We start from the raw sequence: 230686 nt of genomic DNA on the forward strand, positions 1-230686 counted from the left end.
CTGCAGCGGCGGAACGGTGGCGAAGCCGAGGGCGCCGATCAGGAAGACGGTCACGGCGGACGCGGTCTTGTCGTGCGCGGTGAGCGTGAAGAGGGCGAGGACGACGGCCAGCGCACCCAGGGAGACGTACAGCAGGGGCATCAGGGCGCGGTCGGCGAACTTGCCGCCCACGAGATTGCCCCCGACCATACCGAGGCCGAAGAGGACCAGCAGCCAGGTGACCGAACCGTCGGCGAAGCCCGCGACGTGGGTCATCATCGGCGCGATGTAGGTGATGGCCGCGAAGACGCCCCCGAAGCCGAGCACGGTCATGGCCATGGCGAGCAGGACCTGGACGTTCCCGAACGCGGCCAGTTCGTGGCGCAGGCGCACGCCTTCCGCCTTGGGCATGTCGGGGACCAGCTTGGCGACACCGGCCAGGCCGACGACGCCGAGAGCGGCGACGACCGCGAAGGTGACACGCCAGCCGGCGGTCTGGCCGATGAGCGTGCCCAGCGGCACGCCGACAACGTTGGCGACGGTCAGGCCGGTGAACATCATCGCGATCGCGCCGGCCTTCTTGTGCGGAGCCACCAGGTCGGCCGCGACGACCGAGCCGATGCCGAAGAAGGCTCCGTGGGCGAGGGAGGCGACGACACGACCGGCCAGCATGACGGAGAAGGCTGGGGCGAGGGCGGAGAGCAGGTTGCCGACGATGAACAGGCCCATCAGCAGCATCAGCATCCGCTTGCGCGGGACCTTGGTGCCCAGCACGGTCATCAGCGGAGCACCGAACATCACGCCGAGCGCGTACCCGGTCACCAGGAAGCCGGCGGTGGGAATGGAGACCCCGTAGTCGTTCGCGACCTCGGGCAGCAGGCCCATGATCACGAACTCGGTGGTTCCGATACCGAAGGCCCCGATCGCGAGGGCCAGAAGCGCGAGAGGCATGGAGGGGACACCTTCCAAGGGATTGCAGGAGCGCTTTACGAGCGCCCACAATAATTGCAGACGCGGGTTACTTGCAAGCGCTGGCAATCGCGGCACTGGTCTACCCTGGTCTCAGCCGCTCCGGGACGGAGGAAACACATGACAGCGACGGATCCCGCGCTCACCGCCCTCTCCCAGGGCTGGTGCGCCCTCTCCCTGCTGCACGGGAGGATCGAGGCCCACATCGAGCGCGCCCTGCAGGCCGGTCACGACCTGAGTGTCCGTGAGTACTCGCTGCTCGAGGTGCTCAGCCGTCAGCACGACGGCGACGGCGGGCATCTGCAGATGAAGCAGGTCGCAGACGCCGTGGTCCTCAGCCAGAGCGCCACCACGCGCCTGGTCACCCGGCTCGAGGACCGAGGACTGCTCGAGCGCTACCTGTGCCCCACCGACCGCCGCGGCATCTACACCAACGTCACCGCGGCCGGCTTGAAGCTGTTGGACGAGGCACGGCCCACCAATGACGCCGCCCTGCGCGAGGCTCTCGACGAAGCAGCGGGGAATCCCGACCTGGCTCCGCTGGTCCGCGTCGTCGAGACGCTCAAAACGCCAGTGCCCGCCTGACCTTCCCTGCGTAGGGTGCGGCCATGGCAGATCTTGAGATACGGCCCACCACCGAGGACGACCTCTCCGCGATCGTCGCAATGCTCGCCGACGACCCCCTGGGCGCCCGACGCGAGTCGCCCGACGACCTGAGCCCGTACCTGGCCGCGTTCGAACGGCTCAGCGCCGACCCGAACCAGCACCTGGTCGTCGCCGTCCGCAACGGTCGGGTGGCCGGCACGCTGCAGCTGACGATCGTGCCCGGCCTGTCCCGGCGCGGCGCCACCCGGTCGGTCATCGAAGGTGTGCGGGTCCACGCCGACGAGCGCGGCGGCGGCCTGGGCACGCAGCTCATCGAGTGGGCCGTCGACGAGTCCCGTCGACAGGGATGCCAACTGGTGCAGCTCACCTCCGACAAGACCCGCACCGACGCGCACCGCTTCTACGAGCGTCTCGGTTTCTCGGCCTCACACACGGGCTTCAAGCTCCAGCTCTGAGGGGGTGGCTCTGTTTCACGTGAAACAGAGCCACCCGGCGAGGAGCGCGAGTTGCCTAGCCGATCCCGCGCCACCCCTCCACGTCCACCCCTCCCGGCACAGGCGCACCCTCGTCATACGGCTGACGCGTGAACACGAACGACCCGAGGTCCAGGTGACTCACCGTCCCGTCCGGCCGCCGCACGGCTCGCAGCGACTCCCCGGCGTAGTAACCCTCCAGCCCGGTCCACGTACCGTCACCGTTCGCCCGGAAGCGCGAGCGGCGGCCGGCGCCCGACAGCGGCTCCAGCGAAACCCCTTCGTCGGACGTCAGCCGCAGGGCGAATGCGTGCGTGCCCCAGTACCACTGGCCGGCCAGCTCCAGGACGGATGCGTCGACGTCCGAAAGCGGCCGCCACGGTTCAGGGATCCTGGGCTCCGCCTCGGCGACGACACGCACGAGGTCGGCGCCGACTCCGGCCAGCAGCGGCCCGGATGTGCAGTTGGCCAGCACCACCGCGGCCACGTCGTCCTCCACGCTGATGGTGAGGTTGGCCAGAAAGCCGGGGAGCGACCCGGAGTGCCCCACGAGCAGCCGTCCGTCCCGGTGCTGGATCTGCAGCCCCAGACCGTACGCCGTTCCGTCCGCGACATCGGCGGCCTCCATCGGCGCCGCCGGTCCCCGCATCTCCCGCACGGACTCGTGACTCAGCACCCTGTCGTCCCCCTTTGCCAGGAAGACGACGAACCGGGCCAGGTCACCCGTGGTGGACCAGAGCTGACCGGCCGGGGCCATCCGCCCGAGATCCTCGGCGGGCTCCGCCAGCATCACGTCGGCCCATGGATGTACGGCCCAGCCACCGGCGTGCGGCGCCCGGGGATGCCCGGACGTCCGGTTCAGGCCCAGCGGCTCCAGCACCTCCTGCCGCAACACCTCCTCCCACGAAGCACCGCGCAGCTTCTCCACCAGAGCGCCGAGCACCGTGTATCCGGGGTTCGAGTAGTGGTGCCGACGGCCCACCGGGTGGAGGAGGGGCTGCTTGCCCAGCACATCGGCGAGCTCGGGCCGCAGCGAGCCCGGAGTCCGCTCCCACCACGGCGCGGGCGACTCGGCAGCCAGACCACCGGAGTGGGCCAGCAACTCGGTGATCGTGGCCTCTCCCGCCCCCGTGCCCGGTAGATGCTTCTCCAGCGGATCGCCGAGATCGAGCGCGCCCTCGTCACGCAGCCGAAGCACGAGCACAGCGGTGAACGTCTTGGTGATCGAGCCGATCCGGTACTGCACGTTCTCGTCCGGTCCATGACCGTCAATCGAAGTCCGCGCACCGTGCCAGACGGCCCGGCCGTCCCGGACGACCGCCGCAACGAGCGACGGCGCACGCCCCTCCGTCTGGGCCACGGCGATCCGGTGCAGCAGCGCCCGGCGGGTTGCGGGAAGCAGCTCTTCCTGAGGTGTGGTCATGCACCCAGTCCACCGGCCCGGGCCACACACGTCGAGCCGTTTTCCGCGCGCCGCAGGGGTCAGGTCTGTGCCATGTCCACGAAGCGCGAGTAGTGGCCTTGGAAAGCGACGGTGATCGTGGCCGTCGGACCGTTACGATGCTTGGCCACGATCAGGTCGGCCTCGCCGGCGCGCGGCGACTCCTTCTCGTAGGCGTCCTCCCGGTGCAGCAGGATGACCATGTCGGCGTCCTGCTCGATGGAACCGGACTCACGCAGGTCGGAGACCATCGGCTTCTTGTCGGTGCGCTGCTCGGGTCCACGGTTCAGCTGGGAGAGCGCGATGACTGGAACCTCCAGCTCCTTGGCCAGGAGCTTCAGGTTGCGGGACATGTCCGAGACTTCCTGCTGACGGCTCTCGGCACGCTTGGATCCACCCGACTGCATCAACTGGAGATAGTCGATGACGACCAGCTTGAGGTCATTGCGCTGTTTGAGCCGACGGCACTTGGCGCGAATCTCCATCATCGACAGATTCGGGGAGTCGTCGATGTAGAGCGGGGCGGCCGAGACGTCCGGCATGCGGCGGGCCAGCCGGGTCCAGTCATCGTCCGTCATGGTGCCGGAACGCATGTGGTGGAGCGCGACGCGGGCCTCGGCGGACAGCAGACGCATGGCGATCTCGTTGCGTCCCATTTCGAGCGAGAAGATGACGCTCGGGAGGTTGTTCTTGATCGACGCCGCCCGCGCGAAGTCCAGCGCCAGTGTGGACTTGCCCATCGCGGGACGTGCGGCGATGACGATCATCTGGCCCGGGTGCAGACCGTTGGTCAGGGAGTCGAAGTCCGTGAACCCCGTCGGCACACCGGTCATCTCGCCGCTGCGCGAGCCGATCGCCTCGATCTCGTCGAGCGCGCCCTCCATGATGTCGCCGAGGGGCAGATAGTCCTCGCTGGTGCGCTGCTCGGTGACGGCGTAGATCTCGGCCTGAGCGCGGTTGACGATCTCGTCGACGTCGTCGTCGGCCGCGTATCCCATCTGGGTGATCCGCGTACCGGCCTCCACCAGGCGGCGCAGCACGGCCCGCTCGTGCACGATCTCCGCGTAGTAGGCGGCGTTCGCGGCCGTCGGCACGGTCTGGACGAGAGTGTGCAGGTAGGAGGCGCCACCGACCTTGTTGATCTCACCGCGCTTGGTGAGCTCGGCCGCGATCGTGATGGGGTCGGCCGGCTCGCCCTTGGCATAGACGTCGAGGATGGCCTGGTAGACCGTCTCGTGGGCCGGCTTGTAGAAGTCGTGGCCCTTGAGGATCTCCACGACGTCGGCGATGGCGTCCTTGGACAGGAGCATGCCGCCGAGGACGGACTGCTCGGCGTCCAGGTCCTGCGGCGGCACCCGTTCGAACGACGGCCCGCCGCCGTCCCAGGCACCGCTGTCCGGACCGCGCTCGTGCTGCTCGTCGCGTCCGCGGCCGCTGTCACTCCGGCGGCGGGAGGCGGGCAGACGATCACTGGGACCGCTGTCGGCCCACGGGTCGTCCAAGGGCTCGGAAATACTCACCGAGCCACCTCCTCCCGTCCGCCGAGCGGACCCTCGCCGTGCCCTCATTTCTACGGCACGACACTGACAAATAAGACGCCCAACTCCGGTTCTGGCGCGTCGGTTTTGTGAGGGTTCACAAGCCGGCGGACGGAGCAGGCGCCGGACAACCGTAGGCCTGTCGGCAGCGTCAGCCAATCTGGTTATCCACAGGCCATGTGGACGACGGGCCAGATGCTGTGGAGAACTCCCCGAAACCTGTGCACGACCCGGTGGACAGCCCTGTGAACAAGCCCTCGCCAGTCTTGAGGAAACGCCCCTGATCTGCGCCTTTACCGTCCACGCCCTGTGCAGAAGAAAAACTTCCCCACTCAGATCAAGATCGTCTCGAACGGCGCCGGGAAGTAGGCCCGGCAAGACGAGAGGTAAGGGTCACAAAAGCATTGCATCTCTTACCTGTGGACGATTAGATTGGTGCTCATGACACAGGCTTCCGAGCGCTCCCGGACTGACCGGCGCCGGCACGACCGAGAGATCATCGCGCTGGCCGTTCCGGCCTTCGGTGCGCTCGTCGCCGAGCCCCTCTTCGTCATGGCCGACAGTGCGATCGTCGGCCATCTCGGCACCGCGCAGCTCGCCGGACTCGGCATCGCCTCCGCCCTGCTGACGACGGCCGTCAGCGTCTTCGTGTTCCTCGCCTACGCCACGACAGCGGCAGTCTCCCGCCGCGTCGGCGCGGGCGATCTGCAATCCGCGATCCGCCAGGGTATGGACGGCATCTGGCTGGCACTCCTGCTCGGCGCCGCGGTCATCGCCGTCGTCCTGCCCACCGCACCCTCCCTCGTGGAACTCTTCGGCGCTTCCGACACCGCGGCCCCGTACGCCATCACCTACCTGCGGATCTCCGCTCTCGGCATCCCCGCCATGCTCGTCGTGCTGGCCGCGACCGGTGTCCTGCGCGGACTGCAGAACACCCGGACCCCGCTCTACGTGGCCGTGGCCGGCTTCGTCGCCAACGCCGTCCTCAACGTCGTACTCGTCTACGGCGCCGGTCTCGGCATCGCCGGCTCCGCCTGGGGCACCGTCATCGCGCAGTGCGGCATGGCCGCGGTGTACCTCTGGGTGGTGATCCGTGGAGCACACCGGCACGGCGCCTCCCTGCGCCCGGACATCACCGGCATCAAGGCCTCCGCCCAGGCAGGAGTCCCGCTGCTGGTTCGCACCCTCTCACTGCGGGCCATCCTCATGATCGCCACAGCTGTGGCGGCTCGACTCGGCGACGCCGACATCGCGGCCCACCAGATCATCCTGTCGTTGTGGAGCCTGCTCGCCTTCGCCCTCGACGCGATCGCCATCGCGGGGCAGGCCATCATCGGACGCTACCTGGGAGCCGGTGACAGCCAGGGGGCCCGCGATGCCTGCCGCAGGATGGTGGAGTGGGGTGTCGCGGTCGGAGTCGCCCTGGGTCTGCTCGTGGTGCTGTCCCGCCCGGCGTTCCTGCCTCTCTTCACCGGCGACTCCGCGGTCAAGGACGCCGCCTTGCCCGCCCTGGTGATCGTGGCTGTGTCGCAGCCGGTCTGCGGAGTGGTCTACGTCCTGGACGGCGTCCTGATGGGAGCCGGAGACGGCCCTTACCTCGCCTGGGCCATGCTGCTCACCTTGGCGGTCTTCACTCCGGCAGCCCTGCTGGTGCCGACGTTCGGCGGTGGCCTCACCGCGCTGTGGGCGGCCATGACGCTGATGATGGCGATGCGCCTGGTGACGCTGTGGCTGCGTACGCGGTCGGGCCGCTGGGTCGTCACGGGTGCGACACGCTGAGCGCTTCACTCGAAGCGTCGTGTTTCACGTGAAACACGACGCTTCGAGTGAAACAGGGCCGACGGAAGATGGGGCCGCATCCCCCGACCGGGAGATGCGGCCCCATCTCATCGCTTCAGCCAGAGCAAGGCTCAGGCAGCGACGACCTCGATGCTGACCTTGGCGTCAACCTCGGGGTGCAGACGCACGGACGTCTGGTGAGCGCCCAGGGTCTTGATCGGCGAGCCCAGCTCGATGCGGCGCTTGTCGACCTCGGGACCGCCGGCGGCCTTGATCGCCGAAGCGACGTCGGCCGGCGTGACGGAACCGAAGAGACGACCGGCGTCGCCGGAGCGGACGGCCAGACGGACCTTCACACCCTCGAGCTGGGCCTTCACCTGGTTGGCCTGCTCGATGGTCTGGATCTCGTGGATCTTGCGAGCACGACGGATCTGCTCGACGTCCTTCTCGCCACCCTTGGTCCAGCGGATCGCGAACTTCCGCGGGATCAGGTAGTTGCGAGCGTAACCGTCCTTGACGTCGACGACGTCGCCCGCGGCACCGAGGCCGGAGACCTCGTGGGTGAGGATGATCTTCATGAGTCGGTCACCCTTCCCTTATCGCGCGGTGGAGGTGTAGGGCAGCAGCGCCATCTCACGGCTGTTCTTCACGGCCGTGGCGACGTCACGCTGGTGCTGGGTGCAGTTGCCGGTCACGCGGCGGGCACGGATCTTGCCGCGGTCGGAAATGAACTTCCGCAGCATGTTCGTGTCCTTGTAGTCCACGTACGTGACCTTGTCCTTGCAGAACGCGCAGACCTTCTTCTTCGGCTTGCGCACAGGCGGCTTAGCCATGATGTTTCTCCTGTGTGATCAAGAAGTGTGGGTGGAGCCCGCCTAGAAGGGGGGCTCGTCCGAGTAGCCGCCACCGCCGCCGGAGCCGCCGCCCCAGCCGCCGCCACCCTGGCCACCGCCCTGCTGGCCGCCGGCGGGAGCGCCGGTCGCCCAGGGGTCGTCGGCCGGAGCGCCGCCGCCCTGCTGGCCACCGCCGGGGCCGCCGCCCCAGCCGCTGCCACCCTGGCCGCCACCGCCGCCGTAACCGCCCTGGCCACCGCGCCCCTGGCCCGAGGTCTTGGTGACCTTGGCCGTGGCGCTGCGCAGGCTGGCGCCGACCTCGTCGACGTCCAGCTCGTAGACCGTGCGCTTGACGCCCTCACGGTCCTCGTACGACCGCTGCTTCAGCCGGCCCTGCACGATGACGCGCATGCCTCGCTGGAGCGACTCGGCGACGTTCTCCGCCGCCTGGCGCCAGACCGAGCAGGTCAGGAAGAGGCTTTCGCCGTCCTTCCACTCGTTCGTCTGGCGGTCGAAGGTGCGGGGGGTCGACGCGACACGGAACTTCGCGACGGCCGCACCGGACGGGGTGAAGCGCAGCTCGGGGTCGTCGACAAGATTGCCGACGACCGTGATGACGGTCTCGCCTGCCATGGGGGAACCTCTCGGCGGGTTTGCTCTGGCTGCTTGGTTGCTGCTACTCGGATCCCGGGATCAGCTGAGCGGGAAGGCTCAGTGCATCTCGGGACGGAGGACCTTGGTCCGGAGGACCGACTCGTTCAGGTTCATCTGGCGGTCGAGCTCCTTGACGACCGCAGGCTCGGCCTGCAGGTCGATGACCGAGTAGATGCCCTCGGGCTTCTTCTTGATCTCGTACGAGAGACGACGACGGCCCCAGGTGTCGACCTTCTCGACCTTTCCGCCGCCGTCACGGACGACAGAGAGGAAGTTCTCGATCAGCGGGGAGACAGAGCGCTCCTCGAGATCGGGGTCGAGGATGACCATCACCTCGTAGTGACGCATGTGGAACCCACCTCCTTTGGACTCAGCGGCCACGGTCGTTCCGTGGCAGGAGGGTTGCGATGCGTTGGCACCGGCATCAACGAGTAAACCAGGACCCACTGACAATCGGGCTTCCTCCGAGGAGACGCCCGGCCGTGGACGGCAGAAGACACCAGTGCAGAAGGTACAGAGTACCCGCCCACCGGCTTGCGGTTGAAATCCGGCGGTGAGGGGACACAATCGGTACTCAGCGGATGTGAGGGCCACGACACACTGCCTTCGGCAGGAGGTTCCCCATGGCACAGATCATGCGACCCGCCAAGCCCCGGACCGGCCTGCTGGCCACCGACGGCAAACCGCACCCCCTTCAGGACACCTTGCTGGCCGTGGGCCTCGTCCTGGCCGTGCTCGCCCTGGCCACCGCGTACTTCCGCGGGCTCCACGTCCTGACCTCCTGGGCAGGTCTGCTGGGTGTCCTGACCGCCGGATACGGCCAGCTCATCTCGGTGACGACGCGCGAGCGCTTCGGCCTGGTCCTGGCACTGGGAGGCTCCGCACTCGGTCTGTTCTTCGGCATCAGCCACGGTGGGTTCTTCGGCTGAGCCCCGGTCGCCGCCCGGCCATCGAGGACCTCCTTGCACCCGTACGCCGGACGGGGCGCTCACAGGGCGCAGTAGGCTTCGCGCGAGAGCCGGAGCCCCTGTACCCATGGGGACACACCAGCCCGAGGAGCGCCCCGAATGAGCCTGACCCTGAGGACCATCAGTCGCGAGCAGCATCTGGCCTACATCCAGAGTCTGCCGGCGGCGAGTCACATGCAGGTCCCGGCATGGGCGGACGTGAAGGCCGAATGGCGCTCCGAGAACCTCGGCTGGTTCGACGACCGGACCGGTCAGCTGGTCGGCGTGGGCCTGGTCCTCTACCGGCAGCTCCCCAAGATCAAGCGCTACCTCGCCTACCTCCCCGAGGGCCCGGTCATCAACTGGTACGCGCCGAATCTCCAGGACTGGATGGAGCCGATGCTGGCGCACCTGAAGCAGCAGGGCGCCTTCTCGGTGAAGATGGGCCCGCCGGTGATCATCCGGCGCTGGGACGCCGCGTCCATCAAGAAGGGCATCCAGGACCCCGACGTCAAGCGCCTGCGTGACATAGAGGCCGACCACATCGAGCCGCGCGCCTTCGAGGTGGCCGACAAGCTGCGCCGCATGGGCTGGCAGCAGGGTGAGGACGGCGGCGCCGGCTTCGGCGACGTGCAGCCCCGCTACGTCTTCCAGGTGCCGCTGGCCAACCGCTCCCTGGAAGAGGTCCACAAGAACTTCAACCAGCTGTGGCGCCGCAACATCAAGAAGGCCGAGAAGGCCGGCGTCGAGGTCGTCCAGGGCGGCTACCACGACCTGGAGGAGTGGCAGCGCCTGTACGAGATCACGGCCGTGCGCGACCACTTCCGGCCGCGCCCGCTGTCGTACTTCCAGCGCATGTGGGCGGCCCTCAACAACGAGGACCCCAACCGCATGCGGCTGTACTTCGCCCGGCACAACGGGGTGAACCTGTCGGCGGCGACGATGCTGGTCGTCGGCGGACACGTCTGGTACTCCTACGGCGCCTCGGACAACATCGGCCGTGAGGTCCGGCCGTCGAACGCCATGCAGTGGGCGATGCTCCGCGACTCCTACGCGCTGGGCGCCACCGTCTACGACCTGCGCGGCATCTCCGACTCCCTGGACGAGAGCGACCACCTCTTCGGTCTGATCCAGTTCAAGGTCGGCACGGGCGGGCAGGCGGCCGAGTACCTCGGCGAGTGGGACTTCCCTCTGAACAAGCTGCTCCACAAGGCGCTCGACATCTACATGTCGCGCCGCTGACCCCCACCTCTCATCCCCACCCGCACCTCTGACAGCCACGAGAAAGGTTCCAGGTCCGGCCATGGCGCTCACCCTCTACGTCGACACCGCGCGCTGGCGGGCGCATCACAAGCACGTGCAGGAGCAGTTCCCGGGGCTGGTCCCGGTCTGCAAGGGCAATGGCTACGGCTTCGGGCACGAGCGGCTGGCGGAGGAGGCGACAAGGCTCGGCTCGGACGTGCTGGCCGTCGGCACCACGTACGAAGCCGCCCGGATCAAGGACTTCTTCGGCGGCGACCTGCTGGTGCTGACGCCGTACCGGCGTGGTGAGGAGCCGGTGCCGCTGCCCGACCGGGTCGTGCGCTCGGTGTCGTCCGTGGACGGCGTGTACGGCCTCGTGGGTGCGCGTGTGGTCATCGAGGTGATGTCCTCGATGAAGCGGCACGGCATCAGCGAGCAGGACCTGCCGCAGCTGCACGCCGCCATAGAGAATGTCCGGCTGGAGGGCTTCGCCATCCACCTGCCGCTGGACCGCACCGACGGCTCGGACGCCGTCGAGGAGGTCATCGGCTGGATGGACCGCCTGCGTGCGGCGCGTCTTCCGCTGCACACGATGTTCGTCAGCCACCTCAAGGCGGACGAGCTGGCCCGGCTCCAGCAGCAGTTCCCGCAGACCCGCTTCCGGGCCCGGATCGGCACCCGGCTGTGGCTGGGGGACCACGAGGCCACCGAGTACCGCGGTGCGGTCCTGGACGTCACTCGCGTCGCCAAGGGGGAGCGCTTCGGCTACCGGCAGCAGAGGGCGGCCTCCGACGGGTTCCTGGTGGTCGTGGCGGGCGGTACGTCGCACGGTGTGGGCCTGGAGGCACCGAAGGCCCTGCACGGCGTCATGCCGCGTGCCAAGGGCGTCGCCCGGGCCGGCCTCGCGACGGTCAACCGGAACCTCTCGCCGTTCGTCTGGGGCGGCAAGCAGCGCTGGTTCGCGGAGCCGCCGCACATGCAGGTCTCCATCCTGTTCGTGCCCTCGGACGCTCCGGAGCCCACGGTCGGCGACGAGCTGGTGGCCCATCTGCGGCACACCACCACGCAGTTCGACCGGATTCTCGACCGCTAGCGAAAAGGCCGTACACGGGCCCTCCGTGTACGGCCTTTCCTGCGTTCGCTCAGGGCGAACCGCCCGTCTGCCGGCTCACGCCCCACCGCACCTGTGGCCCCTCGAAGTGAGCGGCGTGCTGCCCGGGATGAGCCGCTGGTCCCAGGACGAAGACGTCCTGCGCGCCGTCGAGCACCCCGCCCGAGGGGTCGTCGTCGCCCGTGCGCCGGACCGGGTCCCGTTCCGGCATCAGGATGTCGCGCACGACCATCGCGCACAGGAACAGCGTTCCCAGCAGGTGTGCGCCGATGGCCCAGTGGTAGCCGTCCGTCGGCAGGCCCTTGTGGGCGTCACCGCTGGTCGTGTAGGCGAGGTACATCCAGATGCCCAGGAAGTACGCGACCTCGCACGCCTGCCAGATCAGGAAGTCACGCCACTTCGGCCGGGCCAGCGCGGCCAGCGGCACCAGCCAGAGCACGTACTGCGGTGAGTAGACCTTGTTGGTGAGGATGAACGCGGCGACGATCAGGAAGGCGAGCTGGGCGAACCTGGGGCGCCGGGGCGCCGTGAGGGTGAGCGCCGCGATGGCGCCGCAGCACAGCAGCATCAGGAGCGTGGCGAGGGTGTTGACGGTCTCGGTGCTGGGCGGGTCGTCGGAGTTGTGGGCCAGGATCAGCCAGAAGGAACCGAAGTCGACGCCCCGCTCCTGGCTGAACGTGTAGAACTTCGACCAGCCCTCGAAGGCGAAGAGCATCACCGGCAGGTTCACCACCAGCCAGGCGACCGCCGCTCCTCCCAGCGCCTTCCCGAACTCACGCCATCTTCCGGCACGCCAGCACAGCACCAGCAGCGGTCCGAGGATCAGGAAGGGGTAGAGCTTGGCGGCCGTGGCCAGGCCCAGCAGGACACCGAAGGCCACCGGGCGCCTCCGCGACCACATCAGGAGGGCGGCGGCCGTCAGGGCGACCGCCAGCAGGTCCCAGTTGATGGTGGCGGTCAGGGCGAAGGCGGGCGCGAGGGCGACCAGCAGTCCGTCCCAGGGGCGCCGGGCATGGGTGCGGGTCACGCAGACGGCGATGACGGCCGCGCAGACCATGAGCATCCCGGCGTTGACCATCCAGTACCACTGCTCCTGGTGCTGGATGGAGCCGCTGCCCGGGGTGAGCCAGGACGCGACCTCCATGAACACGCCGGTCAGCACCGGGTACTCGAGGTACTCCATGTCGCCGGGAAGCTTGTCGAAGTACGGCACCAGGCCGTCGACGAACCCGCGCCCCTGGTACAGGTGCGGGATGTCCGAGTAGCACGCGTGCGTGTACTGGGAGCTGGCACCGAAGAACCAGGCGCCGTTGTAGCAGGGCGCCTTCTGGACCAGGCCGAGGGCGAACATGCCGATCGCCACGAGCGCGATCACCCGCACAGGCGTCCACCAGGACGTCCCGACAAGGGCCCGCCGCCCGACCGGGCCGCCGATCAGCTCACTACCGGCCGCGGCGACCGCGTCCTCCCGGGTCGGCCGCACCGAATCCGGCTCGCGCACGCTCGCTGGCGTCGATTCTGCACTGGGCATGGGGCACATCCTGCCGTACGCCCCTGGGAAAGGGCCGGGGCCGCCGCACCCTTGTCGGTGCGGCGGCCCCTGTTTCACGTGAAACGTGCGGGTGTTTCACGTGAAACACCCATGCGGCGCGTTCTGCGGCTAGCCGTTCGGCCCCCCGAATAGGCCGCCGCCACCGTTCTGGTTGCCTCTACTGTCGTCCTCTTCGCCTGTCGGACTGGGTGACGTCGAGGGCGACGGGCTGCCGCCCGGGGCGCCTGAGTCGTTGCCGACGCTGCCGTTGCCGCCGCTGTTCCCTTCCTCGCAGTTCCACTCCCAGACGCCGCAAGTGTCTCCCGGCGAGGGGGAGGGGCTGGTGTTCTCGCTCTGGCTGGGCGACGAGGACGGCGACGGGCTCGACTCTTCTTCTTCCTCCTCCGACTTGGAGGGCGAAGGAGTCGGACTCGGCGACGGGGCGTCGTTGACGACCTCGCCGATGGGCTCCGGCTTCGGGAACTTCTCCGGCGTGGTGCCCTTCAGCGCGTCCTCCATGTAGTCCTGCCAGATCTCGGACGGGAACGACGCACCGTGGATCTTCTTCTCGCCACCCGTTCCGTACATCTCCAGGAACTTGCGGTCCTTGATGGACTCGTCGTCCGGATAGCGGAACATGCTGATCGCGGTGGACAGCTGCGGCGTGTACCCGACGAACCAGGCGGACTTGTTGCCGTCCGTGGTACCGGTCTTGCCCGCCACCTCACGGCCGGGCAGCTGGGCGTTGGTACCCGTGCCGTCCTCGACGACGGTCTTCAGGATGTCCGTGACGTTGTCCGCCACCAGAGACGTGAACGCCTGCTCGGTCTTGACCTTGTGCGTGAAGATCGTCTGACCCTCGCGCGTCACCTTGGTCACGGAGTAGGGCTCGCGCTGCTTACCGCTGGCCGCGAAGGTGGCGTACGCGTCCGCCATGCGGATGGCGCTCGGGCTGGAGACACCGATGGAGAACGACGGGTAGCCGGCGCCCGCGAGGCTGTCCTCGAGAAGACCCGAGGCGACGGCGGCCTCCTTCACCTTGTCCAGACCGACGTCCATGCCCAGCTGCACGAAGGCGGAGTTCACCGACAGCCGCATCGACTCCCGGATGTCGATCTGGTAGTTCGGCGGCTCACCGACCGATTCCTTGCCGTCGTTCTCCTGCAGCCACTGCTCGCCGTCCTCGTTCTTCCAGATCGTCCCGTCATAGTTCTTGATCTTGAGGTCGTTCTTGCCGCTGTAGAGGCTCTTCGGGGAGACGATGGTGCGTTCGTCCTGGGCCTGGATCGGACCGAGCTCGGGGTCGCGCACGCCCCACTTCATCGCCGCCGCGAGCACGAAGGGCTTGAACGTCGACCCGACCTGGGCGCCGGTCACATCGGCGTTGTTGGTGAAGTGCTTGGTCGCGTCCTGTCCGCCGTACACGGCCTTGATGGCGCCCGTCTCCGGGTCCACGGACGCCCCGCCGAACTGGACGTGTGTGTCCTTCTCGGGACGCTTTTCGGGGTCGATCTTCTCCTTGTAGACCTTCTGCACCGCGGCCTCGAGATCGTCGACCTTCTTCTTGTCGAAGGTCGTGTGAATCGAGTAGCCGCCCTTCTCCAGCTGGTCGCGGGTGGCGACGTTGTTCTTGATCAGGGTCGACTTGGCGAGATCGACGAGGTAGCCGATCTGGCCGCCCAGCTTGGCGTTCGACCGCGGGCTCTGCCAGTCCGGCAGCGTCTTGTACTTGGCACGCTCCGCCGCGCTCAGGTAGTCGTACTCGACCATCTTGTTGAGCGTGTCCTGCATCTGCCTGAGGGCGCGCTCCTGATTCGCCTTGGGCGTGGCAGCCGGGTCGATGGAGGTCGCCCCCGCCGGGTCGTAGTACGTGGCGCCCTTGACCATGGCCGCGAGGAACGCGCACTCACCCGGGTTGAGGTCGACCGCGTCCTTGTTGAAGTACGCCCGGGCGGCGGCCTGGATGCCGTAGGCACCGCGTCCGTAGTAGGCGGAGTTCAGGTAGCCCTCGAGGATCTTGTCCTTCGGCTCCTCGGCACCGACCTTGATCGAGACGAAGATTTCCTTGACCTTGCGGGAAAGCGTCTGGGACTGGTCGTTCAGCATCGCGTTCTTCACGTACTGCTGAGTGATGGTGGACCCGCCCTGTGTGTCACCGCCGGTGGCCATGTTGAACACAGCCCGGGCGATTCCCTTCGGGTCGATGCCGCTGTCGCTGTAGAAGGTCTTGTTCTCCTGCGCGATGACCGCGTGCCGCATCTCCTCGGGGATCCGTGACAGATCGACGATCTGGCGGTTGCGGTCACCGCCCGTCGCGACCATCTGGGTGCCGTCGGCCCAGTAGTAGACGTTGTTCTGAGCCTCCGCGATCTTGGCGACGTCGGGGACGCCCACCATGGCGTACGCGATGCCCGCGGCGGCCACCAGGCTGCCGAAGAAGCCGATGCACAGGCCGGACACGAGCTTCCACGAGGGCACCCACCGGCGCCACCCGTCCCGGTCACGGCGCGGATAGTCGATCATCCGCTTCTTGCCGGGCGGCGCCCCGCGGCCCCTCCCGGGGCTGGCGGGAGCGGCCCGCCGGCCGCCGCGACCGGGCTCGGCCGCTCTGCGGCGGCCGCCTGCGCTGCGCTGTGCCGCACGCCTGGCTTCGGCACGGCTCCCGTACGGACGCTCCTCGTCCTCATGGCCGTGCGAGCCGGACGGAGACCCTGTGGCGCCCCGCGGTGCCGCGCGGCGGCCGGAGGACGAGCCGGACTGGCCGCGTCGGGCCGCGGCACGTCCGCCTCCCTGCGGCTGCGGCGGTTTGCGACGGTGCTCGCTCATCGAACGACTACTCCTCGGGCAGGCGCACCTTTGCGCGCCTGGAAAAGGCGGCTGGTTTCCGGTCCCCCCGAAGTACGGATGCGGTCCCTTCCGCATTCACCCGTACTGCACCAGGGACAGGGACGCCCACAGGCGTCACTCGGTTCCCGGTGGTCTGCATGGCGCACAGACTACGCACCGTCAAAACCCCCGAGCCGCGAAGTTCACCTCAAATCAGGCAACTTGCTCGCGATGAAACCCTGATGTGATCCCGTTCACCGATCCCCCCCTTGTCGCGCACGGAAGCTCGTTCTATCGTGCTGATGTATCGAGTCGATACATCAGCGCGGCATAAGGGCGAGAGGAGGCGACGATGAGCCGGCGTTCCGGCATCCTCGAGTTCGCCGTACTCGGCCTGCTCCGCGAATCCCCGATGCACGGCTACGAGCTGCGCAAACGACTCAACACATCACTGGGTGTGTTCCGGGCGTTCAGCTACGGGACGCTCTACCCCTGCCTCAAGACGCTGGTCGCCAACGGCTGGTTGATCGAGGAACCGGGGAACGTCGGCGAGGCCGCCGCCTCCCTCACGGGACGCCGCGCCAAGATCGTCTACCGGTTGACGGCCGACGGCAAGGAACACTTCGAGCAGCTCCTCTCACAGACGGGCCCGGACGCGTACGAGGACGAGACCTTCGCCGCTCGCTTCGCGTTCTTCGGCCAGACGTCGCGTGACGTGCGCATGCGCGTTCTCGAGGGCCGGCGCAGCCGGCTGGAGGAGCGCCTGGAGAAGATGAGCGCCTCCCTGGCCCGTACCCGGGAGCGACTCGACGACTACACGCTTGAGCTCCAGCGCCACGGAATGGAGTCCGTGGAGCGCGAGGTGCGCTGGCTGAACGAGCTCATCGAGAGCGAGCGGGCGGGGCGGGACCTGCGGGGTTCCGCGTCGGAGGGGACCGCTCAACAGGACACGACATCTGGAGCGACGGGCGGCCTGCCCCGGACCGGGGACGACCCCCGGCCGGATACGCCCGGCGACACCGCCACGTGAGCGCCCAGTCAGGGCCTCACTCGTACACACAGGGAGCAACCGGAATGGGTTCGGTTCGCGTAGCCATCGTCGGCGTGGGCAACTGCGCCGCATCGCTGGTGCAGGGCGTCGAGTACTACAAGGACGCCGACCCGGCGTCCAAGGTCCCGGGCCTGATGCACGTCCAGTTCGGCGACTACCACGTCCGTGACATCGAGTTCGTCGCCGCCTTCGACGTGGACGCCAAGAAGGTCGGCCTGGACCTGGCGGACGCCATCGGCGCCTCCGAGAACAACACCATCAAGATCTGCGACGTGCCGAACAGCGGCGTCCAGGTCCAGCGCGGCCACACCCTCGACGGTCTCGGCAAGTACTACCGCGAGACGATCGAGGAGTCCGCCGAGGAGCCGGCCGACATCGTCCAGGTCCTCAAGGACAAGCAGGTCGACGTCCTCGTCTGCTACCTGCCCGTCGGCTCCGAGGACGCGGCGAAGTACTACGCCCAGTGCGCCATCGACGCCAAGGTCGCCTTCGTCAACGCCCTTCCGGTCTTCATCGCCGGCACCAAGGAGTGGGCGGACAAGTTCACCGAGGCGGGCGTCCCGATCGTCGGTGACGACATCAAGTCGCAGGTCGGCGCCACCATCACGCACCGCGTCATGGCAAAGCTGTTCGAGGACCGGGGCGTCGTCCTGGACCGCACGATGCAGCTGAACGTCGGCGGCAACATGGACTTCAAGAACATGCTCGAGCGCGACCGCCTCGAGTCGAAGAAGATCTCCAAGACGCAGGCCGTCACCTCGCAGATCCCCGACCGGGACATGGGCGAGAAGAACGTCCACATCGGCCCGTCCGACTACGTCGCGTGGCTGGACGACCGCAAGTGGGCCTACGTCCGTCTCGAGGGCCGCGCGTTCGGCGACGTCCCGCTGAACCTGGAGTACAAGCTCGAGGTCTGGGACTCCCCGAACTCCGCGGGTGTCATCATCGACGCCCTGCGCGCCGCGAAGATCGCCAAGGACCGCGGCATCGGCGGTCCGATCCTGTCGGCGTCGAGCTACTTCATGAAGTCCCCGCCGGTCCAGTACTTCGACGACGAGGCCCGCGCCAACGTCGAGAAGTTCATCGCCGGCGAGGCCGAGCGCTGACGAGCGCCGGCTCCGGCACGTCGGAGGTCCCCGGGTCACGTGACCCGGGGACCTTTCCCGTATGTGAGGCTGTGCCCCATGGCCGTCGTCCGTGACCTGCGCGTCCTGTTGCGCCTGAAGGGCTTCAGGCGCCTGCTCGCCGTGCGCCTGCTCTCCCAGGGCGCCGACGGGGTCTACCAGGTCGCGCTCGCCACCTACGTCGTCTTCTCCCCGGAGAAGCAGACCTCCCCCGCCGCGATCGCCTCCGCGATGGCGGTCCTGCTGCTCCCCTACTCCCTGGTGGGCCCCTTCGCCGGCGCCCTCCTGGACCGCTGGCGCCGCCGTCAGGTCTTCCTGTACGGCAACCTGCTGCGCGCCGCACTGGCCTCGGTGACGGCGGTCCTGATGATGGCCTCCGTACCGGACTGGCTCTTCTACGTCTCCGCGCTCTGCGTCACCGCCGTCAACCGCTTCGTCCTCGCCGGCCTGTCCGCCGCGCTGCCGCGCGTGGTCGACGCCGAGCGCCTGGTGATCGCCAACTCGCTCTCCCCGACCGCCGGCACCCTTGCCGCCACGGCTGGCGGCGGCCTCGCATTCGTCGTCCGCCTCGTGGTGGCGGACTCCGACGCCGCCGTGGTGCTGCTCGGAGCCGCCCTGTACCTGTGCGGGGCACTGGCGTCACTGAGCATCGCCGTGGAACTGCTCGGGCCGGACCGTACGCAGGCGCCGCGTCTGGCGTCGGCGCTCGCCGTCACCGCCCGCGACCTGGTGTCGGGGGTACGCCACCTTGCCGCGCCCGCGCGCCGGGAGGCGGCCTGGTCGCTCGCGGGCATGACGCTGATGCGGTTCTGCTACGGCGCCCTGCTGGTCATGCTGCTGATGCTGTGCCGGTACGCCCTGACCTCGGACACGGACGAGGGGCTCGCCCTGCTGGGGGTGGCGCTGGGTGTCTCCGGCGCGGGCTTCTTCGCCGCCGCCGTGGTCACGCCCTGGGCGGCGGGACGGCTCGGGCCCGGACGCTGGATGGCCGTGTGTGCGGGGATCGCCACGGTGCTGGTGCCTGCGCTCGGGCTGCCGTTCGCCACCGTGCCGCTGCTCGTCGCGGCGTTCGTTCTCGGGCTGACGACCCAGGGGGCGAAGATCGCCACGGACACGGTGGTGCAGTCCTCGGTCGACGACGCCTTCCGTGGCCGGATCTTTTCCGTCTACGACGTCCTGTTCAACGTCGCCTTCGTCGGCGCCGCCGGGGTGGCCGCCCTGATGCTGCCCCCGGACGGCCGTTCGGTCACGCTGATCGTGACAGTCGCCCTGGTCTACGGAGCGGTTGCGGTGGCTATGACCCGGTTTGAAAGTCAGTAAGTGTCACATCAGTGCCACGAAGCCCCACTGGACTACAGAGTTGTCAGTGGGGAGCGATAGCTTACGTGGGTCTTATTCGCGACATGTTCGCGACACGTACCTATCTCTTCAGGGGGAACCCAGTGACCACTCCGCCGCCCCAGGGCAACCCGTTCGCGCAGGGCCAGCCGACTGCTCCGCAGCAGCCCCAGGGCATGAACCCGTACGCGCAGGGCCAGCAGGGCTTCCCGCAGCAGGCCGGCCAGCCGGGATTCCCCCCGCCCGGCGCGCCCGTTCCGCCGCCCTCCCGCTCCAGCCGGGTCAAGAAGAAGCTGCTGAGCATCGTCGGCGTCATCCTGGTGGCCGCCCTGCTCGGCGTGGGCAAGTGGTACCTGGGACAGTCGGACGCCGAGACCACCGCGGTGGGCGACTGCATGCACAACGAGGGCTCGCAGATCACCCCGGAGCTCAAGACGGTCGACTGCTCCTCGAGTGACGCGGAGTACGAGGTGGTCGAGAAGTTCGACAACACCAGCGACGACAGCAAGTGCGAGGCGGTCAAGGAAGCGACGATCGCCTACTACCAGACGGGCGACAGCAGCCACAGGGTCGTGCTCTGCCTCAAGGAAGTGAAGTAGCCCACGCCCTGGACGCGGAAAAGCGGGGTCATGTTTCACGTGAAACATGACCCCGCTTTCGCATGCTCACCGCTCCTGCGCGGCCCACCACTCCTTGAGCGCACCCACCGCGGCGTCGTGCTCCATCGGCCCGTTCTCCAGGCGCAGCTCCAGCAGGTGCTTGTACGCCTGGCCCACCGCCGGCCCGGGGCTGACGCCGAGGATCTCCATGATCTGGTTGCCGTCCAGGTCCGGGCGGATCGCGTCCAGCTCCTCCTGCTCCTGGAGCTGAGCGATCCGCTCCTCCAGCCCGTCGTATGCACGGGAGAGCGCCGAGGCCTTGCGCTTGTTGCGGGTCGTGCAGTCCGAGCGGGTCAGCTTGTGCAGGCGGTCCAGCAGAGGGCCGGCGTCCCGGACGTACCGGCGGACCGCGGAGTCCGTCCACTCGCCGGTGCCGTAACCGTGGAACCGCAGGTGCAGCTCGACCAGGCGCGAGACGTCCTTCACCAGCTCGTTGGAGTACTTGAGCGCGGTCATGCGCTTCTTCGTCATCTTCGCCCCGACCACTTCGTGGTGGTGGAACGAGACCCGCCCGTCCTTCTCGAAGCGGCGCGTGCGCGGCTTGCCGATGTCGTGCAGCAGCGCGGCCAGCCGGAGGGTGAGGTCGGGGCCCTCGGTCTCCAGGGCCATCGCCTGTTCCAGAACGATCAGCGTGTGGTCGTAGACGTCCTTGTGCCGGTGGTGCTCGTCCCGCTCCAGCCGCAGGGCCGGCAGCTCGGGAAGGACGTGCTCTGCCAGCCCGGTCTCCACCAGCAGGGACAGGCCCTTGCGGGGGTGGGGCGAGAGGATGAGCTTGTTCAGCTCGTCCCGGACCCGCTCGGCCGAGACGATGCCGATGCGCCCGGCCATGTCCGTCATGGCCTTCACGACCTCGGGCGCCACCTCGAAGTCGAGCTGTGCGGCGAACCGGGCGGCGCGCATCATCCGGAGCGGATCGTCCGAGAACGACTCCTCGGGGGTGCCCGGGGTGCGCAGGACTCGGGCCGCGAGGTCCTCGAGCCCGCCGTGCGGGTCGATGAACTCCTTCTCCGGCAGCGCGACGGCCATCGCGTTCACGGTGAAGTCGCGCCGGACGAGATCGTCGTCGATGGAGTCGCCGTACGACACCTCCGGCTTGCGCGAGGTGCGGTCGTACGCCTCCGACCGATACGTGGTCACCTCGATCTGCCAGATCCGGTCAGCGTCTCCCACGCCGGCGGCCTTCTGTGCCCCGACCGTGCCGAAGGCGATCCCGACGTCCCAGACCGCGTCCGCCCAGGGCTTCATGATCTTCAGTACGTCCTGCGGGCGGGCGTCGGTCGTGAAGTCCAGATCATTGCCGAGCCGGCCGAGCAACGCGTCCCGGACCGAGCCGCCGACCAGGGCGAGGGAGAACCCGGCCTCCCGGAAGCGGCGGGCGAGGTCGTCGGCGACAGGGGCGACCCGCAGCAGTTCACTCACCGCTCGGCGCTGCTCCTGGCTGGGGACACTGGGGTTGGCTTCGTTGGCGTTCGGCACAACAGAAAAGGGTACGTGGCTCGCGCGGAACCCCGCGCCCCCTTTGATCGCGCACCGAACACCCCTCATAGGCGCCCCTCCCTATATAGGCGCACATACGGGACCGCCGCGGCCGGCGGCGGATCTTGTGGCGTACGTCGCGGCACTTACCCTCAGCGCGCATCGTTACCATGCGTGGACGCACATTCCGACGACCACTGACGATGACGAGGGACGGGCGAGCGCGTGGCCGAGGCGGCAGACTTCCAGGGGACCAGTCCCTCACCTGCCCGCCGGTGGCTACGGCGCACCACGGCACTGGTCGCGGGCGCGCCGCTGCTGGCCGGCCTGGTCCAGCTGCCGGCCGCGGGCCCCGCGCACGCCGACGGGCAGCCCTCCGCGAAGGCCGACGGCGACGCGGGCTCCGTGGCCGTCGCCGTCGACTCGCTCACCCCCTCGGCACCCACCGACGGCGACACGGTGACCGTGTCCGGCACCGTGACCAACAACGGCAAGCAGACCGTCACCGACGCCCACGTGGGTCTGCGGCTGGGACCCGAGATCAACACCCGCTCGTCCGTCGACGCGATCGCCAAGGACGCCGACGACCTCCAGGGGTCCATTCCTCCGGAGATCGACGACAAGTACACGGAGAAGTTCTCCAAGCTCACCCCCGGCGTCGCCGAGCACTTCAACATCTCGGTACCGGTCGACGACCTGGAACTCGGCGACGACGGCGTCTACGAATTCGCCGTGTCCCTCTCCGGGGAGACCTCCGCCCAGCCCTGGGAGCGGGTCCTCGGCATCCAGCGCACCTTCCTGCCCTGGCAGCCCGACGAGGCCGGCACCAAAACGAAGACGACGGCGCTGTGGCCGCTCGTCTCCACCACGCACATGGCCGCCGAGACCGGGCCGAACGAGGAACAGACACCGGTCTTCCTCAACGACGACCTGGCCGAGGAGATCTCCCCCGGGGGGCGCCTCAACCAGATGGTGACGCTCGGCAAGGACCTCGACGTCACCTGGGTCGTCGATCCCGACCTGCTGGCGTCCGTCGACGCGATGACGGGAAACTACAGCGTCCGCGACGGAGACAAGACGGTCGCCGGCACCCACCAGGACGTGGCCAAGCAGTGGCTCGCCGACCTCCAGGACGCGGTGGCCGACGCGGAGGTCATCTCCCTCCCCTTCGCCGACCCCGACCTGGCCTCCCTGGCCCACAACGGCACCGACGTCACCGGCTCCCTCAGCCAGCTCAAGAGCGCCACGGACGTCATCCACAACACGGTCGACCCGATCCTGCACGTGAAGCCGAGCACCGACTTCGCCTGGCCCGTGGACGGCGCGGTCGACCGCTCCATCGTCAAGGTCGCCACCTCGGCGGGCGCCGACAAGGTGATCGCCCGCAGCGACAGCCTCCAGGAGACCAGCGGCCTGCCGTACACGCCCTCCGCGGCGCGCCCCGTCGGCGGCGGCACGACGGCAGTCGTCGCGGACTCCCGGCTGTCCAGGGCGTTCGAGGGCGACCTGACCGACGCCTCCGCGTCCACGCTCGCGGTCCAGCGGTTCCTCGCCCAGAGCCTGTCCCTGAACCTCCAGACCGGCAAGCAGCGCAGCATCGTCATCGCCCCGCAGCGGATGCCCTCCGGCAGCCAGGCCCGCGCGATGGCCGAGGCGCTGCGCGCGCTGCAGGACGGCACCTGGTCCGAGTCCCAGAAGCTGTCGGCGGCCGCCGCGGCCAAGCCCGACCCGGACGCCACCACGAAGGTCCCGAGTGCCTCCGCCTACCCCGCGTCCCTGCGCAGGCAGGAGCTGCCCCGGTCGGCGTTCGTGCAGATCGCGCGCACACAGGACGCGCTCGACAACTTCAAGGTCGTCCTGTCCGACCCGTCCCGGGTGGCGACCCCCTTCGGACGCGCGCTGAACCGGGAGATGTCCGCGTCCTGGCGCGGCCGGGCCGACGAGGCGAAGTCCTTCCGCACCAGGGTGAAGACATACCTCGACGGACTGACCGGCCGGGTCAGGCTGATCGACAAGTCGGAGACGAAGCTCTCCGGCCGCAGCGCCACGATCCCCGTGACGGTGCAGAACAACCTGGTGCAGGACGTCGGGCCCCTGGTCCTGCGGCTCACCTCCACCAACCCGACCCGTCTGGAGATCGACGGCGCCGACTACGAGGAGCAGCCGATCTCCGTCTCCGGCGGCCACAGCCAGTCGGTGAAGTTCACCACGTCGGCCAACGCCAACGGCCGGGCCACGGTGGTCGCCCAGCTCTACACGATGGACGGGCGCGCGTACGGCGACCCCGTCACCTTCGACGTGAAGGTCACCGAGATCACGGCCACCGTGATGCTCGTCATCGGCGGCGGCGTCCTGCTGCTCGTCCTGGCCGGCTTCCGCATGTACACCCAGCGCAAGAGGGCCGCGGCCCGCGACGCCGAGAAGGGCGAGGCGGGTGACGCGGAGGACGCCGAGGACACCGAGGACGGTCCGGAGAACCCGGAAGGCCCCGGCGAGCGTCTCAGCGAGGAGTCCGACGCACGCCCCCGGGCAGGCGACCCGGAGCAGCCGAGTGACCCGGCACCGGACACCGCAGCGGAAAACGCCGACCCGTCCGGCACGGGTGAGAGAGTGGACCGTTGAGGATGTCGTGGCCGTGGGCCCGGGACGATGAGGTGGGGTAACCATGAACGCGCCGTACGACGGTGACCGCGGTGGGACCGCGGACGGCTCGGGTCACCCCGAGGGTCCGCCGGCCGACCCCGGACAGACACCGCCGCAGCCGCACGCGGACATGTACCTCCAGGACGCCTACGACCAGGATCCCTACCGGGCGCACGACCTCGCCGCCCAGGACCCGGTCTCCGAGGCGCTCTACGACCGCGCCGCGCACCCGCCACCGCCGCCGGGCACGCACCCGCCCCAGCAGCCGCTGTACTCCCAGCCCCCCCAGTCGCCCTACGCCCCCGACCCGCGCGTCTGGGCCCAGACACCGGCTCCTGAACCGGAGGGCCCCACGCAGTACCTGCCGTACGGCGACGATCCGCGCACCACTCAGTTCGTCGGCGTCGACGACCTGGTCACCCAGGCGGGCGAGCAGCGCCACGAGCCGGACGCGTTCGCCCACCTGTTCCGCGACCAGCAGCAAGGCGGCGGCCACCCCTCCTACGACGACCACGCCTCCGTCCCCGCCCCCGCCTCGGCGCCGGGCCAGTACGGAGGCGGACCCGGGCAGCAGCCGGGCCAGTACGGCTACCCCCAGGGGCACGCTCAGTACGAGAACGCTCCGGCACCCGGGCCGTACGGCGCGCAACCGCCGGCGTACGGGCAGCAGCACGCGGCGCCCGCTCCGGGCCAGTACGCGGTGGCTCCCACCCCCGAAGCGGCCGAGGCCCCCCTCCAGGAGCCCGAGCCGGCACCCGAGCCCGCACCGGCCGCCGCGCCGAAGAAGGGCGGACGTGCGGGCGGCCTGCTGAAGTCGAGCGCCGTGATGGCGGCGGGCACGATGGTGTCGCGGCTGACCGGGTTCGTCCGGTCGGCGCTGATCGTCTCGGCACTGGGCGTCGGTCTGCTGGGCGACACCTTCCAGGTCGCCTACCAGCTGCCGACCATGATCTACATCCTGACCGTCGGCGGCGGTCTGAACTCGGTCTTCGTACCGCAGCTCGTGCGGGCCATGAAGGAGGACGAGGACGGTGGCGAGGCCTACGCCAACCGCCTGCTGACCCTCGTCATGGTGGCGCTCGGCGTCCTCACCGTGATCACGGTCTTCGCCGCGCCTCTGCTGATCCGGCTCCTGTCCAACCCCGTGGCCAGTGACCCGGCCGCGAACGAGGTCGGGATCACCTTCGTCCGCTACTTCCTGCCCTCGATCTTCTTCATGGGCCTCCACGTGGTGATGGGGCAGATCCTCAACGCACGCGGCAGGTTCGGCGCGATGATGTGGACCCCGGTCCTGAACAACATCGTCATCATCGTGACCCTGGCGATGTTCATCTGGGTGTACGGCACCGCGGAGACCTCCGGGATGAAGGTCACGAGCATCCCGCCGGAGGGCGAGCGGCTGCTCGGCATCGGCGTCCTGCTGGGCCTCATCGTGCAGGCCCTGGCGATGATCCCCTACCTGCGGGAAACGGGCTTCCGGCTCCGGCCGCGCTTCGACTGGAAGGGCCACGGACTCGGCAAGGCGATCACCCTCGCCAAGTGGACGGTCCTGTTCGTCCTCGCCAACCAGGCGGGCGCCATGATCGTCATCCAGCTCTCCACGGCCGCCGGCAAGGCATCGCCCGTCGACGGCACCGGCTTCGCCGCCTACGCCAACGCCCAGCTGATCTGGGGCCTGCCGCAGGCCATCATCACCGTCTCCCTGATGGCGGCCCTGCTGCCCCGCATCTCCCGCTCGGCCTCCGAGGACGACGGCGGCGCGGTCCGGGACGACATCTCCCAGGGCCTGCGCACCACGGCCGTCGCGATCGTTCCCGTCTCCTTCGGTTTCGTCGCCCTCGGCATCCCGATGTGCACGCTCATGTTCGGCTCCTCGGGCACGAGCGAAGCCACCAACATGGGCTACATGCTGATGGCCTTCGGCCTCGGCCTCATCCCGTACTCCGTCCAGTACGTCGTACTGCGCGCCTTCTACGCCTACGAGGACACCCGGACGCCCTTCTACAACACCGTCATCGTGGCCGTGGTCAACGCCGCTGCCTCGGCGCTGTGTTTCCTCCTCCTGCCCTCGCGCTGGGCCGTCGTCGGCATGGCCGCCTCCTACGGGCTGGCCTACGTGATCGGTGTCGGCGTCGCCTGGCGCAGGCTGCGCAAGCGGCTCGGCGGGGATCTCGACGGCGCACGGGTGCTGCGGACGTACGCCCGGCTGTGCATCGCCTCCGTGCCGGCGGCCCTGCTCAGCGGCGCGGCCTGCTACGCGGTCAGCCGTGCGCTCGGCCAGGACGTCCTGGGATCGTTCGCCGCGCTGCTGGCCGGCGGTGTGCTGCTGTTCGGCGTCTTCTTCGTCGCCGCCCGCCGCATGCGCATCGAGGAAGTCAACTCGCTGGTCGGCATGGTGCGCGGACGCCTGGGACGCTGAGAGGCGGGGTAGGCGCACAACCATCGTTCACCGCCGTGTGTCGTGCATAGCGGCGGACTGTGGGCACAATTGGGTTCGGCGTCGGACCGCGCGCATCGGGAGCCGGTCGGCGCGCATCGAATGGGGAGGCAGAACGACGGTGGCGGAACGGAGCACAGCTGCCGTCGACGTGGCAGACAACAGCGGTGACGAGCCGCTGACCGCACAGGCGGACCAGTCCACGGCCGACGGGGTGGCCAACAACCGGGAGCGGGACACGGACAGCGACGAGGCACAGGGGAGCCCGAAGAGCGAGGAATCCGGCAAGGCCTCGCCTCCCGAACTGCACAGCGGGCACAAACTCGCCAGACGCTACCGCCTCGAGGAGTGCGTCACCCGTCTGGACGGCTTCAGCAGTTGGCGGGCCGTCGACGAGAAGCTCCGCCGCGCCGTCGGCGTGCACGTCCTCCCGGCGGACCACTCCCGCGCCCGCTCCGTGCTGGCCGCGGCACGCTCCTCCGCCCTGCTCGGCGACCCGCGCTTCGTCCAGGTCCTCGACGCCGTCGAGGACAACGACCTGGTCTACGTCGTGCACGAATGGCTCCCCGACGCCACCGAGATGACCGCGCTGCTCGCCTCCGGCCCGCTGGAGGTGTACGACGCCTACCAGATGGTCAGTCAGGTCGCCTCCGCGATGGCGGCGGCCCACCGTGAAGGCCTCGCCCATCTGCGTCTGAGCCCCAACGCCGTGCTGCGGACCTCGACGGGCCAGTGGCGGATCCGCGGTCTCGCCGTCAACGCCGCCCTGCGCGGCATCAGTTCCGAGACCCCCCAGCGCACCGACACGGAGGCCATCGGGGCCCTGCTGTACGCGGCGCTCACCCAGCGCTGGCCGTACGAGACCGACGCGCACGGGCTGGCAGGTCTGCCGAAGGACATCGGACTGATTCCGCCCGACCAGGTGCGCGCGGGCGTCCACCGCGGCCTGTCCGAGCTCACCATGAGGGCGCTCGTCAACGACGGCGCCACGGCCTCCCGCCACGAGTCCCCGTGCACCACGCCGGAGGAGCTGGTGAAGGCGATCGGCGAGATGCCCCGCATCCGCCCGCCGGAGCCCGCGTACACGGCCCCGCCCGAGTACCAGCGCACCGCCTACCAGCAGGGCGCCTACGGCCGTCCGGCACCACGTCCCGGCGCCACGCGGCCCGTGCCGACGCCGCCGCCACCGCTGCAGAGCCGTACCGGCAAGGCGCTGAAGTGGAGCGTCTCCGCCCTGCTGATCGCCGCGCTCGGCCTGGGCAGCTGGCAGCTCGCCGACGCGCTCATGGAGCGGGGCGGCAAGGCCGACGACCAGAACCAGACCCAGACGACGGACGGCGACGACAAGAACGAGAAGCAGTCCCGTCCGGCGAAGCCGATCGCGGTTCAGGGAGCTCAGGAGTTCGTCGTCAAGGGCGACGCGCAGCACCCGGGGGACGTCGGCAAGACCTACGACGGCGACAGCGCGACCCTCTGGCGGACCAACAGCTTCTACGAGGGGCCGGTCATCGGGCCGTTCAAGCCGGGCGTCGGCATCGTCTACGACCTCGGCTCGTCCAAGGACCTGTCGACGGCGGACGTCGGCCTCTTCTACGGCGGCGACCACACGACGGTGGAGCTGTACGCCGCGGACTCCTTGCAGCCCTCGTCGATCGACGCGATGCGGAAGATCGGCACGGTCACCACCAGCGGTACCGACGCCACGGTCAAGCTCACCAAGCCGGTGAAGACGCAGTACGTCCTCGTGTGGCTCACCGCTCTGCCCCATGCGCCGGGCGACAAGTACAGCGACCCCGGGTACAAGCAGGCCATCACCGACGTGACGTTCAAGGGCTGAGAGCCCGGCGGCTGAAGGGGAGGGGGTCCGATGGCAGACGGCACCGCCTATGGCGACGTCAGCGATCAGGATCTCCTCGCCCGCCATGTCGAGGGCGACCCCGACGCCTTCGGCGAGCTCGTCCGCCGTCACCGCGACCGTCTCTGGGCCGTGGCCCTGCGGACGCTGGGGGACCGAGAGGAGGCCGCCGACGCCGTTCAGGACGCCCTCGTCTCCGCCTACCGGGCCGCCCACACCTTCCGTGGTCAGGCGGCCGTCACGACCTGGCTGCACCGGATCACGGTGAACGCCTGCCTGGACCGCGCCCGCAAGGCCGCCTCCCGGAAGACCGCTCCGGTCGATGACACCGAGCGCCTGGAACAGCTCCTGGAACCGCACGAGTCGGCATCGGCCCCCGCCGAACGCAACGACCTGCATCGCCAGCTCCTGGAGGCCCTGGGCACCCTGCCGGCCGACCAGCGGGCGGCGCTCGTCCTGGTGGACATGCAGGGCTACCCCGTCGCGGAGGCCGCCCGGATCCTGGATGTGCCGACCGGGACGGTCAAGAGCAGATGCGCGCGAGGCAGAGCCAGACTCCTGCCGCTGCTGACCCACCTGCGTCCGGACGGCAGCGGCGAGGACGCGAAGCCCGGCCAGGACAGGAAGGCCGGCGATGAACGGAACCGGACTCGGGGGACATCCGTCCCACCGGCAGCGGGACCGCGCCGTGCGGGACCGTCGGACACAGGGCCGAGCGATTCAGCCGCAGTGAAGGGCGGAGGTGGACGAGCGTGACGTCGTCGACGACAGACATGACCGGGCACCCGGACGTCGCCGAGATCTCCGACCTCACCGAGGGCCTGCTCCCTCCGTCACGGACCACGGACGTCCGACGGCACCTGGAGACCTGTGGGCTCTGCACAGACGTCTACACATCGCTGGAGGAGATCCAGGGACTGCTCGGCACCCTGCCGGGGCCGGAGCGCATGCCGGACGACGTCGCCGCCCGTATCGACGCCGCCCTCACCGCCGAGACACCACTGAGCGCAACCGCCGCCGACGACGGCGTGCGTGTTTCACGTGAAACATCGGCATCCACCGACCGTCCTGCCGGGAACGCCCGCCCCTCTTCCACGGGCCCGGGGCGCAAGGAACGCCGACGAGGCGGACGGCGCAGGATCGTACTCGGTGCCGTGGCCGCCGCAGCCACCCTCGGACTCGGCTCTGTCGTCGTCTCCTCCCTCACCGGCGGTGACCCGGCCGACGACACCGCCCACGGACAGCAGACGGCGCTCGCGGACACCTTCTCCGAGGGGAAGCTCAAGGAACAGGTCGCCGGCCTCATCGCCGACGAGCAGAGCACCCGGAACGGGCCGCGTACGCCGCGCAGCTTCGGCATGGAATCCGAGACCGGCGCCGAGAACCATGTCTTCAAGCAGCCGTCGGTTCCCGAGTGCGTCCAGCGGGGCATCGGCCGGGACGACGCGGCACTCGCCACGAAGGAGGGCGTCTACAAGGGCAAGGAGGCACTCCTCGTGGTCCTGCCCGACGCCGCCAACGACAGCCGGGTCACCGCCTACATCGTCGAGTCGGCGTGTGTGGGCCAGCCCAGCGTCAGCAAGGCCAAGGTTCTGCTGAAGCACTCCTACGCGCGCTCCTGAAAACACGCTCCTGATAACACGCTCAGCCCTCGCCCGGCGCGGGTCTGCCGTGTGCCCGGACACAGCGGGAATGCGCGCCCCTTAGGATCCGTTGGGTGGGGTGAGGGCTCCGACAGAAGCTCCACCCGGCCCTGAAGACGCAGTCCAGAGACGAGGAATGAAGCCGTGAGCGACGTCCGAAACGTGATCATCATCGGCTCCGGGCCCGCCGGCTACACGGCGGCGCTCTACACCGCGCGCGCGTCGCTGAAGCCGCTGGTGTTCGAGGGCGCCGTCACCGCGGGCGGCGCGCTGATGAACACCACCGAGGTGGAGAACTTCCCGGGCTTCCAGGACGGCATCATGGGCCCCGAGCTCATGGACAACATGCGCGCCCAGGCGGAGCGCTTCGGCGCCGAGCTGATCCCGGACGACGTCGTCGCCGTCGACCTGACCGGCGAGGTCAAGACCGTCACCGACACCGCGGGCACGGTCCACCAGGCGAAGGCCGTCATCGTCACCACCGGTTCCCAGCACCGCAAGCTCGGTCTGCCGAACGAGGACGCCCTCTCCGGTCGTGGCGTCTCGTGGTGCGCGACCTGCGACGGCTTCTTCTTCAAGGACCAGGACATCGCCGTGATCGGCGGCGGTGACACCGCGATGGAGGAGGCCACGTTCCTCTCCCGCTTCGCCAAGTCCGTGACGATCGTCCACCGCCGTGACACCCTGCGCGCCTCGAAGGCGATGCAGGAGCGCGCCTTCGCCGACCCCAAGATCACGTTCGTCTGGGACAGCGAGGTCGCCGAGGTCCAGGGCGACCAGAAGCTCTCGGGTCTGAAGCTGCGCAACGTCAAGACCGGTGAGCTCTCGGACCTGCCGGTGACCGGCCTGTTCATCGCGATCGGCCACGACCCGCGCACCGAGCTCTTCAAGGGCCAGCTCGACCTGGACCCGGAGGGCTACCTCAAGGTCGAGTCCCCGTCGACCCGCACCAACCTCACCGGTGTCTTCGCCGCCGGTGACGTGGTCGACCACACCTACCGCCAGGCCATCACCGCCGCCGGTACCGGCTGCTCCGCCGCGCTCGACGCGGAGCGCTTCCTCGCCGCGCTCACCGACGAGGACAAGGCCGAGCCCGAGAAGACCGTTGTCTGACCCACCCGCCCCACGCACCAACCATTTTTGAGGAGCCCGCCGTGGCCGAAACTCTGAAGCACGTGACCGACGACTCCTTCGAGCAGGAGGTCCTCAAGAGCGACAAGCCCGTGCTGGTCGACTTCTGGGCCGCCTGGTGCGGCCCCTGCCGCCAGATCGCGCCGTCCCTCGAGGCGATCGCCGCCGAGTACGGCGACAAGATCGAGGTCGTCAAGCTGAACATCGACGAGAACCCGGGTACGGCCGCCAAGTACGGCGTCATGTCCATCCCGACCCTGAACGTCTACCAGGGTGGCGAGGTCGCCAAGACCATCGTCGGTGCCAAGCCGAAGGCCGCGATCGTTCGCGACCTCGAGGACTTCATCGCCGAGTGACGTTTCACGTGAAACACGAAGGGGCCGACCCGGACGGGTCGGCCCCTTCGCTCTGTTTCCGTGCCCGGAACGGTGACTCCGCTACAACGGCCGCAGCGCGGGTTCCTTCTGGACGGCACCCAGCAGGCGGTCCAGAGCCATCTCCACGTCTTCCTTCCAGGACAGCGTGGAACGCAGATCCAGGCGCAGTCGCGGATGGCTGGGATGTGGGCGCACCGTCTTGAAGCCAACGGCCAGCAGATGGTCGGCAGGCAGCACACAGGCCGGTTCCTTCCAGCGGGCGTCCCCGAACGCCTCGATCGCCTTGAAGCCCCGGCGCAACAGATCCTTGGCAACCGTCTGGACCATCACCCTGCCAAGCCCCTGGCCCTGGTAGCCGGGCATCACGAACGCGGTCATCAGCTGTACGGCGTCCGACGAGACGGGGCTGGTGGGGAATGCCGTCGATCGCGGCACATAGGCGGGCGGCGCATAGAGCACGAAGCCCACCGGCACGTCGTCGACATAGACCACCCGTCCGCACGACCCCCAGTCCAGCAGGACGGCCGAGATCCAGGATTCCTTCTCCAGAGCAGGCGTGCCCGCCCTTACTGCGGCTTCGCCGCTGACGGGGTCCAGCTCCCAGAAGACGCACGTGCGACAGCGCTGGGGAAGGTCCTGAAGGTTGTCCAGCGTGAGCGGTACGAGCCGGCGCCCCATGAAGGCTGTTCCTCGCTTCCTTCGCCCGCCGCGTCCCGGGCGGCTGTCAGAGCGCTCCGCTCCCTGAGCAGGCTGCCGACGAAGCCACCGACCGCGCCCAGCCCCAAGCCCGCGCTCACCAGTCCGGTACGGCTCATCGTTCGCATGGCCCCTGCCTTCCTCTCAGAAGTGCTGCCAGGTGCTTGCGCCATCCCGATCGCATCGTATCCACGAAGCGCTGCCCTCGGCACCGGCGAAAAGCAAAGGGCGGGTCGTGTTCCGGTACGCACCGGACACGGCCCGCCCTGTTGGCAGAGGAACGCTGTGCAGCGATTCCCTCCCGAGCGCCTCAGGAGTCGAGCTCTTCGGCCTCACTGTCCGAAAGGCTCTTCTGCAGCACGGGCCCCTCGCCGGGAGCAAGGCTTCCGAGGATGCGCTCAAGGTCATCCATGGAGGCGAATTCCACGGTGATCTTGCCCTTCTTCTGCCCCAGGTCGACCTTCACCCGCGTTTCGAAGCGATCCGAGAGCCGCGTCGCCAGATCGGACAGCGCCGGGGAGACCAGAGAGCCGGCCCGAGGCCCCTTCGCCCGCTGGGGCTTCTGTGGCCGGGAGTCCATGAGGGACACGATCTCCTCCACCGCCCGGACCGAGAGCCCCTCGGCGACGATCCGGTGGGCCAGCCGCTCCTGCTCCTCCGAATCCTCGACGGAGAGGAGGGCACGCGCATGACCGGCGGAGAGCACCCCGGCGGCCACCCGGTTCTGGACCTTCGGGGAGAGCTTCAGCAGACGCAGTGTGTTCGAGACCTGCGGCCGGGAACGGCCGATGCGGTCGGCCAGCTGGTCATGCGTGCAGTTGAAGTCCTTGAGCAGCTGGTCGTAGGCGGCGGCCTCTTCGAGCGGGTTCAGCTGGGCCCGGTGCAGATTCTCCAGCAGCGCGTCCAGGAGGAGCTTCTCGTCCTCTGTGGCACGCACGATCGCCGGGATCGCCTCCAGGCCGGCCTCGCGACAGGCCCGCCAGCGACGCTCACCCATGATCAGCTCGTAGCGCGCCGGTCCCACCTGGCGCACGACGACCGGCTGGAGAAGGCCCACCTCCTTGATGGAGGTGACCAGCTCCGCCAACGCGTCACTGTCGAAGACCACACGCGGCTGCTGCGGGTTCGGGGTGATGGCGTCGAGGGGAATCTCCGCGAAGTGCGCACCCATCGGAGGCCGGAGAGACTCCGGGCCGCCCGAAGCCACCGACTCCTCTGTTTCACGTGGAACAGGCGGCAGCGTGGTCACCTTGGCCGCGGCCACACCACGGTCGTTGGGCAGCAGGGGCATCGCCGCCGGAGACGCGGGAGCCGCATTCCCCAGTGCCGCTGAAGCCACCGACTTCTCCGTCGGAGCATTGGGGATCAGTGCGCCCAGACCACGGCCCAGCCCCCTCCGTCGCTCACTCACTGGATCCCCTCCACCATGTTCGGGTCATTCTGTGCTCCGATGTGGGCGTGCGTCCCGTCGTAGCTGACGCCCACACCCTTGAGCGCGATCTCTCGCGCCGCCTCCAGATAGGAGAGGGCTCCGCTCGATCCTGGATCGTAGGTCAAGACCGTCTGTCCGTAGCTGGGGGCCTCGGAGATACGGACCGAGCGGGGAATGCTCGTCCGCAGTACCTCGTCGCCGAAGTGGCTGCGCACCTCGTCGGCGACCTGGGACGCGAGCCGCGTCCGGCCGTCGTACATGGTGAGCAGGATGGTCGACACATGCAGCGTGGGGTTGAGGTGGCCCCGCACCAGGTCGACGTTGCGCAGCAGCTGCCCCAGTCCTTCCAGCGCGTAGTACTCGCATTGGATCGGGATCAGCACCTCCTGGCCGGCGACCAGCGCGTTGACCGTCAGTAGGCCGAGGGAGGGCGGGCAGTCGATGAGGATGTAGTCCAGCGGCTGCTCGTACGCCTGGATCGCCCGCTGAAGCCGGCTCTCTCGTGCCACCAGGGACACCAGCTCGATCTCCGCACCGGCGAGATCGATCGTGGCGGGTGCGCAGAAGAGACCTTCGACGTCCGGGACCGGCTGGACCACCTCCGAGAGCGGCCTGCTCTCGACCAAGACGTCATAGATGGACGGAACCTCGGCGTGGTGATCGATCCCCAGAGCGGTGGAGGCATTGCCCTGCGGATCGAGGTCGACGACCAGGACCCGCGCCCCGTGCAGCGCGAGCGACGCGGCAAGGTTAACGGTTGTCGTCGTCTTGCCCACACCGCCCTTCTGGTTGGCGACCACCATGACCCTGGTCTGCTCGGGCCGCGGCAGCCCCTCACCGGCGCGGCCCAGAGCCTCCACCGCCAGTTGGGCAGCACGACCGATCGGAGTGTCGTCCATCGGCGGCGGTGTTTCACGTGAAACATCCGCCCCCATCGACTCGGTACGGGGACCGGGGACCGGATCGGTCATCGGTCCCGCGATATTGGCGTCGGACCGCAAGGATTCACTCTCCTCGACTTCAGGCTCGCAATGAACAGAGCCTCCCATGTCTGCGGGGTCATGAACCAGTGAGGCCTGTTGTTCTGTGGAGAAATCCACCTCTGTGGACAACTCCGTACCCTCTCCGAGCGACCCGAGAGGCTTTCGGTCGCGGGGGTCGGCCGCAGCGCGGCCCCGACTGATGATGCCGTGCAGCAGTGAGCGACGTTTCACGTGAAACACGATGCAGCGCCGCCGAAGCCGATCAGCCGCGACACTCCGGCACGCCCACGGAGGGCAGCTTGTGTGGAGTACCGCTATCCGCGACGCCGCCGCGCACGGCCGGTCCGCGCCGCCTTGGCCCGCTTGGCGGCGAAACGCACTCCACCAGGGCTCTCACCGACCTCGACCCGCACCACGGTGGACAGGGGATCCACGACTCCCTCACCCACATGCAGGATGGAGGTCTCCACCGCCCCCAGCTTGCTGAGCGCCGTGGCCGCGGCCTTCAGCTCCTCCTCAGCCGTATCGCCCTTGAGCGCGAGCATCTCGCCGTACGGGCGCAGCAGCGGAACCCCCCAGGTGGCCAAACGGTCCAGCGGAGCAACGGCGCGGGCCGTCACCACATGCACCGGCGGCAACTTCCCCATGACCTCCTCGGCCCGGCCACGCACCACGGTCACATGGTCCAGGCCCAGAAGCTCCACGACTTCGGTCAGGAAGTTGGTGCGCCGCAGCAGAGGCTCCAGGAGGGTGATCTTCAGATCCTCCCGGACGAGCGCCAGCGGGATCCCGGGCAGGCCGGCACCCGAACCGACATCGCACACCGTCACGCCCTCGGGCACGACCTCCGAGAGCACCGCGCAGTTCAGCAGATGCCGCTCCCACAGACGGGGAACTTCACGCGGACCGATCAGACCACGCTTCACCCCCGCCTCGGCGAGCAGCTCGGCGTAGCGGACCGCGTCCGCGTACCGAGCACCGAACACGTCGCGTGCCTGCTCGGGAACAGGGGGAAGCTCCGCTGCCTCCGTCACGAGGGGACCGTCCTTCCGTACGGCACCGGCGCACCAGACGCCGCTGCCAGAACCACCAGAACTATCAGGCTGACAAAATTCGGCCCCGTCTGCGCAACAGACGGGGCCGGAGAACGTGGGGACCGATCAGGCGGGAAGCACGACGACGAAGCGCTCCGGCTCCTCGCCCTCGGACTCGCTGCGCAGTCCCGCGGCCTTGACCGCGTCGTGCACGACCTTGCGCTCGAACGGCGTCATCGGCTTCATCCGCACCGGCCCGCCGCTGCTCTTGGCCTCGGCCGCCGCCTTGGCACCCAGCTCGGACAGCTCGGCCCGCTTGTTGGCCCGGTAGCCCGCGATGTCGAGCATCAGCCGGCTGCGGTCGCCGGTCTCCCGGTGCACGGCCAGGCGCGTGAGCTCCTGGAGAGCCTCCAGCACCTCGCCGTCCCGGCCGACCAGCTTCTGCAGGTCCCGGCTGTTGCTGTCGCTGATGATCGAGACGGAGGCACGGTCGGCCTCGACGTCCATGTCGATGTCGCCGTCGAGGTCGGCGATGTCGAGCAGACCCTCCAGGTAGTCCGCGGCGATCTCGCCCTCGTTCTCGAGACGAGTCAGGGTGTCTGCGCCCTCGGCAGCGGCGGAGGTGGTGCCTTCCGTCACGGGATGGACTCCTTCTTACTTCTTCGACGGGGACTTGGGCCGCTGCGGGCCCTTGCGCTGCCCGGACTGGGCCTTGCTGCGGCCACCGCCGCCGGGCTTCTGTGCGGGCTTCTTGGCGGTGCCGGCGGACTTGCCGCCCTGCTGGCCGTCCTCCGGCTCGCCGGACTTGCTGAGGGAGGTCTTGGCCTCCGGCTCACCGGCGGGCTCACCGGCCTGCTTGGCGGACTGGCGCTGCGCCTTGCTCTGTCGCTTGGGCTGCTGCCGCTTGGGCGCCGCGGTGGTGCCGGACGCGCCGTCCGCGCTCTGGGCGGCGGCGGGTGCCTCGCCCTTCACCACGGTGCCGTCGGCCTGGGCCGCGAGGCCCGCCTTGTTCAGACCGTTGACGAACTTGCGCTCGAACTCGTTGCGGTCCCGGCCCTTGGCGACGATGGCCTTGACGACGGACCGCTGACCACGACCGCGCGTCTTGCCGGTCTCGGTGACGTGCTTGAGCAGGCGCTCCAGGTAGGCGGCCTGGGCCTTGGACCCCGGGGTCGGGTTGTTGCGGATGACGTACATCTGCTGACCCATGGTCCACACGTTCGTGGTCAGCCAGTAGACGAGGACGCCGACGGGGAAGTTGATGCCGAAGACGGCGAACATGATCGGGAAGACGTACATCAGCATCTTCTGCTGCTGCATGAACGGCGTCTTCACCGTGGTGTCGACGTTCTTGGTCATCAGCTGGCGCTGAGTGAAGAACTGCGACGCCGACATCAGCACGATCATGATCGCGGTGACGACCCGGACATCCGTCAGCGAGGACCCGAGGGCCTCCACCTTGGACGCGTCGTCGGTGAACTTGGCGGCCAGCGGCGCGCCGAAGATGTGGGCCTTCTGAGCGCTGGCCAGCAAGCGCTCGTTGATCACGCCGATGGTGTCGTTCGACGCGATCGAGTTGAGCACGTGGTACAGGGCGAAGAAGAACGGAGACTGCGCCAGGATGGGAAGGCACGAGGAGAGCGGGTTGGTGCCCGTCTCCTTGTACAGCTTCATCATCTCTTCGGACTGGCGCTGCTTGTCGTTCTTGTAGCGCTCCTGGATCTTCTTCATCTCCGGCTGGAGCGTCTGCATCCCGCGCGTCGCCTTGATCTGCTTCACGAAGAGCGGGATCAGGCAGATGCGGATGAGGATCACCAGGGACACGATGGACAGGCCCCAGGCCCATCCGGTGTCAGGGCCGAAGATGGCGCCGTACACCGTGTGGAACTGGACGATGACCCAGGAGACAGGTGTCGTGATGAAACTGAAGAGGCTGGCAATCGTGTCCACTAATCATGCTCCTTGGGCATGGGACGGGGTCTCTGCGGCCGGACTCGAAGGACTGGACGGACTCGTCGGAGAAGTCTGTCCCTCGTTGGCCGGTTCGGCGGCGGAGGTCCCGCCCTTGCGTGCACGCCAGGCGTCACGCAGCATTTCGTGCCACCGCGGGCGTTTGCGCGGCGGAACATGGTCCACTCCACCCAGCGACCACGGATTGCACCGAAGGATGCGCCAGGCAGTGAGCACCGTGCCTTTGAGAGCACCGTGTCGGTCGATGGCCGTGTAGCCGTAGTGGGAACACGACGGGTAGTACTTGCACACCGGCCCCAGCAGAGGACTGATCGTCCACTGGTACAGCTTGATCAGAGCCAGCAGCGGGTACTTCATCGCGCGCCCCCTCCCAGTAGCCGCTTCAGGGCGGCGTCCAGGTCTCGGGCCAGCTGTGCATGGTCGGCGTCGCCCGCACCGGGCAGCGCTCGTACCACTACCAGGCTACCGGGGGGAAACAGGTCGATCCGGTCGCGCATCAGATGGCGAAGCCTGCGCTTCACCTTGTTGCGCACCACCGCACCACCCACGGCTTTGCTCACGACGAAACCCGCACGTGTCGGGGGAGCGCTCTCCCCAGGCGCGTGCGGGTCCGTGGCACCGCTTCGAAGGTGGACGACCAGGGCCGGGCGTCCGGCCCGGCGGCCTCGTCGTACCGCGGTCGCGAAGCCCTCGCGCCGCCTCAGCCGGTACTCGGTGGGCAGCACGACGTCATGACCTGACCGGATCAGGCGGACAGACGGGCGCGACCCTTGCTGCGGCGGGTCGCGAGAATCGCGCGGCCGGCACGGGTGCGCATACGCAGCCGGAAGCCGTGGGTCTTGGCGCGACGACGGTTGTTCGGCTGGAAGGTGCGCTTGCTCACTCGGGGGCTCCAGAAAGAATCGGGGTTGGCGGGGTGCCGTCCTGGCTGTCACCGTGCGCCCACGAGTAGCTCGCGTTACGCCCGAGTGCACCGCTTTTCGATCACCTTGGACGTGACCTGTGCCCATCGGAGGCAGGCGGCAGCAGCCATCGACAACTCGACCTGGTTACGGTACGTGGGACTGCGCCATTCGGTCAAACCAGCGGTGACCGGGAGACACTTGTCCACAGGCTGGGGACAACAACTTGAACCCTACCGGCCACGCTGACTACCGTGACTGGACTCCGATTCGTTCCCTTATCCCTGCCCCACCCGAGTTTCATCCCGACCCGTCCCCGAATCACACCTTCGAGGGACTCGTGAGAGAGCGTGCCCTGTGGCTGACGTACCTGCCGATCTTGCCGCAGTGTGGCCACGCGTACTGGAGCAACTCCTCGGGGACAGCCGCGGGCAGGGTGTCGAGTCCAAGGACGAGCACTGGATCCGGCGCTGCCAGCCCCTCGCGCTGGTCGCCGACACCGCCCTGCTCGCCGTACCGAACGAATTTGCGAAGGGCGTACTGGAGGGCCGCCTCGCCCCGGTCGTCAGCGAGACACTGAGCCGCGAATGCGGCCGCCCCATCCGCATCGCGATCACCGTCGACGACACCGCCGGCGAACCCGCGCCCGCCACGCCCACCCCCGCTCCTCAATCACCCCCCGCCCGCCCCCAGCCCCGCTACGAGGAGCCCGAGCTCCCCGCACCCGGCCACGGCCAGGGCGGCCGCGACGACTACGAGGGATACGGACGCCACCGCGGCGACCAGCTGCCCACCGCCCGCCCCGCCTACCCGCAGGAGTACCAGCGCCCCGAGCCCGGCTCCTGGCCCCGCCCCACGCAGCAGGACGACTACGGCTGGCAGCAGCAGCGCCTGGGCTTCCCGGAGCGCGACCCGTACGCATCGCCACCCCAGGACGGCTACGACCAGGAGCCGTACCCACAGGACACGTACGGACAGAACTACCGTCCGCAGCCCCCGGAGCGCCCGTCGTACGACACGCAGCACGGCGACTACAAGCGCGGCGACTACAAACGGGACGACTACGACCGCGGCGGCGAGTACGAGCCGCGTGACTACGAACAGTCCCGCGGCGACCACGGCCAGCCGCGGCCCGACTACGAGCAGCAGCGCGCCGACTACGACCAGCAACGGCCGGACTACGAGCAGCAGCGCGGCGATTACGACCAGCGCGGCCCCCGCCGTGACCTCCCCGAGCCGCCGTCCGGCTCCGGCCCCCCCTCCGGACACGTGCACCGCGGCGGCCCCGTCGGCCCCGGACCCGCCACCGGCGCCCCCGGCCCCCTGGCAGCACAGCCGGCGCCGGCGACCGGACCCGGCGAGCCGACCGCACGCCTGAACCCGAAGTACCTCTTCGACACCTTCGTCATCGGAGCCTCCAACCGCTTCGCCCACGCCGCGGCCGTCGCCGTCGCCGAAGCACCCGCGAAGGCCTACAACCCGCTCTTCATCTACGGCGAGTCGGGACTGGGCAAGACTCACCTCCTGCACGCGATCGGGCACTACGCCCGCAGCCTCTACCCCGGCACGCGCGTGCGGTACGTGAGCTCCGAGGAGTTCACCAACGAGTTCATCAACTCCATCCGCGACGGCAAGGGCGACAGCTTCCGCAAGCGCTACCGCGAGATGGACATCCTGCTCGTCGACGACATCCAGTTCCTCGCGGACAAGGAGTCGACGCAGGAGGAGTTCTTCCACACCTTCAACACCCTCCACAACGCCAACAAGCAGATCGTGCTCTCCAGCGACCGGCCGCCCAAGCAACTGGTCACCCTGGAGGACCGGCTGCGGAACCGTTTCGAGTGGGGACTGATCACCGACGTCCAGCCGCCCGAGCTGGAGACGCGCATCGCGATCCTGCGCAAGAAGGCGGTGCAGGAGCAGCTCAACGCCCCGCCCGAGGTCCTGGAGTTCATCGCCTCCCGGATCTCGCGCAACATCCGCGAACTGGAGGGCGCGCTGATCCGGGTGACGGCGTTCGCGTCGCTCAACCGGCAGCCGGTCGACCTGGGCCTCACCGAGATCGTCCTCAAGGACCTGATCCCCGGCGGGGAGGACTCGACGCCGGAGATCACCTCGACGGCCATCATGAGCGAGACCGCCGACTACTTCGGCCTCACGGTGGAGGATCTGTGCGGCAGTTCACGCGGCCGCCAGCTGGTGACGGCGCGGCAGATCGCCATGTACCTGTGCCGTGAGCTGACGGACCTGTCCCTGCCGAAGATCGGCGCACTGTTCGGCGGCCGGGACCACACCACGGTGATGCACGCCGACCGCAAGATCCGCAATCTGATGGCCGAGCGGCGCTCCATCTACAACCAGGTGACCGAGCTGACCAACCGCATCAAGAACGGCTGAGCGCGGCCGGCACCGGCTCCTCGAAGGCGCCCTGGACACCCCCGGGGCGCCTTTTCCGTGCCCGCGGTTATCCGTGCCCGCGGACGCCTGTCACGGCGCCACCGACGGGTCCTCGCCGGGGCACCGGGGCCCTCGCCGGGGCACTGGCGGGCCCTCTCGCGGTCACCGACTGGTCCTCGCCCGGTCGCTGCGGCGACTCAGCCCGGTCACCGCGGCGACTCCGCTGTTCGATTACCTGCCGGGTTACGGCCGCTCTCCACAGATTCGGTCACTTTTTTCCGTCCACACCTTGGGGACTGGGAAGTTGTCCCGATCCTGTCCACAGGCCAGGCTGTTGAGGAACCATCAGGCCAGGTCAGCCGCCTGTGGATTCGTGGACGAACGATCTCCACAGCTTGTGGACAACGAGCCGGTCCACAAGCTGTGCATCGAGTTGTCCACGCACAACCCACAGGCAGCGGCCGGTTGTCCCCAGCGATCACCGGCTTCTCCACATGTCTGTCCACTGTTCGGCAACGCAACGCGCCCTCTCACCGCGTCGAGTGAAAGGCGTCACACAGAGGTGCCGAGGTGGGCTGTGGGAAACATCCGGAAACCTGGGGACGGCTCTGGGGAGAAGTCGGCCCTCCCTGTGCACGGAGTGTGCAGAACTTTCTGTTCTCCACAGATACGCCCGGTTGTCCACCGGCTCCGCCCACAGGCCCCGTGGACAAAATCCCTGCCCTGACCTGGGAAAACGAGGTTATCCACGGTATCCACAGGCCCTACTACTACTCCCGACTACAGAGAGAGCGGAATTCGTTTCGAAGCGGGGCCTGTGCACAACTCGCCCTCTCGAGCCCGACCGCCCCTCGTCACGACTTGACCCCGAAGGGCACCTACTGTCAGTGGGGTGCGTCAGACTGTTCTCCGGTGTCCTGCCCCGAACGGGGAGCGACGACACCGAGTCAGACGACGAAGCCAGGCAGGGCGAGAAGCGCCGGCAACAGCAGGAGGCGGCAACAGTGAAGATCCGGGTGGAACGCGACGTACTCGCGGAGGCAGTCGCCTGGGCGGCTCGCAGTCTCCCGGCCCGTCCGCCGGCGCCGGTCCTCGCGGGCCTGCTGCTGAAGGCCGAGGAGGGACAGCTGAGCCTGTCCAGCTTCGACTACGAGGTCTCGGCGCGGGTGTCCGTGGAGGCCGAGATCGAGGAGGAGGGCACGGTCCTCGTCTCCGGCCGCCTGCTCGCCGACATCTCCCGGGCCCTCCCCAACCGGCCGGTGGAGATTTCCACAGACGGTGTACGGGCGACGGTGGTCTGCGGCTCCTCGCGGTTCACCCTCCACACCCTGCCGGTGGAGGAGTACCCGGCGCTGCCGCAGATGCCGGAGGCCACCGGCACGGTCCCCGGCGAGGTCTTCGCCTCGGCCGTGCAGCAGGTGGCGATCGCCGCGGGCCGCGACGACACGCTGCCGGTGCTCACCGGTGTGCGCATCGAGATCGAGGGCGACTCGGTGACGCTGGCCTCCACCGACCGCTACCGCTTCGCGGTCCGCGAGTTCCTGTGGAAGCCGGAGAACCCGGAGGTCTCCGCGGTCGCCCTGGTGCCCGCCAAGACGCTCCAGGACACCGCCAAGGCGCTGACCAGCGGCGACCAGGTGATCCTGGCGCTGTCCGGCTCGGGCGCGGGCGAGGGCCTGATCGGCTTCGAGGGCGCGGGCCGCCGCACGACGACGCGTCTGCTGGAGGGCGACCTCCCGAAGTACAAGACGCTCTTCCCGACGGAGTTCAACAGCGTCGCCGTGATCGAGACCGCCCCCTTCGTGGAGGCCGTCAAGCGCGTGGCCCTGGTCGCCGAGCGCAACACCCCGGTGCGGCTCAGCTTCGAGCAGGGCGTGCTCATCCTGGAGGCCGGCTCCAGCGACGACGCACAGGCTGTGGAAAGGGTTGACGCGCAGCTGGAGGGCGACGACATCTCGATCGCCTTCAACCCCACGTTCCTGCTGGACGGCCTGAGCGCCATCGACTCCCCGGTGGCCCAGCTCTCCTTCACGACGTCCACGAAGCCGGCGCTGCTCAGCGGCAAGCCGGCCCTGGACGCCGAGGCGGACGAGGCCTACAAGTACCTGATCATGCCGGTGCGGTTGAGCGGCTGAGGACCCACGCCGGGTTGTCCACAGGCTGAGGACGGGCTCGGGACGAATCCGCAGGTGAGGGCGTACGTATGAGCGCGTACGCCCACAGCTGTGCACGGACGTCCGGGTTTAGGCTCGGGGCGGGTACGAAAGTGCCGCGGCACGCATCCGGCCGGCCCGGACGTGCCGTCCCGCCACCTCGCACACCTAAGGAACGCAACTGATGGAGCTCGGTCTCGTCGGCCTCGGCAAGATGGGCGGCAACATGCGCGAGCGGATCCGCCGCGCGGGCCACACCGTCGTCGGATACGACCGCAATCCCGACCTCGCCGACGTCCACAGCCTGGAAGAGCTCGTGGGCAAGCTCGAGGGCCCGCGCGTGGTCTGGGTGATGGTCCCGGCCGGTGAGGCCACCCAGGCCACGGTCGACCGGCTCGGCGAGCTGCTGGAGCCCGGTGACGTCGTCGTGGACGGCGGCAACTCCCGCTGGACGGACGACGAGAAGCACGCCGAGGAGCTGGCCGCCAAGGGCATAGGTTTCGTCGACTGCGGTGTCTCCGGCGGTGTGTGGGGCCTGGAGAACGGCTACGCGCTGATGTACGGCGGCGACGCGGAGAACGTGGCCAGGGTGCAGCCGGTCTTCGACGCCCTCAAGCCGGAGGGCGACTTCGGCGCCGTGCACGCCGGCAAGGTCGGCGCGGGCCACTTCGCGAAGATGGTCCACAACGGCATCGAGTACGCGATGATGCAGGCCTACGCCGAGGGCTGGGAGCTGCTGGAGAAGGTCGACTCCGTGGACAACGTCCGCGAGGTCTTCCGGTCCTGGCAGGAGGGCACGGTGATCCGGTCCTGGCTGCTGGACCTGGCGGTCAACGCCCTCGACGACGACGAGCACCTGGACGGTCTGCGCGGTTTCGCACAGGACTCCGGTGAGGGACGCTGGACCGTGGAGGCCGCGATCGACAACGCGGTGCCGCTGCCGGCGATCACCGCGTCGCTGTTCGCGCGGTTCGCGTCCCGGCAGGACGACTCGCCGCAGATGAAGATGATCGCCGCGCTGCGCAACCAGTTCGGCGGGCACGCGGTCGAGAAGAAGTAGCGAAAGGCTGGGAGGTCGGCGCACGACCATGCACGTCACGCATCTGTCGCTGGCCGACTTCCGTTCGTACGCCCGGGTCGAGGTCCCGCTGGACCCGGGCGTCACGGCCTTCGTCGGCCCGAACGGGCAGGGGAAGACCAATCTCGTCGAGGCGGTCGGCTATCTCGCCACCCTCGGCAGCCATCGGGTCTCCTCCGACGCACCCCTGGTCCGCATGGGCGCCGAGCGTGCCGTGGTCCGCGCTCAGGTACGGCAGGGCGAGCGGCAGCAGCTGATCGAGCTGGAGCTGAACCCGGGCAGGGCCAACCGGGCCCGCATCAACCGGTCCTCGCAGGTCAGACCCCGTGACGTGCTCGGCATCGTCCGTACCGTGCTGTTCGCGCCCGAGGACCTCGCCCTGGTCAAGGGCGACCCAGGGGAGCGGCGCCGCTTCCTGGACGAGCTGATCACCGCCCGTTCCCCGCGGATGGCGGGGGTGCGTTCCGACTACGACCGGGTGCTCAAGCAGCGCAACACGCTGCTGAAGTCGGCCGCGCTGGCGCGTCGGCACGGCGGGCGCACGATGGACCTGTCCACGCTGGACGTCTGGGACCAGCACCTCGCGCGCGCGGGCGCCGAGCTGCTGGCGCAGCGCCTGGACCTGATCGCCGCGGTGCAGCCGCTGGCCGACAAGGCGTACGAGCAGCTGGCGCCGGGCGGCGGTCCCGTCGCGCTGGAGTACAAGCCGTCGGCGCCCGGTGAGGCGCACACGCGTGAGGATCTGTACGAGCAGCTGATGGGCGCGCTCGCCGAGGCCCGCAAGCAGGAGATCGAGCGGGGCGTCACTCTGGTGGGGCCGCACCGGGACGATGTGCTGCTGAAGCTCGGGTCGCTGCCCGCCAAGGGATACGCCTCCCACGGGGAGTCCTGGTCGTACGCGCTGGCGTTGCGTCTCGCGTCGTTCGATCTGCTGCGGGCGGAGGGCAACGAGCCCGTTCTGGTCCTGGACGACGTGTTCGCCGAGTTGGACGCGCGGCGCCGTGAGCGGCTGGCGGAGCTGGTGGCGCCCGGCGAGCAGGTGCTGGTGACGGCCGCGGTCGACGACGACGTGCCGGGTGTGCTTGCGGGCGCACGGTTCTCGGTCGCGGAGGGGACGGTGGAGCGCGTATGAGCTTGGACGGACCGGCCCCCGGAAAGACTTCCGGCTCGGACGGACCGGCCCCCGGAAAGACCTCCGGCGCGGGCGGCGAAGGGCCCGAGCCGTCGGGTGTCGATCTCGCCCGCGTCGCGCTGAGGGCGGCGCGCGAGGCGGCACGCGCGCGTGGGGATGCCGCGCTTCAGAAGAAGCAGGCGCGGCGCGGTGGGCTGCGCTCCGGTGCGCGCGCCGACGGGCGTGATCCCATGGCGCTCGGGTCGGCGATCAACCGCCTGATCACCGAGCGCGGCTGGGAGACGCCGGCCGCGGTGGGCGGTGTGATGGGGCGGTGGCCGCAGATCGTCGGTGAGGACGTGGCGAAGCACTGTGTGCCGGAGCGGTACGACGAGGACGAGCGGGTGCTGGTGGTCCGCTGCGACTCGACGGCCTGGGCGACGAACCTGCGGTTGCTGGCGCCGACGCTGGTGGCCCGTCTCAACGAGGATCTCGGGCACGGGTCGGTGCGGATGATCAAGGTGCTCGGTCCCGGGGGTCCCGCGGGCGCCGGCCGTCGGTACGGTCCGTTGCGCGCGCCCGGCAGCCGGGGGCCCGGGGACACCTACGGGTGACCCTGGCCAAGGCCTGGGGAGGGCTCTGACAGCCCGTCAGCAGCAGGTGATGTACCTCACATAATTGGGCGTCAACGGTCGGTGTGGACCTTCGGCGTCCGCTTCGTCGTACCGCCGCACACGGTCGCGCATCACGATCTGACTCCCAAGTAGCCAAGGGTTGACGTCCGGAAGCGCTGAGTGCCGCCGTGAGCCTCTTGAGGCCCCCTTCCGCATATCGGGAGTCGGACGAGCCCGGTTCAGGGCGGCACATGCGGACTCAGGTACCGGCAAACCCCCATCAGTGTCAGTGCTACCGGTAGAATGGAAGACAATCCCGCCCCGATCGTGGGGACCGTCCGGGACTAGCTGAGCAACGCTGATCAAGGCTTACCAACGCAACATGCCGCAGCCGCTCCGGCAACCTGCCGACGAGCCCGGCTCGTGCTGTGCCAGAAAGGGCGCTTCGTGGCCGATTCCGGCAACCCCAACGAGAACAACCCGTCCACCGACACCGGCGTGAACGACGTGGTGCACGCGTCGGGCGACGAGGCAGCCGCCTCGTACGACGCCAGTGCCATCACCGTGCTCGAGGGTCTGGACGCGGTCCGCAAGCGACCCGGTATGTACATCGGCTCGACCGGTGAACGCGGCCTGCACCACCTGGTGCAGGAGGTCGTGGACAACTCCGTCGACGAGGCGCTGGCCGGTCACGCGGACACGATCGACGTCACGATCCTCGCCGACGGTGGTGTCCGGGTCGTCGACAACGGCCGCGGCATCCCGGTGGGCATCGTCCCCTCCGAGGGGAAGCCGGCCGTCGAGGTCGTGCTGACCGTGCTGCACGCGGGCGGCAAGTTCGGCGGCGGCGGCTACGCGGTCTCCGGTGGTCTGCACGGCGTGGGTGTCTCCGTCGTCAACGCCCTGTCCACGCGGGTCGCGGTGGAGGTCAAGACCGACGGCTACCGCTGGACCCAGGAGTACAAGCTGGGTGTCCCCACGGCGTCGCTCGCCCGGCACGAGGCCACCGAGGAGACCGGCACGTCGGTCACCTTCTGGGCCGACGGCGACATCTTCGAGACGACCGAGTACTCCTTCGAGACGCTGTCCCGGCGCTTCCAGGAGATGGCCTTCCTCAACAAGGGCCTGCGGATCAACCTCACCGACGAGCGCGAGTCCGCGATGGCGACCGCCGGTGCGGACGAGGCGGGCGAGGACGAGAAGCACGAGGTCAAGAGCGTCTCGTACCACTACGAGGGCGGCATCGTCGACTTCGTGAAGTACCTCAACTCCCGCAAGGGAGAGCTGGTGCACCCGACCGTGATCGACCTCGAGGCCGAGGACAAGGACAAGAACCTGTCCCTCGAGATCGCCATGCAGTGGAACGGCGGCTACACCGAGGGTGTGTACTCGTTCGCCAACATCATCCACACGCACGAGGGCGGTACGCACGAGGAGGGCTTCCGCGCGGCGCTGACCTCGCTGATCAACAAGTACGCGCGCGACAAGAAGCTGCTGCGCGAGAAGGACGACAACCTCACGGGTGACGACATCCGCGAGGGTCTGACCGCGATCATCTCGGTGAAGCTGAGCGAGCCCCAGTTCGAGGGCCAGACCAAGACGAAGCTGGGCAACACCGAGGTGAAGACCTTCGTCCAGAAGATCGTCTACGAGCACCTGACGGACTGGCTCGACCGCAATCCGAACGAGGCCGCGGACATCATCCGCAAGGGCATCCAGGCGGCCTACGCGCGCGTCGCGGCCCGCAAGGCCCGTGACCTGACGCGCCGCAAGGGCCTGCTGGAGACGGCGTCGCTGCCGGGCAAGCTGTCCGACTGCCAGTCGAACGACCCGACCAAGTGCGAGATCTTCATCGTCGAGGGCGACTCCGCCGGCGGCTCGGCCAAGTCCGGCCGCAACCCGCAGTACCAGGCGATCCTCCCGATCCGCGGCAAGATCCTCAACGTCGAGAAGGCGCGCATCGACCGGATCCTGCAGAACCAGGAGATCCAGGCGATGATCTCCGCGTTCGGCACGGGCGTGCACGAGGACTTCGACATCGAGAAGCTCCGCTATCACAAGATCATCTTGATGGCGGACGCCGACGTCGACGGCCAGCACATCAACACCCTGCTGCTGACCTTCCTGTTCCGCTTCATGCGGCCGCTGGTCGAGGCCGGGCACGTGTACCTCTCCCGTCCGCCGCTCTACAAGATCAAGTGGGGCCGGGACGACTTCGAGTACGCGTACTCGGACCGCGAGCGCGACGCGCTGATCGAGATGGGCCGCCAGGCCGGCAAGCGCATCCGCGAGGACTCCGTGCAGCGCTTCAAGGGCCTCGGCGAGATGAACGCCGAGGAGCTGCGCATCACGACCATGGACCAGGAGCACCGCGTGCTCGGCCAGGTCACGCTCGACGACGCCGCGCAGGCCGACGACCTGTTCTCGGTGCTGATGGGCGAGGACGTCGAGGCCCGGCGCGCGTTCATCCAGCGCAACGCCAAGGACGTCCGCTTCCTCGACATCTGAGTCGGTCTCAGCTGACCGCACCAGGAAGGACCTTCACCAGCAATGACCGACGAGAACACCCCTGTGACGACGCCCGAGGGTGACGCCCTCGCCATGCGTGTCGAGCCCGTCGGGCTCGAGACGGAGATGCAGCGCTCGTACCTCGACTACGCGATGTCCGTCATCGTCTCGCGTGCGCTGCCCGACGTCCGCGACGGCCTCAAGCCCGTCCACCGGCGCGTGCTGTACGCGATGTACGACGGCGGCTACCGGCCCGAGCGCGGCTTCTACAAGTGCGCCCGCGTCGTCGGCGACGTCATGGGCAACTACCACCCGCACGGCGACTCCTCCATCTACGACGCCCTGGTCCGCCTCGCCCAGTCCTGGTCGATGCGGATGCCGCTGGTGGACTCCAACGGCAACTTCGGCTCGCCGGGCAACGACCCGGCGGCGGCCATGCGGTACACCGAGTGCAAGATGGCGCCGCTGTCGATGGAGATGGTCCGCGACATCGACGAGGAGACCGTCGACTTCACGGACAACTACGACGGCCGCTCCCAGGAGCCGACCGTCCTGCCGGCCCGCTTCCCGAACCTGCTGATCAACGGCTCGGCGGGCATCGCGGTCGGCATGGCGACCAACATCCCGCCGCACAACCTGCGCGAGGTCGCGGCCGGCGCCCAGTGGTACCTGGAGAACTACGAGGCCTCCCACGAGGAGCTGCTGGACGCGCTGATCGAGCGCATCAAGGGCCCCGACTTCCCGACCGGTGCCCTGGTGGTGGGCCGCAAGGGCATCGAGGAGGCCTACCGCACCGGGCGCGGCTCGATCACCATGCGCGCGGTCGTCGAGGTCGAGGAGATCCAGAACCGCCAGTGCCTGGTGGTCACCGAGCTGCCCTACCAGGTCAACCCGGACAACCTCGCGCAGAAGATCGCCGACCTGGTGAAGGACGGCAAGATCGGCGGCATCGCCGACGTCCGCGACGAGACGTCCTCGCGCACCGGCCAGCGCCTGGTCATCGTCCTCAAGCGGGACGCGGTCGCCAAGGTCGTGCTGAACAACCTGTACAAGCACACCGACCTGCAGACCAACTTCGGCGCCAACATGCTGGCCCTGGTCGACGGCGTGCCGCGCACCCTGTCCCTGGACGCGTTCATCCGCCACTGGGTGAACCACCAGATCGAGGTCATCGTCCGGCGGACGAAGTTCCGGCTGCGCAAGGCGGAGGAACGGGCGCACATCCTGCGCGGCCTGCTCAAGGCCCTGGACGCCATCGACGAGGTCATCGCGCTGATCAGGCGCAGTGAGACCGTCGAGATCGCGCGCGGGGGCCTGATGGACCTCCTGGAGATCGACGAGATCCAGGCCAACGCGATCCTGGAGATGCAGCTGCGTCGCCTGGCGGCCCTGGAGCGGCAGAAGATCGTCCGGGAGCACGACGAGCTGCAGGCGAAGATCAACGAGTACAACGAGATCCTCGCCTCGCCCGTCCGCCAGCGCGGGATCGTCAGCGAGGAGCTGACCGCGCTCGTCGAGAAGTACGGCGACGACCGCAAGACGAAGCTGATCCCCTACGAGGGCGACATGTCCATCGAGGACCTGATCGCCGAGGAGGACATCGTCGTCACGGTCACCCGGGGCGGCTACATCAAGCGCACCAAGACCGACGACTACCGGGCGCAGAAGCGCGGCGGCAAGGGCGTGCGCGGCACGAAGCTCAAGGAAGACGACATCGTCAACCACTTCTTCGTGTCCACCACCCACCACTGGCTGCTGTTCTTCACCAACAAGGGCCGGGTCTACCGGGCCAAGGCCTACGAGCTGCCCGACGCCGGCCGGGACGCGCGCGGCCAGCACGTGGCGAACCTGCTGGCCTTCCAGCCGGACGAGACGATCGCCCAGATCCGCGCGATCCGCGACTACGAGGCGGTGCCGTACCTGGTCCTGGCCACCAAGGCGGGCCTGGTGAAGAAGACGCCGCTGAAGGACTACGACTCGCCGCGCTCGGGCGGTGTCATCGCCATCAACCTGCGGGAGCAGCCGGACGGCAGTGACGACGAACTGATCGGAGCCGAACTGGTCTCGGCCGAGGACGATCTGCTGCTGATCAGCAAGAAGGCGCAGTCGATCAGGTTCACCGCCTCGGACGACACACTGCGTCCGATGGGCCGTGCCACCTCGGGCGTCAAGGGCATGAGTTTCCGCGAAGGGGACGAGCTGCTCTCGATGAATGTTGTTCGAGCCGGTACGTTCGTGTTCACTGCCACCGACGGCGGTTACGCGAAGCGGACCTCCGTCGACGAGTACCGCGTCCAGGGCCGCGGCGGCCTGGGCATCAAGGCTGCCAAGATCGTCGAGGACCGCGGGTCGCTCGTGGGCGCGCTGGTGGTCGAGGAGCACGACGAGATCCTCGCCATCACACTCTCGGGCGGTGTGATTCGTACGCGAGTCAGCGGGGTCAGGGAGACGGGCCGTGACACCATGGGCGTCCAACTGATCAATCTGGGCAAGCGCGATGCCGTGGTCGGCATCGCACGCAACGCCGAGGCGGGACGCGAGGCGGAGGAGGTCGACGGCGACGTGGTCGTCGACGAGACCGCCGAGGGTGCCGCGACCACCGGCACGGACGAGGGTGAGGCGCCCTCGGCCGAGTAGCACGAGGAGAGAGTCATCGTGAGCGGAGCCACGGGCGCCGGATCGGCCGGTACCTCCAGGGGTACGGAAACGGACGGGGGCGGCCGTGGCTCCGCCACGCGTGCGGCGGATCCGCACACGACTCAACTGCGCAAGATCGAAGACGGAGCGACCGACTCGCACTCGGGCAGCTCGTCCAAGACGCATTCCCAGGGGGGAACTGTGACGGACACCCGGGGCCAGCAGACCCAGCAGGCGGCCTCGCCGCTGCCGGGGGAACGGCAGCCCCAGCAGCCCGGCGGGCCGTACCACCCGCCGCAGGCCTACCAGACCCAGGGCGGCAACGCCGCCGCCGTGCGCCGCCCGCGCACCGGCGCCCGCACCGCGCCCCGCGTCCGCAAGGCTCGCCTGCGCGTGGCCAAGGCGGACCCGTGGTCGGTGATGAAGGTCAGCTTCCTGCTCTCCATCGCGCTCGGCATCTGCACGATCGTCGCGTCCGCCGTGCTGTGGATGGTCATGGACGCCATGGGCGTCTTCTCGACCGTCGGCGGCACGATCTCCGAGGCGACCGGCTCCAACGAGTCCAACGGCTTCGACCTGCAGTCCTTCCTGTCGCTGCCCAACGTGCTGCTGTTCACCACGGTCATCGCGGTCATCGACGTCGTCCTCGCCACCGCCCTGGCCACGCTCGGCGCGTTCATCTACAACCTGTCGGCCGGCTTCGTCGGCGGTGTGGAGCTGACGCTCGCCGAGGACGAGTGACCGTCGCTCTCCGGCCTGGGGCCAACCGATTTTGGGACTGCCCGCCTCGTGCGCTAATCTTCAGGAGTCAGCGCGCGGGACACACACCGCAGAGCGCGGCGGGGCTATAGCTCAGTTGGTTAGAGCGCATCCCTGATAAGGATGAGGCCACAGGTTCAAATCCTGTTAGCCCCACCAGCACAAAGACCCCCAGTCGGATTCGGCTGGGGGTCTGCTGCGTTCAGGGCCCGGCCGCCGGCGACGGGGGATGCGCCGGCGGCCGGGCTGTGGGTCAGGCTAACAAGGGCGGACGGGGTGCGGGAAGCATTCACCGATCGCACGGTGGTTCGTAGGAGAGCCGGGGCAGGTACTCGTGCCACTTCTCCTCGGTCAGCACGCCCCGGGTCGCCGAGCAGATGCGGTCGATGGCGTCGTCCACGTCCAGGTTCCACAGGCGGACGCTGTCCGTGCCGCTCGACACCCCGAGCATGTGCCGCACCGGGCTGAAGGACAGGAAGCCGCCCGTCTTGGCGTTGGGGCTCATCGCCTCGCCGATCGGAGCGGCCTCGGCGGGTGTGCGGGTGTCCCAGAGGCGGACCGTGTTGTCGTTGGCGCCGCTGGCCAGGGTGGCGCCGTCCCGGCTGAAGGTCAGCGACACCACCGAGTCGGTGTGGCCGGTCAGCGGCTCGCCGGCGGGCACGGGGCGGCCCGGGTCGGTGACGTCCCAGACGCGGACCGCGCCGTCGTCGCTGCCGCTGGCCAGGGTGTGGCCGTCCGGGCTGTAGGCGAGGGCGTTGACGGGCCCGAGGTGGCCGGTGCGGGAGACACCGCGGGCGGTGGCGTGCGCGGGGTCGGTGACGTCCCAGAGCCGTACGGTGTCGTCCGCGCCGCCGCTGGCGAGGGTGCGGCCGTCGGGGCTGAAGTCGAGGGTGTTGACGTAGCCGGTGTGACCGGTGAGCGGGTCGCCGAGCGGGCGGGGACGGGACGGGTCCTCGGTGTTCCACAGCTGGACGCCGCGATCGTCCTGGGCGGTGGCCAGGGTGTGGCCGTCCGGGCCGAAGGCCAGGGTGTCGGGGCCCGCGTAGCGGTTGCGCAGCGCGACCGGCGGGCCGTGGGCGGTGGGCCGGGCCGGGTCGCTGACGTCCCACAGCTGCATGGCGCGGCTGCCCGCCAGTACGGCGAGGGTGCCGCCGTCCGGGGAGAACACCAGGGAACGGATGTCGCCCTCGCCCGGCCTGAAGGGCTCGCTCACGGGCACCGGCCGGGCGGGATCGCTGACGTCCCACAGCCGGACCCGCCCGTCGCGGGCGGCGGTGGCCAGCACGTGACCGTCCGGGCGGAACGCCCCGATGCGGCCGATCATGTCCGAGGTGGGCAGGGACCACAGACGGACCTTGCTGTCGCCGCTGCCGGTGGCGAGGGTGCGCCCGTCCGGGCTGAACCCCAGGGCGTACATCTCCCCGCTGCTGCCCGCCAGCGGCACGCCGATCTGCGAGGGGTAGGCCGGGTCGCTGACGTTCCACAGGATCGCCGTGCTGTCCGCGCTGCTCGAGGCGAGCATGTCGCCGTCGGGGCTGAAGGCCACGGACCAGACGGGACCGGTGTGCCCGGTCAGCGGCGAGCCGATCCGCGAGGCGTCGTGCGGGTCGGTGACGTCCCACAGCCGTACGGTGTCGTCGGCGCTGCCGCTGGCGAGGGTGCGGCCGTCGGGGCTGAAGGCGACGGAGTGGATCAGGCCGGTGTGGCCGGTCAGCGGCGTGCCGATCCGGGACGCGTCGTGCGGGTCGGTGACGTCCCACAGGTGGACCGTCTCGTCGTCGCCGCCGACCGCCAGCGTCCGCCCGTCGGGGCTGAACGCCACCGAGCGCACCGCCGCGCCGGCGCCCGTCAGGGTGCCCAGTGCCCCGGGCCGGCCCGGGTCGGTCACGTCCCACAGTCGTACGGCGTGATCGTCGTGGGCGGAGGCGAGGGTGCGCCCGTCCGGGCTGAAGTCGAGCAGGTAGACGGTGCCACCGCGACCGGGCAGCGGGCCGCCGAGCGGGCGCGGGTCGCCGGGCTCCGACACGTCCCACAACCGGATCGTGCCGTCGTCCGAGGCGCTGGCCAGCGTGCGGCCGTCCGGACTGAACACCGCGGTGCTCACCCAGCTGGTGTGACCGGTGAGGGGCTCGCCCAGCGGTTCGGGACGGGCCGGGTCCGACACGTCCCACAGCCGTACGGTCCGGTCGTAGCTGGCCGTCGCCAGGGTCCGGCCGTCCGGGCTGAAGGACGTCAGGTAGACGGCGCCCGTGTGGCCGAGGAGCGGCGTGGCCAAGGGCGCGTTCACGATCGAGATCAGGCGGTTGCGCACGTCCGCGTCGTCCGGGCGCAGGCGGTGGGCCGCGAGGTCCAGCTGCGCCGACAGCGACGGGTCCGTGTACTGGACGCGGTCCGCCTCGGCGACCACCTGCTCGAACACCGCGTCGTTGCGCTGCTGCCAGGCCAGCACCGCCGAACCGACCGCGAGCAGCGCCAGGACGACCAGGGACGACACCGCGGCACGCCTGATCACGACGGTGCGCCTGCGCAGCCTGACCGCGGCGGCCAGGAAGTCCACCGCGCCGCGGGTCAGGAAGGTGCCGTCGGCCGACTCCGCCCAGCCGCGGGCCTGCTCGAGCCGGGAGCCCCGGTAGAGCAGCGAGGTGTCGCGGTCCGACTCCTCCCAGGCCCGGCCGTCCTCCTCCAGCCGCTGCCGCAGCAGGTTGCCGGCCCGGTCCTCGTCGATCCAGTCGCGCAGGCGCGGCCAGGCGTGCAGCAGCGCCTCGTGGGTGATCTCCACGGTCTCCGCGTCAAGGGTCACCAGCCGGGCGCGGGCCAGCGCCTCCAGGGACTCCTCGGTCTTGCCGGGGTCCCGGGACTCCTCCGCCAGCCGGCGCCGGGTGCCCCGTCTGCGGGTGGCCTGGGTGTCCTCGCTCACCCGGACCAGCCGGAGCAGCAGCAGCCGCGCGGCCGCGCGGGCCGCCGGGTCCAGGTCCGACCAGGCCCGCTCGGCGGTCGCCGCCACCGCCCCCTGGATGCCGCCGGCCGCGCGGTAGCCGGCCAGCGTCAGCCGGCCCGCCTTGCGGCGCTGCCAGGTGGCGAGCAGGGCGTGGGACAGGAGCGGCAGCACACCCGCGTCGTGCGCGCCGCCCGGGCCGTCCGTGCCGACCTCACGGGTGATCAGCTCGGCCAGTCCCGGTTCGAGCTCCATGCCCACGGCCCTGGCCGGTCCGGTCACCGCCTCGCGCAGTTCCGCGGTGGTCAGCGGCCCGAGCACCATGTGCCGGTGCTGGAGCGCGTCGGCCAGCTCGGGGTGGCGCAGGCACTGCTCGTAGAAGTCGGCGCGCACGCCCAGGGCGACCAGCAGGGGCGCCGGGTCGTCCGGGCCGCCGGGCGTGCACGCGGCCTGGAGGATCCGGATGAACGCGCGCCGCTCCCACTCGTCGGCGCAGAGGGTGAAGACCTCTTCGAACTGGTCCACGATCAGGACGGGGCGGGGCGGATCGGCCGGGCGGGCGGGATCGGCCGAAGTGCCGGGCGTGGTCGTGGCCGCCGGTGTGCCCGAGGGGTCCGGCGCGGTCGGTGGGACCGCTGCCGCCGCCCCGTCGCCGGTGGCCCAGGCGGCGAAGGCCCTTCTGGCCGCGCGCGCGAATCCCGGGTCGTCCGGTTCCGCCGGCCGCGCCCGGTCGGCGGCGGCCACGGAAGCGAGCCCGGGTATGCGGCGGCACAGTTCCCCCAGCGGACCGGCTCCCGGTACGAGCTGGAGCACCTCCCTCGGCGGCCCCGTGTCGCCGTCCGGCCCGCCGTCGCGCAAGGCGGGCACCAGACCCGCGTTGAGCAGGGAGGACTTCCCCGCCCCCGAGGCGCCCACGAGCATCACCAGGCCGCCGGTGCCCTCCGCCGCGCGCAGCTGGGCGACGAGCGCGGCCGTGCTCCGCTCACGCCCGAAGAACCAGCCGGCGTCCTGCTGCCGGTAGGCGGCCAGCCCCCGGTAGGGGCAGACGCCGCCCGGGGCCCGGTCGGGTGCGGCGCCCTCCTCGTCGCCCGTGGCCGGCGCCGGGCGCTCACCGGTCGGGTCGGCCACCGCTCGCTCCCACAGCCGCTGCCACTGGGTCAGGTCGTACAGGCCCGCGGCGACCGGCTCGGGCCGCGCGCGCCGTGCCTGGGGGATGAGGACGTGCAGTACCGCGGCGAGGGCGGGGAACTGGGCGGGGACGTTCTTGGCCCGCCGCCAGTCGCTGATCCGCTGGGCGGAGACCCGTACGGGCCGCCCTCGTTCGTCGACGCGCTGGAGCCGGACGACCGCTTCGGAGACGCGTTTGAGGGGAGGGTTGCCGGCCTCCCGGTACAGCAGTGCGAGACGTTCGGCGAAGGCCGTGCGTGCCCCTGAGTCGGAACTCAAGGCCTCCACTCCTTACTTCCCCCGCACTTGGACGTCCGGACCGGAAAACTCACTCTATACGCCTGACCTGCGGCTACGTCAGTGTTGTGACGCCACGGCCTCCTCGCGGGCGACCGCAGCTGGCAGGATCGCGTCGCGGTGCCGAGTCGGCCGGCCGACACCAGGACAGGTCAGCGGCCCGGCGTTCCCGGCAGCCGCCCCGTGAGGCCAGACGTTCTCGGCCAGCTTTCGACGGCCCAGCCCTTCCCGTTCCGGTACGGCGTCCAGCACGCCGCCGGCATGGTTGGGCACCGGTCCCCACGAGGGGAGGGACCGGTGCCGAAGCATGCCGGTGGTGGTGGAGTCCCGAGCCAAGTCCCCGGGGCGGCGGTCAGTCCCCGGCGGACGCCTGCCGGGCCGACGGCAGCAGCAGGTCGCGCTCGGGATGCTTCTCCCCGGTGACGCTGCCCCGGATACCGAGGTCGGCGCGCGCCTCCTCGTGGAAGGCGTTGATCGCGCGGAACGCGGCCCGGTGCCGCTCGCGCCACTCCTCCAGGGTGCCGGCGACGCGGCCGGTCGCCTGCCAGTCGATCTCGGCGACCAGCCTGTTCAGCTCGTGCCCGGCCTCGATGGCGCCGTCACCGCCGAGCAGCATGACCCGCTCGAAGGCCGATCCCCAGCGCCGGCCGGCCGCCGCCAGGTCCTCGCGGAGTTCCTCCTCGGGCCGGTGGTCCTCGTGCAGGTTCTCCCTGGCTTCGTACAGCCGTACGGAAGCGGCGATCCTCATCTTGGCGGCGTCCACGTACTCCCCGTACGTGTCGACCTTCTTGTCGTCCCAGCGCGTCCGCAGCTGGTGGCGGTTCCTGCTCCGCTCCATCAGGTGGTTCGTGAGGTGCGTGGTCAGTGCGCCGACCACCACGGCCGCGATCGTCACGAGTTGCGCGCCGGTTTCCACGCCGCCCCCCAGTCGTTTCGCGGAATGCCGGTCGATCTTATGGCCGATGCCCCAACAGGCAAGCGGGCGGGGCGGATTCAGCGGGCCGGTCCGCGGGCAGGGACGTCGTGTTGGCCGCGGCCGCCGGTCGCGCTTCCCGACTGCCGCTGGAGGGCGTATGAGGATTTCCGTCGATCCCGAGCAGTGCTACGGCTCCGGCGACTGCGTCCACCGGGCCCCGTCCGTGTTCACCGCGGTGGACGGTCTGGGCGCCGTCATCCCCGGGCGGGAGCACGACCTGGACGTGCCACGGGTGCGCGAGGCGGTCGAGGGGTGCCCCGCCGCCGCGATCACCATCACGCGGGAGGACTGATCATCCGCCGCGGACCGGACGGCATCGTCCCGCGCACGCTGGTCACCCTGGGCAGCCGTTACGTGCGTGGCGCCCCCGGCACGGTCGGGAAGGCGGCGCTCGCCGCGCGTCTGCTCGACCCGCATCTGCGCGAGCACCCGCGCCGCAGGGTCGTCCAGTTACGTTCCGGTGACCGGTTCGCCGTGGACACGCGGGACCTGATCCAGCGGTACCTCTACCTTTTCGGGGTCTGGGAGCCGCACCTGACGGCCTGGCTGCGGCGCCGGCTGCGGCCCGGGGACGGCTTCGTCGACGTCGGGGCCAACATCGGCGTCTTCAGCGTCCTCGCGTCGCGGCTCGTGGGCGAGGCGGGCCGGGTCGTCGCGATCGAGGCCTCCCCCGGCTTCCACCGGCGGCTGGTGCGGCACGCCCGGCTGAACGGGTGCGGGAACCTCCGGGCGGTCAACGCCGCCGTCTCCGACGGCCGCAAGACGCTCACCTTCGTCCTCGCCAGTTCGCGCAACATGGGCGCGAACAGCATCGTCCCGTACGACGGCCCGGCGGAGTCCACGTTCGAGATCGAGGCCCGGTCGCTGCCCGAGCTGCTCGACCCGGCGGAGATCGCGAGCGCACGGGTGATCAAGATCGACGTCGAGGGGGCGGAGGGCGGTGTCGTGCGCGGCCTGGCGCCGATGCTGGGGGACCTGCGGCCCGACGCGGAGATCAGTGTCGAGGTGGCCCCCGAGCGCATGGCCCGCCTCGGGGACTCCATCGGAGAACTGCTGACGGTGATGCGCGACGCCGGCTTCCACGTCTACCGGCTGGCCAACGACTACACGCCCGGGAGCTACCCCGCCGCGCGCGGCGACGCGCTGGGCGTCCCGGTGCGCCTGCGGGGGCCCGTGACCGAGGAGAGCGACCTGGTCTTCTCCCGGGTCGACGCGGAGACGCTCCGCTGATCCACCAGGGCCCCGCCGTGCCGGGTGAAGGGGGCGCGGGTCGGGTGTACGGGGCGAGGGTGTGCCGCCGGGTACTGGGTCGTGCGGGCGGGTGTGGGTGCCGCCGGAGCCTTACCGCTCTGGCCGCTCTGGCCGCTCCGGCTGGGTGGGCTGCTCCGGGTGGTGGGGCCGTTCCGGCTGGGGCGGGCGTCGCTCGGGTCGGGTGGGCCGACCCCGGGTGGTCAGATCACTCCGGCTGGGTGGGCTGCTCCGGGTGGTGGGGCCGTTCCGGCTGGGGCGGGTGCCGCTCCGGCTGGGCGGGCCGACCGGGGTGGACGGGGCGCTACAGCTGGGAGGGCCGGGCGTCCTGGCCGGCCGGGAAACGCCACCCCAGGGACGCCAGCGCACGCGCCCTGGCCTCGACCACCGCCATCCGGGCGTCCCGCTCGCCGGGGTCCACGTGGGCCGCCTGGCCGGTGACCTGGCCCTCCCACTTGCGGTAGAGGAGCCCCACCTCCTGGGAGAACCAACCCCGGCTCACGCAGTTGAGCGCCAGCAGCAGGCCGGTGTCCTCGGAGGCCGGCAGGGCCATCCAGCCACCGAGGGCGAGCAGCAGGTCCCGCCGGACCAGGAGCGTCGCCGGGTGGACCTGGGCGCGGTAGCCGTTCGCCTTCCAGAAGTCGAGGACCGCCCCCCGCTCGATCGGTCCGTGCTCCGGATCGCCCGGGAAACCGGCCGTCGACCCGTCGGGCAGCAGGTCCAGCACCCGTGACGTGGCCCACCCGAGCGCCGGGTCCGCCTCCAGGGCGGCCAGGTCACGGGCGAGGGCGCCCGGCGGGAGCTGGTCGTCGGCGTCCAGGATCTTCACGTACTCGCCGTCCGCGTGGGACAGGGCGAGGGTGCGGGTCACACCGGGGCCGCCCTGCACGCCGGGCCGGCCCTGCCGGAAGACGACGCGCGGGTCGTCGGGCACGTGGGGCCGTACGTCGTCGGTCCGCCCGTCCTCCTGGATCACCCAGCGCCACTCCCACCCCGCGGGCAACTCCTGCGCGCACAGGGAACGGTGGGTCTCGGGCAGGAAGGGCGCCGAGGGCCCGTGGACGGCGGTGACGATGATGACGCGCCGGTTCACGGCGGCACTCACCACCTTTCCAGACGAGTGGTGAACAGCAGTTCCGTGCGGTCGCCGGGCAGTGTGACGTCGGAGACGTCCACCACGCGGCCGTCGGTGTCGTACGAGGTCTTGTGGAGCAGGATCACCGAGGTGCCCGGCGGCAGTTCCAGGGCCGCGGCCTCCTCCGGAGTCGGGGGGCGGGCGGTAAAGCGCTCCTCGACGCGGTCCACTTCGATGCCCACGGTGTGGAGCTGGTTCTGGGTGCCGCCCGGCCAGGGCTCGTTGGACTCGTCCAGCAGGTCGGGGTTGGCGGCGATCATGTCGCGGACCAGGTAGGAGGCGACGAGGTTGAACGGGGCGGACTCGGCCGAGTAGCGCGTCCGGTAGCTGCGCCGCAGCAGCACGGTGCCCTCGGGTACCCCGAAGGTCCCGGCCAGTTCGGCGGAGGCCGGGACCTCCCGGTACTCCGCGTGGAAGACGAGGTCGCCGGGGTGCAGGCCGGTGTCGCGCTCGGTGGCGCCGGTCGCGGCCCGGTTGGCGAGGGGCGTGCGGGCGCGGTCCTTCTCCCACTGGTGCCGGCTGTTGTCCCGGACCGCGGGGGTGCGGGGGCGGCGCACGAAGGTGCCGCGGCCGTGGTGCCTGTCGATCAGGCCCTCGTCGTTCAGCAGCCGCAGCGCGTTCTGCACGGTGGGCACACTGCGCCCGTAGTGCCGGGCGAGGTCCGCCTCGGACGGCAGGCGGTCGCCGGGTTCGCGCTCCCCCTCGCGGATGGAGCGGCGGAGGTCGTCCGCGATGACTTCGTACGCCTTGGGCACTGGCACTCACCGGTTCCGGGTGCGGGGTCGTGATGCGTGACGCGTGATCCTGATGCTGATCGTGCTCCTGACGGGGCACAGCGTACGACTCCTAAAGAGGTCTTGAGGAGTCGGGGGTACCCGGAGTGGTGCCCGGCATGGCGGCGGCCCGGCTGCTCTCTCGAGCGGCCGGGCCGTTTCTGGCGTGTGGTGCGGTACGCAGATCGCCGGTTGTGTCTGATGGGGTACGACGGTTCCGGCTCAGCGCTGGAGGGGCGCGGTGTGCTGGGCGGCCGGGTGCTGGGTCCGGGACTCGGCGGCGTCGTCGCACAGGAGGTCGGTGGCGGTGGCGGCGGTTCCGGCGGCCGGGCGGTGCCGGCAGTTGGGGGCCTTGCCGTGGGCCTCGGCGCGGATGCGCTGTTTCATCGTGGGGGGCAGGGAGCCGGTGCGGGACCGGGGCCGTGGGATCGCCACCGTCGGCGCCGTCTCGGGGGAGGCGCTCTCCGCGTTGCTGTGCGTGCCGCTCTGCGGTACGGCGGCCGAGGCGGACGTCGTGATCAGTCCGAGCGCCGTGCACAGGGCGAGGAAGGCGGTGACGATGGTGGTCCACAGCGTCATGACCTTGTTCCGGGCCATAACCCCTCACTTTCGGGTTGGGCGATTTGCGTACTTTCCTCATGATGTGTAGGAGCCTCGCGAAGTGGTGGACCGACGCCCGTGGCGCGGCGATGTTCAGATGAACACCACCCGGATGGACGTAAGAGGCCAGAAAAGGTGCCAAGACGGGAGGGAACCGGGCGAAATAACTCTTCGTGAGGGTGTGATCACCCTCCGATCCGACCGGTCCCCGGCCCCTCTACGGGGCTCCGGCGACCGGAAGTTGGCCGTCGACGCAGGTAACCGATCGGTATCGGCCGGTGTGTATAGTCGGGCGCCAGAGGTCCCCTACGTCAAGGAAAGACGAGGTCGCGCGGTGAAGAAGCTTCTCCTGGTCGCACTGGCCGCCATCGGCGGGCTCCTCGTGTACCGCCAGATCCAGGCGGATCGCGCCGAGCAGGATCTGTGGACGGAGGCGACTGACTCCGTGCCCACGGGTTCGTGAGTACGAGCGACATCCGGTTCTGACACCGGTCCCGAGCAGACCCCGGCCGTCTTGCGGTCGGGGTTTTGTGTTGCCCGGATTCCCGCTGAATTCCCGCCCGGGGCGCGGGAGTACGGGTCCGCGCGGCAGGATGGGCCATGGTCCGGTCCGGAGCGGCGGCGACAGCGCCGGTGAGCACGGGGGGTGGCGGGTGAGGGGACCGCGGAGCGGTGAACGGCGGAGCGGTGAACGGCGGCGTGCCCGGGCGGGACGTGCGCGGCCGACGGGGGTGACCGTCATACGCACCACGACCGCCTCACTCACCACGGCCGCCGCACTGGCAACGACTGCCGCACTGGTCACCACCGCCGCGCTCCCCGGCGGCGCGGCTCTCGCGGCCGGCGCGCCCGCCGGATACGCCTTCGCCGAGGACGCCCGGCGGATCGACGGCGCGAACAGCACGCCGGACGCCCAGCCGCTGGACCCCGGAGCCACCTACCGCAGCTCCCTCCCGAGGAACGGCACCCTCTACTACCGGCTGGAACTCGACGCCGCTTCCGACGCCCACGTCGCCGTCACCGCCGTACCGGGCGCGGCCGGCGAGGTCACCGCCGTCGACGGTGTCCGGGTCTCCGTCCAGGACGCCGACGGCGCCGCCTGCTCCTCGGACAGCGCGACCTTCGGCGCGGCCCGCAGCCCACGGCCGGTCACCGCCTGGGGCCTGCGGGAGATCGACCCCGGCGGGTCCCGGTGCCAGGACCCGGGCACGTACTACGTCACGGTCGAACGGACCCGGCCCGAGGACTCCCCGCCGGACGCCTGGGACCTGGAAATCACGGCCGTCACCGAACCCCGCCCGGAGCAGCCCGGCGAGACCACCGCACCCGAATCCTGGGACTCCGCCTCACCCGAGCCCCCCGCCGGCGAACCGGAACGCCGCCCGGGCGGCAGCGGCTTCGCCCACGCCACCCCGGTCGGCCAGGGAGCCTGGCGCGACGACATCCGCCCCGGACAGACCCTCTTCTACAAGGTGCCCCTCGACTGGGGCCGCCAGGTGTACGCCACCGCCGAACTCGACGGCTCCGGCGACCGCTCCGGCTACGCCACCGGCGCCCTGCGCCTGGCCCTGCACAACCCGGTGCGCGGCGAGGTCGACGACGCCGCCAAGGGCTACACCGGCCGGCCGGCCACGGTCGCCCTCTCCCCCCTGCCGCCGGTCGGCTACGCCAACCGGTACGACACCGACGGCCAGGTCGCCGCGATGCGCTTCGCCGGCGCCTACTACCTGGTGGTGCACCTGGCGGCCCAGGCCGCCGACGACTTCGGTCAGGGCCCCTTCGGACTGACGCTGCGCGTACGGCTCGGGGGAGCGTCGCAGGCCGGCCCCGAGTACGCCGGGGAGTCCCGGCCGGAGGGTGTCTTCGAGGTCTCGGCGGCTGACCGGGCGGCCGCACCGGAGGCGGCCGGGGCCACGGACGACGACCTCGCCCTGAAGGCGCTCGCCGTGGGCGGCATCGGCACGGGCAGTGCGCTCCTCCTCGGCCTGGGCGTGTGGACGGCGGCGGCCCGCCGGTCCCGCGGCGCCTGAGCGGCCGGATCAGAGCCGGGCCAGGGCCCAGAAGCCCACGGCGTAGCAGACCAGCGCGAGCAGCAGGACCGGGACCGCCACACCGGCCGGCGGCCCGGGACGGCGCCGCCGCCGGGACACGCGCTGCCGCGGTGGTGCGGGGACAGGGGTGGTCATCGGTGCGGCTGCCGGTGGTGGTGCTGCCGGCGCCGGCCCCTGCGGGCTCCGCGCGGTGTACGCGGCGGTGGTGGTGGTGTCGGCGCCTGACGGTGACGGCCGGGACGGGGCCGGGAGCGGCGGGCCGTAGTGCGGGGACTGGCCCCCGGAACCGCTCGGGTGCGGCCCGGACGCGGAGGTGACGGACGCCTGCGGAGGCGGCAGACGGAAACTGCCCGTCTCCGACATGGCGGCCGGGTGATCCCCCTCAGGCGCGGGCGACGGGGCCGAACCGGGCCCGGACGATGAGGTGTTGCCCGGATGCGGCTGCGGACCAGCGGGGGGCACGGGTGCAGGCGGTGCGACGGACGGGGGCGCCGGTACGGGGCTCGCGGTGGGCCGGGTGGCCGGGCTGCCGGAAGGCGTCGGCGTGGGGTCCAGGCCCGAGGCCCGCTCGAGGGGGCCGTCAGCAGCGAACCCCTCGGGCAGCGGGCCGACTTGGTCGAAGATCTCGATCAGCTCGTCGTCGGGACCGGGCTCCGCCAGCAGCTCCGCCGCCGCGGCCAGCGCCTTGCGCGCCCCCGTGGCCGTACGGAACCGCGCCGCGGGATCGGGCTGCACCAGCGCCGCCACGACCTGCCACAGCGGCTCCGGCACCCCCTGCGGCGCGGGCGGCGTCCCGTGCTCGGCGAAGTACTGCACCAGCGCCTTGGCGTCCGGCCTGGCCCCCTCCAGCAGATACAGCGCGACCAGGCCCACGGCGAACAGGTCCGCCGGGAAGTCCGGCTCCGCGCCCATCAACTGCTCCGGCGCTAGATAACCCGGCGTCCCCACCACGAGGTTGGTCTCCGTCAGCCGGGGCTCGCCCAGCCGCATCGCGATGCCGAAGTCGGACAGCCGCAGCCGCGGCCGACCCGTCCCGGTCGCCTCCATCAGCACGTTGGCGGGCTTGATGTCCCGGTGCACGACGCCCTCCGCGTGCACCGCGGCCAGACCCGACAGAAGCTGGTCGAGCAGCGTGCACACATAGGCCGGCGGCAGCGGCCCGTAGTCCCCGACCAGGTGGACCAGCGAACCGCCCGCCACCAGGTCCATGGTGAACAGGACCTGGTCGTCGTCGGCGGCCCAGCTCGCGGGCGCGAGCACATGGGGATGATCGATCCGCAGCGCCTGTTCACGGACGAACCGCAGCAGCGCGTGCGCGTCCCGCTGCTGGAGCACCTTGGCGGCCACATAGCGCCGGCGCCGGTGGTCCCACGCCCGCCAGACCGCGCCCACCCCGCCCCGGCCGACCGGATCGACCAGCTCGTAGCGCCCCGCGAAGACCTCACCCATGGCCGTGCGCCCGCTCCTCACCTGGACCTGTCGCGCCCCACCCCCCTGTCACGGCCCGGCCGCCGCACCCCCGGCGGCGGCCGGACCCGGGATCAGTTCTGGTGGGACTGGTAGTGCGCGACCGCGTCCGAGGTGCGGCCGGCGCCGTACACCCGCAGGAACTCCGCCAGCTCCGGATGGGTCGGGGAGAGCGCGTCCGCCGCCTCGATGATGTCCCCGGCCGCCGACACCGAGCGCAGCAGCGACTGGATCTCCCGGACCACCCGCTTGACCGTGGGCGCCCCCGAACTGCTGGTCGTCTGCGTGGTGTTGCTGAGCACCGAGCCCCCCTGCGACTTCTTGATCTCGTCCATGCGCTCCGTCGCCTCGGCCGCACTCACGCTGCCGTCCGCGACCTGCCCCGCCAGGTCCTGCAGCAACTGCACCCGCTGGACCACCGCCGGATTGCCGATCTTCGCCCGCTGACCGCTCATCAGCTGCGACAGCATCGGCGCGGACAGTCCCAGCACCCCCGCGAGACGAGCCTGGTTGAGACCAAGATCGTCGATGAGCCTACGGAAGAGCGCCCCCAACGGCTCCCCGTACCAGTTCCGCTGCAGTTCCCGCGCTCTTGCGGTGGCTTCCTGCTGTGCGGCGTCCATTGCGTCTCCCCATCGCTTCCCCAAAAACCGCAGTTCGCTCCAGCGAACCACGCCGAGCATCTTACGGAGCGTGGTCGTTCCCCGGGAGTCCCAATCATTTGTGAGATACGGGGGGCGACCCGGTACTCTTGTCTGCGGCACCCGCCGGTACGCGATTCCTCCGGCCGAAAGCCACTTCAGGGGCCTTAGCTCAGTTGGTAGAGCGCTGTCTTTGCATGGCAGATGTCAGGGGTTCGACTCCCCTAGGCTCCACAAGTGAAAGAGGTCCCCCGGCCTGCGAGAACGCCAGACCGGGGGACCTCTTCGTACGCAACAGGCCCCCGGCAGCAGGCCCGCCGAGCACAACGGCCGCGCTGTCTGCTCTTGATATCGTCACCCCACAGGGCACCAGCGCCACACCCCTGCGGGGCGGTGCCACGTGACTCATCGCCGTCGCAGCCGTCCGGTCGCTGCCGACGATGTGGAAGGGGTAGACCATGCGGGCGAAGGTACGGGCCGCTCTCGACGCGCTCTATATGAAGCGGCTGGTCAAAGAACTGGAGGGACGCCCACGCCCCCAGCACATCGGCATCATGCTCGACGGCAACCGCCGCTGGGCCAAGATGTCGGGCATCGACGACCCGCGAGAGGGCTACCGCGCCGGCGGAGCCAAGGTGCTGGACTTCCTGCGCTGGTGCGACTCCGCGAAGATCGAACACGTCACCCTGTTCATGCTCTCCGACGACAACCTCCACCGGCCCGAGGAACAGCTCACCCCGCTCATCGACATCATCGCCGAGGTCGTCGAACGGCTCGCCGCACCCGGCAACCCCTGGCCCGTCGAAGCGGTCGGCGCCCTCGACCTGCTGCCCGCCGAATCCGCCGGTCGCCTCAAGACCGCCACCGCCGCCACCCAGGGCCGCAAGGGCGGCACCAAGGTCGACGTCGCCGTCGGCTACGGAGGCCGCCGGGAGATCGTCGACGCCGTACGGTCCGCACTGACCGAGCACAGCTCCCAGGGCGGGGACATCGACGAGTTCATCGAGACCTTCACCATGGAGCACATCTCCAAGCACCTGTACTCCAAGACGCGGTCCGAGTCCGACCTCATCATCCGCACCTCCGGCGAGCAGCGCCTCTCCGGCTTCCTCCTCTGGCAGTCCGCCTACGCCGAGGTCCACTTCTGCGAGACCTACTGGCCGGACTTCCGCGAGATCGACTTCCTGCGCGCGCTGCGCTCCTACTCCCTGCGCGAACGCCGCTACGGCCGCTGAGCCGCCGTTTCGAGCCGCCGTTTCACGTGAAACACCGCCGCGGGGCGGGAGACCCTGAAGTCTCCCGCCCCGCGGCGATACCGATCCAGCCCGAAGCCGCCCGGCGAACGTCAGCGGGGCTCCTCGCCCTCCGCCGCATCGTCCCGCGCCTGCTTGGCCTGCACCTCGGGATCCAGAATCGCCCCACCGGTGCCGTCCACGGACGTCAGACGCCCCGACTCGGCAACCTCCGTCGCCTCCGGCGGCTCCACCAGCCAGTCCGGGTTGGCCTGCTTGTCCCACCACTTCCACGCGGCGAACGCCCCGCCGGCGACGACACCCGCCACCGCCAGCACCCTGGCGATACGCCCGGCCCGAGCCCGACGCTGATGCCTGCGCGACAGCTTCCGGATCTCCTTCGCCGTCACCTGACCCCGCAGCGCGGCCAACGCCGCGGCACCCCGCGCGGCGGCCTCGTCCCGCACGGGCCCGGCCGCGGCCACCGCCTGATCGATCACCGGCCTGGAATAATCGGCCGCCTGCCGGGCAGCCAGACGCGTACGGACGGCGGCCTCCTGAGCGGCCGCGTCCACCTTCGGCGGCACATGCGTACGCGCCTGGTCCAGCCGCGGCGCGACATGCACGCCGTACTGAAGACGCGCCTGGCACGCGGCCTGCGACACCTTGGGCGCCAGCCGTACGCGCGCCTCCTGTGCATAGTGAGCGGCCCTGTCCTTGGCCGTGTCGGCGTAGGGCGCCACCACTTCCGCGGCGTGCAGCACGCTGTCCTTCGCCGAACCGGTCGCGGCGCGCACGCTGTCGATGCGGGTCACGGGTTCCTCCTCCTCGGTGGCGTACGGTAATTCGACTTTCCACCCTTTTACGGATCATGCCTGCGGACGCACCGCCGGGCATGTGAGGGCGGGCATCCGGGTCACGGGCGGTGTCTTCGTGATGTCCGGGGCACGTGGTGAGGAAGTTGCCGACAAGCGCCGATCAACCTCAATAACGGATGAATACCGGGCAACGAGAGCCTGCCGACGACAATGCCACGAATCGGCGCCCCGCGCTCGTAACCCAGGAGTACCGGCCCTACCCGCCGCCGACCGTGCAAAGATCGGCGGGCACCAGAACACGACGGAAGGCACATCGTGGCCGAGCAGCTCTACGCCACCCTGAAGACCAACCACGGCGACATCGAGATCCGGCTCCTGCCGAACCACGCCCCCAAAACGGTCCGGAACTTCGTCGAACTCGCCAAGGGTGAACGGGAGTGGACCCACCCCGAGACCGGCGAGAAGACCACGGCCAGGCTCTACGACGGCACAGCCTTCCACCGGGTCATCAGGGGCTTCATGATCCAGGGCGGCGACCCGCTCGGCAACGGCACCGGAAACCCGGGCTACCAGTTCGAGGACGAGTTCCACCCCGACCTCTCCTTCAACAAGCCCTACCTGCTGGCCATGGCCAACGCCGGCCCCGGCACCAACGGCTCCCAGTTCTTCGTCACCGTCGCCCCGACCACCTGGCTCAACCGCAAGCACACGATCTTCGGCGAGGTGACGGACGCAGCCGCCCAGAAGGTCGTCGACACCATCGCGGCCCTCCCGACCAACCCCCGCACCGACCGCCCCGTCAACGAGGTCGTCATCGAGTCGGTCCTCATCGAGACCCGCGAGGACTGACCCCGGCCACGCCGGGAAGGAACCTGACGCCCCGCTCATCCGTATAGATGGGCGGGGCGGTGCGTCGCACAACACCGACGGGACACCGCCCGCAGGACGACCGAGGGGAAGCCATGGACCACGCGGCAGCCGGCCCACCGGACGCACAGAGCCTGCCGGGCTGCTACCGCCACCCGGACCGCGAGACCGGCATCCGCTGCACCCGCTGCGAACGCCCCATCTGCACGGACTGCATGGTCAACGCCTCCGTCGGCTTCCACTGCCCCGACTGCGCCAGCGGCCGTACCGGCGGCGGACCGGCCCCGGCCGCGTCCCGCCCGCGCACCCTGGCCGGAGGCACCGTCGCCGCCGACCCCCACCTCCTCACCAAGATCCTCATCGGGATCAACGTCGCGGTCTTCATCGCCGTACACGCCCTGTCGGAGTCCTTCCTGGGCGGCATGGTCCTGGTCGGCCAATGGCCCCCCGCCCCCTACTACATCCCGAACGAGGGCGTCGCCGAGGGCGAGTGGTACCGCCTGGTGACGACCATGTTCACCCACGAGGAAATCTGGCACCTCGGCTTCAACATGCTCAGCCTCTGGTTCCTCGGCGGCCCCCTGGAAGCGGCCCTCGGCAGAGCCCGCTACCTCACCCTCTACCTCGTCTCCGGCCTGGCCGGCAGCGCGCTCACCTACCTCCTGGCCTCACCCACCCAGGCCACCCTCGGCGCCTCCGGCGCGATCTTCGGCCTCTTCGGCGCCACCGCCGCACTCGTCCGCCGCCTCAACGCCGACATGCGGCCGATCGTCATCCTCCTGGCGATCAACCTGGTCTTCACCTTCACCTGGGCCAACATCGCCTGGCAGGCCCACGTCGGCGGCCTCGTCGCCGGCGCCGCGATCGGCTACGCCATGCTCCACGCCCCGCGCGAGCGCCGGACGCTCGTGCAGTACGGCACCTGTGCGCTGGTCCTGGTGGTCGTCGTCGGACTGACCCTGCTGAGAACCGCACAGCTCACCTGAGCGCAGGTTGTCCACAGACGGTGGCCGATCTTGTGCACAGTGTGCGGGAACAGGTGTGCCCCCTGTCACTGACCCGTGTTTCCGCAGGTCAGGCAGGGGGCGAACATGCTTTCGGTTGCCGGTACTTCCGTCACACCGGCGTCAATGTCCAGTGGGTTATCCACAGATCGTCTTTCTTTTCCCCATGTGGACAAGCCTGTGGATAACTCAGTGGATAGCCCTGGGGAGAGCTGTTCCGCGGCCTACCGCCGGGCTACTTCCACTGCGTCGAGACACCGAATCCGGCGGCGATGAAACCGAAGCCCACCACGATGTTCCAGTTGCCCAGGGAGTCAATGGGCAGTGAACCGTCGGTGACGTAGAAGACGACGATCCAGGCGAGACCGATGACGAACATGGCCAGCATGACCGGAGCCACCCAGCTGCGGCTCGTCAGCTTGATGCTGGCCGCCTGCTTCGACGGCGGCGGCGTGTAATCGGCCTTCTTGCGGATACGTGACTTCGGCACGAGGGTCTCTCCTGTCGATGCGCTGCGTGGCCGCGCAGGGAACGGGGTCGGGGACTTGGAGCGCTCCCCCGGGCGTCCGTTAGCGTAGTGCTTCCGTGGCGCCGAAGGAGATAAGGGTACGTTGAGCAATTCTGCCGACTCCCCCCAGGCGGGATCCAGCCCCGCCCGCGGACGCCGTTTCCGGCCCGTGCGGGTCCTGACGGCGGCCGTCTTCGCGCTCGCGGGCCTCATTTTCTTCACCAGCTTCGACACCGCGAAGGGCACCAATATCCGTACGGATGCCTCTTTGCTCAAGTTGTCCGATCTCATCCACGAGCGCAGCCGGGACAACGGTGAGCTGGAGGAGTCCAACGCGTCCCTGCGCGAGGAGATCGAATCGCTCGCCGAGCGCGACGACGGGCGGACGGAGGCGGAGGACGAGAAACTCGCGGCGCTTGAGGAGAAGGCGGGCACGCAGGAACTGAAGGGCGAGGCGATATCCGTCACGCTCGACGACGCCCCGCCGGACGCCACCGCGAAGCTCCCCGGCTATCCGGAGCCGCAGCCCGACTACCTGGTGATCCACCAGCAGGACCTCCAGGCGGTCGTGAACGCGCTGTGGAAGGGCGGCGCGGAGGGCATCAAGGTCATGGACCAGCGGCTGATCTCCACCAGCGCGGTGCGCTGCGTGGGCAACACCCTGATTCTCCAGGGCCGTGTCTACTCGCCGCCGTACAAGATCCAGGCGGTCGGCGACCCGGGGAAGCTGAAGAAGGCGCTGGCCGCGTCCCCGGCGATCCAGAACTACATGGTGTACGTCAATGTCTACGGGCTCGGCTGGAAGGTCGAGGACGACGGGACGGTGACGCTGCCGGGCTACTCGGGCGCGGCGGACCTGCACTATGCCCAGCCTGTGGATTGACGCCTTTCCGGGGGGCCCCGCGCCGTTAGTCTGGTGCGGTGCGGCGTGAGTGCGGCGCCGTGGTGCGACGGAAGGGACGGCATGTACGGCTGGATCTGGCGGCATCTGCCGGGGAACGCGTGGGTGAGGGCGCTGCTCTCGCTCGTCCTGGTCGTGGCCGTGGTCTACGTCCTGTTCCAGTACGTCTTCCCGTGGGCCGAACCGCTGCTTCCCTTCAACGATGTGACGGTGGACAACCAGTGAGCGCGCGCATCCTCGTCGTCGACAACTACGACAGTTTCGTCTTCAACCTGGTCCAGTACCTGTATCAGCTCGGTGCCGAGTGCGAGGTGCTGCGCAACGATGAGGTGTCGACGGCGCACGCCCAGGACGGTTTCGACGGTGTGCTGCTGTCTCCCGGGCCGGGTACGCCGGAGCAGGCGGGGGTCTGCGTCGACATGGTCCGGCACTGCGCGGCGACCGGTGTCCCCGTGTTCGGGGTCTGTCTGGGCATGCAGTCGATGCAGGTGGCGTACGGCGGTGTGGTGGACCGGGCGCCGGAGCTGCTGCACGGCAAGACCTCGCCGGTGGAGCACGCGGGCACGGGTGTGTTCGCCGGCCTCCCGTCGCCCTTCACGGCGACGCGGTACCACTCGCTGGCGGCGGAGCCGGGCACGGTGCCGGCGGAGCTGGAGGTGACGGCCCGCACGCACGACGGCATCGTCATGGGCCTGCGGCACCGGGAGCTGCCCGTGGAGGGTGTGCAGTTCCATCCGGAGTCGGTGCTGACCGAGCACGGGCACCGGATGCTGGCCAACTGGCTGGCGGAGTGCGGCGACCAGGGTGCGGTGGCGAGGTCGGCGGGGCTCGCCCCGGTGGTGGGCAGGGCCACGGCGTGACCGCACTGCGCCCCGAGCGCGACTCCGGCACGGCCGGTGACCAGGGATCCCCGTACGGGCAGCCGTACGGGGATTCCGGTGCGTTCGGGGGCGGTTTTGACGGGTGGTACGAGGATTTCGCCGCCGAGGAGGGGGCCGGGGCGCCCCTGGACGACGAGACGGTGGCGCTGCGGGTCCCGGACCCGCCGCCGGAGCGGTCGGCCACCGTCCCTCCCGTGACGGGCGGGCGTGCGGCCCGCAGGAAGGCCGCGAAACGGCGTCACGGGCGCCGTGGGGCCTCCCGGGGCCCTTCCCGGGCCCCCGAGGTCGACGAGGCGCCGAAAGCCCCTCTGTCGCGCGTGGAGGCCCGTCGGCAGGCCCGCGCCCGCAAGCCGGGTGCGGCGGTGATCGCCAGCCGTGCGATGGGTGAGCTGTTCATCACGACGGGCGTGCTGATGCTGCTGTTCGTGACGTACCAGCTGTGGTGGACGAATGTCCGCGCCCAGGCGCAGGCGGACAAGGCGGCCAGCAACCTCCAGGAGGACTGGGCGAACGGCAAGCGCAATCCGGGCACCTTCGAGCCGGGGCAGGGTTTCGCGCTGCTGCACATTCCGAAGCTGGACGTCGTGGTGCCGATCGCGGAGGGCATCGACGACGAGAAGGTCCTGGACCGGGGCATGGTCGGCCACTATGCGGAGGGTGCGCTGAAGACGGCGATGCCGGACGCGAAGACGGGCAATTTCGGTCTGGCCGGGCACCGCAACACCCACGGTGAGCCCTTCCGGTACATCAACAAGCTGGATCCGGGTGATCCGATCGTCGTGGAGACGCAGGACGAGTACTTCGTCTACAAGATGGCGTCGATCCTGCCGGTGACGTCGCCGAGCAACGTCAGTGTGCTGGACCCGGTCCCGAAGCAGTCCGGTTTCAAGGAACCCGGCCGGTACATCACCCTCACCACGTGCACGCCGGAGTTCACGAGCAAGTACCGGATGATCGTCTGGGGCAAGATGGTCGAGGAACGGCCGCGCAGCAAGGGCAAGCCGGATGCGCTCGTCAGTTAAGGGCGGATGACCAGTGGCAGCGACCACCGACACCGAGCACGAAGAGCAGTCCGGCACGGACGGCCGACCGGAGCCCGCGGCACGCCGCCGCGGTGGCGCCGGGCGGATCGTCGCCCGGACCGTGAGTGTCTTCGGTGAACTCCTCATCACGGCGGGCCTGGTGCTGGGTCTGTTCGTCGTCTACTCGCTGTGGTGGACGAACGTGGTCGCGGACCGCGCGGCGGACAAGCAGGCGGACGAGGTCCGCGAGAACTGGGCGCAGGACCGGGTCGGTCCGGACGGCCCGGGGGCGCTGGACACCAAGGCGGGCATCGGCTTCCTGCACGTGCCGGCGATGGGTGACGGCGACATCCTGGTGGAGAAGGGCACGTCGATGAAGGTCCTCAACGACGGCGTGGCCGGCTACTACACCGACCCGGTGAAGTCGGCGCTGCCCACCTCCGGCAAGGAGGGCAACTTCTCGCTGGCGGCGCACCGGGACGGGCACGGCGCGAAGTTCCACAAGATCGACAAGATCGAGAAGGGTGACCCGATCGTCTTCGAGACGAAGGACACCTGGTACGTCTACAAGACCTACGCCGTCCTCCCCGAGACCTCGAAGTACAACGTCAGGGTCCTCGACCCGATCCCGAAGGAGTCCGGCAAGAAGAAAGCCGGCCACTACATCACCCTGACCACCTGCACGCCGGTGTACACGAGCCGGTACCGGTATGTGGTGTGGGGGGAGCTGGTACGTACGGAGAAGGTGGACGGGGAGCGGACTCCGCCGGAGGAGTTGCGGTGACGTGACCGGGGTCCCGGAGGGACCTCAGTCCTCTAACATGACGGAGGCCCGAAGCCGCAACTTCGTCTTGCGGCTTCGGGCCTCTTCGTGGACGGTCGCTAGCGGAGTGCCTTGAGGCGCACTCCGGCGCTCCACGCCTCCAGTTCGTCCCGGTTGACGGTGACGACTCCGCTGAGCTTGGCGATCGCCTCCGACTCGTGGCTGAAGTTGCAGGTGGCGACGAAAAGCGCGATATCGACCTGGTCGATGGCGCGGGCAGCCCCGGCGAACTTCTGCATGTCCGCGCTCGGTACGGTCCAGCGGCCGGACCTGTTCTTGCACTGGACGGCGACGGTGCGGCCGTCGGCGGTCCGTCCGGTGATGTCGATGCCCCTGTCGGTGCGGGCCTGCCGTACGACGACGTCCAGGCAGCCGTCGCGTCGCAGCAGGTCGGCGACGTGGTGCTCGAAAGCTCGCCAGGTCATGGCCTTGAGCTTGCTCCTGACCTCGTCGACGGGGGTGTCTCCCTCCAGGACGGCGAGGCGGGCGTGGTGCCAGCACAGCTTGCGCTCGACGTTCTCGATGTCCTCGCGGAGTTCGATGAGCTCGCGACGGTGTTCACCGGAGGTCTCGATCAGTGCGTTGAGCATCGGGACGACGGTCTTGCCGAGGATGTGGGTGATGCGTTGGTCGAGGACGGATGTGTCTGTCGGGGACGGGTTTTCCACAGGCTGTGTGCGGGCCAGGTACTCCATGTCCAAGAGGTAGACACGCACCTGACGTGCGACTTCGCTGTCGCGGAGGAGCATGGCGATGTTGAGGACGGCGCGGCGGGGGAAGAGGGCAAGGGAGCGCGTGCGCGACCGAATGCCACTGCGTTGCTTGAAGTCACTCAGTTCTGGGCCTGTCAGAACTCGGTATCCACTCGTCTCCAGCTCGTCACGATGATCGTGGACGAGGGCGCGTACTGCTTCCACTGTGACGTTGAAGTACGTCGCCACCATCGCCGTAGTCACATGCATGCCGTCCGGCAGCAGTGACAGTGCCTTGACGCGGTCGAGTACGTCGGTGCGCTCGAGCACGCTGCTGCGTAGGGCCGGTGATTCCAGTAGGACGGTCTCGCTGATCATGGTCGTTCCTCTCTCGGGTCGTGTGGTCACCCTGAGTAAACGAGTCATGACATATGAAGACACGACAGAGCCCCGGTCCCTCCGTCGAGGGGCCGGGGCTCTTGCCGTTCGCGTTCTCGCTCGCGGGTCAGTCGTCGCCGCGGAGGCCGCCGATGATGCCGCCGCCGTTGCCGCCGTTGCCACCGCCGCCGTTGCCGTTGCCGCCGATGGTGGTGAGGACGACCGGCGTGGCGCCCGGGTCGTCGACCTCGGTGTTGGGCTGCGGGTTCATGGCGACGACCATCGCGTTGTCGTCACCGGGCGCGCCCGGCTGGACCTGGACGTTGGTGAAGCCGTTCTCCTGGAGGATCTGCCGGGCCTCGGCGAGGGTCTTGCCGCGGACCTCCGGCACCTTGGTCTTCTCGATGGCCTTGCCGATGAAGATCGTGACCTTGGAGCCCTTGTCGATCTGCTGGCCGTTGGACGGTGTGGTGGAGATGACCTTGTCGACCTGGTTCGGGTCGTTGGTCGGCTGGTCGGTGCACTCACCTTCCAGGCCGTTGTTCTCCATCTGGGCCTTGGCCTCGTCGCAGGTGCGGCCGGTGACGTCCGGCACCGTCGCCTTCTCCACGGGCTTGGCGACCTCCAGGGTCACCGTGGAGCCCTTCTCGAGCTCCTTGCCCGGGTCGGGGTCCTGGCTGAGGACGGTGCCCTCGTCCTGGGAGGACTCGGTCTGCTTGGTCTCGACGACGAAGCCCTTGTCCTCGAGCTGCTGCTTGGCCTCGTCGATGTTCTTGTCGATGACGTTGGGCACGGCGATCTTCGGTGCGCCCGTCGAGACCACGAGTTCGACGCTGGACTTCTTCTGGACCTCGGTGCCCTGCTGCGGGTTCTGCGAGCAGACGTTGCCCTTGGGCTGGTCCTCGCAGGGCTGCTGCTTGAAGGTCAGTTCCAGGTCGGCGTTGGTCGCCTGTTGCTGGGCGTCCGCCTTGGTCTGGCCGACGAAGGCGGGGACGGCGACCTTGTCGTTGCCCGGCCCTTCGTTGCCGAAGAGCTGCATGCCGATGAGGATCGCGCCGACCAGGACCAGGACGCCGGCCAGGACCAGGAAGATCGTGGAGGCGTTGGACTTGCGGGGCTGCTGGCGGCGCCGGTCGGGGCGGTCGTCGTAGCCGTAGCCGCCGTCGTCCGGGTTCATGGGCGGCAGCATGGTGGTGGCGCCCGCGCCGGCGTCGGAGCGCAGGGCGGTCGTCGGCTGGTCGTCGGGGTAGGCGCCGTAGCCGCCGGCGGTCATGGCGCCCATCGCGGCGGTGGCGCCGACCGGCTGGCCGTCGAGGCAGGCCTCGATGTCGGCGCGCATCTCGTCGGCGGACTGGTAGCGGTAGTCGGGGTCCTTGACCAGGGCCTTGAGGACGATGGCGTCCATCTCGGGCGTGATCTCGGGGTCGAAGACGCTGGGCGCCTGCGGTTCCTCGCGCACGTGCTGGTAGGCGACCGCGACCGGGGAGTCGCCGACGAAGGGCGGGCGCACGGTCAGCAGCTCGTAGAGGAGGCAGCCGGTGGAGTACAGGTCGGAGCGGGCGTCGACCTGCTCGCCCTTGGCCTGCTCCGGGGAGAGGTACTGGGCGGTGCCGATGACCGCGGCGGTCTGGGTCATGGTCATGCCGGAGTCACCCATGGCGCGGGCGATGCCGAAGTCCATGACCTTGACCTGGCCGTTGCGGGTGAGCATCACGTTGGCCGGCTTGATGTCGCGGTGGACGATGCCGGCCCGGTGCGAGTACTCCAGCGCCTGGAGGATGCCGATGGTCATCTCCAGCGTCCGCTCCGGCAGCAGCTTGCGGCCGGAGTGGAGCAGTTCGCGGAGGGTGGAGCCGTCGACGTACTCCATGACGATGTAGGGGATCGACACGTTGTCGATGTAGTCCTCGCCCGTGTCGTAGACCGCCACGATCGCGGGATGGTTGAGCGAGGCGGCCGACTGGGCCTCCCGGCGGAAGCGGGCCTGGAAGGACGGGTCGCGCGCGAGGTCGGCGCGCAGCGTCTTCACCGCCACCTGGCGCCCGAGCCGGGTGTCATGAGCGTGGTAAACCTCCGCCATGCCACCACGGCCGAGCACTGGGCCCAGCTCGTACCGGCCGCCGAGGCGACGCGGCTCTTCCATGGTTACTACCAGCCCTCTCCGTCGGTCCCGACCGGCACGCTTGTACGGTCGGTGGCTGCCGTCCGGCCTACCGTACCCGGCTCGCTGCGGGTGACCTGGCCAAGCCCGATACCCGATACAGGACCGGTATCGCAACGTGCGCCTATGTGAAGGGAACGTGACCGGAGTCACGTCCTGTTCAGTGTGTGGTCACTTCTTGCTCTCCAGCACGGCCTCCATCACGTTCTTGGCGATCGGGGCCGCGAGGCCGCCGCCGGAGATGTCGTCGCGGTTGGCGTTCTCGTCCTCGATCACCACGGCGACGGCGACGGGCGAGCTGCCGTCCTCGGCCTTGGCGTAGGAGATGAACCAGGCGTAGGGGTTCTCGCTGTTGTCGACGCCGTGCTGTGCGGTGCCGGTCTTGCCGCCCACGGTGACGCCGTCGATCTGCGCGTTGGTTCCCGTGCCGTCCTCGACGACGGTCTCCATCATGGACTGGAGGATCTGGGCGTTGTCCGCGGACAGCGGCTCGCTCATCTCCTCGGGGTCGGTCTTCTCGATGGTGTCGAGGTTGGGGGCCTGGAGTTCGTCGACCATGTACGGCTTCATCAGGGTGCCGTTGTTGGCGATGGCGGAGGTGACCATGGCCATCTGCAGCGGGGTGGCGGCGGTGTTGTACTGGCCGATGGCGGAGAGCGCGGTCTGCGACTCGTTCATGTCGTCGGAGAAGACGGAGGCGCTGGAGCGGACGGGGACGAACTGCTCCTCGTTGAAGCCGAACTCCTCGGCGGTCTCCAGCATCTTGTCGTTGCCGAGGTTGGAGCCGATCTTGCCGAAGACGGTGTTGCAGGACACCCGCAGTGCCTCGCGGAGGGTGGCGTCCTCGCAGGGGAGGTCGCCCTCGTTGGGCAGTTCGGTGGTGGTGCCGGGCATGGTCCAGGGCAGCGGGGAGTCGGTCTTCTCGTCGGCCGAGTCGTACAGGCCGTGTTCCAGGGCGGCGGCCGCGGTGAGCACCTTGAAGGTGGAGCCGGGCGGGTAGACCTCGCGCAGGGCGCGGTTGAGCATCGGGTCGTCGGGGTTGTTCTTCTTCTGGAGCTTGTTCCAGGCTTCGCCGGCCGCGCCGTCGCTGCCCGCGATGGCGGTGGGGTCGTACGAGGGGTAGGAGGCCATCGAGAGGATCTTGCCGGTGGAGGGTTCGATGGCGACGACGGCGCCCTTGCCGCCCTGCTTCTTCAGTCCGTCGTAGGCGGCTTTCTGGGCGGCGCTGTTGAGGGTGGTGACGACGTTGCCGCCCTCGCGCTGCTTGCCGGTGATCATGTCGAGGGTGTTGCGGAAGAAGAGCCGGTCGTCGTTGCCGGTGAGGATGCCGTCGTTGATGGCTTCGATCTGGGTGGCGCCGTAGGCCTGGGAGACGTAGCCGGTGACGGGCGCCCACATGGCGCCGTCCTTGTAGGTGCGCTTGTACTTGAAGTCGCCGTCGGTGGTGGCGTGGCCGGTGATGGCCTGGCCGTCGACGATGATGTCGCCGCGGGGGCTGGCGTACCGCTCGATGGCGACGCGGCGGTTGTGCTCGTCCTCCTTGAGCTCGTCGGCCTGGACGTACTGGAGCCAGTTGTCGCGGATGAGCAGGGTGAGGACGAGGAGGCCGCAGAAGAGTGCGATGCGGCGCAGTGGCTTGTTCACGGGCGGACCACCTGGGTCATCTCGGCGTCGGGGTTCGCGGGTGCCGCTGGTGCGGGTCTGCGAGCCGTGTCGCTGATGCGCAGCAGGATGCCGATCAGGGCCCAGTTGGCGATGACGGAGGAGCCTCCGTACGCCAGGAAGGGCATGGTCATGCCGGTGAGCGGGATGAGGCCCATGACGCCGCCGGCGACGACGAAGACCTGGAGGGCGAAGGCGCCGGAGAGGCCGATGGCGAGGAGCTTGCCGAAGGGGTCGCGGGCGGCGAGGGCGGTGCGTACGCCGCGCTCGACGATGAGGGCGTAGAGCAGGAGCAGCGCCATGAGGCCGGCGAGGCCGAGTTCCTCGCCGAAGGTGGCGAGGATGAAGTCGGAGTTGGCGGCGAACCGGATCAGGTCGGAGTGGCCCTGGCCCCAGCCGGAGCCGAGGGTGCCGCCGGAGCCGAAGGCCCACAGGGCCTGCATGGCCTGCTCGGAGTGGCCGCCCTGGCCGGCGCGGGAGAGCGTGTACTCCTTCATCGGGTCGAGCCAGGCGTCGACGCGCTGCTGGATGTGGGGTTCGAAGGTGGCGACGCCGACGGCGCCGACGGCGGACATCAGCAGGCCGAAGACGATCCAGCTGGTGCGCTCGGTGGCGACGTACAGCATGATCACGAACATGCCGAAGAAGAGCAGCGAGGTGCCGAGGTCGGTCTCGAAGACCAGGATGAGGATGGAGACCATCCAGACGACCAGGATGGGGCCGAGGTCGCGGCCGCGGGGCAGGTAGAGGCCCATGAAGCGGCGGCTGGCGAGGGCGAGCGCGTCGCGCTTGACCATCAGGTAGCCGGCGAAGAACACGGCCAGCACGATCTTGGCGAACTCGCCCGGCTGGATGGAGAAGGAGCCGACCTGGATCCAGATCCGGGCGCCGAAGACGTCGCGGCCGAGGCCCGGTACCAGCGGGAGCAGCAGCAGGATCAGGGCGCCGACCATGGAGATGTAGGTGTAGCGCTGCAGGACGCGGTGGTCCTTGAGGAAGATCAGCACGGCCACGAACAGGGCGATGCCCATCGCGGTGTACATCAGCTGGCGGGGTGCGGCGTTGCCGGCCTGGTCGATGGACTGGAGGAGTTCGGACTGGTCCAGGCGCCAGATGGCGACGAGGCCGAGTCCGTTGAGGAGGGTGGCCAGGGGCAGCATCAGCGGGTCCGCGTAGGGCGCGAACTTGCGTACGACGAGGTGGCCGACGCCGGCCAGCAGGCCGAGGCCGAGGCCGTAGCTCAGCAGGCCGGCGGGTACCTCGTCGTTGATGGCCAGTCCCACGTTGGCGTACGCGAAGACCGGGATGAGGACGGCGAACACGAGCAGCGCCAGCTCGGTGTTGCGCCGGCTCGGCGCGCCGATGGCGCCGATCGTGGACGTGTGGTGCGTCGGCGAGTTGGAAGTACTGCTCATCGGGTGACGGTGCCTCTCACGGCTTGCCTACTGCTTACCGCACAGCGAGACGACCTTCTGCTCTTCCTCCGAGAGGGTCGGGCCGGGGCCAGGAGTGGGTGCGGTCGTGGACGGGGGCTCGGACGATTCGGGTGCCTTCGGCGTTCCCGACGTGCTCGGGCTCGGTGAGGCCTTGGACGTGAAGGAGGCGGGTGTGGTTCCCGTGGTGCCTCCGGCCTGGCCCTGGCCCGTCTTCGCGTTCTGCTCGTTCTTGGCGTCCTGCTCGTTCTTCGCGTCCTGCGCGGAGCGGCGCTCGGCCTGCTTCTTGCAGGCGGAGGCCTGGACCGCCAGTTCCTCGATCTTGGCGCGCGCGTCGGCGAGGTCGCCTTCGGGCATGGTGGCCTCGACCAGTTTCTGCTGGTAGGGCGGCAGGTACTTGAGTTCGATCTCGGGGTGGTCCTTCTGGACCTTGGAGAGCGAGACCCAGGCGAGGTCCTGGCTGATGCCCCGGTACAGCGCGAGGTGGTCGTCCTTGGTGCCGACGTAGTACTGGGTCTGGGTCCAGCGCCAGCCGCCGTACATGCCGCCGCCGATGACGGCGAGGGCGAGCACCGTGTAGAGGGATCTCTTGAGCCACTTGCGGTTCTTGCGGGGTTTGACGAAGTCGTCGGGGCCGTAGTCGTCGAAGCCGCCGGCGGGGATGAAGCCGGTGGTGTCGCCGCTGCCGGGCGGGCCGAACTCGCCGCCGCCGCCGTGCCGGCCGCCGCTCTGGCGGCCGAGGCCGGCGGCGCGGCCGGCCGGGGTCTGCATGATGCCGTTGTCGCCGAACTGGGCCTGGTTCTCGGCGACGGCGCCGACCACGACCGGGGTGTCGGACAGCTGTCCGGCGAGGGTGTCGCCGGTGTCGAGGTCGAGGACGTCGGCGACGATGACGGTGATGTTGTCGGGGCCGCCGCCGCGCAGCGCGAGCTGGATCAGCTCCTGCACGGTCTCCTGGGGGCCCTGGTAGCTGGCGAGGGTGTCTTCCATCGTCTGGTGGGAGACGACGCCGGACAGTCCGTCGGAGCAGATGAGGTAGCGGTCGCCGGCCCGCACCTCGCGGATGGACAGGTCGGGTTCGACGTGGTCGCCGCTGCCGAGCGCCCGCATCAGCAGGGAGCGCTGGGGGTGGGTGCCGGCCTCTTCCTCGGTGATGCGGCCCTCGTCGACGAGGCGCTGCACCCAGGTGTGGTCCTGCGTGATCTGGGTGAGGACGCCGTCGCGCAGGAGGTAGGCGCGGGAGTCGCCGACGTGGACGAGGCCGAGGCGCTGGCCGGTCCACAGCAGAGCGGTGAGGGTGGTGCCCATGCCCTCCAGGGCGGGGTCCTCCTCGACCATCTGCCGCAGCTGGTCGTTGGCGCGCTGGACGGCGTGGCCGAGGGAGGTGAGGACGTCGGAGCCGGGTACGTCGTCGTCGAGGGCGACGATGGTGGAGATCACCTCGGAGGAGGCGACCTCGCCGGCGGCCTGGCCGCCCATGCCGTCGGCGATGGCGAGCAGGCGGGGGCCGGCGTAGCCGGAGTCCTCGTTGCCCTCCCGGATCATGCCCTTGTGGGAACCGGCGGCGAAGCGCAGTGACAGACTCATGCCCACCTCGCCCGTCGGCTGCTCCGGGTACAGCCGGTCGTGTCGAGCCACACTGCCCACCCTCCGGTCGGGAGCGCGCCGGGGCCCGGGGTGCCGGCCGCCGGTGCGTGCTCGCTCCGCTCGCGCTCAATCATTGGTGTAGCACTACTTCCGCAGCTCGATGACGGTCTTGCCGATGCGGATCGGCGCGCCCGGGCCAATCGGTGTGGGGGTCGTCAGCCGGGACCGGTCCAGGTAGGTGCCGTTGGTGGAGCCCAGGTCCTCGACGATCCACTGGCCGTTCTGGTCCGGGTAGATCCTGGCATGGCGGCTGGAGGCGTAGTCGTCGTCCAGCACGATCGTCGAGTCGTGTGCCCGGCCGAGCGTGATGGTCTGGCCCTGGAGGGCAACGGTGGTGCCGGTGAGGGTGCCCTCCGTCACGACCAGCTTGGTGGGGGCGCCGCGGCGTCCCCGGCCGCCGCCCTGCTGCTGGCGCTGCGGCGGTGGCGCCTGGCCCTGGCGCGCGGCGGCCTGCTGCGGCCGGTCGGCGCCGCGCCGTGCTCCGCGCTGGGTGACCCGCGTGCCGAACAGGTCGCTGCGGATGACCTGCACGGCCACGATCACGAACAGCCACAGTACGGCCAGGAAACCCAGCCGCATGACCGTGAGGGTCAGCTCTGACATTGCCCCCGGATCACCCTTCGGCTTGCCTATAGATAACGGTGGTGCTGCCCACGACGATCCGCGAGCCGTCGCGGAGCGTAGCGCGGGTGGTGTGCTGCCCGTCCACCACGATGCCGTTGGTGGACCCGAGATCCTGGATCGTCGAGGGCGTTCCGGTCCGGATCTCGCAGTGCCGGCGGGAGACGCCGGGGTCGTCGATCCGCACGTCGGCCTCGGTGCTGCGTCCGAGGACGAGGGTCGCGCGGGAGATCTGATGGCGGGTGCCGTTGATCTCGATCCAGTGGCGGGTGCGTCCGCCGGCCGCGGGTGCGGCCGGGGGCTGCTGGCCGCCCGCGGGCTGCGGGTAGCCGTATCCGCCGGGGCGGCCGCCGGGCGGCGGCGTGGACGGCATGGGCGGGGCGCCCGCGGGGGCGGAGGCCGGCGGGTAGCCGTAGCCGCCGCCGGGTGCGCCGGGGCGTCCGGACGGGGCGGGGGGCGCGGCGGATCCGGCGGGTGCCGGGCCGCCCTGGTGGCTGCTGGAGGAGGCGAGCGTACGGCTGCGCACCCGGTACAGGCCGGTGTCGAGGTCGTCCGCCTTCTCCAGGTGGACCTTGATCGGTCCCATGAAGGTGTAGCGCTGCTGCTTGGCGTAGTCGCGGACCATGCCGGCGAGTTCGTCGCCGAGCTGGCCGGAGTAGGGGCTGAGGCGCTCGAAGTCGGGCGTGCTCAGCTCCACGATGAAGTCGTTGGGTACGACGGTGCGGTCGCGGTTCCAGATGGTCGCGTTGTTGTCGCATTCACGCTGGAGTGCTCCCGCGATCTCCACGGGCTGCACCTCGGACTTGAACACCTTCGCGAAGGTGCCGTTGACCAGACCTTCGAGACGCTGCTCGAACTTCTTCAGGACTCCCATGGGGCACCTCCTCCGTCGACGCCGTCCTGTCCGCTGCCTTGCGTACTGCTGTTTCGCGTACTGCTTTCCTGCGTACTTCCCGCGTGCGTACCGCTCACGCGCGCACTGTCCACCTGGTACTGCTTACTGATCGTATCCACGCGCCGGTCGATCGGCTGGTTCCCCCTGTCGGCCCGGTCGACGGTGTCGACGCCTCCCGGTGCCTCCCGGTACTCATGCCCAGGATCGTAGAGGCGGCCGCAGACCAGTGTCCCGCACCCGGCCGTGGACCCCCACCGGCTCCTGGGCGGATGCGCCGGACCGGTACGAGGTTGATACGTGAACGGCCGGCGGCCGTGACGAGTGCCCGAAGGAGGGCGGGCGTCCCGGTTCCCCTGCCCTTGCCCGCCCTTCACCGCCGGGAAAGGGATGTGAATCCACCCCGTACAGCGTGCTAATGTTCTCGTGTCGGAAGGCGCCGGACCGCAAGGAAAGGCCCCGAGGACACACCCAATGCGCGGGTGGCGGAATAGGCAGACGCGCTGGATTCAGGTTCCAGTGCCCGCAAGGGCGTGGGGGTTCAACTCCCCCCTCGCGCACCAGCCGGAAGCCCCTCAGGTCTCGGACCTGAGGGGCTTCCGCGTGTTCGGGTGCCGGGCCGTGGGGTGCCGGGTGCTGTGAGGAAGGTCTCAGGCCTCGCGGCGCCACAGGGCGGGCACGTTGGGCGGCTCCCAGCCGGCCATCGAGGTGTGTGCCTGGAGACAGCGGTAGGCGCTCCCGCCGTGCGTCACCCGGTCCCCGGCCGCGTAGGAACGGCCGGCCGCCCAGGTGCCGCCCGGGGGGTCGGTGGGCGGGTCGGTGGGGTCCGGGCCCGGGCCGCCGTCCACGTTCAGGACGAAGTCGAAGGTGGCCTCCTTGCCGCCGCCGGCGTCGCGGACGTTCATCAGCAGCGCCGGGTCGAAGATCGCGTCCGTGCTGTTGCGGGGCTCGCCGGGGAAGTAGAGCTGGGTGGTCAGCACGGGCTCGCCGGGCGCCTGCGCCTTGACGTGGATGTGCCGGGTGCGGCCCGGGTAGAGGCCGGGGACGATCGTGCGCAGGGTGAAGGCGCCGGAGGCGTCGGTGAACTGGTGGCCCCGGAAGCGGTACCCGGCCATGTCGTAGGCGCCGGCGTTGTCGGCCTGCCAGAAGTCCAGGAGCACGCCGGACAGCGGGACGCAGTTGCGGCCGAAGACGTAACCGCTGACGGTCAGCGGGGTGCCCGGGGTGCCGGGTGTCACCAGGTCGGTGCGGAGCGGGGAGTTCGGTTTGAAGTAGGGGCCCTCCATCTGGTCGGGCGTCGGGTCGTCGCCGTCGTCGCAGTAGGGGGTCGGCGGCAGGGTCCGGCCGGTGGAGCTTCGGGCGGCGTCCCGGGCCAGCGCGATCGAGCCGGTGGCGAGCAGCGGGACGGCGGCGCCGGCGGCGACGGCCGCCCTGAGCAGCGTCTTGCGGCTGACGCCGCGGTCGGGGGCGGCGCCGGGCCCGGGCTCGTCGGGGCCGGTGGGGGAGGTGGGGGCGTCGGAGGTCATGGCGGTTCCTCGGTCTCCTCGGTGGGGTGGTCCCTGGGGAAGCTGGGCGGGACGTGCGGAATCCGGGACGTCGGGGACAGGGAGCGCGCCCGCCGGCGCGGGGCAGGCTGCTGTCGTTGCTTCGACGGGCGCGCTCCGTGGTGATCGCTGGAAACCGTAGGCGCGGCGGCCGGGGCCCGGGCACCTCCTGTTTCGCCCTCTGCCCGGCGTTATGCGGGGCTGGTGGGGCGCGTTCGCGGGTTGGAGTGACTCAGGTGGGTGGGGCGGGAGGCGGCGTGTACGGACGGTTCGTGCGGCGGTACGGTCGTGGCGCGTTGACGCCGGGCTGACGAGGCCGGGGGAGGCCGGGTCCGGTGGGCTCGGGGTCTCCTGGGTCCGGGCCCGGTCCGGGCGGTGGCTCAATCGGTGCCGGTGTGGCCCAGGAGGGCGGGACGGCTCAGGTACGAGGACGGGGAGGCGGCCGGGATGGCCGAGGCGATGACGGGGACGCGCGGCGCGGCGGACGAGGCCGGTGCGGTGGATGTGGGGGACGTGGTGAATGTGGTGAATGTGGTGGACGTGACGGACGCGGCGGAGTCGGCGGATTCGGCGGGCGGCGCCGAGGGAGGCGTCGGCCGGGTGCCGGACGTGCCCGGGTTCGCGCGGTGGCCCGCCGGCGGGTCGCCGAAGGCGGAGGGCAAGGCGCTGCGCACGCGCGTCCCGCGGTCCGCGCACGCCGCGCTCGACCTGGACGGCTCCCGCCCGGACGCGGTGAGCGCGGTCGAGGAGTCCAACCGCGGCCGGATACCCGGGCTCACTCCCATACGCGCGGGCCGGATGGCGGCCACGCCGTTCGCCTTCCTGCGCGGGTCGGCCGGGCTGATGGCGTACGACCTGGCGCGCACCCCGGTGACCGGCATCGGCGCGCAGATCTGCGGCGACGCGCACGCCGCCAACTTCGGTCTCTACGGCGACGCCCGCGGCGGCCTCGTCATCGACCTGAACGACTTCGACGAGACCGTGCACGGCCCCTGGGAGTGGGACCTCAAACGGCTCGCCGCCTCGATCGTCCTCGCGGGCCGGGAGGCCGGCGCCGACGAGGCCACCTGCCGCGAGGCCGCCCATGACACGGCCGGCGCCTACCGGCGCACCATGCGGCTGCTGGCGAAGCTCCCCGCGCTGGACGCCTGGAACGCCATCGCGGACGAGGAGCTGGTCTCCCACACCGACGCCCACGACCTGCTCGGCACCCTGGAACGGGTCTCCGAGAAGGCCCGCGCCAACACCAGCGGACGCTTCGCCGCCAAGTCGACCGAGGCCACCGAGGACGGCGGACGGCGTTTCGTGGACGCCCCGCCGGTGCTGCGGCGCGTCCCGGCCGCCGAGGCGGCGTCGGTCGCGGCGGCCCTGGAGCCGTACCTGGCGACCCTCTCCGAGGACCGGCTCCCGCTGCTCGCCCGGTACGCCGTGCACGATGTCGCCTTCCGGGTCGTGGGCACCGGCAGCGTCGGTACGCGGTCGTACGTCGTCCTGCTCCTGGACCACCGAGGTGAACCGCTCGTGCTCCAGGTGAAGGAGGCCCGGCCCTCCGCGCTGCTGCCCCACCTGGCGACCGCGGGGTTCGACGCCCCCGGGGCGGGGCACGAGGGGCGCCGGGTGGTCATGGGGCAGAAGCGGATGCAGGTGGTCAGCGACATCCTGCTGGGCTGGACCACGGTCGACGGGCGGCCCTTCCAGGTACGGCAGTTCCGCAACCGCAAGGGCAGTGTCGACGCCACCGCCCTGGCCGCCGACCAGATGGACGACTACGGCCGGATGACCGGCGCCCTGCTGGCCCGTGCCCACGCGCACAGCGCCGACCCGCGGCTGATCGCCGGCTACTGCGGCAAGAACGGCGAGCTGGACGAGGCGGTGGCCGCCTTCGCCGTGGCCTACGCCGACCGCACGGAGGCCGATCACGCCGTACTGCTCGCCGCCGTGCGGACGGGGCGGGTCGCGGCGGAGCTGGGGGTGTGAGGCGGTCTGCCGGACACCGCGCGGGCGGCCTCCCCGGCCCGCAGGCCTTGGGGCGCGACTCCCTCCACGCTCGACTGCGCTCGCGCGGGAGGGCCCCATCGGCTCCGCTCACCCGCACTGATCAGGTGCCGTCGGCTCGCTGCGACCTGATCCGCCGGACAGGCCCTAGGCTGGTCGGGTGACGACGCCCGAAGCTGAGCCCGAGCAGGGGGGTGCGCCGCGTCCCGAGGAACGGCTGGAGAAGGCCGTACGGGCCGCCGAGCAGGCACTCATCGAGTACGAGATCGCGCTGGAGACCTTCCGCGTGGAGGTGGAGAACTTCTCCCGCCTGCACGAGCAGCGGCTCGGACCGGTGTACGCGCGCCTGGAGGAGCTGGAGGCGCAGATCCTGGAGGCACGGGCCGCCCGCACCGGTGACGCCGAGGACCGGCGCCGGGCCGACGAGGCGCGGGCCCGGCTGATGCCCATCCCCGGGGTCGAGGAGCTGCTGCACGGCTGGATGGACGGGGACGGGCTGTTCCCGGAGGCCACGGCGATGCTCACGGACCAGGCGGTACGCCCCCCGCAGCGGGTGCGGCCGAGCGAGGAGGCCCGCAAGCTCTACCGCGAGCTGGCCCGCAAGGCCCACCCCGACCTGGCGCAGGAGGAGGACGAGCGGGCCCGGCGCGAGGAGTTCATCACCCGGGTCAACGCCGCCTACGCCCGCGGTGACGAGGAAGCGCTGCGTGAGCTGGCCGGGGAGTGGGCCGCGGGGCCGGTGCCCGAGCGGCGCCCGAGCCGGGGCGAAGAGCTGTACGCCCGCCTCGAATGGCTCGACCGGCGCAAGGAGATGCTCACGCTGCTCGCCAAGGAGCTGGAGGAGAGCGCGATCGGCGGCATGCTGCGGCTGGCCCCGGACGATCCCGACCGGCTGCTGGAGGAGATCGCCGAACAGCTCGCGACCCAGGTGCGGGAGCGCGAGGCGGAGCTGGCGGCGGCGCTCGGGCAGGAGTGAGCCGGGCGGTGGCTCCGGTAGCGTCTGGGGCATGAGTTTCGGAGCTGGTGTGCCCACGGTCGAGGTCACGGACCTCAAGGACGGCGACTTCCTGCTGGACGTCCGCGAGGACGACGAGTGGCAGGCGGGTCACGCCGCCGGGGCGCTGCACATTCCCATCAGCGAGTTCGTCGCCCGGTACGGTGAGCTGACCGACGCCGCGCCGCAGGACGGCCGCGTCCACGTGATCTGCCGCTCCGGCGGCCGTTCGGCCCAGGTCACCATGTACCTGGTCCAGCAGGGCGTCGACGCCGTGAACGTCGCCGGCGGCATGCAGGTGTGGGCGGCGGCCGGGCGGCCCGTGGTGGACGGCAAGGGCGAGCCGGGGCACGTCGTCTAGGACAGGCCCTGGCACCTCCCGCCGGTGTGGTGTCGCCCACGGCGCGGTCGGTCCGCCGGGGGGTGTGCGGGCGGCCGGTCCTGAGTACCGTTCCCGTTCGAACGTCGCCGAGCAGCCGCACCAGTGGTGCGCGGGCGCCCCGCGGTGGGGCGGGCGGAACGAGGATCAGGACCGGAACGGGGCGGAATGGACGCGTACGGCACAGGATCGGACGCCCGGCAGGGGCGGGACGACGATCAGGACGTCCCGGCCGGACCGGCCGGACCCGGCGGCGACATCGGCGAGGCGGGAACCGCCGGGCTCGCACAGCCCGCCGAGCCCCGCACCGGTGTCGCCGCGCTCTCCCCGCGCTACCAGGTCGGTGCCGTGATCGCCCTCGCGGTCGTCGCTGTCGCCGTCTGCGCCCACCTGGGGCTGGTCTTCCTGCACGTGGCCCCGTCGAACACCCTCACCAAGAAGCACGGCGCCGCGGTGGACGAGTGGGTCTTCCCGGAGTTCGAGCAGAACTGGAAGCTCTTCGCCCCCAACCCCCTCCAGCAGAACGTGTCCGTCCAGGTCCGCGCCGAGGTGAGCACCGCGGACGGCGGTATACGCACGACCGGCTGGTACGACCTGTCCGCCGAGGACGGCCGGGCCATCGACGGCAACCCGGCGCCGAGCCACACCCAGCAGAACGAGCTGCGCCGGGCCTGGGACTTCTTCGTCGCCACCCACGACTCCGACGACCGCCCGGTGGGTCTGCGCGGCACGCTCTCCGAGTCCTATCTGCGGCGCATCGCGGTCCTGCGGCTGGAACGCAACGACGCCGCCGGACCGGACGGCGTGGTCGAGCGCGTCCAGTACCGCTCCCGGACCACCAACGTGGAGCCGCCCCCGTGGAGCGGGGTGAAGGTCTCCGACCGGCCCACCGTGCGCCAACTGCCCTGGTGGCCGGTGTCCGGCGAGAGTGAGAAGAAGGGGGGCGCCGCGTGAACCGCATCGTCCTCTCCGTCTCCCGCGGCATCGCCCGCGTCACCGGTGCCGCGCTCGGCCCGTACCAGACGGCCGTGATCCGCATCGGCTTCAGCGCCACCTGGCTGCTGTTCCTGCTGCGTGAGCTGCCCCACCGCCACGAGCTGTACGGCCCCGACAGCCCCTGGGGCCACGACCTCGCCGAGCAGCTGATCGCGGACAACGGCGCCTTCACCGTGCTGATGTGGTCCGACGGGCAGGTCTGGTTCGAGATCGTCTACGCGCTGGCCGTACTGAGCAGCGTGCTGCTCCTGCTGGGCTGGCGTACCCGGACCGTGTCCGTCCTCTTCATGGTCGGCGTGCTGTCCCTGCAGAACCGCAGCGTGTTCATGGGGGACGGCGGCGACAACGTCCTGCACCTGATGAGCATGTACCTGGTCCTCACCCGCTGCGGCCAGGTCTGGTCGCTGGACGCCCGCCGGGCGCGGCGCGCCGAGGAGGCACGGGCCCGCGGTGAGCGGGTGGCGGACCGGGTCGGGCCGGTGCTGTGGTGCGTGTTCGGGTTCGTGCTGCTCACGGTGACGCTGGCGGGCGGGCTGAACGGCGACTGGTTCGTCCCGGCGCTGCTGTGGGCGGTGTGGGTGGCGCAGGGCCTGTGGTGGGCCGTGGGACGCGGCACGGGGAGCGGCCAGCCGCGCATCCTGCTCGACGTGGTCACCAACGTCGTGCACAACGGCGCCCTGGTCGTGATCATGGCCGAGGCCTGTCTGATCTACGCCACGGCGGGCTGGTACAAGATCCAGGGCTCGCGCTGGCAGGACGGCACCGCGGTCTTCTACCCGCTGCACCTGGACTACTTCTCGCCGTGGCCCGCGCTCTCCGACGCCCTGTCGGCCAGCGGCACGATGGTCATGCTCATCACCTACGGCACGGTCGCCGTGCAGGTCGCCTTCCCGTTCACGCTGTTCAACCGGCGGGTCAAGAACGTGCTGCTGGCCGCCATGATGACCGAGCACGCGGTGATCGCCGTGGTGCTGGGGCTGCCGTTCTTCTCGCTGGCGATGATCGCCGCCGACGCGGTCTTCCTGCCGACCTCCTTCCTGCGCCGGACGGGCGGCTGGGCGGTACGCGGGCGGGACCGGCTGCTGCTCCTGCTGCCGGGCTCGCGGGCGGGCGGGCTGCCGGCCGGGGGCGGGGACGGCGGCGGTACGGCGACGGTGCCCGGGCCGCGCGCCCGTTCCGGCGGGAGTGGTGCGCAGGAGGCCGGCGTCCAGCAGACCGGTTCCGGGGGCAAAGGGGGCCCCGAGCCCACGCACGTAGGCTTCGGGGCATGACCGACCCCGACCTCGACCCGCTCGCCGACTGGCGCCGGTACGCCGGTGCCTGCGTGCTGCTCGACGGCTTCCACGCCCTCAAGCACGCGCTGCGCTTCGGTGCCGAGGTCCCCGTGGCCGTCACCGCCGACCGCCCGGCGGCCCTGGCCCTCGCCGACGAGCTGGCACCCGACGTACGGTCCGCCCTGGACGGGCTGCTGACCGAGGTGGCGCCGGAGACGTACGCATCCCTCGTGCCGCGCCCGCACCCGACCGCGGTGGCCGCCCTGGCCGTACGGCCCTCCCGCGAGGCCGGACTTCGGGCGCTGGCGCACACGCCCCGCCGGGCGCCCGTGGTCGTCCTCGACCAGCCGCGCAACCTCGGCAACGCGGGGGCGGTGATCCGGCTGGCCGCCGGTTTCGGGGCGACCGGTGTCGTGACCACCGGCACCCTCGACCCGTGGCACCCCACGGTGGTGCGGGGCGGGGCCGGGCTGCACTTCGCGACCGCGGTGGAGCGGCTGGAGGTGGCGGAGCTGCCGTCCGGGCCGCTGTTCGCGCTGGACCCGGGGGGCGAGGACATCCGCGGGCTGAAGCTGCCGGACGACGCGCTGCTCGCCTTCGGCTCCGAGCGCAGCGGGCTGTCGCGGGAGCTGCGCGCGCGGGCCGACCACCTGGTGGCGCTGCCGATGCGCCCCCAGGTCTCCAGCTACAACCTCGCGACCAGCGTGGCCATGACGCTGTACCACTGGAGTGCCACCGGGGGCGCGATCCAGGACTCCTAGGCCTGGCGGCGGACCTCCACCACCCGGAAGCGGCCCGCGACGAACGCGCCGTCGCACAGGGCCGCGTTGGCCGCCGGGTTGCCGCCCGAGCCGTGGAAGTCGGAGAAGGCGGCCGTCTGGTTGACGTACACCCCGCCGGTGAGGTTGAGGGAGAGCTGGGCGGCCTCCTCCAGGCAGGCCTCCCGCACGGACTGCTCGACCTCCGGGTCGGTCGTGTACGCGCCGACCGTCATCGCGCCCTTCTCGCGGACGCTGTGGCGCAGCAGCTGAACGGCGTGGTCGGCGGAGTCGACGGCGACGGTGAAGGAGACCGGGCCGAAGCACTCGCTGGTCCAGGCGGCCTCGTCGTCGGGCTTGGCGCCGTCCAGCTTGACGATCACCGGGGTGCGCACGACCGCGTCCGGGAACTCCGGGTTGGCCACCTCGCGGGAGGCGAGGGCTACCTCGCCGAGTCCGGCGGCGGCCTCCAGGCGGGCCTTGACGTCCGGGTTGACGATGGCGCCGAGCAGGGCGTTGGCGCGGGCGTCGTCGCCGAGGAGGCCCTCGACGGCACGGGCGAGGTCGGCGGTCACCTCGTCGTAGGTCCTGTGGCCCTGGTCGGTGCGGATGCCGTCGCGGGGGATCAGCAGGTTCTGCGGGGTGGTGCACATCTGGCCGCTGTAGAGGGACAGCGAGAACGCCAGGTTGCCGAGCATGCCCTTGTAGTCGTCGGTCGACTCGACGATCACCGTGTTGACGCCGGCCTTCTCGGTGAAGACCTGGGCCTGGCGGGCGTTGGCCTCCAGCCAGTCGCCGAAGGAGGTGGAGCCGGTGTAGTCGATGATCCGGATCTCGGGCCGGGTGGCCAGGGTCTTGGCGATGCCCTCGCCGGGGCGCTCGGCGGCCAGCGCGACCAGGTTCGGGTCGAAACCGGCCTCGGTGAGGACGTCGCGGGCGACCCGCACGGTCATCGCGAGCGGCAGCACCGCGCGGGGGTGGGGCTTGACCAGGACCGCGTTGCCGGTGGCGAGGGAGGCGAACAAGCCCGGGTAGCCGTTCCACGTCGGGAAGGTGTTGCAGCCGATGACCAGACCGATGCCGCGCGGGACCGGCGTGAACGTCTTGGTCAGTGCGAGCGGGTCGCGCTTGCCCTGCGGCTTGGTCCACTCGGCCGTGTCGGGGGTGCGGGACTGCTCCACGTACGCGTACGCCACCGCCTCCAGGCCGCGGTCCTGCGCGTGCGGGCCGCCCGCCTGGAAGGCCATCATGAAGGCCTGCCCGGAGGTGTGCATGACCGCCTGGGCGAACTCCATGGTGCGGTCCGCGATCCGCTTGAGGATCTCCAGGCAGACCATCGCACGCACTTCCGCGCCCGCGTCCCGCCACGCCCGCTGCCCCGCCCGCATGGCGGGCAGCAGCACGTCGAGGTCCGCGTGCGGGTACTCCACGCCCAGCTCGATCCCGTACGGGGAGACCTCGCCGCCGACCCAGTCGTCGGTGCCGGGCTGGCCGAGGTCGAGGCGGGTGCCGAGCAGGGCGTCGAAGGCGGCCTTGCCCGCGGCCGCGTCCAGGCTGCCGTTCTCCCCGTAGGCCTTGGGGTGTTCGGGGTGGGGTGACCAGTACGCGCGCGTGCGGATCGTCTCCAGCGCCTGGTCCAGGGTCGGCCGGTGCCGGTCGATCAGCTGGTGCGCGGTGAGTTCGGCGGCCATGCGGGACCAACTCCTCGTCTTTCACGAACCCGCCGTCGTCTCCGGCGTCGAGTTCGGGACCTGGGGGAAACCTGGGCGGAATGAGGCGGACACGGCTAGAGTAACCGAACGATCGGTCGGGACAAGGGGGACCGCCGCATCTGTGGAAAACCCCGTGCGGGAGGATCGCGCACATGACAGCACTCGACCTCAGCAGCCCCGTCGCCGTCGTCGGCACCGGCACCATGGGGCAGGGCATCGCCCAGGTGGCGCTGGTCGCGGGCCACCCCGTGCGGCTGTACGACGCCGCCCCCGGCCGGGCCCGGGAAGCGGCCGACGCGATCGGCGCCCGGCTCGACCGGCTCGTCGAGAAGGAACGCCTCACCAGTGCCGAACGGGACGCCGCCCGCGCCCGGCTCCGCCCCGCCGAGGCCCTCGCCGAGCTCGCCGACTGCGCCCTGGTCGTCGAGGCGGTCCTGGAGCGGCTGGACGTCAAGCAGGAGCTGTTCCGCGCGCTGGAGGACGTCGTCGGCGACGACTGCCTGCTCGCCACCAACACCTCCTCCCTCTCCGTCACCGCCATCGGCGGCGCGCTCCGCAACCCCGGCCGCTTCGTCGGCCTGCACTTCTTCAACCCCGCCCCGCTGCTGCCGCTGGTGGAGGTGGTCTCCGGGTTCGCCACCGACGTCGCGTCGGCCACGCGCGCGTACGAGACGGCCCGCGCCTGGGGCAAGACCCCGGTCGCCTGCGCCGACACCCCCGGCTTCATCGTCAACCGCGTCGCCCGCCCCTTCTACGCCGAGGCCTTCGCGGTCCACGAGGACCAGGGCGCCGACCCGGCCACCATCGACGCCGTGCTGCGCGAGTCGGGCGGCTTCCGCATGGGCGCCTTCGAGCTGACCGACCTCATCGGGCAGGACGTCAACGAGTCCGTCACCCACTCCGTGTGGCAGGCCTTCTTCCAGGACGTGCGCTTCACGCCCTCGCTCGCCCAGCGCCGCCTGGTCGAGTCCGGCAGGCTCGGCCGCAAGAGCGGGCACGGCTGGTACGACTACGGCGACGGCGCCGAGCGCCCCGAGCCGCACACCGCCGAACCGGCCGGCCCACCCGCGTACGTCGTCGTCGAGGGCGACCTCGGGCCCGCCGCCGAGGTGGTCGCGTTGGTCCGCGAGGCGGGCATCGAGGTGCGCCGGGAGGACGAGGACAGGGGCACCCGGCTCGTGCTGCCCAGCGGCGGGCAGCTCGTGCTCGCCGACGGCCAGACCTCGGTGGAGTTCCGGGACGTCGTGTACTTCGACCTCGCACTCGACTACCGCGCGGCGACCCGCGTCGCCCTGTCCGCCTCGCAGTCCACCTCGCCGGAGACCGTCGCCCAGGCCACCGGCCTGTTCCAGGCGCTCGGCAAGAAGGTCAGCGTCATCGGCGACGTCCCCGGCATGATCGTCGCCCGCACGGTGGCGCGGATCGTCGACCTGGCCGTCGAGGCGGTCGCCAAGGGCGTCGCCACCGAGGAGGACGTCGACACCGCGATGCGCCTGGGTGTCAACTACCCGCTGGGCCCGCTGGAGTGGAGCCGCCGGCTCGGCGGAGGCTGGGCCTGCGAGCTCCTCGACAACCTGCACGCGTGCGCCCCCACCGGCCGGTACGCGCCGTCCCTGGCGCTCTACCGCCACGCCTACGCCTCCGACAAGCAGGAAGGCGGCACCTCATGACCACCGCCAGGCGCGACACGTACACGCCCGAGACGCTGCTCTCCGTCGCCGTGCAGGTCTTCATCGAGCGCGGTTACGACGGCACCTCCATGGAGCACCTCTCCAAGGCGGCCGGCATCTCCAAGTCGTCGATCTACCACCACGTCGCCGGCAAGGAGGAGCTCCTGCGCCGGGCCGTGAGCCGGGCCCTGGACGAGCTGTTCGGGATCCTCGACGAGGAGCACGCGCGCGTGGGCTCAGCCGCCGAGCGGCTGGAGTACGTCGTGCGACGCATGGTCGAGGTGCTGATGGCCGAACTTCCGTACGTGACGCTGCTGCTGCGGGTGCGCGGCAACACGGACACCGAGCGGTGGGCGCTGGAGCGGCGGCGCGAGTTCGACCACCGGGTGGCCGACCTGCTGAAGGCGGCGGCGGCCGAGGGGGACGTGCGCGCCGACGTGGAGGTGAGGCTCGCGACCCGCCTGGTCTTCGGCATGATCAACTCGATCGTCGAGTGGTACCGCCCCGACGGTCCCGACGGCCGGGGTGGCGAGGGCGGCGCCGGCGGCGCGGGCGAGCGCGAGGTGGTCGACGCGGTGGCGCGGCTGGTGTTCGGAGGGCTGCGCAAGGCGTCCTGAGCCGGTCACTCGTCCGTGGCCCCGGTGGTCAGCCCTGCGGCTCCAGGTCCTCGGTCTCGAACACCAGCAGGGTGCGGGTGCTGAGCACCTCGGGGATGGCCTGGAGGCGGGTGAGCACCAGCTCGCGCAGGGCCCGGTTGTCGGGGGTGTGCACCAGGAGCAGGACGTCGAAGTCGCCGCCCACCAGGGCGATGTGCGAGGCCCCGGGGAGCTGGCGCAGCTGTGCGCGGACGGTGCGCCAGGAGTTCTGGACGATCTTCAGGGTGATGTACGCCGACGTGCCGTGCCCGGCCCGTTCGTGGTCGACGCGGGCGCCGAAGCCGCGGATGACGCCGTCCTCGACGAGCCGGTTGATGCGGGCGTAGGCGTTCGCGCGCGAGACGTGGACCCGCTCGGCGACCGAGCGTATCGAGGCGCGGCCGTCCGCCTGGAGCATGCGCAGGATGTCCTGGTCGATGGCGTCCAGCGGGCGCGGGGGCGGCGGGGTGCCGGAGTCCTCGGGACCGCCGGCGTCGTCCGGGCGTTCGGCCATTTGTTCAGATGCCATGTCCCCCCGCCTTCTTACGATGGACGTACTGCGTCCATCTCAGGCTGTGGAGAACCGTTTGTCCACAGCCTGGGGCCGCCTGTAGCCAAAATGTGCCGACGACCGAACAATCGGTAGGTGAGGCCCGTCACACCCGTGGCGAGCCCAGAGCCGCTCCCACGAGGAGGTGCCGTCATGACGGTCATGGAGCAGCGGGGCGCGTACCGGCCCACACCGCCGCCCGCCTGGCAGCCCCGTACCGACCCCGCGCCGCTGCTGCCCGACGCGGAGCCGTACCGCGTCCTCGGCACGAAGGCCGCCGAGCAGGCCGACCCCGGCCTGCTGCGCACGCTGTACGCCCGGCTGGTCCACGGCCGCCGCTACAACGCGCAGGCCACGGCGCTGACCAAGCAGGGCCGGCTGGCCGTCTACCCCTCCAGCACCGGCCAGGAGGCCTGCGAGGTCGCCGCCGCGCTGGCCCTTCAGGAGCGCGACTGGCTCTTCCCCAGCTACCGCGACACCCTCGCCGTCGTCGCCCGCGGCGTCGACCCCGTCGAGGCCCTCACCCTGCTGCGCGGCGACTGGCACACCGGCTACGACCCCTGCGAGCACCGGGTCGCCCCCCTGTCCACGCCGCTCGCCACCCAGCTCCCGCACGCCGTGGGCCTCGCGCACGCCGCCCGGCTCAAGGGCGACGACGTGGTCGCCCTCGCCATGGTCGGCGACGGCGGCACCAGCGAGGGCGACTTCCACGAGGCGCTGAACTTCGCCGCCGTCTGGCAGGCGCCGGTCGTCTTCCTCGTGCAGAACAACGGCTTCGCGATCTCCGTGCCGCTCGCCAAGCAGACCGCCGCCCCGTCGCTGGCCCACAAGGCCGTCGGCTACGGGATGCCCGGCCGCCTGGTCGACGGCAACGACGCCGTCGCCGTGCACGAGGTACTGTCCGACGCCGTTCGGCACGCCCGCGCGGGCGGCGGTCCCACGCTGGTCGAGGCGATCACGTACCGCGTGGAGGCCCACACCAACGCCGACGACGCCACGCGCTACCGGGGGGACGCCGAGGTCGAGGCCTGGCGCCGGCACGACCCGGTCGAGCTGCTGGAGCGGGAGCTGACCGAGCGCGGCCTGCTGGACGAGGACGGCGTCGCGGCCGCCCGCGAGGACGCCGAGACCATGGCCGCCGACCTGCGCGCCCGCATGAACCAGGACCCGGCCCTCGACCCGATGGACCTGTTCGCCCACGTCTACGCCGAGCCCACCGGGCAGCTGCGCGAGCAGCGGGACCTGCTGCGCGCCGAGCTGGCGGCGGAGGCCGAGGCGGAGACCGGGGCCGCGTCCGGTTCCGTGTCCGGAGCGATCGAAGGGGGACAGCGATGACCACGGTCGCCGTCAAGCCGGCCACCATGGCGCAGGCCCTCACCCGCGCGCTGCGCGACGCCATGGCCGCCGACCCGAGCGTGCACGTCATGGGCGAGGACGTGGGCACCCTCGGCGGCGTCTTCCGGGTCACCGACGGACTCGCGAAGGAGTTCGGCGAGGACCGCTGCACCGACACCCCGCTCGCCGAGGCCGGCATCCTCGGCACCGCCGTCGGCATGGCGATGTACGGGCTGCGCCCGGTCGTGGAGATGCAGTTCGACGCCTTCGCCTACCCGGCGTTCGAGCAGGTCGTCAGCCACGTCACCAAGATGCGCAACCGCACGCGCGGGAAGCTGCCCCTGCCGCTGACCATCCGCGTCCCCTACGGCGGTGGCATCGGCGGTGTCGAGCACCACAGCGACTCGTCCGAGGCGTACTACATGGCGACTCCGGGGCTCCATGTCGTCACGCCCGCGACCGTCGCCGACGCCTACGGGCTGCTGCGCCAGTCCATCGCCTCCGACGACCCGGTCGTCTTCCTCGAACCCAAACGGCTCTACTGGTCGAAGGACACCTGGAACCCCGAGGAGCCGACACCCGTTGAACCGACAGGCCGCGCGGTGGTGCGTCGCTCCGGACGGAGCGCCACACTCATCACGTACGGGCCGTCGCTGGCCGTCTGCATGGAGGCGGCCGAGGCGGCCCGGGCCGAGGGCTGGGACCTCGAAGTCGTCGACCTGCGCTCCCTGGTGCCGTTCGACGACGAGACGGTGTGCGCTTCGGTGCGGCGGACGGGACGCGCGGTCGTCGTCCACGAGTCGGGTTCCTTCGGGGGCCCGGGCGGGGAGATCGCGGCCCGGGTCACGGAGCGCTGCTTCCACCACCTGGAGGCGCCGGTGCTGCGTGTGGCCGGGTTCGACATCCCGTACCCGCCGCCGATGCTGGAGCGCCACCACCTGCCCGGTGTGGACCGGATCCTGGACGCCGTGGGGCGCCTGCAGTGGGAGGCCGAAAGCTGATGGCACACGCTTCTGACGGTCGCAGCCTGGAGTTCAAGCTCCCCGACCTCGGTGAGGGCCTCACCGAGGCGGAGATCGTGCGCTGGATGGTCGAGGTCGGCGACGTCGTCGCCGTCGACCAGCCGGTCGTCGAGGTCGAGACGGCCAAGGCGATGGTCGAGGTGCCCTGCCCGTACGGCGGCGTGGTCACCGCCCGCTTCGGCGAGGAGGGCGCCGAGCTGCCGGTCGGGGCGCCGCTGATCACGGTGGCGGTGGGCGAGGGGGCCGACGGCCACCGTCCGGCGGAGGACCCGGGCACCGGCGACGGTGCCGTGCGGGCGCCGCGGGCCGAGGGGCCCGGGACGGGGGAGAAGAAGTCCGAGGGCTCGGGCAACGTCCTGGTCGGGTACGGCACCTCGGAGGCACCCGCCCGCCGGCGCCGGGTACGGCCGGAGCGGCGGGCGTCCGGCGGGGCAGCGACCGGCGGGGCGGCGTCCGCCGGGTCGGCGTCCGGCGCGGAGGCGGTCGGGCGGGCCAACGGCCGGGTCCGGGCCGCCGAGCCGGTGGACGGGCCGGTCCCCGTCATCTCCCCGCTGGTGCGCCGGCTCGCCCGGCAGAACGACCTGGATCTGCGGGAGCTGACCGGCTCCGGGCCGGACGGGCTGATCCTGCGGGCGGACGTGGAGTACGCCCTGCGGGCCGCCGAGGCCCAGGGCAGCGGCCGTACGGCGGCCCGGGAGACCGGCCCGCACGCGGTCGGGGCGACCGGGGAGCAGGTCCCCGCGGCCACCGCGCGCACCCTGTCTTCCGCGGTGCCTCCGGGCGGCATCCGTACGCCGCTCAAGGGCGTCCGCGGCGCCGTCGCCGACAAACTCTCCCGCAGCCGGCGCGAGATCCCGGACGCGACCTGTTGGGTGGACGCCGACGCGACCGAGCTGATGCGGGCGCGTACGGCCATGAACGCGGCGGGCGGACCGAAGATCTCCCTGGTCGCCCTGCTGGCCCGGATCTGCACGGCCGCCCTGGCCCGCTTCCCCGAGCTGAACTCCACGGTCGACACGGAGGCCAGGGAGGTCGTCCAGCTCGACCGCGTCCACCTCGGTTTCGCCGCGCAGACGGACCGGGGGCTGGTCGTGCCGGTCGTCCGCGACGCGCACGCGCGGGACGCCGAAGGGCTCACCGCCGAGTTCGCCCGGCTCACCGAGACGGCCCGCGAGGGACGGCTGACGCCCGGTGAACTGACCGGCTCCACCTTCACGTTGAACAACTACGGAGTCTTCGGCGTCGACGGCTCCACGCCGATCATCAACCACCCCGAGGCCGCCATGCTCGGCGTCGGCCGCATCGTCCCCAAGCCGTGGGTGCACGAGGGCGAGTTGGCGGTGCGTCAGGTCGTGCAGCTGTCGCTGACCTTCGACCACCGGGTGTGCGACGGCGGTACGGCGGGCGGTTTCCTGCGGTACGTGGCGGACTGTGTGGAACAGCCGGCGGTGCTGCTGCGGACGTTGTGACGGATGCGACGGACGTGACGGCACCGGTGGCGGCGCGCCGGCTCTGACGCGCGGGCTCCCCCGCATTCCCTGTGATCGCGCCGGGACGCATACTCGGGGGGTGACCGCGTACGAGCCCCCCGGTGCCCCCGGCGCCGGCACCGATCCCGCGCCGGGCGAGGACCCCGTCGGGTACGACGCCGTCGTGCTCGCCGGCGGGGCCGCCCGGCGGCTCGGCGGTGCCGACAAACCCGGCCTGCGCGTGGGCGGGCGGGCGCTGCTGGACCGGGTGCTCGCCGCCTGCGCCGGAGCGCGGAGCACCGTCGTCGTGGCCGCCCCGCGGCCCACCGCGCGCCCGGTGACCTGGGTGCGCGAGGACCCGCCGGGCGGTGGACCGCTGGCCGCTCTCGCCGCCGGCCTCGGGCACACCACGGCCGAGCACGTCGTGGTCCTCTCCGCCGACCTGCCGTTCCTGGCCGGCGCCACCGTCGGACGCCTGCTGTCGGCCCTCGCCGCGAGCGATGCCGACGGTGTCCTGCTCACCGACGCCGACGGCCGCGACCAGCCTCTCGTCGCCGCCTACCGGGCCTCCGCGCTGCGCCGTGAACTGGCCGCGCTCACCCGGGACCGGGAAGACGGGGCGGACGGGACGGACCGGGCGGACCTCACCGGGCTGCCCCTGCGCCGGCTGACCGGCGCCCTCCGCCTCACCCGTGTCCCAGACGCCGTCGCCTCCTTCGACTGCGACACCTGGCACGACATCGCCACCGCAAGGGCACGCATCAGGGAGCATGGTCACGTGTTGGATGAATGGATCTCCGCAGCCAAGGACGAGTTGGGCATCGACCTCGACGTCGACACCGGCCTCCTGCTCGACCTCGCCCGGGACGCCGCCCACGGGGTGGCCAGGCCCGCGGCGCCGCTGACCACCTTCCTCGTCGGCTACGCGGCCGGACGGGCCGGGGGCGGCCCCGAGGCCGTCGCCGAGACCGCCCGGAAGGCGGCCGCCCTCGCCGGGCGCTGGGCGGAGGAGGCCGCGGCCGCCGACGCCCCGCCCGCCCCGGCCGACGCCACCCCCGACACCCGCCCGGACACCCGATGACCTCCCCCGGCACCCGGGCCGGCGAGGAAGCCGACGACCTCGATGTCGAGGAGGCGCTCGCCCTCGTGAAGGAGAACCCCGGCCCTCCCGGCGCCACCCCCGACGGACCGGCTACCCACTCGCACGCCCCACACCACGGCGACCCGCACCCCCACGGCGGCCCCCGTCACCACGGCGACCGCCACCGCGCGACCCCCTGGCCCGAGGCCCGCGCGACCGCCGAACGCGCGGCCCGATCCGCCGTCCGTGCCGCCCGCCGCGCCCCCGTCCCGGCGCCCCTCGACGCGGCCCTCGGTCTCACTCTGGCCGCCCCGCTCACCGCCCTCACCGACCTGCCCTCCTTCGACACCTCCGCGATGGACGGCTGGGCCGTCTCCGGCCCCGCCCCCTGGACGGTGCGCGACGAAGGCGTCCTGGCCGGACACGCGGAACCCGCGCCTCTGACCGACGGGGAAGCCGTCCGCATCGCCACCGGCGCCCGCGTCCCCGCGGACACCACCGCCGTTCTGCGCACCGAGCACGGCCGCACCGACGAACGGGGTCGCCTGCACCCCACCCGCGAGGTCGTCCACGGCCAGGACATCCGGCCGCGCGCCCAGGAGTGCCGCGGCGGTGACCAGCTGCTGCCCGTCGGCACCGTGGTCACCCCGGCCGTACTGGGCCTCGCGGCGGCCGCCGGGTACGACACGCTCACCGCGGTCCCCCGCCCCCGCGTCGACGTCCTCGTCCTCGGTGACGAGCTGCTCACCGGGGGACTGCCGCACGACGGCCTCATCCGGGACGCCCTCGGACCGATGCTGCCGCCTTGGCTGCGTGCCCTGGGCGCCGAGGTCCGCACGGTCTGCCGGATCGGCGACGACGCCGAGGCCCTGCACCGCGCCGTCACGGCCTCCGACGCCGACCTGATCGTCACGACCGGCGGCACCGCCGCGGGCCCCGTCGACCACGTGCACCCCGTCCTGAGCCGCATCGGCGCCGAACTCCTCGTGGACGGCGTCCAGGTGCGCCCCGGCCACCCCATGCTGCTGGCCCGCCTGGGGGACGACCAGCACCTTGTCGGCCTGCCCGGCAACCCCCTCGCCGCCGTCTCCGGACTGCTCACGCTCGCCGAGCCGCTGCTGCGCACCCTCGCCGCCCGCCCGGCGCCCGAGCCCTACACGCTGCCACTGCGGGACGCGGTGCACGGGCACCCGTACGACACCCGGCTGGTCCCCGTCCTCCTGCGCGGCGACCGTGCCGTGCCCCTGCACTACAACGGTCCGGCCATGCTGCGCGGCATCGCCGCCGCCGACGCCCTGGCCGTCGTACCGCCGGGCGGTGCGCGTTCCGGCCAGGAGGCCGAACTGCTCGACCTGCCCTGGACCACCGGCGGTATCGGAGTGTGTTTCACGTGAAACTTCCGGGCCAGGACGCGATCGCCCGCCAAGCGGACGAACACCTCGTGACCCACCGGGTGAAACTCCCCAGGAAGCTGGTCGAGCACCCGATCCGCCAGGTCGGCAAGCGGCTGTCCCTGGCCCTGGTGGTCCTGCTGGTGACGGCCTTCATCGTCTACGCCGACGCCGACGGCTACAACGACAACTCCGACGGTTCCGTCGACCTCCTCGACGCCTTCTACTACGCCACCGTCACCCTTTCCACCACGGGCTACGGCGACATCACGCCCGTCAGTGACGCCGCCCGGCTGACCAACATCTTCGTCATCACGCCCCTGCGCGTGATGTTCCTGATCATCCTGGTCGGCACCACGCTGGAAGCCCTCACCGAGCGCACTCGGGAGGAGTGGCGCCTGAACCGCTGGAGGTCCACCTTGCGCGATCACACCGTCGTCGTCGGATTCGGCACCAAAGGACGGTCGGCGATCCAGACCGTCTGCGCGACCGGGCTGCGCAAGGAGCAGGTCGTCGTGGTCGACCCCAGCGGCAAGGCCATCGAGGCCGCCACGGCCCACGGCTACGCGGGCGTGATAGGCGACGCGACGCGCAGCGATGTGCTCAACCGCGCCGAGCTGTTCCGGGCGAAGCAGATCATCATCGCCACCCAGCGCGACGACACGGCCGTACTGGTCACCCTCACCGCCCGGCAGCTCAACCGGGGCGCGAAGATCGTGGTCGCGGTCCGCGAGGAGGAGAACGCGCCGCTGCTGAAGCAGTCCGGCGCCGACGCCGTGATCACCAGCGCCAGCGCCGCGGGCCGCCTGCTCGGCCTCTCGGTGCTCAGCCCCGCCGCCGGCATGGTCATGGAAGACCTGATCAGCCAGGGCAGCGGACTCGACCTCATCGAGCGGCCGGTCATAAAGTCCGAGGTGGGCAGGGTTCCGCGGGAGGTGGGCGACCTGGTGGTCAGTGTCCTGCGCGGGCACCGGGTGCTCGGCTACGACGATCCGGCCGTCGGCGAGCTCCAGCTGACGGACCGCCTGATCACGATCGTGCGGGCGACTCCGGCCACGCATGTGGCCCCGGACGCCCGCCCGCTGCCCCGCGACTGACGGCGCCGACCCCAAGCGGCCGGCGCCGACGCCGTACCGACCGGGTCACTTGCGGTTGTACAGCCGCATGGTGATCGGGCCGAAGACCAGCAGCAGCACGCCGGCCCAGCCCAGCGTCCAGGCGATCTCCGCGCCGGGCCACTCTCCCGCCATCAGCCCGCGCACCGCGGACGCCAGGTGGGTGATGGGGCTGTTGTTGACGAACGCCTGCAGCCAGCCCGGCATCGTCTTGGGGTCGACGAAGACGTTGGAGAGGAAGGTGAGCGGGAAGATCACCATCATGCTGACGCTCATCACCGACTTCTCGGTGCGCAGCATCAGCCCGAACATCGTCCAGATCCACGAGAACGCGAACGAGAAGAGCAGCAGCAGCGCGATCCCGGCGACCACACCGCCGAACCCTCCGTCGGGCCGGTAGCCGAGGAGCAGGCCCACGACGAGCATGATCACGGACGCGATCGTGTAGCGCAGCGCGTCGCCGAGCAGGTAGCCGACCATCGCCGAGGGCCGCCAGATGGGCAGCGAGCGGAACCGGTCGAAGACGCCCTTCTCGATGTCGATGTTGACCGAGACCCCGGTGTACATCGTGATCATGACGACCGACATCACGAGGATGCCCGGCAGCACGAACTGGATGTAGTCACTGGGCGAGCCCGCCAGCGCACCGCCGAAGAGGTACGTGAACATCAGCAGGTTCATGATCGGGAAGGCGGTGACGTCGAAGAGCTGCTCCGGCACGTGCTTGATCTTGAGGATCGCGCGCCAGCCGAACGTCAGCGAGGTCGACAGGGCGCTGGGCCGCGGCGGCCGCTCCTTGGCGACCAGCAGGGCCGCCAGCGACTCGGTGCTGACCGCGGAGAGCTCCTTGCTCTCGGTGCTCGTGGCCGTGCTCATGCCGCCACCTCGTCCTTCGTGTCGGTGTCGGGGCCGGCTCCGGTGGCGTCGTCGCCGCCCTGGCCGGTGTCGTGCCCGGTCAGGGCCAGGAAGACCTCGTCGAGGCTGGGCTGGCCCAGGGAGAAGTTGTCGACGGTGATGCCGGCCCGCGTCAGCTCGCCGAGCGCCTTGGCGGCCTGGTCGGCGGCGGCGTCGCCGGCCGTCACCCCGAGCCGTGCGGTCAGCGCCACCGGGTCGGGTTCCAGCTGCACCTCGGCGACCAGCAGGTCCCGCAGCAGCCGCTCGGCCTCCGGCCGCTGGTCCGGGTCCCGCAGCCGCAGGTGCACCGACCCGGCCCCGACGGACGCCTTCAGCTCGCCCTTGGTGCCCTCGGCGATCACTCGTCCCTTGTCGATGACGGCGATCCGGGAGGCCAGCTGGTCGGCCTCGTCCAGGTACTGCGTGGTCAGCAGCACGGTCGTGCCCTGGGCGACGACCGCGCGCACGATGTCCCACACCTGGTTGCGGCTGCGCGGGTCGAGGCCGGTGGTCGGCTCGTCGAGGAAGAGCAGGTCGGGCGTGTTGAGGATGGACGCGGCGATGTCGATGCGCCGCCGCATGCCGCCCGAGTAGTGCTTGACCTGCCTGGCCGCCGCGTCGGTCAGCCCGAAGGCCTCCAGCAGCTGCTCGCCGCGCTGTCGCGCGGCCGTCTTGCCGTGACCGAGGAGCCGGCCCAGCAGGATCAGGTTCTCGGTGCCGGTGAGGTCCTCGTCCACGGACGCGTACTGCCCGGTGAGGCTCACCCGGCTGCGCACCTCGTCCGCCTCGCGGACGACGTCGCGGCCGAAGACGCGGGCCTGGCCGCCGTCCGGCCGCAGGAGGGTGGCGAGCATCTTCACCGTGGTGGTCTTGCCGGCGCCGTTCGGCCCGAGGACGCCGTAGACGGTGCCGGCGGGGACGGCGAGGTCGACGCCGTCCACGGCCCGGGTCTCGCCGAACGTCTTCACCAGGCCCGTGGTCTCGATCGCGAGTCCGGACGTGTGCGTGCTCATCGATGGTCCTTCCGCGTTCTTGGACTACGCATGGGAAGACCTTTACCGTCGCGCGAATTCATCGGTCGCGCACAGGGTTTTTCCCACGGACGGTCCCAAAGTCGCAGGGCGCTCCGACCACGGACCCGGGCACAGAGGCCCGGCCAGGGGCGGAGGAGTAGCGTCGCCCCCATGCATGCGATCACGATTTCCGAACCCGGTGGCCCCGAGGCGCTGACCTGGACCGAGGTCCCCGACCCGGTGCCCGGCGAGGGCGAGGTCCTGGTCGAGGTGGTGGCCAGTGCCGTCAACCGCGCCGACATCATGCAGCGCCAGGGCTTCTACGACCCCCCGCCGGGCTCCTCCCCCTACCCCGGCCTGGAGTGCTCCGGGCGTGTCGCCGCGCTCGGTCCCGGGGTGTCCGGCTGGTCCGTCGGCGACGAGGTGTGCGCCCTGCTCGCGGGCGGCGGCTACGCCCAGAAGGTCGCCGTCCCGGCCGGTCAGCTGCTGCCGGTGCCGGACGGCGTCGGCCTGAAGGAGGCGGCCGCGCTGCCCGAGGTGGTCTGCACCGTCTGGTCGAACGTCTTCATGGTGGCCCACCTCCGCCCCGGCGAGACGCTCCTCGTGCACGGCGGCTCCAGCGGCATCGGCACCATGGCGATCCAGCTGGCCAAGGCCGTCGGCGCGAAGGTCGCGGTGACGGCGGGCACCAAGGAGAAGCTGGAGCGCTGCGCCGAACTGGGCGCCGACATCCTGATCAACTACCGGGAGCAGGACTTCGTCGCCGAGGTGAAGGACGCCACCGGTGGTGCGGGCGCGGACGTCATCCTCGACAACATGGGCGCCAAGTACCTGGACCGCAACGTCCAGGCGCTCGCCGTCAACGGCCGCCTCGCCATCATCGGCATGCAGGGCGGCCGGAAGGGCGAGCTCAACATCGGCGCGCTCCTCGCCAAGCGCGCCGCCGTCAGCGCGACCTCGCTGCGCGCCCGCCCCCTGGAGGAGAAGGCGGCGATCGTGGCGGCCGTCCGCGAGCACGTCTGGCCGCTGCTGGCCGGGGGTCACGTCCGCCCGGTCGTGGACCGTGAGCTCCCGATGAGCGACGCCCCGGGCGCCCACCGGGTCGTGGAGGAGAGCGGGCACATCGGCAAGGTCCTGCTGGTCACCTCGTAGCGGCGGCGGTTCAGCCGCGCCGCAGGCGGAGGCCGACGAAGGCGAGGGCCAGCCCCAGGCCGACCAGGACCAGGCCGGTGCCCAGCGGCAGGACCTGCGGTACGCCCCCGGCGGCCTGGTCGGTGTGCGCGCCGGCCTGCCGGCCGGCCGGGGACGCGGAGGGGACCGGGCCGGCTTCCCGGGACGGCACGGCACCGGCCACGTCGTCGGCCGGATCCCCGCCCTCGTCCTCCGCCCGCAGGCCGCCGTCGTCGTCCGCGTCGTCCCGCTCCGGCCCGGGACCCTCGGGTCGCCCGGGCCGCTGCCGCCCCTCACCCGGACGGCTCCCCGCCCGGGAGGGCTCCGGGTCGGCCGTGGCGGCGGCGGACGCCGAGGACGACGGGGAGGCTGAAGCGGTACCGCGCCCCGCACTGCCCGACGACGCCGAGGAGCCCGGCCCGTCGCCGGGCCCCGCCTCCTCGGCGTCGTCGGCGGCGGGACCGGCGCCCGGACCCCCGGGGCCGTCATGACCGTTCTGCCCCCGGGGGCGCTCGTCCCTCTGGGAACCGTTCTCCTCGGAGCCGTCCCCCTCGGGGCCGTCTTCCTTGGGCCCGCTCTCCTCGGCCCCCTTCCCCCCGGGACCGTCGTCCTTGGAGCCGTCCGGCCCGGAAGACCTGCCCGGAGCGGCCGCCTTCCCCGGGGCCGCGGCCGGGACCGAGGGGGACGGCGCCACGGCGGCCCCTGACCCCGCGAACCCGGTGCCGTACGCCGCTCCCGCCCCGCACGGTGACACCAGCGCACCCACCCCCAGCACCCCCACCAGCCCCGTCGCTCGCACAGAGCGCAGCCATGGATTCACGCCCGTGACCCCCTCCCGGTGATGAGTTCGACGGAACAAGCCTCACATCGCTTGGCGTTCCCGGCATTCCGGGCGACCCCGAATGCGGGGGCACCACCCTGTCGAGCCGTACGGGTGCGAGAGAATGGCGGCATGGAGATGCCGAGGAACGACAGGTCGCCGGAGAACCCTCAGATCCTGGTCGTCGGCCAGGACGGAATGGCGCTCAGCGGCGGCGGGGGAGACGACGACCCCCGGGAGATTCCGGTGACCGAGCAGGTGGAGCAGCCTGCCAAGGTGATGCGGATCGGCAGCATGATCAAGCAGCTGCTGGAGGAGGTGCGTGTCGCGCCCCTGGACGAGGCGAGCCGGGCCCGGCTCAAGGAGATCCACGCCAGTTCGGTGAAGGAGCTGGAGGACGGACTGGCCCCTGAGCTGGTCGAGGAGCTGGAGCGGCTGTCCCTGCCGTTCACGGACGACGCGACCCCGACCGACGCGGAACTCCGGATCGCCCAGGCACAGCTGGTCGGCTGGCTGGAGGGCCTCTTCCACGGCATCCAGACCACGCTGTTCGCCCAGCAGATGGCCGCGCGGGCCCAGCTGGAGCAGATGCGCCGGGCGCTGCCGCCGGGCGCCGCCCCGGAGGGCGAGGAGCCGCACCCCGGCGGCCGCTCCGGCGGCCCCTACCTGTAGGACCCGGAGAACGTCAGCGAACGCCCCGACGACGACGCGAAGGGCCCGGCGGCACCGGCCGCCGGGCCCTTCGTCGCGCGTGTGCGATCAGCGCCTGATCAGGAGGACGGCGGGTTGCCCGTCGACACCTTGAGCTGGATCGTCGGCATCTTGTCGGGGTCGGGGTCGACGTCCGTACCGGCCACGGGGAACTGGTCCCGGACCGAACCCTCGCCGTAGGTGTTCTCGTCGACCTCGACGACCTCCATCGACCAGCCGGCGGCCTGGAAGCACTCCTTGACCGAGCCGATGTACTTGAAGGTGAAGTCCGGCACCTTGATCTTGTCAGGGTCGTTGTACGACTCCTGAGGCTCCGTGCACTCGTCCTTCTCGATGGTCTTCGTCTTGTCCGGCCCGCGGTAGCCCTCCGCCCTCGACGGTGACGGGGAGCCGCTCGCGGTGGTGTCCCCGCCCTTGCCCTGAGGGTCCTCCCCGCCGTCGTCCATGGCCAGCGCGCCGATCAGGCCGCCGACGACCAGGACGGCGACCGCGATCGCGCCGACGACCATCATCTTGCTGTTCTTGCGGCCGCCCCCGGAACCCGAGGCCGGCGCGGAGGGCGTGAGGTTGTACGGCGGCGGGGTGTGCGCGCCCTGCGGGTGCTGCTGCTGCGCGTACGGCGACGCGGCCGGGGCCTGGTAGCCGCCCTGCTGCGGGTAGCCGTACGCCGGCGAGGGCGTGGGGGCGGGCGTGCCGTACGGGTTGGGGCCCGGGTTCGGCGTCGGCTGGTACGGCGTCTGGACCGGGCCCGTCGGCGCCGGGGTGCTCTGGTCGACCGGCGGGAACACCGCGGAGCCGACGCCCGCGCCGCTGGAGGTCTGCGCGCCGGGCACGATGTTCGGCGCGGCCGCCTGGAAGGAGGCCGCCACCCGCAGGCACTCGTCGCGCATGGCCTCGGCGCTGGGAAAGCGCTCGTTGGGGTTCTTCTTCAGCGCGCGGGCCACCAGGGCGTCGACGGCCGGGGGCAGCGCGCGGTTGACCGAGGACGGAGCGACCGGCTCCTCCTGCACGTGCGCGTACGCGATGGCCAGCGGCGAGTCCGCGTCGAACGGGAGGCGCCCGGTGACCAGCTGGAAGAGCATGATGCCGACCGAGTAGAGGTCGGAACGGGCGTCCACGCCGCGGCCGAGGGCCTGTTCCGGCGAGAGGTACTGCGGGGTGCCGACGACCATGCCGGTCTGCGTCATCGACGTCACGCCGGACTGCATGGCGCGGGCGATGCCGAAGTCCATGACCTTGACCACGCCGCGCTTGGTCATCATGACGTTGCCCGGCTTGATGTCGCGGTGGACCAGGCCCATCTCGTGGCTGATCTCCAGCGCGGCCAGCACGTCAGCGGTGATCTTCAGCGCCTTGTCGGCGGGCATCGCGCCCTGCTGCCGGACGTCCTCGTCGAGCACCGAGCCGAGCGGCCGGCCCTCGACGTACTCCATGACGATGTACGGCGTCGTCATGCCGCCGAGGTCGTCCTCGCCGGTGTCGAAGACGGAGACGATGTTGGTGTGCGTGAGCTTGGCCACTGCCTGGGCCTCGCGGCGGAAGCGCTCGCGGAATGCCTGTTCCCGGCCCAGCTCCGTGTGGAGCGTCTTGATCGCGACCTGCCGGTCCAGCACCGAGTCGTACGCCAGGTGCACCGAGGCCATGCCGCCCTCGCCGAGCAAGTCGCGCAGCTGGTAGCGGCCGCCGGCGAGCGCGCGCCCCGCGTACCGGCCCTGTCCGGCGTCCTGGCTCATGTGTCTGCGTCCCCCATAGGCGTCGGTGCCGTTGGCGGCGGCACGCACGCTTCGTGATCGAAAGTGCTATTCCCGGCCAAGTCTGCCCGAGGGCACTGACACGTCAAGCGCGGTGCCCGTTCCGTGACCGTACGCGAAAGAAGCGTCGCGGAAGCGTTACAGCCGGCGTACCGCCGGTACACAGAATTTGCACGGCGGCGCGGAACCAGGGTTTCATGACCGGTCCGTCTCGATGCCGGTCCCGGCAGCCCGTCTCGGACCAGAGGCTTGCGCGGAGGCTGTAGCGTGGCCGACGGAGACCGTAACAACACCGCGCGCACCGCGGGCAGAAACGACGGCGAGGACTGATGGCACAGCAGCAGCGCGCCCAGGGCCCGTCCGAACCCGAGGCATCTGGCGGCGGTATGTCTGAAGCGCCGGAGAACTGGGGCAACGGCGGCCTGGTCGGCGACGGCCGGTACCGGCTGACCCGGAGGCTCGGGCGGGGCGGCATGGCCGAGGTGTTCGCCGCCGAGGACGTCCGCCTCGGACGCACCGTGGCGGTCAAGCTGCTGCGCGCCGACCTCGCCGAGGACCCGGTCTCCAAGGCCCGCTTCACGCGCGAGGCGCAGTCGGTGGCCGGGCTCAACCACCACGCCATCGTGGCCGTCTACGACTCCGGCGAGGACTTCGTCGGCGGCCAGTCCGTGCCGTACATCGTGATGGAGATCGTCGAGGGCCGCACCATCCGCGACCTCCTCCTCAACGCCGAGGCGCCCGGCCCCGAGCAGGCGCTGATCATCGTCTCCGGCGTCCTGGAGGCGCTGGCCTACTCGCACCAGCACGGCATCGTGCACCGCGACATCAAGCCCGCCAACGTCATCATCACCAACAACGGCGCGGTGAAGGTGATGGACTTCGGCATCGCCCGCGCCCTGCACGGCGCGTCCACGACGATGACGCAGACCGGCATGGTCATGGGCACCCCGCAGTACCTCTCCCCGGAGCAGGCCCTCGGCAAGGCCGTCGACCACCGCTCCGACCTGTACGCGACGGGCTGCCTGCTCTACGAACTCCTCGCGCTGCGCCCACCGTTCACCGGCGAGACCCCGCTGTCGGTGGTCTACCAGCATGTCCAGGACATCCCGACCCCGCCGTCCGAGGCCTCCGACGCCTGCCCGCCGGAGCTCGACGGACTGGTGATGCGCTCGCTGGCCAAGGAGCCCGACGACCGCTTCCAGACCGCCGAGGAGATGCGCGGCCTGGTCCAGTACGGGCTGCAGATGCTGTACGAGCAGGGCGGTCACACCGGCACCTGGAACACCGGCCCGGTCGCCGCGCACGACGGCCGGCACACCCCGGCGGCCGGCCTCGCGGGCACGACGGTGCTGCCGCACCCCGACCACGGCGCCTCCGGCACCCAGCAGATCCCCCAGCAGATCCTGCCGAACGGCTACGGCGGGGGCGACGACGGCGGTTTCGAGGGCCACGGCAACAGGGGCAGCGGCCGCGGCAAGCTGTGGATCCTGGCCGTCCTGGCGGTGATCGCCATCGCTGCGGGCGTCGCGCTGGCCATGAACAACGGCGGGGGCGAGAAGGGCGGCACGAAGACGGACAACAGTCCGACGGCGTCCACCTCGCAGAGCACCGACAGCGAGTCCTCCAGCCCCTCGCCGAGCGACGAGGAGACGCAGGAGAACACCGACCCGGAGACGGACCGGAACAACGGCAGCGGGGGCACCGGCGGGGACTGGGACGACGAGCCGTACACGCCGTCGTACACGCCGTCCGAGAGCGCGTCGGGGGAGCCGTCCGGGGAGCCGACCGACGGTCAGACGGGGCCGTCCGCGCCGACGGACGGTGGCGGTGAGCCGTCGGACGATGGTGGCGAGCCGTCGGACGGTGGTGGTGAACCGACCGGTGGGACCGGCGGTGAGCCGACCGGCGGCGGTGGTGGCGAGCCCACCGGTGGCGCGAGCCCTCCGGCCGGCGAAGGCGGCTGACCGAAACGACCCCCACGCGCGCGTGCGGCCCGAACCGGGCTTCACGCGCGCGTCGCGTTCCCGGCCGCCCCACCGGCCGTCACAGCACCCCGGCCGGCCCCTCCGTCACGTGCACCGACCCGAACCCCGGCTCGATCCGCAGATAGACCGGCTCGAACGGCTCACCGTCCACCCGGCCCGGCGCCGGACCGAACCGGTCGACCTCGGCGGCGCTCGGTTCGTGGGTCTCGCACCGGCCCACGACCTGCACGGTCCACAGGCTCTCACCGGGCGCGGCCGAGCCGAGGTTGTCCGCGCCGTACGCCACCACGCTCCCGGCGCACACCTGGTGGTACCCGCAGCTCCTCGGCATGCGCAGCAGGACCCGGCCGTCGGCCACGATGTGCCGCGCGGTGGCGAGGAAGGGCAGGGCGCGCATGGTCGTGGCCGCCCGGCCATAGGCGGTGCGGCCGAGCAGGCCGACGGCGAGCTGTGCGTCGGAGGGCATGTGCCCACTGTGCGCGGGCGGACGGAAAGGGGAACAGAGTCGCCCGCCCCCGCATGAAGGGACGTAAGTCCCGAATAAAGGCCCGTCCCCGGTGCTCAGCGGTTCTCGGCCTGCAACCGGGCCACGAAAGCCGCCGCCTGGGAACGCCGCTGCATTCCGAGTTTGGCCAGCAGACTCGACACGTAATTCTTGATCGTCTTCTCGGCGAGGTGCAGCCGCTCGCCGATCGCGCGGTTGGTCATCCCCTCGCCGATCAGCTCCAGGATGCGCCGTTCCTGCTCGGTGAGGCGGGCGAGCCGGTCGTCGGTGCGGGTGCCGCCGTCGCGCAGCCGCTCCAGCACCCGCGCGGTGGCCGCCGGGTCGAGCAGCGACTTGCCCGCGGCCACCTCCCGGACGGCGCCCAGCAGCTCGGCGCCCCGGATGTCCTTGAGGACGTACCCGGAGGCGCCCGCCATGATCGCGTCGAAGAGGGCCTCGTCGTCCGCGAAGGAGGTCAGCACGAGGCACCGGACGGACTCGTCTCGGGAGCGGATCTCGCGGCAGACCTCCACGCCGCTGCCGTCGGGCAGCCGGACGTCCAGCACCGCGACGTCGGGACGGGCGGCCGGGACCCGGGCCAGCGCGTCGGCCGCCGTACCGGCCTCGCCCACCACCTCGATGTCGGGCTCGCCCGAGAGCAGATCGTGCACCCCGCGGCGCACGACCTCGTGGTCGTCGAGGAGGAATACCCGGATTTTTCCGTCTTCGCGCACGCGGTCAGTCTCACACACCGACTCTTCCCGTGCCCGGGGTGGCCGGGATAACGTGCCGTTGTTCCGGCCCCCTGCGAGGCTGTGACCAGTAAAACTTCCACACTTCGCCGATTTACTTGGAAATCCGAGTAAAAACGCAGGTCAGGAGGGGTTTCACAGAAATGTGGAGCACTGGGTAACGTGCTGTTCGCAGGGCGCTCGCCGGGGCACCTGTCACGCCTGTTCCCGAACGGGCCGCACCCACCCTTGTGCGTCCGCCGGGCCGCAGGTGAGCCGCACTGGCTTCCGGCGAACCCGGGGGCCGGACCGACGGAGGAGCACACGTGACCGAGAGCACTGCCGCGCGCAAGCCGCGACGCAGCGCCGGAAGCAAGGCGGCCGGTACGACCGGCGGCAAGGCCGGCACCACCGGCGCCAAGCGCACCACCCGCACCACCCGCAAGACCGGCACCGCCGCAGCGAAGGGCTCCGAGACGGAGCTGGTGCAGCTGCTGACGCCCGAGGGCGAGCGGGTCGAGGACGCGACGTACGCCGAGTACGCCCAGTACGTCGCCGACATCACCCCCGACGAGCTGCGCGGCCTGTACCGCGACATGGTGCTCACCCGGCGCTTCGACGCCGAGGCCACCGCCCTGCAGCGCCAGGGCGAGCTGGGTCTGTGGGCCTCGCTGCTGGGCCAGGAGGCCGCCCAGATCGGCTCCGGCCGGGCCACCCGGGACGACGACTACGTGTTCCCGACCTACCGCGAGCACGGCGTCGCCTGGTGCCGCGGCGTCGACCCGACCAACCTCCTCGGCATGTTCCGCGGCGTGAACAACGGCGGCTGGGACCCGAACAGCAACAACTTCCACCTCTACACGATCGTCATCGGCTCCCAGGCGCTGCACGCCACCGGCTACGCCATGGGCGTCGCCAAGGACGGCGCGGACTCGGGCGTGATCGCGTACTTCGGCGACGGCGCCTCCAGCCAGGGCGACGTCAGCGAGGCGTTCAACTTCGCCGCTGTCTACAACGCCCCCGTGGTGTTCTTCTGCCAGAACAACCAGTGGGCGATCTCCGAGTCCAACGAGAAGCAGACCCGGGTGCCGCTGTACCAGCGCGCCCAGGGCTTCGGCTTCCCCGGCGTCCGCGTCGACGGCAACGACGTCCTCGCCTCCCTCGCGGTCACCCGCTGGGCCCTGGACCGTGCCCGGCGTGGTGAGGGACCGGCGCTGATCGAGGCGTACACGTACCGCATGGGCGCCCACACCACCTCGGACGACCCCTCGCGCTACCGGCACGACGACGAGCGCGCCGCCTGGGAGGCCAAGGACCCGATCCTGCGCCTTCGCCGCTTCCTGGAGTCCGCAAACCACGCGGACGAGGGATTTTTCGCGGAACTGGAGGCGGAGAGCGAGGCGTTGGGCAAACGAGTGCGCGAAGTGGTCCGTGCCATGCCGGACCCGGACCGTTTCGCCATCTTCGAGAACGTGTACGCGGACGGGCACGCGCTCGTCGACGAGGAGCGGGCCCAGTTCGCCGCCTACCAGGCGTCGTTCGCAGAGGCCGAGGGGGTCTGACATGGCAGCCGAAAAAATGGCGCTGGCCAAGGCGATCAACGAGTCGCTGCGCCGCGCGCTGGAGGCGGACCCCAAGGTCCTGATCATGGGCGAGGACGTCGGCAAGCTCGGCGGCGTCTTCCGGGTCACCGACGGCCTGCAGAAGGACTTCGGCGAGGACCGGGTCATCGACACCCCGCTGGCCGAGTCCGGCATCGTCGGCACCGCCATCGGCCTGGCCCTGCGCGGGTACCGGCCGGTGGTGGAGATCCAGTTCGACGGCTTCGTCTTCCCGGCCTACGACCAGATCGTCACGCAGCTGGCCAAGATGCACGCCCGCTCGCTGGGCAAGGTCAAGATGCCGGTCGTCATCCGCATCCCCTACGGCGGCGGCATCGGCGCGGTCGAGCACCACTCCGAGTCCCCGGAGGCGCTGTTCGCGCACGTCGCCGGCCTGAAGGTGGTCTCCCCGTCGAACGCGGCGGACGCCTACTGGATGATGCAGCAGGCCATCCAGAGCGACGACCCGGTGATCTACTTCGAGCCCAAGCGCCGGTACTGGGACAAGGCCGAGGTCGACGCCGAGGCGATCCCGGGCCCGCTGCACGCCGCGCGGGTGGTGCGCGAGGGCACCGACCTCACGCTGGCCGCGTACGGGCCGATGGTGAAGCTCTGCCAGGAGGTCGCGGACGCGGCGGCCGAGGAGGGCCGGTCCCTGGAGGTCGTGGACCTGCGCTCGATCTCCCCGGTCGACTTCGACACGATCCAGGCCTCGGCGGAGAAGACCCGCCGCCTGGTCGTGGTCCACGAGGCGCCGGTGTTCCTGGGTTCGGGCGCGGAGATCGCGGCCCGGATCACGGAGCGCTGCTTCTACCACCTGGAGGCCCCGGTCCTGAGGGTCGGCGGCTACCACGCGCCGTATCCACCGGCGCGTCTGGAGGAGGAGTACCTGCCGGACCTGGACCGGGTGCTGGACGCCGTCGACCGCTCGCTGGCGTACTGAGGAGAGGGTCGTGACGACGATGACTGAAGGGTCCGTGCGCGAGTTCAAGATGCCCGACGTGGGCGAGGGACTCACCGAGGCCGAGATCCTCAAGTGGTACGTACAGCCCGGTGACACGGTCACCGACGGCCAGGTGGTGTGCGAGGTCGAGACGGCGAAGGCCGCCGTCGAACTGCCCATCCCCTACGACGGTGTGGTGCGCGAGCTGCACTTCCCCGAGGGCACCACGGTCGACGTGGGCACGTCGATCATCGCGGTCGCCGTCGGCGGCGGGGCCGCGGCGGAACCGGCACAGGAGGCCGTCGAGGAGACGGCCGCCGCACCGGCCGCGGCGACCGGCGCCGCGGAGGAGAAGAAGCCCGAGGCCCGCCAGCCGGTCCTGGTCGGGTACGGGGTGTCCACCTCCTCGACCCGTCGCCGCCCCCGCAAGGGCGCCCAGGTCCCGGCCCAGGAGGCACCGGCGGCGTCCGCCGCGATCCAGGCCGAGATGAACGGCCACGGTCCGGCCGCGCCGGCCACCCGCGAGCGCCCGCTCGCCAAGCCCCCGGTGCGCAAGCTCGCCAAGGACCTCGGCGTCGACCTGGCCACGGTCACCCCGACCGGCCCGGACGGCGTCGTCACCCGCGAGGACGTGCACGCGGCGGTCGCCGCCACGCAGGCCGCCGAACCGCAGGCGGCACCGGCCGACCGGGCCCCCGCCGCCTCCGCGGCCCCCTCCCCCGCCCCGGCGGCGGTGTCGTACGACACGGCGCGCGAGACCCGCGTCCCGGTCAAGGGCGTGCGCAAGGCGACGGCGGCGGCGATGGTCGGCTCGGCGTTCACCGCGCCGCACGTGACCGAGTTCGTGACGGTCGACGTGACGCGCACGATGAAGCTGGTCGAGGAGCTCAAGCAGGACAAGGAGTTCGCGGGCCTGCGGGTGAACCCGCTCCTGCTCATCTCCAAGGCCCTGCTGGTGGCGATCCGGCGTAATCCGGACGTCAACGCCTCCTGGGACGAGGCGGCGCAGGAGATCGTGGTCAAGCACTACGTCAACCTGGGCATCGCCGCCGCGACCCCGCGCGGCCTGATCGTCCCGAACATCAAGGACGCCCACGCCAAGACGCTCCCGCAGCTGGCCGAGTCCCTGGGCGAGCTGGTCTCGACGGCCCGGGAGGGCAAGACCTCCCCGGCCGCCATGCAGGGCGGCACGGTGACCATCACCAACGTCGGCGTCTTCGGCGTCGACACCGGCACGCCGATCCTCAACCCGGGCGAGTCCGCGATCCTCGCGGTCGGTGCCATCAAGCTCCAGCCGTGGGTGCACAAGGGCAAGGTGAAGCCGCGTCAGGTGACCACCCTGGCGCTGAGCTTCGACCACCGCCTGGTCGACGGCGAGCTGGGTTCCAAGGTCCTCGCCGACGTCGCGGCGATCCTGGAGCAGCCGAAGCGTCTGCTCACCTGGGCCTGATCCACCGGACCGGACAACACGGGTCAACACGAGAGACGGAGCCGCGCGTCCCGCCGGGGGCGCGCGGCTCCGTCGTTCCCGGCCCGTCGATGACGTATGTCACTGGTCCCGGTGACCCCGGCGGCCGAAGCTGGACCAAGGGGCCGGCCGGCCGCCCGTTCCACCCGCCGGTCAGGAGGTCGGAGGAGCCGTGCCCGAGGTGACCCCGAAGCCGCCGGTGCGCCGACGGGCGCACATCCTGTACCGGTCCCTCCTCGCCGCCGTCACCCGGCGCCCGCCGGCTCACACCGCGCCGGGAACGACGGCGATGCGCCATTCCTCCGAACTGCGCGCCATGGTCCTGGCCCTGACGCTCACCGAGATCCCGGTGGCCTTCCTCCTCTCCGGGATCCTGCCGCCGCCGGCCCGGCCGTTCCACGCGCTGCTGGAAGCCGCCCTCGTCCTCACCGGGTTCGGCGTCCTGGCGGCGCTCGCCCGGAACCCGCACACGGTCACCGCGTCCCGGGTCGTCCTGCGCACCGGCTTCATGGGAAGCCTCGCCCTGCCGCGTACGGCGGTGCGCTCGGCGGCCCTCGCCCTGCGGACGATCCCCGGCCGCGGCCTGCGCCGGGTGCCCGCCGAGCCGGCCGCCGTCGCCTGCGCACTCGGCGGCACGACCAGTGTCCGGCTGCGCCTCGACCCGCCGGTGCCGATGGATCTCGGCACCGGTGACGCCGTCACCGTCGACACCGTCTACGTGTCCGCCGACAGACCGGACGCCTTCGTGCGGGCGCTCAGGGAGCGGGCGGAGTCCCCGTGACCGTCTCCCCGGCCCCGTCGTCCCGCGTCGGGAGCAGCAGCGCCGAGTCCGTGTGGAGCGTGATGCGCACCGGCGTGAAGGCGGTGGCGTCCAGTGCTGACTGACCGGTACCGGGGTTGCGGGCGTAGCTCGGATGGGCGCCACCGCTGATCTGCCAGCGTATGCGGTGACCGGCCGCGAAGCGGTGGGCGGTGGAGCTCATCGGCACGGTGACGTGCGACGGCTCGTCACCTTCCGTCCGCACCCTGCCCAGGCCGTCGCAGACGTTGACGGACCGGCCCTGCGGGTCCACGTCGCACAGGCGGGTGAAGACGTCGGCGTGCCCGGTGTCCGTGGAGACGGTCAGCCGGGCGGCGACCGGCCCGAGGACGTCCACGGGCTCGGTCAGCGGGGGACCGGTGAACGTCAGTACGTCGTCCCGGGCCTCCAGGGCGGCGTTGTCGCGGGGCCCGGCGGTACCGGAGAGCAGGGGGCCGCCGAGGGACGGGGTGGGGTCCTCCGGGTCGTAGCGGAAGGACGTGAGCTCGGCGCGGTCCGCGGGAGCCCGCCGGGTGAGGCTCCCCCGGGCGGCGGCGAACCAGGAGCCGGCGGCCGGGTCCGACGGCCAGTCGTCGAGGTCCCGCCAGGCGTCCTCGCCGCCGACGTGCACGCGCACCCGGCTGGGCCGGAGTCCCGAGGGGTCGTCCTGGAGGTGGGCGCGCAGCCAGGCGAGGCTCTCGGCGAACACCTCGGGCCAGCCCCGCTGGAGGGCGGACGTGTGCGTCCACGGGCCGACGAGCAGGGCGGTCTCGCACCCGGCCCGGCGCAGCCGGCCGTACTGCTCGAAGGTCTGGTCGACGAGCGCGTCGTGCCATCCGGTGACCAGGCTCGTGGGCACGCCGAGCCCGTCCGCCGCCGCGGCCACCGACGCCCCCCGCCAGTACGGGTCCTTGGCGTCCGGGTGCGCCATCACCTCGTCCAGCCAGGGCACTTCACCGCCCACGGCCCGCACGTACGCCCCGCGCAGCGGCCGTGCCTCGGTGACCTCCCGCAGGCGGCGCTGCAGTCGCAGGGTCGCCCGCACGAACGGCCCCATGCCCCGGTGCTGGTGGGTCATGCCGGAACCGACGGCGAGGGCGTTCTCCAGGCGCGGCGCGCCGTCCGCGTGGAACAGGGCGTGCGGGTCGTGCAGGCCGACCTGCACCACCATGGCCTTCAGCTCCGGCGGCGGGTCCAGGGCGAGGGCCCATTGGACGTAGCCCAGGTAGCTGGGTCCGACGGTCCCCAGGGTCCCGTCGAACCAGGGTTGTGCGCGCAGCCAGGACACCGTGGCCAGGCCGTCGGCGGCCTCGTTGCGCCACAGGTCGAAGGTGCCGCCCGACCCGCCGGTGCCGCGGCAGCTCTGCAGGACGACGTGGAATCCCTGCTCGGCGAAGAGCATCCCGTACTGCGGTGACCACGGCAGCCCCCTGCCGTACGGCGAGCGCACGAGGAGCGTGGGGAAGTCGCCTTCCGCCCGCGGGAAGTAGTGGTCGGTGACCAGCGGGCTGCCGTCGGCGGCCGGCACCGTCAGCCCCGGTTCCCACCCGGCCTCGTACAGCCGGGCCGGGAGGCCGCGCCACGTCGCCCGCATCATCCGTGCGGCCAGTGGTGGTTTCCCGCGCGGCGGTGTCCAGGCGGACTTCGGGGCGGCGGGGTCGTGCGCGCGTGACGGCATCGTGCTCCTCCTCGCTTTTACGTACGATGTACGAGAATAGAGGATGCTTGACTGGAGCCCGCAAGTGACGTGGTGATCGCGAAGGCGGGAAGGGAGCGTGGCGCATGCCCCGGGACCCAGGGGCGGACGCGGGGAGGGACGCCGTGGGTGTCGACCCCGGGCAGCTCTGGCGCGCCCCCGGCGACGGCCCTCGCCGTGGCCGCAGGCCCGCCTACAGCCGGGAGACGATCATCGAGGCGGCCGTCGGCCTCGCGGACGCGGAGGGACTCGAAGCGGTCACCATGCGCAAGGTGGCCGCACAGGTCGGGGCCGGCGTCATGTCGCTCTACAGCTACGCCCCCGACAAGGAGACGCTGCTGCACCTGATGGTCGACCACGTCAGCGGCGAACTGCCGGCCACGGCGACGCCCACCGGCGACTGGCGCGCCGACCTGAAGGCCATCGCCCACCTCCAGCGCGCCCACATGCTGCGCCACCCCTGGTTGCCGGCCGCCCTGGCCACCCGCCGCGTCCCGGGCCCCAACACCCTGGCCTTCCTGGAACGGGCGCTCGCCGCCCTGCGGCCCTCCGGACTGGACGGTGCGGCGAAGCTGGAGGTCTTCGCCCAGCTCACGGCGTTCGTCGCCGGGCACGTCGGCCACGAGATCTCGTCGGCCGAGGCGTCGCGGTCGCCCGACCGGGCCGCGGCCGAGGCCCGCTACCTCGCCGCCGTCGCCGCGGACGGCCACCATCCGGAACTCGCCGAGGCACTCGCCGCCCCCGGACGCCCCCTCACCCCCGAGGCCACCTTCACCCGTTTTCTCAACCGCCTGGTCGACGGCCTCGACACCGGCTGACCGCCGGCCTCAGGAAGCCCGGCCCGCGCGCACCGCGTTGAGCAGGGCCGCGCCCCGCTCCGCGTCGTCGACGCTCACCGCGAAGTCCGTACGGCGCCCCCGGGGCCGTACCACCAGGCACTCCCCGGCACGCAGCATCACCGTGGTGCCCAGGCCGCTGACGCGGTAACCCCAGCCGCCCACCTGGGCCGGAGAGCGGACCTCGGCGCGCGCCGCGTCGAGGTCGCCGGGCGCCCAGTGCCGCGCGGGCCAGCCGAACGGGCCGAAGGACACCTCCAGGCCCCGCTCCGAGACCCGCGCCTGCACCGAGGAGAACAGGGCGCAGGACAGGGACGCGACGGCGCAGCCGGCGAACGCTGCCCACAGGCCGCCGGGGTCCGCGAGGCCGCCGACGACGGCGACGAGCGCTCCCACGGCCGCCAGGCCGGTCACCGCGGCCACCAGTCGGAGCCAGGGGTTGGCGGTCCGGGAGAACCACGCCACCCGTCGGCCGTCGGGGAGGTCCAGGGCCGGGACGCCGGAGGCGTGCGCACCCGCGGCGTCGGTGTCCGCCGTGCGCCGGGTGGCGACGAACCAGGCGCCCACTCCCGCGACGACGGCCGCGACGAGGATCGCGACGATCCACGCGGTCGGCTGCCGGGCCTCCTGCCAGTGGGCGCGGTCCAGGTTGGCCCGGACGAGGGCGGCCTGAGAGCCGGCCAGCACGATGCCGGTGGGCAGCAGGGTCGCGGTGGTCCACGGGTGGTGAGACTTGGTGCGGTCACGCAGCAGCAGGCCGAGCGTCACCCCCGCGATGAGCAGCCAGATCAGCGCCGGGAAGAGGGACGCCGCCCACAGGGGCATCGACCCGTCGGGTACCCCTCCGCCCAGCCCCCAGTGGGTCGCCAGCGGGTCCGGCAACCGCCCCCGCACCATGAGCGGCATCCCGGCCAGCACGACCGTGACACCGACCGTCCAGACCACCGCCGTCGTCCGCACCGCCACCGTCGTGTCCCTCACGGCACCCCCCTGATCATGTCGATGAGATCGGTCCTGCTGTAGCCCAGCCGGGCCGCCTCGGCGACCAGCTCCCGTACGCGGATCTGCAGGCCCGAGTGCGGCCGGGCTCCCTCGGCGACGGTCACCCCCCGGCCCCGGCGGAACTCCAGCAGGCCCTCGTCCCGCAGTCCGCGCAGGGCGCGCAGCACGGTGTTGACGTTGACGTCCAGCGCGGCCGAGAGGTCGCGCGCGGAGGGCAGGCGGTCCCCGGGGGCGCACTCGCCCTCGGCGATGGCGCGCCGGACGGCGCCCGCGACCTGTTCGTGCAGCGGACGGGTGTCGGTCGTGTCCAGACTCAGCAGCATGGTGCTAATGACACTATCACCATCAGCTTCATGGGGGCAGGGGGCCGGACCGGCTCAGCTCAGCCTGGCGAAGCCGTAGTTCATGAGCTTCGTGGCGTCCTTGGCGCGCTGCGCCGACGACGAGGAGGTCAGCACCGTGCCGATGACGGTCTTCCCCTTCCGGGTCGCGGCGAAGACCAGGCAGTACTTGGCCTCGGGGCCCGAGCCGGTCTTGACGCCGATCGCGCCGCTGTAACTGCCGAGCAGTGTGTTGGTGTTGACCCAGGGCGCCATCGTGCGGGTGCCGCCCTTCCTGGTGACCGTCCTGGCCGTGTACTTCTTCGTCTTCACGATCGTGCGGAAGGCCGGGCTCTTCATCGCGCTGCTCGCGAGCCTGGTCAGGTCGCGCGGCGTGGAGTGGTTCCGTCCGTTGCCGATGCCGTCGAACGAGTCGAAGCGGGTGTTCTTCAGCCCCAGTTTCCGAGCCTCCGCGTTCATCTTGCCGATGAACGACTTCACGCGGGCCGCGCGCGTCTTCCCCGAGCCGAACCGGTCGGCGAGCGCGTACGCCGCGTCGCAGCCCGACGGCAGCATCAGCCCGTACAGCAACTGCCGGACCGTCACCTTGTCGCCGACGATGAGGCGGGCGGAGGACGCGTTCTTCGAGACGATGTAGTCGCTGTACGCCATCCGGATCGTGACCTTGGCGTCCAGGTTCAGCCTGGGCTGGGCGAGCACCACCTTCGCGGTCATGATCTTGGTGGTGGAGCCGGTGGGACGCTTGGTGTCCGCGGCCTTGGTGTAGAGCGCCCTGCCCCCGGCGTCGTTCATCACGAAGCCGCCCTTGGCGACGATCGACGGCGTGGCGGCGGCGGGCGCGGCCTGCGCGGGGGTGGTGGAGAGGGCGCCGGTCGCGAGCAGGGCGCCGCTGGTCAGGGCGACGGCTGCGGCTCTGCGCAGGCGGGCGCCCGGAATGACGTTCATCAAGTGAGTACCCCGGTGGTGGTGAATGCAATTCCCCTGGGGCGCGGCCGAGTTGTGGTCGGTGCGGGTCCGGTCGCGTCCGTGTGACATGTGGATAGCACGGACGGCCGCGCGGCGGCGGGGTGTGGCCGCCGGCTCCCTCCTGCGGGTGGCCGGGCGTCCGCATGGTGGACGGTTCCCTTCTTGTGTCCCTGTTGTATCTATCCTGTCGGCATGACCACGGCAGTGAAGCAGCCCCCAGCGGCGGACCGCGTCTACACCCACGTCAAGCAGGGCGTCCTGGAGCGCCGCTACGAGGGCGGAACCCTGCTCACCGAGGGCGAGCTCGCCGAGGCGGTGGGCGTGTCCCGCACGCCGGTGCGCGAGGCGCTGCTGCGGCTGGAGGTCGAGGGGCTGATCCGGCTCTACCCGAAGAAGGGCGCCCTGGTGCTGCCCGTCTCCGCGCAGGAGATCGCCGACGTGGTGGAGACCCGGCTGCTGGTCGAGGAGCATGCGGCGCGCAAGGCCGTACCGGCGCCGCCCGGTCTGGTCGAGCGGCTGGAGGAACTGCTCGCCCGGCAGAAGGAGCAGGCCGCCGCCGGCGACTTCGCCGCCGCCTCCGTCACCGACCGCTGCTTCCACGCCGAGATCGTCCGCAGCGGGGGCAACGAGATCCTCTCCCGCCTCTACGACCAGCTCCGCGACCGCCAGCTGCGCATGGGCGTCGCCGTCATGCACTCCCACCCCGACCGGATCGCCAAGACCCTCGCCGAGCACGAGGAGATCCTTCAGGCGCTGCGCTCCGGGGACGCGGACGCGGCGGTCGGCGTGGTCCACCGGCACGTGGGCTGGTTCTCGCACCTGGCCCGGGGTGAGGTCCGATGAGTTCGGCCACCGCGGCCGGGAAGGCCCTGCCCGGGGATCCGCCGGGCGGCCGGCGCGCGATCGCCGTCTGGAGCATCGGCGTCGCCGTCTACTTCGTCGCCGTCATCTTCCGCACGTCCCTGGGCGTGGCCGGCCTCGACGCCGCCGACCGCTTCCACGTCAACGCCTCCGCCCTGTCCACCTTCTCCATCCTCCAGCTGCTGGTCTACGCCGGCATGCAGATACCCGTCGGCCTGCTCGTCGACCGGCTCGGCACCAAGAAGGTGCTCGGCATCGGCGTGGTGCTGTTCACGGCCGGGCAGCTGGGCTTCGCCTTCTCCCCGTCGTACGGCATGGCACTCGCCTCCCGGGCGCTGCTGGGCTGCGGGGACGCGATGACCTTCATCAGCGTGCTGCGGCTGGGCAGCCGCTGGTTCCCGGCCCGGCGCGGGCCGATGGTCGCCCAGCTCGCCGGACTGGTCGGCATGGCGGGCAACCTGGTCTCCACCCTCGTCCTGGCCCGGCTGCTGCACGGCATCGGCTGGACGGCCGCGTTCGCGGGCAGCGCGCTGGCCGGTGTGGTGGTGCTGGTCCTGCTCCTGCTCTTCCTCAAGGACCACCCCGAAGGGCACGAGCCGGAGCCGATGCCGCACCAGGGCGCCGCGTACGTACGACGCCAGATCGCCACGTCCTGGCGCGAACCGGGGACGCGGCTCGGGCTGTGGGTGCACTTCACCACCCAGTTCCCGGCGATGGTGTTCCTGCTGCTGTGGGGCATGCCCTTCCTGGTGGAGGCGCAGGGGCTGACGAGGGAGACGGCGAGCGGACTGCTCACCCTGGTCGTCCTGTCCAACATGGCGGTCGGCCTCGTCTACGGCCAGATCATCGCCCGGCACCACGCGGCGCGGCTGCCGCTGGCGCTCGGCACGGTGGGCGCGACGGCGGCCCTGTGGGCGGCGACGCTCACCTACCCGGCCGACGCGGCCCCGATGTGGCTGCTGGTCGTGCTGTGCACGGTGCTGGGGGCGTGCGGGCCGGCGTCGATGATCAGCTTCGACTTCGCCCGGCCGGCGAACCCGCCGGAGCGGCAGGGGACGGCGTCCGGGATCACCAACATGGGCGGCTTCGTGGCGTCGATGACGACGCTGTTCGCGGTCGGGGTGCTGCTGGACGCTACCGGGGACGACTACGCCGTCGCCTTCTCGTCGGTGTTCGTGCTGCAGGCGGTGGGGCTGTCGCAGATCCTGCGGTTGCGCAAGCGGGCGGCCCTGCGGGAGCGGGAGCGGCTGGTGGCGAGCCGGGTGGAGACGGTGCACGTGCCTGTATAGGCACCCGGCGTGGGTACGGGCCGGGGGCGGGTCGCAGCCCGGCGCTGACGGGGTGCCGCTGCGCCCACCCGTGCCGGCCCTGGGGGTACCTCCCAGGCCGTTCAGGCACTGGGGGAGGCACGACTGCCCGCAGCTAGGGCGTGACCGTGAAGTGGCGCAGGATCGCCGCCGTCAGGTCCGGGTCGCCCTCCGTCTTGATGCGGTCCGCCGCCGCTTCCGGCGTCACGCGGCCGCAGGCCAGGCGGACGTACGTCTCCCAGTCGAGGGTGAGGGTCGCGGCGGGGCCGAGGGCGGGGGACGATTCCAGGGTGCCGCGGCCCTGGATGTCGACGCGGATGGTGCGCAGGAACTCGACCGGCCCGTGGACGTCGAAGACGACGGCGGAGCTGCGCGGCGCGTCCGCGCGCTCGGCGACGACCGCCGGCAGCTCGGCGAGCAGCACGTCACGGGTGACGTGCGCGCCGGGGGAGTCCAGGTTGCCGGGGCGGCCGAGGGCCGTACGCAGGTCCTGCTCGTGCGCCCACACGTCGAAGGCGTGCCGGCGCATGGCCTCCACGAGGGTCAGCTCGGTGCCGAGCGGGCCGCGCACCTTGGTGCCGGGGTCCCGCGACTCGTTCCGCAGCTGGCGGTTGCGCCGGATGACCATGTATTCGAGCTCGGACGTCATCTCCGGCGCCGTGTGGTGGCGGCGGACGTCGACCTGCATCTCCATGTAGCGCTGGTGCTCGTTGGTGACGTGGAAGAGGTCGCGCGGGAGGGAGTGGATGGGACGCGGGTCGCCGAGCATCTCGGAGTCCAGGCCCAGGACGTGGGAGACCACGTCGCGCACCGACCAGCCCGGGCAGGGCGTGCGGCGGTTCCACTCTGCCTCCGCAAGCGGCTGGACCAGCTCGGATATCGCCTCGATGGAGTGAGTCCAGGCGTCGGCGTAGGGCTGGAGGGTGGGATGCAGACTCACGGAACGGGACCCCTCGGCGGTCGGTACACGGGCGGGTTGTGGCGTCGGTGCCAGTGGGAGGTGGCTGCGGCTGCGGTCGGCGGGCGTCTTGAGACGCTAAGTTACGCTGCTGTGCGGCACCCCGGCAGTGCTTTCGTGTGACGATCGTAGGCCCGTGTGGACGGCTCGAATGCCAGGACGGTGGTAGTGTGCGCGCCTCTTTGATCCAAATCGCCGTGAACGAGGGCGAATCGGTGGAAGCGCGTCGTCGGCGCGCGGCGTCCCTGGTACGGGAACAGGCGGGCGCCGCCGACCTGGTCGTGCTGCCGGAGCTGTGGACCACGGGCGCCTTCGCCTTCGAGGAGTTCGGCACGGCGGCCGAGCCGCTCCAGGGCCCGACGTACGAGGCGATGGCCAAGGCGGCGAGCGACGCGGGCGTGTGGCTGCACGCGGGCTCCGTGCCGGAAAGGGACCCGGACGGGACGCTCTACAACACCTCCCTCGTCTTCTCCCCCACCGGTGACCTGGCCGCCGCCTACCGCAAGATCCACCGCTTCGGCTTCGACAAGGGCGAGGCCGTGCTGATGGGCGCCGGGCGCGAGCTGGTGACGGTCCGTCTGCCGGAGACGACCCTGGGCGTGGCGACCTGCTACGACCTCCGTTTCCCCGAGCTCTTCCGCGGCCTCGTCGACGCCGGTGCCGAGACCCTGGTCGTCCCGGCGGGCTGGCCGGAGCGCCGCCGGTCCCACTGGACGCTGCTGGCGCAGGCACGCGCGGTGGAGAACCAGGCGTTCGTCCTCGCCTGTGGAACGGCCGGGACGCACGCCGGGGTTCCGCAGGCCGGTCACTCGATCGTGGTCGATCCCTGGGGCGAGGTGCTGGCGCGGGCCGGCGCGGACGAGGAGGTCCTCACGGTGGAGTTCGACCCGGCGAAGGTGGCGCGGACCCGGGAGCAGTTCCCGGCGCTGAAGGACCGGGTGCTGGGGCTGGAGCCGCCGCGCCGTTAGCGGTCGGGCACACTCGGCGTTGACGCGGGGTGACGGGACGGTCACCCGGGCGGCCTAGAATCCCGCACATGGCACCGACCGGAACCCCTGCCGTGCGCCGTGTCCGGGTGGACCCCGCCGGCTTCCCCTTCGCGACGGCCTTCGAGCTCCCGGCCGCCGGACTGCCCCGGCTGACGCCGGAGGAGTGGGTGCGCGCCAGTTTCGAGGACGTCCCGGTGGCCCTGCGCGAGCTGTTCCGGACGGGCTGGGCGGGCGTGCTGGGACTGCGGCTGGGACCGCGCTCCTCGGCGCGGCACGTGGTGGGGTGGCGCAGGGTGGAGGCCGGACCGGACCGGATCGCCCTGGAGGCACGCGCGCCCTCCCTGACCGTCCGCAACGTCGTCACCCTCGACGACACGCGGCTGCTCTGGGCGACGTACGCGCGCTACGAGCGCCGGGCCGGCCGGGCGCTGTGGTCCCTGGCCGCGCCGGTGCACCACCTGGCCGTGCCCCTGCTCCTCACCCGCGCCGTGCGCCGTATGGAGTGAGCCCCCGACGGGCCCGTCACTCCTCCTCCCGCTCCTTCTCCGCGAGGTGGATCACGCACACCGTCAGCGCGATCAGCAGCGCCGGGTCGGCGTCGTCCCGTACGACGTCCACGCCGTAGGTGTCCCGGAGGGTGAGCCACCGCCGGGAGACGACGGCCAGCAGCTCGCCGTCGTACTCGATGGCGAACTCCCGGTCGAGGATCTTGCCGCTGACGTCCAGCTCGTTGCCGTCGGCCAGGGAGACCCGGTAGTGGTTGCGCAGGAGCGACAGCCGTTTGCGCTTGATGCGCGCCAGCGGCTCGCCGTCCCGCTCGATCACCATCGTGTCCCGCAGGGCGAGCATCTTCTGGTGGATGTCGACGAGGACCCGCCCCTGGGCGTCCTTCAGCTCCCAGGTGTCCCGCAGCCGCATGGCCTTGCCGTCCACGAGGAACACCTTGTTGCCGCTGTCGTCCTCGATCCAGTAGTCGTCACCGAAGCCGAGGAGCCGGTCGTACACGAGGAATCTCATGGCGTGATCGCTTCCCCGCCGGGCGTCCGGGGACGCGGCCGATGGGCCGACAGGACGACCCCGCGCCCCGGACACGCCCCCTGAGGGGCTCAGGCGCCGTAGCCGTCGCTGTAGCCGTCACGTGTGTGGTGGTGGGGCCGGTCCTCGACGACCGGGGTCGTCGGTGGCATCACGACGCGGCGGCGTCGGGCGATGCTGCTGAACGTCGCTACACCGATCAGGCCGACGACCATGAAGATGACACCGACCAGGTCGAGGTTGACGCCCTGCATGTCCCAGTCGGTCGCGAACGTGAGGATGGCTCCCACGGCGATGAGGATGATGCACCCGCCGAGGCCCATGAGTGTTGCCTCCCTGTCAGATCCGGTCGGTTCCGGGTTTCCGGCCGATCCGGTTCCGTGCGGGTACCCCGGGCCTCAACCACCATGCCGTGGGCGGCCGTTCCGGGTGAGAACTACGGCCTCAGGAACGCCACCAGGGCGTTGGCCAGCAGGTACGGGTCGTCGGCGCCGCACAGTTCCCGTGCGCTGTGCATCGAGAGGATGGCCGCGCCGATGTCGACGGTGCTGATGCCGTGCCGGGCCGCGGTGATCGGGCCGATGGTGGTGCCGCAGGGCATGGCGTTGTTGGAGACGAAGGTCTGGAAGGGGACGTCCGCCTTCTCGCAGGCGGCGGCGAACACCGCGCGGCCCGAACCGTCCGTGGCGTAGCGGTTGTTGACGTTGACCTTGAGGATGGGGCCGCCGTTGACGCGTGGATGGTGCGTCGGGTCGTGCCGTTCCGCGTAGTTGGGGTGGACGGCGTGGCCCGTGTCGGAGGACAGGCAGACCGTGCCGGCGAAGGCGCGGGCGCGGTCCTCGTACGTGCCGCCGCGCGCGAACACCGAACGCTCCAGGACGCTGCCGAGGAGCGGGCCGTCGGCGCCCGTGTCCGACTGGGAGCCGGTCTCCTCGTGGTCGAAGGCAGCGAGCACGGGGATGTACGACAGGTCCGCGTCGGAGGCCGCGACGGCGGCCAGGGCGGCCGTACCGGCGTGCACGGACAGGAGGTTGTCCATGCGTGGGCCGGCCACCAGCTCCCGGTCGCGGCCCAGGTACGCCGGGGGCTCCACGGAGTGGGTCATGAGGTCCCAGCCGGTGACCTCGCCGCGCGCGAGACCGGTCTCCTCCTCCAGGAAGGCGATCAGGTCGCCGTCGCGGACCGGGTCGCCGAGGCCCCAGACGGGCTGGAGGTGGCGCTGCTTGTCGAGCTTGAGGCCCTCCGCGGACACGTTGCGGTCCATGTGGATGGCGAGTTGGGGGACGCGGAGCAGCGGGCGGTCGACGTTGACCAGGCGGGTCGAGCCGTCGCGCAGGGTGAGGCGGCCGGCCAGGCCCAGGTCGCGGTCGAGCCAGGAGTTCATCAGCGGTCCGCCGTAGATCTCCACGGCGACCTGGCGCCAGCCGTGCGCACCGGTGTCGGGGCGGGGCTTCACGCGCAGGTTGGGGGAGTCGGTGTGGGCGCCGACGATGCGGAAGGGGGTGTGCGGCGCGGCGCCCTCGGGGACGTACCAGGCCACGATCGCGCCGCCGCGCAGCACGTACTTGCCGCCGCTCGTCCCCTCCCAGGCGTCCGTCTCCGCGACCTGCCGGAAGCCGGCCTTCTCCAGCCGCTCGGCGGCGTTGGCCACGGCGTGGTACGGCGTCGGGCTCGCCGCCAGGAAGGTCATCAGGTCGTCGGTGTGGCCGCGGTCGAAGCGGGCTGGTGCGCTCATGGGTTCACCTTAACGACGTGTGAGGGCCCGCTTCCCGTGGAGCGGGAGCGGGCCCTCGTGCCGGTGTGTGGAGTTCGTGGAGGGCGGGACCTAGAACGCGGCCTCGTCCAGCTCCATCAGGTCCAGCTCGACGCCCTGGGCGATCTTGCGGGCCAGGGTGAGGCCGGGCAGGACGTTCGCGGCGAAGAACTTCGCGGCGGCGATCTTGCCGGTGTAGAAGGCCTTGTCCTTCGCGGACGCCGTCGGCAGCTTCTCGGCGGCGACGGCGGCGCCCTTGAGAAGCAGGTAGCCGACGATCACGTCACCGGAGGCCTGGAGGAGGCGGGTGGTGTTGAGGCCCACCTTGTAGATGTTCTTGACGTCCTGCTCGGTGGCCGCGAGGTCGGTGAGCATGAGGCCGACGATGGCCTCCAGCTCGACGGCGGCCTTGGCGAGGTGCTCGCGGGCGCCGGACAGCTCCTCGCCGCCGGTGCCGAGGGCGAGGAACTTCTTGATGTCCTCGGCGAGCGAGTTCAGCGCGGCGCCCTGGTTGCGGACGATCTTCCGGAAGAAGTAGTCCTGGCCCTGGATCGCCGTGGTGCCCTCGTAGAGGGTGTCGATCTTGGCGTCGCGGATGTACTGCTCGATCGGGTACTCCTGGAGGAACCCGGAGCCGCCGAAGGTCTGGAGGGACTGCGCGAGCTGCTCGTAGGCCTTCTCCGAGCCGTAGCCCTTGACGATCGGCAGGAGCAGGTCGTTGAGGGCGTGCTCGGTGGCGGCGTCCTCGCCGTTCGCCTCCTTGATCTGGATCTCGTCCTGGACCGAGGCGGTGTACATGACGAGGGCGCGCATGCCCTCCGCGTACGCCTTCTGCGTCATCAGGGAGCGGCGGACGTCCGGGTGGTGCGTGATGGTGACCTTGGGGGCCGACTTGTCCATGAAGTTGGCCAGGTCGGGGCCCTGGACGCGCTCCTTGGCGTACTCCAGGGCGTTGAGGTAGCCCGTGGAGAGGGTGGAGATCGCCTTCGTGCCGACCATCATCCGGGCGAACTCGATGATGCGGAACATCTGGCGGATGCCGTCGTGCTTGTCGCCGATCAGCCAGCCCTTGGCGGGGTGGCGGTCGCCGAAGGTCATCTCGCAGGTGTTGGAGGCCTTCAGGCCCATCTTGTGCTCGACGTTCGTGGCGTAGACGCCGTTGCGCTCGCCCAGCTCGCCGGTCTCGAAGTCGAACTCGTACTTCGGGACGAGGAAGAGCGACAGGCCCTTGGTGCCGGGGCCGGCGCCCTCGGGGCGGGCGAGGACGTAGTGGAGGATGTTCTCCGACATGTCGTGCTCGCCGGACGTGATGAAGCGCTTCACGCCCTCGATGTGCCAGGAGCCGTCCTCCTGCTGGACCGCCTTGGTGCGGCCGGCGCCCACGTCGGAGCCGGCGTCCGGCTCGGTGAGGACCATGGTGGAGCCCCACTGCTTCTCGACGGCGATCGAGGCGATGTGCTTCTGGACCTCGTTGCCCTCCTCGAAGAGGATGCCGGCGAACGCCGGGCCGGAGGAGTACATCCACACGGCCGGGTTGGCGCCGAGGATCAGCTCCGCGTACGCCCAGATGAGCGAGCGCGGCGAGGTGGTGCCGCCGATCTCCTCGGGCAGGCCCAGGCGCCAGTACTCGGAGTCCATGAAGGCCTGGTAGCTCTTCTTGAAGGACGCCGGGACCGGCGCGGTGTTGGTCTCCGGGTCGAAGACCGGCGGGTTGCGGTCGGCGTCGGCGAAGGACTCGGCCAGCTCGTTCTCCGAGAGGCGGGTCAGCTCCTCCAGGACGCTCTTGGCCGTGTCCGTGTCCATCTCCGCGAACGGGCCGCTGCCGTAGACCTTGTCGCGGCCGAGCACCTCGAAGAGGTTGAACTCGATGTCCCGGAGATTCGGCTTGTAGTGCCCCATGGCGACGGCTCCGTTGAGAGATCGGCGAGGCACTCGCTCCTCGCATCCGTACACGTACCAACTAGTAGCTACGATGATGCTACCCGCCGGTAATAAGAAGCAACCCCGAGCCGCCCATCTGTGACTCGTTACTCGTTACTCTGTGCTGCATGTACGGCTACGACCAGACCGCGGGCCAACAGCAGCAGCAGTACGCCCCGCCCCCGCAGCAGCCGATGGGCGGCGGGTACGGGCAGCAGCCGCCGCTGTACCCCGAGCCGTCCCCGCCCTCGCTCGCGGACGCGGTGCGCGCCTTCACCACCGGCCAGATGTCCGCCGAGGACTTCCAGCAGATCTTCGCCACCTCGAAGGTCTACTGCCCGCGCGGCGACAACCCCGGCTTCCTCGCGCTGCACAACACCCAGCAGCCGGTGATCCCCATGTTCACCGGCCTCAAGGAGCTGCGCCGGTACGCGGGCAAGGAGTCCAAGTACTTCGTGATCACGGGCGCCGAGGTGATCGACCTCCTGCCGACCGGCTACGGCTTCGTCCTGGACATGGAGGGCGAGCACCGGATGGTCTTCGACGCGAAAGCCGTCGAACAGATGGTCGATTTCGCCATGCGTCGCATGTACGGCTGACCGGCTGCCGCCGCTGCGAGCCCGGAGGGAATGCCCTCCGGGCTCTCTCTGTTTGAGGTGGCAAGAAGTTCAACGCTCAACTAAAGTGGGGCGCACGCCGCCCGAGGAGGTCGACATGCCTGCCGTGACCGTCGAGAACCCGCTGACGCTGCCCCGCGTATCCGCGTCCGCCGACGCCGTCGCACGTCCCGTGCTCACCGTCACGACCGCGCCCAGCGGCTTCGAGGGCGAGGGCTTCCCGGTTCGCCGCGCGTTCGCCGGGATCAACTACCGCCACCTCGACCCGTTCATCATGATGGACCAGATGGGTGAGGTGGAGTACGCGCCCGGAGAGCCGAAAGGCACGCCCTGGCACCCGCACCGCGGCTTCGAGACCGTCACCTACATCATCGACGGGATCTTCGACCACCAGGACTCCAACGGCGGTGGCGGCACCATCACCAACGGCGACACCCAGTGGATGACGGCCGGCTCCGGTCTCCTCCACATCGAGGCGCCGCCGGAGCAGCTGGTCATGTCCGGCGGTCTCTTCCACGGCCTCCAGCTGTGGGTGAACCTGCCGGCCAAGGACAAGATGATGGCCCCCCGCTACCAGGACATCCGCAGCGGCAGCGTCCAGCTGCTCACCTCCCCCGACGGCGGCGCGCTGCTGCGGGTCATCGCCGGCGAGCTGGACGGCCACGACGGCCCCGGCATCACGCACACGCCGATCACGATGGTCCACGCGACGCTCGCGCCGGGCGCCGAGGTCACCCTGCCGTGGCGGGAGGACTTCAACGGCCTCGCGTACGTGATGGCCGGGCGCGGGTCGGTCGGTGCCGAGCGGCGTCCGATCCACCTGGGCCAGACGGCGGTCTTCGGCGCCGGAGGCTCGCTGACCGTCCGCGCGGACGACAAGCAGGACTCGCACACGCCGGACCTGGAGGTCGTGCTGCTGGGCGGCCGCCCCATCCGGGAGCCCATGGCCCACTACGGCCCGTTCGTCATGAACACCAAGGACGAGCTGATGCAGGCCTTCGAGGACTTCCAGAAGGGCCGCCTCGGCACCGTCCCGGCCGTGCACGGCATGTCGGAGGCGGGCCCGGAGGCCTGACGCCGGCCGGGGAGCAGCCTCCTGATGAACCGGTGATCCGTCACCCGGGCGGGCCGTCCGCGCAGGACAGCCCGCCCGGTGCGTGATCGGCTGGGGGCGTGCACTTGCTTCCCGCCCCGGTGCGTCGGTTCGCCGCGTGGTGCGCCGTCATCCTCCTCGCCAGCGGTGTCGTCTACGTCGCGATCCGGCTCTGCGTCGAGTTCCGCACCGCGGTGACGCCGGCGCTGCTCGCGCTGCTCGGCACCGCGCTGCTCCGGCCGCTGCACCGGTGGCTGGTCAAGGCGCACGTGCAGCGGTCGCTGGCGGCCGGACTCACCTGCGTCGCCGTCGTGGCCGTGGTCGGCGGGGCCGTGTACATCGTGGTGTCCGCGCTCATCGAGACCGGCGACCAGATCATCGCCTCGCTGCGGAACGCGGCGCGGGACATCGCCGACCACTTCGGGGCGGCCGGGACCTCGCTGGAGGACATGGCGTCCAACGCGCGGGAGCTGCTGGGGAAGTTCGGCGGGACCGCGGCCTCCGGGGTGGTCACCGGGATCAGCGTCGTCGGCGAGATGCTGGCCATGGCCGTGCTCGCCCTGCTGCTCGTCTTCTTCTTCCTGCGCGACTCCGACCGGGCGGTCTCCACGGTGCGCCACCTCGCCCCGCCCGGCGGCGCCGACATGGTCGAGGCGATGGCCCGGCGGGCCTTCGGCGCCGTCGAGGGCTTCATGCGCGGCACCACCTTCATCGCCCTGATCGACGCCTTCTGCATCACGGTGGGCCTGCTGATCCTGCGGGTGCCCGGCGCGATCGGGCTCGGCGCGCTGGTCTTCGTCGGCGCCTACATCCCCTACCTCGGCGCGTTCATCTCCGGTGCGGTGGCGGTGCTGGTCGCGCTGGCCGACCGGGGGTTCGCCATCGCGCTGTGGGCCCTCGGAGTGGTGCTCGCCGTGCAGGTGCTCGAAGGGCACGTGCTCCAGCCGATGATCCAGAGCCGGACCGTGCAGATGCATCCGGCGATCGTGCTGCTGGCGCTCACCGCGGGGGCGTCGGTGGCGGGCATCCTGGGGATGCTGCTCGCCGTGCCGCTGACCGCGGCCGCGTTCGGGATCGTGCACGAGCTCCAGGGGCGTTACGCGGCGTCCGGGCCGCCCTCGGGGCCACCGCCGCCGCGGCCTGCGTCCGGCTCCGTGGACTCGTAGACCTCGTACCAGATGCTCTTGCCGGCGCCGCGCGGGGCGACGCCCCACTCGTCGGCGAGCATCTCGACCAGCATCAGGCCGCGCCCCGAGGAGGCCATCTCCCCCGGGCGGCGCTTGTGCGGCAGGTCGTCGCCGCTGTCGGTGACCTCGACCCGGATGCGGCGCTCGCCCGGCTCCCCGGTGACCTCGGCGACCAGCAGGGCGTCGGCGTCGGTGTGCACCAGGACGTTCGTCAGCATCTCGGAGAGCAGCAGCACCGACGCGTCGAGCTGGTCCTCGCTGGGCCAGTCGTGCAGGAGGTCGCGCAGGTGCTCCCGGGCGGTGGCGATCCGCTCCGGCTCGGCCTGGGCGACCGTCAGCATCGTGCGGCGCACCGGCGTCCGGAGGACCGGGCTGTCGCCGCAGCCGCATCCCTTGCCCTGCCGGCACAGCAGGAGCAGGGCGATGTCGTCCTCCCGCCGGTCGGCGAGCGGGCCGGTGGTGTGGTGCGAGGAGGGCCCGTGCACGGCCTGGACCAGCGCGTCGGCCAGTTCCTCCAGGTCGCCGTCGTGCTGCTCCAGGATGACGCGGAGGCGGTCCCAGCCGGAGTGCAGGTCGTGGCCGCCGGTCTCGACCAGGCCGTCCGTGCACAGCATCAGGGTGTCCCCGGGCTCCAGGGCCAGCCGGGTGGTCGGGTAGTCGGAGTCCGGGTCGATGCCCAGCGGCAGCCCGCCCGCGGTGGCGCGGATCAGTGCCGTTCCGTCGGCCATCCGGACGACGGGGTCGAGATGGCCGGCGCGGGCGCTCTCCACGGTGCCGGTCGCCGGGTCCACCTCGGCGTAGTAGCAGGTCGCGAAGCGGGTGTCGCCGGGGTCGTCCTCGGACGAGGTGAGGCCGTGCAGGAAGTGGGAGGCGCGGGCGAGCACCGCGTCGGGACGGTGCCCCTCGGCGGCGTAGGCGCGCAGCGCGATGCGCAGCTGGCCCATGAGGCCGGCCGCGCGTACGTCGTGTCCCTGGACGTCGCCGATGACCAGGGCGAAGCGCCCCGCGGGCAGCGGGATCATGTCGTACCAGTCGCCGCCGACCTGGAGGCCGCCGCCGGTGGGGACGTAGCGGGCGGCGAGGCCCATGCCGGGGATCTCCGGGCCGAGCACGGGCAGCATGCTGCGCTGCAGTCCGTCGGTCAGCTCCCGCTGGGTCTCGGCGGCGCCCGCCCGGGACAGGGCCTGCGCCAGCATCCGCGCCACGGTGGTCAGCACCGAGCGCTCGTCCGGCGTGAACGCCACGGGGTAGGCGAAGGCGGCCATCCACGCGCCCATCGGGCGGCCCGCCACCGTCAGCGGCAGGAACGCCCAGGAGCGGCGGCCGTAGCGCTCGGCGAGCGGCCAGGTGAGGGGGTAGCGGGAGCGGTACTGCTCGGGCGAGGACAGGTAGACGGCACGGCCGGTGCGCACCACCTCGGCGGCCGGGTAGTCCGTGTCCAGCTGCATGTTCACGAACGCGTTCATGTCGTTCTGCGGCTGCCCGTGGTGGCCGATGACCGTGAGACGGTCGCCCGAGACCCCGAAGACCGCGAGCCCGTCCGGGGAGAACCCCGGCATCGACAGGCCTGCCGCGACCCGCAGCACCTCCGCCGTGGACCGTGCCTCGGCCAGCGCCCGGCCCGCGTCCAGCAGGAACGCCTCCCGCGAGCGGCGCCACTCGCCGGTCACCGCGCTGCGTCCGGCGGGTGTGCCCGGCGTGGGCTCGGCGACCTCCTGGAGGGTGCCGGTCAGCTCGTACGTCTTGTGCACGGGGTCGAACGCCGGCTTGGAGCGGCTGCGCACGATCCGGACCATGTGGCCCCGCTCGTCCATGATCCGGATGCGGACCTCGGCGAGGGTGCCCTCGGCGACGGCGAGCTGGACCACGCCGGTGATCTCGTTCCAGTCCACGGGGTGCAGCCGCGCCCGTACCTGGGCCTCGGTGAGCAGCGCGCGTCTGGCGGGCAGCCCGAGCAGCCGGGCCGCCTCCGCGTCGACCGTGACCTCGCCGGTGGCCGTGTTCCAGTGCCACAGACCGGTCGCGAGAGCGGCAAGGACGTCCCCCACTTCGGGCAGGGGCTCATCAGTGCGCATTGCCCCACTTTAAGAAGGTCTGATCGCACGCTGCCACCGCTCGCCCGGTGCCAATGGGGAGGAACGCAGGGGTGGCCGCCCGGTACGCTGGGGTTGTTTCAACGCTGGGGTCGTTTCACGTGAAACACCCACTCCCGATCCGCGAAGGCTGGATGAACGACGATGCATCGGTACAGGTCCCACACCTGCGGCGAGCTCCGCTCCTCTGACGTCGGCACCGACGTCCGACTGAGTGGCTGGCTGCACAATCGGCGCGACCTGGGCGGCATCCTCTTCATCGATCTGCGCGATCACTACGGCATCACGCAGCTGGTCGCCCGGCCGGGCACGGAGGCGTACGAGGCGCTCGACAAGCTGACCAAGGAGTCGACCGTTCGGGTCGACGGCAAGGTCGTCTCCCGGGGCGCCGACAACATCAACCCCGACCTGCCGACCGGTGAGGTCGAGGTCGAGGTGGGCGAGGTCGAGCTGCTCGGCGCCGCCCAGCCGCTGCCCTTCACCATCAACACCGAGGACGGGGTCAACGAGGAGCGGCGCCTGGAGTACCGCTTCCTGGACCTGCGTCGCGAGCGCATGCACCGCAACATCATGCTGCGCACGGCGGTCATCTCCGCCATCCGGCACAAGATGGTGACCCTGGGCTTCAACGAGATGGCGACGCCCATCCTCACCGCGACGTCCCCCGAGGGCGCCCGCGACTTCGTGGTCCCCTCCCGCCTGCACGCGGGCCGCTTCTACGCCCTCCCGCAGGCGCCGCAGCAGTTCAAGCAGCTGCTGATGATCTCCGGCTTCGACCGGTACTTCCAGATCGCGCCCTGCTTCCGCGACGAGGACGCCCGCGCCGACCGCTCGCCGGGCGAGTTCTACCAGCTCGACGTCGAGATGAGCTTCGTCGAGCAGGAGGACGTCTTCCGCCCGATCGAGCAGCTGATGACCGAGCTGTTCACGGAGTTCGGCGGCGGCCGCGAGGTCACCTCCCCCTTCCCGCGCATCCCGTTCCGCGAGGCGATGCTGAAGTACGGCTCCGACAAGCCGGACCTGCGCGCCAAGCTGGAGCTCGTCGACATCACCGACATCTTCGAGGGCTCGGAGTTCAAGGCCTTCGCCGGCAAGCACGTGCGCGCGCTGCCGGTACCGGACGTCTCCTCCCAGCCCCGCAAGTTCTTCGACCAGCTCGGCGACTACGCCGTCTCGCAGGGCGCCAAGGGCCTGGCCTGGGTCCGGGTGGGCGAGGACGGCACGCTGTCCGGCCCGATCGCGAAGTTCCTGACGGAGGAGAACGTCGCGGAGCTGACCAAGCGGCTCTCCCTGGCCCCCGGCCACGCGGTGTTCTTCGGCGCGGGCGAGTTCGACGAGGTCTCGAAGATCATGGGCGCGGTGCGGGTCGAGGCCGCCCAGCGCGCCGGGCACTTCGAGGAGAACGTCTTCCGGTTCTGCTGGATCGTCGACTTCCCGATGTACGAGAAGGACGAGGAGACGGGGAAGATCGACTTCTCCCACAACCCCTTCTCGATGCCGCAGGGCGGCATGGACGCCCTGGAGAACCAGGACCCGCTGGACATCCTCGCCTGGCAGTACGACATCGTCTGCAACGGCGTCGAGCTGTCCTCCGGCGCCATCCGGAACCACGAGCCGGACATCATGCTCAAGGCCTTCGCGATCGCGGGCTACGACGCGGAGACCGTCGAGAGCGAGTTCGCCGGCATGCTGCGCGCCCTGCGCTTCGGCGCCCCGCCGCACGGTGGCATCGCCCCGGGCGTCGACCGCATCGTCATGCTGCTGGCCGACGAGCCCAACATCCGCGAGACCATCGCCTTCCCGCTCAACGGCAACGCCCAGGACCTGATGATGGGCGCGCCGACCGAGCTGGACGAGACCCGGCTGAGGGAACTGCACCTGACGGTGCGCAAGCCGCAGCCGAAGTAGTCCGCCGACGGCACGGCGTAGGGGCCCGGTACCGGATCGTTCTCCGGTGCCGGGCCCTTCGCCGTCGTCAGGCCTGGTCCTCACTCCGGTAGAGCGGCAGGTTCTGGGTCGAGATGGTCCAGTCGGCGATGGTGACGTCCTCGCCGTAGACGAAGTCCTTGCGGGTGGCGTAGCGGGGGCCGTCCGGGGTGGAGTGGATGTCCGTGAATACGGCGCCGGTGCCCGTGCGGGGGTCGAAGACCGCGTAGACGGGGATGCCGAGCAGGGGGTAGTCGCGTACTTTGCCCACCCAGTCGTTGCCCGGGTTGGAGCGGGAGACGACCTCGACGGCAGCGATGAGCGACCGAGGGTCGAACGACCCCTCGATGTCCATGTCCTCCTCGGCGATCACCATCAGATCGGGCCGCCGCATGACGCCTTCGGGCTCGTCCTCCACGTCCGGCTCACCGGTGTGCGCCACGATCTCTTCCGGCATCACCTTTTCCAGGCGTTTCCGGAGCCGCAGTGTGGTCAGCTCGTGCCGACCGCTGGGCGACATCATGTCGTGGACGATCCCTTCCTTGGTGATCTCGAATTTGCCGGGCAGCGTGTCGTCCGAGGACTGAACGAAGTCGCGCATGGCCCGGTACAGGTGGGAGGCGCCCTGCTGAGGGTTGTCCGGGGCGATGGTCATGGCGCTCGCTCCTCGTCGTGTGTGCCCACGGGCTCGGGCAAGGATCGTCGAGTTCATGCTAGGCGGCCTCCGGGGGATCGGTTCGGCAGTCGCGGCAGCGGCCGGGGGCCGGGGCCCGGAATGAGCGGTCGCAGCCGTCGCAGGTCTGGAACGGGTGCCGGGGCTCGGGGACCGGCGGGGCCGGTGGCCGGATTGGCGGTGGGGGCGGCAGCTGGGCGGTCAGGCGGTGGGCGAGGAAGGCGGCGGGGCGGATCAGGGGCTCGTTGGGCAGGTTCTCGGTCAGGGCGTGGCGTACGGCGGTGGGGGCGATCTCGCGCTCCAGCCAGGCGGCGACGCCCGGGGCGAGGTGTTCGGCGTCGGTGGCGGAGAGGAGGAGCCGGGGGTCGCGGCGACGCAGGCGGTGAGGACGTCGACGGCCGCCTGGAGGAGGGCGGGGGCGGGATACGACGGCTGGGGCACGGCGGGGAGACGCTTGCGTGACGGCGGCTTCTCCTGGTCCGCGCGCCGGGCGGGGCGACGGGGCACCGTCTCCCGTGCGGTGCCGCTGCCGTTGCGGCTGTGTCCGGGCCTGTTGCAGGAGACCGTGCGGGTGACGATCCGGCCGGTGGACGTGCGCGTACACGTGCGTTGGAGGTAACCGAATTTCTCCAGCTCGCGCAGCCCGGCGGCGATGCGGGTGGGGCCCTCGGGGAAGCGGGCGGCGAGGGTCTTGATGTCGACGGACGTCCCCTGGCGCACCGACTGGATGTAGCAGGCGAGCCCGATGGCGAGCAGGGACATTTCCTTGTGCTGGACGAGGTGGTTGCCGACCACCGTGAAGCTCTCGGTGTGGCGGACGTTGTCGTGGACGACGCCTGCGAGGGGCTGTTCGTGGGGGTGGTCTTCGTCCGGGGTTCGGGACGTGGTGAGTACGGGCGCGTTAGGGTGCTGTGCATCCATCGGGAAGCTTCTTCTTCCTTGGTGGCCAGGCCCCCGCATTGGGATCCCACTCCCGGCGGGGGCCGTCGCATGTCTGGTGGTTGTGTCGCCGCTGAGCGTAGGGCAGACAACCGGCCCCGAATCCAGCCAAGTTGGCATATTCACTCGCGGGAGTGACTGTGCCCGGCGGGAGGGAGGGGAGGGGCTTGGTGGGGTGCTTTCCTCCCAGTGAGTAGTTCATAGGGGGCGCAGGTGCGACCGGAGTCCGACTCGTCGCGTTCCGGTCGTTGCCCCCGGTCAGTGTCCGGCGGCTGTCCGGTGTTGTCCGGGCTTGTCAGGGCGGGCCGTACGGGTAGGGCGTGGCTGGCACCAGGCGGTACGACGGAGGGGCGCGCGCATGTCGGTGGATGGTGAGGTTCGGCAGCTCAGGACCGAGGCTGACGAGCCCGGGTGGGAGGTGGACCCGGACGACGAGTGGGGCGTGGCGGTGGTCGCCACCGTGGGGCGGCAGTTGAAGCTGCGCCGGGAGGCCGTGGGGATGCGGGCCGGGGAGTTCGGCAAGGCGGTGGGGTACGGCGAGGACCTCGTCTACAAGATCGAGGGCGGGAAGCGGATTCCCCGGCCGGAGTATCTGGACATGGCCGACGAGGTGTTGGACGCGGGTGGGCTGATCGCCGCGATGAAGGAGGACGTGGCGAAGGTCCGGTATCCGAAGAAGGTGCGGGCCTTGGCGGAGATGGAGGCCAAGGCGGCGGAGATGGGGGTGTACGTCGGACTCAGCATCCATGGTCTGTTGCAGACGCCCGAGCACGCGCGTGCCCTCTTCGAGGTGTCCCAGTCCGCCTACACGGAGGAGGAACTGATTCGTTTGGTGGCTGCCCGCATGGGTCGCAAGTCCATCTTCGACCGCTCTCCGCGTCCAGCGCTCAACTTTGTCCAGGAAGAGGTGACCCTGCGCCGACGGGTTGGAGGCACAATGGTGTGGCGTCAGCAGCTCGAGCACTTGCTCGAAGTCGCGCAGTTGCGCAATGTCACTCTCCAGGTGATGCCGACGGACTCTGGGGCTCATCCCGGGCTGAGTGGCAAGATCGAGGTGCTGAAGTTCGAGGACGGCACGGCCACGGGGCGTTCGGACGGTGCCTTCAACGGCCGCCCGACCTCTGAGCCGAGGCAACTCCGCATCCTTGAATTGAGGTACAGCACCATCCGGGCGCAGGCTCTTACCCCACGTGAGTCGCTGGCCTTCATCGAACAACTGCTGGGAGAGACATGATCCGCAAGGCCTTCGCCGGGGACGCCTCCGATTTGGAGTGGTTCAAGAGCAGCTACAGCGATGGCCCCGAGGGCGATTCCTGCGTCGAGGTCGCCGCCACCCCCGGCACCGTTCACGTCCGCGACTCCAAGCACCGGGACGCCGGTCCCCGTCTCGCCCTCGTGCCGGAGGCGTGGGCCGAGTTCGTGGCGTACGCGTCCGGGAGCTGACGCCCGAAGTCCTACCGCGCCACGAACTGGGTCAGGATCGCCTGGACCTCGTAGATGTCGACGCCCTTGGTGAAGGTCTTCTCGATCGGGGCCGGGGTGCCGGAGAGCCAGATCTTCAGTTCGGCGTCGAGGTCGAAGTGGCCGGCCGTCTCGACCGAGAAGTGCGTGATGCTGCGGTACGGGATCGAGTGGTACTCGGTCTTCTTGCCGGTGATGCCCTGCTTGTCGACCAGGATGAGGCGCCGGTCGGTGAACAGGATGGTGTCGCGGATCAGCAGGTAGGCTGCGTGGATCTGCTCGCCGTGCCCCAGGAGCCGGGCGTAGTCCTGCTGAGCCTTGGCCGGGTTGACGGTGTGCGCGTTGCCGAAGAGTGCCATGGATGATCCCCCCGTGTGTGCCGGTTCTGGGACCGATCCTCGCAAATCAGCAAGGCCCGGGAGAAGGTCTGCCCTCTCCCGGGCCCGTGCTGTAGCGAGCGCGTTACGCGGTCGGCTTCTCCTCGAGACGCGGGAACAGCACCGCGCCCTTGGTGACCGTAGAACCGGCGGGCAGCCGGCCCCAGTCCGCCGCGTCCTGGACCTTCTGGTCCGCGAGGCTGCCGAGGGACGCCTCGGCGCCGAGCGAGTCCCAGAGCTTCTGGGAGGTGTCCGGCATGATCGGGTTGAGGAGGACCGCCACCGCGCGGAGGGACTCCGCGGCCGTGTAGAGGATCGTCGCCAGGCGGGCCCTGCCCTCCGGCGAATCGTCCTTGGCGACCTTCCAGGGCTCCTGCTCGGTGATGTAGCCGTTGACCTGCTTGACGAAGTCGAAGACCGCCAGGATGCCGCCCTGGAAGTCCAGCTTCTCGCCGATCTTCCGGTCGGCCTCCGCGACCGCCTTGGTCAGGCCGTCGTGGATGGCCTGCTCCGCGTCCCCGTCGGCCGCTGAGGCCGGCAGTTCGCCGCCGAAGTACTTGTTGACCATCGCTGCCACGCGGGAGGCGAGGTTGCCGTAGTCGTTGGCCAGCTCGCTGGTGTAACGGGCGGAGAAGTCCTCCCAGGAGAACGAGCCGTCCTGGCCGAACGCGATCGCGCGCAGGAAGTACCAGCGGTACGCGTCCACGCCGAAGTGCGAGGTCAGGTCCTGCGGCTTGATGCCGGTCAGGTTGGACTTCGACATCTTCTCGCCGCCGACCATCAGCCAGCCGTTCGCGGCGATCTTGCCGGGCAGGGGCAGGCCCTGCGCCATCAGCATCGCCGGCCAGATGATCGCGTGGAAGCGGAGGATGTCCTTGCCGACCAGGTGCACGTCGGCGGGGAACGTCGACTCGAACTTCTCCGGGTTCTCGTTGTAACCGACCGCCGTGGCGTAGTTCAGCAGGGCGTCGATCCACACGTAGATCACGTGCTTGTCGTCCCACGGGACCGGCACGCCCCAGTCGAACGTCGAGCGGGAGATGGAGAGGTCCTGGAGGCCCTGGCGGACGAAATTCACGACCTCGTTGCGCGCGGACTCCGGCTGGATGAAGCCCGGGTTGGCCTCGTAGTGCGCGAGCAGCTTCTCGCTGTACTCGCTCAGCTTGAAGAAGTAGTTCTCCTCGCTGAGGATCTCCACCGGCTTCTTGTGGATCGGGCACAGCTTCTGGCCCGCGTACTCGCCCTCGCCGTCGAGCAGCTCGCCGGGGAGCTTGTACTCCTCGCAGCCCACGCAGTACGGGCCCTCGTAGCCGCCCTTGTAGATCTCGTCCTTGTCGTACAGGTCCTGCACGAACTCCTGGACGCGGTCGGTGTGCCGCTTCTGCGTGGTGCGGATGAAATCGTCGTTCGCGATGTCGAGGTGCTCCCACAGGGGCTTCCACGACTCCGTGACGAGCTTGTCGGCCCAGGCCTGCGGGGTGACCCCGTTCGCCTCGGCCGTACGCATGATCTTCTGACCGTGCTCGTCCGTGCCGGTGAGGTACCACACCTTCTCGCCGCGCTGGCGGTGCCAGCGGGTGAGCACGTCGCCTGCGACGGTCGTATAGGCGTGGCCCAGGTGAGGAGCGTCGTTCACGTAGTAGATGGGGGTCGAGACGTAGTACGCCTTCGCCCCCTGCTTCTCGGTTCCAGTGGCCGCCATGGGCGAAATCCTACTGGTCCGGTGGAGATCGGCTCACACGCGTTTCGGGGGGCGGACAGGGGGTGGCGGTGCGGGCCTCCCTGTCCGCCGTCGTGTCCCTACGGGCGCCAGGTGGCCAGTACGCCCTCGTAGAGCTGCTTGTCGGTGAGCTCCTTGGGGGTCTCGCCGGCCAGGAAGTGGGAGGTGTTGCCCGTCTTGAGCTTGCGGAGGTAGTCGAAGGCCTTGTTCTCCGGGTCACCGAAGGCGACGAAGGAGAAGTGGACGTTCGGGTGGTTCGCGGCCGCCTCCGTGAGGGACTGGGTGGCCGGGGTCTTGGCGTCCGGGGCGCCGTCGGTCTGGAAGACCACCAGGGCGGGGGTGCCGGGGGGCTCTTCCTTGGCGTGGTGGGCGAGGACGGCCTCGACGGCGGCGTGGTAGCTGGTGCGGCCCATGCGGCCGAGCGCTGCGTGCAGCTCGTCGATCTTGTTCTCGTGGTCGGTGAGGGTGAGGTCGCCGGTGCCGTCCACTTCCGTGGAGAAGAACGTGACGTGGACGGTGGCCTCGGGGTCGAGGTGGGCGGCGAGGGCGAGGGTCTGCTCGGCGAGGGCCTGGGCGGAGCCGTCCTTGTAGTACGGGCGCATGGAGGCGGAGCGGTCGAGGACGAGGTGGACCTTGGCGCGGGTGCCGGTGAGGTCGTGCTTCTTGAGGGTGGTGGCGGCGGCCTTGTAGGCGGTGGTGAGGCCGGGGGCGCGGGAGCGGATGCGGGTGGGGGGTGTTGCGGGTTTCGGGGCCTCGGCTGCGCCTTCGGCCCTCGTGTTCCCACCCGCACCACCCGTGCGGCTTTCGTCGTCGGGTGCGGGTGGCCCCTGCGGGGGCTGCTCGCCGTCGGCGGCTGCGGGTTCGGAGGCGGTGGGGGTGGGGGTGGTGGCAGAGGTGGTTGCGGGGGCGGGGGCTGGAGGAGCTTCTGGCTCCGACTCCGCCGCGGCCTCCGGCTTGGCTGCAGGATCCGCTTCGGTTTCCGGATCCGTCTCGGCCTCGGGCTCCGGCTGAGCCTTCGGCTCCGCCTGAGCCATGGGCTCCGCTTCAGCTTCGGGCTCCGCGACGGGCACTGGCTTCGCGTCGGGTCCTGCCTCAGCCCCGGCAGGAGCCTGGGGCTCCGGCTCAGCCTCGGGCTCCGGCTTTGCCGCAGGCTCGGTCTGGGCCTCGGGCTCCGGCTCCGGGTCCGGGTCCGGCTTCGGCGCAGGCGCGGCCTCGGCCTCGGCCTTCGGCTTCGTGGTGTGCTCCGGCTCGGCCTCAGCCGTTGGATTCGGCTCGGCCTCAGGCTTCGCTGCCCTGGGGGCCGGCTCCGGGTCGGGGTCGGGCTCGGGTGCCGTGGCCGGGTGCGGATCCGGGGATTCCGTGGGCTTCGGGACCGTGATGTTGGTGAAGGCGGCCTTGACGAGTTCGTGCTCGTCGGGGGCGGCCGGTTCCGGGCGGGGCTCGGGGAGCTGGACGGTCTCCGGTGAGGCGGCCGGCTCCGCGGGGGCGGTGGGCTGGGACGGGAGCTGCGGCGCCGGCGGTGCCGCCTCCTGCACCGCACCCTCCGCCTGGGCGGCTCGTTCTTTGCGTGAGCGGCCGAACGCGTTCCGCAGGAGAGTGAGAATGCCCATGTGCGCAACCCTTCGCGTGAGTTGATCCCCGTCGATCCCTGGCCAGGACGGACACGTAAGGTTAGCGGCCCCGGCTTGTGATCTTGTGCAGGGTCTGCCACGGAAGGGCGGGCGCGTCAAGGCGGGATCGAGCCGCCGAGGCAATTCCACTCCGGCTTCCACGGGTTCACCCGTCGTTCACCGCGGCGCCCGTCTCCCGCACGTATGTGCGCCTACGGTCGCGCTGACACCAAGGGCATCCAGGGATTCTCAAGGGGAGAACACAGTGCGCAAGCTGCTGCCGTTGATCGGAACGCCGTCCGGTTCGCACCCCGGCGGCCGGTCCGCCATGACCTGCCGTTTCCGGTGTGGTGACGCCTGCTTCCACGAGGTGCCCAACACCAGCTCCAACGAGTACGTCGGCGACGTCATCGCCGGCGCCCTCAGCCGCCGTTCCATGATGCGTGCCGCCGCCGTCGTCACCGTGGCCGCGGCGGGCGCCGGGGCCGTGGGCGTGGCCGGGGCACCGTCGGCGCAGGCCGCGCCGGCGGCCGGAAGGGGACACGGGCACGGGCACGGGAAACCGTCGAAAACGGACGGTGCGCGTGGGCTGCGGTTCGCGCCCGTCGCGCCCAACACCGATGACGTCGTGACCGTTCCGGAGGGGTACCGGCAGGAGGTCGTGATCCGCTGGGGCGAGCCGATCCTGCGCGGGGCGCCCGCCTTCGACCCGGAGAAGCAGAGCGCGAAGGCGCAGGCCGGGCAGTTCGGGTACAACAACGACTTCCTCGCGCTGCTGCCGCTGCGCGGTGAGCACGGCCGCCAGGTCCTCGTCGCCAACCACGAGTACACCGACGAGATGCTCATGTTCCGCGACTACGACCCCGAGAACCCGACCCGCGAGCAGGTCGAGATCGCCTGGGCCGCGCACGGCCTGTCCGCCGTGGTCGTGGAGGAGGAGCGCCGGAGCGGGAAGCTGACGCCCGTCACGCGGCACCGCCTGAACCGGCGGGTCACCGCCACCACCGAGTTCCGGCTGACCGGCCCGGCCGCCGGCTCCGACCTGGTGAGGACCTCCGCCGACCGCTCCGGCCGCAAGGTCCTCGGCACCCTCAACAACTGCTCCGGCGGCACCACCCCGTGGGGCACCACGCTGCACGGCGAGGAGAACTTCAACCAGTACTTCGCCAACGGCGGCAGCGCGACGGACAAGCGGTACGGGATCGGGACCGGCGCCACCGAGCGCAAGTGGGAGCGGTTCGACAAGCGGTTCGACGTCGCCCAGGAGCCCAACGAGGTGCACCGTTTCGGGTACGTCGTCGAGCTGGACCCGTACGACCCCGACTCCACCCCGCGCAAGCACACGCTGCTCGGCCGCTTCAAGCACGAGGCGGCGACCGTGCGGCTGACCTGGGACGGGCGTCCGGTCGTCTACACCGGCGACGACGAGCGGTTCGACTACTTCTACAAGTTCGTCGGCAGCAAGCGGATGCGGCACGGGAACTCCCGCTGGGCGCGCGAGCACAACCTGTCGCTGCTCGACGAGGGCACGCTGTACGTCGCCAAGCTGAGCGGTGACTCCCCCAAGATGGAGATCGACGGCACGGGGACGCTGCCGCGCGACGGTGAGTTCGACGGCAGCGGCACGTGGATTCCGCTGGTCACCGCCACCGAGGACGGTGCCGTCTCGCACGTCGACGGGATGACCGCCGAAGAGGTGTGCGTCTTCACGCGGCTCGCCGGTGACAAGGTCGGGGCCACGAAGATGGACCGGCCCGAGGACATCGAGCCGTCGCCGAAGACCGGCAAGGTCTACGTCGCCCTCACCAACAACTCCAACCGCGGCAAGGCCGGTTACGCCGGCCCCGACGAGGCCAACCCGCGCAACAGCAACAAGCACGGCCACGTGCTGGAGCTGACCGAGCGGTGGAACCGGGCCGACAGCACGAAGTTCGCCTGGTCGTTGTTCCTCGTCGCCGGCGACCCGGAGGACCCGGCGACCTACTTCGCGGGCTTCCCCAAGGACCGGGTCAGCCCGATCTCCTGCCCCGACAACGTCGCCTTCGACGACCACGGCAACCTGTGGCTGTCCACCGACGGTAACGCGCTCGGCAGCCACGACGGCCTCTTCGGCGTGGCGACCCGGGGCGACCGGCGCGGTGAGCTGAAGCAGTTCCTGACCGTGCCGACCGGCGCGGAGACCTGCGGCCCGCTGATCCAGGACCGGCGCGTGCTGGTCGCCGTGCAGCACCCGGGCGAGGTCGACGGCGCCTCCGTGGCGGAGCCGGCCAGCACCTGGCCCGACGGGCCCGGCACGTACGTGCGCCCGGCGGTCGTGGCGGTGTGGCGCGAGGACGGCCGCGACATCGGCGTCTGAGCCCGGCGGAACACGCGGGGCCGGTGTCAGCCGGTCCCGTGCAGCGTCAGGTCGACGACCAGCGCCCGGTGGTCGGTGCCGGCCAGGTCCAGGAACCGGGCGCGGTGCGCGGCGAACTCCTCCGAGACCAGGACGTGGTCGATCTGCACGCCGAACGCCGGCGCGGTCCGGGCCGGCCAGGTGACCGTACGGTCCGCCCCGGACAGCCGGGCCGCGTCGCTCAGCCCCGTGTCGAGGATGCGGCGGAAGACGGCGTGGTCCTGGGAGGCGTTGAAGTCCCCGGCGAGCACGGTGGGCGTGCCGTCGTCCCCGGCGACGGCGTCGCGCAGCGCGTCCAGCTCCTCGCGCCACAGCCCGACCTGGTCCGGCAGCGGCGGCATCGGGTGGGCGAGCTGGAGCCGTACGGCGTGGCCGCGCACGTCGGCGACGGCCCCGGGCATGCCCATGGTGGCGGGGACGCCGGGCGTGGGTTCGAGCGGGAAGGCGCTCAGGATGACCGAGCCCTCGGAGCCGCCGCCCGCCACGGCCTGCCGGTGGGGGTAGCCGGCGGTGAGTTCGCGCCGCAGCGCCGCGTCGCACGTGTACTCGCACTCCTGCACGAACACGAGGTCGGGCTTCTCGCGCCGTACGGCGGAGATCAGCGCGTCGGTGCCCTGGCCGAACTCGACGTTGGAGGTCAGCACCCGCACCTCGGCGACCGGTGGCCCGGCGGGCTCGTAGGTCTTGCCGTACGGCTCGATGAACCAGGCCAGCAGTCCGAGCAGCGCCACTCCCCACACCGCGCCGGTCCACCACCGGGCGAGCAGCGTGAGCAGCAGTCCGGCGCCGGTCGGCACGAGCAGCCAGGGCAGGAAGGCGAGCAGTTGCGGTACGGGGGTGACGCCGTCGGTGTCGGCGGCGCGGCAGCCGACGACCACGCTCACGGCGGCGAACAGCAGCCCCGCGCACCAGGCCCCGAACCGCCGCCCCCCGGTGCGGCGGGCCACCGGCCCCTCGCGTGCGTCCGTCCACTCGCCGGTCGCCGTGTCGGTGTCCAAGTCCCGGCCCTTCACTCGCGGGTGCGGTGCCTGCCCGTGCGCTGTGTGCGATGCCCGAATCCTCCCTCAAAGACGGGAACCGCGGGCGGAAAGTTGCGCACCCCGTGGTTCAGAGCCGGGCGCGGGGCGGCCGGGACGGTGCGGGGTCGGCGGGTGTGCCCGCGGGTGCCCGGCGGCGGCGCAGGAGGTGTCCGTACCGGCCGGTGAGCCAGGAGGCGAGGGCGACCGTGAGGCCGAGGCCGACCAGCAGCCAGGCGGCGGTGCGCAGGGTCTCGGTGAGGGCGTCGTAGATCACGCCCGCGGCCGGGCCGTCCACCGCGCCGGGCAGCCCGGCGAGGGTGACCCGGCGGCCGATCACGACGGCGAGGGCGAGCAGCGCGCCGCCGAGCGCGGTGCCGATCCCGGCGGCCGTGACCGCGCGGCGGCGGCAGGCGGCGACGGCGATGCCGGTGAGCGCGAAGACGACGGCCGCGAGCGGCAGCCAGAAGGCGGCGACGTCGAGCACGTGGTAGCCCTTCCTGAGCCGGTCCGCCTCGTGGGCCGGGAGCACGGTGACCTCGGTGCGGCGGACCGGGATGCGCCGCGCGAAGGGCACGTTGTCCTCGGCGAGCCGGTCCTTGACGCGGGCGGTGACGGGGGCCAGGTCGACGGTGACCGGCCGGCCCGCTGTCCGGTCGTCCCGCAGGGCGCGCAGGACGGCCGCGTGCACGGTCCGGTTGGCCTCGTTCCAGCCCTCGCGGAAGGCGTCGGTCAGCGTGAACGACCGTGCCGCGTCCTGCACGAAGTTCCGCACGGTGCCGTGCAGCGGGCCGGCCGCCGCGACCTCGCCCGCGACGCCGTCCCCCACGGCGTCGGCGACCGCTTCCCGCACGTCCGGGTCCCCGGCGAGCGGCGCCATGACGGTGACGTACCGCCCGGTGTCGGCCAGCCCGTACACCGCCCAGCCGGCCAGCGTGCCGCACGGTGCGAGCAGGCAGGCGAGGACGATCAGGGCGGCCGACAGGACGTTGCGAGGACGCGGGGACACCCTTCCAGGCAAGGCCCCGCGGGCGGCGGCGGCGACCGGCGTGACTGCATATGGCCCCGGCAGGACCCCGATCGGGCCCCGCGCGCGCCCGGCAGGGCCCCCGCGCCTGCCTCCGGTACGCCTCTGGCAGGACCTCGATCGGCCCCGCGTGCCTGGTAAGGCCCCTGGCGTCGGCCTGTCTTGTGCCTCTGGCAGGACCTTGATCGGGCCCCGCGCGCGTCTGGCAGGGCCCCCGGCGTCGGCCTGCGGTGTGCCTGGGGCAGCGCCCCCGGCCGGGCCCCTCGGCGCGGCTCCGCCGGAGCCCGGTCCTGGGCCGGTATGCGCCCGGCGCCGCCCCTCAACCCCGGATCGGGCTCCGGCGCGCCCCGGACAGGGCCCCAGACCGGCCCCCGACATACCCCGACAGGCCCGCCGGGCGCCCCGGACCCGGCGGATGATCCCGGCCCGCCGGGCGACCCGTACCCGTCGGATGATCCGGGCCCGCCGGGCGACGGCCCCGTCAGGTGATGCGATGGCCCTCCGCGTCCTCACAGGTGTAGTAGCGGTAGAACAACGCGCCGGTGACCGCGGCCGCGACCAGCAGGGACACCAGGACGCAGGTGAACATGGCCACGCCGCTCCTGGAGTACAGGAACCCCACCGCGCTCCCCGCGAACGCGCCCCACAGCACCGCGTGGCCCTCGCGGGGCAGCCGCTGGGCGAGGACGCGGACCACGGCGTAGAGGACGACGAACGCGAGCGCGGTCATGAAGCCGAACAGCAGGTTCCAGCCGGTGACGGGACCGCCGCGGCGGCTGATGGACGCGGCCCAGTAGCCGTAGAGCAGCCCGGCCATGACGAGCAGCGTCCACCTCACCGCCACGTGGGTCCGCTCGCTGAACACGTCGGGCAGGGCGTTCGGCGGACGGCCGCGTGCGGCCGCTCCGGCGGAGGTGCCGGTTGTCGGTATCGCGTGAGCCATGAGAGCACTCCTCTCGCTCGCCCCCGCCTACCAGGGCACACCTGCCCGCGCCGGCCGGCAAGTCAGGATGCGGGCCGCAGGGGGGCGTGTTTCGCTGGGGTCCGTGAGGGGTCGCGTGCGCAGGCCGGTGCGCGGCCGGTGGCGGCCGCTCGGCCGGCTCGTCCATGCCGCCGGCCGGGGTGACGCCGTGTCCCGGCACGAACTGCTCAGCGTGCGCGGCCACAGCGTGGCCTGGCTGTTGCCGCTGCTGATGCTCGTCGCCATCGCGGCGATCGACACCGCCACCGGCGCGTTCCACATCATCTCCTGGACCGTCCTCGTACCCGGTGTGGCCGCGGCGATCTGCGGGGTGCGGGCCACGGCCGTGTTCGCGGTGGCCGCCGTCGCCGTCTACGTCCTCGCCGATACCACCTGGCAGCACCGCGACGAGACCGGACTGCCCGGCCTGATCCTGGTCAGCCTCGGCGGGGTCATCGCCGTGCTGGCCGCCGCGCTCCGGGTCGGCGGCGAGCAGCGCATGCTGCACATGCGGGACATCGCGGACACCACCCGCCGCACCGTGCTGCGCCCGATCCCGGCCGGCTTCGGAGACCTCGACCACGCCGGCGTCTACCTCTCCGCGGACAGTGAGGCCCGGGTCGGCGGCGACTTCTACGACATCCAGCCCGGCCCGCACGGCACCCGAGTCCTCGTCGGCGATGTGCAGGGCAAGGGGCTGGGCGCGGTGGAGACGGCCGCCGCGCTGCTCGGCACGTTCCGCGAGGCCGGCTACCACGAGCCGGACCTCGCCACGGTCGCCGAACGCCTGGAGGTCCGCATGCGGCGCCATCGCGCGCACACCGAGGCCCTCGGCCGCTCCGACGGCGACCGCTTCGCCACCGCCGTGCTGGTGGGGTTCCGCCCGGATCTGCCGGACACCGTGGAAGCCGTGGTCTTCGGCCACGAGGCCCCCTTGGCGGCCGGGCCGGGCGGCGCGCGGTACCTGCCGGCCGACGGCGGGCTCCCGCTCGGCATGAGCGACCTCCTCCTCCCCGGCCCGGGGGTGCCGCCGGTCTCGCGGCTGTCCCTCGCCCCGGAGGAGACACTGCTGGTGGTCACCGACGGGGTGACCGAGGCCCGCGACGCCGAGGGCTGCTTCTACCCGCACGCCGACCAGGTCTCCCGCGCCGTCACCGCCGACCCCGCGAACGCCGCGCCGTCCCGGCTGGTGGCGCTCGTGCGGGACGGCACGCTGCGGCACTGCCGGGGGCGGCTGTCCGACGACACCACGATCTTCGCGGTACGGCGGCGGGGCGGGCCGGCCCTCGACTGAGTGCCCCGCCGGGTGCCCCGCTTCGCAGCCGCAGCGGTTAACGTGCTGCCGTACGTGATCGACAGGGGGAGGGGACATGCCCGGAACCGTGCTGCTGCTCGCGGCGTCGCCCGTGGGCAAGGGGTGCCTGGTGGACGCCGCCTCCGTGCTTCCGGTACTGGCGGCCGTGGAGCCCGCCGTGCTCTCCGGCACCGACACCGCGAACGTCGTCGAGCTCGCCGACCCGCTGGAGCCGCAGGCCGTCCTGACCCGGCTGCGCGCCGCCGCGGCGGCCCCCGGACCGCTGACCGTCTACGTCGCCGGGCAGCTCCAGCTCGACCGGCGCCAGCGCCTGCCGCACCTCGCGCTGGCCCGCACCACCCCGGCGACCGTCCGCTACACCGCGCTGCCCTGGCACTGGATCAAGGAGGAGCTGCGGCTGCGGCCGAGCGGCGCGACGACGCTGCTGCTCGATCTGCACGCCGACCACGAGACCTGGCAGTGGCTGCGGGCCAACCCCCTGGACTGCGGTCGCAACAACGCGGTGCACGGGCGCATCGCGCCGCCGCCCTCGCGGCGGACGGTGGCCGCCCCGGCGTACATGCGCGCGGTGGCGACGATCCTGCGCAGCGGGCACCGGCCGCCGGTCGACCAGCTGCACCAGCAGGCGCTGGCCCGCGTCGCGGCCGACGCCGCGGCGAACGGCGCGCCGGCCGGGGCGGACCTGGTGCTGACGGCGCCGGGGCCCGCCGCGGGCGACCCGCACGCCGTCATCGCCGCCGCCGTGCAGTCCGGGCGGCACGCGGACGCCGACGCGCTCGCCGCCCGCCACGAACTGGCCGCCGCCCACGCGCGCGGCCCCGCCTCCGAGGACGCGCTGCACTGGGCGGAGGTCCGGGCCGACCTGGCGATGTTCGCGGGGGACCCGGCGCGCAGCTGCCGGGCCTGGCTGACGGTGGCCCAGACGCGCCTGGACGCCGGCCAGCCGCCCGGGGCGCCCGCCGTGGAGGCGGCCGTCGACCGGGCCCACCACCAGTGGGGCCGGGTCCGCGACGACGGGGCCGCCCGGGAACTGGGCACGGCACTCGCCACGCTGCGGGGCCGGGTGCCGGGCCGGCGCGAGGGGGCACTGGACCATGTGCAGCGGGAGCTGAGCCGGTTGCAGACGCAGAGCTGAGCGCGGCGCGCTGCTCCCGGCCGCGCGACGCCGCCGGGCTGGGAGCGCCGTTCGCGGTGGGCGGCCCACGGCGACCGGGGATCAGCGGCCGACGGTGACCACCGAGTCGGTGACGGAGTCCGTGACCGGGGCGGTGTCCTGCTCAGTGGCGGGGACGGGGGCGCGCGCCGTGTCCGCCGGTCCCGCGTTCGAGGCCAGCAGCAGACAGGCCACGGCGGTCACGCCGGCGGCGACGGCCCTGGCGTACCTGTCGGCGGTGCGGGTGCGTACGAGCACGGTGTCCTCTGCGGATCGTGTCAAGTGCTGTTAAGCGCGCTTAATCCGCGGTTTAACCTAGAGCCGTCGGGGCAGAACGGCAAGGGCCGCAGGGGGAGTTGGCAGTGGGTGACCGCGACGACCGGGGGACCATCGGGCGCAGGGTGCAACGGCTGCGTGCCGAGCGCGGGATGACCCAGCGGCAGCTCGCCGAACCGGCGTACACCCCCGCGTACATATCCACCCTGGAGGCGGGCCGGGTCCGTCCCTCCGAGGAGGCGCTGCGCCACCTCGCCGAACGGCTCGGCGTCGGTTACGAGGAGCTGGCCACCGGGCGCCCGGCCCGTCTCGCCACCGACCTGCGGCTGCGGCTCACCGAGGCGCAGCGCGCGCTGGCCACCGAGGGTGCCGGGGAGGCGGCCGGGCAGTACGCCGCGCTGCTGGCCGAGGCCGAGGCCCACGAGCTGCCCGAGGAACGGGCCGCCGCGCTCCTCGGGCTCGGGGAGTGCGCCGTGGAGACCGGGGAACTGACCACGGGGCGCCAGTACTTCGAGCAGGCCGAACAGTGCCTCACCGACGCCGGCGCCCCCCTGCCCGCCCGCGTCCCCGCCCTGCGCGGACGCGCTCTCGCCCACTACCTCGCCGGTGAGCTCCGCTACGCCGTCTACCTCCTCGAAACCACCCTCGACGAGCTGAACCGGGGCGGCCTGCACGACCCCGACGCGCTGCTGCTGCTCTACGCCAGCGTCATCGGCCCCTACATGGACATGGGGGCCCACGCCCGCGCCGCCCAGGCCGCCGAACTCGCCCTCTCCCTCGCCCCCAGCGCCGGGGACCCGGCCCTGGTGGCCCGCATGCACCGCTCCGTGGCCCGGACCCTGCTCGCCGAGGGCCGCCTCGCCGAGGCCGACGCGTCGCTGGCGAAGGCGGCCGAGCTGTACCGCACGCTCCAACTCCGCACCGAGCTGGCCAACTGCCACTGGATGCGCGGCTACGTCTGCGCCCAGAACGGCGAGCTGCCGCGCGCGGAGGCGGAGATGCGGGAGGCTCTCGGGATGCTCTCCGCCGGCCGCGCCGCCCTCTACAGCAGCCAGGTCGCCGTCGAGCTGGCCGACGTACTGCACCGGCGCGGCAAGTCCGCAGAGGCGGCCGGGCTGCTGCACGGCGTACTGGACGACCTGTCCTCCGAACGCGGTGCCGTGCACTCCGCGGGCGCGCACCGGCTGCTCGGCGTCATCGCCGAGGACGCCCGGGACACCGAGGCGGCCGAGGAGCACTACGTCCGCGCGCTCAGCCTGCTGGAGCGGGCGGGCGCCGCCGGTGACCTGGCCGACCTGTGCAGGCTCCTCGGCGACCTGCTGCGCCGCACCGGCCGGGTGGAGGCGGCCCTGGACGCCTACCGCACCGGCCTCGGGCACCGTACGGCGCCGGGCACGACGACCCTGGGGCCGGCCCCCGCGCAGCCGCCGCTGTAGGCGGTCCCGCCACCGTGTTTCCGCCGTTCGGGCACGGGTAGTCGAGCCTGCGGCCGCGTCGGAGAAGGAGGCGGTGCGCGTGCGTCCCAGCGAGGAACCCGCGTGGCCCCCGGACGGGACACGCGCCGCCGAGGAGATCGCCGCCCAGGTGCGCGGCGCCCCGCCCGGCGAGGTGCCGGGCCGCCTGTGCCGGACGGTGGTGCGGCTGCTGCCGGTGACCGGCGCGAGCGCGTCGCTGCGGGGCGAGGGCGTACCGGTACGGCTGTGCGCCAGCGGTGACCGGGCCTCGTACCTGGCGGAGATCCAGGCCACTCTGGGTGACGGGCCCTGTGTGAGTGCCGCCGAGGCGGGCGCCCCGGTGCTCGCCCGCGATCTGACGTCCGGCGCGGACGCCGGACGGTGGCCCGTCTACGCCCAGCAGGCGACGGCGGTCGGCGTACGGGCGGTGTACGCGCTGCCGCTGGGCAGTGACGCGGTGTGTCTGGGCACCCTCGACCTCTACCGGGACACGCCCGGCCCGCTGACCGGCTCCCAGCTGCGCACGGCCCGGCTCGTGGCCGGCGTGATGACGGTGGCGCTGATGGCGCTGCCGCGCGGGGAGGACGCCTGGCTGGACGAGCTGGCCGGCGACCACGACGAGGTCTACCGGGCCGTCGGCATGATCATGGCCCAGCTGGGTGTCGGCGCCGACGAGGCCCTGGCCCGCCTGCGCGCCGACGCCTTCGCCCGCGGCCGCAGCGCCTACGCCGTGGCCCGCGACGTACTCACCCACCGCCGCCGCTTCGACCGCGACGACTAGCCGGCTGTCCGAGCCTGGTGCCCGCGCCTACACCTGCGCCCGTCCCTGCCGCCGTACCTCCGCCAGGCGTTCCGATCCCGTCTCCGCGGCCGTCCACGTCGCGTCGGCGGCCGGTTCGGCGAGGGTGCCGTTGGTGAAGGTGATCGCGTCGTCGCCGAGGCGTACGGCGACCAGGGCCACCGTGAGGACGGTGTCCCCGGCGCGCACCGTCACCCGCAGGCCCTGCCGGGCGTCCCCCGCCTCGGGCAGGGCGACGTCGGTGACCCGGACGTCCCGGGCGGCGCCGCGCGCGGCGCGGGCCGTGAAGCTTCCGCAGGTGTCCGGCAGCGTGCCGAGCCAGGTCAGCGCGGTGTCGATGTCGGCGGCACGGTGGGAGGTGATCCGGTAGTGGAGCTGGGCCCCGCCCGTCACCTCGTCCAGGGCGGTGGCGGCGCGCGGGGCGATGCCGGCGCCGAAGAGGTCCTCGGTGTAGAGGACGTCGAGCAGCCGCCCGCAGTCGGGCCGCTCCGCGCTCGCCTTGAGCACCTGGTCCCGCCAGGTCGCCGCACCCCGCGTCGGCTCCCACGTCCCCGCCAGGTCGGCCTCCGTGATCAGGGCCGCCCGTGCCTGCCCCCGGGTGAGTACGGGCGGCACGGTGGCCGGCGGGAGTGCCGCCGGGGACTGCGAGGTCGCCGGCGCGGTCGCGGCCGGGCGGTCCGCCTCCGGTCCGCCGGTGGAGCAGGCGGCCACCGTCCACACCAGCAGCGCCGAGAGCGCGGCGGCGTGCCGGGGGCGGGCGGCGGGCGCGGCGTGCTGCATCGGGGTGCCTCCTGGAGGGCCGGGGCGATCGGCGCCGTTCAGGTCCGGTCGCACCCTCCACGGCACCACCGCCCCCGCCCCGCCACCAGCGTGCGGGGCCGTCCGGGTGAGGGGGGCGGTGGTGCCGTGGCGCGGGGGTCGTGGTCCTACAGCGCCAGCCACACCGTCGTGTCGGGGCCCAGGCGGCCGTCCTCCAGCGGCGCGCTGCTCAGCAGCACCTCACCGGCCGGCCGGTCCACCGCCCGGCCGGAGAGGTTGGTGACGCAGCGCCAGCCGGGCGAGCGGTCGAACTGGAGCACCCCGTCCGGGACGTCGTCCGCCCAGGTCAGCGCCTCCCCGTCGAGCAGCTTGCGGCGCAGGCGCAGGGCCGTGCGGTACAGCTCCAGGGTCGAGCCCGCCACCCCGTCCTGCGCCTCGACGGCGTACGCCGCGAAGCCGGGCGGCTGCGGCAGCCACGCCCCGCCGGCGCCGAAGCCGTACGACGGGCCGTCCGTCGTCCACGGCAGCGGCACCCGGCACCCGTCGCGGCCCTTGCGGACGTGCCCGGTCTGCTCCCAGATCGGGTCCTGGAGCACCTCGGTGGGCAGGTCGGGTACCTCGGGCAGTCCCAGTTCCTCGCCCTGGTAGACGTACGCCGAGCCGGGCAGCGCCAGCATCAGCAGCGTCGCCGCGCGGGCCCGGCGCAGTCCGGCCGCCTCGTCGAGGGCCGGTGCCCGGCCGCCGGACAGCAGCCAGGCGTCGGTGTCGGTGTCCGGCGGCAGGACCAGGCGGGAGGCGTGGCGGACCACGTCGTGGTTGGAGAGCACCCAGGTCGCCGAGGCCCCGGCGGCGCGGGCGTCGGCCAGCGAGCCGGTGATGATCTCGCGCAGCTCGGCGGCGTCCCAGCCGCCCTGGAGGTACTCGAAGTTGAACGCCTGGCCCAGTTCGTCCGGCCGGGCGTACAGCGCGCGCCGGGCGCCCGGCACCCAGGCCTCGGCGACCGCCGTCCGGGGCGGGGTGTAGGTGTCGAAGATCTTCCGCCAGTCGCGGTAGACCTCGTGGACGTCGTCGCGGTCGTAGAACGGGTGGGTGCCGGGGGCGAACTCCGTGAGGGCCGCCTCGCTGCTCAGCTCGGGGGCGCCGAGGTCGCGCAGCGGCTCGGCCAGGTCCTTGACCAGCGCGTGCGCCACGTCGACGCGGAAGCCGTCGACGCCCCGGTCGCACCAGAACTTCAGCGTGGTGCGGAAGTCGGCGCGGACCTGCTCGTTCTCCCAGTTCAGGTCGGGCTGCTGGGGCGCGAAGAGGTGGAGGTACCACTGTCCGTCCGGCACCCGTTTCCAGGCGCTGCCGCCGAAGACGGACTGCCAGTCGGTGGGCGGCAGTTCGCCCTGCTCGCCGCGTCCGTCGCGGAAGACGTAGCGGTCGCGGGCGGCCGAACCGGGGCCGGCCGCCAGGGCCTCGCGGAACCACGCGTGGCGGTGCGAGGTGTGGTTGGGGACCAGGTCGACGATCACCTTCAGGCCCAGGCGGTGGGCCTCGGCGGCCATGGCGTCGAAGTCGTCCAGGGTGCCGAGGCGCGGGTCGACGTCGCGGTAGTCCTCGACGTCGTAGCCGCCGTCGGCCAGTTCGGAGGGGTAGAACGGGCTGAGCCACAGGGCGTCGACGCCCAGGGCGGCCAGGTGGGTGAGGCGCTGGGTGATGCCGCGCAGGTCACCGAGCCCGTCGCCGTCGGCGTCGGCGAAGCTGCGGGGGTAGACCTGGTAGATGACGGCCTGCCGCCACCAGTTGGGGTCCTTGGACGACAGGTCGGGCGTGCTGGCGGTGCTGCGTACGGACACGCGGTCTCCTTCGCGGTGCGTGCGGGCGACACGAATAGATCTGTCCACATCACCCGAAAAGGGAACCCGTGCGCCCGCGACGCGCCGAGGCTACGAACCGGTGCGCTCGACCGTGCTCAGGTACAGCTCCACGTACCGGGCCACGTCCACGTCCAGGCCGACGTCCACCAGCGGCTGTTCGCGCGTGGCCCCGTGGAGCTCGGCCTCGCCGACGCGGGCCCGGCGGTCGACGAGGGTCTGGCCGCGGGCCGGTCCGGGGGCCAGGCACACCTCGACGGGCAGCCGGTGCGTGGTCAGGCCCTCGGGGTCGATCACCGCGCAGACCGCGCCCGCGTCGCCGAGTCCGCCGCCGGGGTCCGTCTCGTCGGTGGCCGGGCCGCGGTGGGCGAGCAGCTCACCGGCGAGCCGGGTGCCGGGCTCGGTGCTCGCGCGCAGCCGGCGCACGTCGGGGCCCGGCACGATCACCCGCTGGAACACGTCAAGCCCGTACATCGTGACCGGCACCCCGGCACCGAGCAGGATCGCGGCGGCCTCCGGGTCGTGCCAGACGTTGAACTCGGCGACCGGCGTCGCGTTGCCGGTGGCCACCGCGCCGCCCATGAAGACGATCCGCTCGATGTTGCGGGTGACCTCGGGGTGGGTGCGCAGCAGCAGCGCGATGTTGGTCGCCGGGGCGGTGGGGATCAGGGTGACCGGGCGCGGGGAGGCGAGGATCTCGCGGCGCAGCAGGGTCACGGCGTCCACGTCGACGGGGGCGCGGGAGGGCGCGGGCAGGCCCAGGTCGCCCATGCCGTCGTGTCCGTGCACGTGCCGGGCGGTGCGCACCGCCTCGATCAGCGGCCGCTCGGCGCCCCGGGCGACGGGGACGTCCGGGGCGCCGGCCTGCTCCAGCACGGTCAGGGTGTTGCGCACGACCCCCGCCACGTCGGTGTTGCCGGCCACGCAGGTGACCGCGCGCAGGTCGAGCCCCGGGTGGCGGACCGCCAGCAGCAGGGCCAGGGCGTCGTCGACGCCGGTGTCGCAGTCGATGATCACCGGGATGGGGTGCAGCGGGGCGGACGGGGTCGTGGGGGTCGTCACGGCGGGGCTCCTAGGTCTGCGTGGGGGCGCCGGTGCGGTGACCCTACGGGGGCCGAGGGGCGCGACGGCAATCCGGTGCCGCGGGCCCGTCCGGCCGGGAGGACGAGCGTGCCGGTCAGGCGGCCCCCCGAGCGGGTTCCCACAGCTCGGGGCCGCGTGCCCGGACCCGGTCGGTGATCCGCCGCAGCAGCTCGGCGCCGGCCATCGCGCCGGGGCGGCGGCCGTCCCGCAGGCGTACGTCCGCCAGGTCGCCGCCCGCCGCCTCCCGGGCGCCGATCACCGCCCGGTACGGCACCTTGCGCGCCGCCCGGACCCGGGCGGCGAGGGTGCCGTGCTCCGGCCCGGCGACCTCGGCCCGCAGCCCGTGCTCGGCGGCCCGGCGCGCCAGGCCGTCGGCCCGCTCCCGCTGCTCCTGCCCGACGGGGAGCACGACCAGCTGCACGGGCGCCAGCCACGCGGGGAACGCCCCGCCGTGCACCTCGATGAGGTGAGCGACCACGCGCTCCACGCTGCCGATGACGCTGCGGTGCACCATGACCGGGCGGTGTTTCGCGCCGTCCGGGCCGGTGTAGCGCAGGCCGAAGCGCTCGGGCTGGTGGAAGTCGATCTGGACGGTCGACAGGGTGGACTCGCGCCCGGCGGCGTCCGCGATCTGCACGTCGATCTTGGGGCCGTAGAAGGCGGCCTCGCCCTCCACCGCCTCGTACGGCAGTCCGTCCAGCGCCTCCTGGAGCAGTGCGGTGGCCCGCCGCCACAGCTCCGGGTCGGCGACGTACTTCCCGCCGGGGCCGGGCAGGGAGAGACGGTAGCGGGCGGCCTCGATGCCGAGGTCGGCGTGGGCGCGGCGGATGAGACCGAGGGCGGCGCGGGCCTCGGCGGCGGCCTGGTCCGGGGCGCAGAAGACGTGCGCGTCGTTGAGGTGGATGGCCCGCACGCGGGTCAGGCCGCCGAGCACGCCGGACGGCTCGGAGCGGTACATGGCGCCGAGTTCGGCGATGCGCAGGGGCAGTTCGCGGTGGCTGCGGGTGCGGGAGCGGTAGACGAGCGCGTGGTGGGGGCACAGGCTCGGGCGGAGCACGACCTCCTGACCGCCCAGTTCCATCGGCGGGAACATGTCGTCGCGGTAGTGCTCCCAGTGGCCCGAGATCTCGTACAGTTCGCGTTTGCCGAGGACCGGCGAGTACACGTGCCGGTAGCCGGCCCGCAGTTCGGCCTCGCGGACGTACTCCTCCAGGGTGTGCCGCACGGTCGCCCCGTCGGGCAGCCAGTACGGCAGGCCCGCGCCCATCAGGGGATCGGTGTCGAACAGACCGAGCTCGCGGCCGAGCCGCCGGTGGTCGTGGTCGTGGTGCACGGTGGTCTCCTCGGGGAGGGGGACGAGCACCACGCGAAGAAGCCCCGGGGCGCTCGCCCCGGGGCTTCGGACTTCTGGTCAGCAGTCAGCGCGCCGGGACACTTCCCGGCGTCGTCATCAGGAAAGGACGGGCGCGCTTCATGCACGGGACGGTACCGGGGGCCCGGCACGGGCGCGAGGGAATTTCCGCCGGCCCGGCCGCCCGGTCAGACCACGATCGCCAGTTCGTGCGAGGCCGCGTTGAGCCGCCGGCCCCCGTCCTCGGTGCAGGTCACGACGTCCTCGATGCGTACGCCGAAGCGGCCCGGGAGGTAGATGCCGGGCTCGATGGAGAAGCACATGCCCGCCACGAGCCGCTGCTCCTCGCCCTCCACCAGGTAGGGCGGTTCGTGGGTGGTGACGCCGACGCCGTGGCCGGTGCGGTGGGCGAAGTGCTCGGCGTGGCCGGCCTCCTCGATCACCGCGCGGGCCGCCCGGTCGACGTCCTGGCAGGTCACCCCGGGCCGCACCGCGTCGAAGGCCGCCCGCTGGGCGCCGCGGACGACCTCGTGCACCCGGCGCTCCTCCTCGGTCGGGGCGCCGACGTGGACGGTGCGGGTGGTGTCGGAGCCGTAGCCGTTGCGCAGGCCGCCGAAGTCCAGGACGACCATGTCGCCGTCCTCGATGACCCGGTCGCCGGCCCGGTGGTGCGGGTCGGCGCCGCGCGGCCCGGAGCCGACCACCGTGAAGTCCACCCGGTGGTGGCCGTGCTCGCGCAGCAGCCGGGCCAGGTCGGCGGCCAGGTCGCGTTCCGGCCGTCCGCCGAAGCGCAGCCCGAGGACCTCCTCGTACGCCGCGTCGGCCGCCGCGGCCGCGTCCGCGAGCCGGGCCACCTCCTGCTCGTCCTTCACCGCGCGCAGCATCGGCAGTACGGCCGACAGCGGCCGGTACGTGGCCAGCGGCAGCTGCTCCTGGAGGCACAGCAGGTGCAGCGCCCAGGTCCCGTCGGACACGGCGTAGCGGCCGTGCGGGCGCAGCAGCCCGGCCGCCGCGCCGTGCGGGTTCTGGCCGTCCCACCACTCGAAGACCCGCAGCGCGCCGGCGCCGGGCGCCGCCTCCGCCCCGGGGCGTTCCAGCCCGGGGACGAGCAGCCGGGGCTGGGAGTCGGCGGTGAGGACGAGGAGGGTGAGGCGCTCGGTGGGTTCGGCGGGCCGGTAGCCGCACAGCCACACCAGGTCGGGGCCCGGGGTGACCAGCACACCGGCGAGCCCGAGGGTGGCGGCCTCGTACGCCGCCCGCTCCATGCGGGCCGCGTACTCCTGTTCCGTGAAGGCGGCGGCCGGTGCCGTGCCCTCCGTGACCTCGCTCGGATCGCCCGGGGCGGTCATGGCGTCAGTAGCGCACGGCCCGGGCCACCACCGCGCGCACCTCGCCCGACAGGTCGTGGCTGCTGCGTGCGGTGGCGCGGGCGGACTCGCCGGCGGGGACGTCGGGGACGGTGACGACGACCGTGTCGCGCAGGCCGCCGCCGGGGTCGGTGAGGTTCACCTGCACCGCGAAGGACTTCGCCGAGTCGGCGGTGTTGCGGACGGTGACCTCCACGGTGGTGCGTCCGTCGGCGTCCGTCTCCGGTTCGCCCAGCCGCACGTCGGCCTTGACGTCGGCGCCCTCCTGGATCTCCGCCAGCCACCGCCCGGCCTCCGCGGTCGCCGACGCCACCGCGTCCGCGCCCTCGGAGGCCAGCGAGGAGGCGGCCGACGCGGCCCGGCTGGCCGCCGCGCTGCCCGCGTCCGAGGGCGCGTCGCCGTCGGAGCCGCCGGAGCAGCCGGCCAGTACCGTGCCCGCCAGCACCACCGCGCCGACGGCGCCGAGCGCCCGGTGACAACCGGCCATGTGTCGCCTCCAGGGGCCTGGTGAGTACCCGCCCGCGTGCGCACGCGGGTCTCCTTCAGTGAAGACCCGCGGACACCGCCGCGCACGCCGGCGCTGGGCCGGACGGGGGACGCCCGGTGCGTCCCCCGGTGAGCGGCGGGTGTCAGACGTGGCCCGGTCCGCCGCCGCCGAAGGACCCGCTCGACCCCGGCAGCCAGCGGCGGCGGTTCTGGTCGGTGCCCCGGCGGCTGCCGGAGTGGTGGAGCTCGTACGGCATGAGCCGGGGGCTGCCGTCCGGCGCAAGCGGGATCTCGTCGGGTTCCCGCATCTCCCGTTCCTCGTGGACGGGGCCGGTGGCGGGGAGCTTGCCGTGCTCGTCGGCGTGGGGGCGTTCGGGTTCGCGTTCCATGACCCTCAGGCCCATGCGTACGGCCCAGATCAGCGCGCCGGCGATCACCAGCCCGCCGATGAAGGCGATGGTCACGTTGAGCGCGTGCGAGGACGCGGCCAGCAGTTCATACGTTGCCGTACTCATGTTCTGATTATGTACCCCCAAATGAGATAAAGCGCCAGGAATGTCCGAGTGGTGCCGTGGGGGTATTCCGGGGGGCCCGCCGTGATTGAGGACCGCCGCCGACTGGTACCCGGCCGCCGGCGCGGCGGCGTCGGAGCCGGAGGCGCCGTGCCGCGCCGCCGGCGGAAGGAGCGCCCGTATGACCGCGCCATTGACGGCCGACGCCCACGAGTACGGCCTGGTCGGGGACGGTACCGCCGACGACCGGCCGGCGTTGCAGAAACTGGTGGACGCGCTCGGCGACGCCACCGCCGCGGACGGCCTGCCGCGCACCGTCCGCGTGCCCGCCGGGCGGTACCTGATCCGGGACCGCCCGGTGCTCTGGCGCAGCGGTGTCTCGCTGATCGGCGCCGGCCGCGGCGCCACCTGCTTCGTCCTCGCCAACCCGGGCGCCCCCGCGCAGCCGGTGCCGCTGGCCTGGTTCACCACCGCCCAGCACGGCGCCGGGCCGGACCACCACATCGCCGACGTCACCTTCGCCCACTTCGAGATCGACGGCTCCGCGGTGGAGACGGAGGAGTACGAGGTGCTGGCCAAGGGGCTCGGCCTCCAGTACGTGCTGCGCGGGCGCTTCAGCGACCTGTACATCCACGACACGGCCGCCACCGGCTTCGGCTGCGACTTCCTCCAGGACACCGTCGTCGAGGGCGTGCTCGCCGAACGGTGCGGGCGGCAGGACCCCGGCGAGAAGATGGGCGGCGCGGGCATCGGCATCGGCGTCGGCGGCTGGGGGCCCGTCGAGCGGCTGGCAGTGACCGACTGCACGGCCAACGGCAACGGCACCAACGGCATCTTCCTCGAACTCCAGCAGGACCACTGGGCCCCGCCGCGCGGCATCCGCGTCACCGCCTGCCACACCGAGGGCAACCGCTACGGCATCTCCGACTGGGGCGCCGAGGGCCTGCTGGTCACCGGGTGCACGATGCTCGGCAACCACGTCGCCGGGTTCGACGTGTCGGCGCAGGGCACAACCAGCGTCGGCGGGCGCGGCGGCATCGTCACCGGGTGCCTGATCGACGGGAACGTGCGGGACGGGATCGCGCTCGGCAACACGCCGGGGCCGTACGCCTTCCACGGCAACCGGATCGGCGGCAACGGGCGGTACGGCTACTGGCAGCACAACCTGGCCGGCGGCGACCAGGAACCCGCCCACGACATCGTCCTGGAGTCCAACGACATCCACGACAACGGCCTGGACGGCATCCGTATCGACGCCCCGCTGCACGAACCGGCGCTCCTCGGCAACCGCGTCCGCGGCAACGGCCGCCGCGCCGCCCCGGCGACGGAGGGCGGCGGCGAGGGCGTGACCTGCGGCCCGCTGTCCCTGACCGACCCGCACGCGGACTGGCTCCCCGACGGCCACCGCGGCAAGACCCTGACGGTGGGCGCCGGGAACGCGGAGGTCACCGCCATGGTCACCGGCAACACCGCGACCGAACTCACCCTCGCCCCGTGGCGCCCCGGCGCCCGGACCGCCTGGCCGTCCGACGCCACCCCCGGGTCCGGCACCGCCTACCGCCTCCCGGACACCCCGTCGCCGCGCACCGGTCTCACCGCCGCCGCGGCCGTCACCCACCCGTACGTGCACGGCAACCGGTTCCGGGACGACGGGCACCCGCGCACCCAGACCCACGCCCTGTGGATCGCCCACGAGGCCACCTGGACCGCCGGCCGGGTCTCCGGCAACGACTTCAGCGGCAACGCCTCGGCGGCCACCCGCTTCGACTCGGCCCCGAGCGGCGGACGCTGGCGGGACAACGACGGCTGACGGATTCGGTGGCCGGGGAGCACGGCCGTCCGGATCAGCAGAACGTGCCCCTGATGGCGTCCAGGACCTGCGCGCTCTGCTCCCAGGTCACCCGGAACCGCTGGGCCGCCGCGTCCCGCACTTCTTCCTCGGGCCGCCCCTGCCGGATGTCGACGCACAGCCAGCGGGCGTTCTCGACGGCCGCGTCCTCGTCGGCGGCGACGGTCGGGTTGAGGGCCGCCAGGTCGCTCAGCAGCAGCTCCCGCTGACCGGCCTCGGGCGACGGGATCACATGCCGCTCCCCGCCGCCGACCGTCCGGGACTCCACGCTCTGGGTGCCGTCCCCGTCGCCCTCGCCGCCGTACCCGCCGTACACCGCGGCCGTGACCACCCCGGCCACCGCCACCAGCCCCGCCACGGCGACCGCCGCCCGCTTCCCCATGCCGTCCCCCCTGCCCTGTGGATCGTCCGCCGAGAGACTACGCCGCCCCGCCACCACGCAGCCCGCCGCGATCGCCGCCTCACGGCGCCCGCAGCGCGTCCACCGCGATCCGCGCCGCCGTGCCGATCACCGCGTCCGCCGCCGGGAGGGTGGCCGCCGGGTTGGCGGTGCGGGTGAAGACGGCCACGGCGTAGCGGCCGCCGTCGGGGTACTCGACGACGCCGACCTCGTTGCGCAGGGTCGGCAGGGTGCCGGTCTTGCCGGCCACGTGTACGTCGTCGAAGGGGAAGCCGGAGGCCAGGCGGTGCGGCCAGACCTGGAGGCCCATGACGCGGCGCATCGCGGCGCCGTACTCCGCAGGGCACGTCTCGTCCCGCCACAGCGCGCCGAGCAGCCGGGTCATGTCCCGGGGGGTGCTGCGGTTGGTGCGGGCCGGGTCCAGGGCGCGCAGCCGGGTGATGACGTGCGGGTCGGTCAGCGCCCGGGTGCCGGCCGGCCCGGCGTCCTCGCGCATGGTGCCGAGCATCTCGCCGAAGCCGTACACCGCCCGCGTGCGGGTGAGGCCCAGCCGGGCCGTGGTGCGGTTGACGGCGTCCAGTCCCACCCGGCGCAGCAGCAGGTCGGCGGCGGTGTTGTCGCTGACGGACATCATCAGCAGCGCCGCGTCGCGCAGCGACAGCCGGACCGGGTCCAGCATCGCCGCGAGCCCCGTGGGTCCGGGGGTGCGCCCGGCCGGCGGACACTCCACCCGCTCGGTCAGGTCGATCTCCCCGGCCGCCGCCAGCTCGTGCAGGGTCACCAGTACGCACACCTTGTGGACACTGGCCGTGCACACCGGCTGGTCGGCCCCGGCCTCGACCTGCGCACCGGAGTCGATGTCCACGGCGTGCAGCCACCCGGTGACCCCGGCGTCGGCGAAGGCGGCGCCCAGCCGGGCGGCGGTGGTGTCGGTCATAGCCAGAACTCCGATGCCGGGCGAAGGTGCAGTGGCCGGGCGGGTGCCTCGGAGTGGGCGCCGGCCGTGGTGCGCAGGGCGTGGGTGGCGGCGTCGGCGAAGGCGTCGACGGCGGCGTCGCCGCGCCCCTTGGGCCAGGCCGCGGAGTGCCGCCAGGCCGGCGGGGCCCCGGCCAGCGGACGCCAGACCAGGTCCTGGTCGCCGGGGGCCACGAGCCGGGTGTCGCGAGGGCCGAGGGCGACGGCACCGGACGACAGGACCAGGCCGCGGATGAAGCTGGCCCCCTGGCCGTGCCGTACGGCGGTGGGCGTGTAGCCGCCCCGGGCGCAGGCGGTGAGCAGGTCGTCGTAGACCGCGGGAGCGTCCGCGCGCGGGAAGAGGACCAGGTCGTAGCCGCTGAGGGCGGCGAGCGGCACCTCCTCCAGCTCCGTCTGCGGGGCGCCGCGCGGCAGCAGTACGCCGAGGTCGCGGCGGAGCACCGGACCCAGTTCCAGCCCGGTGACGTCGCAGGGGTGGTGGATGAGGCCGACGTCCAGTTCACGGGCGGCGAAGGCGGCGAGCTGCTGGGCGGTGGTCAGCTCGTGCAGCTCCAGTTCGAGCCCCGGGTGCCGGTGCCGGAAGCCGGCCAGCAGCGCGGCGACGGTCTCGCCGGAGATGTCGGGGGACAGGGCGGCGCGCAGCAGACCGCTCTCGCCGTCCCGGATACGGCGCGCGGCGGTCCGCAGGGACTCGGCGCGGGCGAGCAGCTCGCGGGCCTCGGCCAGCAGCAGCGTCCCCGCCTCGGTGATCGTCACCCGGCGGCTGGAGCGTTCGAAGAGCCGGACGCCCAGCTCCTTCTCCAGCCGTTGGATGCGCTGCGACAGGGGCGGCTGGGCCATGCCGAGTCGGGCGGCGGCACGCCCGAAGTGTGACTCTTCTGCAACAGCCACAAAGCACTCCAGGTGCCGCACCAGGTCCACGAACAGTAATCATATCGGGGATTGATCGAACCGACATTGATATGCATCTTGGACAGAGGGCCCGCGGGGTTGCTCTCCTCGGGACATGCGCTCCCTCCGTGACCTCCTGTCCCGCCCCCGCCGGTGGCCCGGCGCGCTCGCCCTCGCCCTCGTCCTCCCGCTGGCCGGCTGTGCCACCGAGCCCGAGCCTCCGGACGCCTCGCCGTCGTCGGCGAGCGCCCCGGCCCGCAGCGGGGGTACGGCCTCCGCGGCGCCGGACGTCCGCGCCGAGCTGCGCGTGGACGGCCGCACCCGCGAGTACCTGCTGCACCGGCCCGCCCCCGCCGACGGCCCCAGGCCCCTCGTCATCGCCTTCCACGGCCGCGGCTCCGACGCCGCCGAACTGCGCGAGCAGAGCCGCCTGGAGCGGGCCGCCGGGGCGCGCGGCATGCTCGTCGCCTACCCCGAGGGCATCGACAGCGGCTGGGGCGCGGGCACGCAGGAGACCCCGCAGCGCCCGGACCCCGGTCTGGACGTCCGGTTCACCGAGGCGCTGATCGAGCACCTGGTGCGCACCGAGCACGCCGACCCTGAGCGCGTCTACGTCGCCGGGTTCTCCAACGGCGGCTCCATGGCGCTCCGCATGGCCGCCGAGCGGCCCGGTCTGCTGGCGGGAGCGGCCTCGGTCGCCGGCCAGTTGCCCGCGGGAGCGGCGGCGGTGGAGCCCACCGGCGGCATCCCGGTCATGGTCGTCTACGGCGCCGACGACCCCGTGCGCCCGATCGGGGGCTGGCCTTCCCCGCCGCCGGACCCGAAGGAGCCGATCCTGCCGAGCCGGTCGGCCCGGGACACGGCGGAGGCGTTCGCCGAGGCGGGCGGCGCGGGGGAGCCGGTCACCGAGGAGGAGAAGGGGTACGACCGCACGGTCTGGCAGCTGAAGGACGCGTCCGGTCCGGGCCGGGCCCCCGGCGACGTCCGGCTCCTCGTCGTCCACGGCGGCGGCCACACCTGGCCGGGCTCCTCCTTCGTCCCGGACGCGCGGCTTGGTCCCACCAGCGACGCCCTGGACGCCACCGACACGATCCTCGACTTCTTCGCCGCCCGCTGACCGGTTCCGGCGGCCGGCCCGCCTCGACCGGACCCGACTCGACCGGACCCGCCTCGACCGGACCCGACTCGACCCGACCGGCCCCGACCCACGGACAGGAAAAGACGCTGATGCAGGACATGCCTCACCTCACCCCTCCCTCCCGTCGCAGGCCCCGCAACGGCGCGCGTGCCGTCGCCGCCGTGGGGGTCGTGCTCGCGATCGCCGCGGGCGGTTCGTACGCCGCCGGGTTCGGTCCCTTCGCGCGCGGCGACGACGGCCCCGACCCCGCCGCGCTGAGACAGGCGCGCGCCTTCCTCGCCGACTGGTCCGCCGGGCGCCTGCCGAGCGCGGCCGGCCGCACCACCAGCCCCGGTACGGCCGAGGAGGTGCTGCAGAGCTTCACCGCGGGCCTCGACATCGACAAGCCCGGGCTGACGGCGGCCGAGGACGCGAAGGAGGCCGAGGACGGCGCCCTCACGGTCCCCTTCACCGCGAAGATGCCGGTCAAGGGCCTGGGCACCTGGACGTACGAGTCCGAACTGCCGCTGCGCGAGCAGAAGGACGGCGCCTGGAAGGTGGACTGGCGGCTGTCACTGGTCCACCCGCGGCTGAGCGACACCGAGAAGTTCCGCCTGGAGCGCGAGGAGACGCCCCCGCCGAAGGTCACCGACCGCCACGGTGTCTCCGTCGCGGACGGCTCCTACCCGTCCCTGACCCCGCTGTTGGGCAGGCTCGCCGGGAAGTCCGGCGGCGGGCCGCGCGGCGCGGTGGAACTCGTCGACCGGGCCACCGGCGAGACCGTGCGCACCGAGGCGTCCTTCGGCGAGGAACCCGACCCGGTGACCGCCGACGAGCCCGTGCGCACCACCCTGGACGCCACCTGGCAGGCGGCGGCCGAGAAGGCGCTGGCGGCGGCCGACGGCAAGAACGCCGCGCTCGTCGCCCTCCGCGTCGACAACGGCGAGGTCCTCGCCCTCGCCAACTCCCCCGCCTCCGGCTTCAACCGCGCCGCCTCCGGCACCTACGCGCCCGGCTCCACCTGGAAGATCGTCACCAGCAGCGCCCTGCTGCTCAAGGGCGCGGTGAAGCCCGATGACGTCGTGGACTGCCCCAAGTACCTGACGGTCGGCAAGGAGTTCCACAACGTGGAGATGTCCGAGTTCCCCGGCGCCACGTTCCGCAAGGACTTCACGGAGTCCTGCAACACCGCCTTCATCAGCCTGCGCGGCAAGCTCGACGAGGGGGAGCTGGGCGAGGTCGCCCGCACCTACTTCGGGGTCGGCCAGGAGTGGCACATCGGCATCCCGACGTACGACGGGTCGGTGCCGGTGCCCAAGGACGAGACGGAGAAGGCCGCGTCGATGATCGGGCAGGGCCGTGTCCAGGCCAACCCGCTGATCATGGCGTCGGTGACCGCCACCGCGGTCTCCGGCGAGTTCCACCAGCCGTCGGTCACCGCCGGGAACGAGGACGGGACCCGTACCGAGCCGCTGCCCGACGAAATCGTCAGCGAGCTGCGCGAGCTGATGCGGGCCACCGTCACCGACGGCACCGCGCGCGTCCTGGCCGACCTGCCCGGCGAGATCGGTGCGAAGACCGGTACCGCCGAGGTCTCCGACGACCAGGACAACAACGGCTGGATGGTCGCCCACCGCGGCAACGTGGCCGTCGCCGTGGTCGTCGAGGAAGGCGTCACCGGCGGCGGCTCGGCGGGGCCGATCGTGCACAGCCTGCTGTCCGCCGTGCCCGAGGACCCGTCGTCCTGAGCCTCCGCCGGTGTGCGGGGGCGTGCGGTCAGCCCTGGGCGCCGCCGCCCCGGCCGCCGGTGGTGCCGTCGGTCTCCCCGCGCTCGACCGTCTCGCCGCGGATCACGCGCGGCTCCCCGCGGTCCTCGGCCGGTGTCCGCTCCTCGTCCTTCATCGCGCGGGCCTCGGCCTTGAGGATGCGCGCCGACTTGCCCGCCGAGCGGGTCAGCTCGGGGAGCTTCTTGGCGGCGAGGACGGCTATGACGACGATGAGAATGATCGCGAGTTCGCTCAGTCCGAACACGGCGCTCCCTGGTGGCGTACGGCGGTGCGGACCCGCGGCAGGGCCCGCACGGAATCTACGGCATGGCGGAGTGCGGCGGAGACGAACCCGGGAAAAGTTTCTACAAGCTTGTAGAAACTGTCAGCCTTCTTCCCCCTCTCCTTCACCCTCGAAGAAGTCACCCACCTCGTCGACGACCTCGGCGGCCACCACCCCGCCGGCGACCCCGCCGGCGACCCCGCCGGCGACCCCCACCGCGAGCCCGGACTCGTGCCCGTACACGGCGTGGGAGCCGTACGACGCCCGGTGCTCCACCAGCTCCTGGACCCAGCCCTCGACCAGGGCGTTCCAGTCCTGCGGCCCGGACGGCCCCTCGTGCGGCACGGTGAAGCGGCTGAGGGCGTCGTGGCCGTCGGTGAACAGGCCGCCGCGCTTGTCCGCCTCCAGCACCACCTCGAGGGCGCCGGGCACGGCCAGGAAGGTCAGCTCGATCTCGTTGACCTGGTGGGCGTACCGCTCGGGCGGGGTGAGCTCGATCTCCTGGTAGAAGGGCAGCTGCTGCCCGGTGCCGCCGATGCGGCCGTACTCCAGGTCGGCGGACTCGAAGCCGAAGCCGAGCTGCCCGAAGGCCTCCAGCACCGCCTCCTGGGCGGGCAGCGGCATCACGGTCAGCGGGTCCAGGTCACCCTTGTCGCGGGCGCCGGCCACCGCCAGCTCGGTGCGCACCCCGAGCACGATCCCCAGCGGCTGACCGTGCAGCTCGGTCACCGGGGTCTCCCAGGGCAGCGGCACCGAGAATGGCACCTCCTGTCGCGCGCCCGCGGCCAGCCGGAAGGGGCCGCCGACGGTGTGCCGGCCGAAGGCGACGACGCCCTCGCCCTCCCCGTGCTCGCCGTGCTCGGTCTCGACCCGGGCCACCAGCTCCAGCACGATGTGCTCGACGTCCTGGTCGGTGGTGCCGCCGACGAGCTCGACCCGGCCGGACAGCGCGCCCCCGGGCCGGGCGGCGCCCGGGTCGAGGACCGTGTCCACCGTGGGTCCGCCCACGCCGAGGGAACCGAGCAGCCGCTTGAACACCATCGAGGCGTTCACTCCTTACGTTCGTGCGGGAAACATGTCCGTGCGGGAAACGAGTCCGTGCGGGGAACAGGACCGTGCGGGAACAACCGGGACCGTCCGGCCGTTCTCTACAGGCGGGTAGAAGCATAGGGGTCGAAGGACTCCCCTTGTTTTTGCTCGTCCTTTACCATGAGGACTGACCCCTCGGGCGGCCGGCCGGCACCGGCGCCCACCGACCCCGTTAAGGAGTCCCGTTCCGTAATGGAGCCTCCCAGTACCGGCCGTGCCACGGCCGTCCCGCCAGTTCCCCCGTATGCGCGTGAGGGAAGCGGGGTGGCACGGTGACCGAGGTCCTGCTGCTCCTGCTGGCCCTCCTCCTCACCCTGGCCTGCGCCGTCTTCGTCGCGGCCGAGTTCTCCCTCACCACCGTCGAGCGCTCCGACCTGGAGCGTGCCGCCGAGTCCGGTGAGCGCGGCGCCGACGGCGCCCTGAAGGCCGTACGGTCCCTGACCCTCCAGCTCTCCGGAGCCCAGCTCGGCATCACCGTGACCTCCCTGGTCATCGGCATGCTGGCCGAGCCGTCGGTCGCCGTGCTGCTGCGCGGCCCGCTGACGGCGATCGGCCTGGGCGGTGCCGCCTCGACGGTGGCGACCGTGCTCGGCGTGGTCGTCTCCACCGTCGTCCTGATGGTCGTCGGCGAGCTGGTCCCCAAGAACTGGGCGATCTCCCGCCCGCTGGCCGTCGCGAAGGTCGTCGCGGCCCCGCAGCGCGGCTTCACCACCGCCTTCGGTCCCTTCATCCGGCACCTCAACAACACGGCCAACCGTTTCGTGCGCCGCTTCGGCCTGGAACCGGCCGAGGAGCTGGCGTCCGCCCGCAGCGCCGAGGAACTGGTCGCCCTGGCCCAGCACTCGGCCGCCGAGGGCGCCCTGGAGGCCGACTCGGCCGAGCTGTTCGTGCGCACCCTGCACCTGAGCGAGCTGACCGCGGAGAACGTCATGACCCCGCGCGTGGACGTCAAGGCCCTGGAGGCCCACGCCACCGCCGCCGACGCCGCGAACCTCTCGCACGCCACCGGCCTGTCCCGCTTCCCGGTCTACCGGGACAGCCTCGACGAGGTCATCGGCACCGTGCACATCCGCGACGTGCTGGCCCTGGAGCCGGACAAGCGCCGGTCCACCCCCGTCACCGAGCTGGCCACCGCGCCGCTGCTGGTGCCGGACAGCCTGCCCGCCGACCGGCTGCTGGAGCGCATGCGCGAGACCCGCACCATGGCCGTCGTCATCGACGAGTACGGCGGCACGGCGGGCGTGGCCACGGTCGAGGACATCGTGGAGGAGGTCGTCGGCGAGGTCCGCGACGAGCACGACCCGGTCGAGATACCGGATCTGCTCCCCGCCCCCGCCGAGGCCGACGGCCGCGCCGCCTGGGAGGCCGACGGCTCGCTGCGCCTGGACCACCTGGAGCGCATCGGCCTGACCGCGCCGGAGGGACCGTACGAGACCCTGGCCGGCCTGGTCGCCACCCAGCTGGCCCGCATCCCCGCCAAGGGGGACGTCATCGACCTGGACGGCTGGCGCCTGGACGTCCTCGACGTCGACCACCACCGCGCCGACCGTCTGCGGATCACCGCGCCCGCGCCGGTCATGCCGGCCGACCGGGAGCCGGAGGCCGCCCGATGACCGTCGTACAGCTCTTCATCGGCGCCCTGACGCTGCTGACCAACGCGTTCTTCGTCGGCGCCGAGTTCGCCCTGATCTCGGTGCGCCGCAGCCAGATCGAGCCGCGCGCGAAGACGGGCGACAAGCGTGCCCGGATGACCCTGTGGGGCCTGGAACACATCTCCCAGATGATGGCCACGGCCCAGCTCGGCATCACCGTCTCCTCCCTGGTGCTCGGCGCCGTCGCGGAGCCGGCCATCGCCCACCTGATGGAGCCGGTGTTCGAGGCGGTCCACATGCCGCACGCGCTGGTCCACCCGGTCGCCTTCGCGATCGCCCTGGCCCTCGCCACGTATCTGCACATGCTGATCGGCGAGATGATCCCGAAGAACATCGCGCTGGCCGCCCCGGCGACCACCGCGCTGGTCCTCGGCCCGCCGCTGGTCGCCCTCACCCGGGCCCTGAAGCCGTTCGTCTTCGGCATCAACGCCTTCGCCAACGCGCTGCTCAAGCTGTTGCGGGTGGAGCCGAAGGACGAGGTCGAGGCCGTCTTCACCGACGACCAGCTGGCCCGCATGGTGGTGGACGCCAGTGAGGCCGGACTGCTCACCCCGGCCGACGGCGAGCGCCTGCGCGACGCGCTGGAGCTGGGCACCCGCCCGGTCGGCGAGATCCTGGTCCCGGCCCAGAAGATGCGCACGGCCGGCCACACGGTCACCCCGGCCGAGCTGGAGCGCCTGGCCGCCGAGGCGGGCTACTCCCGCTTCCCGGTCACCGGCCCCGGCGGCACGGTCCTCGGCTACCTGCACATCAAGGACACCCTGGGCCTGACCGAGCGCGACGCCCCCTTCCCGCGCTCGGCCCTGCACCGGGTGACCCGGGTCCGCATCGACACCCCGCTGGACGACACCCTCACCGCCCTGCGCACCGACAACAGCCACCTGGCCGCCGTCACCGGCGAGACGGGCGCGGTCCTGGGCTTCGTGACGATGGAGGACGTCCTGACGGAACTGGTGGGACCGGCGCCGGTGTAGCGGGCCAAGGGACCGGGACCGGGCCTAGGCCTTTGGTGCCGGTCCGGTCCCGGCCCCCGGACCGATCCGCCGCGCCCCGGCCCGCGGATAGCGTCCTTGCCATGCGTATAGGACTCCTTGGTACCGGCAACGTCGGCCGGGCACTGGCCCGCGGCTGGAGCGCCGCGGGACACGACGTGCTCCTCGGTTCCCGCAGCCCCGGAGAGCGAACGGACCTCGGCCTTCCCGTGGCCGGCCTGCGTGAGACGGCCAGCCACGCGGAGGTGCTGGTCAACGCGACACCCGGCAACGTCTCCGTACAGCTGCTGCGCTCGATCGGCGCCCCGGCGCTGTCCGGCCGCATCGTGATCGACGTCGGAGTGGGCCTCACCGACGACTACACCGAGCTCTCGCACCCCAACAGCAGCCTGGCCGAGCAGATCCAGGCGGCCTTCCCCGCGACGCCCGTCGTCAAGACCCTGTGCACGATGGACTCCACCGCGATGACCGACCCCGGGGGCCTCGCGGGCCCGTCCACGGTCTTCCTCTCCGGCGACGACGCCGAGGCCAAGCGGACCACCGGACGCCTGCTCACCGACCTCGGCTGGCCCCCGTCCGCGCAGCTCGACATAGGCGGCATCACCACCGCGCGCGGGCAGGAACACTTCGCCCTGCTCTTCATGGGCATCGCGGGCGGCCTCGGCTCCCACACCTTCAACATCAACGTGGTCCCGCGAGCCGCCGCCTGAGCCCAGGTCGCCCGCCGACCGCGACTTTGCTTTCTCTTTACAACCCGCCCCGCCCCCGCCTCGTCTCTCCGTCCGACCCGCACCCACGCGACACACGCGCCGACCGACGAGAGAGAGCGACCCGATGCGCCGCACCATCCTCAGCGCCGTGGCCCTGGCCTGCACCGCCGTACTGGCGGGCACCGCGCCCGCGTTCGCCGACGACCCCACCCCGGCCCCCTCCGCCCCGGCCACCGCCACCCCGAGCCCCACCACCGCGCCGTCCGAGGCGCCGACGCCCTCCGTCAGCGTCCCGGTCGCCAGGGCGGTATGTCGCACTACGGCGACCGGCCACGTGGTCAGCGAGTGGTTATCGGCGGCGGCGAGTGCCCTGGCGGCGTCGTACAGGCCATCCGGTATTCGGGGATTCATCTGACGACCCGTCAGATGCGTGCCTAGTATGGCGGCGTGACCAGGTTCCGGCTGTACCCGACGCGTGAGCAGGAGCAGCGGATGCTGCTGCACTGTGCGCACGCCCGGTATGTCTGGAACCTCGCCGTGGAGCAGCACTCGCACTGGAAGCCCGGCCGGAAGTCCGCCCCCGGTTTCGCGGAGCAGTGCCGTCAGCTCACCGAGGCCCGCCGGGACAACGACTGGCTCGGCGCCGGGAACGCGGACGTGCAGCAGCAGGCCCTGAAGGACTTCGCCAAGGCCAAGAACGCGAAGTTCGCCTCCGGGTTCGGTGAGCCGACCTGGCGGAAGAAGTTCCGCCACGAGGGTTTCCGCGTCATCGGCACCGACCGGGTACCCGAGTGCGAGGCCGACGGTTCGCCGAAGCTGAACCCGAGAACCGGCAAGCAGGTCTTTGGCCGCTCGGTCGTGGTGCACAGACTCAACCGCCGGTGGGCGCGGGTGAAGGTGCCCGGCTGCGGCTGGGTCCGCTTCCGCCTCAGCGTCAAGGGAAAAGGCGCTCGCCTGCCTTCTGCGAAGACGTTCCGTGTCACTCTCAGGAACGGCCGGTGGCATGCGGCGTTCGCCGTCATCCCCGATCCCGTCGACGCCCCGGGCACGGGTGAGGTCATTGGCATCGACCGAGGGGTGAAGATCACGGCGGCCCTGTCGGACGGCCGCAGCTTCAACTGCCCGCAACTCACGGTCAGGGAACGGGCGCAGATCCGCAAGCACCAGCGTCGGGCGGCGAGGGCCCCCAAGGGCAGCGCCCGGAAGACGGCCGAGTACGCCAAGGTGGCGCGCATCAAGGCCCGCGAAGCCGACCGGCGCAAGGACTGGTGTGAGAAGACCTCAACGATGCTCGCCCGCTCGTACGACCTGGTGCGGTTCGAGAAGCTGAACATCAAGACGATGACCGACAGGGCCAGGGCGAAGCCCGACCCCGACCAGCCCGGTCAGTACCTCAGGAACGGCCGGGCCGCGAAGGCCGGGCTGAACCGGAGCGTCCTTGCGCAGGGGTGGGGTCTGCTGCGGCAGCGCACCGAGGACAAGGCCCCTGGCCGGGTGGAGGACGTGCCGGCCCCGTACACCAGCCTGCGGTGCAGTGCCTGCGGATGGATCGACAAGAACTCGCGCAAGAGCCAAGCCGAGTTCGTCTGCTCCTCCTGCGGCTTCATCTGCAACGCGGACACCAATGCGAGTATCAACGTCGCGGCAGGACAGGGCGGGATCCCCCGCCCCCGGCGCGTAGCCGGTGCCGGAGGGGCGACAACGGTCACCAGCCGTTCGAGCGCCCGTGAACCTCAACCCGCCTGGGTTGGAATCCCCCTCTTTTGAGAGGGGGAGGATGTCAATGCTCGCCCGACGAGGAGACGACGCTCGCCGTCGTCAACGCCTTCCACCGCGGCGCGGCCCGGCCCCTGGTGGTGCTGCTCCTCGACGAGGACCGGCTCACCGCGAGGTGTCTGTGGGAGGCGGCGGAGCCCGCCCCGCCGCCGGGCGTCGCCGACGGCACACTCTTCCCGCACGTGTTCGGCCCCGTCGACCGCGCGGCCGTCCAGCGCGTGCTGGAGGTCCGCTGGGACGACGAGGGCCGGGCCACGGGACTGTTCTGACCTCAGCGGTCCTGAGGGGCGGGGGTGCCGCCGAGCAGCGCCGACGCCGCCTCGACCGGCGTGACGGCGGGCGCCGACGGCGCGGGTTCGGCACCGGGTGCGGCGTGGCAGGTGAAGCCCAGACGGGTCATGGCCCGGGTGACCTCACCGGCGGAGAAGTCGCGGCGGTCCTGCCGCGTGACGACCTCGCCCACCTGCTTGACGGGGTACCGGCGGCGGCCGACGGTCACCGACTCACCGGTGACGGGTTCCGGCGTGACGCCCTTCATCGACTGCACCACCCCGTCCTTGGTGAGGTCGAACGGGTACCGGGCGATGACACAGCGCATGATGCCTCCACGGAGGGGACGGGGCGGGTGGGGTTCTGCCGGTCGTTGCTTCTAGGCCGAGGCGCCACCGGAGGACCGGCGCCGCGGGCCGCGACGCGGGGCGTCGCCGGCGGGCCGGCCCTGGGTGCCCGGGGCGCCACGCCGCCGGCCGGGGCCTTCCTGACGGGCGCGGCCCTGCCCGGCGTTCTCCTGGCGGGTACGGCTCTGACCCGTGCCCCCCTGGCCGGCGCCCGACTGGCCGGTGCGGCCCTGCCCGCCACCGCCGCCACCGCGGCGCCGACGGGAGGAGGAACCCCCGCCGGCCGCCGCACGACGCGGGCGCTCCACGACGGGCGCGGCGATGACGACCGGGACTCCGGACGGCGCCTGCGCGCCGGTGATGCGGGACAGCTCCGCCTCGCCCGAACGTACCGGCGTGACCAGGGGGGTGATGCCGGCCAGGGACATGAGCCGGGTCATCTCGCGCCGCTGGTCCGGCGTCACCAGGGTGACGACGCTGCCGGACTCGCCGGCCCGGGCCGTACGGCCGCCGCGGTGCAGGTAGTCCTTGTGGTCGCTGGGCGGATCGACGTTGACGACCAGGTCGAGGTTGTCGACGTGGATGCCGCGGGCCGCGACGTTGGTCGCCACCAGCGCGGTCACGTGCCCGTCCTTGAACTGGGCCAGCGTCCGGGTGCGCTGCGGCTGCGACTTGCCGCCGTGCAGGCCCGCCGCGCGGACGCCGCTCTTCAGCAGCTGCTTCACCAGCCGGTCCACCCGGTGCTTGGTGTCCAGGAACATGATCACCCGGCCGTCGCGCGCCGCGATCTCGACGGTCGCGCGCTGCTTGTCCTCCTCGTGCACGTGCAGCACGTGGTGCTCCATCGTGGTCACGGCACCGGCCGACGGGTCGACGGAGTGGACCACCGGGTCCGTCAGGTAGCGGCGGACCAGCCGGTCGACGTTGCGGTCCAGGGTGGCCGAGAACAGCATCCGCTGCCCGTCCGGCCGCACCTGGTCGAGCAGGGCGGTGACCTGCGGCATGAAGCCCATGTCGGTCATCTGGTCGGCCTCGTCGAGGACGGTGATCGTGACGTCGTCCAGCCGGCAGTCGCCCCGGTCGATGAGGTCCTTGAGGCGTCCGGGCGTCGCGACGACGACTTCCGCGCCGGCCCGCAGCGCGCCGGCCTGCCGGCCGATCGACATGCCGCCGACGACGGTCGCCGAGCGCAGGCCCACCGCACGGGCGTACGGCGCCAGCGCGTCGGTGACCTGCTGGGCGAGCTCCCGGGTGGGGACGAGGACGAGCGCGAGCGGCCGCTTGGACTCGGCGCGCCGGCCCGCCGTGCGGGCCAGCATGGCGAGACCGAAGGCGAGCGTCTTGCCCGAACCCGTGCGGCCGCGGCCCAGCACGTCACGCCCGGCCAGGGAGTTCGGCAGGGTCGCCGCCTGGATCGGGAAGGGCACGGTCACGCCCTCGTCGCCGAGTGCGGTCAGCATCCGGGCCGGCATGTCGAGTTCGGCGAAGGTCTCGACGGCGGGCAGTGCGGGTGTGACCGTCTTCGGCAGCGCGAACTCCCCCTGCGGGGCGGCAGGCCTGCGGCCGGGGGCCTGCGAGCGGCGGGGGCCGCCGCCGGAGCGTCGGCGGTCATTGGTGCGTACGCGGTTCATGGGGAACCTTCCTTGATACGGCACGTATCAAGGGAGTCCCGCAGCGAGGGAACCGCGCGGCGAATCGCAAGAACGAGCCGGCTCGGCCGCTGTCGGCGCACTGCTTTGCGCGGACGCGGACCGGGAAACGAAAAAAAGAGAATCGAAACGCAACGAGTCGGAATGCTGTGAAGCGATGCGAAACGAAGAGAAGTGAAACGAAACGCGAGCGAGGGCCCGCACCCCACGGTGCGGGCCCTGGCTGCGAAGTGATGCGAGAGCGTCAGGCGACGACGATGTTCTCGGCGGTCGGGCCCTTCTGGCCCTGCGCGATGTCGAAGGTCACCTTCTGGCCCTCGAGCAGCTCACGGAAGCCCTGGGCGGCGATGTTCGAGTAGTGGGCGAAGACGTCGGGGCCGCCGCCGTCCTGCTCGATGAAGCCGAAGCCCTTTTCCGAGTTGAACCACTTAACGGTACCGGAAGCCATGTTTTTCTCCTTCGGGACGGTGCTCGGAGTTCACCCTGTGCGAACTCCGGTCGCCGCGATGATCACCCCGTCGGACAAAACCTTCAGGCAACCACAACTGCAACTTCCTACGACAGTAGCACGCCACGTTCGCCGGAGGGCCGGAAAAAAACCGCTCAGACCGGGCCTGCCGGGGAATACTCGCGCCCGGCCCCGGGCCGGCCTGCGGGGACGGCGCGCCACCCCCGGACGTGGGTGGTGACGTCCTTCACGGCCTTCTGGGCGAGGTCCGGCCGGTCGGCCCTTCGGCAGGGGCCGACGGGACCCGTCAGTTTTCGAGAAGCACCGGCCGCCCGGCCGCCCATACCGTCGACGGCATGAACGCCATCGACTCCATCACCCTGGAAGTGGCCGACCCCGAGGCCGCCGCCCGTTTCTACTCCGCCGCCTTCGGACTGGACTCGTCGCGGCTGCGCCTGCGCGCCTCCGAGGCCCCCACGACCGGCTTCCGCGGTTTCACCCTCTCCCTCGTGGTCTCCCAGCCGGGCAATGTCGACGCGCTCTTCACGGCCGCCGTCGACGCCGGCGCCACCGTCCTCAAGCCCGCCGCCAAGTCGCTGTGGGGCTACGGCGGCGTGGTGCGGGCGCCCGACGGCACGGTGTGGCAGCTCGCGACGTCCAAGAAGAAGGACACCGGCCCCGTCACCAGGGACTTCGACGAACTGGTGCTCCTGCTGGGCGTCGAGGACGTGAAGGCCAGCAAGCAGTTCTACGCCGAGCGGGGCCTCACCGTCGCCAAGAGCTTCGGCGGCAAGTACGTCGAGTTCGACACCGGCTCCGGCGCCGTCAAGCTGTCCCTGTACAAGCGCCGCGGCCTCGCCAAGGTCGCCGGTGTCGCTCCCGACGGCTCCGGGTCGCACCGGCTCGTGCTCTGTGGCGCCGCCAGCCCGTTCAGCGACCCCGACGGATTCGTCTGGGAGGCGGCCGAGCCCTCCAGGGCCTGACCTCGCCGCGATCCGCGCCGGAACCCGTTCCGTCATCCCCCCGTCTTCTCCTGTCGACGGGCCCGTACATTTCCCTTCGACAGGAAGACGACCAGCCCCAGCTCACCGCCCGTCGTTTTCGCCGGATTCCTTGCTATTGAGGCCGTCTCGGGCTATTTCGTAGCAAACAGAATAAAGATTGAGACACATGCCACCGCGGGTGTTTTCACGAATATGCCGCCAGCCACGGGCGAGACTCTGGGCCGTGGCGGGTGTGGCGGCCCTCGCATTCCTCGTCGTGCTGGAGATCGCCGCGCGTCGCTACGGCGAGCGGGGCCCGCTCACCAATCAGGCGAGAGAGGCCATATTCGCCCCCGCGTCGGGGCCGCTGCTGTACGCCGGCCTGGCGTTGACGATGGTGGTGCTCACCTGGCGGCAGCGGTTCCTCGCGGCCGGCGCCGCGGTCGGCGTCGACCTCGTCTTCGCGCTGGTGCGGTGGGCGGCCGGGGCGACGGTGACCGAGGGGCACTCGTTCGGCAACGGCGCGCTGTGGGCGATCCTCGGCTGCGCGGCCGTCGCCGTCACGCGCCGCACCGGCCCGGACCGGGTCCTGCTGCTGAAGGGCGTCGGGCTGGGCCTGCTGCTGGTGGCCGGGCGCAAGACGGGCGACGCCTGGCTGCTGATCACCTCCAAGACCCGCCCGGACGTCCTCGACCAGTACGTGGCGACCGCCGACCGCGCGCTCGGCAGCCCGTCGTGGGTGATGGGCCGCCTGGTCGAGGCCACCGAACCGGTCGGGCCGCACATCCTGGACTGGGTCTACGCCCAGCTCGCGGTGGCCGCGGCCGTGGCCGCGCTCTACCAGTTGCGCAACGTGGCCGCCGAGCGCCGCTTCCCCCGGCACCACCTGGTGCGCACCTTCCTGCTGATCGGCCTGCTGGGGCCGGCCGTCTACATGATCTTCCCCGTGGTCGGGCCCGTCTTCCTCTACGGCACGGGCGCCTTCGGCACCGGCGGCGAGGAATGGGCCGTCGCCAACATCTGGCCGGACACCATGCCCCCGCTCGCCCCGCCCCACCCGGTGACGTACGACGGGGTCACGCCCCGCAACTGCATGCCCAGCCTGCACACGGCCTGGGCGGTCACGATCTTCATCCACACCCGCCGGAGCCCGCGCCTCCTGCGCTACGCAGGAACGTTTTGGCTGGTCGCCACGCTCACCGCGACCCTCGGCTTCGGCTATCACTACGGTATCGACCTCATCGCCGGCGTGGTGTTCGCGCTCACGATCGAGGCGGCGCTGCGCTCCTACGACCGCGGCTGGGACCGGTCGGGACTCCGGCTGGTCGCTCACGGCACGGTGGTCTTCGCGGCGGTCCTGGCGTCGTCCCGCTACCTGTCCCTGGAAATGGCCCACCACCCGTGGGTGTTCGGACCGCTCCTCCTGCTCGCCATGGCCTCGGTGGTCCTCGGCTACGTGCGGACTGCCAGGAAGTGGGTGCCGAAGCCGGCGACCGTGCCCCGGCAGGCGGCGGCACCACAACTCGAACCGGCCCTGAGCCCGCTCGCTCAGCCGGCACTGCACGCGAAGTCGTACACGGACCATTCGGCGACCGGGCGGTAACCGAGGCGCTGGTACAGGGCGTTGCTGGTCGGGTTGGCCGCGTTCGTGTACAGCACGACCTCCCGGGCGCCGGCGGCCCGCGCGGCCCGGCTCACCTCGGCGGTCACGGCACCCGCGTAGCCGTGGCCGCGCAGGCGGGCCGGGGTGTAGACGGGGTCCCCCTGGGCCACCCCGGCGACCATCGGGTTGACGCCGGCCATGGAGACGGGCGTGCCGTCCGGCCCCTCCCAGTAGGTGTAGCGCTTGTCGGCGAACCGGGTGCCGGCCCAGGAGCCGGCGTCGACCGTGACGGCCTCCCCCACGTCCACCGCGAATTCGGCGCACCAGCGCATGAGGTGCTCCCGGTCCTCCTCGCCCACGGCCCGGCCCCGGCCCGCCGGGAGCGGGTCCGGCGGGGTGAGCGTGCCGAGGCGGTGCAGGCGGAGCCGCACGCGGGGTGTGGGCGTCGCCCCCGTGCGCCGCTGCCACGCCTCGGCGAAGGCGGTGGCGGTACGGTCCTCGGCGCTGACGTAGGGGAGGCGGTGGCCGAGGTCCGTCAGGTGCGCGGCGAGGGCGTCGGCCTGGGCCGGGGTCAGGGGTGTCGGGGCCAGCCCGAGGGACGGGAGGCGGTGGAAGGTGGCGCGGACCTCACCGCCTTCCACCAGCCGCCCGAAGAGGGGTGCCCCGGGCCCGTACGCGGCCGCCCCGCGTGCCCGCAGCCTCGCGATCGCCGTCAGCGCCGCGATGTGCAGGCCGGGGCGCGAGCGCAGGAAGTCCCCGGCGCGGTCCATGAAGTCGTCGACGTCCTCGGTGAGCCGCCAGTCGTCCGATCGCATGCCGCATGGTCCCCGGCGGACCCGGCCGCCGGGAAGAGCGCCTGCCCCCGCCGCTCCGGACGCGCCGGTTACTTGCTGACGGCGAACCGCATCAGCGCGTGCTCGTCGCCCTGCTTGACCTTCCCCGTCTCGTTGACGACCTCCAGCTTCCAGGAGCCGTCCACCCGCACGGCCTTGGCCACGGCGCAGGCGTTGTCCTGGCTGAGCAGGCTGGGCCAGATGTCGGCGACCTGCTGGGTGCTGCCGCCGGTCGCGTCGTAGACCTTGAAGCTGATGTTGCGGGCCTTCTGGAAGGCGCTGCCCTTCTTGTAGGCGGCGGCGACGAACACGACGGACGTGATGGGGGCGGGGAGCCGGGCGAACTCGACGGTCACCGTCTCGTCGTCGCCGTCCCCGTGCCCGGTCTGGTTGTCGCCGCTGTGCAGGATCGAGCCGTTGCCCATGGGGTCGAGGGAGTCGAGGCCGGCCAGGCGTACCGGGTCGCCGCCCTGCATGGCGACGGCGATCAGGTCGAGGTCGGTGCCGGACTTGCGGCGGAGCTTGCCGAGCACTCCGCCGCTGCTGCCGGCGGTCGGGTCCCAGGAGACGCCGATGGACAGGTGGGTCACCCCGTCCAGGTCCGCGGGGCCGTCTTCCTTCGTCAGCGTGATCATGTGGCGTTCTTCCTTGGGTGTGATGTCAGACGTTGACGCCGAAGTCGGCGGCGATGCCGGCCAGTCCGGAGGCGTAGCCCTGCCCGACGGCCCGGAACTTCCACTCGGTGCCGTGCCGGTAGAGCTCGCCGAAGACCATCGCGGTCTCGGTCGAGGCGTCCTCGGAGAGGTCGTAGCGGGCGATCTCCCGGCCGTCGGCCTGGTTGACGACGCGGATGAAGGCGTTGCGGACCTGGCCGAAGCTCTGGCCGCGGTTGCTCGCGTCGTGGATGGAGACCGGGAAGACGATCCGGTCCACCTCCGCGGGGACGGCGGTCAGGTTCACCTTGACGGCCTCGTCGTCGCCCTCGCCCTCGCCGGTGAGGTTGTCGCCGGTGTGCTCGACCGAACCGTCCGGGCTGGTGAGGTTGTTGTAGAAGACGAAGTGACCGTCCGTCGGGACCTTGCCGGAGGCGTCGAGGAGCAGCGCCGAGGCGTCCAGGTCGTAGTCGGTGCCGGTCGTGGTGCGCACGTCCCAGCCCAGGCCGACCAGTACGGCGGTCAGGCCGGGGGCCTCCTTGCTCAGCGAGACGTTGCCGCCCTTGGCCAGGGACACTCCCATTGCGTACTCCTTCTCGATGTCTGTGACGCGACGTGACAGAGGGCTCGGCGGACGGTCCGGTCAGCGCCGGGAGTTGCCGAACAGCAGGCGGTAGCCGATCAGCAGCACGAGGGCGCCGACGACGGCGGACCCCCACGTGGCGGCGTCGAAGAACTCCCGCTGCACCGGTCGGTCGAGGAACTCGGCCGACAGCCAGCCGCCGAGGAAGGCACCGGCGATGCCGGTCACCGTCGTGCCGACGCAACCGCCGGGATCCCGGCCGGGCAGGATCGCCTTGGCGATCGCTCCGGCGAGCAGTCCCAGCACCAGCCAGGCGATGACACCCATACTTCCGCGCTCCTTCCCACTGCTGTCCGGACAGCTTAGCTTCTACAAGTATGTAGAAGGGGGTGGGTGGTGGCGGTGCCGGGCCGCCGGCACGGGGAGACTGCGGCTTATGAACACTCCAGCGTCACCAGCACCCCACCGCGGACCGCGGCGCTCCACCGGTTCCACCGTCCGCATCGGCGCCCTCGTTCCGCTGACCCGGCCCGGCTGGACCGAGGCGGGCCGGCACCTGCTGGCCGGACTCGAACTGGCCGTCGCCGAGGCCAACGGCGCCGGCGGGATCGACGGGCGGCCACTGGAGCTGGTGGTCCGGGACACCGCCGCCGATCCGCGGCGGGCGACCGCGGCCGTGGACGAGCTGGCCGGCCTCGGCGTGGCCGCCCTGGCCGGGGAGTACCACAGCGTCGTCGCCCGCGCCGCCGCCACCAGGGCCGAGGCCATAGGCCTGCCGTTCCTCTGCTCGTCGGCCGTGCTCGACGCCCTCACCGACCGGCCCGCCGAATCGGTCGCGCGGCTCCCGGCGCCGCAGTCGCACGGCTGGCGGGCCTACGCGGACTTCCTGCTCGGCGCGGGCCACACCCGTATCGCCGTGGCGGCCGAACCCAGCGTGTACTGGGAGTCGGGGACCCGCATCCTCCGCGAGCACCTCGCGCCGCACGGCACCACCGTGACCGGGCTCGACGCCCGCGCGCTCACGCCCGCCGAGGTGTGCGGCGAACTCGCCGCCGACGGCGCCACCGCCCTGCTCCTGCTGACCGGCTTCCCGGACCCGGCCGTGCCGCTCGTCAGGGCCGTCCGCCGCGACCGGCGCCTCGCCGGGCTCCTGATCGGTGCCCCGGCCGGGCAGCCGGAGTTCACCGAGTGGGCGGAGCTGCTGGGCGACGACGGCGCCGGTGTCCCCTTCCTGCGGTACCTGCCCGAGCGGTTCGGGCCACTCGGAGCGCGCGTCGGGGCGGCCCTGCGGGAGCGGCTGGCCGAGGCGCCCTCGTTCGTCGCCTTCGAGGGCTACGACACCGTCACGGTCCTCGCCGCCATGCTGCGCGCCCACGGCCCCGACCGGGCGCGCCTCGCCGCGTCCTGGCCGCACACCGCGGTCGACGGCACCCGCGGCCGGATCCGGTTCACCCGCACGCCCGGTACCGGTGTGTGGCAGTGGACCCGGCCCCCGGTCCAGGTCGTCGACCGGGACCCGGCGGTACCCGGCCGCTTCCGGGTGCTGCACGTGGCCGGCTGACGGTCACCCGCTCGCGAGGCTTCCGGGTCGGGCATGCCCATGGGGCCCGGCCCCGGACCGGTCGCCAGGATGTCGTCGCTCAGCGCTCTGAGCTTGCCCTCTTCGAAACCGGGGCGAACTCTTCGACGCCGTGCCCGACGACGTCCTCGGCGGGCAGGCCCCGCTCACCACGCCTCCGAGTCGTCCGCCGTCCCCCGCGCGGGCCGGGACGGACGGCGCTCGCCCCCTCCCGCCCCGCCGCGCGCCGACCGTGCCCGCGCCGCGAGCAGCGGGAGGACCAGCACGGAGATCATCGCGGCGCCGACCAGGGCCGCCGCCCGGTCCGTGCCCAGCAGTTCCTGGTCCACGCCGATGGTCGTGATCGCCACGACCAGGGGCAGGCACGTCGAGGCGAACAGGGCCAGCGCCGTCCGGTCGGCGCCGCGCAGGTCCTTCGGGGCGAGGACGTACACGGGCCCGCCGCGCACCAGGACGAACAGCATCAGGAAGGCCGGCACCAGCAGCAGGGCGACCGGGTCGTGCAGCAGGGCGTCGAGGTCGAACTCGATCCCGGTGACCACGTAGAACAGCGGCACCAGGAACCCGAATCCCATCGCCTCCACCTTGCCGAGGACCTCGTCGCCGGCCTCCGGCACGGTCCGCCGCAGCACGAGCCGGGTCAGCACCCCGGCGGCGAAGGCGCCCAGCAGCACGTCCAGGCCGAACACCTCGGCGAGTCCCAGCATGCAGGCCAGCAGCAGCATGACGAACCGGACCGCGAACTGCCCGCTGCTGTGCAGGGTCCGCTCGGTCAGCTCGCCGAACCACCGGGGTCGCGGGCGCAGCGCCCAGAACACGGCACCGGCGGTGACCACCCCGAACGCGACGAGCAGGGCCGCCGACTCGGCCGGCCGGCGCCCGCTGAGCAGCAGCGCCATCGCCACGACGGGACCGAACTCACCGACCGCGCCGAACGCCGACACCACCGTCCCGAAGCGTCCCCGCAGCTCCCCGCGGTCCCGCAGCATCGGCAGTACGGTCCCCAGCGCCGTACTGGTCAGGGCGGTACCGACGACGAACGCCTCGAACACCTCGCCGCCGCTGAACAGGAAGCCCGCCCCGATACCGAGCAGGAGCGAGACCGGCCACGCCCACAGCGCCCGGCGCAGGGTGTCGCCCCGGACCGCGGCGAACTCGATCTCGTAGCCGGCCAGGAAGATCAGCATCGACAGCCCGAGGTCGGCGAGCGTGTCGACGACCTCGCCGGGACGCGCCCAGCCCAGCACCTGCGGGCCGATGAGGATGCCGAGGGCGATCTCGAAGATGACCAGCGGGACCCGGACCCGGCGACCCGTGAGGTGCACGAGCAGGGGAGCCAGTACGGCGGCCGCCATGATCAGGATCAGGGTGCCGGGGTGGGTCATCGGCGTCCTTCTGGCAGGCGGCGAGCGCGGGCCGTGGTCGCACCCGGCCGCTGCCACTCTCACCCGCCGGCCCGCGCCGGACCACCCGGGGTACGCCGGCGGAGCGAAGACCCTGTCTGCCCGGCGTTCCGGAAGGTACTTTGGTGGGGAAGGCCCCATAAGGAGGGCGATTCGATGCCGTGGTTCGTATGGCTGCTCGCCGCCGCGGCGCTGGGTGCCGCGGAGTTCTTCACCCTGACGCTGGTCCTCGGTCTGCTGGCCGGTGCCGCGCTGGTCGCCGCCGTGGTCGCCGGGGTGGGCGTCGGTCTGCTCGGGCAACTGGTGGCGCTCGCCGTGGCGGCGGTGGCGGGCCTCGTCCTGGTCCGTCCCGTCGCGCTGCGGCAGATGGCGCAGCAACCCCTCACCCGCGAGGGCAGCGACGCGCTGATAGGCAAGCGGGCCGAGGTCGTGCGGGAGGTCACCGCGACCCACGGCCTGATCAAGCTCTCCGGCGAGGAATGGTCCGCCCGCGCCCTCGACGAGAGCCTGGTGATCCCGGTGGGCGCGCTGGTGGACGTGATGGAGATCGAAGGCGCCACGGCCGTGGTCTACCCCCGCGAACTGCTGCCGTGAGGCCATGACCGTGAACGGCTGAACGCTGAACACACCGCAAGCAATGGAGGCACTGTGGACCCAGTTGTCATCCCCATTCTCGTGGCGGCCCTCGTCGTCGTCTTCCTCGTGGCCTCCACCGTGCGGATCGTCCCGCAGGCGCGCCGCTACAACGTCGAGCGGTTCGGCCGCTACCGGCGGACGCTGCAGCCCGGCCTGAACCTGGTCGTGCCGGTGGCGGACCGCATCAACACCAAGCTCGACGTGCGCGAGCAGGTCTATTCGTCCGACCCGCGGCCGGTGATCACCGAGGACAACCTCGTGGTGAACATCGACACGGTGCTCTACTACCAGATCACCGACCCGCGCGCGGCGGCCTACGAGGTCGCCGACTACCTCCAGGCGATCGACCAGCTCACCGTGACGACGCTGCGCAACGTCATCGGCAGCATGGACCTGGAGGAGACCCTGACCTCCCGTGAGGAGATCAACTCCCGGCTGCGCGCCGTCCTCGACGACGCCACCGGCAAGTGGGGGATCCGCGTCAACCGCGTCGAGATCAAGGCCATCGACCCGCCGCACACCATCAAGGAGGCGATGGAGAAGCAGATGCGGGCCGAACGCGACAAGCGCGCGGCCATCCTGCACGCCGAGGGCGAGCGACAGGCCAAGATCCTCACCGCCGAGGGCACGAGGCAGAAGGACATCCTGGAGGCACAGGGCACGCAGCAGGCCATGATCCTGCGGGCGGACGGCGAGGCCAAGGCGGTGGAGCTGGTCTTCCAGGCCGTCCACCGCAACAACGCCGACCCGAAGGTGCTGGCCTACAAGTACCTGGAGACGCTCCCGCACCTGGCGAGCAGCGACAACAACACGTTCTGGGTGATCCCGGGCGAGCTGACCGAGGCGGTGCGGACCGTCACCCACGCCTTCGGCGACCAGTCGGCGGCGGGCGGCCCCGCGAAGCCGGTGCCGGCGGAGGAGGAGGCCACCGCCGACGCCACCGACTCGGCCGGCGTCACCAACACCGCCGGCGCGGCGGCCGGAACGGGAACCCCCGAGCTCGGCCCGGCGGGCCGGTCGGTCTCCCTCGACGCCGCCACGGCCGCCGACGAGGCCGGCAAGCAGGCCGCCGCCGCGGTCGACGACGCCAGGGCGGAAGCGGAGGCGGCGCAGTCCCCGCAGATGCCCCACCGGGGACGGACGTCCGGCGACCGATCGACGTAGCGGCGACGTAGTGGCGTCAGGCGGCGTCGGCCGCCGACGCCAGTACCCGGGCCAGCTCGACGGGCCGGGAGACCATCGGCCAGTGGCCCGAGTCGATGTCGGCGAAGCCGACGTGCTCGGCGCGGGCCAGTTCCGGGACGTCGCCGGCGTCGATCCACGCCTTCGCCTGGGCAGGTGTGAACTCCGGGCACACGAGCACGACCGGGACACCGAACCTGCGCTCGTCCGTCAGCCGCACCACCCCTCTGGCCACCCCGGCGGGCACGGGAACCGCGGCCGCCGCCAACCGCTGCCGGGCCGCGTCGTCCAGGTCCGCGGCGTCCGCACCCTGGAAGGGGTCCCAGCCGGGGAAGGGCATGACGCCGTCGCGGACCTCGAAGAAGTCGGCGTAGGGCTGACCGTCCACGGCCGGGACACCGCCGATCAGGGCGACCCCGGCCACCTTCCCGGGCCGCCGGTCGGCGGCCAGCCAGGCCAGCGTGCAGGCGGCCGAGTGCCCCACCACCATGGGCCTGCCGGGCGCCGCGTCCACCGCGTCGAGCACCGCCGCCAGCTGGTCGTCCAGCGTGGCGGACGCGTCACCCACCCCCTGTCCCGGAAGGGTGAGCGGCACCGGGCGGTGGCCGAGCGCCTCCAGCGCGGGCACGACGCGGTCCCAGGCGGAGCCGTCCAGCCACAGGCCACCGATGAGCAGAATGTCCATGATCAGTACTCCGTCTTCCTTCGTCGTCCATGGCGTCTCGGAGCCACCGTAGGAAGAGATCCGGACGATCCGCTGCCGGTATTAATCTGGCTCCCGTGACGAACGAACTCAGCCCCACCGCACGGGCGTTGCGCACCCTGGACATCCTCCGGGCCCGCCCCGTCACGACGGCGGCGGAACTCGCCGAGCGGCTGGACGTCACGGAGCGCGCCGCCCGCCGGTACGTCGGGATCCTGCGGGAGGCCGGCATCCCCGTGGAGTCGGCCCGGGGACCGCACGGCGGCTACCGCCTCGGCCGCGGAACGCGGCTGCCCCCCGTGCACTTCACGCAGCCCGAGGCCCTCGGCCTGGTGATGGCCGTGCTCGGCGCCCAGCCGGCCGCGGACGACGCCGGCGACCTCGTCGGCGCCGCGCTGGGCAAGGTCGTCAAGGCGCTGCCGGAAACCGTCGGCCGGCAGGCGGCGAAGCTGCGCGAGTACGCGTCCGCCGCGCCGGACCCGTATGCGACCCGTCCGGACCCGGCCGTGGCCGGCGACATCGTCGACGCCGTAGCGGCCCGGCGCCGCGTGTCGGTCACCTACCGCAGCGAGGCCGGAAGCGAGTGGGAGGCGGAGCTGGATCCCTGGGCCCTCGTCGCCCGCCACGGGCACTGGTACGTGCTGTGCCACTCCCACCGCGCGAACGCGATCCGCACCTACCGGGCCGACCGGGTCCTCACGGTCCGGCCGACCGGGCACGCCTTCGAGCCGCCGGAGGGCCTCGACCCGGTGGCGGTGCTGGAGCGGAACCTGGGCCTCGGCTGGGCGTACCCCACCCACGTGGTGTTCGACGCCCCGCCGGACGAAGTGGCCCCGTGGATCCGCCCGCCCATGGGCCGGCTCGAACCGCTGGGGGAGGGGTGCGTGCTGACCGGCAGCACCCGCAACCCGGCCATGTACGCGCAGGAATGGCTGGCGAGGATGCCGTTCGCCTTCCGCGTCCGGGGCGGGGAGGAACTGCGGGCCGCGGTCGCGGCACTCGGCGCACGCCTCACGGCCGCCGCGGCGGACGATTAAGGAATTCTGGTTAAGATCGACCGGCTCCCGTCGCTGAGCCCTGTCCCCGTGGCCGGATTCCCGGGCGACGCTCGCGATTTCACCGGGAGCGCACTTCAATCACCCGGAGGTCCTCGATGGCTGCCAACAACGTGCATTACGACGAGAAACTCGCCGGCGTCTACGACCAGATGTACCCGATAGAATTCGACACCTCCCTCGCGGTCGATTTCATCGCCGCCCTGGCCCCGGCGGGCGGCCGGGTCCTCGAACTCGGCGTGGGCAACGGACGGATCGCCCTGCCACTGGCCGCACGCGGCTTCCAGGTCCACGGAATCGACGCCTCCGAAGCCATGCTGGCGGTCCTGCGCGAGCGCGACGTGAGGAACGAGGTGGTCACGGAGGCAGGTGACTTCACCGAGACGGGGACAGGCCGCACCTTCGACGTCGTGACGGTCGTGCTGAACACCTTCTTCGTCGCGGTGACCAAGGAGCAGCAGCTCGGCTGCCTGCGGCTGGTGCGCGAACAGCTCGTTGCGAACGGAAAGTTCATCCTTGAAGCATTCGATCCCGCGCCCTACCACGCGATGGAGAAGCAGGACTTCTCCATGCGCCACCTCGACGACGGCGCGGTCATGCTCGACACCCTCGCCGTCGACCGCGCGCACCAGCTCATGTACGGCACGCACACGATCGTCGACGGCGGCAAGCCCGAGACGAAGCACCATGTCCTGCGCTACGCCTTCCCGTTCGAGCTCGACCTCCTCGCCGAGCTGGCGGGACTTCGCCTGGTGGACCGTTGGGAGGACTGGGAGCGCAACCCCTACACGGCCCGGAGCCCGCGGCACGTCTCCGTGTACGAGCGGGCCGACGCCCCCGCGTGAGAGCGGCGGCCGGCGGAGCCCGGGCGGAGTCCCCGGCGGTACGAGTGGCGGGGTTCACTCGGCCGTTCCCGTATTGGGCCGTTTTCGCAGGTGGACGTCTGGTGAAGAACTGACTTAGGGTCACCGCAAAGTATGCAAACGGGGAGGTTGTTCAGTAGTGGGGATCCTGCTGACTGAGACCGCAGCCGCGCCGGCCGGGCCTGACCAGCTCGTCGCCGACGCCGGCAGTGAGACCGCGATGTGCGGGTGCGAGGGGCCGCCCACCCTCAGTTTCGACACCTCGGGTGTGTCGAGGCTGACCGGCAGGGAGCGTGAGGTGCTGTTGCTGGTGGCCGCCGCGTTGCCCAACGGCACGATCGCCCGCCGGCTCGGCATCGCCGAACGCACGGTGAAGGCACACGTTTCGAGCATCGTCGAGAAGCTCCGAGTCGCGTCCCGGCTGGAGGCCGCGCTTCTGGTGCATCTGCACCACGAGCTGATCTGCCCGGAATAACGCCGGCCCGACTGCCCTTTGGGTCACCTCCCCAAAGGGCAATGGCCGGAACACCCAACCGAGTTCCACAATGAGATGTCCTCGGCGGCACGGCGAATGAAGGGGCCACGAACTCCTGGTTCGCCGCTCGCCGATCGCTGCCGTTTTCTCGGCGGCGACTTCCATGTGAACACTCTAGGAGAGTGCGGAATGCAGAACGACATCGAAATCATGGAGCTCGTCGGTGGTTTCGAGGCCTACACCGAGGCGGCGGAGCTGAACATGGAGGCGTCGGTGGAGGCCCCGGCCGCCACCCCGACCGCCACCATCGTCTACACGAAGTTCTCCGTCGCGAGCGTCACGCTCACCGCGAAGAAGGGCTGCTGACCTCAGCGGTCGCAGCATGACGGTCCTGGACGCGGCCAGTGCGTCCAGGACCGTCTGCGCGGGTCCTCGGAGATCCGGGGACCTCTCGTGCCGGACCCTCCTCCCATTGTGCGCCAGGCAGCCGTCCGAGTGACCCTCGGGCCGCCCCGCACCGGTCTCACCCACGAACCACCGGAGCCTCAGCGATGAGCCGTCACGTTTCCGTCCTCCTGCCGTTCGTTCCCGTCCGGGCGGAGCAGGCGGCGCCCTTCGGCGCGTTCGTCCAGTGGCGCGGCGCACACGCCCTCTGGCAGGGGCAGGGATCGTCCGTCGAGCAGCACCAGATCTTCACCCAGCTCAGCGGCATGGGCATGCGGATGCCCTTCGGCATCGGCGTCTCGCTGATGCCGCTCCGCCATCCGCTGCTCGCCGCGCTGGAGGCCCGTACCGTCGCCGCCTCCTCCGGCCACCCGGTCGTCGCGGGCTTCGGCCCCGGCGCCCGTTCCTTCCAGGCCGCGGCCCTGGGCGAGCCCTACGCCAGCCCGCTCACCGCCTCCCGCGAATACCTCACCCTGGTCCGCGCCCTGCTCCGGGGCGGCGAAGTCGACCAGCGGGGCACCTACTTCTCGTACGCCGGTACCCTGCCGCAGCTGCCCGCGCCGGACGTGGAGATCGGTCTCGGCGTGCTGCGGCCGGGCATGGCCCGGCTCGCCGGTGAGACCGCCGACGTGGCCGTCACCTGGCTGACACCGCCCGGATACGTCCGGGACGTGCTGATGCCCGCGCTGCGCGAGGGCGCCGAGGCCGCGGGCCGTCCCGTGCCCCGCGTCGTCACCTTCGTGCCCACCGCCGCGGCGGCCGACGGCCGTGACCTGGTGTCCGCCCTCGCCCAGGGGAGTTCCGGTCACTTCCAGGGACCGCACTACCGGGACATGCTCCAGCGCGCGGGCGTGCGGGTGCGCGACGCCGACCACGACGGCATCGCCCGGGGCCTGCTGCGCACCGGCGGCATGCTCGCCGGGGACGCCGACGAGATCGGCGCCGGCGTGGCCGCCTACCACGAGGCAGGCGTCGACGAGGTCGTCCTCAACTGCGCCGGTGTCGCCCTGCGGTGGGGGCCCCGGGCGGTCCTGACCGACCTGGACCTGCTGTTCCGCGGCAACGCCTGGTGACGGAGCCGGTCATGCGCGAAGACACCGCCCGCGAAGCGGCTCCGGAGGCGCCGGTACCGGCCGCGCCCCTGCTCGACGTACGCCGCCTGCTGCTCATCGGCACCGGGTCGGCCTCCGCCGTCGACCTGCCGAGCTGGCTGGGCTGGCTGCGCGCCACCCACCCCGCCCTGGAGACACAGGTCGTCCTCACCCGCAGCGCCGAGCGGTTCGTCACCCTCCAGGCCGCCACCGCGGCCGCCGGGCGGGTGGCCCTCCGGGACAGCTGGCCCGACGACCCGACGGTGTCCGTGCGCCACGTCGAACTGGCCGAATGGGCCGAGGCCGTGGTCGTCTACCCGGCCACCCTCGCCTTCACCGCCCGCTTCGCCCAGGGCCACGCCGACAGCCCCGGACTGCTCGCCGCGCAGTGCACCGGCGCTCCCGTCGGCCTGGCCGCCGCGCTGCCGCCCGGCGGGGCCGACAGCCACGCCTACCGCATGCACACCGAGGCGTTGCGGGCCCGGCCCAACGTGGTCGTCCTGCCGCCCGTGCCCGGGCTGAGTCAGACCACCGGCCGCATGGACAGCTGGGCCCCCGGGCTGCTGCCCGACCTGCTGACCCGGCTGGAACGACGCCGTACGGCACTGGCCGCACGGGACCACGGGAGCGGGCGATGAACCACCCCGCCACCGGCCGTCCTGCCACCGGTCCCGCCGCCTCCGGCCCGCCGGACGCCCCGCCCGCTCCCGTGACCTCGTTCGGCACCGGACTGCTGACCACCGAGGTGCGTCGCGTCCCGGGCGGTCAGGAGTACGAGTGGCTGCGTGCCCCCGGCCCGGCGGCCCCCGCCCCCTTCGTGCCGGTCCCCGGCACGCTGCGCCGGGTGTGCGAGGCAATCGGTGAGCACCACGGGGTCCGGTTCGCCGTGGGCGAGGAGACCCAGGGCCCGGCCGGAGCGGGCCGCCGCTACCGGGCCGGTCACGACCGGTCCGTCATCCATTACCTGCTCATCGGCGGACCCGCCGAGGTACCCGGCGGCGCGGCCGCACTCGAGCGCGCCCTGCGCGGCACCGGGGCCCTGCTCGCCGCCCTGCACCGGACCCCCATGCCCGCACCCACACCCACACCCGCCCCGGCCCTCGGGCCGGGTCCCGCCCGCGGGCTGCGGCGACTGTGGAGCTGGCTGGCCGGGGGCAGCCACGCCGCGGAGGCCTTCGCCGCCCACGACGGCGTCCTGGACACGCTGCGCCGCTGGTGCGCGCAGGCCCTGGCCACCGACGCCGGTCGCGCCGGGGGCCGGCCGGCCCGGCCCGTGCTCAGCCACGGCGCGCCGGGCCTCGGCTCCCTGGTGCCCGACCCGCGCACCGGCACCGCCGTACTGCTCACCGGCGAGGACCTCTGCCTCGCCCCCTGGCCGTACGACCTAGGCTGGATCACCGGCGAACTCGCCGAACTGCGCTGGGCGCACGGCGGCGACCCCGCCGAGTGGCAGCGGCTCCTCGGCGCTCTGGCCGAGGGGTACGGGCGGGGCCTGGGTGCGACGGCGCGCCGCTGGGCGGCCCTGCGGATCGCCCTGCACGCCCACGACACGCTCGCCTACAGCGACGAGGGGCGCGACGCCGCCGCCGTGTACGTCCTGCTGGCGGCCCGCCTCGTCCGGGGCGGTGCGACGCGGTGATCCACAGGTTCACGCTGCCCAACGGCCTGCGGGCCGTGGTGGATCCGGCCGACGCGGGGCCGCTCGTCGGGGTCGCCGTGCACTACGGCGTCGGGTTCCGGTCCGAGCCGCCCGGCCGGGCCGGGTTCGCCCACCTCTTCGAGCACCTCATGTTCGACGGCAGCGAGCACTTCCCGGCGCGCGGCTACCTCGCCGAGGTGCTGGCGGCCGGCGGCGACGCGAGCGGCACGACCCACCAGGACTACACCGACTACTTCCACACCGTCCCCGGCCCGGCGCTGGAGCGGGCGCTGTTCGCCGAGGCGGACCGGATGCGCGCCCCGCGCTTCACCGCCACCGGCCTCGCCGAGCAACTGAGCGGCGTCGAGGGGGAGATCAGGCAGGCCCTGCACGAGGCACCCCTCGGCGGCTTCCCCTGGCCCCTGCTGCCCGCGTTGCTCTTCGACACCCACCCCAACGCCCACGACGGCTACGGCGACACCGGCGCGCTCGCCCGGGTGACGGTCGCCGACTGCGAGGAGTTCTTCAGGCTGCACTACGGCCCCGGCAACGCCGTCCTGACGGTCTCCGGCGCCGGTGACGTCGCGCGTGTCCAACGGCTGGTCACCCGGCACTTCGCGGACATCGCGCACCGCCCGGCGCCCACCCCGCCCGACCTCGCGGAACCGGACCTCACCGAGGACCGCGTGAGCGTACGGCGGTTCCCCGGGCTGCGTCCCGGCGCCGGAGCCGTGGCCGCCGGGTACCGGCTCACCGACCCGGCCGGCGGACTTGAGGGCTACCTCGCCCACATGGTGCTCGCCGGACTGCTGCGCGGACAGCGGCGTTCCGGGACCGCCGGCCGGATCGCCTCCGCCGAGTGCGGCTTCTTCGGCCCGCTCGACGCCCTGACCCCCGACACCTTCACCGTCACCCTCCGCCACCCCGACGGCGCCGACCCGCAGGAGACGCTCAGCCATCTCGACCGCGCCCTCGAGGCGGCTGCCGACGGGCTGCCCGCGAGCCGGGTGGCCGGGACCGCGCGGCGGCTGGCGGCCGCGCTGCACCGCACCGGGCACGGTCCGACGGCCCGCGCCCGTGGCCTGGGCAGGCTGGAACTGCTCTTCGGCCGGGCGGAACTCCACGACGAACTGCCCGCACGGGTCGGGGAGGTCGGCGCGGCCCGGGTCGCGGCAGCCGCGCGCGGCCTGCTCACCACGCGACGCGCCACCCTCGTGGCCGAACCCGCCCCCACGCGCACCCGCCCGGCCCCACGGCCCGGCACTCCCTCCACCCGGCCCGCCGTGTCCGGTACGCCGCCGACCGCGAAGCCTGCGATGCCCGGGGAAGTGCCGGCCGCCGAGCCCGCCGCGCCCGGGGGCGTGCAGGCCGCCCGTCCCGTCGTGTCGGGGGTGGTGCCGGTCGCCGGGTCGGCGGTGTCCGCGGTCGTGCCGGTCGCCGAGCCCGCCGAACCCGGCGTCGTGATGGCCGCACGCCCCGCCGAAGCCGAGGTCGTGACGGCCGCACGCCCCGCCGAACCCGGCGTCGTGGCGGCGGCGCGTTCCGCCGAGGCCGGGGCCGTGGTGCCCGCGGTCGGGTCGCGGCGGCCGCTGGGGCTGCGCCGTCACCACGCGCTCGGGCGGCCGGGCACGGACCGTTGGCGCGTCGTGGCTGTGCGGGACGACCGTGTGCCCCTGTGCGAGGTGCGCGTGCGTCTGACGCCACCGCCCGGTCTCGGCGCGGCCCGGTTGCATGCCCACGCCCGCGTCCTCGGCGCGCGCTGGGACGCGCAGCCACTGCTGGCCGGCGGCGGGCACACCGTCCGCGTCCTGGGAGGCCGGGTCCACCTGGACGGCTGGTTCACCGCGGACGCGGCCCCGCGCTGGCCCACGCTCCTCGGCGAACTCGTCGGCGTTCCCCCGGGGGTGGACGAACTGACGGCCGCGGCCCCCGCCGCCGCGAGGGCGCTGCGCGCCGCCCACCGCTCGCACGAGGGCCTGCTGGACCACGTACTCCCGCACCTCCTGACCGGCCGCCCGGTCCCGCCCCTGGAGCCCGCGCTGCCCGCCGACGTCCTCACGGCGGAGGCGGGCCGCCCGGCACCCTGGACGGACGGGCTCGTCGTGCTGGTGGGGGACATCGCGACGGCGGCGGAGGGGACACTGAAGGCCGTCCTCGACGGGTCGCCCGTCGCGGACCCGCCCGCCGAGGACGGTCCCGTGCCGGCCGGCCCCGCCCGGTCCGGGCTCGTCCACCTCCGCGCCCCGGGGCCGCCCCAGCTGGTCTGGACGGTCCGGGAGCGGCCGTATCCCACCCCGCGCCCCGACCCCGCGGACCTCGCGGCCCGCTACCTGGCCGCGGTCGTCCTCGGCAGCGGTCATCCGTCCGCCCGGCTGACCCGGCTCACCACGCCCGAGGCGCCGCTCGGCTTTCCCGTCTTCGCCGGACGGGACACCGCGTACGGGGCACCGCGTCTCCTCGTCACCGCGTGGCCGCCCGCGACCGGGGCCGCCCGCGCGGCGCACGCCGTCCACGGCGAGATCACGCGGCTGGCCGACGTACCGCCCACGGACCGGGAGGTCGAGGCCGCCCGGCACTTCACCGACGGCCAGCTGCACGCGGTGTTCGAGACGCAGGCGCACCTCGCCGACCAGGTCGCCGCGTGGGAGCTCCTGGGCCTCGACACCGGCCGCACCGGCGCCTTCACCGACGCCGTACGGAACCTGACGGCCGCCGAGGTGGCCCGCGCCCGCCACGCGATCCTGCCCGACTCCGGTCTCGTCGGTGTGCTCACCGGCCGGACCGGCGAACCCGAGGTGACACCGTGACCACGCTGCTGCGCTTCCTTCCCGTGCCCCTGGCGGACGCTCCGGAGGTGGAGGCCCTGCTGGACCGTCTGGGGCTGGGCGCCTTCGACCCGGCCGGCCTCACCGCGCTGCCCGGCCGCAACGACACCTGGGCGGGCACCACCGCGTCCGGGACCGCCGTGTTCGTCAAGCGGCTCACCGGCCCCGCCGAGGACGTACGACGGCGCATGGACCGTGCCCTCGCCTTCGAGGCCGTCACGGCCGCCGGCCCCGAGGGTGTCCTGCGCGGCCCCCGGCTGCTCGGCAGCGACGAGGAGCACGGCCTGCTGGCCTTCGAGTACCTCGAAGACGCCCGCAGCGGTACGGAGCTGATGCTGGACGAGTCCTTCGGCCCCGGCCTGGCCCGCCGGGCCGGCGAGTCCCTGGGGCTGCTGCACGCCACCGTGCCCCAATGCGGGGACGGCGTCCGCGCACTCGACGCGTCCACCCCGCCGCTGCCCTCGCCCGCCCTCCTGGAGGCGCTGCCCCTGGCGATGTACGAGGAGGCCAGCAGCGCCGAACTCCAGACCTGGCAACTGCTGCAGAGCGACGACGAACTGGTCGCCGCCGTCACCGCCCTGCTGGCGGCCGAGCGCGCGGCGCCCAGCGTGCCGGCCCACTGCGACCTGCGGATGGACCAGTTCCTGGTGACGGCCGGCGACCGCCCCCGGGTGCTGGTCGCCGACTGGGAGGAGTTCCGCGCCTCCGACGCCGCCCGCGACATCGGCGGGTTCGTCGGAGAATGGCTGCACAGGTCCGTCCTGGACATCGTGACGGACCGCGACGGTACGGGCCGGGCGGAGACGGACCCGCTCTCCGGCGCGGAGGTCTTCGCGGACGCGGGCCTGAGCCGCGAGGCCGTCCTCGCCCGGGGACGCGAGAACCTGCTGCGCGTACGCCCCGTCATCGAGGCGTTCTGGTCCGGATACCGCCGGGCGCGCCCCCGCACCGACCGCACCGACCCCGGCCTGGCACAGCGCGCCGCCGGTTTCGCCGGCTGGCACCTCCTCGACCGTCTGCTGGCGGGCGCGGCCCGCGCCAACCGGCTGCGCGCCATCGAGCGCGCCGCCGCCGGCATCGGACGCACCGCGCTGATCGCACCGGCGCGCTTCACCACCACCCTCGGCCTCGGAGAGACCCCGTGACTGCACCCACCCACGTCCCCGCCGAGCCGCGCACCGAGCCGTACACCGCCCCGGGCCCCGCCCGGCCGCGTCCCGCGCCGCGGCTGCTCGACGCGCTCCTCGGCATCCGCGTCTCCGCCGACCTGCGGACCGCCTCCGCGGGCGGCCACACCACGCGGCCGGTACGGCCCGGCGAACTCCGTCCGGTGCTCGCCGCACTGCTCTACGACGTCGTGCACAGTGGCCGCCCGCACGGCGAGCGGACCCCGCTGAGCCTGCGCGAGGAGGCACTGGAGCGGGAGCTGCGGGCCGCGGTCCCGCACCGGACGGTCGACCGGCCCGCGACCGCCCTCGCACCGCGCCGGGACCCGGCGGAACTCGGCCTCGGCCCGGGCGTCCTGGTCGGCCTGAACGGCGTCCGCGTCATGGTCCCGCCCGAAACCCTCCGCGATCCCGGCCCCACCGTCGCCCTGGCGGCCGCGCGCCCCGCGCTCTCCCCGGGCTTCCTCTACGTGTGCGGCAGCCGCGAACCGGAGAACGACGAGGAACTGCTCCGGGTCTACGTCCACCTGACCGGCCCGCACCTGGCGGCGGGCGTATGGGCGGCCGTGCTGAGGCGCCTGGAGGACGACCGAGCCTCCTACCACGCCAAGGTGCTGTCCGCCCCGTCGTCCTACCCGCGCCGGGACGCCCTCGTCGTCTACCTCGGCCGCCGTTCCTGGGGGGCCTGCCACGCCGTGGCCGACACCGTGCGCGAGCTGCCCGGCGTCGCTCCCGGCACCTCCGCGTTCACCCACCGCCTCGCGCCCGGCACCGCCATCGCCTGGGAACCCGACGACACCCGGCCCGGCACGGCCGCCATGAGCTTCGGGCAGCACCGCGCGAACGCCCTCGCCGAGGCCGCCGTACGGGCCGCGCACGCGGGCATCGACCCGGTCGCGCCCGGAGCCCGTACGGCGCTGGCCACCGTGCTGGCCGAGGTCTGCCGCACGGCCGGCATCGACCCCTCGGCCCCGTTCAGGAACCTGCGGTCCCCGGCGGTCCCCAGCCCGTGACCGCCCGCACCCCCCACCCGCACGAAGGAGAGGCACCGTGACGACGTCAGCCGCCGTCGAGGTACACGGCCTACGGAAGGTGTTCGACGGCAAGGCCGCCGTCGACGGAGTCGAACTGACCGTGCCCGGCGGCAGTTTCTACGGCCTCGTGGGCCCCAACGGAGCAGGCAAGACCACCAGCCTCTCCATGATCACCGGCCTGCTGCGCCCGGACGCCGGCACCGTCACCGTCGCCGGCCACGACGTCTGGCGCGACCCCTACGAGGCCAAGGAACGCATCGGCATCCTCCCCGAGGGCCTGCGGCTCTTCGAACGCCTCGGCGGGCGCGAACTCCTCGCCTACACCGGCCGGTTGCGCGGCCTCACCGGCGCCGAGACGGACGAGCGGGCCGACCAGCTCCTCGACGTGCTGGGCCTGACCGAGGCGGCCGGCAAACTCGTGGTCGACTACTCCACCGGCATGCGCAAGAAGATCGGCCTCGCGGCCGCCCTGCTGCACAACCCGCCGGTGCTGTTCCTCGACGAGCCGTTCGAGAGCGTCGATCCCGTGTCCGCGCAGACCATCCGCGAAGTACTGCGCGCCTACACCGAGTCCGGCTCCACGGTCGTCTTCTCCAGCCACGTGATGGAACTGGTCCAGGCCCTGTGCAGCCATGTGGCGGTCATGGCGGAGGGCCGGATCGTCACCGCGGGCACCCTCGACGAGGTCCGCGGCGGACGCGGCCTGGGCGACGCCTTCATGGAACTCGTCGGCTCGCCCCCGACCCCGGGCGGCACCAAGGGAAAGGGGGCACTGCGGTGGTTGGGCTCTTCGTCCGTCTGAAACTGGCCCTGCTCAGGGGCAGTCTGCGCCGCAGCGGCGCCCGGGCCGCCGGCTTCGTCGTCGGGGCCCTGGCAGCTCTGGCCGCCGCCGGCCTCACCGCCGCCCGGCTCGCCCAGCGGCACGGCGAACCCGCCGCCGCCGACCTCGCCGTCCTGGCCTGCGCCGGCCTGCTGGTCGGCTGGGTCGTGCTGCCGCTCACCGCGGGCTCCGGCACCGGGGACGAGAGCGCGGACCCCACCCGGCTCGCCGTACTCCCGCTCCGCCCCCGGCCGCTCATCGTCGGTTCCACCGCCGCCGCCCTGGTCGGCCCCGGCCCGCTGGTCACCCTGGTGGTGCTCGCCGGCGCCACGGCCGCCGTGACCGGCACGGTCGCCGCCGTCGCGGTTGCCGTCCCGGCCGCCCTGCTCGCCCTGCTGCTCTGCGTGGTCACCTCCCGGGCCGTCACCGCCGCCTACGCGCGCGCCCTGACCAGCCGGCGGGGCAAGGACGCCGCTGCCATGGGCGGCCTGCTCGTCGCGGTCGTCTCCTTCACCGCGTACCTGCTGCTCTCCTCGGCGGGGGCGCCCGAGCCGAGCGTCCCGCCGGTCGTGTCCGACGTGCTCCGCCGGACACCGCCCGGCTGGGTCGCCGACGCACCGTACGCCGCCACCGAGGGCAGGTGGGGCGTCGCCCTCGCCGAACTCGGCGCGACCGCCTTGCTGATCCTGCTCCTGGCGGGGTGGTGGCACCACTCCCTGGTGCGGCTCATGACCACCAGCGACCGGTCCACCGCCCGGCCGGCCCGCTCCCGCTCCGCCGACGCGGGCGTCTGGGCCCGGCTGGGCTCCCGCAGCCGGACCCTCCTCATCACCCACCACCAGCTGCGCTCGTTCGCGCGGGCACCCCGCCACCGCATGCTGATGGTCACCTCGCTGGCGTACTCCTCGATCTTCCCGCTCGTCCTGGTGGCGGTGGCCGTCAAGACCCCGTACGCCGCCCTGGGCGGCGCCTGGGTGTTCGCGCTGAGCTCGCCGTCGATGCTGTTCACCATGGACGGCTCCGCCGTCTGGACGAACGTCGCCACCACCCGCAGCGTCGCCCACGCCCGCGCCGAGGTCACCGGCCGCTTCCTCGCCCAGATCGTCGTGGCCGTGCCCTGGCTCACCGCGATCACCGTGGTGATCGCACTGGCCACCGGGACGACCGGGCAGATCCCCGAAGTGCTGGGCCTGGTCTGTGCGCTGCTCGGCGTGACCTTCTCCATGGGCGCGGTCATCAGCGTCCGCTGGCCCTACGCCTTCGAGCACGATTCGATCCTCACCGGCGTGCCCGGACAGGGCGGCACCTACCACCTGATGAACTTCGCCGCCTCGATCGCCGGCCCCCTCGCCACCGCGCCCCTGGTGGCGGGCGCGGTCCTGCTGCACGGCACGGGCCACGCCTGGCTGCTGCTGCCCGCGGGGCTCGCCTACGGCCTGCTGGTGACCTCGGTCGTCCTGCGCCGCACGGGCGCCCGCCTGTTCCGCACCTACCCGGACGTCCTCAACGCCCTCCGCCTGGGCTGACGCGGGCCCACCGCGTCCGACGACGACGTCCACCGCACTCGACGACAAGGACCCCACCCGCCGTGACGACCGCCGCCCACGACTCGTCCTTCCGACGGCTCCTCGGCCACGCCCGCCCGCACCGGGGCACGCTGGCCGTCGGCGCGGCGCTCACCACCGCGGGTGCCCTGACCGAACTCGCCCAGCCACTGGTGGCCAAGTCGGTCGTGGACGCCCTCGCCGTCGGCGACAGCATGCTGCGGCCGGTCCTGCTGCTGGCCCTGCTGGTGCTCGGCGGGGCGATCGTCGGAGCCTTCGGCCGCTTCCTCATGGAACGCGCGGCGGAGGGCGTCGTACTCACCGCGCGCCGCGGCCTCGTCGCCCGGCTGCTGCGGCTGCGCGTGGACAGCCTGGACCGGCAGCAGCCGGGTGACCTCATCTCCCGGGTCACCGCCGACACCACCCTGCTGCGCTCGGCCGCCACCAGCCATCTGGTGGAGGTCGGGGTCGGCGCCGTCTCCCTGGCCGGCATGCTCGTCCTGATGGCACGGCTCGACCTGGTGCTCTTCCTGGTGGTCCTCGGCGTGGTCGTACTGATCGGCTGCTGCTCCCTGCTGGTGATGCCGAGGATCGGCCGGGCCGGCCGCCAGACCCAGGAGGCTCTCGGTGAACTCGGTGCCGGCCTCGAACGGGTCCTGGGCGCCTTCCGCACGGTCAAGGCCGCCGGCGCCGAGGACCACGAGGCGGCGGCGCTGAACGACGCCGCCGAACGGGCCTGGCGGCGCGGGGTGCTCGCGGCCCGCTGGGGCGCCGTCGCCGGTGTCGCCGGGGGCCTCGCGATCCAGCTGTCGTTCCTGTCGGTGCTCGGCGTGGGCGGCAGCCGCGTCGCCGACGGCACCCTGCCGGTCTCCTCACTGATCGCCTTCCTGCTCTACCTCTTCTACCTGGCGGCGCCGATCCACCAGCTGGTCTCCGGCATCACCGGCCTGCAGATCGGCATGGCCGCCGTACGCCGCATGGGCGAACTGGAGGACATGCCCCAGGAACCCACCGGTGCCGCGTCGCCCCGGGGCCGGGCCGGAACCGACGGCGGCACGCGAAGCGACGGTGCCGCCGTACGCTTCCGCGACGTCGCCTTCCGGTACGACGAGACGGGCCCCGCCGTCCTGGACGGCCTCTCCTTCGACGTGCCGTCCAACGGCCTGACGGCCGTGGTCGGCCCCTCGGGCGTCGGCAAGAGCACCCTGTTCGCCCTGCTGGAACGGTTCTACGAGGCGGACGCGGGCAGCATCGAGGTCGACGGCCGGGACGTCCGCGACTGGCCACTGCCCGAACTGCGGCGCACCATCGGGCTGGTGGAACAGGACGCCCCGGTGCTCGCCGGCACGCTCCGGGACAACCTGCTCCTCGCCGCGTCCGACGCCACCGAGGAGGAGATCGGGAACGCCGTCCGCCTGGCCCGCCTGACCGCCTTGGTGGACCGGCTGCCGAACGGCCTCGACACCCCCGTCGGGCACCGGGGCACCACCCTGTCCGGCGGACAGCGCCAGCGCGTCGCCATCGCCCGCGCGCTGCTGCGCCGTCCCCGCCTGCTCCTGCTCGACGAGGCGACCAGCCAGCTCGACGCCCTCAGCGAACTCGAACTCCGTGACGCCGTCGCCGACATCTCCCGTACGACCACGGTGCTGGTGGTGGCCCACCGGCTGTCCACCGTCGTCGGGGCGCGCCAGATCCTGGTCCTCGAACAGGGCAGGGTACGGGCGTCGGGCACTCACGAGGACCTGGCCCGCACCGACGACCTGTACCGGGCCCTGTCCTCGACCCAGATGCTCGGCCCCGACGCGCACCACCGTGCCCCCGCTGGTCGTTCCGTGTAGTCGAGGAGCCGGACCGGGGCGGGGCGCATCAGCCCGGGCCCGCGACGCGAAGTGTCGGAGCCCCGGCCGGCCCGGCGGGACCCGGTCCGGCGAGTCTCAGTCCGAGACGACGTCGACCACGACCGAGCCGTAGGCGTAGGCGTGCCGCGCGTCGCCGTAGTACTGGACGGTGTACTGGACCTGGCCCTTGGCCCTCGGCCGGTCGGTGTAGCTGAACGTGCCGTCCGCGGCGACGTTCGCGGAGCCGATGAGCGTGCCCTCACCCGCCATGGGGTCGTCGATCCGCCAGATGTCGACGGTGTTGCCGGCGCCGAAGCCCACGGGGGCCTCGAGCCTTCCGGTCAGGGTGAGGTCCTGGTTGCGCGGCGACGAGGCCGGTGCCTGCACCGTGACGGTGGTGGGGACCCGCGGGTGGTCCAGGACGTGCAGCGTGAGAGACGAGGTGCCGCTGGTCTCGGTGACCGCGAAGATCCGGCTGCCGTCCGGGGCCCAGGCCAGACCGCCGGGTACGAGGGTGGTGTCGGCGTAGTCGGAGGGCGCCGGGAAGTCCCAGGCCGCGTAGGACGCCGGGGCGTCCGGCGCGAACAGCTGCACGTCGGACCCGTGCGGCTGGTTGAGGCCCGCGGCCACGGTGCCGGCGGGGTCGACGGCCACCGAGTTGGGGGACCAGCTGGTGCCGAGGACGCCGTCGTCCGCCAGGTCGGCGGTGCGCAGCACCTGGTGGTAGGGGGCTCCGGCGCAGGCGATGACGACCTGCCGGGCGTCCGGGGTCAGGGCGAGGTCCTGCAGGCTCGAGCATCCGTCCGGTCCCGGATCGACGCGCCTCGCCCGGGCGTCGGCCCGGCCGGCGCCCACGTCGTACACCGCGACGGCGGCCGTGTTGCCGTCCGACTCGGCCGCCACGAGGGTGTCCGGTGCCTGCGGGGTGGTGGTCAGGTGGGGCGAGCTGCGGAACGTGTCGAGGCCCTGGTCCCGGGTGACGACCGGCTGCGCACCGCTCAGGTCCAGGGAGCCGAGGGCGCTGCTCCAGGTGTCGAGGCTGTAGCCGAACCAGATCCGGCCTCCGGCCAGCGCGAGGGAGGTCGGACCGGCGTAGGCGCCCGCGCCGGTGCCCGTGTCGTACCGGGCGGTCTCCTGCAGGGTGACGGTGTCGATCGCGGCGATGGCGCCGGCGTCGCGGAGCGCCACGTACAGCGTGCTGGAGTCGGCGGACAGCGCGAATCCCCAGGCTCCGTCGGCACCGCTGATCTGCTTCACGACCCGGCCCGCGTAGTCCGTCACCACGACGCTGTCACCGAACGGGTCACTGAGGAAGACCTGCTGGTGAGCGGCGTCGACGGCGATGTCCCGGTACGAGCCGATCGGCAGGGTGTTACTGGTGTCCGCGGCGGCCGGGGTCGTTCCGAGGCCGAGGAGGGAGAGGCTCAGGGCAGCGGAGAGCGCCGCGCCGCGTACGAACTGTCTTATGTGCACGTGATCGTTCGCTTCCTTCGTCAAGGACGTCGTCCGGCGGTGAGCTCCGCCGGACGCGCGACGGGCACAACGGTCAGGCGCTGTGCCCGGCACTGCCACCGTCGTGATCAACAGGCGGCACTTACCCAGCGCAGACGCCCACCCGGACGTCACCCGAAGGGCGCGATCAGCGCAGTCCGGCGAAGAGATCGTTCTCCGGCAGGGGAGCGCCGGTGGCGTCCTGGACCCGTACGAAGGTCTCCATGCCCATCAACTCGCCGAACCTCTCCTTCCCCATCCTGAGGAAGAAGATGTTCTCGCCCTGACTGGCGTGCGCGGCCAACGCGTCGAACTTCTGACCGCTGAACGCGGTGGTGTCCACCCACGTGGTGATCTCATCGTCGGGCAGGCCGATCTCGGCCATCGCGGCGGCCTCGGCGGGGTCCGGCTCCGGCATGTCCGGATGGAACTCGCGCATGATCTCGCCGAACCGCTGCATCCCCGAGCGGGGCATCGTGGTCCAGTACACCTTCGGAGTCAGTTCGGTCAGCTCCAGCGCCGCCATCGTGATGCGGTGGGCCTGGATGTGATCGGGGTGGCCGTAGAAGCCGTTCTCGTCGTAGGTGACGACCACATCGGGCCGGTAGTGCCGCATGAGTTCCGCGAGCCGGGCCGCGCCTTCCTCCACGGGGGTCTGCCAGAAGGACCCGGGTGCGTCGTTGCTCGGCCAGTCCATCATCCCGGAGTCGGCGTAGTCCAGCATCTCCAGGTCGCTGATCTTCAGGACGCCGCAGCTCGCTTCGAGTTCTTGACGCCGCATCGAGGCGACCGCCGCCGGGTCGTGCCCGGGCTCGCCCGGCTTGACACCCCCCGGTCCGTCACCGCAACCGCCGTCGGTACACGTCACGAGAACCGTGCGGATGCCTTCCGCCGCGTACCGGGCGAGGACACCTCCGGTTCCGGTGGCCTCGTCGTCGGGGTGGGCGTGTACCGCCATGAGCGTCAAGGGCCGGTCGGTCATGGAACAGTCCTCCTGCAGAGATACGTCTTGGTCCAAGTGGAGCGGCGGGCGACCGCGAGGCCGCGGTCCCCCGCACGCGCGACGCCGGCGCCTCGATCGATGCAACAGCGCGGCCCGGCCGGGCTGTTCCCGGCTCCGGACCCACCAGTGGTATCTCTGTCACCTCGACCTCGGTGAGCGAGGTGTCTCGGCTGGACAGCCGCGAGCTTCTACAGCAACGCAGAAATGACGAAGATGGGCAGGCGGCGTCCGTGTCTCCCGCCCAACCGCGCCACGGGCCGCACCGCTCAGCCCTCGTCTTCCTCGTCACCCTCGAAGAAGTCCCCCACCTCGTCCACGACTTCCGCGGCGACCATGCCGCCTACGACGCCGACTGCCAGTCCGGCCGCGCCTGCCGCGACGGCCGTGCCCATGCCGGGCCGGGAACGGTGATGTTCCTCGTGGTGGTGGTCCTCGTGCCCATGGTGTCCGCTGTGCCCGTGGTCGGCGTACGGGGCGCCGTGCCCGTACGCGGTCGGGTGGCCGTACGTCGTCCGGTGCTCGACGAGCCGCTGGATCCAGCCGTCCACGGAGGCGTTCCAGTCGCGGTCCTCGTGGTGGCCGACGGCGAAGCGCGTGAGTGCGTCGTGTCCCGGGGAGAAGAGGCCACCGCGCTTGTCCGCTTCCAGGACCACTTCCAGCCCGCCGGGGCCGGCCAGGAAGGTCAGCTCGATCTCGTTGACCTGGTGGGCGTACTGCGGGGCCGGGACGAGCTCGATCTCCTGGTAGAAGGGCAGCTGCTGTCCGGTGCCGCCGATGTGCCCGTACTCCAGGTCGGCGGACTTGAAGCCGAAGCCGAGCTGCCCGAGGGACTCCAGGATCGCTTCCTGGGTCGGCAGCGGGGTGACGGTGAGCTGGTCGAGGTCGCCCTTGTCCTTGGCACCGGCGACCGCCAGCTCGGTGCGCACCCCGAGCACGATGCCCAGAGGCTGTCCGTACAGCTCGGTGACCGGCGTCTCCCAGGGCAGCGTGACGCTGAAGGGCACGCTGTGCGGTTCCTCCGCGCCGAGCCGGAAGCCGCCGCCGACGGTGAACCGGCCGAAGACGACGACGCCCTCGCTCTCCCCCTCCGCGTGCTCGGCCTCGACGCGGGCCACCAGTTCGAGTGTGATGTGCTCGATGTCGAAGCCGGCCTGGCCGCCCTTGAGGTGCACCTGTCCGGCGAGCGTGCCGCCCGGCAGGACGGGACCCGGGTCGAGGACCGTGTCGACCGTAGGGGCGCCCACGCCGAGTGAGCCGAGAAGTCGCTTGAACACCATGGTGGCGTCCACTCCTTAAGCGTGCGTGTTTCCGTGAGGGTGGTGCGAGTGGTGCCGCCCGCCGACGCGGCCGGCACCACCTCGGTCGGCCGGTTACTTGGCCGCGTCGAGGGCGGCGAGTGCCTGCGCCCAGCGGACATACTTCAGATCGGCGAGGTCGGCGACGGTCTTGACCCCGAACGCCTCCTGGAGCAGCTCACCGTCCCGGTCGGAGACACCCTTCAGCGCGGCCACCGGGGCAGCCATGACCTCCGGCAGGCTTTTGTCCGACCACGCCTTGTCCAGCACCTTGTCCAGATCGATCGAAGCCATGTGCGTCATCTCCCAGCGTGCGTACGGTCCGGCCCTCGTGACGGCCTGCTTCTACAAACGTGTAGAAGCATAGAGTTGTCCCGGCGAGCTGGGAGCCCGCTCCGGGGGCCTTGACGGGAAAAGGCCGAAACACGCTCCCGAGCCGATCGGAAAAGGTCACGACAGTGGCTCCCGTTCGGCTGCTCGCTGGAGTGGGCCGTGCGGAGCGCCCGGTCAGAACCGTTCCGTGTCCGCGCACCAGGCAAGGAGTCACCACTTGTCCGCCAGATCGTCGACGGACCTCTCGGGGCACGGTCCCCGACCGCCTCGCCCAGCGTTTCCTGAGCGCGGAACGCCGTGGGGTGGTGTCGAATGAGTGCCGTGGAAGCCTGGCTGGGCGTGCTGGCGGTGTTCGTGCTGACCGCGGGCACAGGCTATTTCGTCGCACAGGAGTTCGCCTATGTCTCCGCCGATCGGCTCGCCCTCGCACGCGAGGCCGAGGCCGGGGACCGGAAAGCCGGCCGGGCCTTGAAGGTGCTGGAGCGGTTGTCCTTCATGCTCTCCGGCGCGCAGCTCGGTATCACGGTGACGGGTCTGGTCGTCGGTTTCATCGCCGAGCCGTCCGTCTCCGCGTTGCTCCGGCCGGTCCTGGCCGGACTCGGCATCCCCGACGGCGCGGTCACCGGCATCTCCGTCGTGCTCGCCTTCGTCCTGGCCACGGTCGTGCAGATGGTGCTGGGCGAGCTGGCGCCGAAGAACCTCGCCATCGCCGTCCCGGAGCGGCTGGCGAAGTCGCTGGCGGGCTCCACGCTGGCCTACCTGAAGGTCGTCGGCCCGGTGGTCCGGATCTTCGACGGCGCCGCGAACAAGCTGCTGCGCAAGGCCGGCATCGAGCCGGTCGAGGAACTGCACCACGGCGCCACCCTGGAGGAACTGGGTCACCTGATCGGTGAGTCCCACGAGCAGGGACAGCTGCCGCGCGGCACCGCCGAGCTGATCGACCACGCCCTGGAGTTCTCCGAGCGGACGCTGCGAGAGGTGATGGTGCCGCGCGTCGACGCGGTCTTCGTCCGCGAGGACGCCACCGCGGCCGAGGCCATCGACCTCATCGGCAAGCACGGTCACTCCAACTACCCGGTGCTCGGTGACCACCCGGACGACGTCTCGGCGGTGCTGGGCGTGCGGGAGCTGATGGGGTTGCCCGCCGGCCGGTTCGCCTCCGTCACGGCGGGTGCGGTGGCCCGGGAGCCGCTGCTGCTGCCGGACACCCTGCCGCTGCCGGATGCCGTGGAACGGATGCGGGAGCGGAACGACGAGTTCGCCGTCGTCCTCGACGAGCACGGTGGCGTGGCGGGCGTCGTCACCTACGAGGACGTCGCCGAGGAACTCGTGGGCGACATCGCCGACGAGTCGGACACGGTCACCGAGGTCGCGTCCGCGGACGGCGACGGGTGGCTGGTGGACGCCGGGCGCCGTCTGGACGAGGTGGCCGACGTCACCGGCATCGAGCTGCCGGCGGACGAGGACTACGACACCGTGGCCGGCCTGATCGTCGACCGGCTCGGCCGCTTCCCGGCCATCGGCGACCGCCTCACGGTCGTACTGCCCGGTGGCGGCGGTGTGGCGATCGACGTACGCGCCTTCGACCGGCACGTCCCGGAGCGCGTCCGGATCGAGCGGATGACCGAGACGGCGGAGGAGCAGGCATGAGTTTCCCGATGGCGCTCTTCGTCACCGTCCTCCTGCTCGTCGGCAGCGGGTTCTTCGTCGCGGCCGAGTTCGCGCTGGTCGCCGCGAAGCGGCACCGCATGGAGAAGGCCGTCGCCGACGGGCAGCGCGGCGCCAAGGCGGCACTGGCCGGCATGCGCGAGCTGTCGCTGATGCTGGCCGGCGCTCAACTCGGCATCACCGTGTGCACCCTGGGTCTCGGCTCGGTGTCCAAGCCCGCGATCTCCCACGAACTGGACCCTCTGCTGCACAAGCTGGGTCTGCCCGCCGCGCTCAGTTACGGCGTGGCCTTCGCCGTGGCGATGATCGTGGTCGTGTTCCTGCACATGGTGCTCGGCGAGATGGCACCCAAGTCCTGGGCCATCGCCCATCCCGAGCGCTCCGCGATGCTCCTCTCTCCGCCCTTCAGGGGCGTGGTGAAGGCCGTGCGCCCGTTGATCTGGGTCCTCAACAGGGTGAGCAACGGCCTGGTTCGGCTGTGCCGCGTCAAGCCGCGCGACGAGCTGGCCTCGGTCCACAACCGGGAGCAGCTCACCCATCTGGTGGAGGAGTCCGAGCGGCTCGGACTGATCAGCGAGACCGACTCCGACCTGCTGACCCGCTCGCTGACCGAACCGGAGACCCCGGTGCGCGACCTGCGGATCCCGGCTGCCGACATCACGGCGGTCGACGCCGACGCCGATGCGGAACAGATCCTGACGCTCGCCGCCCGCAGCGACCGCACCCGTCTCCTGGTACGCGAGGGAGACTCCGTCCTCGGCTCGGTGCACGTCCGCGACGTCCTGGTAGCCCGCGCCCGGAGCCGGGCCATCAGCGCCCGCGCCCTGGCACGCCCCGCGCCCGTGCTGACCGAGGACACCACGGTCGCCGACGCGATCGAGCTGCTGCGCCGCCGGCGGGCCTCACTCGCCGTTCTCCGCGACGGCGCCGACAGGCTCACCGGCATCGTGAGCCTGGACGACCTGCTGGCCCGCTACCTCCAGCCCCAGGCGCCGTAGACGCTCAGCCCTCCGCCGAGCGCCCCGGCCTTCCGGGGCGCTCCGACGACGGCCCGCCCGAGGAGTACTCGTCCGCACGGCAAGCGTCGAGTGCGCGTCGTGTGGAGAGTGCGCTCAGTGGTACGAGCCAGTCGGGTCGACCGCTCACCGCTACCGCGCACTCGGGAAAGGCGTCCATGCTCACATCGCTGACCGACGTCTGGCCGCTGAGCTGGAGCATCGGAGTCTTCCTCGTGGCCACGGCCGTCACCGTGGTGTGCGGTATCCGGCTTGCAGGCCTGGGCGACGCCCTCGCCGACCGCACCGGCTGGGGGGGGAAGCCCTGTTCGGCGCGGTGTTGTTCGGCCTTGTGACGTCTCTGTCGGGCATCGTGATGACGGCGGTCAGCGCCGCTGCGGACCAGCCTGACCTTGCGTACAGCAACGCTGTGGGCGGTATCGCGGCGCAGACGCTCGCACTCGTCGTCGCCGACGCCTTCCTGCGGAGAGTCAACCTCGAACACGCCGCCGCGTCGCTGCCCAACATGCTGTTCGGCTGCCTGCTGATCGGTTTGCTGGGCATCGCCCTGATGGCGGCGTTCAGCCCGTCCGTCACGTTTCTGGGTCTGCATCCGGCGTCCGTGGTGATGGTGGCCTTCTAGGTCGGCGGTCTGCGGCTCATCCGATCCCATAGCGAACCCATGTGGCGCGCGGTGCCTACCGGGGACACGCTTCCCGATGTCCCGAGTGAGGACACCGGTGGACTCGCCGGCCACAGGACCTCACGGCTGTGGACCGAGTTCGCGGGCGTGGCCGTCCTCGTCATGGTCGGAGGCTGGGCGGTGGCGCGAGCGGCGGAGGGCATCGTGGAGAACACGGGTTTGAGCGCCGGTCTCGTGGGGGCTGTGTTCATGGGCATCGTCAACGCCCTCCCGGAGACGGTCACGTCCATCGCCGCGGTCCGGCGCGGAGCCGTCACGCTGGCCATCGCCGCAATCGTCGGCGGAAACTGCCTGGACGCCCTCAACCTCGTCGTCGGCGACATCGCCTATCGCGAGGGGTCCCTGTGCCACGCCGCGGCACCGGATGAGCTGGTCCTCACGAGCGGAGCCCTGGTCATGACGGCGGTGCTGCTCGGCGGCCTCCTCATCCGCCAGAAACGCGGCTGGCTCAAGATCGGCTTCGACGGCGTGCTGCTCGTCGCCGTCTACGCGAGCACCGTCGCCGTGCTCGCCTTCTGAGAACCGGCCCCGGCCGGCCACTCCGGCTGTGCGACCGTCCCGGTCACTCTTTCCTCCCGGTGCCCGGTACGACGACGACAGGACAGCCGGCGTGGTGCAGGACCGCCTGGCTGACGGACCCCAGCAGCAGCCCCGCGAAGCCGCCGTGGCTCCGTGCCCCCACCACCAGAAGCTGGGCGCCCTCGCTCTCCGCGATCAGCGACTGACGGACGGGGCCCCGCACCGAGCGGCGGCTCACCTTCACTCCTGTCCGTGACCCGCTCAAGCCCGTCAGAGCGTCGGTGAGCACCTGTTCCGCCTCCGCTCGGAGCCGGGCCGCGTGTTCCTCCTCCGTCCGCAGCCCGAGCATCACCTCGGTACGGTCCCCCCGGGTCCCCCAGACGTGCAGGGCCAGAAGACCGGTGCCGCGTATCGCGGCCTCGGTGCAGGCGAGCACCACAGCTGCCCTGCTCTCCGGCGAACCGTCGGCACCCACCAGTACCGGGCCCACCGGGTCGGGTCTGCCCCGCACCACCATGACCGGGCAGTGCGCGTGCGCCGCCAAGTGCGCTGCCACTGAGCCCACCAGCACTCCGGCGAGGCGCCCGTGCCCCCTGTTGCCCACAACCAGCAGGGTCGCGCCGCGCGACTGCCCCTCGAGCACCGCCAGCGCCTCGCCGACGACCACCGCGTGGGTGACTTCCACATCCGGCGCCTGGGCTCTGGCCCGCCGCGCCGCTTCCGACACCATGTGCTCGACCGATTCACGCAACGCACCGCGTGCCGGGCCCAGCGGAGACGGACCGGCCGGCGGGTGCAGGGCGGGCCAGGTGAACCCGTGCACCACATGGAGTGCCGCAGACCGCAGGCGCGCCTCCCTCACGGCGACATCGACCGCCGCAAGACTCGATGACGAGCCATCCACACCGGCAACCACAAGCCCGCTCATCGGCACGCTCCCGTTCCCGCGGACCACACGGAGCCTCGACGCCGGCACCCCTCGGCGACGCAGCAGCCCCTCTCCGTATCGATGCCGCCCCCTCCAGCCTCTCTCCGGACCCGGGCCCTTGCCACAGACCGAACCGCCTGCGGCCGCGACGCGCCGCCGTCGGGTGACCGGGTCCACGCACTCGTGGCCGTCCGGCCACCGGCCGAACAAGCCCCCGCTCCCGCAACGCACTACGGCTCCGTTTCCGCGGCTCCGTCCCGGTACGCCGCGCTGATCACAGCGCGAGGACGGACCTGGCGCCGGCCCCGGCGCTAGGCTGGTTCTTGGCTGTGGTCACGCATCACAGCGCGGCGGTGGGGCTCGCCGCACCCGAACCGCGGCACCGGTGCCGCCAACAGTCCCTACTCGCAGTGGTGTGTGCCCGCGTACCAGGGCCCGGCGAGTAGGAGACGTACGTCATGGGCTCTCGGTGGCGGCAGCGGCGCTCACGGCAGTGTGGCTCGCGGTGACGGTGACGCGCCGCGTACTGGCACGGAGGGCTTGGTGATCCTGGACGACTGCGAGGTCATCCGGTACGTGGGCAGGGGGCACGACGCGTGAACCGGGCGCTGGTGAGCGTCGGCGGCACGGCCGGCGCGCAGCTGCGCTACCTCACCGACCGGGCCGTGCACCGACGGCACGACACCGTCGTTGACAACGAAGGTGCCCCAATGGGCTGTTGGGGTGTTGTGGGAACAGGCTCTGCGAGGGAACAAATAACCCCCGGGGCAACGACCCGGGGGTTCCGCATGGAGCGGGTGATGAGAATCGAACTCGCGCTCTCAGCATGGGAAGCGACGGCGCTTGCGCTGGCTCCACGGGCCTGACCAGCTTAGATACCTGGATCTATCTGGATCTCTGGATGGTCGCGCGGTCCCGATTGCACCGCTGCTGACCGTGTTTTCCGCCCCTACGGGCATGCGGAGGTCACGGAACTCCGGAAGGAGGAGGCCGGAGCCGCTGAGTGGATCATCTGTTGAGGGCGGTCCGGCCGCACAGCGCTCACACTCTATGCTATTTTCTATGGCATAATCGGGGTGTGTCTGATGACGACGTTGACTTCTTGCCAGGCGACGGCCCCACTAGCGGTATCTCCGTCACTCTGACCGCCGGAACTCTGCAGGCGATCCGTGAGCGGGTCGGTAAGCGGGGCGTCTCGGCGTACCTGGAGCGGGCGGCGCACCGGCAGATCGAGCGGGACAACCTGGACGAGCTGATCGCGGACTTCGACAAGGAGCACGGCCCGGCCGATCCCGAGGCCGTGGCGGCCAAGCGTGCCCGGCTGACCGGCGGCGATTCGCAGACTGGGGCGGCCGCGTGAGCGGTGCCCTGGTTCTGGACAGCGAGGGCCTGGCGAAGGCCGTACAGCGTGATCGGGAAATCCACGAGTGGCTGACGGCGGCTCGCGACGCGGACCTGCCAGTGGTCACGTCAGCTGCTGTGCTGGTCGAGGTGGTCCACCCGAAGATCAACGAAGCCGCGCTGAAGTGGACCCTGTCCCGCCTGGCCGTCGAGCCGGTGAACCAGGCCGTCGCGCACTCCGCTGCAGCCTTGCTACGGGCAGCGGGGCTGCACGGCCACAAGTACGCCATCGACGCCATGCTGTGCGCGACCGCCTTGCAGCATCCCGGCCGGGTGACGATTCTGACTTCGGACGTGGAAGACATCGGGCTGCTCACTGCCGGGCATCCGCGCCTGAGCGCCGAGAAGGTCTGAGCCGCGACGCCTTGTAGAAGCGGTGCTCGCCGTGCGGACTCGGCTCTGGCTCAGCGGTCTCCCCCCAACCTGCAGGCCGGCTGGGGGGCGTCTCCTCGACCTGCTCGGGTCGGGCTGCACGACAGTGTGGTCGGCGTCGGGCAGGGACGTATTACACCCGAGTAGCGGAGCCCTCACTGTTCCGAGCCCCCCGGAAGGGCACGGACTCGGGCTCCGGCACGCGCCAGACGATGCGGACTTGCTCGTCGAGAGGAAGCGAGGGGCCACCGATGTATATGCAGTGGATGAAGTAGAGAACGGCCAGTCTGAATGCCTCCGGTTGGATATCGGTCGACTTCGTCACCGTGGCCCGGCTCAGCTTGTTCACTTGGCGCACGACGCTTGAATCGGCTTCGAGTGGACCGAGCTCGCTGAGGATCTCCGGATCGAGTTCGGCTTCCTCGCGCATGGCCTGGATCGACCGTCTCAGCAGGTCGGGCTCCGATTCGACCCGCTCGACGATTCGGGCGATGACGTAGTCATGGAGAACATCCGCCTCGATGCTGCCGTGCTCCACCGGCTCTTCGCCCGTGCAACTCGGGCACCCCTCGCACTCAGTGGGCTCGTCAGCCTCCCGACTGGAGACGAAGCACGAGACCACCCACATGATCTCGGCACGGTTCAGCTCCAGTTCCTCGGCGGTCGACAGGTCGGGGTCGCCCCATTGACTGCCGGAATCACTGCCATCTCCGTCTCCACCTCCCGGCGGCGCCACCTCGGAGCGCAGCAGGGATTCCAGACTGACGAGGTACGATTCCCAGCCGTGCGCGCTCATCAGTAGCGTCGCCAGCGCGTCCCCCGGGCGCTTCCAGAAGATGAGGTCTTCGTCGAAACCGTTGACGAAGTGCAGGACGTGGTCCGTCGAATCGAACTCCACTCCGGACATCTCGCTCAGGTGGGTCAGGACCGCCTGACGACCCCGGTAGCGTCCGACGTAACGGCGGGCCTGGGCGACGAAGAACGGCACAGTGCCGTCGTTCAGCACAGCGTTTGGGCTGACGCCGATGAAACGCGGAGGGTTCAGCGGACCGGACCGGCGGAGCTGTTGCGTGGCGTTCGCCCAGTGCAGTCGTCTGGTATCCGGGTCGTGCACCACGCAGTAGACAGGAATGTTCCCGTCCGCCCAGGTGTCACCGTGCTGGTCGACAGGCACCGCATAGCCGTTGCCTCGGCGCCAGCTGCTCCCACCCTTGACCTGGACCTTGATCGTGTCGCTCGTGAGATGTCCGTCGTCGGCGAAGGTGACGTAAAAATCCTCTCCGAAGTCGTTCTGCCCGGATATCTCTTGAACGATGTGGTCGTGGTCTTCAAGCAGGGTGCGCAACGCGTTCACGGCAGCCTGCCCCACACGCCGCCCCTTCGAGACCTTCGGCATGCCGTGCCCCCTCCGGAAGGTTCCTCGCCGGCCCCGCGGATGAAAGGCCGGTGTCTGCCCGGATCAGCCTGCCCCATACCTATGACACCGGGGCCGGAACGAGGGAGGTCGCACGACGCCTGCTGAGCGGCCTGGCAAGGAGGAGTCCGGAAACGACTGAGGCCCAGGTCATGACCTGGGCCTTTTCATGGAGCGGGTGACGAGAATCGAACTCGCGCTCTCAGCTTGGGAAGCTGATGTTCTACCATTAAACTACACCCGCGAAAGACGCCGACCGATGTCGGTGCCTGGACGCTCCGTCACTCTACCTCATCGCTGGCCCCCGGTGTTCGTGCCGTGGGGCCTGCGGTCGTTCCGGTGCGGTGATGCGGCTGCGGGGGTGCGGAGTCGGGGCGTACCGTGGGGGCCCCGCGGAGGGTGTGCGTGGGGCCGGAGTGCCGCCTGGAGAGTCGTCTCTTTGATCCCGTACTGTGGCTTTTGTCGTCAGGGTAGTAGCAAGCCAGACGCGGCTCCTGGGGAAGGGACTTGAAGGACTTGATGGATCGCACCGTCCTCCGCTGTGCCGATGGGCACGTGTTCACCGCCGCCTCGTTCCCGATGCAGCAGGCCGAGCGGCTCGGCCCCGGCCGGCTCGTCCGATGTCCGCGCTGTGCGCGGCTGCGGAGTGCCGTGCCCGTGGGTTCGCAGAAGCGGTAGCAGCGGTACCGCGGTAGCAGCAGCAGTAACAGCAGTAACAGCCAGCAGTAGCGGTAGCACACACGCAGAGCGGGTTCGGCGCGCGGCGCGGCGGCGGTTGTCGCTGCTCCGCGCGCCTTGCGTATCCTCGGTGCGTGCTTCTCTCAGACAAGGACATCCGGGCCGAGATCGACGCCGGGCGGGTCCGCATCGAACCCTTCGACGACTCCATGGTGCAGCCGTCGAGCATCGACGTGCGCCTCGACCGCTACTTCCGGGTGTTCGAGAATCACCGGTACCCGCACATCGACCCCTCCGTCGAGCAGGTGGATCTGACCCGGCTCGTCGAGCCGGAGGGGGACGAGCCCTTCATCCTGCACCCCGGCGAGTTCGTGCTGGCCAGTACGTACGAGGTCGTCACGTTGCCCGACGACCTCGCCTCGCGGCTGGAGGGGAAGAGCTCGCTCGGGCGGCTCGGGCTCGTCACGCACTCCACCGCCGGGTTCATCGACCCGGGCTTCTCCGGACACGTGACGCTCGAACTCAGCAATCTCGCGACGCTGCCCATCAAGCTGTGGCCGGGGATGAAGATCGGACAGCTGTGCATGTTCCGGCTCGCCTCGCCCGCCGAGCACCCCTACGGGAGCGAGCGGTACGGGTCCCGTTACCAGGGACAGCGGGGGCCGACCGCCTCCCGGTCCTTCCTCAACTTCCATCGGACCCAGGTATGAGCAGGACGCGCGCATGAGTGATGTTCGGGAGAATCTGACCTACGAGCAGTTCGGGATCGCCGTGCGCGAGCTCGCGCAGGCCGTCGCCGACGACGGGTACGAGCCGGACATAGTGCTGTCCATCGCGCGGGGCGGCGTCTTCGTGGCGGGCGGGCTGGCGTACGCGCTGGACTGCAAGAACATCCACCTCGTGAACGTGGAGTTCTACACCGGCGTCGGCACCACGCTCGAGATGCCGGTCATGCTCGCGCCGGTGCCCAACGTCATCGACTTCTCCGAGAAGAAGGTCCTCATCACCGACGACGTCGCCGACACCGGCAAGACGCTCAAGCTGGTGCGGGACTTCTGCCTCGACACGGTCGCCGAGGTCCGCAGCGCCGTGATCTATGAGAAGTCCCACTCGCTCGTCCAGTGCGAGTACGTGTGGAAGCGGACCGATCAGTGGATCAACTTCCCGTGGTCCGTGCAGGAGCCCGTCGTGCGGCGGGCCGGGCAGGTTCTCGACGCCTGAGCGCGGAGAAGGACATGGTGCGGGTGAAGGGCCCCCGGCGCGACGCCGGGGGCCCTTCACACACGCCGTGCCGTCCCGTCAGAACGTACCGAGCTTCACGATCGACAGCAGCGCGATCAGCTGGATCGCGGAGGCGCCGAGCGCCTTCGGCCAGGGCAGGTCGTGGGAGCGGCTGACCATGAGGGTCAGCAGGGCGCCGGCCGCGATCCAGGTGGCCCAGCCGAGGATCTGGACGAAGGGCGCGTCACCGCCGGCGAACATCGCGACGACCAGACGCGGGGCGTCGGTGAGGGACATGATCAGCATGGAGAGGCCGACCGTCGGCTGCCACGCGCCGTCGCCGCCGAGCTGGCGGGCCAGGGTGTGGGTGACTACGCCCAGCACGAAGGCGCTCAGCACCATCGCGACGGCCGTCGTCAGCACGATCGGGATCGCGTTCGAGAGGGTGGCGTTGATGGCCTCCTCGCGGGCGGTGTCGAAGCCGAAGACGGCCAGCAGCCCGTAGAGGAACGTCACGATGAGCGCCGGCGCCCACATCGCGTAGTCCCGCATCTGGAGGTAGGTCTGGTTGGGGGCGAGGACGACGCCCTTCAGCAGTGCCTTCCAGTGCAGGCGCGGGCCGACGGGGCCGGGCGGCGGGGCGGAGCCGGCCCGGTAGGTCCCGCCCTGGTTGTACGGGTCGTCGCCGACCGTGAACGCCTGGGTGTGGCCCGGGTTGTTGGCCGCGTAGGGGTCGTGCGGGGCGTGGCCGCCGTGCGGGCCGCCGCCCTGGCCGTATCCGCCGTCGCCGAAGTACTCCGGCTCGCCGTGACCGCCGCCGTGACCGCCGCCGGGCCCGCCCCCGTGACCGCCGTGGTGCGGCTGTGGCCACGGTGAGCCGCCGGGGCCGGGGGCGCCGCCTCCGTACGGCTGCTGCGGGTACGGAGGCTGAGGCGTCGCGGGACCGCCGTACGACGGTCCCTGGGGCGCCTGCTGTCCGTACGGTGGGTTTTGCGGTCGCGCGTGCGGAGCGCCGTTGTCCCGGCCGCGTCCGATCCTGAATCCAGCCACGCCTTCGAACGTACCTGGTCCCGCAGAGTGACGTGCGGGGCCCGGCCGTTCGGGGGGTCCTTTGCGGCCGACCTGTGACATCCCCTACGGGAGGTCCCCGAGGGCCCTGAGGGCTCCCTCATACGGCGGCACCCCTGGGTCCGGGCGGGACCTGGGGGTGCCGGGTGTCGGTGGCGGACCGAGGGGCGCGGTTACTTCACCGGCTCCGGAGTCGGCTCGTTCTCCGTCTCCTCCTCGCCGGCCGGGTCGGCCGGGGTCTTCACCGACTCCAGCAGGAGCTGGGCGACGTCGACGACCTGGATGGATTCCTTGGCCTTGCCGTCGTTCTTCTTGCCGTTGACCGAGTCGGTGAGCATGACGAGGCAGAAGGGGCAGGCCGTCGAGACGATGTCGGGGTTGACCGACAGGGCCTCGTCCACGCGCTCGTTGTTGATGCGCTTGCCGATCCGCTCCTCCATCCACATCCGCGCGCCGCCGGCGCCGCAGCAGAAGCCGCGCTCCTTGTGGCGGTGCATCTCCTCGTTGCGGACGCCGGGGACGGAGGCGATGATCTCGCGCGGGGGCGTGTAGATCTTGTTGTGGCGGCCCAGGTAGCACGGGTCGTGGTAGGTGATGATGCCCTCGACCGGGGTGACCGGGGTGAGCTTGCCCTCGTCGACCAGGTGCTGGAGCAGCTGGGTGTGGTGGATGACCTCGTAGTCGCCGCCGAGCTGCGGGTACTCGTTGCCGAGGGTGTTGAGGCAGTGCGGGCAGGTGGCGACGATCTTCTTCGCCGACTTGGGCTTCGCGGACTCGGGCACGACCTTGCCGTCGTCGTCCATCTCCTCGCCGAAGGCGGCGTTGAGGGACATGACGTTCTCCATGCCGAGCTCCTGGAACAGGGGCTCGTTGCCGAGGCGGCGGGCGGAGTCGCCGGTGCACTTCTCGTCGCCGCCCATGATGGCGAACTTCACGCCCGCCATGTGGAGGAGCTCCGCGAAGGCCTTGGTGGTCTTCTTGGCGCGGTCCTCGAGCGCACCCGCGCAGCCGACCCAGTACAGGTACTCGACCTCGGTGAGGTCCTCGATGTCCTTGCCGACGACCGGGACCTCGAAGTCGACCTCCTTGAGCCATTCCAGGCGCTGCTTCTTCGCCAGGCCCCAGGGGTTGCCCTTCTTCTCCAGGTTCTTGAGCATCGTGCCCGCCTCGGACGGGAACGCCGACTCGATCATGACCTGGTAGCGGCGCATGTCGACGATGTGGTCGACGTGCTCGATGTCCACCGGGCACTGCTCGACGCAGGCGCCGCAGGTGGTGCAGGACCACAGGACGTCCGGGTCGATGACGCCGTTCTCTTCGAGGGTGCCGACCAGCGGGCGCTCGGCCTCCGCGAGGGCCGCCGCGGGGACGCCCGCCAGCTGCTCCTCGGACGCCTTCTCCTCGCCCTCCATCGTCTTGCCGCCGCCGGCCAGCAGGTAGGGGGCCTTGGCGTGCGCGTGGTCGCGCAGCGACATGATCAGGAGCTTGGGGGAGAGCGGCTTGCCGGTGTTCCACGCGGGGCACTGCGACTGGCAGCGGCCGCACTCGGTGCAGGTGGAGAAGTCCAGCAGGCCCTTCCAGGAGAAGTGCTCGACCTGCGAGACGCCGAAGACGTCGTCCTCGCCGGGGTCGGTGAAGTCGATCGGCTTGCCGCCCGACGTCATCGGCAGCAGCGCGCCGAGGGAGACGTCGCCGTCGGCGTTGCGCTTGAACCAGATGTTCGGGAAGGCCAGGAAGCGGTGCCAGGCCACGCCCATGTCGGTCTTCAGGGCGACCGTGATCATCCAGATGAAGGAGGTCGCGATCTTCAGGCCGGCGAAGAAGTAGACCAGGTTCTGGAGGGTCGACAGGTCGAGGTCCTGGAGGGCGGAGACGACCGGGTACGAGATGAAGAACGACGCCTCGTAGCCGTCCACGTGGTGCAGGGCGCCCTCGAGGGCGTGCAGCATGAAGATGCAGACGCCGACGATGAGGATGACGGCCTCGACGAAGTACGCCTGGCCGAAGTTGGAGCCCCCGAAGCGGGACTTGCGGCCCGGATTGCGCGGGTGGCTGAGCTGCCGGATGACGATCAGCGCGAGGATGCCGAGCACCGTCATGGTGCCGATGAACTCGACGAAGACGTTGTACGGCGCCCAGTCGCCGATGACGGGCAGGATCCAGTCGGCCTGGAAGAGCTGGCCGATGGCGTTGACGATCGTCAGCAGCAGGGAGAAGAAGCCCACCGCCACGAACCAGTGCGCCACCCCGACGATGCCCCAGCGGTTCATCCGGGTGTGGCCGAGGAACTCCCGGACCACGGTGACCGTGCGCTGCACGGGTTCGTCGGTCCGCGTTCCGGCCGGTACGGGCTGGCCCAGCCGCATGGAGTTGTAGATCTGCAGGACGGCGCGGCCGAACAGTGCCACGCCGACCACGATCAGGACCAGCGACACAATGATCGCGGCGAGTTGCATTTGGGGGCTCCTCGGGCCTGCGAGGTTGCGAAGGGGCGGTATTGCGCTCAGTACACCTCGGTATCGGTATTACTAAGCGGTAACTTAATCAGTCTGTCTGAGACTACCCCCATCCTCCGCCGCACTGTAGTCGGACGTGCGGTGATCTGCGTCGCTGAGGCAACCCTGACCGGCCCGGTCGCGTCGGGGCGACGGGCGGGCCGGTCGGCAGGGGCCGGTCGTCCGTGCCGACTGCCCGGGCGCCACGCCGGTCCAGGGTGCCATTCATAGCAATTCGTGATATTCGGCATAGTTTATGCCCCGTGCTCTACGGGATCGCCGCCGCCACCGCCTCCTTCCTCCTCGCCGCCCTGCTCACGGGGCTGCTGAGGGCGCCCGCCCTGCGCCTCGCCCTCGTCGACCGGCGCCGCCGTCGGCCCGTCCCCCTGCTCGGCGGGGCGGCCGTCGTCCTCGTGACCGGGCTGGTCGCGTGGGCGGGTGAGTGGACCGGCGTCGTGCCGCTCGGTCCGGCGGTCGGGCGGCTGCTGACGGCGGCCGTCGCCGTCGGCGCGCTCGGCCTCGCCGCCGACGTGTGGCGGCTGCGGCGGCGGTGGGTGGTCGCCGGCAGCGCCGTGGCGGCGGCATGCGTGGTGCCGTACGGCGTGACCGGGCCGGTGGCCGGAGGGCTCGCCGTGGTCTGGATCACGCTGGCCGCCGCCGCCTTCCAGGGGCTCGACCACGCCGACGGGGTGGCCGGCACGGTGGCGGTCGTGACGGCCTTCGGGGTCGCCGCCTGTGCCGCCGCCGAGGTGATGGACGCGCTCGCGGTGCTGCTGAGCGTGCTGGCCGCCGCGCTGACCGGGTTCCTGCTGCACAACTGGCACCCCGCGCGGGTCGCGCTCGGGGCGTGCGGTTCGCTCTTCGCGGGTTTCCTGCTGGCGGGAGCGGCGGTGTTCACCCGCGCGGGCCACGATCCCGGGGCCGGGGCGGGGGTGCTGTTCGCGCTGACCGCGGTGGCGGGCGCCGACGCCGCCCTCGTCCTCCTCTCCCGCCGGCTGGCCGGGCGGCCCCCGCTGCGGGGCGGGCCCGACCATCTCGCCCACCGGTTGCGCCGGCTCGGGCTGACCCCGCAGGGCGCGGTGGCCGTACTCGGCGCGGCCTCGTTCGCGGGGGTGCTCGTGGGTGTGCTCGTGCACACCGGATGGGCCGGCCGGGTGGCGGTGCTGTGGGTGGCGGGCGGCGCGGTCGTCGCGGTGGCGGCGCTGTCGCGCGTACGGGTGTACGGGCCGGCGCGCCGGGCGCGTGCCGTTTCCCGGGCGCCCTCAGGGGCAACCGCGGTGCCGTGCGTCGCGTCCCCCCAGAAGGCGCCGCAGCGGGCGATTTTTCCGGTTCGTCAGACCCGAGGTGTCGAGAACCCGCAGGTCAGAGCGCCATTGCGTGTAAGGAACGGATAAGAGTTGAGTCTGGCTGACTCACCTCTGTTGACCCAGCCAGCGGGGTCGTGCACACTTGAGCCTGTTCCACTCAAGTCAGCTGGAGGTTATTCACCATGGCACGTGCGGTCGGCATCGACCTGGGCACGACTAACTCCGTCGTCAGCGTTCTGGAGGGCGGCGAGCCCACCGTCATCACCAACGCCGAGGGCGCCAGGACCACGCCGTCCGTCGTCGCCTTCGCCAAGAACGGCGAGGTGCTGGTCGGCGAGGTGGCCAAGCGCCAGGCGGTCACGAACGTCGACAGGACCATCCGGTCGGTCAAGCGCCACATGGGCACCGACTGGAAGATCAACCTGGACGGCAAGGACTTCAACCCGCAGCAGATCAGCGCCTTCGTGCTGCAGAAGCTGAAGCGGGACGCCGAGTCCTACCTGGGCGAGAAGGTGACCGACGCGGTCATCACCGTCCCGGCGTACTTCAACGACGCCGAGCGCCAGGCCACCAAGGAGGCCGGCGAGATCGCGGGCCTCAACGTCCTGCGCATCGTCAACGAGCCGACGGCCGCCGCGCTGGCGTACGGCCTCGACAAGGACGAGCAGATCATCCTCGTCTTCGACCTCGGTGGCGGTACGTTCGACGTCTCGCTGCTGGAGATCGGCGACGGTGTCGTCGAGGTGAAGGCCACCAACGGTGACAACCACCTCGGTGGTGACGACTGGGACCAGCGCGTCGTCGACTACCTGGTCAAGCAGTTCCAGTCCGGCCACGGCGTGGACCTCGGCAAGGACAAGATGGCGCTCCAGCGTCTGCGCGAGGCCGCCGAGAAGGCGAAGATCGAGCTGTCCTCGTCCACCGAGACCTCGATCAACCTGCCCTACATCACGGCGTCCGCCGAGGGCCCGCTGCACCTGGACGAGAAGCTCACCCGCGCCCAGTTCCAGCAGCTGACGTCCGACCTGCTGGAGCGCTGCAAGACGCCGTTCCACAACGTCATCAAGGACGCCGGCATCCAGCTGTCCGAGATCGACCACGTCGTTCTCGTCGGCGGCTCCACCCGCATGCCCGCCGTCGCCGAGCTCGTCAAGGAGCTGACCGGCGGCAAGGACGCCAACAAGGGCGTCAACCCGGACGAGGTCGTCGCCATCGGCGCCGCCCTTCAGGCCGGTGTCCTCAAGGGCGAGGTCAAGGACGTCCTGCTCCTCGACGTCACCCCGCTGTCCCTCGGCATCGAGACCAAGGGCGGCATCATGACCAAGCTGATCGAGCGGAACACGACGATCCCGACGAAGCGTTCGGAGATCTTCACCACCGCCGAGGACAACCAGCCCTCCGTGCAGATCCAGGTCTACCAGGGCGAGCGCGAGATCGCGGCGTACAACAAGAAGCTCGGCATGTTCGAGCTGACCGGTCTGCCCCCGGCGCCCCGCGGTGTCCCGCAGATCGAGGTCGCCTTCGACATCGACGCCAACGGCATCATGCACGTCACGGCGAAGGACCTCGGCACCGGCAAGGAGCAGAAGATGACCGTCACCGGCGGCTCCTCGCTGCCGAAGGACGAGGTCGACCGGATGCGCCAGGAGGCCGAGAAGTACGCGGAGGAGGACCACGCCCGCCGCGAGGCCGCCGAGTCCCGCAACCAGGGCGAGCAGCTCGTCTACCAGACGGAGAAGTTCCTCAAGGACAACGAGGACAAGGTCCCCGGTGAGGTGAAGACCGAGGTCGAGTCCGCCGTCGCCGAGCTGAAGGAGAAGCTCAAGGGCGAGGACAGCGCCGAGATCCGCACCGCCACCGAGAAGGTCGCCGCCGTCTCGCAGAAGCTGGGCCAGGCCATGTACGCCGACGCCCAGGGCGCGCAGGCCGCCGGCGGCGAGGCTCCCGGCGCGGGCGCCCAGGCCGGTGACAAGGCCGCCGACGACGACGTCGTCGACGCCGAGATCGTGGACGACGAGCGCAAGGACGGTGCCGCGTGACGGAGGAGACCCCGGGTTTCGACGAGAAGCCCGACGTCCCCTCCGGCGCCGCCCCTGAAGACGCCGAGCCGCAGGCCGCCTCCGAAGAGGGGGCGGCCCCGGCCGGGGACGCGAGCGAGAACGCGGGCCTGGTGGCCCAGCTGGACCAGACGCGCACGGCGCTCAACGAGCGCACGGCCGACCTCCAGCGCCTCCAGGCCGAGTACCAGAACTACCGCCGCCGGGTGGAGCGGGACCGCGTCGCGGTCAAGGAGATCGCCGTCGCGAACCTCCTGTCCGAACTGCTTCCCGTGCTCGACGACATCGGCCGCGCCCGGGAGCACGGTGAGGTCGTCGGCGGCTTCAAGTCGGTCGCGGAGTCGCTGGAGTCGGTCATCGCCAAGATGGGCCTCCAGCAGTTCGGCAAGGAGGGCGAGCCCTTCGACCCGACGATCCACGAGGCCCTGATGCACTCCTACGCACCGGACGTCACCGAGACGACCTGCGTGGCGATCCTGCAGCCCGGGTACCGGATCGGCGAGCGCACCATCCGCCCCGCGCGGGTGGCGGTGGCCGAGCCGCAGCCCGGCGCCCAGACGGTCAAGCCGGCCGAGGACGCGACGGAGGCACAGGACGCCGACTCGAAGGACGACGCCGGGGCCAAGGAGAGCGGTGGCCCGGACGAGGGCTGAGCTCGAAGTGACGCATAAGGCGCGAGAGGAGGGACGTCGGGGATGAGTACCAAGGACTTCATCGAGAAGGACTACTACAAGGTTCTCGGCGTCCCCAAGGACGCCACCGAGGCCGAGATCAAGAAGGCGTACCGGAAGCTCGCCCGCGAGAACCACCCGGACGCCAACAAGGGGAACGTCAAGGCGGAGGAGCGCTTCAAGGAGATCTCCGAGGCCAACGACATCCTCGGCGACCCCAAGAAGCGCAAGGAGTACGACGAGGCCCGCGCCCTCTTCGGCAACGGCGGTTTCCGCCCGGGGCCGGGCGCGGGCGGCGGCGGCACCTTCAACTTCGACCTGGGCGACCTCTTCGGAGGCGGCGCCCAGGGCGGGGGCGGCCAGGGCGGCGCCGGCGGCTTCGGCGGCGGCCTCGGTGACGTCTTCGGAGGCCTGTTCAACCGCACCGGCGGCGGACCCGGCACCGGCACGCGCACCCAGCCGCGCCGCGGCCAGGACATCGAGTCCGAGGTCACCCTCAGCTTCACCGAGGCCATCGAGGGCGCCACGGTCCCGCTCAGGATGTCCTCGCAGGCACCCTGCAAGGCCTGTTCGGGCACCGGCGACAAGAACGGCACGCCGCGCGTGTGCCCGACCTGCGTCGGTACCGGGCAGGTCGCCCGGGGCTCGGGCGGCGGCTTCTCGCTCACCGACCCGTGCCCCGACTGCAAGGGCCGCGGCCTGATCGCCGAGGACCCCTGTGACGTCTGCAAGGGCTCCGGACGCGCCAAGTCCTCCCGGACGATGCAGGTCCGCATCCCGGCCGGGGTGTCGGACGGGCAGCGCATCCGGCTGCGGGGCAAGGGCACGCCGGGCGAGCGGGGCGGACCGGCGGGCGACCTGTACGTGGTCGTGCACGTCAAGGAGCACCCCGTCTTCGGACGCCGGGGCGACAACCTCACGGTCACCGTCCCGGTGACGTACGCGGAGGCGGCCCTCGGCGGCGAGGTCCGGGTCCCGACCCTCGGCGGTCCGCCGGTCACGCTGAAGGTGCCGGCGGGCACGCCCAACGGCCGCACCATGCGCGCCCGGGGCAAGGGCGCGGTCCGCAAGGACGGCACCCGCGGCGATCTCCTGGTCACCGTCGAGGTGAGTGTTCCGAAGGACCTGACGGGGAAGGCTCGTGACGCGCTCGAGGCGTATCGCGAGGCGACCGCGGACGAGGATCCGCGGGCGGAGCTGTTCCAGGCCGCGAAGGGAGCTTGACGGGAATGGACGGTCGTCGACGCAACCCGTACGAACTGACCGAGGACACCCCGGTCTACGTCATCTCGGTGGCTGCCCAGCTCTCCGGTCTGCACCCGCAGACCCTGCGCCAGTACGACCGTCTCGGCCTGGTCTCCCCGGACCGCACGGCCGGGCGCGGCCGGCGCTACTCGGCCCGCGACATCGAACTGCTCCGCACGGTGCAGCAGTTGTCGCAGGACGAGGGCATCAACCTGGCCGGCATCAAGCGCATCATCGAACTGGAGAACCAGGTCGCCGCCCTCCAGGCGCGGCTGGCCGAGATGCAGGACGCCCTCGACGGCGCCGCCACGGCGATGCGCCAGCGGGAGGCGGCGGTGCACGCCTCCTACCGCCGTGACCTGGTCCCGTACCAGGAGGTCCAGCAGACCAGCGCGCTGGTGGTGTGGCGTCCCAAGCGGCAGCAGTCGGACTGACGGCCGGACGAAGGGGCCCGGGGTTCGTGCACGCACGGACCCCGGGCCCCTTTCCGTCTGCGCAGCCGTCAGCCGGGGACGATGTCGCCGATCGCGTCGGCGGCCAGCAGCCACATGGGGTGGGCGCCGGTGCCGAACGCGGCGGCCAGCGCGTAGCCGAGGGCCGCGTCCAGCGCCTTGGGCTCCGCGCCCTCGCGCCACTCGGCCAGCACCCGCCCGTCGCCCTGCGAGACGAAGTCCCCGACGTGCTCCCGGCCGCGCAGCAGCCGGCTGCCCGCCACGGAGTCGGGCACCAGGCGCCAGGCCCCACCCGCGTACCGGACGTCGACGGCGAACGAGCGCCGGGTCAGCCGCCCCTTCGACGGGTCCACCACGGCCTCCTCGCCGTCGACGGTCAGAGCGAGCCGGTCCCCGTCCCGGGTGCCGACGGGAACGTGCCCGTCGTCCTCCGGCCCCTCGCGGCGGAGCTCGACGCGGGGCACCGCCCCGCCCTCGACGACGACCTCGCCCCGGCCGGTGTCCAGTCGGACGGTCACGGCGCCGAAGCGCTCGTCCTCGGCGACGCTCTCCGTGCCGTTCGTGCCGTCCGTGTGGTCCGTGTGGTCCGTGTGGTGCCCCATGCGTGCGTTCCTCAGCTGTGCGGTCCCGGCGGGTGTCAGTACGTCAGACGCATTCGCCCGGCCCTCCGTTTCCGTGCCGCCCAAGGTCGCTCCCGTGGGCGTGCGCACAGGTGTGTGTGGGGCGTGACCAGCCAGTGTGCGCAGCTCCGGCAGACCTCCGCAGTACGTCCGCATTGTCTCCGTCAGTTGAGCGGAACGTACTGTGCCCATCTCGTTAAGTGGTTCCCCTTGACGCCGGTGGTGGCCAAAGCGTTGGCTTTTCAGTCACATGGGCCGCACTGCTGTGCCCACGTCCCGATTCGCACATGAAGTGAGCCCTCGCATGCGTCGTCGTACCGCCATAACCGTGGCCGCCACCTCCATGTCCCTCATGCTCGCCGGCTGCGGCACGCTCGGTGCCTCGGAGAGCAGTGACGAGGCGAGCCCGACCAAGGGCAACGACATCACCGTGGGCCTCCTCCTCCCGGAGAAGGCGAACACCCGCTACGAGCAGTTCGACTACCCCTTCTTCAAGGCGAAGGTCGCCGACCTCACGCGCGACCAGGGCAACGTCAAGTACGCCAACGCCGAGGCGAGCTCGTCCAAGCAGGCCGACCAGATGCAGCAGATGATCGACGACAAGGTCGACGTCATCGTCCTGGACGCGGTCGACGCCAAGTCCATCGGGGACAGCGTGCAGAAGGCCAAGGACGCCGGCATCCCGGTCATCGCCTACGACCGGCTGGCCGAGGGCCCGATCGACGCCTACATCTCCTTCGACAACGAGCTGGTCGGCGAGGTCCAGGGCCGCTCCCTCCTCGAAGCGCTCGGCGAGGACGCCGACAGCTCCGACAAGATCGTCATGATGAACGGTTCGCCCACCGACCCCAACGCCAAGCAGTTCAAGGCCGGCGCGATGTCCGAGCTGAACGGCAAGGTGACGATCGCCCAGTCCTTCGACACCAAGGACTGGAAGCCGGAGAACGCCGAGGCGAACATGGCCGAGGCGATCGAGAAGATCGGCAAGAACAACATCGCGGGCGTCTACTCCGCCAACGACGGCATGGCCGGCGGAATCATCGACGCCCTGGAGGACGCGGGCGTCACCGACCTGCCGCCCATCACCGGCCAGGACGCGGAGCTGTCGGCGGTGCAGCGGATCGTCACCGGCGAGCAGTACATGAGCGTGTACAAGTCCTACCCGCAGGAGGCGGAGCACGCCGCGGAGATGGCCGTGGCCCGTGTCCAGGGCCGGGACATCCAGTTCGACGCCCTCGCCCGCGAGCGGGTCGACAGCCCCACCCACAAGGGCATCCCCGCCCAGCTGGTCCCCGTCGTCGCCCTGACCCAGGACAACATCAAGGAGACGGTCATCGCGGACGGCTTCTACAAGGTCTCCGACATCTGCACGGCCAAGTTCGAGGCGGAGTGCGCGGAGATCGGGCTGAAGTAGGTCTCGGTACGGGTCCGGCAGCACCCTCGGCGTACCGGCCGTAACGGGCGTTTCCGGCCGCCCTCCTGCCCCGAGCCGTGTTGCGGACCCGGTCCCGGCCGCGCATAGTTGCGCTGCGGAAGGGCCGAAACCGGGGGTGGGATGGGCGATGGCCGGGCACGGGGCTCAGGAGCATCCACACGGTGCCGACCGGCTGTGCGCGGCCGGGGACCGCGTGTACTCCAGGGCCGTACGACGTGGCCGGGTGCCCCGCCGGGACGCCGAGCCGGTCCCCTGCCTCCTCGAACTGGCTTTGCTGCACCCGGACCCCGACGACATGGACTGGCTGGTGCCGACCTCTCCGCAGGAGGTCATGACCCGGCTGTTGCGCGGGCTCTACGACGAGGTCAGCACGAGCCAGCGGCGGGTGGGCTCGGCGGTGGAGGCCTTCGAGTGGTACGCGGGCCTGGACGGCCGGTCCCGGCCCGCCGCCGGCACGGAGGGCACGGCGATCCGCGTCCTCGACGGCCTGGCCCGCATCCAGGCCGCGATGGACGAGGCGACGCAGGCCTGCACGACGGAGGTCCTGACCGTGCAGCCCGGCGGCATCCGGCGCGAGGCGGAGCTCTCCGAGGGCCTGCACCGGGCGCTGGCGCTGCGCGGGCGCGGGGTGCGGATGCGGGACCTGTACACGCACGTCGCCCGGCACGGCCAGGGCCTGCTCAACTACCTGGAGCTGATGGGCGACGCGGTCGAGGCCCGCACGCTGGACGAGGTGATCGACCGCCTCATCCTCTTCGACCGGACGGTGGCGTTCGTACCGGCGAACACGGACCGCACGATGGCGCTGGAACTACGCCATCCCGCACTGATCGCCTACCTGGTGACGGTCTTCGAACGCCTCTGGCGCCTGGCGATCCCGCTCACCGCCCCCCTCCCCGACACCGGCATCGAGGGCATCTCCCACCGCGAGCAGTCCATCGCGGCGCTGCTGGCGGAAGGCCACCAGGACGCGGTCATCGCGGAACGCCTCGGCATAAGCGTCCGCACGGCCCGCGCCCACATCGCCCGCCTCTCGGAGACCTTGGGCGCGGCGAGCCGGACGCAGCTGGGGGTACGCATCGCCCAGGCAGGCCTGGACGGCTCCCCTCGCGCGGTGGCCTCCCCCGTCATCCTTCCGGGTCAAGAATCCCCGACTGCCCGATGAGGTAGCCGAGCTGCGCGCGGCTTTCGCTGCCGAGGGTGGCGGCGAGTTTGGCGATGTGGACGCGGGCGGTGCGGACGTTCATGCCGAGGCGTTCGGCGATGACGTTGTCGGTGTGGCCTTCGATGAGGAGGGCGGCTATGGCGCGTTGGCGGGGGGTGACGCCGTTGACGGTGGGCTGTTGGACAGCCTGGGGGTGCATGGGGGTGGCGAGATGCCAGAGGCGGTCGAAGGTGTTGATGAAGTAGGCGGTCAGTGCGGGGTGGCGGACTTCGAGGGCGAGTGAGCGGTCGGCGCTGGCGGGGATGAAAGCGACCGTGTCGTCCACGATGATCAGCCGGTTGGTGACCTGGTCGAGGGTCCGCGCCTCCACATCCCCCCGAAGACGTTCGTATCGCCCGATGATCAAAGGCGCATGGCGGACGGTGTGCTGGTACAGGGCTCGGACTCGACCACCATTGTCGAGGAACGCCTGGTCCCGCTCCATGGCAGCTTCGTGGTAGCGGAAGGGCGGAACGACCAAACCCTCGTGCGGCTGGATGGCGAGGAGTTGGTGCTTGCCCTCGGCCATGGCTTCGGAGATGGCCTGGCCGACTTGCTCCTTGCTGCCGAGGAGTCTCAGGTGTGGGCTCTCCTCACCGCCGACGGCTCGACGCTCGAGGCGCATGAGCGGCTCGAAGGCGTCTGCCAGTCGCTGTCCGCGACGTCGTTCGACCGAGATGCGCTCCTCTGCGGAACGGAGCAGGCGCTGCAGCGC

Annotated in this window: 206 protein-coding genes, 4 tRNA genes and 3 pseudogenes (2 of these 213 cut by a window edge); 118 read left to right on the forward strand and 95 right to left on the reverse strand. The window is 71.6% G+C overall.

Features of this window, described 5'->3' with window-relative positions:
• On the reverse strand, positions 1-930 hold the 5' portion of the coding sequence (locus AMK11_RS11785; RefSeq protein WP_073726049.1) for an MFS transporter. The gene continues 282 nt to the left of window position 1, outside the view; the window shows 930 of its 1212 coding nt (coding positions 1-930); the start codon lies at positions 928-930; its stop codon lies beyond the left edge, outside the window.
• 138 nt (positions 931-1068) lie between these two features.
• Here AMK11_RS11785 and AMK11_RS11790 point away from each other — a divergent pair, with 138 nt between their 5' ends.
• Positions 1069-1533 (forward strand): MarR family winged helix-turn-helix transcriptional regulator, encoded by a 465-nt coding sequence (locus AMK11_RS11790; RefSeq protein WP_073726051.1) that lies wholly within the window; start codon positions 1069-1071, stop codon positions 1531-1533.
• A gap of 23 nt (positions 1534-1556) precedes the next feature.
• Positions 1557-2009 (forward strand): GNAT family N-acetyltransferase, encoded by a 453-nt coding sequence (locus AMK11_RS11795; protein WP_073726053.1) that lies wholly within the window; start codon positions 1557-1559, stop codon positions 2007-2009.
• 55 nt (positions 2010-2064) lie between these two features.
• On the opposite strand, the gene AMK11_RS11800 is transcribed toward AMK11_RS11795, so the two are convergent.
• Positions 2065-3450, reverse strand: coding sequence for a serine hydrolase domain-containing protein (locus AMK11_RS11800; protein ID WP_073726055.1), 1386 nt, complete (start codon positions 3448-3450; stop codon positions 2065-2067).
• A gap of 59 nt (positions 3451-3509) precedes the next feature.
• On the reverse strand, positions 3510-4988 hold the full coding sequence (dnaB, locus tag AMK11_RS11805; RefSeq protein WP_073726057.1) for a replicative DNA helicase: 1479 nt from the start codon (positions 4986-4988) through the stop codon (positions 3510-3512).
• A 459-nt stretch (positions 4989-5447) separates the two neighbouring features.
• Between dnaB and AMK11_RS11810 the strand changes: the two genes are divergently transcribed.
• Positions 5448-6785: an MATE family efflux transporter gene (locus AMK11_RS11810; RefSeq protein ID WP_073726059.1), complete on the forward strand. Its 1338-nt coding sequence runs from the start codon at positions 5448-5450 to the stop codon at positions 6783-6785.
• A gap of 131 nt (positions 6786-6916) precedes the next feature.
• Here the strand turns inward: AMK11_RS11810 and rplI are convergent, their stop codons facing one another.
• The 4 genes from rplI to rpsF form a co-directional block, all read right to left on the reverse strand.
• Positions 6917-7363, reverse strand: coding sequence for a 50S ribosomal protein L9 (gene rplI, locus AMK11_RS11815; protein ID WP_073726061.1), 447 nt, complete (start codon positions 7361-7363; stop codon positions 6917-6919).
• 18 nt (positions 7364-7381) lie between these two features.
• Positions 7382-7618 (reverse strand): 30S ribosomal protein S18, encoded by a 237-nt coding sequence (gene rpsR / locus AMK11_RS11820; RefSeq protein ID WP_003949403.1) that lies wholly within the window; start codon positions 7616-7618, stop codon positions 7382-7384.
• A gap of 42 nt (positions 7619-7660) precedes the next feature.
• Positions 7661-8251, reverse strand: coding sequence for a single-stranded DNA-binding protein (locus AMK11_RS11825; RefSeq protein WP_073726063.1), 591 nt, complete (start codon positions 8249-8251; stop codon positions 7661-7663).
• Between the two features lie 78 nt (positions 8252-8329).
• A complete protein-coding gene (gene rpsF / locus AMK11_RS11830) occupies positions 8330-8620 on the reverse strand; it encodes a 30S ribosomal protein S6 (protein WP_003975025.1) in 291 nt (96 codons plus the stop codon).
• Between the two features lie 275 nt (positions 8621-8895).
• On the opposite strand from rpsF, the gene AMK11_RS11835 reads away from it, so the two are divergent.
• The 3 genes from AMK11_RS11835 to AMK11_RS11845 all read left to right on the forward strand — a co-directional run bounded on the left by AMK11_RS11835 (position 8896) and on the right by AMK11_RS11845 (position 11554).
• Positions 8896-9201, forward strand: coding sequence for a hypothetical protein (locus AMK11_RS11835; RefSeq protein WP_073726065.1), 306 nt, complete (start codon positions 8896-8898; stop codon positions 9199-9201).
• Between the two features lie 138 nt (positions 9202-9339).
• The gene (gene femX, locus AMK11_RS11840) at positions 9340-10461 is read left to right on the forward strand and encodes a peptidoglycan bridge formation glycyltransferase FemX (protein ID WP_073726067.1); all 1122 of its coding nucleotides are present in this window, start codon (positions 9340-9342) and stop codon (positions 10459-10461) included.
• 61 nt (positions 10462-10522) lie between these two features.
• Complete coding sequence (locus AMK11_RS11845) at positions 10523-11554, forward strand: alanine racemase (protein WP_073726069.1); 1032 nt, start codon at positions 10523-10525, stop codon at positions 11552-11554.
• 49 nt (positions 11555-11603) lie between these two features.
• Here the strand turns inward: AMK11_RS11845 and AMK11_RS11850 are convergent, their stop codons facing one another.
• Both AMK11_RS11850 and AMK11_RS11855 read right to left on the reverse strand, forming a co-directional pair.
• Positions 11604-13112, reverse strand: a complete 1509-nt coding sequence (locus tag AMK11_RS11850; protein WP_073726071.1) for a glycosyltransferase family 87 protein — start codon at positions 13110-13112, stop codon at positions 11604-11606.
• 120 nt (positions 13113-13232) lie between these two features.
• On the reverse strand, positions 13233-15626 hold the full coding sequence (locus tag AMK11_RS11855) for a transglycosylase domain-containing protein (protein ID WP_073726073.1): 2394 nt from the start codon (positions 15624-15626) through the stop codon (positions 13233-13235).
• A gap of 655 nt (positions 15627-16281) precedes the next feature.
• Here AMK11_RS11855 and AMK11_RS11860 point away from each other — a divergent pair.
• The 4 genes from AMK11_RS11860 (at position 16282) to AMK11_RS11875 (ending at position 20041) form a co-directional block, all read left to right on the forward strand.
• Positions 16282-16959 carry a PadR family transcriptional regulator gene (locus AMK11_RS11860; protein WP_073726075.1) on the forward strand — a complete coding sequence of 226 codons (678 nt, stop codon included), beginning with the start codon at positions 16282-16284 and terminating at the stop codon, positions 16957-16959.
• A 44-nt stretch (positions 16960-17003) separates the two neighbouring features.
• The gene (locus tag AMK11_RS11865; protein ID WP_073726077.1) at positions 17004-18086 is read left to right on the forward strand and encodes an inositol-3-phosphate synthase; all 1083 of its coding nucleotides are present in this window, start codon (positions 17004-17006) and stop codon (positions 18084-18086) included.
• 78 nt (positions 18087-18164) lie between these two features.
• A complete protein-coding gene (locus AMK11_RS11870) occupies positions 18165-19424 on the forward strand; it encodes an MFS transporter (protein WP_073726079.1) in 1260 nt (419 codons plus the stop codon).
• Between the two features lie 122 nt (positions 19425-19546).
• Positions 19547-20041 (forward strand): LppU/SCO3897 family protein, encoded by a 495-nt coding sequence (locus AMK11_RS11875; protein WP_073726081.1) that lies wholly within the window; start codon positions 19547-19549, stop codon positions 20039-20041.
• Between the two features lie 66 nt (positions 20042-20107).
• On the opposite strand, the gene AMK11_RS11880 is transcribed toward AMK11_RS11875, so the two are convergent.
• Positions 20108-21577, reverse strand: coding sequence for a CCA tRNA nucleotidyltransferase (locus AMK11_RS11880; protein ID WP_073726083.1), 1470 nt, complete (start codon positions 21575-21577; stop codon positions 20108-20110).
• 225 nt (positions 21578-21802) lie between these two features.
• Between AMK11_RS11880 and AMK11_RS11885 the strand changes: the two genes are divergently transcribed.
• The 7 genes from AMK11_RS11885 (at position 21803) to trxA (ending at position 31642) form a co-directional block, all read left to right on the forward strand.
• The gene (locus AMK11_RS11885) at positions 21803-24199 is read left to right on the forward strand and encodes a DUF6049 family protein (RefSeq protein ID WP_073726085.1); all 2397 of its coding nucleotides are present in this window, start codon (positions 21803-21805) and stop codon (positions 24197-24199) included.
• Positions 24200-24242: 43 nt separating this feature from the next.
• Complete coding sequence (gene murJ / locus AMK11_RS11890) at positions 24243-26639, forward strand: murein biosynthesis integral membrane protein MurJ (RefSeq protein WP_073726087.1); 2397 nt, start codon at positions 24243-24245, stop codon at positions 26637-26639.
• 139 nt (positions 26640-26778) lie between these two features.
• A complete protein-coding gene (locus AMK11_RS11895; RefSeq protein WP_073726089.1) occupies positions 26779-28494 on the forward strand; it encodes a protein kinase family protein in 1716 nt (571 codons plus the stop codon).
• Between the two features lie 30 nt (positions 28495-28524).
• Positions 28525-29268, forward strand: coding sequence for an RNA polymerase sigma factor SigM (sigM, locus tag AMK11_RS11900; RefSeq protein WP_073726091.1), 744 nt, complete (start codon positions 28525-28527; stop codon positions 29266-29268).
• 17 nt (positions 29269-29285) lie between these two features.
• Positions 29286-30134 carry an anti-sigma factor family protein gene (locus AMK11_RS11905; protein WP_107429673.1) on the forward strand — a complete coding sequence of 283 codons (849 nt, stop codon included), beginning with the start codon at positions 29286-29288 and terminating at the stop codon, positions 30132-30134.
• 165 nt (positions 30135-30299) lie between these two features.
• Positions 30300-31268, forward strand: coding sequence for a thioredoxin-disulfide reductase (gene trxB / locus AMK11_RS11910; protein WP_073726095.1), 969 nt, complete (start codon positions 30300-30302; stop codon positions 31266-31268).
• 41 nt (positions 31269-31309) lie between these two features.
• Positions 31310-31642: a thioredoxin gene (gene trxA, locus AMK11_RS11915; protein ID WP_073726097.1), complete on the forward strand. Its 333-nt coding sequence runs from the start codon at positions 31310-31312 to the stop codon at positions 31640-31642.
• A gap of 81 nt (positions 31643-31723) precedes the next feature.
• Here trxA and AMK11_RS11920 read toward each other — a convergent pair whose 3' ends face one another.
• The 9 genes from AMK11_RS11920 to rpmH all read right to left on the reverse strand — a co-directional run bounded on the left by AMK11_RS11920 (position 31724) and on the right by rpmH (position 38662).
• Entirely contained in the window at positions 31724-32341 is a 618-nt protein-coding gene (locus AMK11_RS11920; protein ID WP_073726099.1) for a GNAT family N-acetyltransferase, read from the reverse strand.
• A 328-nt stretch (positions 32342-32669) separates the two neighbouring features.
• Positions 32670-33770, reverse strand: coding sequence for a ParB/RepB/Spo0J family partition protein (locus AMK11_RS11925; RefSeq protein ID WP_073726101.1), 1101 nt, complete (start codon positions 33768-33770; stop codon positions 32670-32672).
• Positions 33767-34840: a ParA family protein gene (locus AMK11_RS11930; protein ID WP_073726103.1), complete on the reverse strand. Its 1074-nt coding sequence runs from the start codon at positions 34838-34840 to the stop codon at positions 33767-33769. Before AMK11_RS11930 ends, AMK11_RS11925 begins: the two co-directional genes overlap by 4 nt.
• 248 nt (positions 34841-35088) lie before the next feature.
• The gene (gene rsmG, locus AMK11_RS11935; protein WP_073726105.1) at positions 35089-35808 is read right to left on the reverse strand and encodes a 16S rRNA (guanine(527)-N(7))-methyltransferase RsmG; all 720 of its coding nucleotides are present in this window, start codon (positions 35806-35808) and stop codon (positions 35089-35091) included.
• Positions 35809-35934: 126 nt separating this feature from the next.
• Positions 35935-36447 (reverse strand): Jag family protein, encoded by a 513-nt coding sequence (locus AMK11_RS11940; RefSeq protein ID WP_073726107.1) that lies wholly within the window; start codon positions 36445-36447, stop codon positions 35935-35937.
• A gap of 15 nt (positions 36448-36462) precedes the next feature.
• Complete coding sequence (gene yidC / locus AMK11_RS11945) at positions 36463-37758, reverse strand: membrane protein insertase YidC (protein ID WP_073726109.1); 1296 nt, start codon at positions 37756-37758, stop codon at positions 36463-36465.
• A 3-nt stretch (positions 37759-37761) separates the two neighbouring features.
• Positions 37762-38136: a membrane protein insertion efficiency factor YidD gene (yidD, locus tag AMK11_RS11950; RefSeq protein ID WP_073726111.1), complete on the reverse strand. Its 375-nt coding sequence runs from the start codon at positions 38134-38136 to the stop codon at positions 37762-37764.
• Positions 38133-38504, reverse strand: a complete 372-nt coding sequence (gene rnpA / locus AMK11_RS11955; RefSeq protein ID WP_073726113.1) for a ribonuclease P protein component — start codon at positions 38502-38504, stop codon at positions 38133-38135. Before rnpA ends, yidD begins: the two co-directional genes overlap by 4 nt.
• A 20-nt stretch (positions 38505-38524) precedes the next feature.
• Positions 38525-38662, reverse strand: coding sequence for a 50S ribosomal protein L34 (rpmH, locus tag AMK11_RS11960; protein ID WP_003975051.1), 138 nt, complete (start codon positions 38660-38662; stop codon positions 38525-38527).
• A 376-nt stretch (positions 38663-39038) separates the two neighbouring features.
• On the opposite strand from rpmH, the gene dnaA reads away from it, so the two are divergent.
• The 9 genes from dnaA to AMK11_RS12010 all read left to right on the forward strand — a co-directional run bounded on the left by dnaA (position 39039) and on the right by AMK11_RS12010 (position 52097).
• Positions 39039-41078 (forward strand): chromosomal replication initiator protein DnaA, encoded by a 2040-nt coding sequence (dnaA, locus tag AMK11_RS11965; RefSeq protein WP_073726115.1) that lies wholly within the window; start codon positions 39039-39041, stop codon positions 41076-41078.
• A gap of 1004 nt (positions 41079-42082) precedes the next feature.
• Positions 42083-43213, forward strand: a complete 1131-nt coding sequence (gene dnaN, locus AMK11_RS11975) for a DNA polymerase III subunit beta (RefSeq protein WP_043382592.1) — start codon at positions 42083-42085, stop codon at positions 43211-43213.
• A gap of 202 nt (positions 43214-43415) precedes the next feature.
• Positions 43416-44291, forward strand: a complete 876-nt coding sequence (gene gnd / locus AMK11_RS11980) for a phosphogluconate dehydrogenase (NAD(+)-dependent, decarboxylating) (RefSeq protein ID WP_073726117.1) — start codon at positions 43416-43418, stop codon at positions 44289-44291.
• A gap of 28 nt (positions 44292-44319) precedes the next feature.
• Complete coding sequence (recF, locus tag AMK11_RS11985; RefSeq protein WP_073726119.1) at positions 44320-45441, forward strand: DNA replication/repair protein RecF; 1122 nt, start codon at positions 44320-44322, stop codon at positions 45439-45441.
• Entirely contained in the window at positions 45438-46034 is a 597-nt protein-coding gene (locus AMK11_RS11990) for a DUF721 domain-containing protein (protein WP_073726121.1), read from the forward strand. The genes recF and AMK11_RS11990 overlap by 4 nt, the downstream gene beginning before the upstream one ends.
• Before the next feature lie 447 nt (positions 46035-46481).
• The gene (gene gyrB / locus AMK11_RS11995; RefSeq protein WP_198941343.1) at positions 46482-48542 is read left to right on the forward strand and encodes a DNA topoisomerase (ATP-hydrolyzing) subunit B; all 2061 of its coding nucleotides are present in this window, start codon (positions 46482-46484) and stop codon (positions 48540-48542) included.
• Positions 48543-48584: 42 nt separating this feature from the next.
• Positions 48585-51179 carry a DNA gyrase subunit A gene (gene gyrA / locus AMK11_RS12000; protein ID WP_073726124.1) on the forward strand — a complete coding sequence of 865 codons (2595 nt, stop codon included), beginning with the start codon at positions 48585-48587 and terminating at the stop codon, positions 51177-51179.
• 18 nt (positions 51180-51197) lie between these two features.
• Complete coding sequence (locus tag AMK11_RS12005; protein ID WP_073726126.1) at positions 51198-51920, forward strand: DUF3566 domain-containing protein; 723 nt, start codon at positions 51198-51200, stop codon at positions 51918-51920.
• Positions 51921-52020: 100 nt separating this feature from the next.
• Positions 52021-52097: transfer RNA gene (locus AMK11_RS12010), tRNA-Ile, on the forward strand.
• Between the two features lie 130 nt (positions 52098-52227).
• Here AMK11_RS12010 and AMK11_RS12015 read toward each other — a convergent pair.
• The gene (locus tag AMK11_RS12015; RefSeq protein WP_073726128.1) at positions 52228-56328 is read right to left on the reverse strand and encodes an nSTAND1 domain-containing NTPase; all 4101 of its coding nucleotides are present in this window, start codon (positions 56326-56328) and stop codon (positions 52228-52230) included.
• Positions 56329-56689: 361 nt separating this feature from the next.
• Entirely contained in the window at positions 56690-57232 is a 543-nt protein-coding gene (locus AMK11_RS12020; RefSeq protein ID WP_073726797.1) for a hypothetical protein, read from the reverse strand.
• A 178-nt stretch (positions 57233-57410) separates the two neighbouring features.
• On the opposite strand from AMK11_RS12020, the gene AMK11_RS12025 reads away from it, so the two are divergent.
• Positions 57411-57605: a ferredoxin gene (locus tag AMK11_RS12025; protein WP_073726130.1), complete on the forward strand. Its 195-nt coding sequence runs from the start codon at positions 57411-57413 to the stop codon at positions 57603-57605.
• A gap of 62 nt (positions 57606-57667) precedes the next feature.
• Complete coding sequence (locus AMK11_RS12030; protein ID WP_073726799.1) at positions 57668-58543, forward strand: FkbM family methyltransferase; 876 nt, start codon at positions 57668-57670, stop codon at positions 58541-58543.
• Between the two features lie 322 nt (positions 58544-58865).
• On the opposite strand, the gene AMK11_RS12035 is transcribed toward AMK11_RS12030, so the two are convergent.
• The 3 genes from AMK11_RS12035 to AMK11_RS12045 form a co-directional block, all read right to left on the reverse strand.
• Positions 58866-59654, reverse strand: a complete 789-nt coding sequence (locus tag AMK11_RS12035) for a glycosyltransferase family 2 protein (RefSeq protein WP_073726801.1) — start codon at positions 59652-59654, stop codon at positions 58866-58868.
• Between the two features lie 8 nt (positions 59655-59662).
• The gene (locus AMK11_RS12040) at positions 59663-60451 is read right to left on the reverse strand and encodes a GntR family transcriptional regulator (RefSeq protein WP_073726132.1); all 789 of its coding nucleotides are present in this window, start codon (positions 60449-60451) and stop codon (positions 59663-59665) included.
• Between the two features lie 240 nt (positions 60452-60691).
• A complete protein-coding gene (locus AMK11_RS12045) occupies positions 60692-61066 on the reverse strand; it encodes a DUF6344 domain-containing protein (protein ID WP_073726134.1) in 375 nt (124 codons plus the stop codon).
• A gap of 337 nt (positions 61067-61403) precedes the next feature.
• On the opposite strand from AMK11_RS12045, the gene AMK11_RS38460 reads away from it, so the two are divergent.
• Complete coding sequence (locus tag AMK11_RS38460; RefSeq protein WP_003999697.1) at positions 61404-61532, forward strand: DLW-39 family protein; 129 nt, start codon at positions 61404-61406, stop codon at positions 61530-61532.
• A gap of 268 nt (positions 61533-61800) precedes the next feature.
• On the forward strand, positions 61801-63099 hold the full coding sequence (locus AMK11_RS12055) for a hypothetical protein (protein ID WP_073726136.1): 1299 nt from the start codon (positions 61801-61803) through the stop codon (positions 63097-63099).
• A gap of 9 nt (positions 63100-63108) precedes the next feature.
• On the opposite strand, the gene AMK11_RS12060 is transcribed toward AMK11_RS12055, so the two are convergent.
• Together AMK11_RS12060 and AMK11_RS12065 are read right to left on the reverse strand one after the other, a co-directional pair.
• Positions 63109-64569, reverse strand: a complete 1461-nt coding sequence (locus tag AMK11_RS12060) for a serine/threonine-protein kinase (protein WP_073726138.1) — start codon at positions 64567-64569, stop codon at positions 63109-63111.
• Between the two features lie 92 nt (positions 64570-64661).
• Positions 64662-65210 carry a helix-turn-helix domain-containing protein gene (locus AMK11_RS12065; RefSeq protein WP_073726140.1) on the reverse strand — a complete coding sequence of 183 codons (549 nt, stop codon included), beginning with the start codon at positions 65208-65210 and terminating at the stop codon, positions 64662-64664.
• 179 nt (positions 65211-65389) lie between these two features.
• On the opposite strand from AMK11_RS12065, the gene AMK11_RS12070 reads away from it, so the two are divergent.
• Both AMK11_RS12070 and AMK11_RS12075 read left to right on the forward strand, forming a co-directional pair.
• A tRNA-Ala gene (locus AMK11_RS12070) sits at positions 65390-65462 on the forward strand.
• A 224-nt stretch (positions 65463-65686) separates the two neighbouring features.
• Positions 65687-66463 (forward strand): isoprenyl transferase, encoded by a 777-nt coding sequence (locus AMK11_RS12075; RefSeq protein ID WP_073726142.1) that lies wholly within the window; start codon positions 65687-65689, stop codon positions 66461-66463.
• 110 nt (positions 66464-66573) lie between these two features.
• Here AMK11_RS12075 and AMK11_RS12080 read toward each other — a convergent pair whose 3' ends face one another.
• Positions 66574-67275 carry a DUF5324 family protein gene (locus AMK11_RS12080; RefSeq protein WP_073726144.1) on the reverse strand — a complete coding sequence of 234 codons (702 nt, stop codon included), beginning with the start codon at positions 67273-67275 and terminating at the stop codon, positions 66574-66576.
• Positions 67276-67593: 318 nt separating this feature from the next.
• On the opposite strand from AMK11_RS12080, the gene AMK11_RS12085 reads away from it, so the two are divergent.
• Positions 67594-68127 (forward strand): peptidylprolyl isomerase, encoded by a 534-nt coding sequence (locus AMK11_RS12085; protein ID WP_073726145.1) that lies wholly within the window; start codon positions 67594-67596, stop codon positions 68125-68127.
• Positions 68128-68240: 113 nt separating this feature from the next.
• Positions 68241-69131 carry a rhomboid family intramembrane serine protease gene (locus tag AMK11_RS12090; RefSeq protein ID WP_073726147.1) on the forward strand — a complete coding sequence of 297 codons (891 nt, stop codon included), beginning with the start codon at positions 68241-68243 and terminating at the stop codon, positions 69129-69131.
• 253 nt (positions 69132-69384) lie between these two features.
• Here AMK11_RS12090 and crgA read toward each other — a convergent pair whose 3' ends face one another.
• Positions 69385-69639: a cell division protein CrgA gene (gene crgA, locus AMK11_RS12095; protein WP_073726149.1), complete on the reverse strand. Its 255-nt coding sequence runs from the start codon at positions 69637-69639 to the stop codon at positions 69385-69387.
• 121 nt (positions 69640-69760) lie between these two features.
• On the opposite strand from crgA, the gene AMK11_RS12100 reads away from it, so the two are divergent.
• The 5 genes from AMK11_RS12100 to AMK11_RS12115 all read left to right on the forward strand — a co-directional run bounded on the left by AMK11_RS12100 (position 69761) and on the right by AMK11_RS12115 (position 73245).
• Entirely contained in the window at positions 69761-70540 is a 780-nt protein-coding gene (locus AMK11_RS12100; RefSeq protein WP_073726151.1) for a DUF881 domain-containing protein, read from the forward strand.
• Positions 70541-70621: 81 nt separating this feature from the next.
• Positions 70622-70783: a hypothetical protein gene (locus tag AMK11_RS36800; protein ID WP_163015848.1), complete on the forward strand. Its 162-nt coding sequence runs from the start codon at positions 70622-70624 to the stop codon at positions 70781-70783.
• A complete protein-coding gene (locus AMK11_RS12105) occupies positions 70780-71418 on the forward strand; it encodes an aminodeoxychorismate/anthranilate synthase component II (RefSeq protein WP_073726153.1) in 639 nt (212 codons plus the stop codon). Before AMK11_RS36800 ends, AMK11_RS12105 begins: the two co-directional genes overlap by 4 nt.
• Positions 71415-72461, forward strand: a complete 1047-nt coding sequence (locus tag AMK11_RS12110) for a class E sortase (RefSeq protein ID WP_073726155.1) — start codon at positions 71415-71417, stop codon at positions 72459-72461. Before AMK11_RS12105 ends, AMK11_RS12110 begins: the two co-directional genes overlap by 4 nt.
• 13 nt (positions 72462-72474) lie before the next feature.
• The gene (locus tag AMK11_RS12115; protein ID WP_073726157.1) at positions 72475-73245 is read left to right on the forward strand and encodes a class E sortase; all 771 of its coding nucleotides are present in this window, start codon (positions 72475-72477) and stop codon (positions 73243-73245) included.
• A 98-nt stretch (positions 73246-73343) separates the two neighbouring features.
• On the opposite strand, the gene AMK11_RS12120 is transcribed toward AMK11_RS12115, so the two are convergent.
• The 7 genes from AMK11_RS12120 to fhaA all read right to left on the reverse strand — a co-directional run bounded on the left by AMK11_RS12120 (position 73344) and on the right by fhaA (position 82752).
• Positions 73344-74354, reverse strand: coding sequence for a restriction endonuclease (locus AMK11_RS12120; protein WP_073726159.1), 1011 nt, complete (start codon positions 74352-74354; stop codon positions 73344-73346).
• Positions 74355-74481: 127 nt separating this feature from the next.
• Entirely contained in the window at positions 74482-76497 is a 2016-nt protein-coding gene (gene pknB, locus AMK11_RS12125; protein WP_073726161.1) for a Stk1 family PASTA domain-containing Ser/Thr kinase, read from the reverse strand.
• Positions 76498-76686: 189 nt separating this feature from the next.
• Complete coding sequence (locus AMK11_RS12135) at positions 76687-78159, reverse strand: peptidoglycan D,D-transpeptidase FtsI family protein (RefSeq protein ID WP_073726163.1); 1473 nt, start codon at positions 78157-78159, stop codon at positions 76687-76689.
• The gene (locus AMK11_RS12140) at positions 78156-79592 is read right to left on the reverse strand and encodes an FtsW/RodA/SpoVE family cell cycle protein (protein WP_073726165.1); all 1437 of its coding nucleotides are present in this window, start codon (positions 79590-79592) and stop codon (positions 78156-78158) included. The genes AMK11_RS12135 and AMK11_RS12140 overlap by 4 nt, the downstream gene beginning before the upstream one ends.
• Before the next feature lie 27 nt (positions 79593-79619).
• The gene (locus AMK11_RS12145) at positions 79620-81197 is read right to left on the reverse strand and encodes a Stp1/IreP family PP2C-type Ser/Thr phosphatase (protein ID WP_073726805.1); all 1578 of its coding nucleotides are present in this window, start codon (positions 81195-81197) and stop codon (positions 79620-79622) included.
• A gap of 144 nt (positions 81198-81341) precedes the next feature.
• A complete protein-coding gene (gene fhaB / locus AMK11_RS12150; RefSeq protein ID WP_073726167.1) occupies positions 81342-81860 on the reverse strand; it encodes an antibiotic biosynthesis regulator FhaB in 519 nt (172 codons plus the stop codon).
• Positions 81861-81870: 10 nt separating this feature from the next.
• The gene (gene fhaA, locus AMK11_RS12155) at positions 81871-82752 is read right to left on the reverse strand and encodes an antibiotic biosynthesis regulator FhaA (RefSeq protein WP_073726169.1); all 882 of its coding nucleotides are present in this window, start codon (positions 82750-82752) and stop codon (positions 81871-81873) included.
• Positions 82753-83246: 494 nt separating this feature from the next.
• On the opposite strand from fhaA, the gene AMK11_RS12160 reads away from it, so the two are divergent.
• Positions 83247-83333: transfer RNA gene (locus tag AMK11_RS12160), tRNA-Leu, on the forward strand.
• 87 nt (positions 83334-83420) lie between these two features.
• On the opposite strand, the gene AMK11_RS12165 is transcribed toward AMK11_RS12160, so the two are convergent.
• On the reverse strand, positions 83421-84296 hold the full coding sequence (locus tag AMK11_RS12165; protein WP_073726171.1) for a carbohydrate-binding protein: 876 nt from the start codon (positions 84294-84296) through the stop codon (positions 83421-83423).
• A 465-nt stretch (positions 84297-84761) separates the two neighbouring features.
• On the opposite strand from AMK11_RS12165, the gene AMK11_RS12170 reads away from it, so the two are divergent.
• From AMK11_RS12170 to AMK11_RS12195, 6 genes are all read left to right on the forward strand, one after another.
• Positions 84762-86291, forward strand: coding sequence for a DUF2252 domain-containing protein (locus tag AMK11_RS12170; RefSeq protein WP_241846952.1), 1530 nt, complete (start codon positions 84762-84764; stop codon positions 86289-86291).
• Between the two features lie 178 nt (positions 86292-86469).
• Positions 86470-87285 carry a hypothetical protein gene (locus tag AMK11_RS12175; RefSeq protein ID WP_073726173.1) on the forward strand — a complete coding sequence of 272 codons (816 nt, stop codon included), beginning with the start codon at positions 86470-86472 and terminating at the stop codon, positions 87283-87285.
• A gap of 49 nt (positions 87286-87334) precedes the next feature.
• Positions 87335-87664, forward strand: a complete 330-nt coding sequence (locus tag AMK11_RS12180) for a rhodanese-like domain-containing protein (protein WP_073726175.1) — start codon at positions 87335-87337, stop codon at positions 87662-87664.
• 186 nt (positions 87665-87850) lie between these two features.
• Complete coding sequence (locus tag AMK11_RS12185; protein ID WP_073726177.1) at positions 87851-88636, forward strand: DUF5819 family protein; 786 nt, start codon at positions 87851-87853, stop codon at positions 88634-88636.
• Positions 88633-89949: an HTTM domain-containing protein gene (locus AMK11_RS12190; protein WP_073726179.1), complete on the forward strand. Its 1317-nt coding sequence runs from the start codon at positions 88633-88635 to the stop codon at positions 89947-89949. The genes AMK11_RS12185 and AMK11_RS12190 overlap by 4 nt, the downstream gene beginning before the upstream one ends.
• On the forward strand, positions 89946-90713 hold the full coding sequence (locus tag AMK11_RS12195; RefSeq protein WP_073726181.1) for a TrmH family RNA methyltransferase: 768 nt from the start codon (positions 89946-89948) through the stop codon (positions 90711-90713). The genes AMK11_RS12190 and AMK11_RS12195 overlap by 4 nt, the downstream gene beginning before the upstream one ends.
• Here AMK11_RS12195 and paaN read toward each other — a convergent pair.
• The gene (gene paaN / locus AMK11_RS12200) at positions 90710-92401 is read right to left on the reverse strand and encodes a phenylacetic acid degradation protein PaaN (RefSeq protein ID WP_073726183.1); all 1692 of its coding nucleotides are present in this window, start codon (positions 92399-92401) and stop codon (positions 90710-90712) included. The two genes, AMK11_RS12195 and paaN, sit on opposite strands and share 4 nt — an antisense overlap.
• Before the next feature lie 173 nt (positions 92402-92574).
• On the opposite strand from paaN, the gene AMK11_RS12205 reads away from it, so the two are divergent.
• Together AMK11_RS12205 and AMK11_RS12210 are read left to right on the forward strand one after the other, a co-directional pair.
• Positions 92575-94092: a 3-hydroxyacyl-CoA dehydrogenase gene (locus AMK11_RS12205; protein WP_073726185.1), complete on the forward strand. Its 1518-nt coding sequence runs from the start codon at positions 92575-92577 to the stop codon at positions 94090-94092.
• Positions 94089-94709, forward strand: a complete 621-nt coding sequence (locus AMK11_RS12210) for a TetR/AcrR family transcriptional regulator (RefSeq protein WP_073726187.1) — start codon at positions 94089-94091, stop codon at positions 94707-94709. The genes AMK11_RS12205 and AMK11_RS12210 overlap by 4 nt, the downstream gene beginning before the upstream one ends.
• Before the next feature lie 28 nt (positions 94710-94737).
• On the opposite strand, the gene AMK11_RS12215 is transcribed toward AMK11_RS12210, so the two are convergent.
• The gene (locus AMK11_RS12215) at positions 94738-95256 is read right to left on the reverse strand and encodes an Lrp/AsnC family transcriptional regulator (RefSeq protein ID WP_383579878.1); all 519 of its coding nucleotides are present in this window, start codon (positions 95254-95256) and stop codon (positions 94738-94740) included.
• 174 nt (positions 95257-95430) lie between these two features.
• Here AMK11_RS12215 and pdhA (AMK11_RS12220) point away from each other — a divergent pair, with 174 nt between their 5' ends.
• The 6 genes from pdhA (AMK11_RS12220) (at position 95431) to AMK11_RS12245 (ending at position 102672) form a co-directional block, all read left to right on the forward strand.
• The gene (gene pdhA / locus AMK11_RS12220; RefSeq protein WP_073726191.1) at positions 95431-96612 is read left to right on the forward strand and encodes a pyruvate dehydrogenase (acetyl-transferring) E1 component subunit alpha; all 1182 of its coding nucleotides are present in this window, start codon (positions 95431-95433) and stop codon (positions 96610-96612) included.
• Complete coding sequence (locus AMK11_RS12225) at positions 96609-97613, forward strand: alpha-ketoacid dehydrogenase subunit beta (protein WP_073726193.1); 1005 nt, start codon at positions 96609-96611, stop codon at positions 97611-97613. The genes pdhA (AMK11_RS12220) and AMK11_RS12225 overlap by 4 nt, the downstream gene beginning before the upstream one ends.
• Complete coding sequence (locus tag AMK11_RS12230) at positions 97613-99103, forward strand: dihydrolipoamide acetyltransferase family protein (RefSeq protein ID WP_073726195.1); 1491 nt, start codon at positions 97613-97615, stop codon at positions 99101-99103. Before AMK11_RS12225 ends, AMK11_RS12230 begins: the two co-directional genes overlap by 1 nt.
• Before the next feature lie 100 nt (positions 99104-99203).
• Positions 99204-100184, forward strand: coding sequence for an NTP transferase domain-containing protein (locus tag AMK11_RS12235; protein ID WP_198941344.1), 981 nt, complete (start codon positions 99204-99206; stop codon positions 100182-100184).
• Positions 100181-101578, forward strand: coding sequence for a molybdopterin molybdotransferase MoeA (locus AMK11_RS12240; protein WP_073726197.1), 1398 nt, complete (start codon positions 100181-100183; stop codon positions 101576-101578). Before AMK11_RS12235 ends, AMK11_RS12240 begins: the two co-directional genes overlap by 4 nt.
• Positions 101575-102672: a potassium channel family protein gene (locus tag AMK11_RS12245; RefSeq protein ID WP_073726199.1), complete on the forward strand. Its 1098-nt coding sequence runs from the start codon at positions 101575-101577 to the stop codon at positions 102670-102672. Before AMK11_RS12240 ends, AMK11_RS12245 begins: the two co-directional genes overlap by 4 nt.
• Before the next feature lie 45 nt (positions 102673-102717).
• On the opposite strand, the gene AMK11_RS12250 is transcribed toward AMK11_RS12245, so the two are convergent.
• Entirely contained in the window at positions 102718-103566 is an 849-nt protein-coding gene (locus tag AMK11_RS12250; RefSeq protein WP_073726201.1) for an ABC transporter permease, read from the reverse strand.
• On the reverse strand, positions 103563-104597 hold the full coding sequence (locus AMK11_RS12255) for an ATP-binding cassette domain-containing protein (protein WP_073726203.1): 1035 nt from the start codon (positions 104595-104597) through the stop codon (positions 103563-103565). Before AMK11_RS12255 ends, AMK11_RS12250 begins: the two co-directional genes overlap by 4 nt.
• Before the next feature lie 171 nt (positions 104598-104768).
• On the opposite strand from AMK11_RS12255, the gene AMK11_RS12260 reads away from it, so the two are divergent.
• Entirely contained in the window at positions 104769-105749 is a 981-nt protein-coding gene (locus AMK11_RS12260) for an NAD(P)H-quinone oxidoreductase (protein WP_073726205.1), read from the forward strand.
• Positions 105750-105759: 10 nt separating this feature from the next.
• On the opposite strand, the gene AMK11_RS12265 is transcribed toward AMK11_RS12260, so the two are convergent.
• Complete coding sequence (locus AMK11_RS12265; RefSeq protein ID WP_073726207.1) at positions 105760-106461, reverse strand: hypothetical protein; 702 nt, start codon at positions 106459-106461, stop codon at positions 105760-105762.
• A 258-nt stretch (positions 106462-106719) separates the two neighbouring features.
• Here AMK11_RS12265 and AMK11_RS12270 point away from each other — a divergent pair, with 258 nt between their 5' ends.
• Positions 106720-107259, forward strand: coding sequence for a bacterial proteasome activator family protein (locus AMK11_RS12270; protein WP_073726209.1), 540 nt, complete (start codon positions 106720-106722; stop codon positions 107257-107259).
• Between the two features lie 98 nt (positions 107260-107357).
• Here AMK11_RS12270 and AMK11_RS12275 read toward each other — a convergent pair whose 3' ends face one another.
• Positions 107358-109031: a protein kinase domain-containing protein gene (locus AMK11_RS12275; protein WP_073726211.1), complete on the reverse strand. Its 1674-nt coding sequence runs from the start codon at positions 109029-109031 to the stop codon at positions 107358-107360.
• 347 nt (positions 109032-109378) lie between these two features.
• On the opposite strand from AMK11_RS12275, the gene AMK11_RS12280 reads away from it, so the two are divergent.
• Entirely contained in the window at positions 109379-111013 is a 1635-nt protein-coding gene (locus AMK11_RS12280) for a protein kinase domain-containing protein (protein ID WP_073726213.1), read from the forward strand.
• A 79-nt stretch (positions 111014-111092) separates the two neighbouring features.
• Here AMK11_RS12280 and AMK11_RS12285 read toward each other — a convergent pair whose 3' ends face one another.
• Together AMK11_RS12285 and AMK11_RS12290 are read right to left on the reverse strand one after the other, a co-directional pair.
• Positions 111093-111500 (reverse strand): hypothetical protein, encoded by a 408-nt coding sequence (locus AMK11_RS12285; RefSeq protein WP_073726215.1) that lies wholly within the window; start codon positions 111498-111500, stop codon positions 111093-111095.
• Positions 111501-111595: 95 nt separating this feature from the next.
• Positions 111596-112252, reverse strand: a complete 657-nt coding sequence (locus AMK11_RS12290; RefSeq protein WP_073726217.1) for a response regulator — start codon at positions 112250-112252, stop codon at positions 111596-111598.
• A 323-nt stretch (positions 112253-112575) separates the two neighbouring features.
• On the opposite strand from AMK11_RS12290, the gene pdhA (AMK11_RS12295) reads away from it, so the two are divergent.
• The 4 genes from pdhA (AMK11_RS12295) (at position 112576) to AMK11_RS12310 (ending at position 117042) form a co-directional block, all read left to right on the forward strand.
• On the forward strand, positions 112576-113811 hold the full coding sequence (gene pdhA, locus AMK11_RS12295; protein ID WP_073726219.1) for a pyruvate dehydrogenase (acetyl-transferring) E1 component subunit alpha: 1236 nt from the start codon (positions 112576-112578) through the stop codon (positions 113809-113811).
• A 1-nt stretch (position 113812) separates the two neighbouring features.
• Complete coding sequence (locus tag AMK11_RS12300; protein WP_079187401.1) at positions 113813-114793, forward strand: alpha-ketoacid dehydrogenase subunit beta; 981 nt, start codon at positions 113813-113815, stop codon at positions 114791-114793.
• A gap of 19 nt (positions 114794-114812) precedes the next feature.
• Positions 114813-116243 carry a dihydrolipoamide acetyltransferase family protein gene (locus AMK11_RS12305; protein WP_073726811.1) on the forward strand — a complete coding sequence of 477 codons (1431 nt, stop codon included), beginning with the start codon at positions 114813-114815 and terminating at the stop codon, positions 116241-116243.
• 190 nt (positions 116244-116433) lie between these two features.
• Positions 116434-117042 carry a hypothetical protein gene (locus tag AMK11_RS12310; protein ID WP_073726223.1) on the forward strand — a complete coding sequence of 203 codons (609 nt, stop codon included), beginning with the start codon at positions 116434-116436 and terminating at the stop codon, positions 117040-117042.
• Here AMK11_RS12310 and AMK11_RS12315 read toward each other — a convergent pair.
• Positions 117017-118654, reverse strand: a complete 1638-nt coding sequence (locus AMK11_RS12315; RefSeq protein WP_198941357.1) for a CocE/NonD family hydrolase — start codon at positions 118652-118654, stop codon at positions 117017-117019. The genes AMK11_RS12310 and AMK11_RS12315 overlap by 26 nt on opposite strands.
• A gap of 188 nt (positions 118655-118842) precedes the next feature.
• On the opposite strand from AMK11_RS12315, the gene AMK11_RS12320 reads away from it, so the two are divergent.
• The gene (locus tag AMK11_RS12320; RefSeq protein ID WP_073726227.1) at positions 118843-119574 is read left to right on the forward strand and encodes a TetR/AcrR family transcriptional regulator; all 732 of its coding nucleotides are present in this window, start codon (positions 118843-118845) and stop codon (positions 119572-119574) included.
• A gap of 9 nt (positions 119575-119583) precedes the next feature.
• On the opposite strand, the gene AMK11_RS12325 is transcribed toward AMK11_RS12320, so the two are convergent.
• Genes AMK11_RS12325 through AMK11_RS12335 form a run of 3 tightly spaced genes read right to left on the reverse strand, consistent with a single transcriptional unit; the run spans position 119584 to position 121880 of the window.
• Positions 119584-120573 carry a DUF1648 domain-containing protein gene (locus AMK11_RS12325; RefSeq protein ID WP_073726229.1) on the reverse strand — a complete coding sequence of 330 codons (990 nt, stop codon included), beginning with the start codon at positions 120571-120573 and terminating at the stop codon, positions 119584-119586.
• On the reverse strand, positions 120570-120917 hold the full coding sequence (locus tag AMK11_RS12330; protein WP_073726231.1) for a GntR family transcriptional regulator: 348 nt from the start codon (positions 120915-120917) through the stop codon (positions 120570-120572). Before AMK11_RS12330 ends, AMK11_RS12325 begins: the two co-directional genes overlap by 4 nt.
• A 54-nt stretch (positions 120918-120971) precedes the next feature.
• The gene (locus AMK11_RS12335; RefSeq protein WP_079187402.1) at positions 120972-121880 is read right to left on the reverse strand and encodes a D-alanyl-D-alanine carboxypeptidase family protein; all 909 of its coding nucleotides are present in this window, start codon (positions 121878-121880) and stop codon (positions 120972-120974) included.
• Positions 121881-122093: 213 nt separating this feature from the next.
• Between AMK11_RS12335 and AMK11_RS12340 the strand changes: the two genes are divergently transcribed.
• Both AMK11_RS12340 and AMK11_RS12345 read left to right on the forward strand, forming a co-directional pair.
• Complete coding sequence (locus AMK11_RS12340; protein ID WP_073726234.1) at positions 122094-122744, forward strand: GntR family transcriptional regulator; 651 nt, start codon at positions 122094-122096, stop codon at positions 122742-122744.
• Complete coding sequence (locus AMK11_RS12345; RefSeq protein ID WP_073726236.1) at positions 122741-124051, forward strand: MFS transporter; 1311 nt, start codon at positions 122741-122743, stop codon at positions 124049-124051. The genes AMK11_RS12340 and AMK11_RS12345 overlap by 4 nt, the downstream gene beginning before the upstream one ends.
• A 133-nt stretch (positions 124052-124184) precedes the next feature.
• On the opposite strand, the gene AMK11_RS12350 is transcribed toward AMK11_RS12345, so the two are convergent.
• Entirely contained in the window at positions 124185-125009 is an 825-nt protein-coding gene (locus AMK11_RS12350) for a maleylpyruvate isomerase family mycothiol-dependent enzyme (protein ID WP_073726238.1), read from the reverse strand.
• 188 nt (positions 125010-125197) lie between these two features.
• Here AMK11_RS12350 and AMK11_RS12355 point away from each other — a divergent pair, with 188 nt between their 5' ends.
• Positions 125198-125995: a carbon-nitrogen family hydrolase gene (locus tag AMK11_RS12355; RefSeq protein WP_073726240.1), complete on the forward strand. Its 798-nt coding sequence runs from the start codon at positions 125198-125200 to the stop codon at positions 125993-125995.
• A gap of 68 nt (positions 125996-126063) precedes the next feature.
• Positions 126064-126522: a DUF2867 domain-containing protein gene (locus AMK11_RS12360; RefSeq protein ID WP_073726242.1), complete on the forward strand. Its 459-nt coding sequence runs from the start codon at positions 126064-126066 to the stop codon at positions 126520-126522.
• Positions 126523-126538: 16 nt separating this feature from the next.
• Here AMK11_RS12360 and AMK11_RS12365 read toward each other — a convergent pair whose 3' ends face one another.
• The 4 genes from AMK11_RS12365 to AMK11_RS12380 form a co-directional block, all read right to left on the reverse strand.
• A complete protein-coding gene (locus AMK11_RS12365) occupies positions 126539-127033 on the reverse strand; it encodes an LURP-one-related/scramblase family protein (RefSeq protein WP_073726243.1) in 495 nt (164 codons plus the stop codon).
• 89 nt (positions 127034-127122) lie between these two features.
• Positions 127123-127374, reverse strand: coding sequence for a DUF6458 family protein (locus tag AMK11_RS12370; protein WP_073726244.1), 252 nt, complete (start codon positions 127372-127374; stop codon positions 127123-127125).
• Between the two features lie 113 nt (positions 127375-127487).
• A complete protein-coding gene (locus AMK11_RS12375; protein ID WP_073726245.1) occupies positions 127488-128786 on the reverse strand; it encodes a M18 family aminopeptidase in 1299 nt (432 codons plus the stop codon).
• Between the two features lie 90 nt (positions 128787-128876).
• On the reverse strand, positions 128877-130703 hold the full coding sequence (locus AMK11_RS12380) for an acyl-CoA dehydrogenase (RefSeq protein ID WP_073726246.1): 1827 nt from the start codon (positions 130701-130703) through the stop codon (positions 128877-128879).
• A gap of 149 nt (positions 130704-130852) precedes the next feature.
• On the opposite strand from AMK11_RS12380, the gene AMK11_RS12385 reads away from it, so the two are divergent.
• From AMK11_RS12385 to AMK11_RS12395, 3 genes are all read left to right on the forward strand, one after another.
• The gene (locus tag AMK11_RS12385) at positions 130853-131323 is read left to right on the forward strand and encodes an SseB family protein (protein ID WP_003975142.1); all 471 of its coding nucleotides are present in this window, start codon (positions 130853-130855) and stop codon (positions 131321-131323) included.
• A 115-nt stretch (positions 131324-131438) separates the two neighbouring features.
• Positions 131439-132416, forward strand: coding sequence for a pirin family protein (locus AMK11_RS12390; protein ID WP_073726247.1), 978 nt, complete (start codon positions 131439-131441; stop codon positions 132414-132416).
• Positions 132417-132514: 98 nt separating this feature from the next.
• A complete protein-coding gene (locus AMK11_RS12395) occupies positions 132515-133600 on the forward strand; it encodes an AI-2E family transporter (protein ID WP_073726248.1) in 1086 nt (361 codons plus the stop codon).
• On the opposite strand, the gene AMK11_RS12400 is transcribed toward AMK11_RS12395, so the two are convergent.
• On the reverse strand, positions 133531-135696 hold the full coding sequence (locus AMK11_RS12400; RefSeq protein ID WP_073726249.1) for a SpoIIE family protein phosphatase: 2166 nt from the start codon (positions 135694-135696) through the stop codon (positions 133531-133533). The two genes, AMK11_RS12395 and AMK11_RS12400, sit on opposite strands and share 70 nt — an antisense overlap.
• Before the next feature lie 162 nt (positions 135697-135858).
• Between AMK11_RS12400 and aspS the strand changes: the two genes are divergently transcribed.
• The gene (aspS, locus tag AMK11_RS12405) at positions 135859-137622 is read left to right on the forward strand and encodes an aspartate--tRNA ligase (RefSeq protein ID WP_073726250.1); all 1764 of its coding nucleotides are present in this window, start codon (positions 135859-135861) and stop codon (positions 137620-137622) included.
• Between the two features lie 67 nt (positions 137623-137689).
• Here aspS and AMK11_RS12410 read toward each other — a convergent pair whose 3' ends face one another.
• Together AMK11_RS12410 and AMK11_RS12415 are read right to left on the reverse strand one after the other, a co-directional pair.
• Positions 137690-138295, reverse strand: coding sequence for a Uma2 family endonuclease (locus AMK11_RS12410; RefSeq protein WP_073726251.1), 606 nt, complete (start codon positions 138293-138295; stop codon positions 137690-137692).
• A gap of 58 nt (positions 138296-138353) precedes the next feature.
• A pseudogene (locus AMK11_RS12415) lies at positions 138354-139234 on the reverse strand (helix-turn-helix domain-containing protein).
• A gap of 376 nt (positions 139235-139610) precedes the next feature.
• Between AMK11_RS12415 and AMK11_RS12420 the strand changes: the two are divergent.
• Positions 139611-140486, forward strand: a complete 876-nt coding sequence (locus AMK11_RS12420; protein ID WP_073726252.1) for a helix-turn-helix domain-containing protein — start codon at positions 139611-139613, stop codon at positions 140484-140486.
• Positions 140483-140695 carry a DUF397 domain-containing protein gene (locus AMK11_RS12425; RefSeq protein ID WP_073726253.1) on the forward strand — a complete coding sequence of 71 codons (213 nt, stop codon included), beginning with the start codon at positions 140483-140485 and terminating at the stop codon, positions 140693-140695. Before AMK11_RS12420 ends, AMK11_RS12425 begins: the two co-directional genes overlap by 4 nt.
• Before the next feature lie 11 nt (positions 140696-140706).
• On the opposite strand, the gene AMK11_RS12430 is transcribed toward AMK11_RS12425, so the two are convergent.
• From AMK11_RS12430 to AMK11_RS12440, 3 genes are all read right to left on the reverse strand, one after another.
• On the reverse strand, positions 140707-141072 hold the full coding sequence (locus tag AMK11_RS12430; RefSeq protein WP_073726254.1) for a PH domain-containing protein: 366 nt from the start codon (positions 141070-141072) through the stop codon (positions 140707-140709).
• A gap of 103 nt (positions 141073-141175) precedes the next feature.
• The gene (gene metG, locus AMK11_RS12435; protein WP_073726255.1) at positions 141176-142792 is read right to left on the reverse strand and encodes a methionine--tRNA ligase; all 1617 of its coding nucleotides are present in this window, start codon (positions 142790-142792) and stop codon (positions 141176-141178) included.
• Between the two features lie 98 nt (positions 142793-142890).
• Positions 142891-144420 (reverse strand): VWA domain-containing protein, encoded by a 1530-nt coding sequence (locus AMK11_RS12440; RefSeq protein WP_073726256.1) that lies wholly within the window; start codon positions 144418-144420, stop codon positions 142891-142893.
• 265 nt (positions 144421-144685) lie between these two features.
• Between AMK11_RS12440 and AMK11_RS12445 the strand changes: the two genes are divergently transcribed.
• Entirely contained in the window at positions 144686-146776 is a 2091-nt protein-coding gene (locus tag AMK11_RS12445; protein WP_073726257.1) for a PhoX family protein, read from the forward strand.
• 26 nt (positions 146777-146802) lie between these two features.
• Here AMK11_RS12445 and AMK11_RS12450 read toward each other — a convergent pair whose 3' ends face one another.
• From AMK11_RS12450 to AMK11_RS12460, 3 genes are all read right to left on the reverse strand, one after another.
• Positions 146803-147813 carry an endonuclease/exonuclease/phosphatase family protein gene (locus tag AMK11_RS12450; protein ID WP_073726258.1) on the reverse strand — a complete coding sequence of 337 codons (1011 nt, stop codon included), beginning with the start codon at positions 147811-147813 and terminating at the stop codon, positions 146803-146805.
• Positions 147814-147922: 109 nt separating this feature from the next.
• Complete coding sequence (locus tag AMK11_RS12455) at positions 147923-148840, reverse strand: hypothetical protein (RefSeq protein ID WP_073726259.1); 918 nt, start codon at positions 148838-148840, stop codon at positions 147923-147925.
• 499 nt (positions 148841-149339) lie between these two features.
• Positions 149340-149801, reverse strand: coding sequence for a hypothetical protein (locus AMK11_RS12460; RefSeq protein WP_073726260.1), 462 nt, complete (start codon positions 149799-149801; stop codon positions 149340-149342).
• 67 nt (positions 149802-149868) lie between these two features.
• Here AMK11_RS12460 and AMK11_RS12465 point away from each other — a divergent pair, with 67 nt between their 5' ends.
• Together AMK11_RS12465 and AMK11_RS12470 are read left to right on the forward strand one after the other, a co-directional pair.
• Entirely contained in the window at positions 149869-151113 is a 1245-nt protein-coding gene (locus tag AMK11_RS12465; RefSeq protein ID WP_198941359.1) for a PP2C family protein-serine/threonine phosphatase, read from the forward strand.
• Between the two features lie 76 nt (positions 151114-151189).
• On the forward strand, positions 151190-152269 hold the full coding sequence (locus AMK11_RS12470) for a hypothetical protein (RefSeq protein ID WP_073726262.1): 1080 nt from the start codon (positions 151190-151192) through the stop codon (positions 152267-152269).
• An 81-nt stretch (positions 152270-152350) separates the two neighbouring features.
• On the opposite strand, the gene AMK11_RS12475 is transcribed toward AMK11_RS12470, so the two are convergent.
• A complete protein-coding gene (locus AMK11_RS12475; protein WP_073726263.1) occupies positions 152351-152545 on the reverse strand; it encodes a hypothetical protein in 195 nt (64 codons plus the stop codon).
• Positions 152546-152649: 104 nt separating this feature from the next.
• Here AMK11_RS12475 and AMK11_RS12480 point away from each other — a divergent pair, with 104 nt between their 5' ends.
• Both AMK11_RS12480 and AMK11_RS12485 read left to right on the forward strand, forming a co-directional pair.
• Entirely contained in the window at positions 152650-153999 is a 1350-nt protein-coding gene (locus AMK11_RS12480; protein WP_073726265.1) for a helix-turn-helix domain-containing protein, read from the forward strand.
• 73 nt (positions 154000-154072) lie between these two features.
• Complete coding sequence (locus tag AMK11_RS12485; protein WP_073726267.1) at positions 154073-154798, forward strand: GAF and ANTAR domain-containing protein; 726 nt, start codon at positions 154073-154075, stop codon at positions 154796-154798.
• Between the two features lie 27 nt (positions 154799-154825).
• Here AMK11_RS12485 and AMK11_RS12490 read toward each other — a convergent pair whose 3' ends face one another.
• From AMK11_RS12490 to AMK11_RS12520, 7 genes are all read right to left on the reverse strand, one after another.
• On the reverse strand, positions 154826-155596 hold the full coding sequence (locus AMK11_RS12490; protein WP_073726269.1) for a hypothetical protein: 771 nt from the start codon (positions 155594-155596) through the stop codon (positions 154826-154828).
• A 146-nt stretch (positions 155597-155742) separates the two neighbouring features.
• Positions 155743-157413: a glycoside hydrolase family 13 protein gene (locus tag AMK11_RS12495; protein WP_073726271.1), complete on the reverse strand. Its 1671-nt coding sequence runs from the start codon at positions 157411-157413 to the stop codon at positions 155743-155745.
• Between the two features lie 90 nt (positions 157414-157503).
• Positions 157504-158493 (reverse strand): nucleoside hydrolase, encoded by a 990-nt coding sequence (locus AMK11_RS12500; RefSeq protein ID WP_241846953.1) that lies wholly within the window; start codon positions 158491-158493, stop codon positions 157504-157506.
• Between the two features lie 115 nt (positions 158494-158608).
• Positions 158609-159880 carry a threonine--tRNA ligase gene (gene thrS / locus AMK11_RS12505; protein WP_079187404.1) on the reverse strand — a complete coding sequence of 424 codons (1272 nt, stop codon included), beginning with the start codon at positions 159878-159880 and terminating at the stop codon, positions 158609-158611.
• A gap of 173 nt (positions 159881-160053) precedes the next feature.
• The gene (locus tag AMK11_RS12510; RefSeq protein ID WP_073726273.1) at positions 160054-161214 is read right to left on the reverse strand and encodes an aminopeptidase P family protein; all 1161 of its coding nucleotides are present in this window, start codon (positions 161212-161214) and stop codon (positions 160054-160056) included.
• 4 nt (positions 161215-161218) lie between these two features.
• Positions 161219-161719 carry a hypothetical protein gene (locus AMK11_RS12515; RefSeq protein ID WP_073726275.1) on the reverse strand — a complete coding sequence of 167 codons (501 nt, stop codon included), beginning with the start codon at positions 161717-161719 and terminating at the stop codon, positions 161219-161221.
• Positions 161720-161861: 142 nt separating this feature from the next.
• Complete coding sequence (locus AMK11_RS12520) at positions 161862-162233, reverse strand: DUF6479 family protein (RefSeq protein ID WP_073726277.1); 372 nt, start codon at positions 162231-162233, stop codon at positions 161862-161864.
• A 178-nt stretch (positions 162234-162411) separates the two neighbouring features.
• Between AMK11_RS12520 and AMK11_RS12525 the strand changes: the two genes are divergently transcribed.
• Positions 162412-164040 (forward strand): right-handed parallel beta-helix repeat-containing protein, encoded by a 1629-nt coding sequence (locus tag AMK11_RS12525; protein ID WP_073726279.1) that lies wholly within the window; start codon positions 162412-162414, stop codon positions 164038-164040.
• A gap of 34 nt (positions 164041-164074) precedes the next feature.
• On the opposite strand, the gene AMK11_RS37930 is transcribed toward AMK11_RS12525, so the two are convergent.
• The 3 genes from AMK11_RS37930 to AMK11_RS12540 all read right to left on the reverse strand — a co-directional run bounded on the left by AMK11_RS37930 (position 164075) and on the right by AMK11_RS12540 (position 166345).
• A complete protein-coding gene (locus AMK11_RS37930) occupies positions 164075-164461 on the reverse strand; it encodes a DUF732 domain-containing protein (RefSeq protein WP_073726281.1) in 387 nt (128 codons plus the stop codon).
• A gap of 79 nt (positions 164462-164540) precedes the next feature.
• Positions 164541-165416 carry a serine hydrolase gene (locus tag AMK11_RS12535; RefSeq protein ID WP_073726283.1) on the reverse strand — a complete coding sequence of 292 codons (876 nt, stop codon included), beginning with the start codon at positions 165414-165416 and terminating at the stop codon, positions 164541-164543.
• On the reverse strand, positions 165413-166345 hold the full coding sequence (locus AMK11_RS12540; protein ID WP_241846954.1) for a LysR family transcriptional regulator: 933 nt from the start codon (positions 166343-166345) through the stop codon (positions 165413-165415). Before AMK11_RS12540 ends, AMK11_RS12535 begins: the two co-directional genes overlap by 4 nt.
• Before the next feature lie 115 nt (positions 166346-166460).
• On the opposite strand from AMK11_RS12540, the gene AMK11_RS12545 reads away from it, so the two are divergent.
• Entirely contained in the window at positions 166461-167462 is a 1002-nt protein-coding gene (locus tag AMK11_RS12545; RefSeq protein ID WP_073726287.1) for an alpha/beta hydrolase family esterase, read from the forward strand.
• A gap of 110 nt (positions 167463-167572) precedes the next feature.
• Positions 167573-169210: a penicillin-binding transpeptidase domain-containing protein gene (locus tag AMK11_RS12550; protein WP_073726289.1), complete on the forward strand. Its 1638-nt coding sequence runs from the start codon at positions 167573-167575 to the stop codon at positions 169208-169210.
• Between the two features lie 28 nt (positions 169211-169238).
• Here the strand turns inward: AMK11_RS12550 and AMK11_RS12555 are convergent, their stop codons facing one another.
• Both AMK11_RS12555 and AMK11_RS12560 read right to left on the reverse strand, forming a co-directional pair.
• A complete protein-coding gene (locus AMK11_RS12555) occupies positions 169239-169493 on the reverse strand; it encodes a twin-arginine translocase TatA/TatE family subunit (protein ID WP_073726291.1) in 255 nt (84 codons plus the stop codon).
• A 120-nt stretch (positions 169494-169613) separates the two neighbouring features.
• On the reverse strand, positions 169614-170552 hold the full coding sequence (locus AMK11_RS12560; RefSeq protein WP_073726293.1) for a sporulation protein: 939 nt from the start codon (positions 170550-170552) through the stop codon (positions 169614-169616).
• 320 nt (positions 170553-170872) lie between these two features.
• On the opposite strand from AMK11_RS12560, the gene AMK11_RS12565 reads away from it, so the two are divergent.
• The 6 genes and pseudogenes from AMK11_RS12565 to AMK11_RS12590 all read left to right on the forward strand — a co-directional run bounded on the left by AMK11_RS12565 (position 170873) and on the right by AMK11_RS12590 (position 175999).
• Positions 170873-172213, forward strand: a complete 1341-nt coding sequence (locus AMK11_RS12565; RefSeq protein WP_073726295.1) for a hemolysin family protein — start codon at positions 170873-170875, stop codon at positions 172211-172213.
• Positions 172210-173226 (forward strand): hemolysin family protein, encoded by a 1017-nt coding sequence (locus AMK11_RS12570; protein WP_073726297.1) that lies wholly within the window; start codon positions 172210-172212, stop codon positions 173224-173226. The genes AMK11_RS12565 and AMK11_RS12570 overlap by 4 nt, the downstream gene beginning before the upstream one ends.
• 101 nt (positions 173227-173327) lie before the next feature.
• On the forward strand, positions 173328-173954 hold the full coding sequence (locus AMK11_RS12575) for an NADPH-dependent F420 reductase (protein WP_073726299.1): 627 nt from the start codon (positions 173328-173330) through the stop codon (positions 173952-173954).
• A gap of 124 nt (positions 173955-174078) precedes the next feature.
• Positions 174079-174258, forward strand: a pseudogene (locus tag AMK11_RS38465) (sortase-dependent protein); the annotation flags it as partial.
• Between the two features lie 143 nt (positions 174259-174401).
• Entirely contained in the window at positions 174402-175721 is a 1320-nt protein-coding gene (locus tag AMK11_RS12585; protein ID WP_073726301.1) for an RNA-guided endonuclease InsQ/TnpB family protein, read from the forward strand.
• Positions 175697-175999: a DUF952 domain-containing protein gene (locus tag AMK11_RS12590; RefSeq protein ID WP_073726303.1), complete on the forward strand. Its 303-nt coding sequence runs from the start codon at positions 175697-175699 to the stop codon at positions 175997-175999. Before AMK11_RS12585 ends, AMK11_RS12590 begins: the two co-directional genes overlap by 25 nt.
• Positions 176000-176001: 2 nt before the next feature.
• Here AMK11_RS12590 and AMK11_RS12595 read toward each other — a convergent pair whose 3' ends face one another.
• The 3 genes from AMK11_RS12595 to AMK11_RS12605 form a co-directional block, all read right to left on the reverse strand.
• Positions 176002-176328, reverse strand: a complete 327-nt coding sequence (locus AMK11_RS12595; protein ID WP_073726305.1) for an SCO5918 family protein — start codon at positions 176326-176328, stop codon at positions 176002-176004.
• Positions 176329-176379: 51 nt separating this feature from the next.
• Positions 176380-177978, reverse strand: coding sequence for a DEAD/DEAH box helicase (locus AMK11_RS12600; protein WP_073726307.1), 1599 nt, complete (start codon positions 177976-177978; stop codon positions 176380-176382).
• Between the two features lie 262 nt (positions 177979-178240).
• The gene (locus AMK11_RS12605) at positions 178241-178444 is read right to left on the reverse strand and encodes a cold-shock protein (RefSeq protein ID WP_019324834.1); all 204 of its coding nucleotides are present in this window, start codon (positions 178442-178444) and stop codon (positions 178241-178243) included.
• A gap of 356 nt (positions 178445-178800) precedes the next feature.
• Between AMK11_RS12605 and AMK11_RS12610 the strand changes: the two genes are divergently transcribed.
• Positions 178801-179427, forward strand: a complete 627-nt coding sequence (locus AMK11_RS12610; protein ID WP_073726309.1) for a VOC family protein — start codon at positions 178801-178803, stop codon at positions 179425-179427.
• 244 nt (positions 179428-179671) lie between these two features.
• Positions 179672-181030: a phosphatase PAP2 family protein gene (locus tag AMK11_RS12615; RefSeq protein ID WP_073726311.1), complete on the forward strand. Its 1359-nt coding sequence runs from the start codon at positions 179672-179674 to the stop codon at positions 181028-181030.
• On the opposite strand, the gene AMK11_RS12620 is transcribed toward AMK11_RS12615, so the two are convergent.
• The 4 genes from AMK11_RS12620 to AMK11_RS12635 all read right to left on the reverse strand — a co-directional run bounded on the left by AMK11_RS12620 (position 180976) and on the right by AMK11_RS12635 (position 183426).
• Positions 180976-181845 (reverse strand): GNAT family N-acetyltransferase, encoded by an 870-nt coding sequence (locus tag AMK11_RS12620; RefSeq protein WP_073726313.1) that lies wholly within the window; start codon positions 181843-181845, stop codon positions 180976-180978. The two genes, AMK11_RS12615 and AMK11_RS12620, sit on opposite strands and share 55 nt — an antisense overlap.
• A 68-nt stretch (positions 181846-181913) precedes the next feature.
• A complete protein-coding gene (locus AMK11_RS12625) occupies positions 181914-182498 on the reverse strand; it encodes a TerD family protein (RefSeq protein WP_073726315.1) in 585 nt (194 codons plus the stop codon).
• A gap of 25 nt (positions 182499-182523) precedes the next feature.
• On the reverse strand, positions 182524-183099 hold the full coding sequence (locus AMK11_RS12630; RefSeq protein WP_073726317.1) for a TerD family protein: 576 nt from the start codon (positions 183097-183099) through the stop codon (positions 182524-182526).
• Between the two features lie 60 nt (positions 183100-183159).
• A complete protein-coding gene (locus AMK11_RS12635; RefSeq protein WP_073726319.1) occupies positions 183160-183426 on the reverse strand; it encodes a GlsB/YeaQ/YmgE family stress response membrane protein in 267 nt (88 codons plus the stop codon).
• Between the two features lie 109 nt (positions 183427-183535).
• Between AMK11_RS12635 and AMK11_RS12640 the strand changes: the two genes are divergently transcribed.
• Positions 183536-184660, forward strand: coding sequence for an ABC transporter substrate-binding protein (locus AMK11_RS12640; protein WP_073726321.1), 1125 nt, complete (start codon positions 183536-183538; stop codon positions 184658-184660).
• A 164-nt stretch (positions 184661-184824) separates the two neighbouring features.
• Here the strand turns inward: AMK11_RS12640 and AMK11_RS12645 are convergent, their stop codons facing one another.
• Entirely contained in the window at positions 184825-186063 is a 1239-nt protein-coding gene (locus AMK11_RS12645; RefSeq protein WP_073726323.1) for a cation:proton antiporter, read from the reverse strand.
• Positions 186064-186237: 174 nt separating this feature from the next.
• Between AMK11_RS12645 and AMK11_RS12650 the strand changes: the two genes are divergently transcribed.
• Positions 186238-186675: an NfeD family protein gene (locus AMK11_RS12650; RefSeq protein ID WP_073726325.1), complete on the forward strand. Its 438-nt coding sequence runs from the start codon at positions 186238-186240 to the stop codon at positions 186673-186675.
• A 54-nt stretch (positions 186676-186729) separates the two neighbouring features.
• On the forward strand, positions 186730-187881 hold the full coding sequence (locus tag AMK11_RS12655; RefSeq protein ID WP_073726327.1) for an SPFH domain-containing protein: 1152 nt from the start codon (positions 186730-186732) through the stop codon (positions 187879-187881).
• Between the two features lie 16 nt (positions 187882-187897).
• Here the strand turns inward: AMK11_RS12655 and AMK11_RS12660 are convergent, their stop codons facing one another.
• On the reverse strand, positions 187898-188584 hold the full coding sequence (locus AMK11_RS12660; RefSeq protein ID WP_073726329.1) for an alpha/beta fold hydrolase: 687 nt from the start codon (positions 188582-188584) through the stop codon (positions 187898-187900).
• Positions 188585-188679: 95 nt separating this feature from the next.
• Between AMK11_RS12660 and AMK11_RS12665 the strand changes: the two genes are divergently transcribed.
• From AMK11_RS12665 to AMK11_RS12720, 13 genes are all read left to right on the forward strand, one after another.
• On the forward strand, positions 188680-189639 hold the full coding sequence (locus AMK11_RS12665; protein WP_073726331.1) for a helix-turn-helix transcriptional regulator: 960 nt from the start codon (positions 188680-188682) through the stop codon (positions 189637-189639).
• Positions 189640-189755: 116 nt separating this feature from the next.
• Positions 189756-190502: a class I SAM-dependent methyltransferase gene (locus AMK11_RS12670; RefSeq protein WP_073726333.1), complete on the forward strand. Its 747-nt coding sequence runs from the start codon at positions 189756-189758 to the stop codon at positions 190500-190502.
• 157 nt (positions 190503-190659) lie between these two features.
• Complete coding sequence (locus AMK11_RS12675) at positions 190660-190995, forward strand: helix-turn-helix domain-containing protein (protein WP_241846956.1); 336 nt, start codon at positions 190660-190662, stop codon at positions 190993-190995.
• Between the two features lie 189 nt (positions 190996-191184).
• On the forward strand, positions 191185-191361 hold the full coding sequence (locus AMK11_RS37935; protein ID WP_158070972.1) for an LxmA leader domain family RiPP: 177 nt from the start codon (positions 191185-191187) through the stop codon (positions 191359-191361).
• A 185-nt stretch (positions 191362-191546) separates the two neighbouring features.
• Complete coding sequence (locus AMK11_RS12680) at positions 191547-192512, forward strand: LLM class flavin-dependent oxidoreductase (protein ID WP_073726335.1); 966 nt, start codon at positions 191547-191549, stop codon at positions 192510-192512.
• A gap of 11 nt (positions 192513-192523) precedes the next feature.
• Complete coding sequence (locus tag AMK11_RS12685; RefSeq protein WP_079187405.1) at positions 192524-193168, forward strand: flavoprotein; 645 nt, start codon at positions 192524-192526, stop codon at positions 193166-193168.
• On the forward strand, positions 193165-194169 hold the full coding sequence (locus tag AMK11_RS12690) for a phosphotransferase (RefSeq protein WP_073726337.1): 1005 nt from the start codon (positions 193165-193167) through the stop codon (positions 194167-194169). Before AMK11_RS12685 ends, AMK11_RS12690 begins: the two co-directional genes overlap by 4 nt.
• A complete protein-coding gene (locus tag AMK11_RS38135; protein WP_073726339.1) occupies positions 194166-196976 on the forward strand; it encodes a M16 family metallopeptidase in 2811 nt (936 codons plus the stop codon). Before AMK11_RS12690 ends, AMK11_RS38135 begins: the two co-directional genes overlap by 4 nt.
• On the forward strand, positions 196973-198139 hold the full coding sequence (lxmK, locus tag AMK11_RS12700) for a class V lanthionine synthetase subunit LxmK (protein WP_073726341.1): 1167 nt from the start codon (positions 196973-196975) through the stop codon (positions 198137-198139). The genes AMK11_RS38135 and lxmK overlap by 4 nt, the downstream gene beginning before the upstream one ends.
• The gene (locus AMK11_RS12705) at positions 198136-199173 is read left to right on the forward strand and encodes a T3SS effector HopA1 family protein (RefSeq protein ID WP_073726342.1); all 1038 of its coding nucleotides are present in this window, start codon (positions 198136-198138) and stop codon (positions 199171-199173) included. Before lxmK ends, AMK11_RS12705 begins: the two co-directional genes overlap by 4 nt.
• Before the next feature lie 37 nt (positions 199174-199210).
• On the forward strand, positions 199211-199996 hold the full coding sequence (locus AMK11_RS12710) for an ABC transporter ATP-binding protein (protein ID WP_073726344.1): 786 nt from the start codon (positions 199211-199213) through the stop codon (positions 199994-199996).
• Positions 199972-201540, forward strand: a complete 1569-nt coding sequence (locus tag AMK11_RS12715; protein ID WP_073726346.1) for a hypothetical protein — start codon at positions 199972-199974, stop codon at positions 201538-201540. The genes AMK11_RS12710 and AMK11_RS12715 overlap by 25 nt, the downstream gene beginning before the upstream one ends.
• Positions 201541-201602: 62 nt before the next feature.
• Positions 201603-203396, forward strand: coding sequence for an ABC transporter ATP-binding protein (locus AMK11_RS12720; RefSeq protein WP_073726348.1), 1794 nt, complete (start codon positions 201603-201605; stop codon positions 203394-203396).
• A 96-nt stretch (positions 203397-203492) separates the two neighbouring features.
• On the opposite strand, the gene AMK11_RS12725 is transcribed toward AMK11_RS12720, so the two are convergent.
• The 4 genes from AMK11_RS12725 to AMK11_RS12740 form a co-directional block, all read right to left on the reverse strand.
• Positions 203493-204869: a YncE family protein gene (locus AMK11_RS12725; RefSeq protein ID WP_073726350.1), complete on the reverse strand. Its 1377-nt coding sequence runs from the start codon at positions 204867-204869 to the stop codon at positions 203493-203495.
• 166 nt (positions 204870-205035) lie between these two features.
• Positions 205036-205869, reverse strand: coding sequence for a PIG-L family deacetylase (locus tag AMK11_RS12730; protein ID WP_073726352.1), 834 nt, complete (start codon positions 205867-205869; stop codon positions 205036-205038).
• Positions 205870-206156: 287 nt separating this feature from the next.
• Positions 206157-207167 carry a sporulation protein gene (locus AMK11_RS12735; RefSeq protein WP_073726354.1) on the reverse strand — a complete coding sequence of 337 codons (1011 nt, stop codon included), beginning with the start codon at positions 207165-207167 and terminating at the stop codon, positions 206157-206159.
• Between the two features lie 93 nt (positions 207168-207260).
• A complete protein-coding gene (locus tag AMK11_RS12740; RefSeq protein WP_073726820.1) occupies positions 207261-207479 on the reverse strand; it encodes a hypothetical protein in 219 nt (72 codons plus the stop codon).
• Positions 207480-207830: 351 nt separating this feature from the next.
• Between AMK11_RS12740 and AMK11_RS12745 the strand changes: the two genes are divergently transcribed.
• From AMK11_RS12745 to AMK11_RS12755, 3 genes and pseudogenes are all read left to right on the forward strand, one after another.
• Positions 207831-209168, forward strand: a complete 1338-nt coding sequence (locus AMK11_RS12745) for a hemolysin family protein (protein WP_073726356.1) — start codon at positions 207831-207833, stop codon at positions 209166-209168.
• A complete protein-coding gene (locus AMK11_RS12750; RefSeq protein ID WP_073726358.1) occupies positions 209165-210184 on the forward strand; it encodes a hemolysin family protein in 1020 nt (339 codons plus the stop codon). Before AMK11_RS12745 ends, AMK11_RS12750 begins: the two co-directional genes overlap by 4 nt.
• 176 nt (positions 210185-210360) lie before the next feature.
• A pseudogene (locus tag AMK11_RS12755) lies at positions 210361-211403 on the forward strand (sodium:calcium antiporter).
• Positions 211404-211446: 43 nt separating this feature from the next.
• Here the strand turns inward: AMK11_RS12755 and AMK11_RS12760 are convergent.
• A complete protein-coding gene (locus AMK11_RS12760; RefSeq protein WP_073726359.1) occupies positions 211447-212331 on the reverse strand; it encodes a universal stress protein in 885 nt (294 codons plus the stop codon).
• A 1078-nt stretch (positions 212332-213409) separates the two neighbouring features.
• Between AMK11_RS12760 and AMK11_RS12765 the strand changes: the two genes are divergently transcribed.
• Both AMK11_RS12765 and AMK11_RS12770 read left to right on the forward strand, forming a co-directional pair.
• On the forward strand, positions 213410-213691 hold the full coding sequence (locus AMK11_RS12765) for a hypothetical protein (RefSeq protein WP_073726361.1): 282 nt from the start codon (positions 213410-213412) through the stop codon (positions 213689-213691).
• Positions 213688-214086, forward strand: a complete 399-nt coding sequence (locus AMK11_RS12770; protein WP_073726363.1) for a PIN domain-containing protein — start codon at positions 213688-213690, stop codon at positions 214084-214086. Before AMK11_RS12765 ends, AMK11_RS12770 begins: the two co-directional genes overlap by 4 nt.
• 151 nt (positions 214087-214237) lie before the next feature.
• On the opposite strand, the gene AMK11_RS12775 is transcribed toward AMK11_RS12770, so the two are convergent.
• Positions 214238-215500: a DUF4365 domain-containing protein gene (locus AMK11_RS12775; protein ID WP_073726365.1), complete on the reverse strand. Its 1263-nt coding sequence runs from the start codon at positions 215498-215500 to the stop codon at positions 214238-214240.
• A 188-nt stretch (positions 215501-215688) separates the two neighbouring features.
• Positions 215689-215762: transfer RNA gene (locus AMK11_RS12780), tRNA-Gly, on the reverse strand.
• A gap of 568 nt (positions 215763-216330) precedes the next feature.
• Between AMK11_RS12780 and dcd the strand changes: the two genes are divergently transcribed.
• Together dcd and AMK11_RS12790 are read left to right on the forward strand one after the other, a co-directional pair.
• A complete protein-coding gene (dcd, locus tag AMK11_RS12785; protein WP_073726367.1) occupies positions 216331-216906 on the forward strand; it encodes a dCTP deaminase in 576 nt (191 codons plus the stop codon).
• A 13-nt stretch (positions 216907-216919) separates the two neighbouring features.
• On the forward strand, positions 216920-217417 hold the full coding sequence (locus AMK11_RS12790; protein ID WP_073726369.1) for a phosphoribosyltransferase: 498 nt from the start codon (positions 216920-216922) through the stop codon (positions 217415-217417).
• 78 nt (positions 217418-217495) lie between these two features.
• Here the strand turns inward: AMK11_RS12790 and AMK11_RS12795 are convergent, their stop codons facing one another.
• Together AMK11_RS12795 and AMK11_RS12800 are read right to left on the reverse strand one after the other, a co-directional pair.
• A complete protein-coding gene (locus AMK11_RS12795) occupies positions 217496-218548 on the reverse strand; it encodes a Yip1 family protein (RefSeq protein WP_073726371.1) in 1053 nt (350 codons plus the stop codon).
• 110 nt (positions 218549-218658) lie between these two features.
• Positions 218659-220941 carry a (Fe-S)-binding protein gene (locus tag AMK11_RS12800; RefSeq protein WP_073726373.1) on the reverse strand — a complete coding sequence of 761 codons (2283 nt, stop codon included), beginning with the start codon at positions 220939-220941 and terminating at the stop codon, positions 218659-218661.
• A gap of 302 nt (positions 220942-221243) precedes the next feature.
• On the opposite strand from AMK11_RS12800, the gene AMK11_RS12805 reads away from it, so the two are divergent.
• The 5 genes from AMK11_RS12805 to AMK11_RS12825 all read left to right on the forward strand — a co-directional run bounded on the left by AMK11_RS12805 (position 221244) and on the right by AMK11_RS12825 (position 226694).
• Complete coding sequence (locus AMK11_RS12805) at positions 221244-222374, forward strand: MraY family glycosyltransferase (RefSeq protein ID WP_073726375.1); 1131 nt, start codon at positions 221244-221246, stop codon at positions 222372-222374.
• A gap of 95 nt (positions 222375-222469) precedes the next feature.
• Entirely contained in the window at positions 222470-224326 is a 1857-nt protein-coding gene (gene dnaK / locus AMK11_RS12810; RefSeq protein ID WP_073726377.1) for a molecular chaperone DnaK, read from the forward strand.
• Entirely contained in the window at positions 224323-224997 is a 675-nt protein-coding gene (gene grpE / locus AMK11_RS12815; RefSeq protein ID WP_073726379.1) for a nucleotide exchange factor GrpE, read from the forward strand. Before dnaK ends, grpE begins: the two co-directional genes overlap by 4 nt.
• Before the next feature lie 42 nt (positions 224998-225039).
• Positions 225040-226239 carry a molecular chaperone DnaJ gene (gene dnaJ, locus AMK11_RS12820; RefSeq protein ID WP_073726381.1) on the forward strand — a complete coding sequence of 400 codons (1200 nt, stop codon included), beginning with the start codon at positions 225040-225042 and terminating at the stop codon, positions 226237-226239.
• 5 nt (positions 226240-226244) lie between these two features.
• Positions 226245-226694, forward strand: a complete 450-nt coding sequence (locus tag AMK11_RS12825; RefSeq protein ID WP_073726383.1) for a heat shock protein transcriptional repressor HspR — start codon at positions 226245-226247, stop codon at positions 226692-226694.
• Between the two features lie 68 nt (positions 226695-226762).
• Here the strand turns inward: AMK11_RS12825 and AMK11_RS12830 are convergent, their stop codons facing one another.
• Complete coding sequence (locus AMK11_RS12830) at positions 226763-227314, reverse strand: hypothetical protein (RefSeq protein ID WP_073726385.1); 552 nt, start codon at positions 227312-227314, stop codon at positions 226763-226765.
• Positions 227315-227636: 322 nt separating this feature from the next.
• Between AMK11_RS12830 and AMK11_RS12835 the strand changes: the two genes are divergently transcribed.
• Positions 227637-228746, forward strand: a complete 1110-nt coding sequence (locus AMK11_RS12835; protein WP_383579961.1) for a sugar ABC transporter substrate-binding protein — start codon at positions 227637-227639, stop codon at positions 228744-228746.
• 148 nt (positions 228747-228894) lie between these two features.
• Entirely contained in the window at positions 228895-229932 is a 1038-nt protein-coding gene (locus tag AMK11_RS12840; protein ID WP_073726389.1) for a helix-turn-helix transcriptional regulator, read from the forward strand.
• Here the strand turns inward: AMK11_RS12840 and AMK11_RS12845 are convergent.
• Positions 229895-230686: the 3' portion of a helix-turn-helix transcriptional regulator gene (locus AMK11_RS12845; protein ID WP_073726391.1), read on the reverse strand. 192 nt of this gene lie beyond the right edge of the window; 792 of the gene's 984 nt are visible here — the last part of the coding sequence; the start codon falls outside the window, past its right edge — the gene reads right to left on this strand; it ends in the stop codon at positions 229895-229897. The genes AMK11_RS12840 and AMK11_RS12845 overlap by 38 nt on opposite strands.

Origin of the sequence: Streptomyces sp. CB02414, from assembly GCF_001905385.1 — a bacterium.
In the GTDB taxonomy this organism is placed as follows: Bacteria; Actinomycetota; Actinomycetes; order Streptomycetales; family Streptomycetaceae; genus Streptomyces.

Bases quoted from the DNA above. Each gene is read 5' to 3' on its own strand.
- AMK11_RS11790 (WP_073726051.1), top strand. From the start codon at position 1,069: ATGACAGCGACGGATCCCGCGCTCACCGCCCTCTCCCAGGGCTGGTGC.
- AMK11_RS11795 (WP_073726053.1), top strand. From the start codon at position 1,557: ATGGCAGATCTTGAGATACGGCCCACCACCGAGGACGACCTCTCCGCG.
- AMK11_RS11800 (WP_073726055.1), bottom strand. From the start codon at position 3,450: ATGACCACACCTCAGGAAGAGCTGCTTCCCGCAACCCGCCGGGCGCTG.
- AMK11_RS11810 (WP_073726059.1), top strand. From the start codon at position 5,448: ATGACACAGGCTTCCGAGCGCTCCCGGACTGACCGGCGCCGGCACGAC.
- rplI (WP_073726061.1), bottom strand. From the start codon at position 7,363: ATGAAGATCATCCTCACCCACGAGGTCTCCGGCCTCGGTGCCGCGGGC.
- rpsR (WP_003949403.1), bottom strand. From the start codon at position 7,618: ATGGCTAAGCCGCCTGTGCGCAAGCCGAAGAAGAAGGTCTGCGCGTTC.
- AMK11_RS11825 (WP_073726063.1), bottom strand. From the start codon at position 8,251: ATGGCAGGCGAGACCGTCATCACGGTCGTCGGCAATCTTGTCGACGAC.
- rpsF (WP_003975025.1), bottom strand. From the start codon at position 8,620: ATGCGTCACTACGAGGTGATGGTCATCCTCGACCCCGATCTCGAGGAG.
- AMK11_RS11835 (WP_073726065.1), top strand. From the start codon at position 8,896: ATGGCACAGATCATGCGACCCGCCAAGCCCCGGACCGGCCTGCTGGCC.
- femX (WP_073726067.1), top strand. From the start codon at position 9,340: ATGAGCCTGACCCTGAGGACCATCAGTCGCGAGCAGCATCTGGCCTAC.
- AMK11_RS11845 (WP_073726069.1), top strand. From the start codon at position 10,523: ATGGCGCTCACCCTCTACGTCGACACCGCGCGCTGGCGGGCGCATCAC.
- AMK11_RS11850 (WP_073726071.1), bottom strand. From the start codon at position 13,112: ATGTGCCCCATGCCCAGTGCAGAATCGACGCCAGCGAGCGTGCGCGAG.
- AMK11_RS11855 (WP_073726073.1), bottom strand. From the start codon at position 15,626: ATGATCGACTATCCGCGCCGTGACCGGGACGGGTGGCGCCGGTGGGTG.
- AMK11_RS11860 (WP_073726075.1), top strand. From the start codon at position 16,282: ATGAGCCGGCGTTCCGGCATCCTCGAGTTCGCCGTACTCGGCCTGCTC.
- AMK11_RS11865 (WP_073726077.1), top strand. From the start codon at position 17,004: ATGGGTTCGGTTCGCGTAGCCATCGTCGGCGTGGGCAACTGCGCCGCA.
- AMK11_RS11870 (WP_073726079.1), top strand. From the start codon at position 18,165: ATGGCCGTCGTCCGTGACCTGCGCGTCCTGTTGCGCCTGAAGGGCTTC.
- murJ (WP_073726087.1), top strand. From the start codon at position 24,243: ATGAACGCGCCGTACGACGGTGACCGCGGTGGGACCGCGGACGGCTCG.
- sigM (WP_073726091.1), top strand. From the start codon at position 28,525: ATGGCAGACGGCACCGCCTATGGCGACGTCAGCGATCAGGATCTCCTC.
- AMK11_RS11905 (WP_107429673.1), top strand. From the start codon at position 29,286: ATGACCGGGCACCCGGACGTCGCCGAGATCTCCGACCTCACCGAGGGC.
- AMK11_RS11920 (WP_073726099.1), bottom strand. From the start codon at position 32,341: ATGGGGCGCCGGCTCGTACCGCTCACGCTGGACAACCTTCAGGACCTT.
- AMK11_RS11930 (WP_073726103.1), bottom strand. From the start codon at position 34,840: ATGGGAGGCTCTGTTCATTGCGAGCCTGAAGTCGAGGAGAGTGAATCC.
- yidD (WP_073726111.1), bottom strand. From the start codon at position 38,136: ATGAAGTACCCGCTGCTGGCTCTGATCAAGCTGTACCAGTGGACGATC.
- gnd (WP_073726117.1), top strand. From the start codon at position 43,416: ATGGAGCTCGGTCTCGTCGGCCTCGGCAAGATGGGCGGCAACATGCGC.
- recF (WP_073726119.1), top strand. From the start codon at position 44,320: ATGCACGTCACGCATCTGTCGCTGGCCGACTTCCGTTCGTACGCCCGG.
- AMK11_RS11990 (WP_073726121.1), top strand. From the start codon at position 45,438: ATGAGCTTGGACGGACCGGCCCCCGGAAAGACTTCCGGCTCGGACGGA.
- gyrA (WP_073726124.1), top strand. From the start codon at position 48,585: ATGACCGACGAGAACACCCCTGTGACGACGCCCGAGGGTGACGCCCTC.
- AMK11_RS12025 (WP_073726130.1), top strand. From the start codon at position 57,411: ATGAGGATTTCCGTCGATCCCGAGCAGTGCTACGGCTCCGGCGACTGC.
- AMK11_RS12045 (WP_073726134.1), bottom strand. From the start codon at position 61,066: ATGGCCCGGAACAAGGTCATGACGCTGTGGACCACCATCGTCACCGCC.
- AMK11_RS12060 (WP_073726138.1), bottom strand. From the start codon at position 64,569: ATGGGTGAGGTCTTCGCGGGGCGCTACGAGCTGGTCGATCCGGTCGGC.
- AMK11_RS12065 (WP_073726140.1), bottom strand. From the start codon at position 65,210: ATGGACGCCGCACAGCAGGAAGCCACCGCAAGAGCGCGGGAACTGCAG.
- AMK11_RS12075 (WP_073726142.1), top strand. From the start codon at position 65,687: ATGCGGGCGAAGGTACGGGCCGCTCTCGACGCGCTCTATATGAAGCGG.
- AMK11_RS12090 (WP_073726147.1), top strand. From the start codon at position 68,241: ATGGACCACGCGGCAGCCGGCCCACCGGACGCACAGAGCCTGCCGGGC.
- AMK11_RS36800 (WP_163015848.1), top strand. From the start codon at position 70,622: ATGTACGGCTGGATCTGGCGGCATCTGCCGGGGAACGCGTGGGTGAGG.
- AMK11_RS12120 (WP_073726159.1), bottom strand. From the start codon at position 74,354: ATGATCAGCGAGACCGTCCTACTGGAATCACCGGCCCTACGCAGCAGC.
- pknB (WP_073726161.1), bottom strand. From the start codon at position 76,497: ATGGAAGAGCCGCGTCGCCTCGGCGGCCGGTACGAGCTGGGCCCAGTG.
- AMK11_RS12140 (WP_073726165.1), bottom strand. From the start codon at position 79,592: ATGAGCAGTACTTCCAACTCGCCGACGCACCACACGTCCACGATCGGC.
- AMK11_RS12145 (WP_073726805.1), bottom strand. From the start codon at position 81,197: ATGAGTCTGTCACTGCGCTTCGCCGCCGGTTCCCACAAGGGCATGATC.
- fhaB (WP_073726167.1), bottom strand. From the start codon at position 81,860: ATGTCAGAGCTGACCCTCACGGTCATGCGGCTGGGTTTCCTGGCCGTA.
- fhaA (WP_073726169.1), bottom strand. From the start codon at position 82,752: ATGGGAGTCCTGAAGAAGTTCGAGCAGCGTCTCGAAGGTCTGGTCAAC.
- AMK11_RS12165 (WP_073726171.1), bottom strand. From the start codon at position 84,296: ATGACCTCCGACGCCCCCACCTCCCCCACCGGCCCCGACGAGCCCGGG.
- AMK11_RS12170 (WP_241846952.1), top strand. From the start codon at position 84,762: ATGGCCGAGGCGATGACGGGGACGCGCGGCGCGGCGGACGAGGCCGGT.
- AMK11_RS12185 (WP_073726177.1), top strand. From the start codon at position 87,851: ATGGACGCGTACGGCACAGGATCGGACGCCCGGCAGGGGCGGGACGAC.
- AMK11_RS12195 (WP_073726181.1), top strand. From the start codon at position 89,946: ATGACCGACCCCGACCTCGACCCGCTCGCCGACTGGCGCCGGTACGCC.
- paaN (WP_073726183.1), bottom strand. From the start codon at position 92,401: ATGGCCGCCGAACTCACCGCGCACCAGCTGATCGACCGGCACCGGCCG.
- AMK11_RS12205 (WP_073726185.1), top strand. From the start codon at position 92,575: ATGACAGCACTCGACCTCAGCAGCCCCGTCGCCGTCGTCGGCACCGGC.
- AMK11_RS12210 (WP_073726187.1), top strand. From the start codon at position 94,089: ATGACCACCGCCAGGCGCGACACGTACACGCCCGAGACGCTGCTCTCC.
- AMK11_RS12215 (WP_383579878.1), bottom strand. From the start codon at position 95,256: ATGGCATCTGAACAAATGGCCGAACGCCCGGACGACGCCGGCGGTCCC.
- pdhA (WP_073726191.1), top strand. From the start codon at position 95,431: ATGACGGTCATGGAGCAGCGGGGCGCGTACCGGCCCACACCGCCGCCC.
- AMK11_RS12225 (WP_073726193.1), top strand. From the start codon at position 96,609: ATGACCACGGTCGCCGTCAAGCCGGCCACCATGGCGCAGGCCCTCACC.
- AMK11_RS12230 (WP_073726195.1), top strand. From the start codon at position 97,613: ATGGCACACGCTTCTGACGGTCGCAGCCTGGAGTTCAAGCTCCCCGAC.
- AMK11_RS12240 (WP_073726197.1), top strand. From the start codon at position 100,181: ATGACCTCCCCCGGCACCCGGGCCGGCGAGGAAGCCGACGACCTCGAT.
- AMK11_RS12250 (WP_073726201.1), bottom strand. From the start codon at position 103,566: ATGAGCACGGCCACGAGCACCGAGAGCAAGGAGCTCTCCGCGGTCAGC.
- AMK11_RS12255 (WP_073726203.1), bottom strand. From the start codon at position 104,597: ATGAGCACGCACACGTCCGGACTCGCGATCGAGACCACGGGCCTGGTG.
- AMK11_RS12260 (WP_073726205.1), top strand. From the start codon at position 104,769: ATGCATGCGATCACGATTTCCGAACCCGGTGGCCCCGAGGCGCTGACC.
- AMK11_RS12270 (WP_073726209.1), top strand. From the start codon at position 106,720: ATGGAGATGCCGAGGAACGACAGGTCGCCGGAGAACCCTCAGATCCTG.
- AMK11_RS12275 (WP_073726211.1), bottom strand. From the start codon at position 109,031: ATGAGCCAGGACGCCGGACAGGGCCGGTACGCGGGGCGCGCGCTCGCC.
- AMK11_RS12280 (WP_073726213.1), top strand. From the start codon at position 109,379: ATGGCACAGCAGCAGCGCGCCCAGGGCCCGTCCGAACCCGAGGCATCT.
- AMK11_RS12285 (WP_073726215.1), bottom strand. From the start codon at position 111,500: ATGCCCTCCGACGCACAGCTCGCCGTCGGCCTGCTCGGCCGCACCGCC.
- AMK11_RS12300 (WP_079187401.1), top strand. From the start codon at position 113,813: ATGGCAGCCGAAAAAATGGCGCTGGCCAAGGCGATCAACGAGTCGCTG.
- AMK11_RS12305 (WP_073726811.1), top strand. From the start codon at position 114,813: ATGACTGAAGGGTCCGTGCGCGAGTTCAAGATGCCCGACGTGGGCGAG.
- AMK11_RS12315 (WP_198941357.1), bottom strand. From the start codon at position 118,654: ATGCGGGCGACGTGGCGCGGCCTCCCGGCCCGGCTGTACGAGGCCGGG.
- AMK11_RS12320 (WP_073726227.1), top strand. From the start codon at position 118,843: ATGCCCCGGGACCCAGGGGCGGACGCGGGGAGGGACGCCGTGGGTGTC.
- AMK11_RS12330 (WP_073726231.1), bottom strand. From the start codon at position 120,917: ATGCTGCTGAGTCTGGACACGACCGACACCCGTCCGCTGCACGAACAG.
- AMK11_RS12335 (WP_079187402.1), bottom strand. From the start codon at position 121,880: ATGAACGTCATTCCGGGCGCCCGCCTGCGCAGAGCCGCAGCCGTCGCC.
- AMK11_RS12340 (WP_073726234.1), top strand. From the start codon at position 122,094: ATGACCACGGCAGTGAAGCAGCCCCCAGCGGCGGACCGCGTCTACACC.
- AMK11_RS12345 (WP_073726236.1), top strand. From the start codon at position 122,741: ATGAGTTCGGCCACCGCGGCCGGGAAGGCCCTGCCCGGGGATCCGCCG.
- AMK11_RS12360 (WP_073726242.1), top strand. From the start codon at position 126,064: ATGGCACCGACCGGAACCCCTGCCGTGCGCCGTGTCCGGGTGGACCCC.
- AMK11_RS12365 (WP_073726243.1), bottom strand. From the start codon at position 127,033: ATGAGATTCCTCGTGTACGACCGGCTCCTCGGCTTCGGTGACGACTAC.
- AMK11_RS12370 (WP_073726244.1), bottom strand. From the start codon at position 127,374: ATGGGCCTCGGCGGGTGCATCATCCTCATCGCCGTGGGAGCCATCCTC.
- AMK11_RS12375 (WP_073726245.1), bottom strand. From the start codon at position 128,786: ATGAGCGCACCAGCCCGCTTCGACCGCGGCCACACCGACGACCTGATG.
- AMK11_RS12380 (WP_073726246.1), bottom strand. From the start codon at position 130,703: ATGGGGCACTACAAGCCGAATCTCCGGGACATCGAGTTCAACCTCTTC.
- AMK11_RS12385 (WP_003975142.1), top strand. From the start codon at position 130,853: ATGTACGGCTACGACCAGACCGCGGGCCAACAGCAGCAGCAGTACGCC.
- AMK11_RS12390 (WP_073726247.1), top strand. From the start codon at position 131,439: ATGCCTGCCGTGACCGTCGAGAACCCGCTGACGCTGCCCCGCGTATCC.
- AMK11_RS12400 (WP_073726249.1), bottom strand. From the start codon at position 135,696: ATGCGCACTGATGAGCCCCTGCCCGAAGTGGGGGACGTCCTTGCCGCT.
- aspS (WP_073726250.1), top strand. From the start codon at position 135,859: ATGCATCGGTACAGGTCCCACACCTGCGGCGAGCTCCGCTCCTCTGAC.
- AMK11_RS12410 (WP_073726251.1), bottom strand. From the start codon at position 138,295: ATGACCATCGCCCCGGACAACCCTCAGCAGGGCGCCTCCCACCTGTAC.
- AMK11_RS12420 (WP_073726252.1), top strand. From the start codon at position 139,611: ATGTCGGTGGATGGTGAGGTTCGGCAGCTCAGGACCGAGGCTGACGAG.
- AMK11_RS12425 (WP_073726253.1), top strand. From the start codon at position 140,483: ATGATCCGCAAGGCCTTCGCCGGGGACGCCTCCGATTTGGAGTGGTTC.
- AMK11_RS12430 (WP_073726254.1), bottom strand. From the start codon at position 141,072: ATGGCACTCTTCGGCAACGCGCACACCGTCAACCCGGCCAAGGCTCAG.
- metG (WP_073726255.1), bottom strand. From the start codon at position 142,792: ATGGCGGCCACTGGAACCGAGAAGCAGGGGGCGAAGGCGTACTACGTC.
- AMK11_RS12440 (WP_073726256.1), bottom strand. From the start codon at position 144,420: ATGGGCATTCTCACTCTCCTGCGGAACGCGTTCGGCCGCTCACGCAAA.
- AMK11_RS12460 (WP_073726260.1), bottom strand. From the start codon at position 149,801: ATGGCTCACGCGATACCGACAACCGGCACCTCCGCCGGAGCGGCCGCA.
- AMK11_RS12465 (WP_198941359.1), top strand. From the start codon at position 149,869: ATGCGGGCCGCAGGGGGGCGTGTTTCGCTGGGGTCCGTGAGGGGTCGC.
- AMK11_RS12470 (WP_073726262.1), top strand. From the start codon at position 151,190: ATGCCCGGAACCGTGCTGCTGCTCGCGGCGTCGCCCGTGGGCAAGGGG.
- AMK11_RS12490 (WP_073726269.1), bottom strand. From the start codon at position 155,596: ATGCAGCACGCCGCGCCCGCCGCCCGCCCCCGGCACGCCGCCGCGCTC.
- AMK11_RS12510 (WP_073726273.1), bottom strand. From the start codon at position 161,214: ATGACCGCCCCGGGCGATCCGAGCGAGGTCACGGAGGGCACGGCACCG.
- AMK11_RS12515 (WP_073726275.1), bottom strand. From the start codon at position 161,719: ATGGCCGGTTGTCACCGGGCGCTCGGCGCCGTCGGCGCGGTGGTGCTG.
- AMK11_RS12520 (WP_073726277.1), bottom strand. From the start codon at position 162,233: ATGAGTACGGCAACGTATGAACTGCTGGCCGCGTCCTCGCACGCGCTC.
- AMK11_RS12525 (WP_073726279.1), top strand. From the start codon at position 162,412: ATGACCGCGCCATTGACGGCCGACGCCCACGAGTACGGCCTGGTCGGG.
- AMK11_RS37930 (WP_073726281.1), bottom strand. From the start codon at position 164,461: ATGGGGAAGCGGGCGGCGGTCGCCGTGGCGGGGCTGGTGGCGGTGGCC.
- AMK11_RS12535 (WP_073726283.1), bottom strand. From the start codon at position 165,416: ATGACCGACACCACCGCCGCCCGGCTGGGCGCCGCCTTCGCCGACGCC.
- AMK11_RS12545 (WP_073726287.1), top strand. From the start codon at position 166,461: ATGCGCTCCCTCCGTGACCTCCTGTCCCGCCCCCGCCGGTGGCCCGGC.
- AMK11_RS12550 (WP_073726289.1), top strand. From the start codon at position 167,573: ATGCAGGACATGCCTCACCTCACCCCTCCCTCCCGTCGCAGGCCCCGC.
- AMK11_RS12560 (WP_073726293.1), bottom strand. From the start codon at position 170,552: ATGGTGTTCAAGCGGCTGCTCGGTTCCCTCGGCGTGGGCGGACCCACG.
- AMK11_RS12570 (WP_073726297.1), top strand. From the start codon at position 172,210: ATGACCGTCGTACAGCTCTTCATCGGCGCCCTGACGCTGCTGACCAAC.
- AMK11_RS12575 (WP_073726299.1), top strand. From the start codon at position 173,328: ATGCGTATAGGACTCCTTGGTACCGGCAACGTCGGCCGGGCACTGGCC.
- AMK11_RS12595 (WP_073726305.1), bottom strand. From the start codon at position 176,328: ATGCGCTGTGTCATCGCCCGGTACCCGTTCGACCTCACCAAGGACGGG.
- AMK11_RS12600 (WP_073726307.1), bottom strand. From the start codon at position 177,978: ATGAACCGCGTACGCACCAATGACCGCCGACGCTCCGGCGGCGGCCCC.
- AMK11_RS12605 (WP_019324834.1), bottom strand. From the start codon at position 178,444: ATGGCTTCCGGTACCGTTAAGTGGTTCAACTCGGAAAAGGGCTTCGGC.
- AMK11_RS12610 (WP_073726309.1), top strand. From the start codon at position 178,801: ATGAACGCCATCGACTCCATCACCCTGGAAGTGGCCGACCCCGAGGCC.
- AMK11_RS12620 (WP_073726313.1), bottom strand. From the start codon at position 181,845: ATGCGATCGGACGACTGGCGGCTCACCGAGGACGTCGACGACTTCATG.
- AMK11_RS12625 (WP_073726315.1), bottom strand. From the start codon at position 182,498: ATGATCACGCTGACGAAGGAAGACGGCCCCGCGGACCTGGACGGGGTG.
- AMK11_RS12630 (WP_073726317.1), bottom strand. From the start codon at position 183,099: ATGGGAGTGTCCCTGGCCAAGGGCGGCAACGTCTCGCTGAGCAAGGAG.
- AMK11_RS12635 (WP_073726319.1), bottom strand. From the start codon at position 183,426: ATGGGTGTCATCGCCTGGCTGGTGCTGGGACTGCTCGCCGGAGCGATC.
- AMK11_RS12640 (WP_073726321.1), top strand. From the start codon at position 183,536: ATGAACACTCCAGCGTCACCAGCACCCCACCGCGGACCGCGGCGCTCC.
- AMK11_RS12645 (WP_073726323.1), bottom strand. From the start codon at position 186,063: ATGACCCACCCCGGCACCCTGATCCTGATCATGGCGGCCGCCGTACTG.
- AMK11_RS12650 (WP_073726325.1), top strand. From the start codon at position 186,238: ATGCCGTGGTTCGTATGGCTGCTCGCCGCCGCGGCGCTGGGTGCCGCG.
- AMK11_RS12660 (WP_073726329.1), bottom strand. From the start codon at position 188,584: ATGGACATTCTGCTCATCGGTGGCCTGTGGCTGGACGGCTCCGCCTGG.
- AMK11_RS12670 (WP_073726333.1), top strand. From the start codon at position 189,756: ATGGCTGCCAACAACGTGCATTACGACGAGAAACTCGCCGGCGTCTAC.
- AMK11_RS37935 (WP_158070972.1), top strand. From the start codon at position 191,185: ATGCAGAACGACATCGAAATCATGGAGCTCGTCGGTGGTTTCGAGGCC.
- AMK11_RS12680 (WP_073726335.1), top strand. From the start codon at position 191,547: ATGAGCCGTCACGTTTCCGTCCTCCTGCCGTTCGTTCCCGTCCGGGCG.
- AMK11_RS12685 (WP_079187405.1), top strand. From the start codon at position 192,524: ATGCGCGAAGACACCGCCCGCGAAGCGGCTCCGGAGGCGCCGGTACCG.
- AMK11_RS12690 (WP_073726337.1), top strand. From the start codon at position 193,165: ATGAACCACCCCGCCACCGGCCGTCCTGCCACCGGTCCCGCCGCCTCC.
- AMK11_RS12730 (WP_073726352.1), bottom strand. From the start codon at position 205,869: ATGACCGACCGGCCCTTGACGCTCATGGCGGTACACGCCCACCCCGAC.
- AMK11_RS12735 (WP_073726354.1), bottom strand. From the start codon at position 207,167: ATGGTGTTCAAGCGACTTCTCGGCTCACTCGGCGTGGGCGCCCCTACG.
- AMK11_RS12740 (WP_073726820.1), bottom strand. From the start codon at position 207,479: ATGGCTTCGATCGATCTGGACAAGGTGCTGGACAAGGCGTGGTCGGAC.
- AMK11_RS12745 (WP_073726356.1), top strand. From the start codon at position 207,831: ATGAGTGCCGTGGAAGCCTGGCTGGGCGTGCTGGCGGTGTTCGTGCTG.
- AMK11_RS12750 (WP_073726358.1), top strand. From the start codon at position 209,165: ATGAGTTTCCCGATGGCGCTCTTCGTCACCGTCCTCCTGCTCGTCGGC.
- AMK11_RS12760 (WP_073726359.1), bottom strand. From the start codon at position 212,331: ATGAGCGGGCTTGTGGTTGCCGGTGTGGATGGCTCGTCATCGAGTCTT.
- AMK11_RS12775 (WP_073726365.1), bottom strand. From the start codon at position 215,500: ATGCCGAAGGTCTCGAAGGGGCGGCGTGTGGGGCAGGCTGCCGTGAAC.
- AMK11_RS12790 (WP_073726369.1), top strand. From the start codon at position 216,920: ATGAGTGATGTTCGGGAGAATCTGACCTACGAGCAGTTCGGGATCGCC.
- AMK11_RS12795 (WP_073726371.1), bottom strand. From the start codon at position 218,548: ATGTCACAGGTCGGCCGCAAAGGACCCCCCGAACGGCCGGGCCCCGCA.
- AMK11_RS12800 (WP_073726373.1), bottom strand. From the start codon at position 220,941: ATGCAACTCGCCGCGATCATTGTGTCGCTGGTCCTGATCGTGGTCGGC.
- dnaK (WP_073726377.1), top strand. From the start codon at position 222,470: ATGGCACGTGCGGTCGGCATCGACCTGGGCACGACTAACTCCGTCGTC.
- dnaJ (WP_073726381.1), top strand. From the start codon at position 225,040: ATGAGTACCAAGGACTTCATCGAGAAGGACTACTACAAGGTTCTCGGC.
- AMK11_RS12825 (WP_073726383.1), top strand. From the start codon at position 226,245: ATGGACGGTCGTCGACGCAACCCGTACGAACTGACCGAGGACACCCCG.
- AMK11_RS12830 (WP_073726385.1), bottom strand. From the start codon at position 227,314: ATGGGGCACCACACGGACCACACGGACCACACGGACGGCACGAACGGC.
- AMK11_RS12835 (WP_383579961.1), top strand. From the start codon at position 227,637: ATGCGTCGTCGTACCGCCATAACCGTGGCCGCCACCTCCATGTCCCTC.
- AMK11_RS12840 (WP_073726389.1), top strand. From the start codon at position 228,895: ATGGCCGGGCACGGGGCTCAGGAGCATCCACACGGTGCCGACCGGCTG.